Below are 223,740 nucleotides of genomic sequence, written 5' to 3'. Positions count from 1 at the left end.
TGGCGCCCGAGATGGTCCATGGCGTCTACGGCGCCACCAAGGCCTTCGTGTTGGCCTTCAGCCAGTCCCTGCGACACGAATTCGCGGGTAGCGGCCTGTCGGTGCAGGTGCTGATGCCGGGCGCCACGGCGACCGAGTTCTGGGGCTCTGCGGGCATCGATGTGGGCAACGTCCCGCGTGAGATGGTGATGACGGTGAACGACCTGGTGGCGGCCGCCCTCATCGCCTTCGACCGCGAGGAGTTCGCCGTGCTGCCCGCCCTGCAGGACGCGGCGCTGTGGGAGAATTACGAGGGCGCCCGCCAGGCGCTGATCCCCAACCTCTCCACCTCCCGCATCGCGCCGCGCTACGCGGCTTGACGCGGTGAGGATCGTGGCCTGAAATGATGGATGCGCCATTTCAGGCCATGGAGACGGTCATGCCCAGCATCGCCTATGTCGTCTGCGACGGGTTCCAGGTGATGAGCATGGCCGCCCTGACGGCCTTCGAGATGGCCAATGCCGCCCTCGGCCGGAAGGCCTATGAGGTGCGGGTCGTCTCGGAGCATGGCGGGCCGGTGCGCAACACGCTGGGCTTCACCATCGACACCCGGCCCTGGGGCGAGGATTTCGCGGACACCACCATCACCGGCGGTTCCTTCGAGACCCGCACCGGCACGCCGGGCGTCATCCGCTACCTCCAGGACGCCTCCTGCCATTCCCGCCGCATCGCCGGCATCTGCACCGGCGCCTATATGCTGGCGGAGGCCGGGCTGCTGGACGGCCGCCGCGCCAGCACCCATTGGGCCCATGCCCGCGCCCTGCAGGCCCAATACCCCAAGGTGCAGGTGCAGTCTGACCGCATCTTCGTGCAGGACGGGCCGGTCTGGACCTCGGCGGGGATGAGTGCGGGCATCGACCTGGCGCTCGCGCTGGTCGAGGATGATTTCGGCCAGCAGATCGCCAAGCAGGCCGCGCGCAGCATGGTGGTCTATCTGCGCCGGCCGGGCGGGCAGTCCCAATTCTCCACCCTGCTGGAGCTGGAGCCCAAATCCGACCGCATCCGCCGCGCGCTGATCCATGCGAAGGAAAACCTGCGCGACGCGCTCTCGGTGGAGGAGCTGGCGGACAGCGCGAGCCTGAGCCCGCGCCAGTTCAGCCGCCTGTTCCGCGAGGAGACCGGGCAATCCCCCGCCAAGGCGGTGGAGCATCTGCGGCTGGAGGCGGCGCGCATGATGATGGACGAAGGCCGGCGCACCATGGACGAGGTGGCGCGCGAAACCGGCTTCGCGGACCGGGAGCGGATGCGCCGCGCCTTCATCCGCACCTTCGGCCAGCCGCCGGCCGCGATCAGGCGGGCGGTCGTATAGCCAGCGCCTGGCGTGCCTGCTCGATCTCGGGCAGGGCATCACGGTCGCTCATGACCAGCGCCTCGAAGGCCGAACGCAGATAGGCGAAGCCCCAGCGCAGGCGTGGCAGGCCCGCGGCCGCGTCCGGGCCGCGCAGGGCCTCCAGCCGGGACAGCGCCTCGGCCTGCAATTCCATCTGGCGGCGGATGCGCCAGCCATGCTCGGACATTTCCGCCCCGAAGGCCGGGCGCAGCCCCACCCGGGCCTGCACGGCGCGGATAGGCGGCAGCTCCTGTTCGGTGATGCGCAGGTTCTCCATCAGCCTTTCGCCGGCGCCGAACACTTCCTGGCGGGTGAAGCGGATCGCGTCCTGCTCGGCAGGGCCGGTGATCCGGGTGGCCAGGCTGCGCAGCGTGGCGAAATAGTCGGACAGCGCGCGGGCATGGGCCTGGGTCAGCGCCAGCAGGGCGGTGCGCTCGGCGGCGGTGCAGCCCTGGCGCTCGGCCGCGCTCGCCGGGCGCGAGCAGTCGGGCGCGGGCATGGGGGGCGCGGGCATGGGGGGCGGCGCCTCGGCCCGGCGGCCGCGGCGGGGCGGCTCGGGCGGCGGGGTCCAGGCGGGCGGCGGCACCACCTCTGCCTCGGCGGCCAGCCGGCCGGCATAGCCGCGCATGGTATCGGCGAAGGCGTCGTAGCGGTCGGGCGGCGTGGCGCAGCCCGCCAGGGCCAGCAGCGCCAGCAGTGCGGCGGCGCGCATCAGTAGAGCGTGGCGCGCAGCCGGGCCGGCCCGTCGCGGTCATAGGCGGCGGCATCCAGCCCGCCGCGCAGGTGCTCGGCCAGCAGCTGGCCCATGCTGGGCAGCCCCTCGGGCCGCTTGCGCTCACCCCACAGGCTGGAGCGGATGAAGGCCTTGGGGCATTGCAGATAGACTTCCGTCACCGTGGTGATCAGCACGGTGGTGGGCAGCTTTTCCTCGGCGATGCACAGTTCGCGAAATGCCGGGTCGGTCGAGATGCGCGCCTGGCCGTGCACCCGCAGCGTCTCCCCGGCGCCGGGCACCAGGAACAGGAAGGCGACGGCCGGGTTGTCGATGATGTCCCGATAGCCGTCCAGCCGGTTGTTGCCGCGCCGGTCAGGCAGCACCAGCGTCTTTTCATCCGGCGCCAGCACGAAGCCCGGAGCATCGCCGCGCGGGGTCACATGCGGGCCGCGCGGGCCGCTCGTGGCCAGCAGGCAGAAGGGGGAGGCCGCGATGAAGGCCCGCGTCTTGGCCTCCAGCCGGTCGGTCACCTTGTTCATCACCGTCTCTGACGGCGCGGCATACAGGGCCTGCAAAGCCTCATGCGTGGTGACGGCGAAGGGGTCTGTGGTGGGCTGGACGTCCATGCCGGTTATTTTGCAGCCGGTTTCACGCCGTTGCCAGAGGTTTCACCCCGTTCCGGCGGTGGCAAATCGAGCGATACATGGCTATATGAGCCGCAATTCATCCGATTTCTGAGGTCCGTTTCTAAGGTTTTGGGGGCAGGGCATGGCCGGCCATTCGCAGTTCAAGAACATCATGCACCGCAAGGGCGGCCAGGACGCCAAGCGGTCCCGCGCCTTCGCGAAGATCGGGCGCGAGATCAGCGTCGCGGTGAAGGGCGGCTCGCCCGACCCGAACCACAACCCGCGCCTGCGCGCGGCGCTGGTGGCGGCGCGGCTGGCCAACATGTCCAAGGACGCGGTCGATCGCGCCATCAAGAAGGCCTCGGGCGCCGGCGGCGGCGAGGACTACGTGGAGGTCCGCTACGAGGGTCGCGGCCCGGGCAATGTCTCGATCATCGTCGAGGCGCTGACCGATAACCGTAACCGCACCGCCTCCGACCTGCGCTCCATGTTCTCAAAATACGGCGGCGCCTTCGGTGAGACGGTGGCCTTCCAGTTCGACCGGGTGGGCGCCGTGCGCTATCCGGCGGCGGTGGCCGATGCCGACACCATGCTGGAAGCCGCCATCGAGGCCGGCGCCGATGACGTGGCCAGCACCGAGGCCGGGCACGAGATCATCACCGCCTCCGACGCGCTGGGCACGGTGCAGGCCGAGCTGGAGCAGAAGTTCGGCGAGGCCGAGAGCGCCAAGCTGGAATGGCGCCCCAACATGACCGTGCAGGTGGACGAGGAGGCGGCGACCACGCTGCTGAAGCTGCTCGACCTGCTGGACGACCATGACGACGTGCAGAACGTGACCGCCAATTTCGACATCGACGAAGCGGTCATGGAAAAGCTGTCGGCATGATCCGCATCCTGGGTCTCGACCCGGGATTGACCCACACCGGGTGGGGCCTGATCGAGGCCGCGCGCGGCCGGCTGGTGCATGTGGCCAATGGCGCGATCTCGACCAAGGCCGACACGCCCCTGGCCGAGCGGCTTTCCGCCATCTATCGCGGGCTGGACGCGCTGATTATGGAGCTGCGGCCGGATGAGGCCGCGGTCGAGCATACCTATGTGAACAAGAACCCGGCCGCCGCGCTGAAGCTGGGCCAGGCGCGGGGCGTGGTGCTGCTGGCACCCGCCATGGCGGGGCTGGTGGTGGCCGAATACCAGGCGATGGAAGTCAAGCGCGCCGTGGTCGGCACCGGCCATGCCGACAAGATCCAGGTGCAGGACATGGTGAAGCGCCTGCTGCCCGGCGCGCGGCTGGCGCGTGCCGATGCGGCCGATGCGCTGGCGATCGCGATCTGCCACGCCCATCACCGCGAAAGCCGCGCCGTGCTGGCCAAAGCGATGGCGCAGGCATGATCGCGGGGCTGACCGGGCGGGTGGACGCCATCCAGGACGGGGCGGCGGTGCTGGACGTGAACGGCGTGGGCTACCTGGTCCATTGCTCCCGCAAGACGCTGGACAAGCTGACGGCGCGCGAGGGCGCGCAGAAGCTGCTGGTGGAAACCCGCGTCAGCCAGGATGCCATCACCCTGTTCGGCTTCATGGATGCCGGGGAACGCGAGGCGTTCCGCGCGCTGATCGAGGTGAAGACGGTGGGCCCGCAGAAGGCGCTGATGGTGCTGTCGGGCCTCGACCCCAATGGCCTCGCGCGCGTCATCGCCGCCAAGGAACGCAAGAAGCTGGCCGAGGTGAAGGGGCTGGGGGCCGCCACGGCCAACCGCATCATCGACGAACCCGCGATGCAGAAATGGGCCGTGGGCCGTGCGATGCCCGAGGCCGACGGCGTGGGCGCCGTGGAGCTGGCGCCGGCCGGCGGCGCGGAGCGCGACGCCGTCTCCGCCCTGGTGAACCTGGGCATGAAGCGGCCGGAGGCCGAGGCCGCGATCAACCGCGTCTCGAAGCGGCTGGGCGAGGGCGCGAGCCTGGACGCGCTGATCCGTGACGGGCTGAAGGAGTTCGCGCGGTGAGCGAACGCCTGAGCGACCCCGAGCGCCGCGACGAGGATTCCACCGAAGGCGCCCTGCGCCCGCAGACGCTGGCCGAATTCACCGGCCAGAAGATCGTCCGCGAGAATCTGTCCATCTTCATCCAGGCCGCCAAGGTGCGCGGCGAGGCGCTGGACCACGTGCTGCTGCACGGCCCCCCGGGCCTGGGCAAGACGACGCTGGCGCAGATCGTCTCGCGCGAACTCGGCGTGGGTTTCCGCGCCACCTCCGGCCCGGTGCTGCAGCGCGCGGGGGACCTCGCGGCGATCCTGACCAACCTTCAGCCGCGCGACGTGCTGTTCGTGGACGAGATCCACCGCCTGCAACCGGCCATCGAGGAAACCCTCTATCCCGCGATGGAGGATTTCCAGCTCGACCTCATCATCGGCGAGGGGCCGGCCGCGCGCACCGTGCGCATCGACCTGCCGCCCTTCACCCTGGTCGGCGCCACCACCCGCTCCGGCCTGCTGGCCCAGCCGCTGCGCGACCGCTTCGGCATCCCGCTGCGGCTGGTGCTGTACACGCCGGATGAGCTGCTGGGCATCGTGCGCCGCGGCGCCTCCAAGCTGGGTTTCGACCTGGCGGATGAGGGCGCGGAGGAAATCGCGAAGCGTTCGCGGGGCACGCCGCGCATCGCGGGCCGGCTGCTGCGCCGCATCCGCGATTTCGCGCTGGTGGAGGGCCGCACCGCCGACCGCCGCATGGTCGATGCCGCGCTGGCGCGGCTGGAAGTCGACGCGCGCGGGCTGGATGCGATGGACCGCCGGTACCTGCTGCGCATCGCCCAGCACCACAATGGCGGTCCGGTGGGCGTCGAGACGCTGGCCGCCGCGCTGGCCGAATCACGCGATACGCTGGAAGACGTGATCGAGCCCTTCCTGATCCAGGAAGGCTTCGTGCTGCGCACCCAGCGCGGCCGGATGCTGGGGGATGCCGGCTGGCGCCACCTGGGCCTGACGCCCCCGGCGGGATCGGGGCAGGGGGACCTGCTGGATGTCTGACGATTTCCTGCACCCCGTCCGCACCTATTACGAAGACACCGACGCGGGCGGCATCGTCTATCACGCCACCTACTTGCGCTGGGCCGAACGCGCCCGGACGGAGGCCCTGCGCTCCATCGGGCTCCCCCATGCCGAGATGGCATCCCAGGCGGGCGCCATGCTGGTGGTGAAGCGCATCGAGGTGGAGTATGCGAAGCCCGCCCGGCTGGATGATCTGGTCACGGTCCGGACACGCGTGCGCCATGTCGGCGCCGCACTGGACCTGGATCAGGACGTGCTGCTGAACGATGAGATCCTGGCCGCATTGAAGGTGCGGCTGGTGTGCGTGGGGGCCGCAGGGCTGCGCCCGCGTCCCGTGCCCGAACCCTGGCGTTCCGCGCTGCGCGCGCGGATCGCTTCCCCGGAGAATGCCGCATGAATGGTGTGACCGCAGCCCCCCTCGCCGCCTCGCATGATCTTTCCATGTTGGGCCTGTTCCTGCAGGCCGACTGGGTGGTGAAGCTGGTGATGCTGGGCCTTCTTTTCGCCAGCGTCTTCGTCTGGGCCATCGTGTTCGAGAAGTTCACCTCCCTGCGCCGCGCCCGGCGCGAGGCGGATGCGCTGGAGGACGCCTTCTGGTCCGGCGGCAGCCTGGATGAGCTGTATCGCCGCCAGGGCGAGGTGCCGGGCCACCCGATGGCCGCCGTCTTCGTTTCCGGCATGCGCGAATGGCGCCGCAGCATGGAAAACCCCAATGCCGGCCAGTTCGTGGGCGGTGTGGAGGAGCGGGTGGACCGCGCCATGGCCGTGACGATCCAGCGCGAGATGGAGCGGTTGGAAAAGCGCATGACCGTGCTGGCCAACACCGGCTCGGCCGCCCCCTTCGTCGGCCTGTTCGGCACGGTGTGGGGCATCATGAACAGCTTCGCGGCCATCGCGGGCATGCAGAACACCTCGCTCGCCGTGGTGGCGCCGGGCATCGCGGAGGCGCTGTTCGCCACCGCCATCGGCCTGGTGGCCGCCATCCCGGCGGTGCTGATGTACAACATGATCTCCTCTCAGCTGGCCAAGTTCGCGGCCCGCATGGAAGGCTTCGCGACCGAGTTCGGCGCCATCCTGGCCCGCCAGACCGAGCAGGCGGCCGGCGCCCGCCGCCCGGCTGCCCCCGCGACCGCCCCCGCCGCGCCCGAGGCCCGCTGAGATGGCCGGCGGCCTGATGGGCAAGGGCGGGCGCGGCAGGCGCTATCGCCCGATGGCCGAGATCAACGTCACGCCGCTGGTGGACGTGATGCTCGTGCTGCTGATCATCTTCATGGTGGCGGCGCCGATGATGACCTCCGGCGTGCCGCTCGACCTGCCGCGCACCCAGGCCTCGCCCATCAACCAGGAGCAGGAGCCGATCACCATCTCGGTCAACCCTGAGGGCAAGATCTTCATCCAGGAGACCGAGGTGCAGCTGGAGGAGCTGGTGCCCCGCCTGCGCGCGATCAGCGAGGCGCAGCAGCAGGGCCAGGCCGCCGGCCAGCCTGAGCGCCGCATCTTCGTGCGCGGCGACCGCGGCATCAGCTATGGCCGTATCATGGAGGTGATGGGCAACATCGCCGCCGGCGGCTTCACCCGCGTGGCACTGCTGGCCGAACAGCCGGCCGGTGCCGCCCCCGCCCCGGCTGCGCCCGCGCAGGGCCCCCGGCGCCAGAGGTAAGGAACAGGCACGGTGGTGCGGGGACTGCGTTTCTGGGTCGGGCTGAGCGGTGTCATCCACCTGCTCGCCCTGCTGCTCATCATCCTGGATATCCTGCCGCACCGGGAATTGCCGGAGCCGGAGGAGTCGATCCCGGTCGAGCTGATCGCGCCCATCCCGCCGCAGATGGCCCAGGGCGACGTGCCCGCGCCGAGCCCGGCGCCCCCGGTGCCGGATGCGCCGACGGCCGAGCAGATCCCGACGCCGCCGCAGCAGCCCAACCAGCCGATCGAGCCGCCGCCCCCGCCGCCGCCGCCCCCGCCCGCGCCGCAGCAGGCGGCCGCCCCCCCGCAGCCGCAGCGCCAGCAGCCCGCCCCCCCGACGCCGCCGCCCCCGCCGCCGGCCCCCAGCGCCATTCCGCTGCCGCCCGTGCCGCCGCCGCCGCCGCAGGTGGCCGAGCAGCGCCCGCCGCAGCCCCCGGCACCCACGCCCACCCCCGCGCCCCAGCGCCCGACGCCGCCGAGCCCGACGCCCGCCCCGCCCGAGCCCTCGCGTGAGGCAGGGACCGGCCGCACGCCGCCCGTGCAGCGCCCGAGCGAGCGCAGCCAGTCCGTGCTGAACACGCTGCAGCAGCTGCAGTCCGCCCAGCGCCAGACCGAGGCCCCGCGCGCCCGTCCCAACCCCGGCGGCGCCCCCGCCCGTGGCGGCGGCACGCCCCAGGGCACCGACCAGCTGACGGGCGCCGAGCGCGCCGGCCTGGCCGACCGCATCGGCGAGTGCTGGAGCGTGGATGCCGGCGCGCCCAACCTCTCCAGCGTGATCGTGGAGCTGCGGGTGGAGGTCGATGCCGGCGGCACGGTGCGCGTGGTGCGCCCGAACGGCGCCATGCCGACCGACCCGCGCGCCCGCATGGTGTATGAGGCGGCACGCCGCGCCCTGCTGAACCCGCGCTGCAACCCGCTGCCGCTGCCGCCCGCCCGGCTGGCCGCGCTGCGGGACGCGATTTTCCGCTTCAATCCCCGTGACCTGGGACTGCGCTGATGCCCGGGGTCAACCAACCCCCGTCTGATGCGTTGTACCGCCAGCCGGGTCAGGGGCATAAACGTTCCGCCCGCGCCAAGAACTCCGGAGAGTGCCTGTCATGCTGATGCTGAACCGTCGTTCCGCCCTGGGTGCCGCCATGGTGGCGCCCGGCATCTGGGCCACGCACGATGCCGTGGCGCAGAGCAATGTGATCGACATCACCCGCGCGCGGACGGATCCCATCCCCATCGCGATCCCCGACATGGCGGGTTCCAGCGTGGGGCGCGACATTTCCCGCGTGATCATCAACAACCTGCGCAATTCCGGCCTGTTCCGCCCGGTGGACCGCGCGGCCTATATCCAGACGGCCGAGGCCGCGGCCGCAACGCCGCGCTTCCAGGACTGGCGCGTGATCGGCGCGACCTTCCTGACCACCGGCCGCGTCGAGGTCGCGGGCGACCGCCTGCGGGTGGAGTTCCGCCTGTGGGACGTGCTGCCCGAGCAGCAGGCCATCGGCACCGCCTATAACGCGACCGCCGGCAACTGGCGCCAGATCGCCCACATCATCAGCGACGACATCTATAAGCGCGCGCTGGGCGAGGAAGGCTATTTCAACACCCGCGTCGCCTATATCGCCGAAAGCGGCCCGCGCGACCGCCGGGTGCGCCGCCTGGCCATCATGGATCAGGATGGCGAGAACAACCGCTTCCTGACCGACGGCTCCGCCCAGGCGCTGACGCCGCGCTTCCACCCGAACGCGCAGCAGATCGCGTTCATGAGCTATGCCAACAACCAGCCGCGCGTGTTCCTGTTCAACGTGCAGTCGGGCCGGCAGGAAGTGCTGGGCAATTTCAGCGGCATGACGCTGTCGCCGCGCTTCAGCCCGGATGGGCGCTCGGTCGTGATGTCGGCCGTGCGCGGCGGCGACGCCAACATCTTCGTGGTGGATGTCGGCAGCCGGCGTGAGCGCCAGCTGACCTCGGGTGGCGGGCTGGACGTGTCGCCCTGCTTCAGCCCGGACGGGCAGCAGATCGTGTTCAACTCCGACCGGGGCGGCGACCAGCAGCTCTATGTCATGAGTGCCGGCGGCGGCGGCGCGCGCCGCATCTCCTTCGGCCAGGGCCGCTACGCGACCCCCGTGTGGTCCCCGCGCGGGGACCTGATCGCCTTCACCCGCATCGGCCGCGGCGGCTTCGCCATCGGCGTGATGCGCCCGGACGGCTCCGGCGAGCGTATCCTGTCCGAGGGCTGGGGCATGGAGGGGCCGACCTTCGCGCCCAACGGCCGCGTGCTGATGTTCTATCGCGAGAGCCCGGCGCGCGACTCGCGCGGCGGCGGCTATTCGGCGCGGCTGTCCAGCATCGACATCGCGGGCTTCAACGAGCGCCCGATCGTGACGCCCACCGATGCCTCCGACCCCAGCTGGTCGGCGCTGCTGTCCTGACGAAACGAGGCGGGCTTCGGCCCGCCTTTTTCATGTTGCGGCAGTGTCATAACGACCCCCGCTGCAACCGTTCGTCAAAAACGGCTATGTGCATGGCATGAGCGATGCACAGCCCACCGGCTCCGCCCCCGACGCGGCCCCGCCCGCACACGGCCATGAGGCCAACAGCAAGCTGACCCTCGCCTCGGCGCTGGGCGTGCTGGGCGTGGTCTACGGGGATATCGGCACCTCGCCGCTCTATGCGCTCAAGGCCTCGCTGCTGCATTTCGAGGATGGCGGTATCGAGCGGTGGGAGATCCTGGGCGTGCTCAGCCTGATCTTCTGGTCGCTGATGCTGACGGTCACGGTGAAATACGTGATGGTCATCATGCGCGCCGACAACCGGGGCGAGGGCGGCATCCTGGCCCTGATGGCGCTGGCGATGCGGACCACCACCACCACGCGCGGGCGATGGATCGTCGTGATGCTGGGCATCATCGGCGCCTCACTGTTCTTCGGCGACGGCATCATCACCCCGGCCATCTCGGTGCTGTCGGCGATGGAAGGCCTGAAGGTGGTGGACCCGATCTTCGAGGAAGCGGTGGTCCCCGGCTCCCTGCTGATCCTGATCGCGCTGTTCGCGGTGCAGTACCGGGGCACCGGGCAGATGGGCAAGGTTTTCGGGCCGATCTGCGCGCTGTGGTTTCTGGCGATCGGCCTGCTCGGCCTGTGGGAGGTACTGCTGCATCCCTCCGTGCTGCTGGCGCTGTCTCCCAGCTACGCCTTCAACTTCGTGCTTCATTACCACACGGCGGCCTTCATCGCGCTGGGTGCCGTGGTGCTGTCGGTCACGGGCGCCGAGGCGCTCTATGCCGACATGGGCCACTTCGGGCGCCGGCCGATCCGGATCATGTGGTCGGCCTTCGTGCTGCCGGCGCTGGCGCTGAACTATTTCGGCCAGGGCGCGCTGCTGCTGCGCGAGCCCACGGCCATTGAGAACCCGTTCTTCCTGCTTGCGCCGGAAATCCTGCGCCTGCCGCTGGTCGTGCTGGCCTGCTTGGCCACGGTGATCGCCAGCCAGGCCATGATCTCGGGCGCTTTCTCCATCGCCCGGCAATGCGTGCAGCTGGGCCTGCTGCCGCGGCTGGTGGTGCGCCACACCTCGGCCACCGAGGAAGGGCAGATCTATGTACCCCAGATCAACACCATCCTGCTGATCGGCGTGCTGGTGCTGGTGCTGGAATTCAAGAACAGTGACTCGCTGGCCGCCGCCTATGGCTTCGCGGTCACGGGCACCTTCATCGCCAGCTCCATCCTGGCCACCATCGTGCTGCACCGGGTGTTCGGCTGGTCCATGCTGCGGGTGGCTGTGGTGTTCGTGCCGCTGCTGCTGCTGGACCTCGGCTATTTCATCGCCACCGCGCTGAAGGTGCCCGACGGCGGCTATGTGCCGATGATCCTGGGCCTGATCACCTTCGCGATGATGGCGACCTGGTATCAGGGCCGGCAGCTGCTGTTCCAGCGCCTGCGCCAGGACAGCCTGCCGCTGAAGTCCTTCCTGGCGCGCCTGCCGCAGAGCCGCACCATCCGCGTGCCCGGCATCGCCATCTTCATGACCGGCGAGAAGGACTTCCTGCCCGGCGCGCTGCTGCACAACCTGAAGCACAACAAGGTGCTGCACGAGAAGGTGCTGTTCGTCACCGTCTCCAACGAGGACATCCCCGTGGTGGGCGACGCCCGCCGGCGCGAGGTGGTGGAGCTGGCCCCGGGCATCCATCGCGTGATGCTGCACTACGGCTTCCAGGAAAGCCCCAACGTGCCGCGTGAGCTGGAGACCCTGAACGCCGAAGGGCACATTGCCTTCGAGCCGATGCAGGCCAGCTACTTCCTCGGCCGCGAGACGATCGTGCAGGCGGCGGTGCCCAAGCTGTGGAAATGGCAGCAATGGCTGTTCCGCGCCATGCAGCGCAATTCGATGCCGGCGACGGAGTTCTTCCGCATTCCGCCGGACCGGGTGGTGGAGCTGGGCGTTCGGATCGCGGTGTGAAGGCTGGGGGCTTTGCCCCCAGGCCCCGACCAAGGGGCTCTGCCCCTTGGAACCCCGCCAGGACCGTAGCGGCCCTGGACCCCAGGGAGTTTGGTGCCATTGTCTGAATACGTGTTTCTGATTGATTTTTAACGTGGATTGGTGCCCTAACTGACAGGGTTGGTGCCAATCACTGGTTTCCAAAGGCCTTTCGGCCTTTGGCGGGGATGCAAGGGGCAGAGCCCCTTGCTGGGGTCCGGGGCGAAGCCCCGGTTTGTCGTGGCTTCAAGGCGGTAACACTTCTCGATGGCGCTGCCCCCACATTTCCTGGATGAGCTTCGTGTGCGCACCCCGCTCGCGCCGCTCATCGGGCGTGCCACGCGGCTGGAGAAGGCGGGCCGCCAGTGGAAGGCCTGCTGCCCGTTCCATGGCGAGAAATCGCCCTCCTTCTATATCTATGACGACCATTTCCACTGCTTCGGCTGTGGCGCGCATGGCGATGCGATCACCTTCGTCATGCGCCAGTCCGGCGCCACCTTCATGGAGGCGATCGAGCGGCTGGCCTCCGAGGCCGGGCTCGAAGTCCCCAAGCAATCCCCGGAACACGCGGCGCGGGAGCGCCGGGCCAAGGACATTCATGGCGTGCTGGCCGCCGCCGAGGCCGCCTTCACCCGCCGCCTGCACCTGCCGGAGGGGCGGGAGGCGCTGGCCTATCTGCGGAAACGCCGGCTGACGGACGAGACGATCGCCCATTTCGGCCTGGGCTGGTCGGGCGAGGGGCGCGGCGCGCTGGCGTCCGATCTGCGCGACCAGGGCGTGGAGCCGCGCCAGCTGGTCGAGGCCGGGCTGATGCAGGAGCGCGACCGGGGGCCGGTGGACCTGTTCTTCAACCGGGTGATGTTCCCCATCCGGGACAAGCGAGGCCGCACCATCAGCTTCGGCGGCCGCATCCTGGGCGACGGCCAGCCCAAATATGTGAACGGGCCGGAGACGGCCGTCTTTTCCAAGCGCCGCAACCTCTACGGCATCGACCTGGCGCGGGAGGCGGTGTTCCGCGGTGCCCGGCTGGTGGCGGTCGAGGGCTATATGGATGTCATCTCCCTGCATCAGGGGGGCTTCGAGGGGGCGGTGGCGCCGCTCGGCACCGCGCTGACGCCGGAGCAGCTGGAGGCGATGTGGGCCATCAGCCCGGAGCCGGTGCTGTGCCTGGACGGCGACAGTGCCGGGCTGCGCGCCATGGCCCGCGCGGCCGAGGTCGCGCTGCCGCTGCTCTCGCCCGCGCGCACGCTGCGCTTCGCCATCCTGCCGGCGGGCGAGGACCCGGACACGCTGGTGGCGGGGAAGGGGCCCGATGCCTTCAATGCCGTGCTGGACGCGGCAAAGCCGATGGATGAGGCGCTGTTCGACCTGCTGCGCCCCCAGGGCAAGCTGGACAGGCCGGAACAGCGCGCGGCCTTCCGCAACAAGCTGGTCGAGGCCGTCGCGCAGATCCCCGACAAGTCGCTGGCCAGCGAGTACCGGCGCTCGATGCTCGACCGCTTCTTCGCGATGGGCAAGCGCGCGCCGGGCGGCAAGCCCGCGCCGGTCGCGATCCAGCGGCCAGTCCCCGGGGCCTCGGTACGGATGGCCCAGGCCCGCACCCTGCTCGCCTGCCTGGTGAACCACCCCTGGCTGCTGCAGGAGGTGGAAGAGCCCTTGATGTTGCTGGAATTGCCCGAGGGCGAGGCCACGCAACTCAGGGGCGCGCTGCTCGCCTATCTTTCCGAGGGCGGGGAGCTTGACCCGGAGCCCCTGGCCGACCATCTCCGCGCACTCGGTGCGCAGGATGCCTTGTCATGGGCCCGGCGCACCCCGGCCCTGCCGCTGGGTGCTCGCAAGGAGGCCCAGCCGGCGGAAACGCTGGAATGTTTCTGGCACTTCTTCGCCAGGCTGCGCGGCGACGGCCCGCTGAGGGAGGATCTGGAAGCGGCCCAGCAGGCCGCGACCCGCGCTCCCTCGGCGGAAACCCAGCGCCGCGTAACCTTGTTGAAGGAGGCACTGGACGCTTTTGGGCGCGGAGAAACCGGCTCGGGCGGTCCGGAGGCTTGATCCTGCCACGCGTTGTGGCAAATGCTGCGCGGATTCGCGTCCGGGGACTGGCGGTAAGTCCCGGCGCGTTCCATATGCGCTTTTGCGGCCCCTTTTGGTTGGTATGCCCCGTGTGAGGCTTTTGTCTCCGGGGCATGTGAACGGAGTTTAATATATGGCGACGAAACCGGGCAACGGCACCGAAACGGCGGAAGCGCGCGACGAGGCGGTGGAGGGCGTGATGCTCGACATGCACTCGGCCGCGGTGAAGAAGCTGATCGCCCGGGGCAAGGAGCGCGGCTTCGTCACGGTGGATGAGGTGAACGCCGTCCTCCCCTCCGACCAGCTGTCGTCCGAGTTCATCGAGGACACCCTCGCCACCCTGTCCGAGAGCGGCATCACCGTCGTCGAGGGCGAGGAGACCGAGGAAGGCGACGCCACCGTCAAGCCTGTCACCGCCGAAGGCGGTGAGAAGGAAGAGGAAGAAGAAGGCTCGGGCAATGTGGATGAGGAGAGCGTCGGCCGCACCGACGACCCCGTCCGCATGTACCTGCGTGAGATGGGCAGTGTCGAGCTGCTCTCGCGTGAGGGCGAAATCGCCATCGCCAAGCGCATCGAGGCCGGGCGCGACATGATGATCGGCGGCCTGTGCGAAAGCCCGCTGACCTTCCGCGCCATCGTCGCGTGGCATGAGGCCGTGCGCGATGGCCGCATGCTGCTGCGCGACGTGCTGGACCTTGAGGCCACCAACGCCGCCGAGCTGCCGGAAGGTGCCGCCGAGCCCGAGGAATTCGAGGAAGGCGACGAGGAGGGCAGCATGGGCCTGTCCCTCTCCGCGCTGGAAGAGAAGCTGAAGCCCGAGGTGCTGGCCCAGTTCGAGGAGATCGAATCCCTCTACGGCAAGCTGGCCAAGGCGACCGCCAAGCGCATGGACGCCTACACCGCCGGTGAGGAGCTGGGCGGCCGCAGCGAGAAGTCCTACGAGAAGTCCCGCCTGGAGCTGGTGGCGCTGGTGGAGAAGATCCGCCTGCACAACAACCGCATCGAGGAGCTGGTCGAGCAGCTGAAGCTGCTGAACAAGCGCCTGGTGACGATGGACGGCCAAATGCTGCGTCTGGCCGAGAGCTTCAAGGTGAAGCGCGAGGACTTCCTGGGCCAGTGGCGCGGGTCCGAGCTCGACCCGTCCTGGATCGAGCGCATGGCGCGCTCCAAGTCCAAGGGCTGGCAGAACTTCTCCGCCCGCGCGGGCGACGATGTGGAGCGCATCCGCGGCGAGATCAGCGCGATCGCCAGCGAGACCGGCCTGCCGGTCGCGGAGTTCCGCCGCGTGTACATGACCGTCAGCCGCGGTGAGCGCGACATGACGGTGGCCAAGAAGGAAATGATCGAGGCCAACCTGCGCCTCGTGATCTCCATCGCCAAGAAGTACACCAACCGCGGCCTGCAGTTCCTCGACCTGATCCAGGAAGGCAATATCGGCCTGATGAAGGCGGTCGATAAGTTCGAATACCGCCGCGGCTACAAGTTCAGCACCTATGCCACCTGGTGGATCCGCCAGGCCATCACGCGCAGCATCGCCGACCAGGCGCGCACGATCCGTATTCCCGTGCACATGATCGAGACGATCAACAAGCTGGTCCGCACCAGCCGCCAGATGCTGCACGAGATCGGCCGTGAGCCGCAGCCCGAGGAGCTGGCCGAGAAGCTCGGCATGCCGCTCGAGAAGGTGCGCAAGGTCCTGAAGATCGCGAAGGAGCCGATCTCCCTCGAAACGCCGATCGGCGATGAGGAAGACAGCCACCTGGGTGACTTCATCGAGGACAAGAACGCCGTCATCCCGCTGGATGCCGCCATTCAGTCCAACCTGCGCGAAGCCACCACCAAGGTGCTGTCCAGCCTGACCCCGCGTGAGGAGCGCGTGCTGCGCATGCGCTTCGGCATCGGCATGAACACCGACCACACGCTTGAGGAAGTGGGCCAGCAGTTCAACGTGACGCGTGAGCGTATCCGACAGATCGAGGCGAAGGCGCTGCGCAAGCTGAAGCACCCGTCGCGGTCGCGGAAACTCCGGAGCTTCCTGGAGCACTGAGCGGTGGCGCCCGCCACGCATGATGTGCGTGTCCATGTGACGTTCCTGCGCATGGACGCGCCCCCGGCCGGCCCGGTGCCCCAGCTGCCCCCCGATGTGGAGGTGGTGCGGGTGCCGCGCTGTTCTGTCGCCTTCTACCGCTACCTCTACAACACGGTGGGCGACGATTACCTGTGGTGGCTGCGCCGCACGCTCAGTGACCTGCAGCTGATGGCGATCCTGTCGCAGTCCGGCATCTCGATCCATGTGCTGATGATGAAGGGGGAGCCGGCAGGCTTCTTCGAGCTGGACCGCACGGGCCACCCGGTCACCAACCTCTCCTATTTCGGGCTGATGCCCTGGGCGGTGGGGCGTGGAATCGGATTCGCCTTCCTGCATCACGCCATCGCCCAGGCCTGGTCCGAGGGCTGCGGGGCGCTGACGGTGAATACCTGCACCGCCGACCACCCCCGCGCATTGCCCAACTACATCCGCGCGGGCTTCCGCAAGCTGCGGACGGTGGCCGAAGACTGGCCTGTGCCGGTTTCCCTGGGTTTGCGCGTGCCGGAACACCTTGTGGCGGGTTGACGCGGGCGTCACGGGTCCGTAAAAGCCGGGCCTCTGCCGGGCTTAGCGCCAGGCCCCCATTCACTTGCGCAGGTTCCGTCATGAAGATCCGCAACAGCCTGAAGTCCGCCAAGACGCGCGACAAGAACTGCGTGGTGGTGCGCCGCCGCGGCCGCCTGTACGTTCTGAACAAGAAGAACCCCCGCATGAAGGCGCGCCAGGGCTAATCAGCCCCCGCCTTTTCGCGGCATAGGCCCGCCCCGCCATCCGGCGCGGCGGGTCTTGTTGTTTTTGCGGCGGCGCTTCATCCTGGTTGCGCTTCACGTGAAACAACGAGACGTCCCATGATCCGGCTGCCCGCCCCGAAACCCGAGGTGATGGCGCGCCGCCCCCAGATTCTGGCAGGGCTGGCCGCGCTGGTGCCGGCCGACGCCCTGATCACCGAGGAACTGCGCCTGCGTCCGTATGAGACGGACGGGCTGGCCGCCTATCGCCAGATGCCGCTCGCAGTGGTGCTGCCCCGCACGACGGAGGAAGTGGCCGCCGTCCTGCGCTTCTGCCACCAGCAGGGCGTGCGCGTGATCCCGCGCGGGGCCGGCACCTCGCTGTCCGGCGGCGCGCTGCCGCTGGCCGATGCGGTGGTGGTGGGCCTGATGCGGATGAACCACATCCTCGATATCAATTTCGAGGACCGCTACGCCGTGGTCGAGGCCGGGGTGACCAATATCGGCATCACCCAGGCGGTGGCGGGCGACGGCTTCTTCTACGCGCCCGACCCGTCCAGCCAGCTGGCCTGCATGATCGGCGGCAATGTGATGATGAACTCCGGCGGGGCGCATTGCCTGAAATACGGGGTCACCGCGAACAATCTGCTCGGCGTGAAGTTCGTCACCATCGAGGGCGAGATCTTCGAAGTGGGCGGCACCCATCTGGATGGCGCGGGCTATGACTGGCTGGGCCTCATCACCGGCTCCGAAGGCCAGCTCGGCATGGTGACGGAAGTCACGGTGCGCATCCTGCGCGGGCCGGAGGGCGCGCGGGCCATGCTGGCGGCCTTCTCCTCCATCCCGATCGCGGGCCAGGCGGTGGATGCCATCATCGGCAGCGGCATCATCCCCGTGGCGCTGGAATTCATGGACCGCCCCTGCATCCATGCCTGCGAGGCCTTCGCCCATGCCGGCTACCCGCTGGATGCGGAGGCCATGCTGATCATCGAGGTCGAGGGCAGCGTGGCCGAGCAGGACGCGCTGCTGGCGCGCATCCGCGACATCTGCGCGCAGTTCAGCCCCATCAGCATGAAGGTGGCCGAAAGCGCCGAGCAGTCGCTTGCGATCTGGAAGGGCCGCAAGGGCGCCTTCGGTGCCGTGGGCCGCATCAGCCCTGATTACCTCTGCATGGACGGCACCATCCCGACCGGCGAACTGCCCTTCGTGCTGGGCCGCATCACGCAGATGAGCGAGCAGTACGGCCTCGGCGTGGCGAATGTGTTCCACGCGGGCGACGGCAACCTGCACCCGCTGATCATGTTCGACGCGAACGACCCCGCCAGCTTCGCCAAGGCCGAGGCCTTCGGCGCCGATATCCTGAAGCTGTGCGTGGAGGTCGGCGGCTGCCTGACCGGCGAGCATGGCGTGGGTGTCGAGAAGCGCGACCTGATGACCGTGCAGTTCACCGCCGATGAGCTGGACCTGCAGCGCGCCATCAAATCCGCCTTCGACCCTGCCTGGCTGCTGAACCCCGCCAAGGTGTTTCCCCTGGAAGGCAACAAGGTCCTCGACGCCGCATGATCGCCCCCGAGACTGAACAAGGCGTGGCGGAGGCGATCCGCGCCGCCCATGATGCGCGGCAGCCCCTGGCGATCGAGGGTGCGGGCAGCAAGCGCGGCATGCTGCGCCCGGTGCGGGCCGCCGAGACGCTCACCACCCGCGCGCTGACCGGCATCACCCTCTACAAACCCGCCGAGCTGGTGATCTCCGCCCGCGCCGGCACGCCGATCGCGGAGATCGAGGCCGCCCTGGCCGAGAAGGGCCAGCAGATCATCTCCGAACCGCCGTCCCCGCTGGGTGTCGGCGGCGCGACGCTGGGGGGCATCGCAGCGACCAATCTCTCCGGGCCGCGCCGCATCGCCTGGGGCTCCATGCGCGACCACATGCTGGGTATCCGCGCCGTGAAGGGGGATGGCGAGGTGTTCCGCTCCGGCGGGCGTGTGCTGAAGAACGTGACGGGCCTCGACCTGTGCAAGCTGCTGTCCGGCAGCCACGGCACGCTGGGCGTGCTGACGGAAATCACCTTCAAGGTGCTGCCGGCGGCCGAGGCCACCGGCACGCTGGCCGTTTCCGTGCCGGATGTCGCGGCCGGGGTGCGGGCGCTGTCGGCGGGGCTGGGCTCGCCCTTCGGCGTGTCTGGCGCCGCGCTGCTGCCGGGCGGGCTGGCTTCGCTGGGGCTTGCCGGGCCGGTCGCCCTGCTGCGCATCGAGGATTTCGCCGAGAGCGTGACCTATCGCAAGGGCCGCCTGCGCGAGGTTCTGGCGCCCTATGGCGATGTCTCGCTGGTCGAGGGCGCGGCCGCGCGCAGCCTGTGGCGCGGCGTGCGGGACGTGACCTTCCTGGACGCCGCGCCGGATGAGGCGGTGTGGCGCCTGTCGGTCGCGCCCTCTGCGGCGGCGGCTGTCTGCGCGGCGCTGCCAGGCGCGAAGCTGATGCTCGACTGGGGCGGCGGGCTGATCTGGGTGGCGGGCGAGGCCAGCGAGGCCATGCACGCCGCCGTGGTCGCGGCCACGGGCCCCGGCAGTTTCACCCTGTTCCGCGCGCCGGACGCGCTGCGCGGCGCCGTGGCCGTCATGCCGGCGGAACCCGCGCCGCTCGCCGCCATTTCCGCCCGGGTGAAGGCGCTGCTGGACCCCGCGGGCATTCTCAACCCCGGCCGCATGGGGCGCTGAACGATGCAGACCAATTTCACCCCCGAGCAGCTCCAGGACCCGGAGCTGAAGGTCGCCAACGGCATCCTGCGCACCTGCGTGCATTGCGGCTTCTGCACCGCCACCTGCCCGACCTTCGTGGAGCTGGGCGATGAGCTGGATAGCCCGCGCGGCCGCATCTACCTGATCAAGGACATGCTGGAGAGCGGCCGCCCCGCCAGCGAGCTGGAGGCGCGGCACATCGACCGCTGCCTGTCCTGCCTGTCCTGCATGACGACCTGCCCCTCGGGCGTGAACTACATGCACCTGGTCGACCACGCGCGCCGGCATGTGGAGGAGACCTACACCCGTCCCCTGCCGGAACGCGCGCTGCGTTCCGTGCTGGCCATGCTGCTGCCGCATCCCGGCCGGTTCCGCTGGGCCATGCGGCTGGCGAAGCTGGGCAAGCCGCTGCGCGGGCTGATCCCCGGCCAGGGCACGACCGCGAAGCGCCTGCGCGCGATGCTGGAACTGGCGCCGGAACACATCCCGGCCCCCCAACCCGTCACCGGCACCCACCCGGCCGAGGGCGCCCGCCGCGGCCGTGTCGCCATGCTGGCCGGCTGCGCCCAGCAGGTGCTGGACCCCGAGATCAATGCCGCCACCATCCGCCTGCTGACGCGCATGGGCTATGAGGTGGTGGTGCCGCCCGCTGCCGGCTGCTGCGGCGCGCTGACCCATCACATGGGCCGCCATGACCCCGCCATGGCCACCGCGCGCGCCAATATCCTGGCCTGGGATGCCGAGATCGCGGCGGGCGGGCTGGATGGCATCATCGTCAATGCCTCCGGCTGCGGCACGACGGTGAAGGATTACGGCTTCATGTTCCGCAACGAGCCGGAGGCCGAGGCCGCCGCGCGCGTCTCGGCCCTGGCCATGGACATCACCGAGGCGCTGGCTAGGTTCGACTATACCCCCAGCCGGACCGCGCCGCCCTTCACGGTGGCCTATCACAGCGCCTGCTCGCTGCAGCACGGCCAGAAGATCACGGCCCTGCCCAAGCAGCTGCTGGCCAAGGCGGGCTTCGTGGTGAAGGAACCGGCCGAGGGGCATCTGTGCTGCGGCAGCGCCGGCACCTACAACATGATGCAGCCCGAGATCTCGGCGAAGCTGAAGGCGCGCAAGCTGGCCAATATCCGCCGCACGGGGGCCGCGGTGGTGGCGGCCGGCAATATCGGCTGCCTGACGCAGATCGGCGCCGGCGGCCCGCCGACCGTGCACACCGTGCAATTGCTGGATTGGATGGCGGGCGGGCCCAAGCCGAAGGCAATCGAGGGCCTCTGATCGCTGTTGCGCCGCAACATGATGGCGCGCGGCCCGGCGTCGCGCGCTATGATGCGCGCATGAGCACCCGCCACACGCCCGTCGAAGACCTGGCCGCCCTCGCGCTCGGCTGCCTGTTCGTGGCGCTCGGCAGCAACCTGTATGCCGATGCGAAGATCCTGACCGGCGGCACGGTGGGGCTGTCGCTGCTGCTGCACCAGGTGACGGGCCTCAGCTTCGGCACGCTGTTCTTCGTCAGCAACCTGCCTTTCTACATCGTGGCGGTGAAGCGCATGGGATGGAGCATCACGCTGCGGACCTTCGTGGCGGTTGGCTTCGTCTCGCTGCTGTCGCGCCTGACGCCGCTGTGGGTGGGCTTCGACCACCTGGACCCGATCTACGCCTCGGTCACCGGCGGCGCGCTGTTCGGCATCGGCATGCTGATCATGGTGCGGCACCGGATCGGGCTGGGCGGCGTGAACATCCTGGCGCTGTACCTGCAGGAACGGCACGGCATCCGCGCCGGCTATTTCCAGCTGGCGGTCGATCTCTCGATCATGCTGGCGGCCTGCTTCGTGCTGCCGCCGCTGCAACTGGCGCTGTCCGTGCTGGGGGTGGTGGTGCTGAACCTGATCATCGCCATGAACCACCGGCCCGGCCGCTACATGGCCATCAGCTAGCCGTCGAAGCGCGTCCAGCCGGTGGCGCGATAGTCACGCTCACGCGCCGCCAGGTCGACCGGGGCGTTGCTGTCCAGGATGGCCTGCGCCTCGGCCGCGCGTTCGCTGCGCACGGTCAGCAGGCTGCCGCCCTGGCGCACGCCCTCGGCATAGACATGCGAATCGGATTCACTGACGCCGAAGCCGATCAGCGTGCCCAGCATGCCGCCGGTGGCGGCCGTGGCGCCGGCGGCCAGCAGCGCGCCGCCCGCGATGATGGGCCCGATGCCCGGAATGGCCAGCGCACCCAGCGCCGCGATGCCGAGCCCGCCCATGATGAGGTCGCCGGTGGTGGCACCCTCGCTCACTTCCTCGCCCGAGTGCTTCTGGTTCAGCTTGTGCAGCCGGCCGTCGGGGTCGGCCATGGCGATGCTGATCTCGCTTTCGGGAAAGCCCGCGGCCTGCAACTGGCGATAGGCGGCGCTGGCGTCCTCGGGGCGGTCGAACAGGCGGGTGACGGTTTCGACGGGCATGGCGTTTAGTCTCCTTACCCGTCTCAAACGTCCCGCGCGGGCTCCGGTTGGAACTCGGGCATGGTGGCGTGGCCCCGGGCCGAGACGCCGCGCCCGCGCAGCAGCACCGCCGCGCAGGCCAGCACGATGCGGATGTCGCGCCACAGAGAGCTGCGGCGCGCGTAGTCGGCATCCAGCCTGAGGCGCAGCGCCCAGGGCACGGCATTGCGCCCCGCCGCCTGGGCCAGCCCGCACAGGCCGGGCCGCACCTCCAGCCGCCTCGCCTGGCGGGCGGAATACCGGGGCACATAGGCCAGCGGCAGCGGGCGCGGCCCGACCAGGGACATCTCGCCGCGCAGCACGTTCAGCAGCTGCGGCACCTCATCCAGCGCGCTGGCGCGCAGCAGCCGGCCGAAGCGCGTGAGGCGGGCGGCGTCGTCGCCCGGGCCGTCACGCATGCTGCGCAGCTTCAGCACCTGGAAGGGCGCGCCGCGCAGCCCCGCGCGCGTCTGCCGGAACAGGATGGGGCGGCCGAGAAACCCCCACACCCCCAGCGCGGCCAGCACCAGCAGGGGCGATGCCAGCGCCAGCAGGACCAGCGCCCCCGCGACATCCAGCGCGCGCTTGCCTCTATACATCCAGCCGCTCCAGCGCGGCCGACAGCGCGAGGCCCAGCGCGAACCAGGCCATGCGGTTGGTCAGGTCGGTGGAGACCATCACCGTGATGGCCATGGGCAGCACCAGGGCCAGGATGCGCGCGGCGCGCCCGGCCTCCAGCCGCCAGGCGCCGGCCAGCAGCAGCACCAGCCCGCCGCCGAAGGCCGCCAGCCACAGCACCATGCCGGGAAAGCCGCCCTCGGCCACGGCCTCCAGCGCGTGGTTGTGCGGGTACATGCCGGGGTTCACGCCATAGCCGGCAGCCTGGGGAAAGGCGCCGGGGCCGAGGCCCAGCGGCTCCGCCAGGCGCCAGGCGGCGGACCACAGCTGCAACCGGGCCTCGGGCGCGGAGCCGGGGTCGCCCATCAGCCGGTCCAGGGTGCGCAGGCGCTCGGCGCGTTCCGGGTCCAGCGCGACCAGCCCCAGCGCGGCCACCCCCGCCAGCCCCACCAGCGCCACCCAGCCCAGCGCGGCCCCCGGCCGCCGCGCGACCCACAGGCGAAAGGCCGGCACCAGCGCGACCCCCGCGCCCAGCACCAGCAAGGCGGCACGTCCGCCCGGCAGGAACACGCCGCCCGCCAGCGGCAGCGCCACGGCCAGCCAGGCCAGGCGCCCCCAGCCGGAGCGCGCCTCCACCACCCGCAGCACGGCCAATATGGCGCCGCTGGCCATGGCCAGGCCAGCCAGCTGGTATTGCACCCGCACGCGCTGGATATCCTCGGGGCCGCGCCCGCCCAGCTGGATGCTGTCCGTCGCCAGGCCCCAGGCCAGCCCCGCCGCCACCAGCAGCCCGATGCCGATCACCCCATGGGCCAGCAGGTTGCGCGCGGTGGTGTCGGCCCCCACCAGCAGCCCGGCCAGCAGCATCAGCGGGCCCATCAGCACCAGCGGCGCCAGCTTGGCGATGGCGGTATCGGCATTGGGCGCCCAGGCGCCGGCCAGCACCCACCACAGCCATAGCCCGGCCGCGGCCAGCACCGGCAGGGCGATGCCGCGCCCGACGCGCCAGCCGCCGCCCGCCAGCATCAGCGCCAGCAGCGGCAGCAGCGCCGCCAGCGCCAGCACCGTGATGTCCAGCGGCGCGCGCGCCAGCAGCGGGGATGTCTTCAACGCACCCGCGTAATGCAGCGTGGCCGCCGACAGCCCGGCCAGGGCGGCAAACGCGCCGCTGGCACGGATCACGCATCCACCCCGGTGCGGGCGCGGGTGCCCTGGCGGCGGGGCAGGGCGGGCATCCAGGGCGGCGGCGCCGGCCCGCGCAGCAACGCGACGCACAGCCCCACCACCAGCACGAAGCCCGGCACCGCCACCCCCAGCAGCGCCAGCAGCATGGGCCGGTTCGGCACGCTGGGCCGGATTTCCACCATCGGCGCCGAGACGAGCCGTGCCGCCACCACCGCATCGGCGCCGATCACCAGCGCCGCGCGCTGCTGCTGGGCCAGCAGGTCGAACAGGGAGCCGCGCTGGTACAGGTCGCGCTCCTGCGCGATGCGGGCGGTCAGGGCCTCCACGCGGCCCTGGGCCAGGCGCAGCAGGTCGGCGCGCACCTTGGCCTCGGCGAAATCATGCAGGCGGCGCAGCATGTCCAGCGCCAGCGCCCGGTCGCGCCAGGGCAGCTTCACGCTCCAGGTCATGGCCGCGCCGTCCTGGTCGGTGGCGAGCGAACGGTCCAGGAAGCCGCGCACATCGTCCAGGTCGGCCTGGATGCGCAGGTCCAGCGCGCGGCGTATGGCACCCATGGCACCCTCGCCCCGGCGCGCGGTCATCTGCTCCAGCAGGGGGGTGTCGCGCACCAGCATCGCGGCGGCCTCGGCCGAGGTCAGCGCCGAGAGATACACCGCGAAATTGCCGCCCGGCCGGCTGTCCAGCAGCCCCGCCTGCATCAGCGGCACCGGGGAAAGCAGGGCGGAGGTGGCCATGGAGGTGGTCTCGGCCGGGGCCACGTCCATGGCGGCGACATAGCTGCGCGGCCAGTTCCAGACGATGGCGGCGAGCCCGGCATAGAGCAGCACGGCCGCCAGCAGCAGGCGCCAGCGCCAGCCCCAGACCCTCCGCAGCAGCTCCTCGAGCGGCATCCTGCCCCGCCATCAACCTAGGGTTAATGAATGCGGGGATTTTCAGCGTTTTGCAACCATTGCGTGCATGTCATGCCCCCTTGCATCAGGCGGCGCGCGGGGGCACCTCCGAGGGCATGTTCGTGCAGCCCGACCCCAGCGACCCGCGCCTGACGAAGCGCGTCACCGGCATCGACCACACCGGCGCGCCCGTCGAGGCCGCCGTGACGGTCGAACGCCCCCTGACCCTGTATCTGAACGGGCAGGAGATCGTGACGATGATGACGATCCTGGACCGGCCGGAGGATCTGGCGGTCGGCTATCTGCTGAACCAGGGCATGCTGAAGCCGGGCGCCGCGATCGAGGGCGTGGACTATGACGAGGACCTGCAGGTGGTCGTCGTCCGCACGCCGGAGCGCACGAATTTCGAGGAAAAGCTGCGCAAGAAGACGCTCACCAGCGGCTGCGCCCAGGGCACCGCCTTCGGCGACCTGATGGAGGATTTTTCCGAAGTGCGGCTGCCGGCCGAGGCCCGGCTCAGCACCTCGGCGCTGTATCGCCTGCTGCACCGGATCAACACCCTGCCCAGCCTGTATCTGGAGGCCGGCGCCATCCATGGCTGCGCCCTGGCGCATGGCGACGAACCGCTGGTCTATATGGAGGACGTCGGCCGCCACAACGCGGTGGACAAGATCGCGGGCTGGATGTTCCGCAACGGCGTGCCGGGCGGCGACAAGATCTTCTACACCACCGGCCGGCTGACCAGCGAGATGGTGATCAAGACGGTGCGGATGGGCATCCCGATCCTGGTCTCGCGCTCGGGCTTCACCGCCTGGGGGGTGGAACTGGCGCGGGAGGCGAACCTGACCCTGATCGGCCGCTGCAAGGGCAAGCGCTTCACGGCCCTGGCGGGCACCGAGCGCATCGTCTTCGACGCCGACCTCGCCTATGTCGAGGAGGAGAGCGCGAAGCACTGGCGCAAAAACAGCCGGGAGGCCGAGGATGCGGGCTGACACCGCCGCCGTGGTGCTCGCGGGCGGGCTGGCGCGCCGCATGGGCGGCGGCGACAAGCCCCTGCGTGAGATCGCCGGCCGCACCATGCTGGACCGCGTGCTGGAGCGCCTGCGCCCCCAGGCCGCACCGCTGGCCATCAACGCCAATGGCGACCCGGCGCGCTTCGCCGCCTGGGGCCTGCCGGTGCTGCCGGACCCGATGGAGGGCTTCCCGGGCCCGCTGGCCGGCATACTGGCCGCGATGGACTGGGCGGCCGGGCAGGGCCTCGATTGGGTCGTGACCATGCCGGGCGACACGCCCTTCCTGCCCGTGGACCTGGTGGCGCGGCTGCATGCGGCGCGCGAGGCCGCGGCCACGCCGCTCGCCTGCGCGGCCTCGGCCGGGCATACGCACCCGCCCTGCGGTCTATGGAACACCGCCCTGCGTGAGGCGCTGCGCAGCGCCATGGCGGGCGGCGAGCGCAAGATCGACCGCTGGACCGCCCTGCACGGCGTGGCCCATGCCGAATGGCAGGCCGCGCCGCTTGATCCCTTCTTCAACGCCAACACATTGGAAGAACTGGCGGAAGCCGAGATGCTTCTGCATAAGACATCAGCCAGTCCCTAGAGAGGAGCCAGCCGTGAAAGCCTTCCTGTTCGGCCTCGCCGCCGCCATCATCATCGCCGCCGGCGCCGCCTATGTGCTCGACACCAAGGTGCAGCAGACCGCCGAGAGCTACCACACCCAGGGCGTGCGGCTCTAAAGCATCCGCATCAGGGTGCCGTCGCGCCGGATGGCGTGGTGGAAGATGGCACCCCCCACATGGGCCGCGAGCAGCAGGGGCGTGAGCCAGCCGATGATCGAGTGCACGGTCAGCAGCGTCCCGGCCAGCCCTTCCCGCGCCTCCATGAATTTCGGCAGGTCGATGAAGCCCAGATAGGCGGTGTCGCCCTGCATCGGAAAGCCGAAGGCGTTGGTGGTGAAGAAGCCCAGCAGCGGCTGCAGGATCAGCACGACATACAGCGTGTGGTGCGTGGCCGTCGCCGCGATGCGCATCATGGGCGGGATGTGGTCCGGCAAGGGCGGGGGCGGGCTGAAGCGCTTCCAGGCCAGCCTTGCGATGGACAGCAGCAGGATGGTCAGCCCCGCGCTTTCATGCAGCATGTAGAAGGCGCTTTTGGATTCGTCCTTCAGGTGCCCGATGACGAAGCCCGTCGCCAGGGCGAGGCCCATCAGCGGCACCGTGACCCAGTGGAAGATCTTCGCGATGGCGCTGTAGTTGCCGTCCGGATGCGATATGGACGCCGACATGGGTGCTCCCTCCTTGCTTGCGTTGCATGCTGACTGGTCTGCGAGCCCGGCCAAACGCTATCACGCGCGCGCGCTTCGCGAAGGAAAATCGTGGCGGATCAGCGCCCCGGCCCTGGTGGGAGACCCCGTGGCGCTGCTGGCGCCGCTGATCGCGGGCGGCCTGCCGGTCGCCATGGGGCTCGACCTGCCGCTGGGCGTGCCCCGTGCCTTCGCCGAGGGCCGCCCGGAGGCAGGCTTCCCCGAGTTCCTGCGCGGACTGGCCACGCGCCCTGGCTTCTTCGCGGTGAACGAGGCGCTGGAGACGGTCTGCCCCGATCGGCCCTTTTATCCGCAGCGCGGGGTGAAGGGCATGACGCGGCTGGCCCATGCCCGGGCGCTGGGTTTTTCCGAGGCAAGCGGGCTGAACCGGCTGTGTGACCTGGCCACGGCGGAGCGCCCGGCCGGCGCGCCCGTGTTCTGGACCCTGGGCGCCAACCAGTCCGGCAAGGCCGCCATCGCCGCCTGGCGGGACTGGCTGGCACCGGCGCTCGCGGCCGGCGCGCCCTATCGCCTATGGCCCTTCGAGGGGCCGCTCGCCTCCCTGCTGGCCCCCGGCCAGGTGGCGCTGGCCGAGGTCTATCCGGCCGAGGCGCTGCGCCACCTGTCCCTGCGCATTCCGGGCAGCAAGCGCGCCCACGCCGCGCGCCAGGCCCTGGCGCCCGCCCTGTTGGCCCGCATGGCCGAGCTGGGCGCCATGCCCGACGCCGCCCTGCACGCCATGATCCTGGCCGGTTTCGGCACCGACGCGGCCGGGGAGGACCGCCTCGATTGCCTGCTGGGTGTGCTGGACATGATCCTGGTGCTGGACGGCCACCGGGCCGACATCGTGCCCCCCGACCCCTGGCTGCGCCGCTGGGAGGGCTGGGTGCTGGGCCAGCACAGCCTGCCCCGTTCGATGACCGGGGCGTGACGCGGGGCCGCCGATATGGCAAGCCCCGCCCATGCGCCGACCTTCGAGCAGCCTGTTGGGCTTCGCCCGCGTATTGATGGCCCATCGCGAGCTGATCTTCCGCCTGACGGCGCGTGAGGTCGGCAGCCGCTTCCGCGGCAGCACGCTGGGCCCCGCCTGGGCGGTGCTGACGCCGCTGCTGACGGCGGCCGTCTTCACCTTCGTGTTCAGCACGGTGTTCCAGTCGCGCTGGGGCGGGTCGACCGGGCGGTTCGATTTCGCGCTGCTGATGCTGTCGGGCCTCGTGATCCACAACATCTTCTCGGAATCGATCGGCCGGGCGCCCACGCTGCTGCTGGCCAATTCCAGCTATGTCACCAAGGTGATCTTCCCGATCGAGGTGCTGCCGGTGGTGGCCACCCTCTCGACGCTGGTGAATGCCGCGATCTCGGCCGGGATCGTCCTGCTGGGCGACCTGATCTTCAAGGGCCACATCAGCACCACGGCCTTCCTGTTCCCGGTCGTGCTGCTGCCCTTCCTGTTCTTCGTGGTGGGGCTGGGGCTGCTGCTGGCGGCCCTGGGCGTATTCCTGCGGGATCTGACCCAGATCGTGACCCTGCTGATCACGCTCACCATGTTCCTGACCCCCATCTTCTACCCGCTGGAGGCCGTGCCGCCCGCCTTCCGCACCGCCATGCACCTGAACCCGCTGACCTTCATCGTGGGCCAGGTGCGCGCCGTGCTGGTCTTCGGGCAATGGCCGGATTTCCTGGGGCTCGGCCTCTATACCCTGGCGTCGCTGGCGGTTCTGGCCTTCTGCTATTGGGTATTCCAGCGCCTGCGGGGGGGCTTTGCCGATGTCCTCTGAGGAAATTGCCATCGAGGCCCGGGACCTCTCCAAGGCCTATTTCATCTATGACAGCCCGGCGGACCGGCTGAAGCAGGCGGTGATGCCCCGCCTGCGGGGGCTGCTGCTGCCGCTGCTGCGCGCCATCGGCCGTGGCCGGGGGGAGCGCCGGTATTTCCGCGAGCATTGGGCCCTGCGCGCGCTCGATTTCGAGGTGAGGCGCGGCGAGACGGTCGGCATCATCGGCCGCAACGGATCGGGCAAGTCCACCCTGCTGCAGATCGTCTGCGGCACGCTGACCCCCAGCACCGGCGAGGCGCAGGTGCGCGGCCGGGTCGCGGCCCTGCTGGAGCTGGGCTCCGGCTTCAACCCCGAATACACCGGCCGTGAGAACGTCTACCTCAACGCCTCCGTCCTCGGCCTGACGCGGGAGGAGACGGAGGCGCGGATGGATTCCATCCTGGCCTTCGCCGATATCGGGGACTTCATCGACCAGCCGGTGAAGACCTATTCCTCCGGCATGGCCATGCGCCTGGCCTTCGCCGTGATCGCGCATGTCGATGCCGACATCCTGATCATCGACGAGGCGCTGGCCGTGGGCGACGCCTATTTCCAGCAGAAGTGCTTCCGCTGGCTTCACAAGTTCCGGGAGAACGGGACCATCCTGTTCTGCGGCCATGACATGGCGGCGGTGGTGGGGCTGTGCGACCACGCCATCTGGCTCGACAAGGGCGAGCTGCGCATGAAGGGCCCCGCCAAGCAGGTGGCCGAGGCCTATTCCAGCTTCATCGCGGTGGCGGCGATGGGGCTGAAGGACGACCAGGTGAAGCTGCTGGAGGGGCCGGTCGATGCCAATCCGCAGGCCCCCGGCGAGGGCTGGCAGCCCATCCCGCCCAGCTCCGAATTCGGTTCGGGTCTGGCGCGGATCACGCATGTCCGGCTCTCCGACGCCGATGGCAGGCAGCCCATGCTGCTGCACGGCGGGGAGGAACTGCTGCTGGAGGTCCGCATCGAGGCCTCGGCCACGATCGACCGCTGCGTCGCGGGTTTCACCCTGAAGGACCGGCTGGGCCAGCCGACGCTGAGCGGCAACATGCAGGACGCCGCGCTGTTCAACGATTTCCGGATGGAGGCCGGCGCGGTGGGCGAGGCGCGGATGCGCTTCGTGCTGCCCCATCTCGCCAGCGGCCCCTACATGTTCGCCCTCGCCTTTGCCTCCGGCACGCAGGACCAGCATGTGCAGCACCATTGGGTGCATGAGGCGCTGGCCGTCACCGTCCAGAATCCGCGCAACTACGGTTCCAACATCGTCGCCCCGCTGACCGAGGCGGCGTTGGTGGCGCGGGACCCGCTGGCGGGGGGCTGATGCGCCGCGTCGTCGTCCTGCTGGCCAGCTACAACGGCGCCGCCTGGCTGCCTGAGCAGCTGGACAGCCTGGCGCGCCAGGAAGGGGTGGAATGGCAGCTGCTGTGGCGCGACGATGCCTCCACGGATGCCAGCCGACGCCTGCTGCTGGAATTTGCCGCCGCCCATCCGGCCCGGGTGCGGGAGCTGGAGTTCCCCGCCGGGCGGCTCGGCGCCACGGAGGGCTTCCTGGCGCTGCTGCGCGCGGCCCCCGCGGGCGATGCCTATGCCTTCATGGACCAGGACGATGTCTGGCTGCCGGGCAAGCTGGCGCGTGCCCTCGCGCGGCTGGATGCCGGCGCCGATGCGGTGTGCGGCCGCCTGAGCCTGGTGGATGCGGATCTGAAGCCGCTCGGCCTGTCGCCGCTGCCGCGCATGGAGCCGGGATTCGGCAGCCTGCTGGCGCATAATGTCGCGGCCGGCTGCACCATGGTGTTGACCCCCAGGGCGCGGGAATGGGCCCTCAGCGCCCCGCCGCCGGCCGGCAGCCTGCATGACTGGTGGGCGGCCCTGCTGGTGACCGGCATGGGCGGGCGGCTGGATTTCGACCCGGAGCCGATGATCCTGTACCGGCTGCACGGCCGCAACAGCGTGGGCGGCGCGCCGAGCCTGCTGGAGCGTGCCCGCCGCGCCCTGGGCAGGGGCGGCGCCGCCTGGTGGCGGATGCTGACGGCGCATCTGGCGGCATTGTCCGCCCTGCCGCTGGCGCCCGGGGCGCGAGAGGTGGTGCAGACGCTGAATGGGCTGCGCGACGCCGGGCGGCCAGGCCGGCTGCGGCTGCGAGCCAGTGCCGGCCTGCGCCACCATTCCCGGGCCGGCGACGCCCTGCTGACAGCCTGGTTGCTGCGGGGCTGATCAGTAGCCCTGCTGCGGGCGCTCCTGCCACAGGGTCGAATGCTCCTCCTCGGAGATCTCCTCCGCCGGGCGGCCATTGGTGTAGTAGTAGAGCGCGATGGACCGCCGGAACAGGTCGGGCGGCCCGACGATGGGCTCCGGCTGGCCGTGGAAGGAGAAGCTGGTCGTGCTGAACACCGCCATGCGGTTGAACACGGGCAGCACCCGAGCCTCGCACTTCTCCATCTTGCGGTCCCAGAGTTCGAGCCAGCCCTGGTTCGCCTCGGTCCAGCCTTCGTTCAGGTAGATCAGCAGGTTCAGCCGCCGGTCGATATTCAGCTTGGGCAGGCGGTTGAAGTCCGCATGCACGGCCAGCGTGCCGCCGGCCTGGGTGAAGTGCAGCCCGCCGCCGAACAGATAGGGGTCCGGCATCAGGCCCGAGATGCCGGTCATCCGCTCCAGCGCCAGCAACATGCGCGGGGAAGCCATTTCCGCGAAGAAGCGCCGGGTATGCGGCCCGAACTGGGTTTCCCAGGTCGTGTTGTGCTTCTTGCGCACGAAGGTCCCGTCATTGTGGGCTTCGAGCTTGGTCTGCCCTTCCTGCGGCCATTCCTTCAGGATGGCGCGCAGGTATTCGGGGTTGAAGACACCATCCACCTGCATGTGCGGGAAAGGCACGGCCGACCCGTACTGGCCGACATCCGGCAGCAGGGACAGGCCCTGCTCGGAATAGATCGGCAGCTCATCGGGGCCCGGCCCCGCCAGGCGCCGGGCGATGCTGGCCAGCAGGCTCACGCCAGCGCCGCCTTGATGGCGGCCAGCGCCTCGGCCAGCTTGTCGCCGTCCGGGCCGCCGGCCTGGGCCATATCGGGGCGGCCGCCGCCGCCCTTGCCGCCCACGGCCGCCGCCGCCGCGCGCACCAGCGCGACCGCGTCGGTCTTGCCCTTCGCGGCCTCACCCACGCCGACCACGATGCTGGCCTTGCCGCCCTCGTTGCTGACCACCGCCACCACATCGGCCGTGCCGCCCTTCAGGATGGCCTCGGCGATGCCCTTCAGGTCACGGGCGGGGGTGTCGCCCAGGTCGCGGGCGGCCAGCTTCAGCCCGCCGATCTCCTCGATCTCGGCGGCGGCACCGCCGGTGGCCAGCTTCTTGCGCAGGTCGGCCACGTCGCGTTCCAGCTTGCGGCGTTCCTCGACCATGGCCGCCACGCGGGCCGGCAGCTCGGTGGGGCTGATCTTCAGCGCGGCGGCAGCGTCGCGCAGCAGCTGGGATTCAGCCTCGACGGCAGCCAGGGCCGCCGCGCCCGTCACGGCCTCGATGCGACGCACGCCGGCCGAGACCGCGCCCTCGCCCACGATGCGCAGCAGGCCGATATCGCCCGTGGCGCGCACATGCGTGCCGCCGCACAGTTCCAGCGAATACGCCTTGTCGCCGTCGCGGCCCATGCCGACGACGCGCACTTCCTCGCCGTACTTCTCGCCGAACAGCGCCATCGCACCCTCGGCCACCGCGGCCTCCGGCGTCATCAGGCGGGTGGTCACGGGGGAGTTCTCGCGGATGCGGGCATTCACCTCGGCCTCGACCCAGGCCAGGTCCTCGGCGCCGATGGGCGTGGGCTGGCTGACGTCGAAGCGCAGGCGGTCCGGCGCGTTCAGGCTGCCCTTCTGGGCGATATGGTCGCCCATGCGGCGGCGCAGCGCCTCATGCAGCAGGTGCGTCGCGCTGTGATGGGCGCGGATGGCGCCCCGGCGCTCATGGTCCACCTCGGCCTTCACGGCCTGGCCGGGGCGGGCGGTGCCGGCCTCGACCACGCCCAGATGCACGAACAGGCCGAGCTTCTTCTGTGTGTCGCGCACCGCGATGCGCAGCCCCTCGGGGCCGGTGATGATGCCGGTATCGCCCACCTGGCCGCCGCTCTCGGCGTAGAAGGGGGTCTGGTTCAGCACCACGGCCACCTCGGTCTCGGGGCCGGCCGCATCCGTCACGGCGCCGTTCGCGACCACGGCCTGGATCTCGCCCTCGGCGGTCTCGGTGGCATAGCCCAGGAACTCGGTGGCGCCGATCTTCTCCTTCAGGTCGAACCACAGCGCCTCGGTCGCGGCCTCGCCCGAGCCTGCCCAGGCGGCGCGGGCGCGCTGGCGCTGCTCGGCCATGGCGGTGTTGAAGCCGTCGGTGTCGACCGCGCGGCCCTCGGAGCGCAGGGCATCCTGCGTCAGGTCCAGCGGGAAGCCGTAGGTGTCATAGAGGCGGAAGGCGACCGCGCCCGGCAGGGGCTGACCGTCGCCGAGCTTCGCGGTCTCCTCGGCCAGCAGGCCCAGGCCGCGCTCCAGCAGGCCACGGAACTTCTGCTCCTCCAGCCGCAGCGTCTCGGTGATCAGCGCGCCGGCGCGGCCGAGCTCGGGGTAGGCCACGCCCATCTGGCGCTCCAGCGCCGGGAACAGCCGGTACAGCAGCGGCTCCTTCGCGCCCATCATCTGGGCGTGGCGCATGGCGCGGCGCAGGATGCGGCGCAGGACGTAGCCGCGGCCCTCGTTGGACGGCAGCACGCCGTCCGCGATCAGGAAGGAACCGGCGCGCAGGTGGTCGGCCACCACGCGGTGGCTGATGCGGAAGGGGCCGTCCGGGTCCTGGCCGGTGGCCTCGGCCGAGGCCAGGATCAGCGCGCGCAGCGTGTCGGTGTCGTAGTTGTCGTGCTTGCCCTGCAGGATGGCGGCGAAACGCTCCAGCCCCATGCCCGTGTCGATGGACGGGCGGGGCAGCGGATTGCGCGTGCCGGCCGGCTCCTCCAGGAACTGCATGAACACGAGGTTCCAGATCTCGATGAAGCGGTCGCCGTCCTCATCCGGGGAACCCGGGGGGCCGCCGGGAATCTTGTCGCCGTGGTCGAAGAAGATCTCGGAGCACGGGCCGCAGGGGCCGGTGTCGCCCATGCGCCAGAAATTGTCGCTGGTGGCGATGCGGATGATGCGGCTGTCGGGCAGGCCCGCGATCTTGCGCCACAGCGCCGCCGCTTCCTCATCCTCATGATAGACCGTGACCAGCAGCTTGTCCTTCGGCAGGGCGAAGTCGCCGGTCAGCAGGGTCCAGGCATGGGTGATCGCCTGTTCCTTGAAATAGTCGCCGAAGGAGAAGTTCCCCAGCATCTCGAAGAAGGTGTGGTGGCGGGCGGTATAGCCCACATTGTCCAGGTCATTGTGCTTGCCGCCGGCGCGCACGCATTTCTGCGCGGTGGTGGCGCGGACATAGTCCCGCTTCTCCTGCCCGGTGAAGACGTTCTTGAACTGCACCATGCCGCTGTTGGCGAACATCAGCGTGGGGTCGTTGCGGGGCACCAGCGGCGAGGATTCCACCACCTGATGCCCATTGCGCGCGAAATAGTTCAGGAAGGTGGCGCGGATGTCGTTGCTGCTGGTCACGCGTAAACCTCGGGAGGGAGAAGAAGAACCTCTCCTTTAACCCGGAATCGGCGGCGGCGGAATGTGCTGGGCCAGCCAACCGGCGGCCGACAGCATGTAAAGGCCCGTCCAGCCCCACCAGGTGGCCGCATAGACGATCAGCAGGGGCTCCATCGGGCGTGCCAGCTGGAACACCAGGCTGAAGATGAACAGCGCCACCCAGTAGAACATGCCGGCGCTGGGGCCGAAGGCGATCCAGGCTTCCTGGCCCACCGGGGTCATCAGGAAATCCTCGGGCGAGCCCGGCGCGCCGACCCAGCTGACGGCATAGGCCATGGGCATGACCAGCACCGCTGCCAGCAGCAGCCACCACCAGGTCTGCGGGCGGCCGAAGATGGGGTCGCGCCCGCGCCCGGCATCCATCGCGCCGTCCTGCCAGGCCGACAGCTCGGCGGCGGACATGGCATGCTTCGGCCGCGCGCCGGACCGGCCCATCATATAGGCACGCTCCACCGCGCCGCTGCGCACGGGTTCGGGCTTCTCGGCAGGCGCGGGCGGGTTTGCGGACATGGGTTCCGCAACGAATTCTGCCACAGGGGCAGGGGCCTCGGCCATCAATTCCGGTTCAGGCGGCGGCGGCACATAGACGGGCATCGGCGCCACGGGCGGCAGGCGCGAGGGGCCGGGCACGGGCACATGCAGGCGCGGCGTGGACAGCACGCGGGCCGAGGGCTCACGCGCCGGGCGGCGGGGCTTGATGCGGGTCGGCTCGGGGGGCTGGTCGCGCGGCTTCGGCGGGCCGAAGGCCATGCGCGTCCGCCACAGGCCGGGTTCCTCCACGCCGTCCTCGTCCCGGGCGGACAGAATGGTCAGGTGCGGAGGCGGCATGCGAACTCTTTCACGAACCGGCTTGAATTAGCAGGCGTCGCGGTATGCGCACAACCTCAGCGCGCGGCCGCGATGATGGACTTGAACCGCTTCACCACCGTGGGCAGCCCCTCGAACACGCTGGCGGAAATCAGGAAATGCCCGATCGAGACCTCCGCGATTTCCGGCAGGGCGGCGATGGGGGGCAGGGTCTCGAAGCTGAGGCCGTGGCCGGCATGGCACAGCAGCCCGGCGGCGCTCGCGGCCTTCGCGGCGGCGGTGATGCGGGCCAGCTCCGCCGGGCGGCGCTCGATCGCGCCCTCGGCATAGGTGCCGGTGTGCAGTTCCACCGCCTGGGCGCCAAGGCGCTTCGCGGCCAGCACCGGGGCGGGGTCGGGCTCGATGAACAGGCTGACCTCGACGCCCGCGGCCGCGAGGCGCGCGATGGCCTCGGCCAGGAAGGGGTTGGGGTTCAGCACCTCCAGCCCGCCCTCGGTGGTCAGTTCCTGGCGCTTCTCGGGCACGATGCAGCAGGCCTCGGGGCGCAGCTTCTCGGCGAAGGCCACCATTTCCTCGGTGGCCGCCATCTCGAAGTTCAGCCGGCAGGGCACCTGGGCGCGGATCGCCAGCACATCGGCGTCGCGGATATGGCGCCGGTCCTCACGCAGATGCACGGTGATGCCGTCCGCGCCGGCCTCGATGCACAGCCGCGCGGCGTCGACCGGCGAGGGGAAATGCCCGCCGCGCGCGTTCCGCAGCGTGGCGACGTGATCGACATTGACCGAAAGGCGCATCAGAAGCTCCGGCGGGCAGCGAGTTGTTCCGCCAGCCGCAGCGCGGCCAGCAGGGAGGAAGGATCGGCCAGCCCCTGGCCCGCGATATCCAGCGCGGTGCCATGGTCGGGGCTGGTGCGGATGATGGACAGGCCGAGCGTGACGTTCACGCCGCCGTCCATGTCCAGCGTCTTGATCGGGATCAGCGCCTGGTCGTGATACAGGCAGATCGCGACATCCATGCGCGGGCGCGCCTTGGCGGTGAACATGGTGTCGGGCGGCAGGGGGCCGCGCGCGTCGATGCCCAGGCGCTGCAGCTCGGCCACGGCCGGGGCCACGATCTCGATATCCTCGCGGCCCATGGTGCCGGCCTCGCCCGCATGGGGGTTCAGCCCCGCGATGGCCAGGCGAGGGGCCGCGATGCCGAAATCCCGCACCAGCGCGTCATGGGTGATGCGGGCGGTCTCCACGATCAGCCCCGGCGTCAGGCGCGCGATGGCGCTGGCCAGGGCTTCGTGGATGGTCACGGGCACCACGCGCAGCTCCTCACTGGCCAGCATCATGACCGGGCGCGGGGCGACGGGCGCCAGCGCGTGCAGGAACTCGGTATGGCCGGGGTGCGGGAAGCCCGTGCCGGTCAGCACCGATTTCTGGATCGGGCAGGTGACGACCGCGCCGACGCGCCCGGCCTGGGCCAGGGCCACCGCGTTCTCGATGCTGGCGATCACGGCCGCCGCATTGGCCGGGTCCAGCACGCCGGGGCGGGGGCGGGCGGCCAGCGGGGCGTGCAGCACCGGCAGGGCGGTGGGGAAGGCGGCCGTCGCCTGCTCCGGGGTTTCGATGCGCGCCACCGGCACGCCGTCGAACACATCGGCATCGCCCAGGAACACGAAGCCGGGGCCGGGGATCTCCCGCAGCGCGGCCCAGGCCTTGGCCGCGACCTCCGCGCCGATGCCGGCGGGCTCACCCATGGTGAGTGCGAGGGGCTTCACAGCGAACGCATCCGGTCGAGCACGGCATCCACGTCGCTTTCGCGCTGATAGAGGCCGAAGCCGAAGCGCAGCCGGTCGCCGCGCCGGTCCGTGATGATGTTCGCGGCCTCCAGCTTCGCCTGCCAGGCCTCGGCATCCGGCAGGGCGAAGGTGAGGAAATTGCCGCGCGCGGGGTCGGTCACGGGCACCACCAGCCGCGCCGGGTCGAGGCCCGTGCCCCCGAGCCCCGCCACGAAGCGGGCCTGCAGGGCATGCGCATGCGCATGGATCACGCCCGGGGTCGCACCCACGCTGGCGGCCCAGTTCAGCGCCGCGTGCAGCCGGTACAGCCCCGAGGGGTCGAAGGTGGCGCCCATGAAGCGCCAGCCGTCGGTCGCATAGCCCACGCCTTCCTGTGCCTCGCCCAGCGTGCCGAAGGAGGCATACCAGCCGGTGTTGCGCGGGCGCGGCAGCCAGCCGGGCGGGCAGTGCAGGAAGCAGCAGCCCTCTCCGCCCATGGCGTATTTGTAGCCGCCGGCCAGGTAGAAGGCGCGGTCCGCGATGGCCGAGACATCGACCGGCCGGGCCATGAAGGCGTGATAGCCGTCGATCACCAGCGCGGCGTCGCCGGCGGCTGCCGCCAGCGCCTCGAAGCCCGACAGCGCGGCGCCCGAGGAGAAGAACACCTCGCTGACCCAGATCAGGTCGTATTCGCGCGCCCCTGCGGCCTCGACCAGCAGGTCCATGCAGGCGGCGGCGGGCTCGGCCGGGATGCGGGTGACGAGCGCCAGCCCCTCCTCCTCAAGCCGGGCCAACTGGCGGGAGAAGCTGTGGAACTCCGCATCCGTGGTCAGCACGCGGATGGGCACGCCGACGGGCATGGCCGACAGGATGCGGGTGGCGAATTCGTGGGTATTGGGCGCGAAGCACAGCGTGCCGGGGTCCGGCAGCTTGATCAGCCCTGCGATGACCTTGGCCAGCTCGGTCCATTTATGGCTCAGGATCGGGGCCCATTTGCCGTCGATCAGCCGTGCCGCGTTGTCCCAGGCCTGCATATGCGCGGCGCGGGTGGCGTCGGGCCAGGGGTGGTGGCTGTGGGCCGCGAAATGCAGCCGGGGCGGGCCCGAGGGGCCCGGCTTCAGGAAGGCGGAAAAATGCGCGGCCAGATCGAGCATGGGCGCGAAGATGTCCCCTTGGCACGCTTCTGGCTAGACTGCGGCACCGCATCAATGGACCGCGCGCCGTGACCCAGGGCATCACCACCGATTTCTCCCGCAAGATGAGCTATGGCGATTACCTGAAGCTGGACCAATTGCTGGGCGCGCAGGAACCGCTGTCGGGCGAGCATGACGAGATGCTGTTCATCTGCATCCACCATGTGCAGGAGATCTGGCTGAAGCTGCTGAACCATGAGCTGGAACTGGCGATGCGCTGCATCCGTGAGGACCAGCTGCGCCCGGCCTTCAAGGCCATGGCCCGCGCGGGCCGCATCCAGGGCCAGCTGATCGGCGCCTGGGACGTGCTGGCGACCATGACGCCGCATGACTACCTGGCCTTCCGCGACAAGCTGGGTTCGTCCTCGGGCTTCCAGTCCTGGCAGTACCGGCTGCTGGAATTCCGCCTGGGTGCGAAGGACGAATTCATGCTGAAGCCGCACGCCCACCGCCCCGACCTGCTGGGGGTGCTGGAAAAGGCGATGGCCGAGCCTTCGATCTATGACGAGACGCTGCGCCTGTTGGCCCGGCGCGGCCTGCCCGTGCCCGCCGAGGTGCTGGAGCGCGACCTGACCAAGCCGCACCAGGAAAACGAGGCCGTCACCGCCATCTGGACCGGCATCTACGAAGGCGCCGAGGAAGGCTTCGACCTGTATGAGCTGGCGGAGGAGCTGGTCGATCTGGAAGACGCCTTCCAGACCTGGCGCTTCCGCCACATGCGCACGGTGGAGCGCATCATCGGCTATCGCATGGGCACCGGCGGGTCGGCGGGCGTGGCCTATCTGCGCCAGGCGCTGGAACGCCGCTTCTTCCCCGAATTGTTCGAGGCGCGGACGCGGATCAAGCAGCCTTCGGTATGATGAGCAGCGTCGAGGTCCCGTGGGCATACAGCTTGCCGGCCTCGTCGGTGATCTTCGCCTCGGTCAGCGCCACGCGCTTGCCGCGCGACAGCACGCGCCCCTCGATCAGCAGCCGGCCGGTGGCGACCGTGATGGGGCGCGCGTAGCTGACCTTCAGCTCCAGCGTGGTGTGGGTGAAGCCGGGTTCGATGGTGGTGTTCACCGCGCTCCAGAGTGCCGAGTCGAGCAAGGTGGCCGCGTAGCCGCCATGGGTCACGCCCTGGGGGTTGTAGTGGTGTTCGCCAGGGAAGGATTCCAGCACCGCCACGCCGGGCTCGGCGCTGATCAGGCGGATGCCCATCAGCTGCGCGATCGGGTTGTGGCGGCTGTCACGCGCGATGTTCCGGCGCATGATCTCCAGCCCCGAGAGGCCCGCGGCATCCGGATCGGGCTCACGGATTTCCCAGCTGACGGTGTGGCTGCGGGTTTCGGGCATCGGGACGTCCTGTTTGGTTGTCCCGAGGATTATGCCAGCCCGAGCCTTTCGTCACGCCGGCGCAGCCAGGCCACCACCGGCAGGGCCAGCGCCACCATCCAGGCCTTGCCGATCACCTGGCCCGGCAGATAGGCCAGCGACCCGAAGGCGAGGTAGAGGAACAGCAGGCTGTCCACCACCAGCCCGACCAGGCTGCTGACGGCCACGGCCCGCGTCAGTCCGCGCTTCTGCAGGGGCGTGTAGATCGCAAGGTCCGCCAGCTCGCTCAGCAGGAAGGCGATGGTGGAGGCCAGCACCAGGGCGGGCGGAGCCAGGAAGGCCGACAGCATCGCGCCGATCGCCACCGCCACCGCCGCCCAGGGCAGGCCCAGGCGCCGCTGCACCATGTCCCGCAGTACCAGTGCCAGGCCCACCATCAGCACGCCGGACGGCGCCATGACACCGGGCGCCACCGGCACCAGGCAGGGGCCTTGCGGCACGCAGACGGTGCCCACATGGCCGATCAGCCAGTTGGCCGCGGGAATGCAGAGGGCAAAACCCAGCAGGAACAGCGCGCCCTCACGGCGGCGCAACACATCAGTTCGCATGGGCCTCGGCATAAGCCTCCCACCCACGGGCACGCAAGTGACAGGCCGGACAGGTGCCGCAGCCGAAGCCCCAGGGGTGCAGGGTCGCGCGCTCACCCTTGTAGCAGGAATGGCTCTCGCGGCGGATCAGCTCGACCAGCGGGGCGCCGCCCAGCGCCTCGGCCAGATCCCAGGTTTCCTTCTTGTCGCGCCACATCAGCGGCGTGTGCAGCACCAGCCGGGTGGCCATGCCGAGGTTCAGCGTGGCCTGCAGCGACTTGATGGTGTCGTCCCGGCAATCCGGATAGCCGGAGTAATCCGTCTCGCACATGCCGGCCACGACGTGCTTCAGGCCGCGCCGCGTGGCGAGTGCCGCCGCGAAGGTCAGGAACACGATGTTGCGCCCGGGCACGAAGGTGTTGGGCAGCCCGTCCTCGCGCATCGCGATCTCCACCTGCTCGGTCAGGGCGGTGCCGCCGATTTCGGCGAAGGTGGGGATGGAGAGGGTGTGGTCGGGGCCGAGGCGCGGACCCGCCATGCCGGCGCGCAGCGCGTCGCGGCATTCCAGCTCCACCTTGTGGCGCTGGCCGTAGTCGAAGCCGAGGGTTTCCACATGGCTGAAGCGATCGAGCGCCCAGGCCAGGCAGGTGGCGCTGTCCTGCCCGCCGGACAGGAGAACCAGGGCACCGTCATCGCGCATCGTTCAGCCTTTCCACCGCCCAGCGCGCGGCCTCTGCCAGCACGGGATCCTCGGCTTGGGTATGCGCCTCGGCCGAGGCGCGCAAGGCGGGATCGCCGCTATTGCCTATCGCGATCATCACGTTGCGCAGGAAGCGGTTCACCCCGATGCGCTTGATGGGGGAGCCGGAGAAGCGGGTGCGGAAGCTCGCGTCCTCCAGCGTGGCCAGCTCCGCCAATGGCGGGTTGGCCGCGGTTTCCCGCGCATGGAGTTCGGCTTCGCGCGCGCGGGCGGCGAATTTGTTCCACGGGCAGACGGCCAGGCAATCGTCGCAGCCGTAGATACGGTTGCCCATCGCCGCCCGGAACTCATGCGGGATCGGCCCTGCCTGCTCGATGGTCAGGTAGGAGATGCAGCGCCGCGCATCCAGCCGGAACGGCGCCGGGAAGGCATTGGTCGGGCAGGCCGTCAGGCAGGCGGTGCAGCGGCCGCAATGTTCGCCCTCTGGCGCGTCGGGTTCGATGGAAAGGGTGGTGTAGATCTCGCCCAGGAACAGCCAGGAACCGTGGGTGCGGCTGACAAGGTTGGTGTGCTTGCCCTGCCAGCCCAGCCCCGCCTGGGCCGCCAGGGGCTTTTCCATCACCGGGGCGGTGTCCACGAATACCTTCAGTTCGCTGCCCTTGAAGGCATGGACCATCCATTGCCCGAGCGCCTTCAGCTTCTTTTTCACCACGTCGTGGTAGTCGCGCCCCTGGGCATAGACGCTGATGGCCCCGCGATGGCGATGCGCGAGGATGGCCAGCGGGTCTTCCTCCGGCCCGTAGTTCAGACCGAGGGAGATCACCGTCACGGCCTCCGGCCACAGGGCCTGGGGGTGGGCGCGCTGCTCCATGCGGGTTTCCATCCAGCCCATGGCGCCATGCGCGCCCTCGGCCACGAAGGCGTCCAGGCGCGCCCGCGCCTCGGGCGGCAGGGTGGCGGTGGTGAAGCCGATGGCGTCGAAGCCCAGGGTGCGGGCGCGGTCTGTGATGGCCTGCTTGAGCATTGATTTCACGTTCTTTTTTGGAAAAAAGAACCAAAAAACCTTTGGCGGATAAAAGTCTTTTTGCTTCTTTTTCTACAGAAAAAGAAGGTTCTATTCTTTCACGGCGCCCAGCAGAAACTCCCGGTTGCCTTCGGGCCCGGTGATCGGACTGGCCTCAACCCCCAGCACCTTCCACCCTGGCAGCGTGGCCCACCATTCCGCCATCTCCCGGCACACCTGCTCATGCACGGCCGGGTCCCGCACCACGCCGCCCTTGGCGATCTGGGGCCCCACTTCGAATTGCGGCTTGATCAGCACCGCGGCCCAGCAGCCCGGCGCACACAGCGCCACCGGCGCCTGGATCACGGTGCGCAGCCCGATGAAGCTGGCGTCGCAGACCAGGGCCTGGACGGGCTCGGGCACGTCCTCGGCCGTGATGTGGCGGGCGTTGAGCTTTTCCTTCACCACCACGCGCGGGTCGTTGCGCAGCTTCCAGGCCAGCTGGCCGTGCCCCACATCGACGGCGTAGACGCGGGCCGCCCCGTGATGCAGCAGCACATCGGTGAAGCCGCCGGTGGAGGCCCCCACATCCAGGCACACGCGCCCGCTGGGGTCGAAGCCGAAATGCTCGATGGCATGGGAGAGCTTGAGCCCCCCGCGCGACACCCAGGGGTGGTCCTGGCCCTTCAGCTCCAGCGGGGTATCGTCCGGCACCGAGGTGCCGGGCTTGTCGATGCGCTTGCCGTTGGACAGCACCACCCCCGCCATGATCAGCGACTGGGCGCGGGTGCGGCTTTCGGCCAGCCCCCGGTCGACCAGGAGCTGGTCGACGCGGATCTTAGGCACGGGCCTTCAGTGCTTCCTGACCAAGAGCCGCCAGCGCGGTCTCGACGATATGCGGGCTGTTCAGCCGCGCCACGTCGTACTGCTTCTTGGGGTTGTCGTGGTCGATGTAGATATCGGGCAGCACCATCGGGCGCAGCTTCAGGCCACGGTCCAGCAGGCCATGCGTCGCCAGGTGGTGCATCACCAGCCCGCCGAAGCCGTTCACGCTGCCTTCCTCGATGGTGATCAGCACCTCATGCTCGCGCGCCAGGCGCTCGATCAGCTGGGTGTCCAGCGGCTTGGCGAAGCGGGCATCGGCCACGGTGGTGGACAGGCCGAAATTACCCAGCTCGTCGGCGGCCTTCAGGCATTCCTGCAGGCGCGTGCCATAGCTGAGGATGGCGATCTTGGTGCCCTCGCGGATGATGCGGCCACGGCCGATCTCCAGCACCTCGCCACGCGTCGGCACCGGCACCAGGCCGAAGCCCTCGCCGCGCGGATAGCGCACGCCGGTCGGGCCCTCGTCATAGGCGGCCATGGTGGCGACCATATGCGCGAGCTCCGCCTCGTCGGAGGCCGCCATCAGCACGAAATTCGGCAGGCAGCCCAGGAAGGCGATGTCGAAGGAACCGGCATGGGTGGCGCCGTCCGCGCCCACCAGCCCGGCGCGGTCCATGCCGAAGCGCACCGGCAGGCCCTGCAGCGCCACGTCATGCACCACCTGGTCATAACCGCGCTGCAGGAAGGTGGAATAGATCGCGCAGAACGGCTTCATCCCCTCCGTCGCCATGCCGGCGGCGAAGGTGACGGCGTGCTGTTCCGCGATGCCCACGTCGAAGCAGCGGTCAGGGAACTTCTTGGCGAAGGCATCGAGGCCCGTGCCCGAGGGCATGGCGGCGTTGATCGCCACGATGCGGTCGTCGTGTTCCGCTTCCGCGATCAGCGCCTGGGCAAACACCTTGGTGTATTGCGGCGGGCCCGGGGGGGCCTTCTGCTGCACGCCGGTCGCGACGTCGAACTTCTGCACGCCATGATACTTGTCGCCGGCCGCCTCGGCCGGGGCATAGCCCTTGCCCTTGGTGGTGACGGCATGCAGCAGGAAGGGGCCGGGGTGCTGGGAATCCCGAAGGTTGCGCAGCACGGGCAGCAGATGGTCCAGGTTGTGACCATCGACCGGGCCCACATAGTAGAAGCCCATTTCCTCGAACAGCGTGCCGCCGGTCAGCAGGCCGCGCGCGTATTCGTCGGCGCGGCGCGCTGCGCGCTCCAGCGGGGCGGGGAAGTTCTTGGCCATCTTGGCCATGAATTCCCTGACCGACAGGAACGGCCGGGAGGAGATGGTGCGGCTCAGATAGGCGCTCATCGCGCCCACGGGCGGCGCGATCGACATGTCGTTGTCGTTGAGGATGACGATCAGCTTGGAGCGCAGCGCGCCCGCGTTGTTCATCGCCTCATAGGCCATGCCGGCGGACATGGAGCCGTCGCCGATGACCGCGATCACATGCCGGTCGTCGCCCTTCAGGTCGCTCGCCACCGCCATGCCCAGGCCGGCGGAGATGGAGGTCGAGGAATGCGCGGCGCCGAACGGGTCGTATTCGCTCTCGCTGCGCTTGGTGAAGCCCGAGAGGCCCCCGCCCTGGCGCAGGGTGCGGATGCGGTCACGCCGGCCGGTCAGGATCTTGTGCGGATAGCACTGGTGGCCGACATCCCAGATCAGGCGGTCATTGGGGGTGTCGAACACCGCATGGATGGCCACCGTCAGCTCCACCACGCCCAGCGAGCTGCCCAGATGGCCGCCCGTGGTCGATACGGTGGAAATCGTCTCGGCGCGCAGTTCGTCGGCCAGGTTGCGGAGCTGCTCGTTGGAGAAGTTCCGCATGTCCGCCGGCACCTTGACCCGGTCCAGCGTGGGGGTTTCGGGGCGGTCCATACTCAGCTTCTCCGCGCAATCGTGTAGTCGGCAAGGGCACGCAACAGGTCGGCGCGCTCTCCGAAGCCTTCAAGGTGCGATTTGGCCTGGGCGACCAGCCGCTCGGATTGCAGCCGGGCGCGTTCCAGCCCCAGCAGCCCCACCAGCGTGGCCTTGCCGGCGCCCGCATCCTTGCCGGTCGCCTTGCCCGCTTCCTCGGCGGAGACGGTGGCGTCCAGCACGTCGTCCGCGATCTGGAAGGCGGCGCCGACATCGCGGCCGTAATTGCACAGGGCCGCGCGCTGCTGCGGCGCGGCCTTGCCCAGGATGGCGCCGGCCTCGGCCGAGACCTCGATCAGCTTGCCGGTCTTGAGCAACTGCAGCCGGCCGATCGCGGCCTCGTCCAGCGGGGCGGTGGCCTGCTCGGCCATCATGTCCAGCATCTGGCCGCCGCACATGCCGCGCGGGCCCGCCGCGCGGGAAATCGCGCGCACCAGCTCGATCCGCACCGCCGGGTCGGGGTGGGTCTCCTCCTCGGCCAGCACGGTGAAGGCGTGGCATTGCAGGGCGTCACCGGCCAGGATGGCGGTCGCCTCGTCGAAGGCCTTGTGGTTGGTGGGCTTGCCGCGGCGCAGATCGTCGTTGTCCATCGCGGGCAGATCGTCATGCACCAGCGAATAGGCGTGGATCATCTCGATGGCGGCCGCCACCCGCAGCGCGGAGGTGCGGGAGACGCCGAACTGCTTCGCGCCCTCCAGCACCAGGAAGGCGCGCATGCGCTTCCCGCCGCCCATGGCGGAATAGCGCATGGAGTCGAACAGCCGGGCCTCCGCGCCCTCATTGGGCGGCAGAAGCTGGTCCAAAGCCTGTTCCAGCTCGGCGGCCGAGGCGGAGAGAGCTGCCGTCAGGGTGGCGCCATCCGTCATCGTGATGCTCATCGCAGCCTAATCCACATTCCTGAGAGACGGGCCGTTCGGCCCCTCGACAATCGCCTGCACCTTGGCTTCCGCCTCGGCCAGCCGGGACTCGCAATGGCGGCGAAGCAGCGCGCCACGCTCGTAATCAGCGATCGCGCGCGCCAGGTCGCCCTTGCCGGATTCCAGCCCACGGACAATGGTTTCGAGCTCGGCCAGGGCCTCCTCGAAACTCAGCCTGTCCACTGGCCTTTCCACGGCGTTCTCTGCCGGCATTCCCGCGCCCCACTCAGTGCAAGACGACGAACATAGACCGTTCGGTCACAGAACCCAACCGGGGGGCGGGTGACAGCGCGTTAACCGGCCCTAAAGCGACCGGTTGGCGCGCGCCACCACCGCCTCGAACAGCACCTGGCAGCCCGACTCGGCCTCATGCGGCTCGATGCTTTCCTCCTCATTGTGGGAAAGCCCGTCCTTGCAGGGCGTGAAGATCATGGCCGTCGGCACATGGCGGGCGACGTAGCAGGCGTCATGGCCCGCGCCGCTCACGATTTCGCGCGCGGGAAAGCCGAGGCGCGAAGCCGCCTGGCGCACCAGGTCGACGCATGAGGCATCGAAGGGCTGGGCCGGCAGGCGGAACAGTTCGGTCAGTTCCAGCGTGCAGCCGGTGCCGGCCATCAGCGCCTGGGCCTCGGCCGGGAAGCTGTCGCCCAGCCCATGGATCTGGGCGTCGGCGGGGTGGCGGAACTCGACGCTGAACTTCACCTCGCCGGGCACCACGTTGCGGCTGTTGGGCAGCACCTGCATGTAGCCCACGGTGCCGCGCCCATCCTCGCCGCGGTCGCGCATCAGGCGGTCCACCAGCCCGATCACACGCGCTGCGGCCACCAGCGCATCCTTGCGCGCGGAGGGCGGGGTGGTGCCGGCATGCGCGTCCTGGCCCACGATGCGCGCGTCGTACCAGATCATCGCCTGGGCGCCGGTGACGATGCCAATCTGCTTCGATTCCTGCTCCAGGATCGGGCCCTGTTCGATGTGCAGCTCGAAATAGGCATCGGCCGGGAAGGGGGCCGCCGGGTGTTCGCCGCGATAGCCGATGGCATCCAGCGCGTCCTCGACGCGCACGCCCTCGGGGTCCTGCAGGCCATAGGTCATCTCGATGGGATAGATGCCGGCCCAGGTGCCGCTGCCCATCAGCGACCGGCCGAAGCGGCTGCCTTCCTCATCGGTCCAGTTGACCAGTTCGATCGGCGCCTCGGTCACGATGTTGAGATCGTTGAGGCTGCGCATCACCTCCAGCCCCGCGATCACGCCCAGCGCGCCGTCGAACTTGCCGCCCGAGGGCTGGCTGTCGAGGTGGGAGCCCATCAGGACCGGCAGGCGGGCGGGGTCGCGGCCCTCACGCCGGGCGAACATGTTGCCGATGGCGTCCACCCGCACCGTCAGGCCCAGCGCCTCGCACCAGGCGCGGAACTGGTCGCGCCCCTGGCGGTCGATGTCCGTGAGCGTCAGGCGGCGCACGCCGCCCTTGGGGGTGGCGCCGAACTGGGCCATGGCCATCAGGCTGTCCCACAACCGCTTGCCGTCGATGCGCTGATTGGTTTGCATGGGCAACAGTATCGCGCCGCTTGGCGCGGGGGTATAGGCCGCGCCGGAGGATACCCGCCATGTTGAGACGCCATCTGCTGCTGGCCGTGTTGCCGGGCGTGGCCCTGGCCGAGACCCGGGTGCGGGAACACCCGGAATGGGCGGCCGAGTTCGCATCGCATCAAGCCCCGGGCTGCGCCGTGGTGCTGGAGGAAGCGTCGGGAACGCTGCACGTCTTCGACCGCGCGCGGGCCGAGACCGCCTTCTCCCCCGCTTCCACCTTCAAGGTCTGCAATGCCTTGATCGGGCTGGAAACCGGCGCCGTGCGGGACGAGACGGAGACCTTCCCCTGGGATGGCGTGCGGCGCGGCATGCCGGCCTGGAACCAGGACACGAACCTGGCCATGGGCATGCGCCATTCCACCGTCTGGTTCTATCAGGCCATGGCGCGGCGCATCGGCATGGCGCGGATGCAGGAATGGATCGACCGCATCGGCTACGGCAACCGCCAGCTGGGCCCGGCCGTGGACCGTTTCTGGCTCAACGGTTCGCTGCGGATCAGCGCGGTGCAGCAGGTGGAGTTCCTGCGCCGGCTGGCGACGGGGGAACTGCCGCTCTCCGACCGCACGCAGCAGATCGTGCGCCGCATCACCCTGCTGGAGGAGGCGCCGGGCTTCCGGCTGCATGGCAAGACGGGCTGGTTCTCGGGCGGGCAGCCGCTGGATCTGGGCTGGTTCGTGGGCTGGCTGGAACGTGACGGCCGGCGCTGGGTCTTCGCCCTGAACATGGACCTGCCCAGCGCCGATACCCCGGGCAGCATCGCCCTGCATGCGCCCCGCCGGGAGGCCGCGGCGCGGGGGATCCTGGCCCGCCTGGGCGCGCTCTAGCCGCGTTTGCGGGCGTGCAGGACCGTCTTGTGGAACGGTTCCCCGCCCGGATTCACATGGCCGACGAAGTCCCCCTTCACCTCCGGCGGCTCGAAGCCCAGCCGGGGCAGCATCAGCTGGAACCAGGCCAGGTTGGGGGACCACCAGGCGCCCGGGTCCTCCTCAGTGCTGGCGCCGCCGGTGAAGACCATGCGGGGCGGCCCATCCTCCGACAGGTCCTGCGAGATGACGAGCGTGCCCGAGCAGACCCGGGCGGCGGCGGCCAGCGCATGCAGCGGGTCGATCAGGTGCAGCAGGATGTCGCCCAGCATCACCAGGTCGAAGGGCCCGCCCTCGGCCAGCAGCTCCGGCGTGTCGTAGATGGTGGTGTATCGCCGCTTCACGCGGGAGCCGATGACGCGGTGGCAGAAGCGGAAAGGGCCGTCCAGCAGCCAGTGATGCAGCTCCGCCGGGGAGGCATCGGCCAGCGCCGCCGCATAGTCGGCCGGCGCATGGAACTTTAGCTGGGTCTTGATCTTGTCGATGATCGCCTGGCGGCTTTCGCCGGGAAAGCGGTCCCAGCCCATGATCGAGGGCAGCTCGATGGAGGTGACGTCCGCGCCCAGCCTTTCCATGGTGAAGGCGAAGAAGCCGCTGGCGGAGCCGATATCCAGCACGCGCATCCCGCCCATGTCGGCGGGCAGGGCGTAATGCTGGATCAGCTGCCGGTAGTCGAAGCTGCCGGGCGTGACGAGCCCCTCGCCCAGGTCGACGCAGTGGTACCAGAACAGCCGCGGATCATGCGCGATGCCGCGCTCCGCGCAGAGGCGCCGGAAGGTCTCGGCCGCCGTGTCATGGCCCTGCCGCCTCTCATGCGATTCCATGCCGTCTCCTGTAACGAAGGGGGCCATAGTGACGCAGGGGCGGGGGGCGGCAAGCCTTGCCAAGCGCAACCGACGCGTGTGATGAATTTTCAGGCACAGAGGGGACGGCATGATTCCTGGCGACAGCTTCCGGCATGACGGCCAGCCCCCGGCGCTGACCGAGGATGAGCGCCGCCTCGTCGCCGACTTCACGCGCCTCTACTATCGCCATTGGCACCACGATTCGCGGGGCGGCAGCGGTTCCGTCAGCATCGGCTGGCTCGGCTGGCTCGCGCAGAAATGCCCGACCGACCTCTGGACCTGCCAGGAGATCATGGTCGAGACCCGGCCCGACATCATCATCGAGACCGGCACCTGCCTGGGCGGCAGCGGCCTGTTCATGGCGCATCTGTGCGACATGCTGGGGCAGGGGCAGGTCATCTCGGTCGACATCACCCGCAATGAGGGCCTGCCCGAGCACCCGCGCCTGACCTACATCACCGGCGACAGCGCGGCGCCCGGCGTGGTGGCCGAGGTGAAGGCGCGCATCCCGGCCGGCGCGCGCGTCATGGTCATCCTCGATTCCGATCACCGCGCGCCGCATGTCACGGCCGAGCTCGCGGCCTATGCCGAGCTTGTGACCCAAGGCTGCTACCTGATCGTGGAGGATGGGGTCGTGAACGGAAATCCAGTGCTGCCCGAATACGGCCCCGGCCCGCTGGAGGCATTGCATGAGTTCGTGGCCGCGAACCCTCATTTCGTCATCGACCGGTCCCGCCAGCGTTTCCTGCTGACCATGAGCCCGGACGGCTTCCTGCGGCGGGTGGCATGAGCGAGGAACTGCGCGCGCTGCGCGAACGCCTGACCGGCTATGACCGGCTGGGCCCCGATGACGGCAGCACCTTCTTCGGCCCCGAGCCGCGAAGCCTGGAGGAACGCCAGGCGCTGCGCCTGGACGGTCGCGACTGGCCCGGCGACGCCGAGACCATGATCGGCCTGAAGCGGCTGCAGAACTTCGAGGAGGCGGTGCTGACCGTGGTGCGCGAGGGCGTGCCCGGCGACATCATCGAGACCGGCGTGTGGCGCGGCGGCGCCAGCATGCTGGCCCGGGCCGCCCTGCGCGCCGCCGGCGACACCGAGCGCCGCGTCTGGCTGGCCGACAGCTTCGCCGGCCTGCCCCCGCCCCGCCCGGATCTGTTCCCCGCCGATGCCGGCGACGCGCATCATGAGCAGGAGGCGCTGCGCGTCTCCCTCGAACAGGTGCGGGCCGGCTTTGCCCGCCATGGCCTGCTGGATGACCAGGTCCGCTTCCTGCCCGGCTGGTTCAAGGACACGCTGCCCGAGGCGCCGATCGAGCGCATCGCGGTGCTGCGGCTGGACGGCGACATGTACGAATCCACCTGGATCGCGCTGGAGAGCCTGTATCACCGCGTGCCCCCCGGCGGCTTCGTGATCGTGGACGATTACGGCGCGGTGGAGGCCTGCCGCCAGGCGGTGGAGGATTTCCGCAGCCTGCACGGCATCACGGCCCCCCTGCACCAGATCGACTGGACCGGCTGGTACTGGCGCGTGCCCAAGCCCTCGCTGGACCTGTGGTTCGAGCACGCCTCGGCCGAGGCGCGGGTGCTGATGGAGCGCGCGGAGGCGCTGCGCGACCAGGGTGATGCCGAGGGCGCGCGCGCCGCGGCCCTGGCCGCGCTGGAGCATGAGCCCAATGCCATGCCGGCCCATGTGCTGCTGGCGCGGCTGCGCCTGCCGGGGCCGGATTATCTGCATCACCTGCGGCGGCTGCATCAGCGGCTGCGGCCCGACCTGTATGTGGAGATCGGCTGTTTCGAGGGGGCCTCCCTCCGGCTGGCGCGGCCGGTCGGGCGGGTGCTGGCGGTGGACCCCGCCCCGCGCCTGGCGGCCCCGCCGCCCGCCAACGCCACCATCGTGCAGGCCACCAGCGACGATTTCTTCGCGGGGCCGGATGCCGCGATGCTGGCACCCGGCATCGACCTGGCCTTCATCGACGGCGACCACAGCTTCGCCCAGGTGCTGAAGGATTTCATCAACCTGGAGCGCCATGCGGCCCCCGGCGGCGTGATCGTCCTGCACGACACCCTGCCGCTGGATGAGGCCACCAGCACCGTCCCGCGCCGCACCACCTTCTATTCCGGTGACGGATGGCGGCTGCTGGCCGTGCTGCGCGAGCTGCGGCCGGAGCTGGGCGTCGACACCATCGCGACCTATCCCACCGGGCTGACACTGGTGCGCGGGCTCGATCCTGCCTCCTCCCTGCTGGGCGACCGCTATGAGGAGATCGTGGCCCGCTTCACCGGGCTTCCCTTCCAGGCACCATCCCTGGCCGACTGCATCCCCGGCGACCCGGACGCCGTCGACCGCCTGTTCCCGCCGCCGCTGGAGGCCGATGAGGCCGAAAGCCCGGTGCTGCAGGCCTTCAACGCCTGGCCGCCCACGCCCCCAGGCCCGGCCTACACCACGCCGCAGGGCCTGCTGGACTGGCTGTTCTTCCGCCACTACCTGCGCGCGCCCTTCAGCCTGACGGACCGGAACTGCCTGGCCTGGTTCGACTGGATGGCCGAGCACCTGGCAGGCCGGCCGCTGCCTGCGCCGGCAGGCGAGGCGCCGCGCGTCAGCATCGTCATGCCCTGCCTTAACCGCGCGCACCGCATGCGCCGGGCCATCGATTCCGTGCTGGCGCAGGGCTTCGCCGATTGGGAATTGCTGGTGGTGGACGACGGCAGCACGGATGACAGCGCGGCCGTCGCCGAAGCCTATGCCGACCCGCGCATCCGGCTGCTGCGCCACCCCGAGAGGCGGGGCGTGGGTGCCGCCCGCAACACCGCGCTGGCGGCGGCCCGGGGCGAGTTCATCGCCTATCTGGACACCGACAACTGGTGGGACCCGCGCTATCTGGGTGCGATGCTGGGCGCGCTGGCCAACGGGCCCGAATGGGATGTGGCCTATGGCGGGCAATACCTGTTCCGGCGCGGCGAGGCCGCCCCCTGCCTGCTGCGCATGAGCCCCTATAACCCAGCCGCCATCGACAACTACAACTACATCGACATCAACTGCCTGGTGCACCGGCGCGCGGCATCCGAGGCCGTGGGCGGCTTCCGCGAGGACATGCGCCGGCTGGAGGACTGGGAGTTCCTGCTGCGGCTGGTGGCGCGCAAGGCGCCGTTGTTCGTTCCGGTCGTGCTGTCCTGCTATTCCTGGTACGCGCCCTCTGCCGCGCAGGTGCAGGGGGATGACCACGAGATGTGGCACTGGCGCCCCGGCCGCCCGTGGGAGCCCGGGACCCACCGCTTCACCGCCCATCCGACGCCCGACACCGAGGCCCTGCTGTGGAATGTCCCGCTCGCGGGGGCGGTCCAGGCGGCGGATATCTCCATCATCATCCCGAGCTATGAGGTGCCAGAGATCCTGGCCCAATGCGTGGACCGGGTCTTCGCCACCATCGACCCCGCCCGGGTGGAGGTGATCCTGGTGGACAATGCCTCCTCAGCCGCGACGCGGGAGGTGATCGAGGCGCTGCGCGGCCGCCATCCCGCACTGCGGGTGGAATACAGCGAGCGAAATTTCGGCTTCACCCACGCGGTCAACCGCGGCCTGGCGCTGGCCCGGCCGGGCAATGCCGCGGTGCTGCTGAACAACGACGCGCTGGTGACGGATGGCTGGCTGGAGGCGCTGGCCGATGTCGCCGCGCGGCAGCCCGATGTGGGCGCGGTGGTGCCGCGCCAGATGCTGCTGCCGCAGACCGAAAGCGTGGATGTGCATTGCCCGATGGCCAATCGCGGGCAGGAGGCGGATGTCTCGCTGTCCCTGCATCACGGCAATGTGCTGGCGGGGCAGATGGGGCGGCCGGATGCGCTGGTGGAACTGACCTTCGCGCCGTTCTTCTGCGTGCTGCTGACGGCGGAGGCGCTGCGGCGCCTGGGCCCGCTGGATGAACTGCGCGGGCGGCACTACCGCTCGGACAGCCTGTATTGCGAGGCGATCCGCGCCATTGCGGGGCTGCGGATCCTCTACACGCCGTGGTCCAAGGTCTATCATTTGCTGCAGCGGTCGACCCATGCGCTGAGCCGGCAATCCGCCCAGGACTATCGGGTGATGTTCGAACAGAACCGCTGGGAAGGCCGCCAGGCGCCGATCTGGGACCGCTAGGTTACGGCGCGACGGTGCGGTAGCGACGGACCCGGCCACGGGTCAGGATGCTCAGCGCGCCGAAGGCCAGGCTGCCGGCGCACCAGGCCCAGAACAGCAGCGCGTCATCGGTCAGCCGCAGGTCGCCCGGCAGCGCACGGGACAGCTCGGTGCTCAAACCATGGGCGTAGGCATGGGCTGGGCTCTGGACCCCCATCGCCGCCATCAGGCAGCCGATCTGGAAAGCTGCGAGTGCCACAAAGGCGAGACGGCCCAGCAGGCCCCGGCGCCGTTCTTCGACATGAATGATACGCAAGCCGGAAGCTCCCATGCAAATGAATACATTGCCTAGTAAGATTTCACGCGGCGATATGCTGGCGACCGTGTAGGCGGGCGGGGTTTCGGCTGCAATTCTTTTCTTGCTGGATCGGGTATTTGTCGCAGAGCGATTTGAAACGAATCAGGAATGACTTGTGCCGTGCCCGTTGCATCCGGGCATGACACAAGCCAAGCGGCCGAGGCCGCGCGGATTGTCCTGGGGGTGCCGACAGGCGCCCGACGCGGGTTCAGACCCGAAGGTCGAGAAGCGATCCGCGTGGCAGGGATTTGGTCGGCATGGCCGGCACGGCTTCCAGCGTGCGCTGGGCCGGCTGGATGTCCCGGGCGGAGCCCGCCTGGACCTGCTGGATCGGGGAAGTGCCCTGGGTGCCCTGGACAGCCGTGCTGCCCTGCGCCGCGCGGTTACGCGCCACTTCCTGTGTGAAGGCGGAAAGGGTGTTGAGCGAGATCATGCGCAACACCATCCAGGAAAGTCCTGAATGCCGGGTTAACCGATCGACGCGGGATATGCGTGCCATGCCGTCAGGATGCGGCATGGCGCCGTTAAGATTCCAGCAACTACTGGTGGTGATTTGCCCGGTTTACCCGGCAATCTTTGCCGGTTTCTCGCCCGCATCCCACCAGATGCCGGTGAAGCCCAGCAGACCCTCGCGCAGGATCTCAGGGATCGCGTGCTCGTTCGGGCCGTGCTGCTTGCAGCCGCTGTAGCTGTGCGGGATCCAGACCAGCGGCACGCCCAGATGGTCCACGAACACATCGCCGGGCAGCCCGCCGGAGCTGTTGGGGATGATCTGCACCTTCTTGCCCAGCGTCTTCTCCATGCTGGCGCGGGCGAACTGCACCCATTCATTGTCGGGCGAGGTGCGGCTGGCGGCCATGCGCACGGCCGCGTTCTCGATGGCGACCATCTGGAAGCCGTGCTCGTCCAGGTGGCGGCGCAGGGCGGGGGCGAAGCCCGCCGTGTCGCTGTCCACCGTGTAGCGGATCTGGCAATGCGCGCTGGCATCGGGCGCGACCGCATTCACAGGGTTGTCCGGCTTGCCGCTGACCATGGCCAGCACGATCAGGCTGTTCCAGCCATAGATCTTCTCGGCGGGCGACAGGCCCGGCTCGCCCCAGCCCTCATCGATGGTGGCCGCCTCTCCGCCGCCGCCCAGCGGGCAGTCGGCCAGCAGGGCGCGGATGGAGTTGGGCACGGATTTCGGCAGGAAGTCGCGCACCAGAACCTTGCCGTTGCGGTCCATCATGGTGGTCAGCGCATGGGCCAGGATGATGGCCGGGTCCGTCGTCAGCCCGCCCCAATGGCCGCTGTGCACGCCGCCCGGGCGCAGCTTCACCACCAGGTCGAAGTGATAGGTGCCGCGCGTGCCGGTGGTGATGGTCGGCACCTCCGGCAGCACGCGCGGGCCGTCGCTGGCGATCAGCGCGTCGGCGGCCAGCAGCGCCTTGTGAGAGGCCACGAATTCCTTGAGGCCGTGGCTGCCGCGTTCCTCGGCGGTTTCCACGATCAGCTTGATGTTGAAGCCCAGCTTGCCGCCGCGCTCGGCCAGCACGGCCTCCAGCGCGGTCAGGTTCAGGACGTGCTGGCCCTTGTTGTCCACGATGCCGCGGCCGTACCACTTGCCGTCGCGCTCGGTCAGCGCCCAGGGCTTGATGCCCTCGTACCACTGGTCGTCCAGGCCGCGCACCGTGTCGCCGTGGCCATAGAGGATGACGGTCTTGTAGGCCGGGTCCTCGATGCGGCTGCCGGTCAGGATGGGGCCGATGCCGGGCACGGGGTTGTCATGCACCGTGGTCTCGAAGCCCATTTCCCGCACCCAGGGGGCCAGGCCTTCCTCCAGATAGGCGCGCAGGTCGGCGTCATGGCCGGGGTCCTGGCTGGTGGATCTATAGGCCACCATGCGGCCGAGGCGTTCCTTGAACGCGCCGCTGTCGAAGAACTGTTCTGCGCGCGCGATCGCGCCGGCCCTGTCACCCATCACCGTTCCCTCTCGATACGCCAGCGCATGTAGCGCGCGGTCTCCGCCAGGCGCTGCATCGCGCCCAGGCGGCCATTGAACCACAGCCCGATCTCCGGCGCGTCGGGCACCGGCACGGTCACGCGCAGCTCACCCACGCCGCGCGGCAGGTCGATGCCGCCGGCCAGCCGGGCCTCGCCGGCCTCGGTGCCCATGGTGGCGCCGCGCAGGCTGAACTGCCCGGCCTGCACCGCGAAGGGCAGCATCAGCCGCTGGAAGGTGGTGCTGCCGCCTGCCAGCGCCGCCTGGATGGCGCGCTGGGCCTCCAGCGTCTCGGTCCGGGCGATGCCGGCGGCCAGTGCCGCCATGTCCAGTCCGCCCACCGTGCCGTCCCGCATCGAGACCTGCCCCTCACCCTGCAGGCTGGACCGCCAGGCGGGCCAGGCCGTGCCGCGCGCGGTCAGGCGCAGCGCCATGTCGGCCGTGCCGGACAGGATCTGCGGCGGCGTCGCCGGCAGCGGCTCCGTCACGGCCAGGCCGTCCAGGTTCAGCGTCAGGTTGACGCGGGGCAGGCCCTCGGCGGGGTCGATCTCCAGCAGGCCGCGCAGCGCGCCGGACTGCACGCGCCCCTCGGCCAGTTCCAGCGCCAGCCGGCCGCCATCCAGCCGCAAGCCGCCGCGCGCCTCCGTCACCGGGGGCAGGGGGGGCAGCTCCATCCGGTCAGCACGCCAGGTGATTTCCGCATCCAGCGCGCGCAGGGCGCCCAATCCGCCCAGGCCGGGGTCTTCGGGCAGGCGCAGCGCCTCTGTCGACAGCTGCCCGGTCAGGCGCGGCCGATCACCCGAAAGGTTGAGCCCCAGCGCGCCGCGCACCCGCTGCTGGCCGGCCAGCATGTCGATGCTCTCGGCCGAGAGCGCGCGGCCCCGCAGGCCCAGATTGGCGATCAGCGCGAAACTGCCGCCATTGATCCATTCCGCCATGCCGGGCGACAGCCAGGGCGCCAGGAAGCGCGCGGCGCCCGGATGGCGCAGCGTGAGCGACCCCTGGGCGCGCGGCTCGTTGGCATCCAGGGTCAGCTGGGCCTCGGCGCGGGCGTCCTCCACATCGGCCTCGGCGCGCAGCGCCAGCTGCTCGGGCGGGCCGGAGAGGCTGGCGCGCAGGCGGACCGGGGCGGCGCCCAGCGGCAGGGCGCCGGGCGCCGTGCCCAGCAGCTGGGCCAGCTGGCCGCCCTCCAGCTCCAGCGTCGCTTCCTGGACGCGCAGGGGTGAGAGCGTGACATTCGCCGCCGCCGTGATCTCGGCCCCGGCATGCCGGGCGCGCAGCCGCCGCAGCACCACCCGCCCGCCGCTGGCGGACCCGTCCAGGCTCAGATTGTCGAAATCCCGCCCGCCCCAGCGCGCCGTGGCGACGGACAGCCGCAGCTCCAGATCCATGGCGGACAGGCTGGGCAGCGTTCCCATCCAGTTCGCCAGGTCGATGCGTCCCAGCTCAAGCCCCGCGCCCAGGAAGGGGCGCTGGCCCCAGCGCCAGCTGGCGCCGCCGCGCACGGGCTGGCCGTCCAGCGTCAGGGCCATCTCGCTCAGCGTCGCCTGGTTGGCGTCCAGCGCCAGGCGCAGCGTACCCCGCAGCGGCCCTTCCGGCAGCGCGAAGCCCGGCAGCGCGATGCCCAGCGCCGGCAGCACGGGGGAGAGTGCCTCGGCGCGCGGCCCGTCGAGCGAGATGCGCCATTCGCTGGCCTCGGCCGTGCCCGCGCCGGAAATGCCGAGCTTCATGCCGCCCGGCAGCTCTGCCCGGCCGTCGGGCACGCGGATGCGGCCCTGTTCCAGCTGCACGCCCACGCGCAGCTGCCGCAGCCGCACGCCGCGCAGCGTGGCGGATTCGGCCGAAAGGTCGATCGAGACGGGCAGGGCGGTGGTGCCGCCGCGCCGGAAGGCCTGTTCCCAGGCGTCCAGCTCATAGCTGGAGGCCAGCAGCGAGGCATCGAGCCTGAGCGTGGGGGCGTAGCGCAGGGAGATGCCGCCGCGCGCCTGCTGGCCCGCCAGCACCAGCTGCAGCTGGTCCGCGGCCAGCAGCTCCGCCGTGGCGGTCAGGCGCGCCTGGGCGCTGAAGGCGCCGGGCGGCGTGGGCAGCACGGCCGACAGGTCGGGGCCGCCCGCTTCCAGCCGGCCTTCATAGCCGCCCTCGGCCAGCAATACGCCGCGGGTGGAGACCCGGGCCGCGCCCAGCTGCGCCGACAGGTCGAAGGGCGCGACCCCGTCATCGCCCGCGCGGCCCAGCGTGGCCGAGAACGCCACGGGCTGGCCGCGCCAGGCGAAGCGGCCCTCCATGGACAGCGCATCGGCCAGGCCGCCGGCCAGCAGCCGGGCGTTCACGCCGTCGAAGCTGACGCCCGAGACGCTGATGCGGCTCTGTTCCAGCCTTGCGTCCAGCGCCGTCAGGCTGCCGAGGGGGCGCAGGGTGGGCAGGCGCGAGGGCGGCCAGGGCAGGCGGATGTCGGCGCCGACCAGCGCGACCTCGCGCACCGAGATGCGGCCCAGCAGCAGGTGCCAGGGGTCGAGGCGCAGGCGCAGGGCCGCGGCGGTCAGCTCCACCCCGTCGCCGGAGGGGCCGACCTCGATCCCGTCGGCCTCCAGCACGGTTTCGGGCAGAAAGCGCAGACGCAGCGCGCCGTTGATGGCGATGCGCCGGCCCAGCCGGTCACCGGCATGTTCGGCCAGTGCCGGGCGATAGCGGTCCCAGTCGATGCGGGCGGGCAGCAGCAGCAGCGCGCCGGTGCCCAGCGCCAGCAGCAGCGCGACAGCCGGCAGCAGCCGCCGGATCACGCCGGCGCGCCCGGAGGGGTCATGACGATTTCCGGCCACCCTGCCCGGGTGTTCACGCCGGCGCCCATTGTCTTGCCTGCCACATCGCTCATCTTTGCCTTTGACGGGTGGCGGGCGCCCTTGCAAGAGGGTGCCCGCCACCCGCGAGAGATGGAAGGCTTGGTTTGAGTTTCTGGGGAAAGATCATCGGGGGCTTCACGGGCTTCCTGACCGGCGGGCCGATCGGCGCCCTGGTGGGGGCGGCCATGGGCCACGCGGCCGATACCGGCGCCGGCAGGCTGGGTGACCCGGCGCAGCTGGCCGCCATGCTGGGCACGCGCGAACAGCTGTTCGCGGTCGGCGTGGTCGTGCTCTCGGCCAAGCTGGCCAAATGCGACGGGCCGGTGAAGCGCGTGGAGATCGACGCCTTCAAGCGCCAGTTCCGCATCCCGCCCGAGAATATGGGCGAGGTGGCGAAGCTGTTCGACAGCGCGCGGGAGGACGCCCAGGGCTATGAGCATTTCGCCGACCGCATGGGCCATGCCTTCGCCGACCGGCGGGAAATGCTGGAGGACGTGCTGGCGGCCCTGTTCAGCATCGCGCGCGCCGACGGCCCGCTGACCAATGGCGAGGTCGCCTTTCTGCAGCGGGTGCAGCTGGGCTTCGGCCTGGATGCGCCGGCCTGGACGCGCGCGCGCGACAGCACCAGCCAGAAGCCGCGCCCGATGCCGACGGGGCCCGACCCCTATCAGGTGCTGGGCATCGCGCCAGGCGCCACCGATGATGAGGCGCGGGCGACCTGGCGCCGCCTGGTGCGGGAGAACCATCCGGATGCCGTCGCGTCGCGCGGGGGTGGGGCGGACATGGTGCGCCGTGCGGCCGACAAGGTGGCCGAGATCAATGCCGCCTGGGACCGCATCAAGCGGGACCGCAAGCTGTGAGCCGCAAAGCATGACCCGCTTGGCCCCCAGCCCCAACCACGACGAGCGCCCGGCGGGCGTGCCGATCGACACGCTGGTGCTGCATTACACCGGCATGCAGACCGGCCGCGCGGCGATCGAGCGTCTGCGCGACCCGGCCGCGCGCGTGTCCTCCCATTACGTGGTCGAGGAGGACGGCACGATCTTCGCCCTGGTGCCGGAGGAGCGGCGTGCCTGGCATGCCGGTGTCTCGTTCTGGCGCGGGCATGAGCTGCTGAACGGTCGCAGCATCGGCATCGAGATCGTGAACCCCGGGCATGAATGGGGCTATCGGCCGTTTCCGGTGCTGCAGATGGCCGCCGTGACCGACCTGTGCCTGGAGATCATGTCCCGCCACCCCATCCCGCAGCGGAATGTGGTGGCGCACAGCGACATCGCCCCGGACCGCAAGGAGGACCCGGGCGAGCTGTTCGACTGGCAGGAACTGGCGGGGCAGGGGGTGGGGCTGTGGCCTGCCGACCTGCCGCCCGTGCCCGGTGCCGACCCGGCGGCGCTGCTGGCGCGTATCGGCTATCGCACGGACCTGCCCATTCCTGTGCTGCTGCGGGCGTTCCAGCGCCATTGGCGCCCCATGCTGGTGGATGGGCTGGCCGATGCCGAGACGCTGGCGCGGCTGTCGGCCGTGGCGCTGCTGTGCGAATCGGAGGCCGGAACCGCCGCGGCTTGACGGGCCGGGCGCGCTGGCGCCTATTGCGGCCCGCCAGGCGGCCGGGTGACCGCTGGCCCGGGAGTGATCCCGGGCTGGAGGAAAGTCCGGGCTCCACGGATAGACGGTGCCGGTTAACGACCGGCGGGGTGGCCTTCGGGCTGCTTCAGGGACAGTGCCACAGAAAGCAAACCGCCCGGGTCCGCCCGGGTCAGGGTGAAAGGGTGCGGTAAGAGCGCACCGCGCTGCCGGCAACGGCGGCGGCAAGGCAAACCCCACCGGGAGCAAGGCCGAATAGGGGCAGCCGTGCGCAAGCACAGGGGTATCCGCCCCGCTGCCCGGGTTGGCCGCGTGAGGTGTGTCGCGAGACACATCCCAGAGGAATGGTCATCCATGTGGGTTATCCACAGGACAGAACCCGGCTTACAGGCCGCCTGGCGCTTGTGCTGTTCCGCAACTCGCCCTAAGAGGGCGTCCGCCGGACAGGTGGCCGAGTGGTCGAAGGCGCGCGCCTGGAAAGTGCGTATACGTCAAAAGCGTATCGTGGGTTCGAATCCCACCCTGTCCGCCAGCGATATCTTCTTGGAAATGCTAAGTTTTCAGGTTTGTGCGTGTCGCTGAAGGCCGCCGGACATCCGCGGATTTTCGGATATCGTCTTAGTCGTGAGGCCTGATCGAGGCTGTCTTTGGCCCCAGAGGCCACGAGAGCCGCTACGCTTTTTACGAGAGCGGAGTGCAGACACGCGCCCTGACTGCGCGAGGACGGCTGAGGCGGATTGGTCCGCGGATATTGTTCAGCCGACCATGAAAGATGTCGGCACCGCAGCGTGCGCGATGCCGTTTGGCACGGTGATGGTTGGATCGGTGGGTGCGCTAGCTCATCCCGAGATGCTGTCGCTGCTCCTTCCAACACGGCGGCAGCCGGCTGTTCTCCAGCAGGCGCTTGGCCGTTAGCTCCATCGGCTGCCGGCCCTCGACGATCGCCTTGACGATGTCCGGCGCGAGCCAAGCCAATCGCACGACCCGCGTCACTCAGGATCAGCGATGGGCGGGCAGCGCTGCTCGATCAGGGGTGATCGGGATCGTCACCTTCGTCGCGCCGGTTCGGCAGAACCATCTCCGCGCGCGTGCCATAGCGAATTCGTTGCACGCTGCTGGTTCCGCCATGCTGTTCGGCGAGTGCCTGCGTCAGCCCCAAGCCGTCCCCTTCCTCGCAAGCGGCACAGAAGCCCCAGCCGTCATCCTCAACAGTCAGCCGCGTTTCGGAGATGCCGACGATGAGGCGGACTGTGATCCGACCGACCATGCGTTCATGCAGCCCGTGCTTAATGGCATTGCCCAGCATCTCACTGGTGCCGCGCAGCAGGGTCTCGCGTAGATGCGCCGGGCACTCTCCGTCCAACTTCAAGTCCAGGTGTATGACCTGGTCCGGATCGCCAAGCAGTTCGATCGTCCCCGCACAAATGGAATTCATTCGCTCGTGCATCGAGCGCGGTGAACTGACGATGCCGAAAAGTGCGTCGGAAAGCGAGACACTCAATGTAATACGTCGCGCTAGGTCGCGCAGCAGTCTGTCATTCGCTGAGGAACGATGGGCGTCATCGATCAAGACTATTTCAGCGAGTACCCGCTGCAGCGTGTTCTTCGTGTGATGACGCAACAGACGCAAAGCTAGTTCGGCGTCGAGGTAAGGCTCGGCCTTTTGCTCCCTACCAGGCAGGGAGGCACGCAATGCATTCATCGGAACGATGGAAGCCGGAAGGGGTATCAACGGCATGGCTCCGTGGGGTGTGCGGCACGTATACGGGGGAAAATTTCCCACGTAAAGATCGCGTGGGCGTTTTCCCCACGTGGCGTTCGTGATAAGAGCTATCCCCGACGTGATCGATCTGCCTTCTCCTCCGCCTCCAGGTGCCCTCCTCCATGCGCTGCGGCGGCCGTTGCGTCCGCTGCTGCGCCTGCTTATCCGGGCGGGCGTGACCTTTCCCGTCTTTGCCGAGATGTTGCGCGGCCTTTATGTCGAGACGGCTGCGAGGGATCTATCATCCGACGGCGGCCCGCCCACCGACAGTCGCCTGGCACTCCTTACAGGCGTTCATCGAAAGGAGATCCGGCGCCTGCGCGAGGAACCCGCGCCGGTCGACGACGCTCCTCCGGCCGTGGTCACCCTTAACAGCCAGCTCATCTCTCGCTGGCTCGGCCTGCCAGAGAACACCAACCAGGCCGGCGACCCGCTTCCTCTGTCCCGGGCGGCTTTCGATGCGCTCGTGGTCTCCGTGACAACCGATGTGCGTCCGCGTTCCGTGCTCGACAGCTGGCTGGCACAGGGTATCGCGACGCTGGACGTCGATGAACACATCAGACTGAATGTCGCGGCCTTCATCCCGCGTGAGGGGCAGGAGGCACGGCTGTTCTATCTGGCGCGCAACCTGCATGACCACATGGCTGCGGCAGCCGCCAATGTGTCGGCCGAGGGCACGCCTCCCTTCCTGGAACGCAGCCTGCACTATGACGGCCTCTCGCCGGAAGCGGCACAGAAGCTGGAAGCCGCCGGCCGCGCGGCGGCGCAGCAGTTGCTGGTGGAATTGAACCGCCTGGCCCTTTCCCTGGTGGAAGGCCAGGCGACGACACCAGGCGCACCGACCGTCAGGACCAATCTCGGCGTCTATCTCTACCGGGAGGAAGAGACGCCGTGAGAGCAGCCCGGCTGTTGAGCGTCCTCCTCCTGCTCGCCAATGCCTGCACGGAGCGCGCGCCCCAGGCGCCCTTGGCTGACAACGGCGTTTGCCGCATCGGCCCCGATGGCGGCCCCCCGGAACGGAGCGCCTCCGGTGATCGGGGGATCGGCGGCACCGGTATCGGCCTGGCCGATGGCGGCGATGGAGACCGAGGCATCGGCGGGACCGGTATCGTCGGCGTGGTCACCGGCTTCGCCAGCATTTGCGTCAACGGCCTGCATGTCACCTACGACCCGGCCCTTCCGGTGCTCTTCGGTGACGTCCCGGGGTCGCCCGCCGCACTGCGCGTGGGCCAGGTCGTGGTCATCGCGGCCGGCGGTCAGGAGGGCGCACTCCGGGCGCGCCGGGTGACCGTGCGCTACGAAGTCTCGGGCCCTGTGGAGGCGCTCGAGCCTGGCGCGCTGTGGGTGGCGGGTCAGCGCGTGGTGGTGGGGGCGGCCTTGCCTGGCGGCGGCGACTGGAGTGTGGGCGACGTCGTGCTGGTCAGCGGTTTGCGCACGCCGGCCGGCGTTCTCGTCGCCTCGCGCATCGATCGTCGCCCGCCGGCAGCGGCCGGCACAGTCACGATACATGGCATCCTCAGCTGGCGTGACGGCGTACCCGTCCTGGGCAACCTGCCGATCCGCGTCGGGCCCGGCTTCCCGCTGCCCGGCCCCGGGCCGGTGATCGCCTCCGGCCGCCTGGAGAACGGTGTCCTGGTTCCGGTGTCCGTTGAGCCGGACGTCCTGCTGCGCGACCCGACGGCCTGGTTCGGCCCCGGGTTCGGCCGCTTTCTCTACCAGGGCTATTTCAACGTCCATGCGGGCATGGTGACACTTGGGCCGGCAATGCACGCGAGAGCGCCGGCCGGGCTCGCTCCCTTCGGTACCCGGCGTGGTGTCGTGGAATTAAGGTCTGGGCCGGCCGGCTTGGCCGCGTCCAGGTTGAGCGAGGCCACCGGCGCGACACCGACGGATCGTCCGCTGGGCGGGCAGGCGCCGGTGCCGGGCGCCTTTCGTGGACAGAGAGGGGAGCCCGCTCCCGTGCCAAACCGGAGCCTCGAACGGGGCTCGATGCCAGCCGGAGAGACGAGCGGGCGCGGCACCGGAAACTCCCCGGGCGACCGGCCGGGTGGCGCACGTCTCCTGGACTCGAGTGAACGCCCGCAGCAGCCAGGCAGCTTCCGGGGTGGCGCACCGCCGGATGGTCGGAGATGAGGCGCCAATCCGACTGCTCTGCGAACTGTCGCGGCGCTTGAGCGGCATGACCGGGCCGCTCAATCTCACGCCCGCCGTCAAGCTCGTGCTGGGCTAGCCGCCGTCAGGCAGGATTTTCGCCACAGGGCCGTCTGCCACGATTGCGCCGCCTTCCAGCCGGATGACCCGCGTGCACCATTTCCGCACAATGGTCATGTCGTGCGTGGCGATCACCAGGATCTCCGATCCCGTCACCAGCCGCGTCAGCCGTTCCTCCGCGCGCGCCATGAAGTCCGCGTCCCCCGCCAGGAACCACTCGTCCATCAGCAGGATATCGGGCGCCATGGCCGTCGCGAGCGCGAAGCCCAGCCGCACCCCCATCCCGCTGGAGTAGCCGCGGACGGGGAGGTCGATGAATTCGCCCAGCCCGGCGAAGTCCACGATCTCCGTCGCCAGCCGGCTTGCCGCCATCTCGGTCATGCCGCGATAGAGCCCACGCAGCACGATATTTTCCCGACCCGTCAGCAAGGGGTCCATGCCCGCCAAGGCGTCGATGAGTGAGCCGACCTCGCCTTCCAGGATCAGCCTCCCCGCCACTGGTTCGTAGATTCCGGCGAGCGTCCGCAGCAGCGTGGATTTGCCCGCTCCGTTGGGCCCGATCAGCGCCACCCGCTCGCCGCGCTCGATGCGGAAGGACAGCCCTCTCAATGCGGCCACCACCACACGGCTGTCCTCGGCCTTGAGGCGCCCATGCCCGGCGAGCAACCGCTTCTTCAGCGAGCGTGCGTTGTGATGATAGAGTGGGAACTCGATCGCGAGCCCCTCGGCCTCGATATGCGTCATGCCCAAGGGAAGATTCCTTACACCCAGAAAGCCACGCGGCCGCGAAAGCGCGTGAAGAATGCCTGGGCCACGGCCCAGAGCAGGAGGCTGTAGAGCAGCGCGGATGCCCAGACGGTCGCGGAGGCGCCGGTTCCCACCAACGGCCCGCGGATGGTCTCCATCACCGCGAAGAACGGGTTGAGCGGAAGCCAGGCGGCCCAGCCGCGCACCAGTTCCGGCTTCCACATCACGGGCGTGACGAAGAAGGCCAGCTGCATGACCGAGGCCACGATGGGCGGGATGTCACGGAAGCGCGCGCAGACCATCCCGAGCAGCAGCGAAGCCCAGAAAGCATCCACCGCCAGCAAAGCAAGGCCAGGCACCGCCGCCAGCGTTCCCCACCCAGGCGTGATGCCGAAGACCAGAAAGACCAGCAGAATGAGCGGCAGGTTGTGCGCCGCCATCAGCGCGCCCCGCAGCACGGCCCGGAGCGCCTGCACGCTGTAAGGCAGCGGCATCTGCCTGAGGATTCCCTCGACGGAAGTCAGTGTCGTGCAGGCCTCTGCGGTAATCTGGGCCAGCATGTTCCAGACGATCAGGCTGGCCGCCAGCCAGGGCAGGTACTCGACGACGGGCAAGCGGAAGAGCTTGGCGTACAGAAAGCCCAGTGCCATCAGCATCACCGCCGTGGAGACCGTCATCCAGAGCGGCCCCAGGACAGAGCCCCGGTAGCGGTGCATGATGTCGCCCCGCGCCAGCGCCCAGGCCAGGCGCCAACGGGCGAACCCTTCGAGCAGGTCCTCATGACTCCGGGCGCGCCGTTTCGGCGTGGCCGCGTCGTACATGCGCAAGCGGCTCATCAGATCACCCCGATGTCATAGCGCGCGCGTTGAATGCCGCGCAGTTGGCTGCCTCTGCCCCGCCGGCGGAAACCCGCCATCACTTCATCCAGCCGGTCCTCGAGCCCGCTGCGCCGCATGCTCCACTCGAGCTCCGTCAGGCTGTAGCGGTCGCGCCAGATCAGGTCGCGCTTCAGAAGCCGGATCCCCAGCAACCGGGCGTAGAGGAAAGGCGCGCAATGGGGCGGGGAGCGCTTCTGGCACAGCGCGACGACCTCCATGATCAGAGAGGCCTTGGCTGCCTCACGGCTGGGCCCCTGGACCGACGCCTGCTTGACCAGCGGCCTGAGGGCATCCCAGTCGGTCCGGAGTTCCTCGGTCGCATCGCCCCGAAGGGCCAGCAGCTCCGTGGGTTCCATGGATACCAAGGCCTGGGCCAGCGCCACGCCGGAGGCAATCACCTCGAAGGACCGCCCGGCGCGGAGCAGGCAGCGCGAAAGCCCGATCTCCCCGCGCAAGATGCACCAACGTCGGTTTGAGATGGGCAAATACTGTTGCCAGAACCTTTGCACGGCGGCACTGCGCAGAAGGGAGGCGGAAACAGAGAACAGAAAAGACTGGAAGTGGAACTGATATTCCCTGTTCTCGAAGGTCGATATGACATCGGCGCCCGCCTGGGCTGGCAGAAGCTTGTCCAAGAGTTGATCAAGCCCTCCCGGATAGTAGACGACACTGTCATTGGCGAAAAGAACGCGCTGTGGGTCCTCCCGATTCATGAGGTAGTCATAGCCGTCCTGGAAGCCACCGAAGTCGAAGCCCTGGTTGTCCCGCCTCAGCAGCACTGCGCAGCGGTCGAGCATGTGGTCCGCGATCGCATCCTGGGGGAGGGCGTTGGCGACCAGGAGAACGTTGGTGCCTTGCCGGGCCAGCGCATCGAGCAGCACATCGAGAAACCAGGGCCAATCCTCGGCCTGCCATACGACGAGCAGGGCCCAGTTTCGGCCCGCATGCCGCAGGCGTCCTTCCGTCAGGTCTCGGACATGCGACCGTCGCCGAACGCTCAGGCGCAGCCGCTGCCAGGTCACCGGCAGGAGATAGAAGGCAACCAGGATGATGGCGCGCCTGGCCATGTACAGAAGCCGCCAGGCCCAGGCCAGCAGGCCCAAGGTGGCGCGGTTTGAGTTTGTCATGCCGCAGTTTCCAAGCGTTTGCGATGGAACACCGGTAGGTGGGAAAATTTCCCACGTAAAGTGACGAAGTGTTATCCAGGGGCGGCTATCCGTCGCCGCGCAAAAAGATCCTGCTGCACGTGCCACTTCGATAACGAGGCGTCTGACACAAAGTCCGGCGATCAGCGTTTGTCCGGCCCCTGTTGCAGCGCCATTGGCACCCTTCGGACTGTTCCGGCACCACGCCGGTGAAATCCTGCGTGACCGGGTCCGGTCACACTCCCGCTTCCTTGCCATCGCTAAGCGGCTCAACGCCCTTCGACGTGGGGGGGGCTGGCAGCCTGCACCGAGGCGTCATCGAAGATTCCGCACAAAATTTTCGTAAATCTACGAATTACCCCTTGCCGCTATCGTTAAATACAACAATCATGATCGTTGAATACGATTTCATCATTCTAGATTCGTTGATTAACCAAGGGGCACGCCATGGGCACCACGCACGCTGCGCCGGCATCCGCCGCGCTGCCGCCGACACGCTTCGCTGGCTGGCACCGCGCCGGCGTCCAGCCATGAGGGCATTCCCCCACCCCCGTCAGACGACGCGCCGCCGCGTGCAGGGACCGTGTCGGCGCTTCAGGCGCTGAATCCACTTCCCCATCCCACGCATCCGGAACGCCACGCCATGAGCATTCACATCACGGGCATGATCTGGGCCCGCCCGACCTCTGATCTCGACGCGCCCTCGGGCCCTGCCTTCCAGCCCGATTTCATCGAGCGCATCACCCTGGCGCATGAGGTCGGCGGCTTCGACCGCGTCCTCGCGGGCTACTGGACAAATGCCGCCGACGGCTTCCTGGTGCTGGCCCAGGCGGCGGCGGCCGCGAAGCGCATCCATTTCCTGCTGGCGCACCGGCCGGGCTTCGTCTCGCCGACCCTCGCCGCACGCAAACTCGCGACGCTGGACCACCTGACGCGCGGCCGCCTCGCGCTGCACGTCATCACCGGCGGCGAGGACATCGACCAGCGCAAGGATGGCGATCACGCCGATCACGCCGCGCGCTATCGCCGCACCGATGAGTTCCTGACCGTGCTGCGCCAGACCTGGACCTCTGACCGGCCCTTCGATCACCAGGGCGAGTTCTACGACATCCGCCAGGCCTGGTCGGACATCCGGCCGTTCCAGCCCGGCGGCATTCCGGTGTTCTTCGGCGGCGCCTCGGACAGTGCGGTCCAGGTGGCCGCGAAGCATGCCGATGTCTATGCCTTCTTCGGCGAGCCCCTGGCCGAGACCCGGGCCGCCGTGGAGCGCGTGCGGGCGGGCGTGGGCGGGCGGGAGATCGCCTTCTCCTGGTCCAACCGCCCCATCATCGCGGCCACCGAAAAGCAGGCCTGGGAGAAGGCGCACCATTACCGGGAACGCGCGATCGCCAAGCTGAAGGCGGCCGGCGATGCGGGGCTGATCCCGGCCGGGCAGGCCATCAACTCGCAACGCCTCGTCAGTCTGGCCCAGCGCGCCGACGTGCATGACGAGCGGCTCTGGACCGCCCTCGCCGGCGTGCTGGGCGGGCGCGGCAACAGCACCGCGCTGGTCGGCACGCCGGAACAGGTGGCGCGCGCCATGCTGCGCTACCGGCAGATCGGCATCTCCCACTACATCCTGCGCGGCTGGGACCCGCTGCCCGACGTGACGCAATACGGGCGGGAGTTGCTGCCGCTGCTGCACGAACTGGCCGACGCGCAGGATCGCGGGCGCGTCTCCGTCGCCACCGCCGCCGAGTGAGGCCACCCGCATGGCAACGAAACAGTCCCCCATCTCCTGGCTGACGGTGAAGGCCCCGCGCCTGTCGGCCGAGGTCCAGGCCCTGCTCGACCGCACGAAGGAGAAGCTGGGTTACATCCGCAACGGCCAGACGGCCTTGCTGGCCCGCCCCGAGCTGGTGCTGGGCCAGGACGCACTGAGCCGCGCCGCCAACCAGAACCCGGCAAGCGGCCTCACCCGGAAGGAGAAGGAGCTGATCGCCCTGGTGGTCAGCACCGAGAACCGCTGCCAGCCCTGCATCTTCGGCCATGCCGCCGCCCTGCGGGAGATCACGGGCGACGCGCTGTGGGTCGGCAGGGTGGAGGCCAATTTCCGTCACGCCGGCCTGTCGCCGCGCGAACGGGCGCTGGCCGACTACGCGCTGCGGATCACCCGCGCGCCGGGCGAGATCGAGCCCGGCGACCTGGAGCCCCTGCGCCAGGCCGGCCTCAAGGATGGCGACATTCTCGATGCCGCGGCCATCGCCGCCTACTTCAATTTCAGCAACCGCATCAACAGCGCCATCGGCGTGGTGCCCAACGCTGAAGCCTTCGCCGCGCATCGATGATGCGCCGCCCCCCAAGCCGCACAAACCGACCATCCGGAAAGACTGAACCCATGTCCGAACCCAACCGTCCGCGCCGCCGCGGCCTGCTTGTCGCCACTGCGGCGCTCGCCACCGCGCCGATCATCCACGCGGTCGCCCAGCACGACCACAGCGCCCATGCCGGGCACAGCGCGGCCCCGCCCGCCAACCGCGCTGCCCCCCTGCCGGAGCGCGTGAAGCTGAAGCTGACCTGGAATGCCACGGCGCTCTGCACTTCCCCCATCGCGGTGGCAGAGCGGGAAGGCATCTTCAGCCGCTACAACCTGGATGTGGAGCTGATCAATTTCGGCGCCTCCACCGAGGCGCTGCTGGAGGCCATCGCCACCGGCCATGCCGATGCGGGTGTCGGCATGGCGCTGCGCTGGCTGAAGCCGCTGGAACAGGGCTTCGACGTGCGCATCACCGCCGGCACCCATGGCGGCTGCATGCGGCTGCTGGCCGCCAAGAACACCGGCATCACCGAGGATCTGGCCAGCCTGCGCGGCAAGACCATCGCCGTGACGGACATGGCCGCGCCGGACAAGAACTTCTTCTCCATCCTGCTGGCGCGCCACGGCGTGAACCCCGAGCGCGACGTGACCTGGAAGGTGTTCCCCGCCAATGTCTTCGAGCTGGCGCTGAGCCGGGGCGAGGTGCAGGCCATCGCCTTGGGTGACCCCCTGGCCTGGCAGTTCCGCAAGCGGCTGGACCTGGTGGAGATCTCCACCAACCTCAGCGAGGACTATGCCAACCGCGCCTGCTGCGTGCTGGGCGTGCGCGGCAGCCTCATCCGCAGCAACCGCCCGGTGGCGGCCGCCCTCAGCCAGGCGCTGGTCGATGCGCAGAACCTGGTGGCCGGCAATCACGAGCTCGCGGCCCGCACCTTCGCCGCCTATGCGCCGGGCAATGTCTCGGTCGCCGAGATGCGCGAGATCATGGAATCCCACACCCATGGCCACAGCCCGGTGGGCCGCCAGCTGCGCGAGGAGCTGCAGGCCTACATCACCGACCTGAAGCGCATCAACGTGATCCGCGCCAACACCGATCCCTCCCGCATGGCGGACCGCATCACCGCGGATGTGTTTGCATGAGCGGCGCGGTCGACATCGCCGGCGAGGCGCATCCCGCGCTTCGCTGGCCCGGGCTGTGGTGGCCGGGCATCCTGGCCGCCATCACCTGGGCGGCGGCCGCGGCCGTCACCCAAGGCCTGCCGGACCAGGTGGACATCATCGAATGGACGCAGACCGGCAATGTCGCGATCGCCCAGGCGGCGCTGGCCGGGCTGTTCCTGGTGCTGGGCCTCACCGCCCGTCTGCTGCCCGCCCTGCATCGGCGGGTGGTGCCGCTCGGGCCCTGGCTGGTGGTGCTGGGCGCGGCGCTGGCCGGCTGGCAGTTGCTGACGGCGAAATTCTCCGTCCTGCCCATGCCGTTCTTCGTGCCGCCGCAGCAGCTGGTCGAGGTCTATCAGGACGACTGGCGGCGGCTGGCCGAAAGCGTGCTGGCCTCGCTCTGGCTGCTCGCGCGCGGCTATGCGCTGGGGGCGGCCGTGGGCTTCGTGGTGGGTGTCGGGCTCGGCTGGTCGAAGCACTTCGGCTATTGGGCGCACCCGCTGATGCGGCTGGTCGGGCCGCTGCCGGCCACCGCCTGGCTGCCGCTGGCCTTCTTCCTGTTTCCGTCCTCTGCCAGTGCCAGCACCTTCCTGATCGCGCTCGCCACCGGCTTCCCGGTCGCGGTGCTCACCTGGTCGGGCGTCGCCTCGGTCGACCCGGATTTCTATGACGTGGCGCGCACGCTGGGGGCGAAGCCGCGCTTCCTGGTGCTGAAGGTCGCGATCCCGGCCGCCCTGCCGCATGTGTTCGTGGGGCTGTTCATGGGCCTCGGCGCCAGCTTCGCCGTGCTGGTGGTGGCGGAGATGCTGGGCGTCCGCTCGGGCCTCGGCTGGTACCTCAGCTGGGCGCAGGGCTGGGCGGCCTACGGCAACATGTACGCGGCGCTGCTGGTGATGGCGCTGATGTGCTCGGGCCTGATCACCCTGCTGTTCAAGCTGCGTGACCGCCTGCTGTCCTGGCAGAAGGGAGTGGTGAAATGGTGAATGCCGATCTGCTGACCGCGCCGCCGCCGGCGGAAACCCCGCTGCCCGGCGTCGCGCTCGACCTGCGCCACATCAGCCACGAATACAGGCTGAAGGGCGAGCCCCTGCCGGTGCTGGACGACGTGTCGCTGACCGCCGTGCCTGGCGAGTTCGTGGCGCTCCTCGGCCCCTCCGGCTGCGGCAAGTCCACCCTGCTGCGGCTGGTGGCGGGGCTGGAGCCCCCCACCGCCGGCGAGCTGCTGGTGGACGACGCGCCCGTGACCGGCCCCGATCCCTCGCGCGTTGTCGTGTTCCAGGACCCCACCCTCTATCCCTGGCGCACGGTGTGGCGGAACGCGGCGCTGGGGCTGGAGGCGCGCGGGTTGCTGCGCCAGCAGAAGCACCGCGTGGACGAGGCGCTGGCGGTGGTGGGCCTGGACGGCTTCGCCAGCGCCTTTCCGCACCAGCTGTCGGGCGGCATGGCACAGCGCGCGGCGCTCGCCCGCGCGCTGGTGAACGAGCCGCGCCTGCTGATCCTGGACGAACCGCTAGGCAAGCTCGACAGCCTGACGCGCATCGCCATGCAGGGGGAACTCGTGCGGCTGTGGCAGGCCAAGGGCTTCACCACCCTGCTGGTCACGCATGACGTGGAGGAGGCGTTGCTGCTGGCCACCCGCGTGGTGGTGTTCAGCCCCCGCCCGGCCCGCATCCGGGCGGAGATCAAGGTCGATCTGCCCTATCCGCGCCACCGCGACGACCCGAAGCTGGTGGAGTTGCGGCGCGACGTGCTCGGGCTGCTGGGTGTCGGCGATGCGACGCAGTGACCTGGTGGGCGGCGTGCTGCTGACGGTGCTGCTGGGCGCCAGCGGGCTGGTGCTGGCGCACCAGCGATTGGGCAATGCCTGGCTGGAAGACACGATCTGCCGGGCGCTCGGCAGGTGAACGTGGCGGGTTCCGGGGGAGAACTCCCCCGGGGCTGTCATGCCACGAAGCGCGACGCCGTACCGATATCCCCGGTCCAGCTGTAGATCGCCAGCATGGGCTGGGCGAGCGTGCGGGTCGCATGCGGCACGCCGGAGGGATGCAGGATGAAATCCCCCGGCACGCGCCGGCGCAGGATATCCCCCGCCGTCCACAGTGCCGTGCCCGACACCACATGATACAGCTCCACCGCCGGATGCAGATGCAACGGATAGTCGGTCTCCGGCGCCAGCAGCAGATAGCCCAGACTGAGCGCCCCGTGGCGCAGCGGAGCCTGCCCGCCGATCACCTGGGTCCAGGCCAGCCCCTGTTCCAGCGCCGCCCGCGCGGGGGATGGCGGGTAGCTGTAGCGCCAGGCGAGCGGGCCGGTCAGCGCCTCCAGCCCCTCGATGCCCCTCAGCGCGGCGGGCAGGTGGCGCGTCACGGGATGGTCCTGCGGCGGGGGCGGCTCCACTTCCTCGGCCTGGCCGATCAGTGCGCCGACGCGGCGGATTTCCTCGGCCACTGCGCCGCCCTGATCGAGCCCTGCCTGCAGCCTGTTCCACGCCCAGTCGGCGAGTTGGCGCGCGCTCATGCGGCCTCCGACAGCAGCGCCACGACGGCATGGCCAACGGCCTCACCGGCGCGGTGGGCGGCCAATGCCTCGGTGGCGGTCAGGCTATGGGGCTTGAGGTCCTGCTCGATGGCCAGGGCGGCGGCACCCGCCTCCTCCGGCGCCAGCCCGGCGAAGGCCGCGCGCAGGGTGTCGGCGCGGTAGAAGTGGAAGGGGCCGAGCCCCTCGCGCTCCATGGCGATGTAGCCGGGGATGTACTCCTCGGGCGCGGCCTGCTTCTTCCAGCCATAGGTCAGCAGCCGCCCGCGATAGCCTGCGGCCTCGGCCAGCGCGGCGAAGCTGTCGAGCGGGATGCGCGCCCCGATGGTGGACAGCACCGCGCCGCCGGGGTTCAGCAACGGCCGCACCTGGCGCAGCGCCAGGTAATGCAGCACCAGCAGCCGGTCCTTCAGCAAGGGCGGCACCTCCTCCGCGCGCGGGGCCAGGAAGCCCGCGACGGTCTGCCCTCGGGCCAGTTGACCGGCATCCGCGACGGGCGTGTTGGGCAGGTTCTCGTACACCAGGTCGAAGCGTAGCCCGCTATCGGCCAGCGGCGCCACCAGATCGCCGGTGCGCGCGGTCAGGGGCACGGTCACGCCGGGGGCCAGGTTGGCCACGAAGTTCAGCGCGGCGGCCTGGACGATGTCCTCGAAGATGTCGGTGACGGCGACCTGTTCCGCGCCGAGGATCTCCACCGCACCCAGCCCGCAGCCGGTGCCGATGGACAGGAAGCTGCGGCGCGGCCCCGTGCGCGCCAGGATACGGAAAGCCGGCGTGGCGACGGAGGCGAGCCAGTCGGCCTCCGGTTCCTCCGGCGTGGGCGCGAAGCAGTGCTCGGAGAGGTGGATGTCGAGTTGGGCGCGGATGCGCGCGGGCTGCTCCAGGCCGAAATATCGGCGGGCGTCGATCGGCAGGGTCATGGATTGATCCGGCAGGAAAGGCAGGGCGGGCGGGCCGCCCTGCCGGGATGGTTCAGTCGCGGATGAAGGTGACGGGGTCGCTGTACTCGAAGGGTTTCAGCGCGCCGATCAGTTCGCGCGGGCGCGCCAGCGTGTCCTTCGCCACCCGCCATTCGCCGCCCAGCAGCGCCGTGTTCCGGTCGGCCGCGGAATAGGGCCGCCAGTCCGCGACGGCCTCGCTCTGCGGCCTGCCGGTGCGGGCAAAGCCGGCCCAGATGGCACCCAGCCGGTCACGGATGCGCGGTGCCTCCGGGCTGCCGGCCACCAACGCCTGGGCGGCGTCCAACGTGCCGAAGACGAAGGGCACCTCGCCCGTGTGCGGGGAACCCAGCGCCCCCTGCCGGGCGGGCGAGACCCAGTTGAACTCGTAGGCATAGGTGGGCGCGCCGCCGGCGGCGTGGCGGTCGGCCACCAGCGCAGTCGGCAGGCGGTAGTTTTGGTCGCTCGCCACGCGGATCAGCAACTGGCTCGGCGTCGCCTCCGGGTACAGGTCACGGTAGCCCGCGATCACCCGGTCGGTCGCGGCCTCGTCTAGGCGCAGGAAGCGCTGGATGCGCGCCCGGGCGCGCGCGGCATCGAGCGTGAAATTGCCCGGATCGCCGGCCAGGAAGAAGGTGGCCTCCGTCTCCGTCCAACCGATCAGCACGGGTACGTCGCGCGCGGTGTCGGCGGCGGCAGGCTCATACGGGTGCTGGGTGAAGACACGGCCGTCCAGCACCGGGCGGAACTCGGCGGGCCCCACCTTGCCCAGGGCGGCCAGCAGCCGGTCGACAGGCACGTCGCGCAGGCGGCTGGCCTCGTGCGCCGTCAGGCCCAGCTCCGTCAGCACCGCATGCGCGGCGCGCGCCGCGTTCTCCGGCGTGGCCAGGCGCCAGGCGCCGGAGGCGCTCTGCACGATGGCGCGGTGGAACAGCCCCTTTGCGGCAGGGGTGGCCAACAGCGCCGTCACCTTTGCCGCCCCGCCGGACTGGCCGAAGATGGTGACATTGCCCGGATCACCGCCGAAACGCTCGATGTTGTCCCGCACCCAGCGCAGCGCCGCGATCTGGTCCAGCACGCCCAGATTGCCGGCCTCGGGCGAGAGGCCGTCCTGGGGCTCGCCGGTGAAGAAATGCCCGAACAGGTTCAGCCGGTGGTTGATGGAAACCACCACCACATCCTGCGCGCGGGCCAGATGAGAGCCATCGAAGCCAGGCGCGGAGCCCGTGCCGGAGGAGAAGGCACCACCGTGCAGCCACAGCAGCACGGGCCGGCGCCGGTCATCCGTGGCCGGAGTGAACAGGGAGAGGCTGAGCGCGTCCTCGCCCTGCGGCAGGTCGGCCCAGTACCAGGCGAATTCCGGCACGCCGGGGCCGCGCAGCTGCGGGGCATTGCGGCCGTATTCCGTGGCCTCCCGCACGCCGGCCCAGCGGGGCGCGGCCTGTGGCGGCAGGAAGCGGTGGGCGCCCGCGGTGGTGTCGGCATAGGGGATGCCCTTGAACACCGCCACACCCTCGCCCGCGATGCCGCGCAGCCGGCCGGAGGTGGTCTCCACCACCGGCGCGCGGTGCCCGGCATGGGCCAGGGCCGCACCGGGAATGAGGGGCAGCGCCAGGCCGCCCAGCAGGGAACGTCGCTGCATGGCCATCACTCTGCCGCCTGGGCCGCCGCCTGGCGCAGCGTGGACGCGTCCAGCGCCTGGGTCAGGTCGGCCAGGATGTCGTCGATATGCTCGATGCCGACGGAAAGCCGTACATAGCCCGGGGTCACGCCCGTGGCCTTCTGCTCCTCGGGCGTCAGCTGGGAATGGGTCGTGCTGGCGGGGTGGATCGCCAGGCTGCGTGAATCCCCGATGTTGGCGACGTGGTAGAACAGCTGCAGCGCATCGATGAAGCGCCGGCCGGCATCGGCGCCGCCCGCCAGCTCGAAGCCCAGCAGCCCGCCATGGCCGTTCTTCAGGTATTTCGCGCTGCGCGCGGCGGCCTCGCCCTGGTGATGCGCGGCATGGATCACGCGCGTCACCTCGGGGCGCTTCGCCAGGAACTCGGCCACGGCGCCGGCGTTGCGGCTGTGCTCGCGGATGCGCAGCGGCAGCGTCTCCAGCCCCTGCAGGAACAGGAAGGCGCTGTGCGGGCTGAGGGCCGCGCCCAGGTCGCGCAGCAGCGTGGTGCGAGCCTTCAGGATATAGGCGATGGGGCCGTGGGGTTTCGCGGCCTCGACCCAGACCGCGCCGTGATAGGACCGGTCAGCCCGGTGCAGCAGCGGCTGGCGGGCGGGATGGGCTTCCCAGTCGAAATTGCCGCCATCGACGATGATGCCGCCGATGCTGTTGCCGTGCCCGCCGATGTATTTCGTCAGCGAATGCACGACCACCGCGGCGCCATGCTCGAAGGGGCGGATCAGCAGCGGGGCCGCGGTGTTGTCCACGATCAGCGGAATACCCAGCGGCCGGCCGATAGCCGCGACCTCCGCGATCGGAAACGCCTCCAGCTTCGGGTTCGGCAGGGATTCCGCATAGTAGGCGCGGGTGCGGTCATCGGTGGCGCGGCGGAAATTCTCGGGGTCCGCCGGGTCCACGAAGCGGACCTCGATTCCCTGGTCCTTCAGCGTGTTGGCGAACAGGTTCCAGGTGCCGCCATACAGGTCGGTCGACGCCACGATGTTATCGCCGGCCGCCGCCAGGTTCTGCACGGCATAGGCCGAGGCCGCCTGGCCGGAAGCCACCGCCAGGGCTGCCACGCCGCCCTCCAGCGCCGCCACGCGCTGTTCCAGCACGTCCACGGTCGGGTTGTTCACGCGGGTGTAGATGTTGCCGTGCTGCTCCAGCGCGAACAGCCGGCTGGCATGGGCCGTGTCGTCGAACTGATAGGAGCTGGTCTGGTAGATCGGCACCGCCACGGCATTGGTGGCGGGATCACGCCGCCAACCGGCGTGCAGGGCCAGGGTTTCGGGGTGGGACATCTGTGTTCTCCGGGGTCTGGTTGCGTGGTCGGGAAGGCCTTGCTCAGGCCCCGGTACAGGACGGGCGGCGCGGCTGACGGAGGGCGGCGCAAGCGGGAATGGGCGGCATGGCGGTTCTCCTGCGGCGGCATTGCCGGGGGATGATGCAGCGCAGCGTATTTGGCGATTATGAAACGTGCAATATTGATCTAGCGATATTTTTGCGTGTTAATGCTGCGCCGCGTCATTTTATCCCGAATTCGGACTGTGAGATTCCAATGCATCGTCGACATGTTTTCGGCCTGGCCGCCGGCCTTTCAGGCTGCGCCTTGGCCGGCCCCGCCCTGGCCCAGGACCGGCGCGCCACCACCCTTCGCTTCGTGCCCAACGGCAGCGGGCTGGCCACGCCGGATCCGGTCTGGACCACGGGGGCCGTGGTCGGCGTCCATGCCCAGCTGATCTACGACGTGCTGTACGGCTACGATCAGCGCGGCCTGCCGCAGCCGCAGATGGTGGCGGGCCATCAGGTGAGCGACGATGGCCGCCGCTGGGTGCTGACCCTGCGCGAGGGCCTGTTCTTCCACGATGGCGAGCCCGTCCGCGCGGCGGACGCCGTGCAGTCGCTGGCGCGCTGGAGCCGACGCGACACCTTCGGCCAAGTGCTCTATGCCCAGGTGGAGGAAGTGCGCGCGCTGGACGACCGCCGCCTGGAATTCCGCCTGAAGAAGCCCTTCCCGCTGCTGCCGGCAGCGCTGGCGCAGAATGCCTTCATCATGCCGGAGCGGGTGGCCCGCACCGACCCGTTCCAGCAGATCACCGACTACACCGGCAGCGGCCCCTGGCGCTTCCTGCGCGACGAATGGGTGGTGGGCGCCGGCTCCGCCTATGCGCGCTTCGACCGTTATGTCCCGCGCCAGGAGCCCTCGGACGGCCACGCCGGCGGCAAGGTGGCCCACTTCGAGCGCGTGGAATGGCGCGTGCTGCCCGATGCCTCGACCGCCATCGGCGCCTTGCAGAACAATGAGGTGGACTGGGTCGAGCGGCCGCTGTTCGACCTGCTGCCGCGCATCCGGCGCATCCGCAACGTGAAGCTCGACGTGTTCAACACGCTGGGGCGGATCGGGCTGGTGCAGCTGAACCACCTCTACCCGCCCTTCGACAACCCCGAGATCCGCCGCGCGGCGCTGGCCGCGATCAGCCAGGACGACATGATGGCCGCGATCGTCGGTGACGAGGCGGCGCTGGGCAAGACCGGGGTCGGCTACTTCACCGAGGGCAGCCCCTATGCCAGCCGCGAGGGGCTGGGCGGCCTGTTCACCGGCAACCGCGACATCCCCGCCCTCAAGGAACGGGTGCGTCGCGCCGGCTATCGCGGCGAGAAGGTGCGGCTGCTTTCCCCGGCCGACATGGACGTGATCAAGGCGATCTCCGATGTGGCGGCCGCCACCTTCCAGTCCATCGGGCTGGATGTGGAGTATATCAGCATGGACTTCGGGTCGGTGCTGACGCGCCGCGCCAACCGCAACCCGCCCGACCAGGGCGGCTGGAACGCCCATACCACCACCTGGACCGGGCTTGGCATGCTGAGCCCCGCGACCAACACCCCGCTGCGCGCCAATGGGCCGCAGGCCTGGTCCGGCTGGCCAGACCTGCCGGAGCTGGAGAAGCTGCGCCAGGAATGGTTCGACGCGCCGGACCTGGCCACGCAGCAGGCGGTGGCGCGTGGGATCCAGCGCGCGGCGGTGGATGGCGTGCCCTATCTGCCGGTCGGCCAGTGGCAGGAACCCACCGCGCTGCGGGCGGATCTGACCGGGCTGCCCAAGGCCAGCCTGGCCGCGTTCTGGAACCTGCGCCGCGCGTGAGCACGGAACCGGACACCGGCCGGCCGGTGCTGCTGGTGGGGGCGCTGCTGCTGGCGGGCGGGCTTGCCCGGCCGCCGGGCTGCTTCAGTTCCAGCACGATGCTGCGGTTGTTGCGGATCAGCGCCAGGAAGATGGCGCTTTCGCCCCGATGAAATCGGGGCCGAGCGTCCGGGCGATGTCGCCCGAGGGCGGTAAGCAATCCTCAGGCGCGGATGAGGCGGTCGTGCCTGAGCGCGACGGGCTTCATCCCTACGGGCTCCACCGGCTGGAGCTGGAGGATTTCGTGCTTGCGCATTTCCCGAATGCGGTGGTGATGCGGCTGCCTGCGCTGTTTGGACCCGGGCTGCGGAAGAACGCGCTGTTTGACCTTCTGAACGACAACATGCTGGAAGCGATCAATCCCGCCGCCGCGTTCCAATGGTATCCGGTTCCGCGCCTGCCGCAGGATATCGTGACCGCTGAGAACAGCGGGCTGAGCCTGGTGCACCTGGCTACCGAACCCGTGGTGACGGGGGAGATTGTCAGCAGCTTCTTCCCGGATAAGGCCGTGGGCCCCGCCAAGGCGGTGCCTGCCTATGATCTCCATACGCGGCATGCGGCACTGTTCGGCGGCCAGGGCTCCTACATCATGGACAAGGCAGCGGTGATGCAGCAGATCGGCCAGTTCGTCTCGGCCGAGCGCGCCCGATGACCGCTGTGCGGGTGTCGCTGTCCAATCTGGCCTGGCCCGCGGAGGACATGGTCGAGGCGTTGGGTCTTCTGCGGCAGGGTGGTGCCACGGGTGTCGAGGTCGCCCCCACGCGCATTGCCCCCTGGGACGAGCTGCGACCGGAAGCCCTGACGGCCTATCGCCATACGCTGCAGGAACACGGGCTTGCCCCGTCATCCCTGCAGGCGATTTTCTTTGGTGCCCCCGAGGCCCAGCTGCTGGGTGACGAGACCGGCTTCGAGGCGATGCAGCGGCATCTGCGCAAGGTCGGCGTGGCCAGCCGTGCGTTGCAGGCGCCTGTCTGCGTCTTCGGTGCCCCCAGGAACCGCAACCGGCACCAGCTGGCCCCGGAGCGGGCGATGGAGCTGGCCGTGCAGCGCCTGGGCATCCTTGCTTCGCTGGCTGCGGATGAGGGGCTGTTGCTGGCCATGGAGCCGGTTCCCGCAGCCTATAATTCGGACTTCCTGATGACCTGGGAAGAAGTCGTCCAACTGGTGCGCGCGGTCGATCATCACGCGGTCCGGCTCCATCTCGATACGGCCTGCGTCACGCTGGGCGGCGGCAGCATTGCCGATGCCATAAGGCAGGGTGCGGGCCTGCTGGCGCATTTTCACGCCGCGCAGCCGCAGCTGACGGATTTCGGCGCGCCGCTGCCGGCGCATGCCCAGGCCGGTGCCGCGCTGAAGGACATCGCCTATGCGGGCTGGGTATGCATCGAGATGCTGCAGCAGCCCGATTGGCGGCAGGCGATCCAGGGTGCGCTCAGCACCGTCGCGGCGGCCTATGCGCGATAGGATGAGCAGTCGATAGCGCGCGCCCGTCGTTGCGCAGCGGCGACGGGATACGCCACTGCCCTGTTCGGGCAGGCGCCTTACCATCCCCCCCCCCCTGAACTCGGTCCGCGTGACATGAGAGGATCGGCGCCGGCTGAACCACGACAGCGCCCGGGCAGCCGTCGCCGAGGGGCGCATCCTGTCCCTGGCCGAGATCCTGGAGCGGTTGCAGCCGCAGCGCGACGCCAGGAACATCGCGGCGCGCTGATCTATGAGATGCCTGCCGCCGATGCGCACGGACGCCTCGTCGAGATCGAGGTGGACGCCGCCAGCGGCCGCATCCTGCGGATGGGGAACTGATGCGCCTGTTGCTGGCCGAGGATGAGCAGCGCATCGCGGACCATGTGGCCCAGGCACTGCGCGGCGCGGGCTTGCTGGAGCCGTCGCACGGAATGCCCGCGGCCGGGCGCTGAGCGGGCGGGACGGGACCATGGGCATCGGAGAGGAGGGGGCCAACAAGCCCCTTCCATTCCATCGTGGGAAGTATACTTTATTTGATATTCGTGAGGAGCGCCCATGACCAAGCCTGCCCGCACCGACCTGAAGCTCGGCCTTGCCATGGTCTCGAACGGCACCCACGCGGCCGGCTGGCGCCTGCCGGGCGCCCAGCCCGATGCCGGCATCGACTTCGCCTTGTGGAAGCGCATGGCGCAGCAGGCCGAAGCAGCGAAGTTCCACTTCATCTTCCTGGCGGACGGCCAGGCGGTGCGCACCAACGCGAAGGACGACGAGGCCCTGAGCTACAGCGGCCGCATCGACCAGTTCGAGCCGCTGACGGTGATCTCGGCCCTGGCGGCGGTCACGGAGCGCATCGGCTTCGTGGCAACGGCCTCGACCAGCTACAACGAGCCCTTCACCATCGCCCGCAAATACGCCTCGCTGGACTACATCAGCGGCGGGCGCGTGGGCTGGAACGTCGTCACCTCCTGGTCCGAGGCGGAAGCGAAGAACTTCTCGCGCGAGAAGCACTTCGACCATGATTTCCGCTATCGCCGCGCCGAGGAATTCGTCGATGTGGTGACGGGCCTGTGGGACAGCTGGGAGGACGACGCCTTCCTGCGCGACCAGGCGGGCGGCCGCTATTTCGACCCCGCCAAGATGCATGTGCTGAACCACAAGGGTGAGTTCTTCTCGGTGAAGGGGCCGCTGAACAGCGCGCGGCCCCCGCAGGGCTACCCGGTGATCGCCCAGGCGGGCTCCTCGGAGCCTGGGCAGGAACTGGCGGCCCGCACGGCCGACCTCGTCTATACCGCGCAGCGCGACTTCGCCTCGGCCAAGGCCTTCTATGACAGCGTGAAGGGCAGGGCGGCGAAGTATGGCCGCTCACCCGACGACATGCTGGTGATGCCGGGCGGGCTGATCGTGGTGGGCGAGAGCGACCAGCAGGCGCAGGACCGGCTGGGAGAGCTGGAGGCGCTGATCCACCCGGTGCATGGCCTGTCGGTGCTGGCGAACCTGTTCGGGGACCTGTCGGGCTATCCGCTGGATGAACCCCTGCCGGACATCGTGCTGAACGGGCCGATCAAGTCCATCGCCTCCACCATGGCCAGGCAGGCGAAGGAGAAGGGCATGACCATCCGTCAGCTCTACACCTTCCTCTCGGGCGGGGCGGCGCATCAGCAGATCGTGGGCTCGCCCGCGCGGATCGCGGACCACATGCAGGAATGGTTCGAGGGCCGCGCCTGCGACGGCTTCAACCTGATGATCCCCTATTACCCCGATGGGCTGACCGAGGTGATCGACCTGCTGCTGCCGGAGCTGCGCCGGCGCGGCCTGTTCCGTGACGAATACACCGGCCGGACCCTGCGGGAGAATCTGGGCCTGGCGCGCCCCGCGCATGGGGCCGCGCGAATGCGGGTTGCTGGCGCTTAATTATCAAGTATACTTCATCACAAGCAAGCCAGCACTCACGGCGACACGGGATCGACGGAGAGAAAGATGGACTTCCACCAGCAGGGCGAGCGGCTGCTCGCGCGCTATCGCGATGGCGACATCGACCGCCGCGGCTTTTTGGGCGCGCTGGGTGCGGCCTGTGCCGCCGCCGGGCTGGCGAGCCCCCTGGCCGCCTATGCGCAGCAACCGCAGAGCCTGCGCTTCGACGGCTGGGGCGGTGTCGGCCAGCAGGCGCTGACGCGCCACATCTTCACCCCCTTCACCGAGCGCACCGGCGTGCAGATCCGCCAGGGCTCCTTCAGCGGGTGGGAGGAATTCCTGACCCGCGTGCGCGCGGGCTCCCCCGGCGAGTACAACATCTGCTCGCTGTCCAATCTGGTGTCTTACTACACCTTCACCCAGGGCAATCTGGGCCAGGCGCTGGACATCTCGAAGATCCCGCGCTTCGCCAGCTATGACCAGCGGGGCCTGGAGGCCTTCAAGCGCCTGTCGGGCGGCGAGGCCTGCGCCGTGCCCTTCCAGCTGACCACCATCGGCATCGCCTATAACCGCGACAAGGTGGACGGCGCCTCGGTGCGGCAGCAGGGCGTTCAGTCGCTGCTGAACGACCGGTATCGCGGCCGCATCGTGGGTGAGAACAACTGGCTGCGCCGCATCTGGTACGCGGCCCTGCAGAGCGGCCAGGACCCCAACGCCATCCGCGACATGGATGCCGTGTGGGACCGCATCCGCCAGTCCCGCCGGCTGGTCACGAAATACTGGGGCAGCGGCGCCGAGCAGATGAGCCTGCTGTCCAACGGCACGGCCGACATCTCCGATGCCTGGGGCCTGCGCGTGTTCCATCTGCGCAAGCAGGGCCACCCGATCGACATCGTCTACCCGCAGGGCATCTACACCGACATCGCCGGCATGTTCGTGTTCCGCGGCACGCCGCTGACGCCCGTGTATGAGATGTTCGACATCGTGTTGCGTGAGGAAGTGCAGTTCGCGCTCGCCGAGCAGGAAGGCAGCACGCCGCTGTTCGACCCCGCCAAGGTGGATGTGCCGCAGGCGCTGCGCACCACCCTGCCGGGCTATGACGAGGAAGGGCGCCTGCGCCTCGGCGTCTTCCCCGACCCCGTCTACTGGAACGGCCATGGCGATGCCTGGCAGCGCCGCTACACCCAGGTGATGGCGCGTGGCTGATCCACGCCGCGCGACCGGTTGGATGCTGGCGGCGCCGGCCGTAGGCTGCGTCGTCGCCTTCATCCTGTTGCCGGTGCTGGCGATGGCGCTGCATTCCTTCTGGCTGCGCGACCCGAACGGCATCGTCATCCAGCAGTTCACGCTGACGAGCTGGCGGGAATTCCTGGACGACCCCTTCTATCTGGAGGTGCTGGGCCGCACCGGGCGCCTGGCCGCGATCACTACCCTGATCTGTGCCCTGGTCGGTTATCCGGTGGCCTATACGCTGATCCTGATGCCGGATCGCTTCCGCGCGCTGATGATCCTGCTGCTGTTCCTGCCCAGCTGGATCAGCTTCGTGGTGCGCACCATGTCCTGGCTGCATGTGCTGGGGCCGGGGGGCCTCGTGAACCTGCTGCTGCGCCGGATGGGGGTGATCGAGGAGCCGCTGCCGCTGCTCTACAACGACTTCTCCATCTATGTCGGCATGGTCCACTACACGCTGACCTACATGGTGCTGAACATCTATATCGGGTTGCAGTCGGTGGACCGGAACCTGGTGGATGCGGCCCGCACCCTGGGCGCCAAGGGCTGGCATGCCTTCCTGGAGGTCACGCTGCCGCTGTCCCTGCCGGGGCTGATGGCGGGGTCGCTGCTGGTCTTTATCCTGGCCGCCGGCACCTACATCACGCCGCTGATCCTGGGCGGCACCGGCAATGTCTACTACTCGAACCTGATCTATGAGGCGGTGATCCCGCAGCTGGACTGGCCCCTGGGCGCCACGCTGGCCGTGGTGTTCATCGTCGTGCTGACGGCGGTGATCGGGCTGTATGCGAGGCTGGCGGGTGTGGGCACCCTGTTCCGCAAGGTGTCCGCATGAGGCACTCACGCCTGACCCTGTGGCTGCTCGGCGGCTTCACCCTGCTGGTCTACGCCTACAAGATCCTGCCGGTCTTCGTGGTGGTGGCCCTGGCCTTCAACCCGCCGGAATTCGGCAGCTTCCCGATCGTGGGCTTCACCACCCGCTGGTTCGGCGGCCTGCTGGACAACCCTGCCGTGGTGACGGCGGTCAAGACATCCCTGCGGCTGGCGGTGGCGACGGCGGCCATCGCGACCGTGCTGGGGGTGGCGGCGGCCTATGCGCTGGTGCGCTACCCATTCCGCGGGCGCGCGGCGGTGCAGCTGCTGCTGACCATGCCTATCCTGGTGCCGCACCTGATCGTGGGGGTGGGGCTCTTGCTCGCCTTCCGCATCCTGGGCCTGTCGCGCAGCTTCACCCTGATGCTGCTGGGGCATGTGGCACTCACCATGCCCTTCGTCATCCTGACCACGCAGCACCGGCTGCAGGCCATCCCGCTGTATCTGGAGGAAGCCTCGCGCACGCTGGGCGCCAATGGCTGGCAGACCTTCCGCGAGGTCACGCTGCCGCTGGCAGCCCCCGCCATCGTCACGGGCTTCGTCTTCGCCTTCATGTCCTCCTTCGACGAGGTGACGGCGACGCTGTTCTGGCGCCCGGCCAACTTCGACACCGTGCCGATCTATGTGCTGTCCGAGTTGCAGAACTCCGTCAGCCAGGAGCTGAACGCGCTGGCGGCGGCGCTGGTGGGCTTCTCGGTCGGCGTGCCGGTGCTGACCATGCTGCTGCTGCATCTATGGACCTCGCGCCGGCGCCGCCCCGCCCGCGCGCCTGAAGCGACACCCGCCTGGCAGCCCGCCACCGAAGGAGATGCCCGATGAGCGCGCCCGCCGCTGTCGAGATGCGCCGCGTCAGCCGCCACTATGGCAGCGTCGCCGCCGTCGACGACCTGGACCTGACCATCGCCGAGGGCGAGTTCGTGGCCCTGCTCGGCAGTTCCGGCTGCGGCAAGACCACCACGCTGCGCATGATGGCGGGGCTGGAGCAGCCGAGCTCCGGCGACATCGTGGTGAAGGGCCGGCGTGTGAACGACGTGCCGGTGCATGCGCGCAATGTCGGCATGGTGTTCCAGAACCACGCGCTGTTCCCGCACCGCACCGCCTTCGAGAACATCGCCTTCGGCCTGAAATACCGGAAGGTGCCCAAGCCCGAGATCGCCCGCCGCGTCGCCCGCGCGCTGGAGGTGGTGCGCCTGCCGCATGTGGCCGATCGCCTGCCGTCCCAGCTCTCGGGCGGGCAGCAGCAGCGCATCGCGGTGGCGCGCGCCATCGTCATCGAGCCAGACCTGCTGCTGTTCGACGAGCCGCTCTCGGCACTCGACGCCGGGCTGCGCGACGAGCTGCGGGTGGAGCTGAAGCGCATCCAGAAGTCGCTCGGCATCACCACCGTGTTCGTCACGCACGACCAGCAGGAAGCCTTGTCCATGGCCGACCGCATCGTGGTGATGCATGGCGGCCGCAAGCGCCAGGAGGGCACGCCCGAGGACATCTATCGCGCGCCCAATTCCGAATTCGTCATGCGCTTCTTCGGGCGGGTGAACAGCCTGCCCGGCACCGTGACCAGCGCCGGCGGCGGCACCATGCAGGTGGCGCTGGCCGAAGGCGTTTCCCTGCCCGTGCCGGGCGATGCCGCGCCGGGCACGAAGCTGTCCCTGCTGCTGCGCGCGGAACGCCTCAGGCTGGTGCCTGACGACGGCACGCCCGCCCTGCGCGGGCATGTCACGGGGGTGGACTATCTGGGCATGATGGTGCGCTACGACGTGGCCTGCGGGGGCGAGACCTTCCAGGCCATCCAGCCCGCCGAGGACGCGGTGCTGCCGATCGGAACCCCGGTCGCGCTCAGCCTGCGCGGCGAGGATCTGGTTCTGTCATGAGGCAGATGAAGCTCGGCTACTATGCCACCTCCACCGGCGGGCATATCGCGGGCTGGCGCCACCCGGACGCCTATGCCGACCACGGCGCCAACCTGTCGCGCGTGGCGGAGATGGCGCGGCTGGCCGAAAGCGCCTGCCTCGATTTCCTGTTCCTGGCCGACAGCATCACCATGCGCGGCCGCGACTGGGACGTTCTGGCCCGCAGCAGCAACCGGTACGTGGCGCAGTTCGAGCCGCTGACCCTGCTGGGCGCGCTGGCCGCCAGCACCAGCCGCATCGGCATGGTGGCCACGGCATCCACCACCTATGAGGAGCCGTACAACCTGGCGCGGCGCTTCGCCTCGCTGGACCTGCTGAGCGACGGGCGCTGCGGGTGGAACATCGTCACCTCCTCCAACCCCAACGAGCCCGGCAATTTCAGCATGGACGGGCTGATCCCGCATGCCGACCGCTATCGCCGCGCCGCCGAGTTCGTGGAGGTGGTGAAGGGGCTGTGGAACACCTGGGATGCCGGGGCGCAGATCCGCGACAAGGAAGCCGGGCTGTTCTTCGATGCCGCGGGCATGCGGCTGCTGAACCATGTGGGCGAGCATTTCCAGGTGCGCGGCCCGCTGAACGTGCCGCGTTCCCCCCAGGGCCGGCCGGTGCTGGTGCAGGCCGGCGCCTCCGGCCCCGGGCGCGACCTGGCGGCGGGGGTAGGGGAGGTGATCTTCTCCACCATCGCCGACTACGAGACCGCGCGGGACTTCTACCGCGACATCAAGCGCCGCGCCGCCGAGAAGGGGCGCGACCCCGACCGGGTGCTGGTGATGCCGGCGGTGAACATCTACGTCGCCCCCACCCGCGAGGAAGCCCGCGCCAAATACGACGAGGTGCGGGAACTGATCGAGCCCGTGGTCGGCCGCGCCTTCCTGGAGATGATGCTGGCCACCAGCCTGGGCAATGCGCCCGATGACGGCCCGCTGCCGGAGCTTGCCACCGACAACACCACCACAAGCGGCGTGTTCAAGGTGCAGGCCGAGGCGCGGCGCGAGGGGCTGACCATCCGCGAGCTGTATCTGCGCATGGCCGACAAGGACAGTTTCTCCCTGTTCGGCACGCCGGCCGACATCGCGGACCAACTGCAGCACCGCTTCGAGGGCGAGGCGGCGGACGGCTACGTGTTCATGCCGGCCTTCTTCCCCAATTGCCTGACGGATTTCACCACCATGGTGGTGCCGGAACTGCGCCGGCGCGGCCTGTTCCGCGACGCCTACAGCGCCACCACGCTGCGTGGCCATCTGGGCCTGGATTAATCGCTTGTGCGCGAAGCTAATCGGTGAGTATCGTATTAAGTATACTTTATTCATGATGGGGCCGACATGACGATCCTGACCGCTCGCCGCACCCTGCTGGGCGCCACCGCCGGTATGCTGGCGGCCCCCGCCCTGAAGGCGCAGGGCCGCTTCCTGTATATCAATTCCTGGGGCGGCACCTGGGAACGCGCGGCGCGGCAGCACCTGTTCGACCCCTTCACGGCAAAGACGGGCATCGAGATCCGCATCACTTCGGGCGTCAATTTCGCCAAGCTCGCGGCCCAGGTCCGCACCGGCAACTACGAGTACGACATCTCGACCCTGGGCGGGCCCAGCCTGGTGCAGGCCGAGCAGTCCAACCTGACCGAGCGCCCGACCGACCAGACCATCGACCGCGGCAAGCTGCCGTCGGACGGCATCTTCGCCAACGGCATCGGCAACCACGCCTATTCCACCAACCTGGCGGTCAACACGCGCAACCTTCCGGCCGGCGAGGTCCGCGACTGGCGCGATTTCTGGAACCTGCAGAAATATCCCGGCCGCCGCGCCCTGCCGCGCAGCATGCAATGGACCTTCCCCTTCGCGCTGCTGGCCGATGGCGTGGCGAAGGAGAACATCTACCCGATCGACATGGACCGCGCCTTCCGCAGCCTGGACAAGGTCAAGCCTGCCATCGCGTCCTGGTGGACCCAGGGCGGCCAGGCCCAGCAGCTGCTGGCGGATGGCGAGGTGCAGATGATCGGCATCTGGCACGCCAACGTCCTGTCGGCCAAGCGCAACGGCGCGCCGGTGGAGCTGGTGTGGAACCAGTTCACCGTGGACCGCACCTATTGGGTGGTCTCACGCGGGACGCCGCGCGCGGCGATGGCCTTCGAGTTCATCCAGTTCGCGGTCGAGCCCGAGCGCATGGCGCGCTTCTGCATCGACGGCCAGTACGGCCCCTTCGATACCCGCGCCTTCAACTGGATCAACGAGGAGCAGACGAAGGACATGCCGACCAACCCGGCCTATGCCGCGGGTGCCATCGAGCATGAGCCGCGTTCCATCGGCGCCATCATGACGGCCGCCACCCGCCGCTTCGAGGCCTGGCAGATCCAGTGATCCACCACGACCGACCCTCGCGGCTGAACCTCGTTCTCGCTCTGGCGGTGGCGCTGTTCATCCTGGCGCCGGTGCTGGTGCTGGTGCCGATGTCCTTCAGCGCCTCGCGCTCCTTCGAGTTTCCGCCGCGTTCCTTCTCGCTGGGGCATTACGCCGCCTATTTCCAGTCCGATGCCTGGCTGTCGGCCACGGCGAACAGCCTGGCGATCGCTGCGGGGTGCTCGGTGCTGACGCTGCTGCTCTCGGTGCCGGCGGCCTTCGCGCTGAACCGCAGGCAGTTCCGCGGGCAGAACCTGGCGCGCGCCCTGCTGCTTCTGCCCATGCTGGTGCCCAGCATCATCATGGCGATCAGCTACTACACGCTCTATGCCGAGATCGGGCTGAACCAGACTTATGCCGGGGTGCTGATGGCCCATGCGGCGGGGTCCATCCCGCTGGCGCTGATCGCGCTCTCGGCCACGGTGCGCGGCTTCGACCGCAACCTGGAACGCGCGGCCGCGATCTGCGGCGCCACCCCCTGGCAGGGCTTCCGCATGGTCACGCTGCCGCTGATCACGCCGGCCATCGTCATCGCCGGCATCTTCGCCTTTGTGCACAGCTTCGATGAGGCGGTGATTTCCCTGTTCATCGCGGGGCGCGAGGTCAACACGCTGCCCCGCCGCGCCTTCGAGAGCATCCGCCTGGATGCCGACCCGGTGCTGTCGGTGGTCTCCACCCTGACGGTGGTGCTGGTGATCTTCCTGTTCTCCGCCGTCTCTCTGCTGCGCCGCCGGGCGGCGATGTCGCGATGAGCGCGGCGCTGACCGGCCTGCGGCCCGAAGCCGCCCACCGCCCCCGCACCCGCCTGCGCGCGGTGCCCACCTGGCTGCTGATCGCCCCCGCGCTGCTCTATATGGGCGTGGTGTTCCTGCTGCCTTTGGCCAACACCGCCTGGGTCAGCTTCAGCGACCCCATGCCGGGCCTGCACAACTATATCGAGGTGCTGACCACACCGGCCTATCTGCGCATCTACCGCAACACCACGCTGATGGCGCTGCTGGTCACGGGCATCTGCATCGTCATGGCCTATCCGCTGGCGCTGTATATCGCGCGGGCGGGCGGTGCGGTGGGTGCCGTGCTGCTGGCGGCCACGGGGCTCAGCTTCTGGATCAGCTTCCTGGTGCGCACCTATGCCTGGACCGTGATCCTCGGCAGCCGCGGCCCGGTCAGCCAGGTGGCGCGCTGGATGGGCTATGACCCGCCGCCGGTGCTGCTGTTTACCTCGGCTGCCAGCATCATCGGCATGACGCATATCCTGCTGCCCTTCATGGTGCTGTCGATCTACGTGGTGCTGGCGCGGATCGACCCCGTGCTGCTGCGCGCCGCCAGCGGCCTGGGGGCGACACGCGGGCAGACCTTCCGCCAGGTGGTGCTGCCGCTTTCCATGCCCGGCATCATCAGCGGCTCGCTGCTCGTCTTCGTGTTCTGCCTGGGCTTCTACGTGACGCCCGCGCTGATCGGCTCCCCGCGCGACCTGATGGTGGCCAGCCTGATCGCGACGCAGATCGAGGACCTGCTGGCCTTCGGCACGGCCTCGGCCATGGCGATGCTGCTGCTGGGCGCCACCCTGCTGATGCTGGCTGTCTATGACCGGGCCCTGGGCCTGGCCAATCTGATGAAGTGAGGCGCCGATGCGACCCCATCTTGAATTGATCGACGTATCCAAGCGCTATGGCGCGACCGCCGCCGTGCAGGGCGTCTCGCTGAGCGTGGCGGAGGGCGAGTTCATCTCGCTGCTCGGCCCGTCAGGCTCGGGCAAGACCACCACGCTGATGATGATCGCGGGGTTCGAGAGCGTGTCGGGCGGGCATATCCGCCTGGGCGGCACGACGGTCGAGGAACTGCCGCCGCATGAGCGCAACATCGGCATGATGTTCCAGAACTACGCGCTGTTCCCGCACATGACAGTGGCGCAGAACATCGGCTTCCCGCTGAAGGTGCGCCACCGGCCGAAGTCCGAGATCAAGGCGGCGGTGGATCGCTATCTGGAAATGGTGGGGCTGTCGGCGCATGCGCATAAGCGGCCGGCGCAGCTTTCGGGCGGGCAGCAGCAGCGCGTGGCCCTCGCGCGCGCGCTGGTGTTCGAGCCGCGCCTGCTGCTGCTCGATGAGCCGCTCTCCGCGCTCGACAAGAACCTGCGCGAGCAGATGCAGCAGGAGTTGCGGCGCATCCACCGCCAGGTGGGCGTCACCACCATCTACGTCACCCATGACCAGGGCGAGGCGATGATGCTGTCGGACCGCATCGCCGTGTTCAACCACGGCCGCATCGAGCAGGTCGGCCGCCCGGACGAGGTGTATGAGCGCCCGGCTACCCGCTTCACCGCGAGCTTCATCGGCGACAGCAACATCATCGCGGGCCGGCGCGGTGAGGCAGCCGACATCCTGCTGACCGCCGACGGCAACGCGCTGCGCTGCGGCTCCCCGCTGGCCGACGCCCAGGCCGCCCTGCTGGTGCGCCCGGAGAAGCTGCATGTGGGCGACGCGCCCGAGGGCGCCAACCGCCTCTCGCTCAAGATCGGCGGCGTGGTGAATATCGGCGTCGCCGCCATGGTCACCGGCAGCGCGGCCGGCCAGGAGATTTGCCTGCGCGCCCCTGTCTCCCTTCTTCCCTCGCTGCGCGAGGGCGAAACCCTTCCCGTCTGGTGGCATGCGGCCGATGGCTGGCCGCTGCCCTCGCCTCAGGAGTAATCCCATGTCGGAACGCATCCTACCGCTCTCCGAGCGCGTCAGCTTCGGCAACCAGAACCGCTTCAAGCTGGGTTTCTTCGGCGCCAACATGTCCTGCGGCACGGCGCTGACCACCGTGCCGGAACGCTGGGAGGCCGGCTGGGAGGACAACCTCGCCGTCGCCAAGCTGGCCGATGAGGGCGGCATCGACTTCCTGCTGCCGGTCGCGCGCTGGAAGGGCTATGGCGGCCGTACCGACCCCGCCGGGGTTTCGCACGAGACCATCGCCTGGGCCATCGGCCTGCTGGCGCAGACGAAGCGGATCAACATCTTCGCCACCGTCCACGCGCCCTTCATCCACCCGGTATTCGCGGCCAAGCAGTTCGCGACCGCCGACCACATCGGGGCGGGGCGCTTCGGCCTGAACATCGTCGTCGGCTGGAACGACGACGAGTTCGAGATGTTCGACGTGAAGATGCCGGCGGAGGAACGCTACCCCTACGCCCGCGAATGGATCGAGGTGATCCGCCAGCTCTGGTCCCGCACCGACGAGTTCGATTTCGAGGGCAAGTACCTGCAGCTGCGCGGCCTGCGCGGCCGGCCGAAGCCCGTGGGCGGCAGCCAGCCCATGGTGCTGAATGCCGGCATGTCCGATGTCGGCCAGGCCTTCGCCATCGAATGCTGCGACGGGCTGTTCTCCAACCCGCCGCGCGGGGACACCTCGCGCTTCCCGGCCATCGTGGCCGATGCGAAGGCGCGCGCGCAGCAGGGGCGGGATGTGGCCTATCCGGTCTTCACCTCGGGCACCGTGGTCTGCCGCCGCACGATGCGTGAGGCCGAGGAGTTCTATGCCTATTGCGAGGCCAATGCGGATTGGGATGCGATCGACACCATGCTGGACATCCGCCGCCGTTCCGGCCGGCCGCTGCCGCCCGGCGACCAGGCGCAGCAGCGCGTGGGCATGCTGAAGGGCCATGGTGACTACCGGCTGGTGGGCGACCCGGACTATATCGCCGGCCGCCTGGCGCAGCTGGCCGAGATCGGCGTGGACGGCATCGCGATGCTGATGGTCAACCAAGCCATCGACGCGCCGCTGTTCATCCAGGAGGTGGTGCCCCGGCTGGAGCGCCTGGGCCTGCGCGTGCCCGCCCATGCGGCGCAGCACGCCTGAGTCATGCATGACGGCCTGCCCACCAGGGCGGCCGCCGCCACGCGATGATGCCATTGGACAATGAAGGCTGATGAATGTCGTTGCCGCTTGACCTGCCGACGATGCGCGGCAACGACAACCTGCCTGACCAGCTCTACGCCATTCTCTCACGAGCGATCATCGAGGGGCGGTTCCGCCCCGGCGACCGCATCCAACCCGATGAGATCGCGGCCCATTTCGAGGTCAGCAAGATCCCGGTGCGGGAGGCGCTGCGCTCGCTGGAGGCGAATGGCTGGATCAACATCCGCCCGCGCCGCGGCGTCTATGTGCAGGAGCACACGGCCGAGGAGCTGAGCAACCTGTATGAGACGCGCTTCATCATGGAGCCCCAGTTGGCGCGCCTGGCCGCGGAACGGCGCAACCAGGGCCATCTGGCCAAGATCAAGGCCAGCATGCGCCAGAGCCTGGAGGCGCTGAAGCGCGAAAGCTCCATGGAACTGGCCGAGAGCAACCAGGCCTTCCATGCCGCCTGCGCGGAGGCCGCCGGCAATGCCTATGCTGCCAAGATCATCCGCGACATCGAGGTCCGCCTGCAGTGGTACTACTCGCAGGTGCCCATCGAGCGCACCCGCCAGACCCTGAAGGAACACGAGATGATCCTGTCGGCCATCGAGGCGAGGGACGGCAAGGGGGCGGAGGAAGCGACCCTGCTGCACCTGGAGGCCACGCGGCGCACCGCGCTCTCCAGGCTCAGCGAGGAGAGCTGACGCGCCCTCAGGCCGCGAAGCCGATGGGCGTCAGGTCCAGGCCGCGATCGGCCATGCGCAGCTTCTCGGTCAGGTATTTCGAGTGCTGGAAGGCACCCACCACCAGCGGCTTCAGCAGCGACAGAGAGCTCGGCCACTGGCGGCTGAACCAGTCATAGCGCACGGCCCAGCGCTGGGTGCTGTCGCTGATGAAGCGCACCGTCTTTTCCCATTCGCGCAGGGCGGCCGGAATGTCGGCGCGGCCCTGCACCATGCGCATCAGCGCGTAGGAGTTCATCAGCGTGAGCCCGGCCCCCTGGCCCAGCGTGGGCGGCAGGCCATGGGCGCAGTCGCCCACGATGGCGGCCTTCCCCTCGGACCAGCGATCCACCTTCACCAGCGCATAAGGGTACTGGGTGGAAGGCGCCTGGGACAGGATGTCGAATTCTGCCTTCAGGAAGGGGTGGGAGGCATTCCAGCTGGCCACATCCAGCGGCAGCCGCGCGCCCGGCGCGTCGCCGCGCGGCATCACCACATAGACATAGGACTGGTTGGGGCCGCTCGGCGTGATGCCGATGCGGCGGCGGCCGGACCAATGCTCGGTGGTCGCGTCGTCCTGGGTGAAGCTGCGGGTATCGACCAGGAAACGGTCGATCAGCGTGTCCAGCTCCCGGAAGCTGCCCTTGATCCCGAGCGCATTGCGCAGCCGCGACCGCGCGCCGTCGGCCGCCACCACCAGATCGGCCGCATAGCGCTTGCCGGCCGCGTCGATCAGCGCGCCGCCCGCCTCGATTCCCGCGATGTGAGAGCCGGTGACGACCTCCACCCCATAGGCCCGCGCGCGGCTGGCCAGCACATCCACCAGCGCCTGGCGCGGGGTCACGAGGCAGCGGCGATGGCCCACCGTCTCGTGCTCGTTGATGACGCGGCCCTCGGCGTTGCGCACGCGGCGGTGCTTCAGCCAGGTGCCGTGGGGTTCCAGTTCCTCCACCACGCCATACTGTTCCAGCACGCGCAGGGAATTGTTCTTGATGTAGAGGCCGGCGCCGACCTCGCGGATCTCGGGCGAGCGTTCGTGCACGCGCACGGTCCAGCCATCGGCGGCCAGCATCATGCCGAGGCCGAGGCCCCCGATGCCGCCGCCCGCGATCTCGGCATGGCGTTGGGTGGTGGTCATGTGGGCCTCACTTGGCCAGCATCGCCAGGCGCCGCTGGGCGCCCGCGATCAGCAGGGGATGGATGGCGAAATGCTCACGCAGGCGGGGCTCGTCCATGGCGGCCAGCGCCTCGGCCTCGTCCGCCGCTAGGTGGTGGCGGGTGGCATAGGCGGCGGGGTCGGCCATGAAGGCGCGGCAGGCCTCGCTGTCGGTGCGCAGGGTGAAGATGGCGCGGGCCAGCTGGGCGCGGGCAGGGGGCGTGACGGGGTAATGCAGGCCGGGCTCGGCATTGTCGCGCTCCTGCGTCCAGCCGAACACGGCATAGGTGTGGTGCCAGGAGGGCTCCCAGGCGGTCACATCCGGCAGCCGGTCGCCGATGGCGCCGGCCAGCATGATGATGCTGCGCGCCTCGACATTGCCGGTGCGGTCCAGTGCCACGTCATCCAGCGTCATCAGGCTGCGCAGGTTGCCGGCCGAGATGCGCTCGAACAGGCCGCGGTCGGTTTCCACATCCGGGTGCGGGTATTGCGGCGTGCCGGGATAGTGGCTGAAGCCGCCGCTGGCGATGATGACGGTGCGCAAGCCGAGCCGCACCGAGGCCCGGTGCAGCGCCTGCCCGAAGGCATAGCAGCGTTCGACCGAGGGCTGCGGCGGCACATAGCTGTTCACGAAGATCGGCAGGAAGGCGTCCTGGCGGCCATAGCCCATGAAGTCGTAGGGGATGGTGAAGGCCGTCTGCAGCGGCACATCCATGGAGAAGGCGGGGTCGAAGCCTTCCTCCAGCAGGGCGCGGGTCAGGCGATAGCCGTTGTCGCCGTCCACCGCCCACCAGCCGGCATGCTTGTGCTGGCCCTGGGCGCGGGCGCCGCAATGGATGGTGAAGGCCGGGATGCAGCCCACCGCGAACTCGTCGCCATGGTCGTTGGTGATGACGATGGTGAGGTCGGGCTTCAGCGCGCGCAGGCGCTCGCCGACCTCCAGCATGGCGACCCGCACGCGCTCGACCTGGTCCAGGTCCTCGGTGCTGGGGCGGGACATGAATTGCGGGGCATGCGGCACGGCCGCCCCCGCGATGACGCCGGGCTTCATGGCGTGGTCTCCTGGGCGACATGCAGGATCGCGGCGACGATCCCCTGGTATCCGGTGCAGCGGCAGATGTTGCCGGCCAGCTCCCGCCGGATGGTGGCTTCGTCGCGCCCCAGGCCCCGGCGCAGGATATCCAGCGCGGTGGCCATCATGCCGGAGGTGCAGAAGCCGCACTGCAGGGCGTGATGGGTGGTGAAGGCGGCGCGCAGGCGCTCCGCCATCTCGCCGTACTGGCCCTCGATGGTGGTGATGGCGCAGCCGTCGGCGGCGGCGGCGGGCATCAGGCAGGACCGCATGGGCACGCCGTCCACCTCGACATTGCAGGCGCCGCAGACGCCGTGCTCGCAGCCCAGATGCGTGCCGGTCAACGTCAGCTCGCCGCGGATCAGGTCCGCGAGCGAGAGGCGCGGCTCGACCGTACCCTCCCAGGCGGTGCCGTTGATGGTGATTGCGATGTCGGTCATGGCTGGGCGGCCTCGATCAGGGCGCGGCAGCCGGTCAGCACTGCCAGATGGTGGCGGTAGCCGGCCGGGTCGGTGGCATCGGCGGCCTTCAGCGCGGCATCCACCGCCGCGTAGAGCGGCGAGCTGGTGAGCCGCGCGGGTTGCGGGCCCGTCACCAGTGCCGGGTCCACCGCGAGCGTGGCGGGCGGGACTTCCAGCGCGCCGAGGGTGACGCGGGCGGCACCCGGCGTCAGGCAGGCGGCGGCGATGCCTTCCGCGAATTCGCCCAGCTTGCGGGTGGATTTCGCCATGCCGAAGCGCGCGCCGGGCTGGGGCGGGATACGGATGACGGTCAGCAGCTCACCCGGCTCGATGGCCGTCATCAGATGGCCGAGCAGGAATGCCCGCACCGGCACCTGGCGTTCGCCACCCGCGCGGCGCAGCACCAGCACGGCGTCCAGCAGGGACATCACGCAGGGCCAGTCGGCGGCGGGGTCGGCCTGGCACAGGCTGCCGCCGATGGTGCCCCGGTTGCGGATGGCGCGATAGGCGATGCCGCCCGCGACCCGCGCCAGGAAACCGCCCAACGGGCCGGGCAGGGCGCCGTCCTCGATCATGGCATGGGTGACGGCGGCGCCGATCACCAGCGTCCCGTCAGGCTCCAGCGCGGCGCCGCGCAGGGCCGACAGGCGGCTGATATCCACGAGCTTTTCCGGGCGCGCGACCCGGAAGCCCATCATGGGCGACAGGCTCTGCCCGCCGGACAGCACGGCGGCCTCGCCGGCCAACAGGTCCAGCGCGGCGTCCAACCCGGCAGGGCGCGCATAGTCGAAAGCGGGGAACTTCATGGCCGCAGCGCCTCCCAAAGGTCCTCGGGCCTGATCGGCACGCGGCGCACATCCACGCCGAACTGGCGCAGCGCGTCACTGACGGCATTGGCCACGGCGGCCGGCGGGCCGATCGCGCCGCCCTCGCCCAGCCCCTTGGCGCCGTGCACGGTGAAGGGCGACAGGGTTTCCTGGTGGATGATCCGCACATTCACCAGCTCCGGCGCGCCGGGCACCAGATAATCCGCCAGCGTCACCTTGGTGGGCTGGCCCTGGTCGTCGTACTGGAACTCCTCCAGCAGCGCCTGGCCGATGCCCTGGGCGACGCCGCCCGCGATCTGGCCGTCGACGATCAGCGGGTTGATCACGCGCCCGCAATCCTCGGCCACCACGAAATCCAGGATCTTCACATGGCCGCTGTCCAGGTCCACCGCGACCTTGGCCGCATGCACACCCGAGGAATAGGCGCCTGTTTCCACCGGCGGGCGGTAGCAATAGAGGATGTCCAGCGCGGGCTCGACATCCAGGGGCAGCTTCTGCAGCTCCAGATAGGCGATGCGCGCGACGGCATCGAGCGGGATGGACCCGCCCGGCCCCTGTGCCTCGCCGCCGGCCAGCAGCACGTCATCGGCCGCGCAGTCCAGGTTATGGGCGGCGATGCGGCGGATCTTGGCGGCCAGGCGCTGGCAGGCGCCCTCGACCGCGCCGCCCGCCATCACCAGCGAGCGGGACGCGACGGTGCCCATGCCATAGGGGCAGAGCTCGGTATCGCCATGCACCACGCGCACGCGGTCATAGCTCACGCCCAGCACATCGCCCGCGATCTGCGCCAGCGAGGTTTCGAGCCCCTGGCCGTGGCTCTGGATGCCGGTCGAGACCAGCACGCCGCCCGAGGGATCGATCCGCACCCGCGCCGCCTCGAAGCCATAGACGAAGGGGGAGCCGCGCCGGTGCCATTCCTGCGCGCCATGGGCCGTCTGCTCGGTATAGCAGCCGAAGCCGATGCCGATGGCGATGTTGGCGGGGGCATCCCCTTTCCCCGGCGCGCGGATCGACTGCGCAGCCTTGGTCAGCAGGGAAGGATAGTCGCCGCTGTCATAGACGAGGCCCGAGATGGTGGTGAACGGGTGTTCCTCGGGCTGGATCATATTGCGCAGGCGGAACTCGACGGGGTCCATGCCGATGGCGGCCGCCGTCTCCTCCATGATGCGTTCCATGGCGAAGACCGCCGCCGGCCGCCCCACGCCGCGGAACGGGCCCACCGGCGTCTTGTTGGTGGCCACCGTCGTGGCCTCGAAGCGATAGGCCTGGAACTTGTAGGGGCCGGGCAGCACGCTGCTGGCCATGTTGGCCTCGACCGCCGGGGTGGAGGTGCGCATGGCATAGGCGCCGCCATCCACCAGGAAGCGCACATCGACGGCCAGCAGCTCGCCTTCCTTCGTCGCATGCGCGGTGATGGTCTGCACATGCTGGCGGGAGTGGGAGGCGGAGACCATGTGCTCCCACCGGTCCTCGATCCAGCGGACCGGGTGCGGCAGGCGCATCGCCATGGCCGCGAGCAGGATTTCCTCAGGGTAAAGGTTGCTCTTGCCGCCGAAGCCGCCGCCGACATCGGGGGCGATGACGCGGATGTCGCGCTCCTCGATGCCGGTCAGCTGCTCGGCCAGCATGGTGCGGATCAGGTGCGGGCGCTGGGTGGCGATCCAGAGCGTGAGCACGCCGCTGCCGCGATCGAAGCGGGCGACGCAGCCGCGGGTCTCCAGCGGCATGGCGGCCACGCGTTCCATCCGCAGATGGCGCGTCACATGCACGTCGGCACGGGCCACCATGGCGTCGAAATCGCCCGTGGTGCGGCCCATGGTCATGTAGACATTGTCCGCCCAGCCCGGATGCAGGGGCGCGCTTTCGGGCAGCAGCGCCTGCTCGGGGTCGGTGATGGCGGGCAGCGGGTCGTATGCGGGCTCCAGCCGCTCGGCCAGATCCTCGGCCAGGGCACGATTGTCGGCCAGCACGGCGGCCACGATCTCACCCACATGGCGCACCGTGCCCTCGGCCATGACGGGCTGGTCCGAGGGACGATAGGCCGGGCGGTCCAGCACGGCGCGGATGGGCTTCACCAGCCCGTGGAAGGCCTCCGCGGTCCAGACAGCGCCGGCCGGCGCGTCGGCCGGCACCGCGATGGGCCCCAGCCGCGCATGCGCCATGGAGCTGCGCAGGAAGGCCACATCCCGGATGCCCGGCAGGCGCAGGTCAGCCACGAAGCCGCCCTGGCCCGCCAGGTGGCGGCGGTCCTCCAGCCGGGTGAAGGGCTGGCCGACCTGGCTGCTGTTGCTGAGGTTGCTGTCGTGGTGACTGTCCACTGGTTATTCGGCCCTTACATTGGCGCGCTGGGCCACATCGCGCCATTTGGCGATCTCGGCGGCCAGGTAGCTGCGGTATTCCTCCAGCGGCAGGCCGCTGGCCTTGGCACCGAAGGAAACCAGGCGGCGCTGCGCCTCCGGCGTGGCCAGAACCTGGCGGTTGGCGGCGTTCAGCCGCTCCAGCACGGGGCGGGGCGTGGCGGAGGGCGCCAGCATCCCGACCCAGGTGGAATAGATCAGCTGGGGGAAGCCCTGCTCGACCACCGTGGCCACGTCGGGCAACTCCGGCAGGCGCTCACGGGTGGCGGCCGCGATGATGCGCATGCGCCCGGCCTCCTTCTGGGGCACCAGCACCGTCGGCAGGTCCCAGGTGAACTGCACCCGGCCCGAGAGCAGGTCGCCCATCGCCTGGGACGTGCCGCGATAGGGCACGTGGGTCATGTTCACATTGCCCAGCACGTTCATCAGCTCACCCGTCAGGTGGCCGGTGGTGCCGATCCCCTGGGAGGCGAAGGAAATGCTGCCCGGCCGGGCGCGCTCGGCGCTGATCAGGTCCGCGATGGAGCGCGCGGGGCTGTCCGCGGGCACGCCCAGCAGGCCGGGGATCTCGCAGATGAGCGTGACCGGCGCGAAGTCGCGCAGCGGGTCATAGGGCATGCTGGTGCGGATGGCCGGGTTGATGGAAAGCGGGCCGTTCAGCCCCAGCAGCAGGGTGGTGCCGTCGGGCGTGGCCTTGGCCACCGCCTCGGCGCCGATCATGCCGCCGCCGCCGCTGCGGTTGTCGACGATCACCTGCTGGCCCAGCACGGGGGCCATCGCCTCGGCCAGCATGCGGCCCACCGCGTCGGCGGTGCCGCCGGCCGGATAGGGCACGATCAGGCGGATGGGGCGGTCCGCCTGCTGTGCCAGGGCGGGGGCGGCCAGCCCGGGCAGGGAAAGGGCGGCAAGGGAGAAAGCCCGGCGGGTCGGGGTCATGGAACCTCCTGTCAGGTCGTCGTGGCGCCGCGGCAGCGTCCCGTTTCGGGATCAAGTATACTTCATACTTTAAACGCGTGTCTTCGCCCCGTGCAAGAGGGTTCCGGCACACCCGCAGGGCAGGCGGGCCCGTTCGGAAACTTCGGTTCAGGAGGCAGGAGGGGCCTGTGCCCCGGGATGCGGCGCCCGTCGGGCGGGGCGCCGCATCGGCGGTCAGACGTAGCCCTGGGCCTCGTCCGCCGCGATGGCCGCCCGGCCGCGCAGGGCCGGGTCGCCATGGCCCCCGCCCCCTCCCGAGGCAAGGACGATGATATCCCCCTTGCGCAGCGAGACATCCGCCTTCGAGCGGACCTCGATCACCTCGTCGCCGCGATGCACATGGCAGAAGCCCAGCGCCCCGGGCCCGCCCCCCGCGAGCCCGCCGGCCGCGATGCGGAAGCGGTCCGCGTAGATCGCGAGCCGAACGCCGTCGGCCAGGATCCGATATCCCCGGCTGGACCCCAGCCCGCCGCGTTGCCGGCCCGCCCCGCCCGTGCCCGGGCGCAGGCGGTAGTGCTCGATGCGGAAGAAGTCGTAGTCGGCGTCGATCTGCTCGATCGGCGTATTGGTGCAGTTCGACAGCGGCCCGGCCACCGCATCGCAGCCGTCCCCATCGGCAGAGGCGCCATAGCCGCCGTCACGCAGTTCCAGGAACACGCGATACCGGCCGTCCTGCAGGTACGACAGACAGAAGCCGGTGGTGGTGTCATAGCCGCAGGCGATGGCGCGGTCCGGCATGGCCTGGCCCAGCGCCTTCAGCACGGCGTCATAGGCGCGATAGGAGGCCTCCATTCGCGCCCGCACCGGCGCCGGCGGACGGGGGTTCAGCAGGCAGCCCTCTGGCGCGATGACGGTCACGGCCCGGCTCGCTCCCTCGTTGAACGGCACATCCTCACCCGACAGCACGGATTTGATGCAGGCCAGCGTCGCCGAGACGGTGGAGGCAAAGGGCGCGTTCATGTGGCTCTTCACCTGCGGGCAGGTCCCGGTGAAATCCACCGTCAGGCTGTCGCCCCGCACCGTGACCGTGGCCTTGATGGGCAGCGGCGCCTCGCTCAGCCCGTCATCGTCCAGCGCGTCCTCACCCACATAGGTGCCGTCCGGGATGGCGGCGATGGAGGCGCGGACCCGGCGTTCGACATAGGCGATCATCTCACCCATCGCCTCCGTCACGGTGGCGGCACCGTACTTTCGGCACATCTCATGCACCCGCGCCGCACCCACCGCGCAGGCGGCGAACTGGGAATCGATGTCGCCCAGCGTGGCCTCGGGCACCCTGATGTTCGCCCCGATGAAATGCCGCAGCGGCCCATCGTCGTTCCAGTCGTCGGCCAGGTTGTAGCGGCTGGGCGGGATCACCAGCCCTTCCTGGAAATAGTCGGTGGAGGAGGAATTCAGCCCCGGCGCACCCCCGCCGATATCAAGGTGATGCGCCACCGCCGCGCTGAAGGCCACGATCTTCCCCTCGAAGAAGATGGGCACGAAGATCAGTATGTCCTGCAGGTGGTGCGCCCCGTGATAGGGGTGGTTGCAGATGTAGAAGTCACCCTCCCTCAGCTTCGCGATGGGATAGCGCGCGGCGCAGCTGCGGAAGGTGATGGACAGCGAACCGACAAGCATCGGGATGAGCTCGTCGCTTTGCGCCACGGCATTGCCATCGGCGTCGAGAATGCCGGTCGAGGCATCCTTGCCGTCGCGCACCACCGAGGAATAGGCGGAACGGTAGAGGGCAATGCCCATTTCGCGCGCCGCCGACAGCAGCGCCTGGCTGATCACGGCCTGGTCGACGGGGTTCATGGCGCGGCCTTTCGCAGAATGAGATTGCCCGCTTCGTCCGAGGTGGCGGTCCAGCCCGAAGGGACGAAGGTGGTGGCGGTCACGTCCTCCAGCACCAGGGGGCCTGGACGCGGCACGCCGCCGACGGCGCTGCGGGCCATGCGGAAGGCCCTCTGGGGGCGGCCCTCGTCATACACCTCCACCGCGCCCTCCGGCACACTGAAGCCGTCGCCGCCGATGCCGGCCAGGCTCGGCACCGCCTCGGGCGGCACATGCAGGCCGACACGATAGGAGACGATCTCGGCCATGCGTCCGGCCATCACCGCGCCATGGCGGTAGATGCGGCCATAGGCTTCCTCGAAGGCCGTACGCAGGCCCTCGACGGTGGGGGCTTCGGCCAGGGCCGGGGTCAGGGGTACCGGGATCTCGAAGGCCTGGCCGACGAAGCGCATCTCCAGCGTCACGTCCCAGCGGCGGTCGGGGCCCAGCTCCATGCCGTCGGCGCGCGCGGCCAGCCCGTCGCGCATGGTGGCCAGCGTCAGGCTCACGGACTCCGCCGCCCCCTCATCCAGCCGGGTGCGGCGGGTCAGGCTGTCATGAAGGCTATGGTCGGCAGCCAGCAGCCCATAGGCTGAGATGACCCCGGCATTGGGCGGCACCACCACGGTATCCATGGCCAGCGCCTCCGCCACGGCCGCGGCGTGCAGCGGTCCGGCCCCGCCATAAGGCACCAGGGCATAGTCGCGCGGGTCCCGCCCGCGCCGGGTGCTGACGAGGCGGATGGCCGAGACGATGTTGGCCACCGCGATGCGCACCGCGCTGTCAGCCAGCTCTTCCGCGCTCATGCCCAGCTCCGCCGCCAGGGGGGCGAAGGCGGCGCGGGCGGCCGCGGCGTCCAGCGGCATGGCGCCCGCCAGCTTCGCGTCGGGCTGGATGCGCCCGCAGACCAGATGCGCGTCGGTCAACGTGGGCTGCGTGCCGCCCCGACCATAGCAGGCGGGGCCCGGCACGGCGCCCGCGCTGCGGGGGCCCGCGCGCAGCAGCCCGCCCTCATCCCGCCAGATCAGCGACCCGCCGCCCGCGCCGATGGTGGTGATGTCCACCATCGGCATCAGCACCGGCAGCGTGTCCACCTTCGCCTCGCGCGTCAGCTCCGGCCGGCCGTCCTGGATCAGGCAGACATCCGCGCTGGTCCCGCCGATATCGAGCGTCACGATATCCCTGAAGCCCGAGAGCCCGGCCTGGCGGATCGCCCCCGTCACGCCCGCCGCCGGGCCCGACAGCAGCGCCGAGCCGGCATTCAGCCGGATGGCGGCGGCCGGAACCCGCCCGCCGTTGGACTGCATCATCGAGAATGTGCCGCTGAACCCGCCTTCCGCCAGCCGCGCCTCGATGCGGGTCAGGTAGGCATCCAGCACCGGCTGCACATAGGCGGACAGGCTGGTGGTGCTGGCGCGCTCGTATTCGCGGAATTCGCGCGTCACGTCGACCGAGCAGGTGACCCGCAATTCGGGCATGCGGGCGCGCAGCCAGGCGGCCAGCCCGTGCTCATGCGCCGGGTTGGCGAAGGAGTTCAGCAGGCAGATCGCGACCGCGCCATAGCCGCCTTCGCGCAGCTGCGCCTCGATGACGGGGCCGGCCACCTCCAGCTCAAGCACGCGCTCTGGCGTGCCGTCGGCCAGCATGCGCTCGGGCACTTCGAACGCGTCGCGCCGGGCCACCAGCGGCGCGGGCTTGGCATAGAAGATGTCGAAGATCCGCTCCCGGTCCTGCCGGCGCAGTTCCAACAGGTCGCGGAAGCCTTCGGTCACCAGCAGCGCCAGGCGCGTGCCCTTGCGTTCCAGCACCGCATTGGTCGCGACGGTGGAGCCATGCGCCAGCTCCGTCATGTCGGCCAGGGAAATCCCGCCGGCCTCGATGGCATGGAACACGCCGGTATCCGGCTGGGCGGGGGTGCTCGGCACCTTGGCGATGCTCAGCCCCCGCGCGTCGATCCGCACCAGGTCGGTGAAGGTTCCACCGATCTCAACTCCGACCTTCATGGCCGGCTTCTCTCAGACGTCATGACGTTCCCCTCAGCGCGCACGATCCAGGACCTGGTCCGCGAGGCGCATGCGTGCCTCGATGTCGGCCGCGATGGTGTACCAGTTGGGGGACCAGTTGCGGGCGCGCACCTCCTCGGGCGTCATGCCGATCTCCTGGATCACCTCGGGCGGCAGCGTCACGTTGGTCGAAAGCGGGATATAGCCGCTGCGCGCGGCCATGATCTGCTTGGCCGGGTCGATCGCGTCATTGAGGAAGCGCAGCGCCGCCGCCTTGTCCGGCGCATTCTTCGGGATGGAGATGACATAGGAAAGCACCAGCCCGCCTTCACGCGGCAGGGTCATCTCCACCTCCCGCTGGCCGGCCTTGCGCAGCATCTGGATCTGGCCCGAGTAGAAGGCGCAGGCCGTCACCTCTCCCCGCGACATCTGCTGCTGCAGCGTCGCCATGGAGGAATAGGAGCTGACGGAATTGCGCGCCACGGCTTCCAGCATCGGCACGCCGGGCTGGATATCGGCCTCGCTGCCGCCGCGAATCCTGGCGTAGAGGCTGAGGTCGTAGGGCGCGAGGAAGATCGGCCGCGTGACGGAGATCTGGCCGCGCCACTTGCGCTCGGTCAGCCCCTCCCAGGAGGCGAAGTCGGCGGCCCGGGCCAGCGTGTTGTTGAAGGCGACGCCCAGGTAGACGAAATAGATCGGCATGCCGAGCAACCGGCCCTGAGGGTCGCGCACCCAATGTTCCTCGGGCACATGGCGAATGTTCGGGATCTCATCCGGGGACAGGCGCTCGATCAGGTCGCTGGTGGCCAGATGGGCTGCCTGGAAGGAGGCGGCGAGCGCCACATTGTGCTGCGGGCGGCCGCGCGCGGCGGCCACGGCGGCCGCGGGGTCCGGCAGTTCGGCCACCGTGACGGGAATGCCGGTGGCGGCTGTGAAGGGGGCGCCGAAGCTCTCGCGCCACATGCGGGCGGTGGCGCCGCCCCAGCTGCCGAACACCACGCGCCCCGGCGCGGGCTGGGCAAGGGAAAGGGAGGGGGCGGCCAGCGGGGCGGCCAGCAGGGCGGCGCCGGTCGCCAACCCCGAACGACGGTACAGGATCATGTGGATTCTCCTCGGTGCGATGCGGTTCAGGCGGCGGGGTGGCGCCCCTCCTCCTCGACGTCGATGAAGATGCGCAGCCCCACCAGCCAGTCCATCAGCAGGACCAGGCCCGCGGTCAGCAGGATCAGGATGGAGGAAATGGCGGCCACCACGGGGTCCGCGCTGTCGTTCAGGCGCGCGTAGATGGAGACGGGCAGGGTCGTCGTCTCGGGCCCGACCAGGAACATCGTGACCGTCACCTCGTCGAAGGAGATGATGAAGCTGAACAGCATGGCGGCCGCGATGCCCGGGCGCAGGAGCGGCAGGGTGACGCGCCTGAAGGCCTGGCGCGGATCGGCGCCCAGGATCGTCGCGGCCTCGGCCAGCGAGGTGTCGATCTGGGCGAGCGAGACGGCGATGGGCCGGTAGGCGAAGGGCACGCACAGGATCAGGTGCGCGGCCAGGATGCCGGTGGCGGTGCCGTTCAGACCCGCCAGGATCAGCCAGCCCAGCAGCCCGATGCCCAGCGCCGCATGCGGGAACAGCAGCGGGGCCAGGATCGCGGTTTCGGCCCAGCCGCGCCAGCGCGCGGGGGCCCCCTGCAGGGCCAGCGCCGCGCCCAGCGCGACCAGGGTGGTCAGCACCGCGCTGGCCAGCGCGATGCCGGCGCTGACCCCGAAGGCCCAGAGCCATTCCGGCGTGCGCAGGAATTCGAGGTACCAGCGCCAGGAAAAGCCCGGCGGCGGAAATCCCAGCACCGCGAGCGGCGAGAAGGAGGAGCCGATCACGATCACCAGCGGCGCCGGCAGCAGAATGAGCAGCAGCGCGGCGATCGTCCGCACGGAAAGCCCGGTGCGCATCAGCCTGCCTCCAGCCTGTGGCGCAGCCTTGCCTCCAGCAGGCGCAGCGGCGCGACCAGCAGCAGGGCCAGCACCAGAAGCAGCACTGCCATCGCGGTGGCACGATCGAAATTATAGACCTGGAAGATCTCGGAATAGATCTGCGTGCCCAGCATGCGGTCGCGCAGGCCGCCCAGCAGCAGGGGCGTCACGATGGCACCGGCGGCCATCAGCAGCACCAGCGAACAGCCGCCGGTCACGCCGGGCATGGAAAGGGGCAGGGTGACGCGGCGGAAGGTCTGCCAGCGCGTGCCGCCCAGGATGCGCCCCGCTTCCTCCAGCCGCCGGTCCTGCTGCAGCAGGCTCGACAGGATGGCGATGACCATGAAGGGGATGAATACATGCACCAGCCCGATGATGACGGCCGTCGGCGTGAACAGGATGCGGATGGGGCTGTCGATGATCCCCCAGCCCCGCAGGCTGGTGTTGATCACGCCGCGATTGCCCAGCAGCACCATCCAGCCGAAGGTCCGCACCACGATGCTGACCAGCCAGGGCGAGATGACGAGAATGAGCCACAGGTTGCGGCGCGGGCTGCGTGCCAGGAACAGCGCCAGCGGATAGCCCAGCACCGCGCACAGCCCGGTGGTGACGACTGCGATCCAGGCGGTGCGCCACAACACGCGCAGGATGATAGGGTCCGTCAGCAGGTCGGCATAAAGCGCGGCCCCGCCATGGATCAGCGAGGACCACAGGAGGCCCAGCACCGAGAGGGCGAAACCCGCGATCAGCAGCCCCATCGGGGCAAACAGCAGCAGCCGGTTCATGCCGCCGGCACCGAGGCGGCGCGCGCGGGGTCGAAGCCCAGCAGCGCCCGGCCGCCCGGCGCCAGCCCCGCCGCCAGCGCGCCGGGGCAGAGCGCGAGCCAGGGTTCCGCCAATCCGTCCAGTACCAGGCGCAACCGCGCATGCGGGCCCACGAAATCCAGCGCCTCGATCGTGCCTTCGCGGCGGATGGGCGCGGCCTCGGCCGCCGTGCCCAGCGCGCAGTCCTCCGGGCGGACCACCAGCAGCGTCCCGGCGGGCGGCGCGATGCCCAGCGGCGCCAGCTGGCCCGCATCGCGGATGTTCGCGTCCCCCACGAATTCGGCCACGAAGCGGCTGGCGGGGCGGCGATACAGCATCTGCGGCGTGTCGAACTGTTCCAGCCTGCCGCTGCTGAACACGGCCACGCGGTCCGCCATGGACAGCGCTTCCTCCTGGTCGTGGGTCACGAAGATGAAGGTGGTGCCGGTGCTGCGCTGCAGGGTCTTCAATTCCTGCTGCAACTGGCGGCGCAGCTTCATGTCCAGCGCCGAGAGCGGTTCGTCGAGCAACAGCACGGAAGGCTTGAGCACCAGGGCGCGGGCCAGGGCCACGCGCTGCTTCTGGCCGCCCGACAACTGCTGGATCCGCCGCCCGCCGAGGCCCCCCAGCGCGACGAGGGAAATGGCTTCCTCCACCTTGGCCTGAACCTCGGCGCGCGGTCGCCCGCGCAGCTCCATGCCGAAGGCGATGTTCTCGGCGACCGTCAGATGCGGGAACAGCGCCAGGTTCTGGAAGACGAGGCCGACATCGCGCCGGTTGGGCGGCACCCCGGCCACGTCCCGCCCATCGAGAAGCAGGCTGCCGGCATCGGCCGTCTCGAAGCCCGCGATGATCCGCAGCAGGGTGGTCTTGCCGCAACCGCTGGGACCCAGGAAGGCGATGAACTCGCCGGCGGCGATGTCCAGGCTGACGCCGTCGACGGCCTTCAGCTTCCCGAAGCTGCGGGAGACGGCGTCGAGCTGAAGCCTGCCGGACAGGAGCGTACTCGTCATGCGGGTGAAGCCTTTTCAGCGGCATGGCAGGCGACCAGGTGCATGGGCCCCTGCCGCAGCAACGGTGGCTGCTGCGTGAAACAGGCTGCCAGCTTGGGCAGCGGGCACCGCGCGGCGAAGACGCAGCCGCCGCCGGTGGATTGGACAGGGGTTTCCTCAGGCCTCGGCAGGGCCTGGCGGCGGGCTTCTGCCGCGGGATCCGGGCTGGGCACGGAATCGAGCAGCAACCGGGTATAGGGATGCCGGGGCGCGGCGTAGATCCGCTCGGCCGGGCCGATTTCCACCAGATGGCCGCGATACATCACCGCCACCCGGTCGGACACATGGCGCACCACCGCCAGGTCATGGGCGATGAACAGGTAGGTCAGGCCGAATTCCTGCCTGAGGTCCTGCAACAGGTTGATGATCTGCGCCTGGATCGAGACATCCAGCGCCGACACCGGCTCGTCGGCCACCACCACATCCGGCCGCAGCACCAGGGCGCGGGCGATGCCGATGCGCTGGCGCTGGCCGCCCGAGAATTCGCGCGGGTAGCGGTCCAGCGCGCTGGCCGGCAGGCCGCAGAGGTCGGTCATGCGGCGGATCGCGGCCTCCGCCTCGGCGCCGCGGGCGATGCCGAAATTGCGCAGCGGTTCGCCGATCGCCTCGCGCACGGTCATGCGCGGGTTCAGGGAGGAATAGGGGTCCTGGAAGACCATCTGCGCGCGGCGCCACAGGGCACGCCGGGCCTGGCCCTTCAGGCGCGTCACCTCCATCCCCGCCACCACGCTGCTGCCGGAGGTCGCGGGCAGCAGCCCCACCACCATGCGGCCGAGGGTGGATTTGCCGGAGCCTGATTCACCGACCAGCCCCAGCGTCTCGCCGGGGGCGATGTCGAAGCTGACATCCTGTACGGCACGCAGCACCTGGCCGCGCCGGAACAGGCCGGGTTGGGAGAAGTGCTTGCGCAGGTCACCCACCTGCACCATCGGGGGCGCGCTCATGCCGCCTGCCCCAGGGCCAGCCAGCAGCGGGCGCGATGGCCGGGGGCGACGGCGTCCAGTGGCGGTTCCTCTGCCGTGCAGCGGCCCATGGCCTGGGTGCAGCGGGGCTGGAAGCGGCAGCCGGGCGGCGGGCTCGCCGGGTCCGGCGGCTGGCCGGCGATGGCGGTCAGGCGGCCGGCGGGCTGGTCGATGCGCGGCACGGATTGCAGCAGCGCCTGGGTATAGGGGTGGCTCGGCGCTGTCAGCACCTGCTCCACCGGGCCGTCCTCCACCACCCGCCCCGCATACATTACGATGACCCGCCGGCACAGGCTGGCCACCACCGCGATGTTGTGGGTGATGAGCAGGATGGCGGTGCCGCTGGCCTCGTTGAGGCCGCGCATCAGCCGCAGGATCTGGTCCTGCACCGTCACGTCCAGCGCCGTGGTCGGCTCGTCCGCGATCAGCAGGCGGGGGGCGTTGGCCATGGCCATGGCGGTCAGCGCGCGCTGGCGCATGCCGCCGGAATACTCGTGCGGGTAGGCGCGGGCGCGGCGCTCCGGCTCCGGAATGCCGACCAGCGAGAGGAGTTCTCGCACCCGGGCCTCGCGCGCCTGTTTCGGCGGCGCGCGGTGAATGTCCAGCGCCTCGCCGATCTGCTCGCCCACGCGCAGCACGGGGTTGAAGGAGGTCATGGGGTCCTGGAACACCATGGCGATGCCGGTGCCGCGCAGGGCGCGGATGTCGCGGGGCGAGAGCGCCAGCACGTCCCGCCCCTCGAAGCCGATCTCGCCCGAGACGGCGGCGCGCGGCGGCAGCAGTTGCAGCGCGGCGCGCGCGGTCAGTGACTTGCCGGATCCGCTTTCGCCCACGATGCCCACGATCTCCCCGGGCAGAACGTCGAAGCTGACACCATCCACCACCGGGGCCTGGCCCCCGGCAGGGGTGGGGAAGGCGATGCGTAGCCCGCGCACCGAAAGCAGTGGCTCGGTCATCGCCTTGCACCCCCGATGGCGCGGCTTTGCCCCAGCCCATCGCCCATCAGGTTGAACCCTACGATGGTCATGGCCAAGGCAAGGCCCGGAAAGGTGGTCAGCCACCAGGCGCTGTCGATGTAGAGCTGTCCCTGCTGGAGCAGGAAACCCCAGCTGGGATAGGTCGGGTCGCCGAGGCCCAGGAAGCTGAGGAAGGATTCCGACATGATGGCCCCCGCGATCTGCAAGGTGGTGCTGGCCATGAGGTAGGGCGCCACATTGGGCAGGATATGCCGCAGCAGGATGCGCGTGCGGCTGGCGCCCGACATGGCGGCGGCGGCGATGAACTCCTCCTCCCGCAGTACCATCACCCGGGTGCGGATGATGCGGGCGGTGGCGGTCCAGCTCAGCAGGCCGATCACCAGGATCTCGTTGAGCAGGGATGAGCCGAGCAGCGACACCACCACCACGGCCACCAGCAGCTTGGGCAGCACCTGGAACACCTCGGTCATGCGCATCAGCGCCTCGTCGATGGCCCCACCGAAGAAGCCGGCGGCAAGCCCGATGCCGACACCGACCGTGACCCCGATCAGCGCGCTGAACAGCCCGATGCCCAGTGACACCCGGCCGCCATACAGCACCCGGCTGAACAGGTCCCGGCCGAGGTCATCGGTGCCCAGCGGGTGCGCGGCATCGGGGGGAGCCAGTATGTCCGTGCTCAACGCCAGCGGGTTGGCGGGCGCGATCAGCGGCGCCAGCAGCGTGCCCAGCACGACGAAGGCCACCAGTGCGATGCCGATGACGGTGGAGGCGGGCAGGGAAGGCAGGCGCCACAGGGCCGGCCGGGGCAGGGTCAGGCTCATCGGCGGATCCTCGGGTCCAGCGCCGCGCAAACCAGGTCCGAGACCGTGTTGGCGGCAATGACCACGACGGAGGAAAAGATGAAGGCGCCGGTCAGCAGCGGGAAGTCACGGCGGTTGATCGCGTCGTAGAAGACGCGCCCCAGGCCGGGCCAGCCGAATACGATCTCGACCACCACCGTGCCCGACAGCACCGCGCCGAACTCCAGCCCGATGACGGTCACGGTGGTGACCACAGCGTTGCGGAAGGCGTGGTGCCACAGCAGCCGGCGGGGCGAGACGCCCTTGGCGGTGGCCACCAGGATGAAATCCTGGTTCAGCGCCTCGATCATCGCGGTGCGGGTGAAGCGCGCGATCATGGTCAGCAGAAAGATCGCGAGGGTGACGGCGGGCAATATCAGGTGCCGCCCGACATCCAGCACATGCGCGAAGCCCGTGTAGGTCACGCGCGCGGTGGTCATTCCGCTGGCCGGCAGCCAGTCCAGCTCCACCGCGAACAAAATCACCAGCAACTGCCCGATCCAGAAGCCCGGGATGGAATAGCCCAGCAGCGACCCGGCGCTGATCACGGTATCCAGCCGGTTGCCCGCATGGCGCGCCGCCAGAACGCCCAGCGCCGTGCCCAGGATGGAAGCCAGCACCATGGAGGCGATGGTCAGCACCACGGTCGCCGGAAAGCGTTCCCAGATCACCGAGAACACCGGCCGCCCCAGATAGATGGAGGTGCCGAAATCCCCCGTCGCCGCCTTGGTGAGGTATGCCAGGAACTGCCGCCATTGCGGCTGGTCCAGCCCGTATTCCGCGCGGATTTCCGCCAGGAACTCCGGGCTCGGCGCCTCGCCGGCCAGGATGGCCGCCGGGTCTCCGGGCGCCAGCCGCACCAGGAAGAAGGTGAGGGTGACGACCGCGAAGACCAGCGGCAATGACATCGCCAGCCGGCGCAGCAGCAGTTTCAGCACGCGGCCGTTACCGCCCGGCCGGTGCGGCGAAGGCGAAATCCTCGCGCGAGGGCGCATCCACCGTGTCGAACACGCCGGTCGCGAAGCTGGTGCGCACGGCGCCCGGCAGGCTGTAGCAGCAGAAGGGGAAGGTCGGCACGTCGCGCCAGACGATCTCCTGGATGCGGTCGTAGATCGCCTTGCGCCGCGCCGGGTCGGTCTGAACCCGCTGTTCGTCGAACAGCCGGTCCACCTCAGGGTTCACATAGGGGCTGCAATTCACCGCCTGGACGGGGAAAATGTTGTTGGAATTGTAGAACCGCTCCACCCCCACATCCGGATCGGGCCCGAGCGCGAAGCTGGTGATCACCATGTCGAATTCGCGCGCGACATAGGCACGCTGGATCAGCGTGCCGCGATCGAGCGGCGTCAGCACCACCCGGATGCCCACGGCCGCCAGGTTCTGCGCCATCACCTCCCCGATCTTGCGGGCGCTGAGGTCGGCGGCGCCGAACAGATAGCGCAGGTCGAAACGCACCCCGCCCGCTCCGCGCGGCTTGCCGGCCTCGTCCAGCAGGGCATTGGCCCGTGCCGGGTCCAGCGCATAGTCGGTCAGCGCGCGGTTATACAGCGGGGAGTTCGGCGGCACCGGCCCCACCATTTCCTGCGCCAGGCCCGGGAACACGCTGTCGCGCACGAATTTGCGGTCGATGGCGTGGAACAGCGCGCGCCGCACCCGCACATCGTCGAAGGGCGCGTTGCGGATGTTGATATAGGCCTGGTAGCTGCTGGCTTGCACCGCGCTGAAGCGCAGGTCCACGCCGCGCATGCGCCGCACGCGCGGGATCTCGGTGGCCGGCAGGGCCGAGGAATACACCATGTCGATCTCGCCGCGCGTGAAGGCCGCCATGCGTGCCGCGGGGTCGGGGATGATGCGGAAGATCAGCTCGTCGAAGGCTGGTTTGCCGGGGATGAAATAGTTCTCGTTCTTCGCATAGGTGATGCGGTCACCGGGTGAGAAGGAGACGAACTTGAACGGCCCGGTGCCGATCGGGTTCTTGTTGTGCGGGTTGCGAGCGGGGTCCGTGCCCTCCCACAGATGCTTGGGCAGGATGGCGCCGCAGAAATTGCCCAGGCTGACCATCAGCGACGCCTGCGGGTTCTTCAGCTTCAGCACCACCGTGCGCGGGTCGGGCGCGTCGATGCTGTCGATGGATTTCAGCGCGCCGCGATAGGGGTTGAGCTTGGAGTTCAGCTCCCCCAGCGAGAACTGCGCATCGGCCGAGGTGAAGGGCCGCCCGTCATGCCAGGTCACGCCCTCGCGCAGGTGGAAGGTATAGGTCTTGCCGTCGGGCGAGATGTCCCAGCGTTCCGCCAGGTCGCCCGTGATGTCGCCCTTGGCGTCCATCCGCGTCAGCGCGCTGTAGACGGGGGCGCTGGCGACGGAGCTGGAGATGCCGGAGCTGATGGCCAGGTTCATGAAGGGCGGATCTTCCTCGATCACGCCGATGATGCGCTTGGGGTCCGCCGCGCGCGCACCCGAAGCGGCGGCGAGGCCGGCACCGAGGCCGAAGGCCCCGCGCCGTGAAACAGTGTTGGCAACCATGCCGATCTCTCCCGGTGAGAAGGCGTTGGCGAAGGGGGTTATTCGGCGGCGAGGCCGCCCTGCGAGGTGTAGCGGCTGGCAGGTGTCGGCAGGCCCATGCGCTGGCGCAGCGTGTCGCCCTCATAGTCCTTGCGGAACAGGCCGCGCTTCTGAAGCTCTGGCACCACCATGCCCACGAAATTGAGCAGGGCGCGCGGCATGACGGGATTGGAGATCATGAACCCGTCGCAGGCCTTGCCGCGGTACCATTCCTCCAGCTTGTCCGCGACCTGGGCGGGCGTGCCCTTCACCACCGGGCTGCCGAGGGCCGGCACCACCCGCTGGTAGGTCTGGCGGATGGTCAGCTTCTCCCGCCGGGCCATCTCGATGACGTAGGTGCGCAGGCTGGTGCCGCTTTTCACGGTCGCGGGCACCTCTGGCAGTTCCTCGTCCAGGTCGAACTGCGTCAGGTCGCGGTCCACGATCTTGGAGAGGTAATGCACGCCGAGTGTCGGCGAGATCAGGTCCTGCAATTCGCGGTAGAAGTCGTCGGCTTCCTTTTCCGTGCGGCCCACGAAGATGGAAATGCCGGGGATGAAGCGCAGCTCATCCGGCGCGCGGCCGTATTTGGCCATGCGCGACTTGATGTCGGCATAGGCGCGCTGGCAGCTCTCCATGGAATCGCCCGCGCCGAACATGGCATCCGCCTGCTTGGCCGCCAGTTCGCGGCCCCGGTCCGACTGCCCGGCCATGAAGATCAGCGGGTGGCCCTGCGGCGGGCGCGCGATGTTCAGCGGCCCCTTCACCGAGAAATGGGTGCCCTTGTGGTTCAGGGTGTGAACCTTGCCGGGGTCCAGGTACTGGCCCGTCGCCTTGTCCTGCGGGAAGGCGTCCTCGTCCCAGCTGTCCCACAGGCCCTTCACGACCTCGACGAATTCCTCGGCGCGGTCATAGCGCTCGTCGCGGCCGAAATTCTCGTCGCGTGAGTAGTTCAGCGCATCGCCGGCATACTGGCTGGTGACCACGTTCCAGCCGGCGCGGCCGTTGCTGATGTGGTCGATGGAGGCAAACCGGCGGGCGACCGAATACGGCTCGTCGTAGCTGGTGGTGGTGGTGGCCACCAGGCCAATCTTCTCGGTCTTCATCGCCACCGCCGAGAGCACCGTCGCGGGCTCGAAGCCGGCAGGGCGGGCGGAAGGGAAATTGGCGGCGAACAGGGCGGGCTTGTCCATCTCGCGCACTGCATTGCCGTCGGCCAGGAACACCGCGTCGAACTTGCCGCGCTCCGCGATCTGCGCGGCCTCGACCACATGGCCGAGGTTCATCACGGTGTCGGTCCAGGCGTCGGGGTGCCGCCAGCCGCCCAGATGCGCGCCGGTGGCGTTGGGCATCATGATGAGGTTCATCATGGCCGGGTCATGCCTGGCCAGCGGGCGCAGTTCGCGCCGGAATTTCGCACGACATCAACAGCCTCCTCTCCCCTGCTCAAGGGGTGTGGGGCCGGTGAACCTTCGGCATGTCCTCCGTATGACAATCAGCTTGAGTGGCAGTCATAGAGCTGTCAAGCGAGCAGGGCGGCGCCGCCCGCCTGGGCTACCCCTCCACCGGCCCCAGCTCCTGCCGCACCAGGCTCAGCCAGTAGGATACGCCCAGCGGAATGGCGTCGTCGTTGAAGTCATAGGTCGGCGTGTGCAGCCCCTCGGAGGAAGCACCACCCGCGCCGATGCCCATGAACATGAAGGAACCGGGGCGCGCCTTCAGCATCAGCGAGAAATCCTCGCCGCCCGTCACGGGGCCCGCGTTGGGGTTCACCTGGGCCTCGCCCACCACATCGGCGGCGGCCTTCGCGGCGATGGCGGTCTGTTCGGCGTGGTTCACCACCGCCGTGCCGCGCCGCAGATACTCGACCTCGGCCGTGCAGCCGTTCACGGCGGCGATGCCGGCCGCCAGCTCCCGCATGCGGGTTTCCATGATGTCGCGCACTTCCTCGGTGAAGGAACGCGCGGTGCCGCCGATCACCATCTCCGCCGGCATGACGTTGGTCGAGGCCATGGACCCGCCATGGATCGCGCCCACGCTGATCACGGCGGAATCGATGGCGGCCACGTTTCGGGAGATGATTGTCTGCACCGCCAGGATGAACTGGGCCGTCACCACCGTGACGTCGGTGGCCAGATGCGGGGTGGACCCGCCATGCCCGCCCGTGCCGCGGAAGGTCACGGTCCAGCGGTCTCCGGCGGCCATGGCGGGGCCGGGCTGGATGGCGAAGGTGCCGAGCGCGCGGTTGGGCTTGTTGTGCAGGCCATAGACGGCATCGACCGGGAAACGCTCGAACAGCCCGTCCTCGATCATCGCCTTGGCGCCGCCGCGCCCTTCTTCGGCCGGCTGGAAGATGAAATGGACGGTGCCGCCGAAATCCGGGTCATCCTTCAGCATCTTGGCGGCACCCAGCAGCATGGTGGTGTGGCCGTCATGGCCGCAGGCATGCATCACGCCGGGGTTCGTCGAGGCATGGGGCAGGCCCGTCGCCTCCGTGATCGACAGCGCATCCATGTCCGCCCGCAGCCCGATGGCGCGCTGGCCGGGGTTGCGGCCCTTCAGCGTGGCGACCACGCCGTATTTGCCCACGCCCTCCGTCACCTCCAGCCCCCAGCCGCGCAGCTTTTCGGCCACCAGGGCCGAGGTGCGGACCTCCTCCATGCCCATTTCCGGGTGGGCGTGGATGTCGCGGCGGATGGCCACCAGCTCGGGGTGCAGGGCGTCCAGGCGGGCCTTGGTGTCGTCGGTCATGGCGGGCGGGTTCCGAAGGGGAACCCCACGATCGGCCAGTTTCGCCCCGATGTCCAAGCCCCGCCCGCTTCAACCCCGCGCGGGCGTCAGGATCAGCGTGGACAGGCCGGGCAGCCGCAGCGAGAGCGACCCTTCGACGGCCTGAACGCTGCCCCCATTGCCGTCCCCCGCGCCGCCATAGACAGCGGCATCGGAATTGAACACTTCCAGCCATTCCCCCGCCACGGGCACATCCAGCCGGTAGCTGCCGCGCGCGACAGGGGTGAAATTGCAGACCACCAGCATCGGTGCCGCGCCTTCAGGGCCGAAGCGCAGCCAGGCGAAGACGCTGGTCTCCGCGTCATCCACCGCCACCCAGCGGAAGCCGGCCGGGTCGCCGTCCAGCGCATGCAGGGCGGGGTTCTGGGCGTAGAGCAGGTTCAGGTCCCGCACCAGGCGCTGCATGCCCGCGTGCCGGGGCTCATCCAGCAGGTGCCAGTCCAGCGAGCGGTCGTGGTTCCATTCGCGTGGCTGGGCGAATTCGCAGCCCATGAACAGCAGCTTCTTGCCGGGATACCCCCACATGAAGCCCAGATAGGCCCGCAGACCCGCATAGCGCTGCCATTCCTCGCCCGCCATCTTGTCGGGCAGGGCGCCTTTGCCGTGCACCACCTCGTCATGGGAGATCGGGAGCATGAACTGCTCGGAGAAGGCATAGACCAGCCCGAAGGTGACCAGCCCGTGGTCCCAGCGGCGATAGACCGGATCACGCCCCATGTAGCGCAGCGTGTCGTTCATCCAGCCCATGTTCCACTTGAAGTCGAAGCCCAGCCCACCTTGCGCCGCACGCCGCGTGACACCGGGGAAGGATGTCGATTCCTCCGCGATCAGCAGCCTGCCCGGGCAGCGCGCCTCGATCACCTCCGACAACTCCTGCAGGAAGGAGATCGCCTCCAGATTCTCCCGCCCGCCATGGATGTTGGGCACCCATTCATCGTGGCGGCGGCTGTAGTCGCGGTAGAGCATGGAGGCCACGGCATCTACGCGCAGCCCGTCCACGCCATAGCGTTCCAGCCAGTGCAGCGCGCTGCCGATCAGGAAGTTGCGCACCTCCCGCCGGCCGAGATTGTAGATCAGCGTGTTCCAGTCCTGGTGGAAGCCCTCGCGCGGGTCCGCGTGCTCATACAGCGCCGTGCCGTCGAAGCGGGCCAGCCCATGCGCGTCGGTGGGGAAATGGGCGGGCACCCAGTCCAGGATCACGCCCAGCCCCGCCTCATGGCAGCGTTCCACCAGCCGGGCGAAATGCTCGGGCGCGCCGAAACCGGCATGGGGCGCGAACTGCCCCAGCGGCTGATAGCCCCAGGACCCGCCGAAGGGGTGGGCCATGACCGGCAGGAACTCCAGATGGGTGAACCCCATCCCCTTCGCATAGGGAATGAGCCGGTCGCCCAGCTCTTCCCAATCCAGCCGCCGGTCGCCGTCGCCCCGCGCCCAGGACCCGCCATGGACCTCATAGACCGAGATGGGGCGGTGCCGCGCGTCGCCGGCGGGATGCGCGGGCGGCGGCACCAGCCGGGTGGTGTCGGCCACGACAGAGCCCGTGCGCGGCGGCGCCTCGGCCTGCCAGGCGATGGGGTCGGCCTTCATGGGCAGCACATCGCCGTTCCGGTCCAGGATCTCGTATTTGTAGATCGCGCCCACCTCCAGGCGCGGGACGAATAGCTCCCACACCCCGGCCTCATGCCGCAGCCGCATGGGGTGGCGCCGCCCGTCCCAGCTGTTGAAATCCCCCACCACCGAGACGCGGCGCGCATTGGGCGCCCAGACGGCGAAGCGCACGCCCGCCACGCCGTCGATGCGCATGGGGTGCGCGCCCAGGCAGCCGCCGATGTCCTGGTGCCGGCCCTCACGCAGCAGATGCACGTCCAGCTCCCCCAGCAGGGGGCCGAAGCTGTAGGGGTCCTCGCTCTCCTCGATGACGCCGTTCCAGTCGACGCGCAGGCGATAGGGGGCGTGCGAGCCCTCCGCGACGAACAGCCCGGCCGGGTGTAGCTGTTCCATCGCGATGTCCCGCCCCCCGGCCAGCAGCGTGACCGCGCGGGCACCGGGCAGGAAGGCGCGCACCACGGGGCCCCGGTCCGTCATCTGCGGGCCGAGGACGGAGAAGGCATCGCCATAGCGGCCATCGGCCAGCGCCCAGACCACATCGGCGGGCAGCTTCCACTCAACCATGGGGCGCCTCCCACTCCAGCATGCGCGCGGCCAGGGCGTGCAGGCCCTGCAGCGGTATATGCAGCCAGCCGGGCCGGTTCGCGGCCTCGTAGCAGACCTCGTATGCCGCCTTTTCCAGCAGGAACAGGTCGAGCAGCGCCGCCTCGGCCGCGTCGCCGGCCTGGGGCCGGGGTTCCAGCTCCTCGGCCTGGCGATAGCCCGACAGGAAGCTCTCGCCGGCCTTCTGGCGGAAATGCTCCAGCAGCGCCGCGGCGCGGTCGGGCGGCAGGCCCTGCACGCCCTCGCGCTCCGACCCGGCCGCCGCCGCCGCGTAGTCGAAGGAGCGCAGCAGCCCCGCCACATCCCGCATGGGCGAGGATTTGGCCCGGCGCTGCTCCAGGGATTTCGCGGGTTCCCCCTCGAAGTCGATGATGCACGCGTCGCCCTGCACCACCAGCACCTGGCCCAGATGGAAATCGCCGTGGACGCGCGTCTTCAGCGTGCCCTCGGCCGCGCGCGCCCGCGCGGCCACAGCCTCCAGCAGCGCGTTGCGGCCGCGTTTCAGGGCCACGGCGCGCGCCTTGTGCTCGGGCGCGCCCCAGGCCGTCACGCCATCCAGCGCGGCCAGCGCGGCCTCGATCTGCCGGCCCGCGGCCTGGCCCCATTCCTCGGCATCGGCGGCCGTCACCGTCTCCGGGTCGAAGGCCGGGTCGTCCGACGGCCGGCTGAGCACCGCGTGCATTTCCGCCAGGCGCCGGCCGATGGCCGCGGCGAAGCCCAGGTAATTGTCGAACACCCCGTCCTGCGTGTCCGAAGGCAGTTCAGACCCGGCCAGCGTGTCGATTACGCGGCTGACGAATTCGGTGGTCCAGCCCCAGCCGTCGCCCTGGTTGCGCACGAAGCCCTGCAGGATGACCAGGGTGCGCGGCACGCCCTCGGCCGAGACGCGCACCACCTCTCCCAGCAGCGGCGCGGTCTGGCCGAAGCCGTGTTCGGTCAGATAGCGGGTCATCTCCGTCTCGGGGCTGATGCCCTCCGTCACGCGGCGCACCAGCTTCAGCACCGCCTGCTCCCCGATGATCAGCGAGGAATTGGACTGTTCGGCCGACAGGCGCCGGATCTCCGCGTCCTCGGGCACCGTCAGGTCCTCAAGCAGGGAGGTCGGCAGGAAGCGGATCTCACCCTGGCTGAGCGGCATCACCGCGCCCTCGCGCAGGGCCCGCAGCACGGAACCCGGCATGGAATCGAGCGCGAAGGCATCGGTCAGCACCCCCACGCGGCGGCCGCGACGCACGCGGGCCAGGGCCAGCTGCTGGGGCAGGGCCGCGCTGCTCTCGTCCTCCCACACGATGCCCATGGGCAGCAGATAGCGGCCGGTGCCCGTCGCGTCGTTCGCCTCCACCTCGGCCAGCAGCAGATCCTCGCCATGGCCGGTCGTCATGGGCTCCACGAAGGCCAGCCGCGCCTGGATCTCGGTGCCCTTGCCGGCGAACCAGCGACGGCGCGCCAGATAGGCGGGCAGGATGCTGCCCTCGAGGCCGGTCAGCATCGGCGGTTGCAGAACCTCCGACAGGCTGCGGCGCAGCACCAGGGTGGACAGTTCCGACATCGGTTCCGGCGCGGGCATGTGCCAGGCGGGCATCGCCGCCTCGGTCGCCAGCAGGAACCAGTAGAAGCCATAGGGCGGCAGGGTCAGCAGATAGGGCAGCTGGCCGATGGGCGGGAAGGAGGAACCGCCCAGCAGCTCCACCGGCACGCGCCCGGCGAATTGCGCCAGCTCCAGCTCCACCGCCTGCGCCGTGCGCGACAGGTTGCAGACGCACAGGATCGTCTCGCCTTCATGCTCGCGCAGATAGGCCAGGATCTTGCGGTTGCCGGGATACAGATAGCCGAAGCTGCCGCGCCCGAAGGACAGGTGGCGCTTGCGCACCGCCAGCATGCGCCGCGTCCAGTTCAGCAGCGAATGCGGGTCGGCCGCCTGCGCCTCCACGTTCACCGCCTCATAGCCATAGACGGGGTCCATGATGGCGGGCAGCACCAGGCTGGCCGGGTTCGCGCGGCTGAAGCCGCCGTTGCGGTCGGGGGACCATTGCATGGGCGTGCGCACGCCGTCGCGGTCGCCCAGATGGATGTTGTCGCCCATGCCGATCTCGTCGCCGTAATACATGACGGGCGTGCCCGGCATGGACAGCAGCAGGGATTTCATCAGCTCGATGCGGCGGCGGTCATGTTCCAGCAGCGGCGCCAGGCGGCGGCGGATGCCCAGGTTGATGCGGGCGCGCTTGTCGGAGGCATAGGTCTCCCACAGGTAGTCGCGCTCCTTGTCCGTCACCATTTCCAGCGTCAGCTCGTCGTGGTTGCGCAGGAAGATCGCCCACTGGCAGTTGTCCGGGATGGCAGGCGTCTGGCGCAGGATGTCGGTGATGGGGAAGCGGTCCTCCTGCGCCATCGCCATGTACATGCGCGGCATCAGGGGGAAGTGGAACGACATGTGGCACTCGTCGCCCTCGCCGAAATACAGCTGGGTGTCCTCGGGCCACTGGTTGGCTTCGGCCAGCAGCATGCGGCCCGGCGCCACGCGGTCCAGCTCCGCGCGGATCTTCTTCAGCACCACATGGGTTTCGGGCAGGTTCTCGTTGTTGGTGCCGTCGCGCTCGATCAGATAGGGGATGGCATCCAGCCGCAGCCCGTCCACGCCGCAATCCAGCCAGAAGCGCATGACGTTCAGCACCTCCTTCAGGACCAGCGGGTTGTCGAAGTTCAGGTCCGGCTGGTGGCTGTAGAAGCGGTGCCAGAAATAGGCGCCCGCCACCGGGTCCCAGGTCCAGTTCGACTTCTCGGTATCGAGGAAGATGATGCGCGTGCCGTCATACTTCCGGTCGTCGTCGGACCAGACATAGAAGTCCCGGTGCGCCGACCCCTTCTTGGCCAGGCGCGCCCGCTGGAACCAGGGGTGCTGGTCGGAGGTATGGTTGATCACCAGCTCCGTCACCACGCGGATGCCGCGCTCATGCGCCGCCGCGATCAGCCGCTTGATGTCGGCCATGCTGCCGTATTCGGGGTGCACGTTCTTGTACTGCGCGATGTCGTACCCGTCGTCGCGCCGCGGCGAGGGGTAGAAGGGCAGCATCCATATCGTGTTGACGCCGAGTTCGGCGATGTAGTCCAGCTTCTGCAACAGGCCCGGGATGTCGCCCACGCCATCATTGTTGGCATCGAAGAAGGACTTGATGTGCAGCTGGTAGATGACCGCATCCTTGTACCAGAGCGGATCGTCGCCGGCCTGGATGGCGGTGGTGCTGGTGTTGGTGCTGGTGGGTTTGCGGGGCATGTTCAGGCCTCGTCTGCGGCGCTGAGGCGCCAGATGGCATAGGGCAGGGCGTGCGGGTCGAGGCGCAGGGTTCGGTGCGATCCCTCCCAGCGCCGGGTGCCGCCGGCGATCAGGTCCTCGGCCAGGATGGGCGCGCCCCAGCCCAGGCCCATGACGTGCTGCGGCAGCTCGATATGGCCCTCGATCGGGTCGCGCGGGTCCATCGTCACCGCGACCAGCACGATGTTGGAGCGATCGGGCGTCGCCTTCGCGAACAGCATCATCCCGCCATGGCCGGCGTTGAGGATGGTGGTGCCGAGATGGCTCTGCAGCGCGGGGTTCTCCCGACGCAGGCGGTTCAGCGCGGTGATCTCGGCCCGGATGTGGCCCGGCCGGTCGTGGTCCCAGGCGCGCAGCTCGTATTTCTCGCTGTCGAGGTATTCCTCCTTGCCGGGCTTCACCGGGGTCGCCTCGCACAGCTCGAACCCGTTGTAGACGCCCCACAGCCCGGACAGCGTGGCCGCCAGCGCCGCGCGGATCAGATGCCCGGGGCGGCCCGAATGCTGCAGGAAGGTCGGGTTGATGTCCGGCGTGTTGACGAAGAAATGCGGGCGGAAGAAATCCGCGACCGGCGCCTCGTTCAGCTCCCGCATGTACTGGCCCAGCTCCCAGGCCTCATTGCGCCAGGTGAAGTAGGTGTAGGATTGCGAGAAGCCGGCCTTAGCCAGCCGGTACATGACCTTGGGCCGGGTAAAGGCCTCGGACAGGAACACGCAGTCCGGGTCGCGGGCGCGTACTTCCGCGATCATCCACTCCCAGAAGGGCAGGGGCTTGGTGTGCGGGTTGTCCACGCGGAACAGCTTCACGCCCATGCCGGCCCACAACAGCACCACGTCGCGCAGCGCGATCCACAGCTCGGGCACCGCGTCCCTGGCGTAGAAATCGACGTTGACGATGTCCTCGTATTTCTTCGGCGGGTTCTCGGCGAAGCGGATGGAGCCGTCCGGGCGATAGGCGAACCAGCCTGGGTGCTCGCGCAGCCACGGGTGGTCGGGTGAGCACTGGATGGCGAAGTCCAGCGCCAGTTCCAGCCCATGTTCGGCCGCCGCCGCCACCAGCCGCCGGAAATCCTCCAGCGTGCCGAGTTCCGGCTGCACGGCATCATGCCCGCCGGCCTCGGCGCCGATGGCATAGGGGCTGCCGGGGTCATCCGGCCCGGCGGTCAGGGAGTTGTTCCGACCCTTGCGGTTCTTGCGCCCGATCGGATGGATCGGCGGGAAATACAGCACGTCGAAGCCCATTTCCCGCACGCGCGGCAACTGGGCGATCACGTCGTCGAAGGTGCCGTGCCGCGCCGGGTCGCCGCTCTGGGAGCGCGGGAAGATCTCGTACCAGGAGGCGAAGCCCGCGGCCCGGCGCTCGACATCCAGCACCAGCGGGTCGGGCATCGTCTCGAACGGGCGGCGGTCCGCCTTGGTGGTCAGGGTGATGACGCGCGGCATGGCGAACAGCTCGACCGCCTCTGCGGCACCGGCCAGCGGCAGGGCCTTCAACAGTGCCGCGATCTCGGCGGCCTCGGCGCGCGGCAGGTTCGTCCTGGCGGCTTCCAGCAGGGCCATGCCCTCCTGCCGCTCCAGCGCGATATCGACGCCGGCCGCGTGCTTCTTCGTGATCTCATCGAGAAAGGCCGCGTAGAAATCCACCCAGGCGCAGACGCCATAGAGATGGCGGCCCACGCGGTCAGGCACGAACTCCGCGGCGTAGCTGTCATTCACGCCGGGCCGCATGGGCACCTCGCGCCAGGCCTTCTCATTGGCGGGGCGCCAGAGCAGGCGCACGGCGAGCTTCGTCGCGCCATCGGTGAACACATCGGCCGTGACGGTCACGGGGTGGCCCACGATGCGTTTGACCGGGAAGCGCCCGGCATCGACGGCCGGACGCACGGCCTCGATGGCGATGCGCGGGGCGGCGGCCGCGGCCGAGGCGCCGCGGCGGGAGGCCTCAGGCCGCAGGATGACCGGCCGGGTCGGCCTGATGGCCAGCATGCGCACCTCGCCGGGGGCGAGGGTCACGGGCGCTTCCGGCCCTGAGGCCGGTTCGGGCAGCAGCGTCAGCAGCTGCGAGGGCGCGACGGCCGCGGGCCGCGTCAGGGACGGGTTGGCGAGCAGCAGCGCGGACCCCGTGCCCAGCACCGTCACGGGCGAGCCAGGGCCGGACAGCAGCGCGCCCTTGCCGGCCAGGCCATGCGTGCGGCGTTCCTGGTTCGCCTCGCGCACCGCCTCCCGCAGGTCCAGGCGCGGGGCCTGCCGCAGCGCCGCGAAGTCCCGTGACTGGCCCATGCCATGGCCCATCCGGTGCAGGTCACCGAACTCGAAGCCCATGGGCATCAGCCAGGCGGAACCCGAAAGGGCGGCGAAGCGCAGCGCGCGTCGGGCCTGACGCACGGCCTGCCGGCGGTCGGCGCTGTTCGCCGCCAGGCGGCGGGCGAAGGGCGTCTCTGGCATGGCCAGCGGCGGCGCGATCCGCGCGAGGCGCCGGGCTTCCTCGCCGAGCCACGCCGCGCGGTAATCCCACCAGGGCAGGGAGGAGGAAACGAGATCGAAGCCGCATCCTTCGAGATCCGCGGCCTGGGCGGCGCCCGTGCCTTGCGTCCAGGCGATGAATGTCAGCTGGGCGGCATCCTCCCGCAGGTCACGGATCAGCCCGCCCCAGAACGCGCCGCCCGCCCCTGCGTCCAGGCAGCGGAAGCCCGCGACACCAGCCGCTGCCCATTCCGCCATGCGGGCGCGCCACCAGTCGCGCGGGGCGGCCACGCGCCGGCCGGCATTGATCTCCTGCCTCGGGTCCGGCGGAAGCTCCGCGCGCGGGTCGGGCAGCGCCCATTCGGGGTGTTCGCGCAGCAGCACGGCATCGCTGTCCAGCCGGTCCGTCGTCAGGTCCAGCAGCAGGGCGAGCCCTGCCTCGCGCGCCATGGCGGCGAAGCGGCTCAACCCCTCGGTGGCGGGGCCGCCGCCCAGCGCCGCGTGCAGCCGCCCGTGATCAGCCGCCAGGAACACCGAGCCGTCCCGCCCGGTGGCGAAGGGCGGCGCCAGCACCACGGCGTCGAAGCCCAGCGCCGCGATGCGGGCGAACTCATCGGGCCAGCCATCCGGCGGGCCCGCGAGCAGGTGATGGAAGTAATACAGCGAGTGGGGCGGAGCGGCTCCGGGCAATGATCTGCACCTCTCTTTCCGGGTCCGGCTCAATGGGCGGACAAGGTGTTAACCGCCCGGCAGGCGAGAGGTTGCCCCGCTAGCGCCGCCCCCCCACCGCGCGGGTCAGCTTCGAGCCGAGGGAAAGACCCGCCGCGAAGGGCAGCAGCGCGAAGATGCAGGCGACCGCGACCGCCCCGTCCACCCCGCCCGCGCGGTGCGGAACGGGCATGTCCTCGGGGCGCGCGGGCACCGGGGCCAGCTGGCGGGAACCCAGTCGGCTGGCCCAGGCGCGGGTGAACTCGGCACCCATCAGGAAGATGACGGAGGAGTAGTAGAGCCAGACCAGCACGATGATCATCGTGCCCGCCGCCCCGAAATCCGCGGCCAGCCGCGACCCGCCCAGATACAGCCCGATCGCGTATTTGCCGGCGGTGAACAGCACGGCCGTGGCGGCCGCGCCCACGAACACGTCGCCCCAGGCCAGCCGGCGGTCGGGCAGCACCTTGTAGATGGCGCTGAACAGCAGCATCAGGATGACGACGGAAACCACCGTGTTCATCACGGAGGCCAGCACCGGCCCGCCCGGCATCGACTGCTCGATCCAGGTGCCGAGCGCCGCGAGCCCCGCATTCACCGCCAGCGAGGCGATCAGCACGAAGCCCGTCGCCGCCACCAGCCCGATGGCCGAGGCCTTGGCGCGCATGAAATGCGTGACCGTCTGCATGATGGTCTCGCCCTCGGGCACCTCGGTCTTCCAGACGGCGTTCAGGGCGTTCTGCAAGGCACCGAAGGCGCCGGCCGCCGTGAGCATCAGGGTGACCAGGCCGACAGCCACGGCGAACTTGCCATGCGTATTGCCGAGCGCGCGGCCCGCCATCTCATGCACATCCCGCGCGGCGGCGCTGCCCAGCAGGTCCGTCAGCTGGCGCAGCGTGGCCTGGCGCACCTGCTCGGCGCCGAAGATGGTCTCGGCCAGGCCGGTCGCGATGAACAGCAGCGGGCCCATCGAGAACAGCGTGAAATAGGCGATGCTGGCGGCGCGCGTCAGGCAGTCATCGGCGAAGAAGCCTTCGACCGTGTCGCGCGACAATTTCCACAACCGGTTCATTCCGTCGGTCCTCCAGCACGGAAACGACGATGACCGCCTGCGGTTTGACGGGATTGTGCGCCGAACTGCGGCTTATCGCGCGCTGCGGACTTCCACCCCCGCCCATTCCTCCACCGGCTTCACGATGGCGGTGAAATCGGCGTCGCCGCCATGCAGGGCCTGGGCCACGGCGAAGGCCTGGCGCACGGCGGCGCCCACCGGGGTGGGCACGCCCAGCGCCTCGGCCTCGTCCAGGCACAGGCGCACATCCTTGTAGCAAAGCCCCAGCGAGAAGCCGAAATCGAAGCTGCCGGTCAGCACGCCGCGCGGGAACTTGTCGGCCGTCGCGGTGTTGCGGCCGCTGCTGACGTTGATGACGTCACACATCACCTTCGGGTCCACACCGGCCTTCACGCCCATCACCAGGGCCTCTGCCGTGATGGCCATGGCCGCGCCCACCAGCAGGTTGTTGGCGAGCTTCACGGTCTGAGCGGCACCCGGGGTTTCGCCCACGAACAGCGGCTTGCCGATCACCTCCAGCAGGGCGCGCGCGGCCTCCACATTCTGCCGGCGGCCGCTGACCATCAGTGTCAGCGTGCCGTCGCGCGCACCCTTCATGCCGCCGCTGACGGGGCAGTCGATCAGCGCGATCCCCTTGGGGGACAACGCCTCCGCCACGGCGATCGCCGCGCGCGGACCGCTGGTGGAGGTATCGATGACCGTGTGCACGGCGCTGCCATGGATCACGCCGGCCGGCCCCAGCATGGCGGCGCGCAGCGCGTCCGGCGTGGGCAGGCTGGCGAAAATCACCTCGGCCTTGTCGGCGACCTCACGCGGGGAGGCGGCGATGACCGCCCCCGGAACCGGAGGCGCATAGGGGTCGAACACCACCAGCCTGTGGCCGGCATCGACCAGGCGGCGGGCCATCAGGCTGCCCATCTTTCCCACGCCCAGGAAGCCCAAACTCTGTTCGGTCATGACGTTTCCTTCGCCGGGTTCACGCCGCGGCCAGTTGTTGCAACGGAAATTCCGGGTCGCGGATCTGCGACGGCTCCAGGCGCGGGCGCCGCGCGACCAGGGCGCGGGCGGCCATGTGCTCGCCCGCCTGGTTGATGGATTCGACGGCGCTGAGCCGCCCTTCGGCATCCAGGCGGAAGACGGAGAAACGCCCTTCCTCCGGGCTGCCGCGCAGCACCGCCTGGTCGCCGGGGGCGCCGACGCCCGCGATCTGCAACCGGATGTCCCACTGGTCGGACCAGAACCAGGGCAGCTTGGCGTAAACGGTGGGCACGCCGGTCAAGGTCTGGGCTAGGCAGCGGGCCTGATCCATGGCGTTCTGGATCGATTCCACCCGCACGCGCCGGTTGTCGTACAGCGGGTGCGGATAGCCGGCCGCATCGCCGATGGCATGGATGGCGCGGTCGGTGGTGGCCAGCCGGGCATCCACCTCTATGCCGTTGCCGGTCGCGAGGCCCACCTGCGCGGCGAGCGCCATGTTCGGCACCACCCCGATGGCGACCAGCGCCAGGGTGGTGGGGATCACGGTGCCATCGGCCAGGTGCACGGCGCGCAGGCTGCCCTCGCCCTCGAACCCGGCCAGCGCCGCGCCGAAATGGAAGCGCACGCCGCCCGCCCAATGCCGCGCCAGCAGATAGCGCGAGACCGGCAGCGACACCGCGCGGGCCAGGGCGCGCTCGCCCTGCTCCACGACGATCACCTCCAGCCCCAGCTGGGCGGCCACAGCCGCCACCTCCATGCCGATGAAGCCGGCACCGACAATGACAATTCGCTTCGTCCCGGCCAGCCGCGCGCGCAGCGCCAGGGCCTCCGGCTGCGAGCGCAGCATGACCACGCCGTCCAGCCCGGCGCCGGGCACGGTAAGGCGGCGGTTCTCCGCCCCCGTGGCCAGCACCAGATGATCGTAGGGCAGGCCCGCCACCTGCTTCGCGGCGCGGTCGATGGCCGTCACCTCGGCCTCGATCACCGCGATGCGCTTCTGCTCGAAAAAGGCGGCGGGCTTCAGCACGAGGTTGGGTTCCGCCACCTTGCCCAGCAGAAAGCCCTTGGAGAGCAGCGGCTTCTGGTAGGTGGGGCCGGGTTCGCGCCCGATCAGGGTGATGTCGCCCTCGTACTTCCGCTCGCGCAGGCTGGCGGCGAGCTGGCAGGCGGCGTGGCCGGTGCCGACGATGACCACGTTCATTCCTGCGCCTCCGGCACAACGCTCATACCTGCGCCTCCGGCAGGGCGACGACGAGCCCCTCATGCTCCGCGCCCAGCACCAGCTGGCAGCTGAGGCGGGAATTGTCGCGGCGCTCGGCCACGACGTGTTCCAGCAGCTCGTCCTCCAGCGCGCCCATCGGCGGCAGGCTTTCGGCCAGGGTTTCGACATAGACATGGCAGGTGGCGCAGACCAGCTCGCCCCCGCATTCCGCCACGATCCCGTCCAGCCCGGCCGCGATCGCGCCCTGCATGACGGACAGCCCTTCCTCCACGTCGAGCGCGGTGGGCTCGCCGTCAGGGCTGACATAGGTGACGCGGGGCATCAGGCGGCCGAGGCACCGCGCTCTCGCGCGGCTTCCAGCAGATGCGTCACGGCTCGGGTTTCCTTGCGGCGCAATTCGGCCAGCGCGCCGGGCAGGTCGCGCGCCTCCAGCGCGGCCAGGATGGCCTGATACTCCGCCACGGAATGCGACAGGCTGTCCGGGTGGGACAGCGACATGAAGCGGAACGGCTTCAGCCGGCTGCGCATCTGTGCGTAGAAATCCTGCAGCACCTCATTGCCGGCGATGCGGAATACTTCCTGGAACATCGCCTCCACCAGGCCGATATAGGTCGGGATGTCGCGCTTTTTCGCGGCATGGCCCATCTGGTCCGCGATGGCGTGCAGACGGCCCAGCTGCGGGTCCGTGGCCTCTGCCGCCACGCGGGTCAGGGCCAGTTCCTCCAGCCTGTAGGTCGCGTCGTAGAGGTCCTTCAGTTCCTTGATCGTGTAGTCGCGCACGAAGACGCCACGGCGGGGGTGGCGCACCACCACGCCCTCGCGTTCCAGGATGTAGGTGGCCTCGCGGATGGGCGCGCGGCTGGTGCCGAAGCGGTGGCCCAGCTCGATCTCGTTCAGCCGCTCACCCGGCTGCAGCTGGCCGTGCACGATGGCTTCCGCGATGGAGCGGGCGATCTGCTGGGCGAGCGTGCTGCGGGTGATGTCGAGCATGGAGGTCTCCTCAGAGTTCGACATAGACCGACCTTTCCTTCAGCGTCACGGGATACAGCGTCAGCTTCGACTGGCCGCCGCACAGGGTCTCGCCGGTTTCCAGGTCGAATTCCCAGCCGTGCCAGGGGCATTGCAGCACCCGGTCCTCCATGCCGAACACGAACTGGTCCACCTCGCTGGGCAGCATGGTGCCGCGCATGGTGCCGCGGCACACCGGCGCGCGCTTGTGCGGGCAGATGTTGCGGACGGCGTGCACGCGGTCCTTCACCCGGATCAGCCCGATGGACCGGCCGGCGATGTCGAAGACGGCGGGCCTGGCTTCCTCGAGCGCGTCGATCTCGGCCACGAAATGCAATGCCATGGTGATGTCCCGTCAGGAGAGCCGGAAAAGCTCGGCCGCGTTGTCGTGGAAGATGCGCCGGCGCATCTCGGGCGAGAGGCGCGTGAGCGTGTGCTGGGGGAAGTCATTGTCCCAATGCGGGTAGTCGGTGCTGAACAGCAGGGTCTGCTCGGCATGGATCATGTCCAGGATCTGCATCAGGTATTCGGGCTTCTCCGGCTCCTCGATCGGCTGGCTGGTGAAGCGGACGTGCTGCAGGACGGTCTCGCTGGGCAGGTTCTTCACCCAGGGCACTTCCTTGCGGAACTGGTGCCAGTTCTGGTCCATCCGCCACAGGAAATGCGGCAGCCACGAGAAGCCGAACTCAGCGGCCAGCAGCTTCAGCTTCGGAAAGCGCAGGAACACGCCCTCGAAGATAAGGCTGTTGATCGCGGAGATGCCGATCTGCGGGAAGGCGGTGTGGCGCTCGATATAGGTGCTGGGGGTGCCGCCGGCGAAATGCACGCTGGTGGGGAAGCCACCCTCGGTGCCGGTGGGGTGGATCAGCATGGGCAGGCCCATTTCCTCGGCCGCCTGGAAGATCGGGTAGTAGTGCCGGTTGCCCATCATGATGTTCAGCAGCGGCATGAACACGGCCACCACGCCGGGCTTGCGCCCGAAATCGCGGATCTCGGCGGCGGATGCCGCCGGGTCATGGGCGGCCACCACCATCGCCAGCTTGTAGCGCGGGTCCACGCCCAAAAACTCGCTGTAGAAGAACTCGTTGAAGGCGCGGGCGAGGGCCAGCGCCTCCCCGGCATTGGGCAGCGCCGCGAGCTTGCCGGCCTGGATGGAGGACAGCACCGCATGGGCGATGTTGTGCTTGTCCAGGTGCTCCTCCTTCATGAACAGCGCGTCCGAGCCCGGTTCCCCGCCGCTGGGCGGCATGGCATCGATGCGGTTCGACGAGGCGCGCGCGAGCGGCGGGCGCAGCCACTGGTTGGGCAGCACGTGGCGACCATCGAAATGCTCCCACCAGGAACGCGAGAGGTAGTTCTTCAGCCCGGCGATGTCGCCGTTCACCCAGGGGTGCACATCCGCGTCGATGATCGGCTCGCGCGCCCGGGCGGGTTTGCCGCCGGGTGGGCTGGTGCCCGGGCTGGCGATGATGTCGAGCATCTGTTCCTCCTGCTTGGACAAAAATTTTGTCGACAATCGAATGTCGAACTTGATTCCGCCCGCTGTCAAGGGGATGTTGACGTGGATCAAAGGCCGTGGATGGCTTGGGGCAAGGAAGGAAACGTTCATGACAACGACGCTCAACAGGCGCGCGCTGATGGCTGCCGGCCTCAGTGCACCGATCGCCGCAGCGGCCCAGGAGGTCTGGCCGGCCCGGCCTGTGCGGGTCATCGTGCCGTTCCCGCCGGGGCAGGCGGCGGATATCTTCACCCGGGTGGTGGTGGATGAACTGTCCCGCCGCTGGGCCGCCCGTGCCTTCGTGGAAAACCGCGGCGGCGCGGCCGGGGTGCCCGCCATGGAGGCCGGCGCCCGCGCCGCGCCGGACGGCTACACCCTGTGCGTAGGCTCCTCCGGCACGCTGGGCGTCAACCCCTCGGTACTGCGGCAGATCCCCTATGACGTCGAGAAGGACTTCGCCTTCCTGACCAACATCGCGGTCTTTCCGCTGGTGATCGTGGTCCGGGCGGATTTCCCGGCGCGAGACCTGCACGGCCTGCTGACGGCGCTGCGCGCCAGGCCCGGCCAGATCGCGCTCGGCCTGCCCGGGGTGGCCACCAGCCAGCACATGGCGGCGGAGCTGCTGATGCACCGCACCGGCACCCGCTTCAACACGGTGGGCTATCGCGGCTCGGGCCCGGCCCAGGCTGATCTGCTGGCCGGGGTGGTGCCGGTGATGTTCGATACCGTGGCCAGCGCCCTGCCGCATATCCGCAGCGGTGCCCTGCGCGCCCTGGCGGTCACGACCACCGCGCGCGCGCCGCAACTGCCCGATGTGCCGACCGTGGCTGAGAGCGGTGTTACGGATTTCGCTGCCTTCGGCTGGTCAGGCCTGGTGGCGCCCGCCGGCACGCCGGCACCGGTGCTGGAACGCATCAATGCCGATGTCACGGCCATTCTCCGGCAGGAACGCACCGTTTCTCAATTCGTGGAGCTGGGCGGCACCGCCGACCCCATGACGCCCGCCGGCTTCGAGGCCTTCGTGAAGGCCGAGGTCGCCAAGTGGCGCGAAGTGGCCCGTGTGGCCGATGTCAGGCTGGATGGTTGAGATGAGGCACCCGATCACCCGCCGCCTGATGCTGGCGGCCCCCGTCCTGGCCGCCGCCCCCGCCCGTGCGGAGGAGCCGTGGCAGTCCCGCCCGATGCGCTTCATCGTGCCCTTCACCCCCGGCGGGCCCACCGATGCCGTGGCCCGCATCGTCACGGCCAGGCTGGGCGAGCAGCTGCGCACCAACATCGCGGTGGAGAATGTCGGCGGCGCCGGCGGCGCGCTGGGCATGGAGCGCCTGTCGCGCGCCGCCCCGGATGGGCTGACGATCGGGCTCGGCACCACCGGCACCCACGCCATCAACAGGCACCTGTATGCCAATCTGGCCTATGATCCGGTGCGCGGCTTCACCCCGCTTTCGACCGTGATCGAGCATATCAACATGCTGGTGCTGCGCGGCGACCACCCCGCGCGCAACCTGGCGGAGCTGCTGGAGGCCGCCAGGCGCGGCACCGTCACCTACGGCTCGGCGGGCAATGGCTCATCCAACCATCTGTCCGGTGAGCTGCTGTGCAGCCGCGCGGGGGTGGAGATGCAGCATGTGCCTTTCCGCGGCAGCGGCCCGGCCCTGGCGGAGGTGCTGGCGGGGCGCATCGACTTCATGTTCGACACGCCGGCCGCCCTGGCGACCGTGCGAGGCACCAATGCGCGGGTGATCGCCGTGACGGGTCTTGCCCGCCACCCGCTATTGCCCGACGCGCCCCCGGTGGCCGAGACCATTCCGGGTTTCGAGGTGGTGGGCTGGTTCGGCTTCTTCGGCCCCGCCGGCCTGCCGGCGCCGCTGGCGGACACGCTGAGCACGGCTGTCGGCCGGGTGGTGAGGGACCGGGAGACGAGCGAGCGGCTACGGGCGCTGGGCCTGGACCCCAGCGCGGGCACGCCGCAGGAACTGGCCGGGCGCGTGGCCAAGGACGATGCCCTGTGGGGACCGGTGATCCAGCGCGCGGGGCTGCGCGTGGGATAGGCCCGGCCCCCGCCGCTGCTGTCCTGACTTCATCCGGCCTGGCTTCATCCCGCCTGGGCGCCCGAAATCCGCACCATTTCCGCCCAGCGCGGCTTTTCCGCCTCAAGCCGGGCGCCGAGCTCATCGGGGGTGGAGCCGGTCAGGATCGCGCCCATGCCGATCACGCGCTGCCTGAGGGCGGGGTCGGTCCAGGCGGTGCGGATCTCACGCGACAGGCGCTCCGCGATCTCCCTCGGCATGCCGGCGGGGCCGGCCCAGCAATGCCAGGGGCTGACGTTGAAGTTCTCGACGCCCGCCTGGGCCATGGTCGGCACATCCGGCAGGGTGGGCCAGCGTTCGGCCATGGTCACGGCCAGGGGGCGTATCCGTCCCTCCGAGATCACGCCGGTGTAGCTGGCCAGATTGTCGATCGCGAGCTGCACGTCGCCCGCCAGCATGGCCGGAATGGTCTGCGCGGCACCCCGGAAGGGCACATGCACCCCCTGGATGCCCGCGCGCGCCAGGAAATAGGCGCCGGACAGATGGATGGAGGTTCCCACCCCCGCCGAGCCGTAGCTGACCCCGCCCGGCCTCTCGCGCCCCCAGCCCACGAATTCCTGCACGCTGCGCGCGGGCACATGCTGGGCGGGCACCGCCATGACGTTCGGCATGTCCCACATGGCGCTGATCCACTGGAAATCCTTGGCCATGTCGAAGGGCACGGAGGGGAAGATCATCGGGTTGATCACCACCGTGTGCATGCTGACGGTGCCCACGGTGTAGCCATCGGGCGCGGCACGGGCCAAGGCCTCGGCCGCGATGTTGCCCGAGGCGCCGCTGCGCGTCTCCACCACGAAGCTCTGGCCCAGGCGATGGGTCAGCACCTCGCAGGCCAGGCGGGTCAGGACATCGAGCGATCCGCCGGGCGGGAAGCCCACCAGCACGCGGACAGGCTTGTTGGGCCAGGATTGGGCCAGCGCGGGGCAGGCGAGTGCCGCCGTCGGCGCTGCCAGCAGCAAGCGACGTGTGAGCATGGTTCCTCCCCCCGGGCCTCTGCGGGCCTCGGGTCGGCAGGCACCCTAACAGCCGCGGGTTCCGGCGCGCAAAGGTTTGAATGCGCGCCGGAAGGCTTCAGGCGACCTCGGGCATCCTGGCCAGCAGCTTGTCCAGCGTGATGGGATAGTCCCGCACCCGCACGCCGGTGGCGTTGTAGATGGCGTTGGCCACCGCCGCACCCACGCCGCACAGGCCGAGCTCACCCACCCCCTTCGCCTTCATGGGCGAGGAAGTCGGGTCCACCTCATCCAGGAAGACCACATCCTGGTGCGGAATGTCGGCGTGCACCGGCACCTCGTATCCGGCCAGGTCGTGGTTCACGAAGAAGCCGTGGCGGGTGTCGACGGCCAATTCCTCCATCAACGCGCCGCCCACGCCCATGGTCATGGCGCCGATCACCTGGCTGCGAGCGGATTTGGGGTTCAGGATGCGCCCCGCCGCGCATACCGCCAGCATGCGGCGCACGCGCGTCTCGGCCGTTGCCATGTCCACGCCGACCTCGACGAAATGGCCGGCGAAGGTGGATTGCTGAACGCGCTCCGCGATGTCGCCGTATTCGATGGCGTCCTCGCCCACCAGCCCCTCCGCGCCGGCCAGTTCCGCCAGCGGGCGGCTCGTATTGCCGGCGCGCACCATGCCGTCGGCGAAGACGGCCTCGGCGGGGTCGAGGCCCGCGCGCCGGGCCACCGCCTCACGCAGCTTCACGCAGGCCGCATAGACGCCGGCGGTGGCATTGTTGGCGCCCCACTGCCCGCCGGAACCGGCCGAGACCGGCAGGGAGGAATCGCCCAGCCGCACCGTCACCCGGTCCATGCCCACGCCCATCATCTCGGCCGCCGTCTGGGCCATGATGGTGTAGCTGCCGGTGCCGATGTCGGTCATGTCGCTTTCGATCGTCACCACGCCGCGGCCGTCCAGCCGCACCCGCGCGGCCGACTTCATCAGCAGGTTGTTGCGAAAGCCCACGGACATGCCCATGCCCACCATCCAGCGCCCGTCGCGCTGCTGTCCGGGCCGGGCCTGGCGGCGGTTCCAGCCGAAGCGTTCGGCACCCACGCGCAGGCATTCCACCAGCTGCCGCTGAGAGAAGCGGCGCTGCGCGTTGCCGGGATCGGTCTGGGTGTCGTTCAGGATGCGGAACTGCACGGGGTCCAGGCCGAGCTTCTCGGCCATCTCATCCATCGCGATCTCCAGCGCCATCAGGCCCGGCGTCTCGCCCGGGGCGCGCATCGCATTGCCTTCGGGCAGGTCCAGCCGCGCCAGGCGGGTGCCCGTCAGCCGGTGCGCGGCGGCATAGAGCAGGGTGGTCTGCTGCACCGCGTCCTCGGGGTCGCCGCCCTCCAGGTTGCCGGACCAGCTCTCATGCCCGATCGCGGTCAGCCGGCCGTCACGCGTCGCACCCAGGCGGATGCGCTGGATGGTGGCGGCCCGGTGCGTCGTGTTGTTGGCGATCAGCGGCCGCTGCAGCGCCACCTTCACCGGCCGCCCGGCCAGCCGCGCGCCCAGCACCGCCAGCAGCGTGTCCGCCCGCAGGAACAGCTTGGCGCCGAAGCCGCCCCCGATGAAGGGCGAGATGAGGCGGACATTCTCCTTCGGGATGCGCAGGGTCTTGGCCAGGTCCCCGGCCGTCCAGGCGATCATCTGGTTGGAGAGCCAGACGGTCAGCCTGTCGCCCTGCCAGGCGGCGATGGTCGCGTGGGGCTCCATCATCGCGTGGGATTCGTCGGGCGTGGCATAGGTCTCGTCCAGCCGCACCGCCGCCTCGGCAAAGCCGCGGTCGAAATCGCCCACGCGCTTGTCCTCCTGGGCAGGGGGCACGCCGGCGCGCCTGGCGGCGTGCAGGTCGAACTGCCCGGCCGCGCGGTCGTATTCGACACGGATCAGCTGCGATGCCGCGCGGGCCTGCTCGAAGCTCTCTGCCACCACCAGCGCGATCGCCTGGTGATAGTGCTCGACCTCCGGCCCGCCCAGCAGCCGGGCGACGTTCATGCGGCCCTTGTCCAGCCGGCCCGCATTCTCATGCGTCAGGATGGCGATGACGCCGCTGGCCGCGCGCGCCGCGCGAAGGTCCATGGAGCGGATGCGGCCCTTGGCAATGCCGGCGCCCAGGATATGGCCATAGGCCTGGTTGGCCACGACGTCGTGCCGTTCATAGGCATAGGGCGCGGTGCCGGTGGTCTTGCCGGGGCCGTCGATGCGGTCATGCGGGCGGCCCACGACCTTCATCTGGTCGATCGGGTTCTGGCCGGCGGGGCTGTCGAAGCGCATGGGTCAGTTCCTCCCCTCGGCCAGGACGGAGGCGATGGCACGCTCCGCCAGGCGCAGCTTGAACTCGTTGTGCGGGGTGGGGCGGGCGCCGGCCAGCAGCGAGTCGGAGGCAGGCTTCGCCCCGCGCTTCAGCTCGGCCTCGGCCGCCTCCAGCCGCCAGGGCTTGTGCGCCACGCCGCCCAGCGCGACGCGGCCGCTGCCGTCGCGCTGGACGATCGCCGCGACCGACACCAGCGCGAAGGCATAGGAAGCACGGTCACGCACCTTGCGGTACAGCTGCACGCCGCCAGCGGGCGGCGGCAGGGTCACGGCCGTGATCAGCTCACCCTGTTCCAGGGCCGTCTCGACATGCGGGGTATCGCCCGGCAGGCGGTGGAAATCGGCCATCGGGATGCTGCGGGTGGTGCCGTCGGCCTTCACCGTCTCCACCGAGGCATCCAGCACGCGCAGCGCCACGGCCATGTCGGAGGGATGCGTCGCGATGCAGGCGTCGGAGGTGCCGAGCACCGCATGATGCCGCGTGAAGCCGCCGATGGCCGCGCAGCCCGCGCCGGGGCTGCGTTTGTTGCAGGCCATGTCGGTGTCGTAGAAATACGGGCAGCGGGTGCGCTGCAGCAGGTTGCCGGCGGTGGTGGCCTTGTTGCGGAGCTGGCCTGAGGCACCGGCCACCAGCGCGCGCGTCAGCACCGCATAGTCGCGCCGCACCTTGGCATGGGCCGCCAGATCCGTGTTGCGCACCATGGCGCCGATGCGCAGGCCGCCCTCGGGGGTTTCCTCGATGCGGTCCAGGCCCAGGTGGTTCACGTCGATCAGATGCGCAGGCGCCTCGATGCGCAGCTTCATCAGGTCCAGCAGGTTGGTGCCGCCGGCGATGAAGCGGGCCTCGGGGTTGCGGGCGGCGGCGGCCGCCGCCTCCGCGGGGCTGGCCGCGCGCTCATAGGTGAAGGGCCTCATGCCTGCCTCCCCGCCACCTCGACGATGGCCTCGACGATGTTGGAATAGGCGCCGCATCGGCAGATGTTGCCGCTCATGCGCTCCCGGATCTCGGCCTCGCTCAGCGCCACGCGGTTGAGGTCGCCGCTGACATGGCTCGGGATGCCGGCCTTGATCTCCTCCAGCATGGCGACGGAGGAGCAGATCTGCCCCGGCGTGCAATAGCCGCACTGATAGCCGTCATGGCTGATGAAGGCGGACTGCATCGGGTGCAGGTCGCCGGGCGTGCCCAGCCCCTCGATGGTGGTGATCGTATCGCCCTCATGCATCACCGCGAGCGACAGGCAGGCATTGATGCGCCGCCCGCCCACCATCACGGTGCAGGCGCCGCACTGGCCGTGGTCGCAGCCCTTCTTGCTACCGGTCAGGTGCAGGTGCTCACGCAGCGCGTCCAGCAGGGTGGTGCGGGTGTCCAGCACCAGGTTGCGCGGCGTGCCGTTGACCGTGAAGGCCACGCCGGTCATCGAGGGCGCTTCCGCCGCCGCGGCGTTCTGGGCATGGGCGCCGGCGGCGCCAGGGGCGGCGGCGCAGGCCGCGCCGGCAAGAAAGACGTCTCGGCGGCTGGTGCCGATGTCAGGTGATCCGGGCATGGGCTGGGATCCTGTCTGGAGGGGGCGTTGGGAAGCCGCGCGCCAGGCGCTGCGGTCTCCGGCATGTCTGGATGTAGAATGCATGAAGGACGCCCGGGTTTTAGTGCGGCGGCCCGGATGACGTGGTGAACAGGATTCATGAATGCCGTGCCCCTGGCCGGCATTGCCGCTTGACCATGCCCGCGCTTCGCCGCGACCTTGGCCCGATGGCCAGCAGATCCCTCGAATTCAGGCACCTGGAAGCATTCCGCGCCATCATGCGCACGGGTTCCGTCACGGGGGCGGGGGCCATGCTGGGCACCTCCCAGCCCGCGGTCAGCCGGCTTCTTTCCCAGATCGAACAGATCGCGGGCTTCGCGCTGTTCGAGCGCGTGCGCGGCCGGCTGGTGCCCAATGCGATGGCCGAGGCCCTGCACAAGGAAACCGAGCGCGTCTTTATCGGCATCGACGAGGTGACGGCCCTGGCCGAGCGGCTGCGCGCCCAGGCGCCGCGCCGCATCGTGATGGCCAGCCTGCCCACCCTGACCCTGAGCCTGCTGCCGCGCGCCATCGCCGCCTGGCGTACCTCCGGCCGGCGGGAGACGATGTCGATCCATTCCCGCGCGGCCGGCGGCGTGCTGGGGCTCGTCTCCTCCCGCCAGGCGGATATCGGCATCAGCAACGGCCTGCCGCGCATTCCGGGCGTGCGCTCCGCGCCGCTGATGCGCACGCGCGCCTGGTGCGTGATGCCGCCGGGCCACCGCTTCGCCGCCAGACCCGTGGTGCGCGCCGCCGACCTGGACGGCGAGGCCTATATCGCCCTGTCGCGGGAGGAAGGCCGCCAGGCGCGGGTGGATGACGCGCTGATGCACAGCGGCGCCCGCCCGGACGAGGCGGTGGAATGCCGCATGACGGTGGGGGCCGTGGCCATGGCGGCGGCGGGCAACGGCGTGACGGTGGCCGATGCCTTCGCGGTCGCCAGCTGCCTGCACCTGGGCCTGGTGCTGCGCCCCTTCGAGCCGGCCGTGACCTTCGACTACCGCATCATCTGGCCCGAGGAGATGCGCGACAATTTCGGCCGCGCGGCACTGGCGCAGAGCATCCGCGCCACCGCGCGGCAATTGGTGGAGGAGGTGGCCGCGCATGCGGCAGGGTCATGTCCCGGATGATGGTTTCATGACGATTTGATATGGGGCAAGCCCGCGCGCGCGTGGCAGCCTCACCCCCCTGATGAGCGACACCCAGACACCCTTCGCCCCTGGCTTCCAGGAGCGCCCCTTCTGGTGGGAGGCGGCACCCCCCGCGCCCACCGAGACCCCCCTGCCTGACACCGCCGAGGTGCTGGTGGTGGGCGGCGGCATCGCCGGGCTTTCCACCGCGCTCGAACTCGCGCGCAACGGCATGAAGCCGCTGGTGATCGACCGCGAGCCGATCGGCTGGGGCGCTTCATCCCGCAATGGCGGCGCGCTGTCTGGCGCGGGCAGCCTGGGCAAGACGCGCGGCGACCTGGAGCAGGCCTTCGGCGCCAAATTCGTGGCGGAACTGGCCGAGGAAGGGGAGCAGGCCTTCGAGGATTTCGAGGCGCTGGTGAAGCGCGAGAACCTCGACTGCGACTATGTGCGCTGCGGCCGCTTCGTCGGCGCCCATGCGCCCAAGGCGATGGAGGCGCTGAAGAAGCGCGCCGAGATGATCAACAAGGCCGGCGGCGAGCAGGCCTTCATCCTGCCGAAGGAGCGCGTGGGCGAGGAGATCGACACGCCCCGGTACCATGGCGGCATGCTGCTGCTGCGCGCGGGTTCCCTGCACCCGGCGAAATACACCCAGTCCCTGGCGCGCGCGGCGGCGGGCCACGGCGCCACGCTGATCAGCGGCGTGGAGATGCAGGGATACACGCGTGAGGCCGATGGCGGCTTCATGGTGCAGACCAGCCGGGGCAGGATCCGCGCCAGGCACCTGATGCTCGGCACCAACGGCTATACCGGCACCATGACGCCCTGGCATCGCCGGCGCCTGATCCCGGTCGCGAGCTACATGATCGCGACCGAGGAGCTGGGCGAGGAGCGCGTGCGCCGGGCCCTGCCGCATCTGCGCGTCTACGGCGACACCAAGAAGATCCTGTATTATTTCCGCCCCTCGCCCGATTACCGGCGCATCCTGTTCGGCGGCCGCGCCAGCTTCATGGATGCGGACACGAAGCGGTCCGCCGCCACCCTGCATCGGTTCCTCACGCATCTGATCCCCGATCTGCGCGGCGTGAAGCTGACCCATAGCTGGAAGGGCAATGTCGCCTTCGCCTTCGACATGATGCCGCATGTCGGCGTGAATGAGGGCGTGCACTACGCCATGGCCTGCAACGGCAGCGGCGTCGTGACCATGACGCATCTGGGCAAGGCGGCGGCGCATCTGATCCTGGGCGGGGGCAACCGCCCCTCGGCCTTCTCGCGCCTCAGCTTCCCCACGCGCCCCTTCTACACCGGCAACCCCTGGTTCATGCCGGTCGTCGGCACCGCCTATCAGATCAAGGACCGGCTGGAAGGCTGGACCGTCACGGAGGACCGCTGATGGGCGCGCACCCGTATTTCACCCGCGCGGAGTTCGACGCGCGTCTGGCCCGGCTGAAGGCGCGGATGCGCGCGGCCGAGGTGGATGTGGCGCTGTTCGATGAGATCGAGGCGATGACCTGGGTCTCGGGCTTCGGCAGTTCCGCCAATCGCTGGCGCTGCGTCGCGATCCCGCTGGAGGGTGAGCCGTTCTTCCTGATCCGCGCGCTCGACGCCTCGGTCTGCGCGCAGCGTACCTGGATCAGCGACATCCCGACCTTCCGCGACTGGGAGGACCCGATCCCCGCCCTGGCATCGGCGCTCCGCGCGCGCGGGTTGGACAAGGCGCGCATCGGGCTCGACTACGACAGCTACGGCACCTCGCTCAGCCGTTTCGCCGCCATGCAGGCGGCGTTGCCGGGCGCTGCGTTCGTGAATATCGGCGCGGTGGTGGCCGAGCTGCGGCTGATCAAATCCCCCGCCGAGATCGAGCTGCTGCGCCGGGCTGCCGCCATCGCCGATGAGGCCACGCGCCGCGCGGCGGCGGTGTGCGTGCCCGGCGGCAATCAGCGCGAGGCCGCGAAGATCGCGCAGATGACCTTCGTGGAGATGGGCGGCGACCCCTATCGGCCCGGGCCCATCACCGGCGGGCGCGGCTGGGACTTCCTGCACGGTCATCTGGGCGATGCGCCGCTGGCCAGCGGCGATGTGGTGCACATCGAGCTGACGCCGCGTATCTACGGCTATTCCTCGCGCGTCATGCGCTGCGTGGTGTTGGGCGAACCGGAACCCGAACGCCAACGCGCCGCCGAGATCCTGGCCGAGCTGCAGGACCGCCAGATCGCCGCCATGAAGCCCGGCGCCAAGGGATCGGATGTCGATGCCATCCTGCGCGACGGGGTGGTGAAGGCGGGGCTGCGGCCGAGCTACGACAACATCACCGGCTACACGCTGGGCCTGTACGGCGATGCCGGCCCCCGGACCAGCGACTTCACGCGCATCCTGCACCCGGAGGCCGATTGGGTGATGGAGGCGGGGATGGTGTTTCACATCTATGCCTCGGCCGGCGGGGCGGCGCTGAGTGAATCGGTGCTGGTGACCGAAACCGGCCCCGAATTGCTGACGCATCTGCCGCGCGGCCTGCTGGTGAACCGCTGAGCATGGCGGGCAGCGTCATCGTCCTCGGCGCGGGGGTGGCGGGGCTCTCTGCCGCCCTGCCGCTGGCGCGCGCCGGGCGGGCGGTGACGGTGATCGACCCGCTGCCGCCGGCGGGCGGGGCCTCCTTCGGCAATGCCGGGCTGCTGAGCCCTGATACGGTGGTGCCGATCGCCCAGCCGGGCATGCTGCGCAAGGTGCCGGGATGGCTGCTGGACCCGGACGGGCCGCTGGTGGTGCGCCCGCGCTATCTGCCGCGCGCCGCCCCCTGGCTGCTGCGCTGGATCATGGCCGGGCGCATGGAGCGCGTGCTGGCGGTCAGCGATGCCATGCGCGCCCTGAACGGCCAGACGATGCGATGTTGGCAGGACCTGCTGGGGGCCGCGGATTTCGCCGCCCTGGCCCGCCGCACCGGCCAGGTCCAGGTGTGGGACAGTGAAGGGGAGACCGAGGCCGCGGCGCGTGACCGGATGCTGCGCGCCCGCCACGGCATCGCGGCGGAGGTGCTGGATGCGGAGGGCGTGCGTGCCCTGCTGCCCGGGATCACGCCCGCCGTGAAGCGCGGCCTGTTCTTGCCGGGCAATGGCCATACCGTCAGCCCGCTGCGCATGGTGCGGCGCCTGGCCGATCATTTCCTGGCCGCCGGCGGCACGCTGCTGGCCGAGCGCGCCATGAAGATCATTCCCCCAGAAGGCGGGGGAGAAGGCGGCGGCTGGATGGTCATGACCAACGCCGCCAACCACCGGGCCGCGACACTGGTGGTGGCGGGCGGTGCCTGGTCGAAGCAGATGCTGGCGCCGCTGGGCATCCATGTGCCGCTGGAGGCCGAGCGCGGCTATCACCTGATGCTGCCCGACCCCAGCGTGATGCCGGCGCTGCCCATCATGGACAAGGCACGCTCCATCGCCGTCACGCCGATGGAGGAGGGGCTGCGCGCCACGGGCCTGGTGGAGATCGCGGGGCTGGAGGCGCCGCCCGATGAGGCCCGCGCGGCGCGGCTGATGGGGCTGCTGGCCGCGCTGCTGCCCGGCATCACGGGCGGCACGCCGCGGCTGTGGATGGGCTCCCGCCCCTCCACCCCCGACAGCCTGCCGGTGCTGGGCCCGGTGAAGGGGCGGCCCGGCCTGCACCTGTGCTTCGGCCACGGCCATTTCGGCATGACGGGCGGCCCGCCGAGCGGGCGCCTGGTCTCCGACCTCATTCTGGGCGAGCGGCCCCTGGCCGACCCCGCCGCCTACGCTTTGGACCGCTTCGGCGCATGAGCCGCGGCACCCGGGATTGCACAACCACAAGAGGGCTTCACATGACGGACACGATGATCCTGCCGCGCCGGCTGTTGCTGGGGGCGGCGCTGGCCACCCCCGCGCTGCGCGGCGCCAAGGCTGCCGGCGAAGTGATCGTGCGCACGCCGGGCGGCGTCTACGACGACATCATGCGCCAGCACGTCTATGACCCCTTCACGCGTGAGACGGGCATCACCGTCCGCCCGGTGGCGGCCACGGGTGCGAAGCTGATCGCGATGTTCCGCGCCAACAATGTCGAGCTGGACCTGATCGACACCGGCGACAAGCAGCTGCTGGCACTCGAGAACATGGGCGCGCTGGCCCCCATCGCCTATGACCAGTGGCGCTGGTCCAAGCCCGAGGACATCGAGCCCGAGGTCAAGAAGACCTACCAGTGCGGCAACTTCACCTATGCGACCGTGCTGGCCTACAGCAAGACGGCCTTCCCGAACGCCCACCCCAACAGCTGGGCCGAGTTCTGGGATGCCGGGCGCTTCCCCGGCCCCCGCATGCTGGCCGATGCCGCGACGGGTTCGCCCAATTTCGAGTTCGCGCTGCTGGCCGACGGCGTGCCGAAGGACCAGATCTACCCGATCGACATCGACCGCGCGCTGCGCGCCATGACGCGCATCCGCCCGCAGATCCGCCGCTTCTGGGACACGGGGGCGCTCTCGGCCCAGATGATGTCCGACCAGGAGGTGGTGCTGGGCTCCATCTGGAACGGCCGCCTGCAGACGCTGATCGACCGCAACGCCCCGCTTGCCTACACCTGGAACGAGCACATGATCCAGGTGCAGGCGCTGGGCGTGTTCAAGGATGCGCGCAACAAGGAAGGCGCGCAGCGGCTGGCCGACTTCATGATGCAGCCCAACGTGCAGGCGGCCTACGCCAAGCAGCTGATCTACGGGCCGACCAACAAGCAGGCCCAGCAGTTCCTGACCGCCGAGGAAAAGGCCCGCATGCCGGGCGGCGAGAACTCCCAGCGCAGCGGTTTCTACCAGAACATCAACTGGTGGGAGGACAACCGCGACCGCGTGAACCGCGCCTGGTCGCGCTGGGTGCTGCGTTGAAAGGCGGGGGGTTGAGCGGGGGCGCCTCCGTCGCCCTTGAGGCGGTGACCAAGCGCTATGGCACCGAGACCGTGGTGGCGGGCGTTTCGCTCGCCATCCCGGCCGGTGAGTTCTTCACGCTGCTCGGCCCCTCCGGCAGCGGCAAGACCACCACCCTGTCCATGCTGGCGGGCTTCGTCATCCCCGATGAGGGGCGCGTGGTGATGGGCGGGCAGGACATGACGCAGGTGCCGCCGCGCGGGCGGGGCCTGGGCATGGTGTTCCAGAACTATGCCATCTTCCCGCACCTGAACGTGGCCGAGAACGTGGCCTTCCCGTTGACCGTCAAGGGCGCACCGAAGGCCGAGATCCAGGCCCGCGTGGCCGAGGCCCTGGCCATGGTGAAGCTGACGGGTTTCGAGGCGCGCTATGCCCGCCAGCTCTCGGGCGGGCAGCAGCAGCGCGTGGCCCTTGCGCGCGCCATCGTGGCCCATCCGCGCATCGTGCTGATGGATGAGCCGCTGGGCGCGCTCGACAAGAACCTGCGCTTCCACATGCAGGTCGAGATCAAGGAGATCCAGCAGCGGCTGGGCATGACCGCGATCTACGTCACGCATGACCAGGAGGAAGCCCTGACCATGTCCGACCGCATCGCCATCATGGATGGCGGGCGGATCGCGCAGATGGGCCCCCCGCGTGAGGTGTATGAGAAGCCGGACAGCCGCTTCGTCGCGGCCTTCCTGGGTGAGGCCAACCTGCTGGACGTCACGCGCGACGGTGCGCTGGTGCGCGGGCCGGGCGGGGGCGCGATCGAGGCCGGGGCCGGGCAGGGCACCACCCTGTTCGTGCGGCCGGAGAAGGTGACGGTTTCGGCCGCCGCGCCGTCGGGTGGCCCAAACCAGCTGCCGGGCCAGGTGCTGCATGCCTCCTTCCTCGGCAATGTCGTGCGCTATGCGGTGGATGTCGGCCAGGGGGCGACGGTGCTGGCGGATGCCGTCAATGGCCCCGGCGCCGTGCTGCACGCCCCCGGCGCCCCGGTGACACTGCACTGGCGCGCCGAGGACAGCCGGCTGCTGGCGGCCTGACGCGATGCCCTTGTCACGCCTCACCGCCTGGCTGCTGCTGGCGCCCACGCTGCTGCTGCTGGTGCTCGTCTTTCTGGTGCCGATCGGCTGGTTCATCGGCGGCTCACTCGCGGAACTCGGCACGCTGTCCGAGATCTGGGAGGAAGCCGACGCGGTGCTGTTCTCGGGCGCGGTGGGCGGGGCGATCCTGAACACCAACTGGATCGCGGCGCTGGTCACGCTGCTGGTGCTGCTGATCGGCTATCCCATGTCCTATGCGCTGTCCCGCGCGAAGGGGCTGGTGTTCACCGCCATCCTGCTCTGCATCGTGCTGCCCTATTTCACCAGCACCATCGTGCGCACCTATGCCTGGATGGTGCTGCTGGGGCGCAACGGGCTGATCAACCAGATCCTGCTCGGCATCGGTCTGATCAATGAGCCGTTGCAGCTGATGTACAACCGCACCGGCGTCATCATCGGCATGACCTATGTGCTGCTGCCCTACATGGTGCTCACGCTCTATGCCGCGATGAAGGCGGTGGACCAGCGGCTGCTGCAGGCGGCCGAGGGGATGGGCGCCTCGCCCGCCACCGTTTTCCTGAAGGTATTCATGCCGCTGACGCTGCATGGCGTGATCGCGGGCGTGCTGATCACCTTCATCCTGGCGCTCGGCTTCTTCGTCACGCCCGCGCTGATGGGCGGCCCGGGGGACATCATGATCGCCATGCTGATCGAGCGGGAGGTGGAGCTGACCTACAACTGGCCGACGGCGGCCCTGATGACCATCGTGCTGCTGACCGTCACGCTCATCCTCTATGCCTTCTACGCCCGCATCTCGGACCAGGGGGAGGCACGGCGATGATGGGCCCCGTCCTGCGCGCCACGCTGATGAAGGCCGTGATCGTGCTGCTGTGCTTCGGCATGGTGGCACCCATCGTGATCGTGGCCATCGCCTCCTTCAGCGGCGACGGCTATCTGAAGTTCCCGCCCGAGAGCTTCTCCAGCCAATGGTACGCGCGCTTCCTGGGCGACCAGCGCTGGCGCGATGCCATCCTGAATTCGGTGGTCATCGGGCTGATGACCTCGGTGTTCTCCACCCTGCTGGGGTTCCTCGCGGCCTATGCGCTGGTGCGGGCGGAACTGCCCTGGCGGCGGGCGCTGATGTCCCTGCTGCTGACGCCCGTCATCGTGCCGCATGTGGTCACGGCGGTGGCGATGTACTTCCTCTCGGCCCGGATGGGGCTGGTGGGGGTGCGGCCCTGGATCGCGGTGGCGCACAGCGTGGTGGCCATGCCCGTGGTGCTGATCATCCTGCAATCGGCCCTGCGCACGGTGGACCCGGCGCTGGAGCGCGCGGCGATGGTGTTCGGCTGCACGCGCTGGGGGGTGTTCCGCCGCGTGGTGGTGCCGCTGGCGCTGCCGGGCGTGGTCTCGGCCGCGCTGTTCAGCTTCCTCACCTCCTTCGATGAGCTGGTGATCTCCCTGTTCCTGGCCGGGGTGCGGGCGGAAACCCTGCCCGTGCGGATCTGGAACAGCCTGCTGCTGGAGGTGGAGCCCACCATCGCCGCCGTCAGCACGCTGCTGATCCTGGTGACGATGCTGGCCCTCGGCGCGGATGCGCTGCTGCGGCGGATGCGCGGGGAGGGCGGCGCCCTGCCGGGGAAGTAGCGCCTCACGAAAAAGCGGCATTGCCACATCGATGAAATCGCCCTGAAATACCGGCGGATATCGAGGCTGGCGATGCATTTCGACGAGATCGGCTACCTGGGCGTCACCGAGCTTCATGCGCTGTACAAGGCGCGGAAGCTCTCTCCGGTGGAGGTCGCTCAGGCGGTTCTCGCCCGGATCGAGCGCATCGAACCCAACGTCAACGCCATGATGCGCCTGACGCCCGAACATGCGCTGGAAGCGGCCAGGCGGTCCGAGGCGGTGTTCCGCCAATGCGACACGCCCCGCCTGCTTGAGGGCATCCCCGTCACCATCAAGGATCTGCAGCACACGAAGGGCGTGCAGACCGATTTCTCCACCGTCATCATGCAGGGCACCATCCCGGATGTGGATGCGCCCTGCGTCAGCCGGCTGCTCTCGGCGGGCGGGATGATGATGGGCAAGACGACTTCGGCCGCCGAATGGGGGTGGAAGGGCGTCAGCCAGGCGCCGATCTCGGGCATCACCCACAACCCCTGGGGCAAGGGGCTGAATGCGGGGGCTTCGTCCTCCGGCGCCGGTGTGGCGGCGGCCTGCGGCTATGGCCCGCTGCACCAGGGCGGTGACGGCGCGGGGTCCATCCGCATGCCCGCGCATTTCTCGGGCGTCTACGGGCTGAAGCCCACCCATGGGCGCGTGCCCAACTGGCCCGTCTCCAACAACGAGAACGCGACCCATATGGGCCCGCTGACCCGCACGGTGGAGGACGCGGCGCTGATGACCCAGGCCATGGCCGGGCCGCACCCGTGGGACTTCACCTCGCTGGAGGCCCCGCCGCAGGATTATGCCTCGCAGTTGCGCGCCGCCACGATGAAGGGCAAGCGCATCGCCTATTCTCGCGACCTGGGCCATGCCCGCGTCGACCCCGAGATCGCGGAAGCAGTCGAGAAGGCCGTGAAGGTCTTCGAGGAAATGGGCGCGATCATCGAGGAAGTGACGCCCGCCTGGGGGCCGCTCGGCCCTGAGCTTGCGCGTTTCTTCTGGCCCGCCACCTTCTCCAGCCGGATCGAAAGCCTGCCCGAATTCGAGAGCGGGATGGACCCGGGCTTCGTGGCGATGATCAAGTTCGCCTCTGGCTTCACCACGCCGCAGTTCATGCAGATGCGCAGCCGGCGCTTCGCCTATATCCAGCAGATCCATGAGTTCATGGAGGGCTACGACTTCCTGCTGACGCCGGCGGTCAGCGTGGCGGCCTTCCCGGCGGACCGCCTGCAGCCCGCCCATTGGCCCCAGCATGAATGGGACTGGCTGATGTGGGCGGAATTTTCCTACCCGTTCAACTGGTCCGGCAGCCCGGCGGCCAGCGTGCCCTGCGGCTTCACCCCCGCCGGATTGCCGGTGGGGCTGCAGATCGTGGGCCGGCGCTTCGATGACCTCGGCGTGCTGCAGGCCAGCGCCGCCTTCGAGGAAGCCCGCCCCTGGGCCGACAAGAGGCCACCCCTCGCGCAGTAACCCCATCACGGAGAGAGAGTGCCATGAAGCGTCGTGACTTCCTTGCCGGTGCGGCCGGTGCCGCCACTCTCTCCGCCCCGGCGGGCGCGCAGCCGGCCAAGGTGGTGAAGTTCGTCCCGCAGGCGGATCTCGCGCTGCTGGACCCGGTCTTCACCACGGGCCTCGTGACCCGCAACCACGGCTTCCTGGTCTATGACCAGCTCTATGGGCTGGATGACAGCTTCAACCCCCAGCCGCAGATGGTCGATGGCCATGTCATCGAGGATGACGGCAAGACCTGGAAGCTGACCCTGCGGGATGGCCTGCGTTTCCATGACGGCACGCCCGTGCTGGCGCGCGATGCGGTGGCCAGCATCAACCGCTGGACCCAGACCGATGCCTTCGGCCAGACCCTGCGCGCCGCGACCGATGAGCTGAGCGCGCCGTCGGACCGCGTCATCCAGTTCCGGCTGAAGAAGCCGTTTCCCCTGCTGCCGACGGCACTCGCCAAGCCCTCCGCCTTCTGTCCGGTGATGCCGGAGCGGCTGGCGAACACGCCATTCAACCAGCAGGTGACGGAAATGGTGGGCAGCGGCCCCTTCCGCTACCTGGCCAATGAACGCGTGGCGGGCTCCCGCAACGTCTATGCGAAGTTCGCGGAGTATGTGCCGCGCGCCTCGGGCACGGCCAGCTTCGCGGCGGGGCCGAAGGTCGTGCATATCGACCGCGTGGAATGGGTCACGCTGCCCGATGCCGCCACCGCCGCAGCCGCCCTCCAGGCCGGCGAGGTCGATTGGTGGGAACAGCCCCAGCCCGACCTGCTGCCGCTGCTGCGCCGCAACCGCAACATCCGCGTGGAGGCCAAGGAACGCGGCGGGTTGATGGGCATGATCCGCTTCAACCACCTGGTCCCGCCCTTCGACAACCCGGCCATCCGCCGCGCCTTCCTGGCGGGCGTGAACCAGACCGAATACATGCAGGCCGTGATGGGCGAGGAGCGTTCCCTGTGGAACGACCGCTGCGGCTTCTTCCTGCCCGGCAGCCCCTCGGGCAACGAGGCTGGGCTGGAAGTCATGACCGGCCCGCGCGACCTGGAAAAGGTGAAGCGCGACCTGCAGGCCGCCGGCTACAAGGGTGAGCGCGTGGTCTTCGTGGTGCCGACCGACCTGCCCTCGCTGAACGCCATGAGCCTTCTGGCCGCCGACATGTTCCGCAAGGTAGGCATCAACCTCGACTACCAGGCGCTGGACTGGGGCACGGTGCTGCCGCGCCTGGCCAACCGCGAGGGGCTGGACCGCGGCGGCTGGAGCGTCTGGTGCAACTACATCCCCGGCATCATCGCGACATCGCCCGCCACGCAATCCTATGCGCGCGGCATCGGGCGGGCGGGCACCTTCGGCTGGCCTGAATCGGCCCGGCTGGAGGCCCTGCGCGACCAGTACATGGACGCCACCGACCCCGCCGAGCAGCGGCGCCTGTGCGAGGAGATCCAGCAGCAGGCCTGGCAGGACGTTCCCTACATCCCGACCGGCGCCTGGATGCAGCCCTTCGCCTTCCGCTCCAACATCACGGGCATGCTCAACGGCTTCCCGCTGTTCCACAACATCCGCAAGGGCTGATCAGGGGATCTCGGCCGCCAGGTCGCGTGACGTCACGAAGCGCGTGCCCGCGTGCGCCTTCATGAAGCCGATCAGCCGGTCGAGCATCGCGAGCCGCCCGGGATGGCCGATCAGCTGCACATGCAGCGTCAGGTGGAAGAAGGCGCCGGGCCAGGCATGGGTGGCCGCGAATTCCTCCTGCCACAGGATCTCCACCTCACGCGGGGTGCGCAGAATGCGCTCCATCCGCCCGCCATGGATGAAGAAGGGGGCGTCCGCCAGGTGCCAGTGCACCGGCAGCTCGACCAGATCCACCGGCTTGCCGTCCCGCAGGTGCCGATAGGGGCGCACGGCGTCGTGGAAGTTGGTGGAGACCGTCACGCCCTCGGCCAGCAGCAGGTCCAGCGTGTTGGCGCTCCATTCCCAGCTGGGTGAGCGCCAGGTCACGGGCCGCTCACCGGTCACGCGTTGCAGCGCCTCGATGCCGCCCAGCAGTTCCGCGCGTTCCTCGGCCAGCGTCAGCCCTACCGGGGTGCGGTGGTTGGCGCCATGGCTGCCCAGCTCATGCCCTGCGCGATGGATGGCCAGCACGGCTTCCGGATAGCGGTCGGCCGTGATGCCGGGGACGAAGAAGGTGGCCTTCACCCCATGGCGTTCCAGCAGGGCCAGCAAAGGCGCCAACCCCTCCCGCACCGCGTAGCTGCCGTGGGAGAGCAGGACGGGCTTCGCCGCGTTCTCGGGGTTGATGGCGAGCCACAAGGCCTCCGCATCCAGGCAGATGCCGAACACGACGGGGAAATCGGGCATCGCTGTCTCCTTCATGCGATGGCGGTGCGCAGCCGCGTGAGACAGGGGCCGAGCAGCATCTCGCGGGAGCCGCGCTCCACATGCAGGCCGATGCCGAGTGCGGCCCCGCTCGGCGCCAGGATGGCGATGGAGCGCAGGCCCAGCTCGGTCTCCTCGCTGACCAGCGCATAGCCGTCGGCGCGGGCGGCCAGGATGGCCTCACGCAGGCGAGGCTTGTCGGTGATGGTGTGCGGCGTCTGGGCGTGGGGCGTCAGGCGCTCCAGCCACGCATCCAGCGCATCATCCGGCAGTTGGGAAAGCAGCATGCGCCCGCCCGCGCTGCAGAAGGCCGGCATGCGGAAGCCGATGCCGCTGGCGATCTGCCCGGCCTGGGCGGGGGCGGCGCGGGCGGCCAGCACCGCGTCCTGCCCATCCAGCACGGAGGCCGAGCACAGCGCGTCCATCTCCGCCGCCAGGGCCTCGCACACCGGCTGCAGCGCCCGGGTGACTGGGTTGGCGCGCAGATAGGCCGCGGCGAAGCCCAGCACGCCGGTGGTGACGCGGAACATCCGGCCGTCCGTCTCGACCAGCCCGTGTTCGGCCAGTGTCAGCAGCGCGCGGCGGGTGCTGGCGCGGGGCAGGCCGGTGGCCTCCGCCACCTCGCTCAGCGAGGTCTGGCGCCGGGCGGGGCTGAAGGCGCCCAGCACCTCAAGCCCCCGCGCCAGGGCCTCGGAGAAATCATGCGCGTTGGGGCGGGCCTGGCGCCGGGCGCTGTCGGCATCGCTCAGCCTGGCCATCAGAGCAGCCTGTCCGCCAGGCGCGCGGCCTCGGCTTCCAGCAGGGGGCGCAGGGTGGTCAGCAGCGTGGCGATGGAGGCGGCCTCGATGCGCAGCGTCAGCCCGAGGGCTGCCACCACCCGCCCGTCGAAGCGGCGCAGCGGCACGGCCAGCGACCGGAAGCCCAGCTCCATTTCCTGGTCCACCAGGGCGAAGCCCTCGCGCCGGGCCTCGGCGATGGCGGTCAGCAGGCCGGGGCGGCGGGGCTCCGGGATGTGGTCCAGCGCGGGCTCGGGCAGGCCGGCCAGCAGCATGCGGCCCACGGCGCTGGCGGCAGCGGGCAGGCGGGCCGCGGCCTCATGCCGGGCCAGCCATTGCGGGGGCAGGGCGCGGGCGATGACCAGCACCTCCGCGCCGTCCAGCGTGCCCGCCAGGCAGGCGGCGCCGGTCTCGGCCAGCAGCCGGTCGCAGGCGGGTTGCAGCAGGGTGGGCACCGGGTCGGCCGGCAGATAGGGGGCGGCGAGCCGCAGCGCCCGCGCCGTGGGCCGCCAGCCCCGCCCTGCGGGTTCCAGAAACCCCAGCGCGGCCAGCGTGCCGAGCGTGCGCCGCGCGGTGGAGCGCGGCAGTTCCAGCAGCTCCGCCGCCTCCGCCACGGAGATCACCGGCCGTTCGGCCGAAAACGCGCCGAGCACGGTCAGGCCGCGCCCGAGGGCGGCCAGGGATTCTTCCTTCACGGGCGTGACCACAGAGCGAACATCCCATCGGGGATAGCCAGGGGCGGCCCGCGCCGCAATGACGTCAGGCAAGGCCCGCCACCCCCGCCGCATCCAGCAGCCAACCCTGCAGCCAGGGGGCGTAGCTGCGGGCGGCCAGCAGGTCGATCTCGCCCTCTCCGCGCGCCAGCAGGATGGCGGGGCAGCGCGCCACCCGGGTGCGGGCGCAATGCCCGGCCGGGAAATGCCGGGCGTCGAGGTCGATGGCGGCACCGCGCGAGAGCAGCGCGCGGGCATCGGGGCCCCGCAGACGCCAGCCCGTCGAGGCGCCCGAGACATCCACCGCCTCCAGCCCCGGCCAGTCACCCGGGCCGATCGCAAGCCATTCCCGGGGCGCCAGTCGCAGCAGCGCGCCACGGGCGGTGAAGACGGCGTGCCCCAGCTCCGGGCCGGGCGCGTCGCCCCACAGCGTGGTCAGCGGCGCCGGCGGCAACGGGATCAGCTCAACCACGCAGGCGTTCTCCCTCGGGGTCCAGGAAGACGGGATCCACCACCCGCACCGGCACGGATTGTCCGGCCATGGGGGCAGTGGCGGTCAGCGTCTCGCCCATCCGCGCGCGGCCGCCCTCCACCAGGGCCAGTGCGATCCAGCGTTCCAGCGTGGCGCTGTAGAGGCCCGCCGTGATGTGGCCGATGCTGGGGCCATCGGCCACGATCTGCGCGCCGCGCGGCATGGGCTGGGCGGCGTCGAGCGTCAGCAGCCCCACCATCTGCTTGCGGTCCGGGGCGGCGAAGGCAGGGCGGCGCAAAGCGGCCTGGCCGACGCAGCCCTTCTTGCGGCTCATCATCCGCCCCAGCCCCAGATCGTCCAGCGTGGTGCGGCCATCGGCCTCGAAGCCCGGCATGAAAAAGCCCTTCTCGGCCCGCATGGTCAGCATGGCCTCCGTGCCGTAGGGCATGATGCCGTGCTGGGCGCCGGCCGCCATCGCGGCTTCCCACAGCGCCTGCCCGTGCTGGGCCGGCACATTCACCTCATACGCGCGCTCACCGGAGAAGCTGATGCGGAACACCCGCGCCGGGATGCCCACGACCTGCCCCTGGGCCAGGGCCATATAGGGCAAGGCGGCATCCGACACGTCGAATTCCGCCAGCGCGGCCAGCACCTCGCGCGCCCTTGGGCCCGCGATGCCGATCGCGGCCCATTGCTCGGTCACGGGCGTCAGCCGCACGTCCAGCTCGGGCCAGGCCAGCTGCAGCAGGCGGTCCAGATGTGCCTGCACGCGCTCCGCATTGCCCGTGGTCACGGTCATCACATAGTGGTTCTCGCCCAGGCGGCTCGTGGTGCCGTCATCCAGCACCATCCCGTCCTCACGCAGCATCACGCCATAGCGGCAGCGGCCGACGGGCAGGTTGGACCAGGCATTCACATAGACGCGGTTCAGCAACTCCGGCACGTCGCGCCCGCGCAGGTCGAACTTGCCGAGCGTCGAGACATCCACGATGCCGACGGCGGTGCGGGTGTTCAGCACCTCGCGGTCGATGGCCTGCTGGTCGGTCTCGTGGGCGCGGGGGTAGAGTTGCGGGCGGCGCCAACTGCCGACCTGGGCCATGCGCGCCCCGTTCGCGTCGTGCCAGGGCTGGATGGGCGTAACACGGCTGGGTGCCATGTTCGGCCCCACATGCCCGCCGGCCAGCGCGCCGAAGGTGACGGGCGAGACCGGCGGGCGCGGGCGCGTCACGCCCACATCGGCCAGCGCGCGGCCCATCTGCCCGGCCGCGTGCCCCGCGCCGATCAGCCCGCTGGTCCGGCCCTGGTCCGTGCCCATGCCGAGCGTGGTGTAGCGCTTCACCTGCTCGATGTGGCCGAAGCCCTCCCGCACCGCGAGGTTCAGGTCCTCCACCGTCACGTCATTGTGCAGGTCTATGAAGCGCTTGCCGCGCAGCCCGCGCGGTTTCGGCATCACCGAGAGGGTGGAGGGCGGCGCGGGAATCGCTTCCTCCACGGCCGGCATCGCGTCGGGGGGCAGGCTATGGGCCAGCGCCTCGGCGAGGGAGACGGCCCCCGCGCAGCCGCCCACGCATTCCACCGCCGTGCTGCCCGCCACCGGCAGGAAGGCGCCTGAGCCCTCATCGAAGCCGGTGCGGCCGCCGGCCTGGGTGAACAGCTGCAGATTGGGGGTGAAGCCGCCGGAGACCAGCAGCGTGTCGGCATTCAGCCGGCGCATGGCGCCGCCTTCGATGGGCCTGGCCAGGCACCCTTTCACGCCGCGCGCCCCCAGCGCCTTCACCACCACCTGCCCCGGCAGGCAACGGATACCGGCCGTGCGCGCGGCCTCGGCCAGGGGGCCGGCATGGGGGCGCGGATCGACCACGGCCTCGATCTCCACCCCCGCCGCCTGTAGGGCCAGGGCGGTGCCATAGGCTCCGTCATCCCCGGTGAAGATCACCGCCCGCCGGCCGGGCAGGGCCGCGTGGCGCGTGGCATAGGCACGGGCGGCGGAGGCCAGCATCACGCCCGGCCGGTCGTTGTCGGCGAAGACCAGCGGGCGTTCCTGCGCGCCGGTGGCCAGGATGATGCGCCCGGCATGCAGCACCCAGCGGCATTGCCGGGCACCGCCACCGTCCAGATGCTGGATCACGTCGACCCGCCCGCTGTCCGAGACGGCATAGGCGGTGGCGCGGCGCAGCAGGGTGACATCCGGCATGGCGGCCAGCTCCGCCTCGCGCGCCGCCAGCCAATCGGCGGCCGGCTGCCCGCCGATCCGTGCGTCAGGATCACCGGCCATCAGGCCGAGCCGCGCGCCGTCATCCACCAGCATCACGCGCCGGCCTGGCGCGGCGGCGGCCATGGCGGCCGCGATGCCGGCAGGCCCGCCGCCCACCACCAGCACCTCCACATGCGCGTGCCGGGTGTCGTAGCGGTGCGGGTCCGGTGCGCGGGGCGCGCGGCCGAGCCCCGCGGCGCGGCGGATCAGCCCCTCATACAGCGGCCAGAGCCGGCGCGGCGCCATGAAGGTCTTGTAGTAGAAGCCCGCCGGCAGCAGCGGCGCGGCCAGCCCGGCCACGGCGCCCAGGTCGAAGCCCACGCTGGGCCAGGCATTCTGGCCCCGGGCGTCCAGCCCCGCTGTCAGGGGTGTCAGGCCACCGCGGCAATTGGGTTCGTCGCCCAGCTGGAACAGCGCGTTGGGCTCATCGGCGCCATAGCCGAAAATGCCGCGCGGCCGGTGATACTTGAAGCTGCGGCCCACGATGCGCACGCCATTGGCCAGCAGGGCGGAGCTGAGCGTGTCGCGCTCATGGCCCCGGTATTCGCGCCCGTCGAAGCGGAAAGGGATGCGGCGGATCATGGTGCCTCCGCCAGGAAGCGATGGGTCAGCGTGTCGCGGCGGGCCGTGAACCACTGGCGGCAGCCGGCGGCGTGGTACCACAGCTCCCGGTGCGGCCCACGCGGGTTGGCGCGCAGGTGCAGGGCGGCGTGAGCCTGCTCGGGGGTGGCCTCGGTCGGGATGGTCGGCGGGGCGGAGGCATCGCCGCCATACTCGAATTCCTCGGCGGCGCGGGGGCCGCAGTGCGGGCAGGGGATCAGCATCAGTGCAGCCAGGGCGTCGCACCCGCGCCGCGCTCGTCGATCAGCGCGCCGGTGGCGAAACGGTCCAGGGAGAAGGGGGCGTTCAGTGCGTGCGGCTCATCGCGCGCGATGGTGTGGGCGAAGCACCAGCCGCCGGCGGGCGTCGCCTTGAAGCCGCCATAGCACCACCCCCCGTTCAGATAGAGGCCTTCCACCGGCGTTTTCGCGATGATCGGGCTGCCGTCCATGGTCATGTCCATCAGCCCGCCCCAGCTGCGCAGCTGCCGAAGGCGCGAGAAGGCGGGGAACAACGCCAGGCAGGATTCCACCGCATGGTCGAGCGGCACGGGCGAGCCGCGCTGGGCATAGGAGTTGTGGCCGTCGATGTCGCCGCCCATCACCAGTTCCCCCTTGTCGGACTGGCTGGCGTAGAAATGCAGCGCGCCGGAGGCGACGACGGCATCCAGCACGGGCTTCACCGGCTCAGACACCATGGCCTGCAGCACATGGGTCTCGATCGGCAGACGCAGCCCCGCCATGGCGCCCAGCAGGCCAGAGCTGCCGGCGACACACAGCCCGACCTTGGGCGCCGCGATGAAGCCCAGCGTGGTCTCCACCCCCGTGACGCGGCCGCCCTCGCGGCGGATGCCCGTGACCTCGCAGTTCTGGATGATGTCCACGCCCATGGCGTCGGCGGCGCGGGCATAGCCCCAGGCGACCGCATCATGCCGGGCGGTGCCGGCGCGGGGCTGTTCCAGCCCGCCCAGCACCGGCAGCCGCGCGGTGGGCGAGAGGTCCAGCGCGGGCAGGCGGCGGGCCAGCGCCTCGCGGTCCAGCAGTTCCGCATCGATGCCGTTCAGGCGCATGGCATTGCCACGCCGCATCAGCCCCGTCAGGTCGGATTGCGTGTGGGCCAGGGTGATGCAGCCGCGCTGGCTGAACATGACATTGTAGTTCAGTTCCCCGCTCAGCCCTTCCCACAGTTTCAGGGAGTGTTCGTAGAACATCGCGTTGGGCCGCAGCAGGTAGTTGGAGCGCACCATGGTGGTGTTGCGCCCGGTATTGCCGCCGCCGAGCCAGGATTTCTCCAGCACGGCCGCGCGGCGGATGCCGTGCAGCTTCGCCAGGTAATAGGCCGTGGCCAGCCCATGCCCGCCGCCGCCCACCAGCACCACGTCATAGGCGGGCTGGGGCGGCGGGCTGCGCCACATGCGCGCCCAGTTGCGATGCCCCGTCAGGGCATTGCGGGCCAGGTTGAGGAAGGAGAAGGCAGTCACGGGGTCGAAAATGTCCAATTATCGAACATAAAAACGATAAATGGCGATGTCGCGGTGCGTCAATGCGGAATCTTGCGAGGCCGGGTCAGGGGCCTCGCCCCCGACACCCCCACCAAGGGGCTCTGCCCCTTGGAGCCCCGCCAGTCGATCATATCTCCTGGACCTGATAAGAGTTTGGCGCCGATGCCGGGTAAGCGAGGCACAAATTTCATTATAAAAATCAGTAGGAAAGACCTTGTCAGGGTTTGGCGCCAGGTTCCCGGGGTCCAGGGCCGCTACGGTCCTGGCGGGGATCCAAGGGGCAGAGCCCCTTGGTGGGGGATCCGGGGCAAAGCCCCGGTGCAACATTTCCGCTTGAGTGCCGTCAAAGCTCGCGGGATAATCATAGAACGTTCGCTAATTGGACATTCCTATCGCCTCAGCGCCACACCTCCCTGAACAGCCGCAGCCAGTTGCCGCCCAGCAACCGGGCGATGCGCGCGGCCGTCCAGCCGCGCCGTTCCATCGCGGCGGTCAGGTTGGGGTATTGCTCGATGCGCCCGAAATCCGGTGGGAACACCGCGCCCTTGGGCTGGATCAGTTGCCGGCCATAGCCCTTGTCTCGCAGCAGGTAGCCGAAATCGGCCGGCGTATAGCCCTGGGTGAAGTCGGTGCCGATCGCGGCCTGTTCCTCGCCGCAGACGCCGATGATGTGCTCGATCGCGTCCAGGTAGTCCTCCAGCGTCGACTCGCTGCCGCGCCGCATGAAGGGGGGGAACATCGTCACCCCCACCAGCCCGCCATGCTCGGCCACCAGCCGCATCTCGGCGTCGGTCTTGTTGCGCGGGTGCTCCTTCAGCGCCATCGGCGCGCAGTGCGTATAGGCGACGGGCTGGCGGGAGGCCTTCACGATATCCGCCGCCGTCTCGGTGCCCACATGGCTCAGGTCGATCAGGATGCCCTCGGCGTTCAGCGCGGCCACCAGGTCGTGGCCCCAGTCGGTCAGGCCGCGGTCGCGCGATTCCAGGCAGCCGGACCCCGCCATGTTCGCGGTGTGATAGGTCATCTGCACCACCCGCAGGCCGAGCTCGGCGAAGAGCGGCACCCGGCGCAGATCCTCGCCGAAGCCCACCGAGTTCTGCCAGCCCAGGATGATGCCGACGCGCCCCTCGGCCTTGGCGCGCAGGATGTCGTCGGGCGTGTAGACCTGCAGCAGCAGCTCGGGGTGGGCACGGAACCACAGCTTCCACTGCGCGATGGCGTCGATCGAGGCCTCGAATCCCTCCCAGATGCCGCAGGTGCAGTTGGCGGCGGTCAGCCCCCCGGCCTGCATCGCCGCGAAAACCTCCGGACCCCATTTCGAGACGATCAGCCCATCGATCACCAGGGACGTCTCGTGCAGCGTGCTCATCGCCGGCTCCTTTCCTTGCCGGCGCAGGCTAGAGCGGGGCGGGGGCGCAGCCCACCCGGAAAATTGATAATAAACATAATAAAAACAGAATATTATAAGGGATTTCCGGCATTGCCGGAAAGGGAATTCCCGTGTCGTGCGGCCATGACCATCCAGGGGCGCCGCGACGGCGCCGGAGGACGAACATCATGTCTCTGACCCTGCCGCGCCGTGGCCTCGCGGCACTTGCCCTGGCCATGCCGGGCGTGGCCCGCGCCCAGCTTCTGCCGCGCCCGGCGCGCCTCATCATCGGCTATGCCGCCGGCACGGCGATGGACACGGTGGCGCGCCTGTATGCCCGCGAATGGCAGGGCGAATATGCCGCCGGCGTGGTGGTGGAAAACCGCACCGGCGCCAATGGCCGCCTGGCGGTGGAGGCGGTGAAGACAGCCGCCCCCGACGGTGCCACCATCCTGATGACACCCGAGAGCGCGCTGACCATCTTCCCCGCCGTCTACGGCGCCAACCTGCGCTATGATCCGCTGGTGGACCTGCTGCCGGTAGGGGCCACTTCTGGCTTTGCCTACAGTTTCGCAGTGGGCGCGAACCACCCGGCCAGGACTTTCGCGGAATTCGTTGCCTGGGGCCGCACCCAGCAGGACATCACCTACGGCAGCCCCGCCGCCGGCTCCGGCCTGCATTTCCTGACGGTGCTGATGGCGCGGCGCTTCGGCATGAACATGACCCATGTGCCCTACCGGGAGACCGCGCAGATGCTGTCCGACCTGGAGGCGCTGCGCCTGGGTGCCGCCATGCAGGTGGGCGGCAACGTGACGCAGCTGCACCAGGCGGGGCGGCTGCGCGTGCTGGCCGTCTCCTCGGAGGATCGGGTGCCCTCGCTGCCCGACGTGCCCAGCTTCGCGGAACTCGGCTATCCCGAGATGACGGCGCTGGCGCTCTATGGCCTGGCGCTGCCGGCTGGCACGCCGCAGCCGATGGCGGACAAGCTGGCGCAGCTGACGCTTGCCGCCGCCGCCAAGCCGGACCTGCGTGAGGTGCTGGCGCGGCTGGACCAGGCGCCCGTCACCAGCTTCCCCACGCCTGCCGCCTTCGCGGCGCGTATCCGGCAGGAACAGGAACGCTGGGCGCCGATCGTGCGGGAATCCGGCTTCCGGGCGGAGTCCTGAGCCTCAGCCCGGGCGCAGCCTTGCCAGCGCCTCGGCGAAGCCCGCCTTGCCCCGCCGCCACTCGCCCGTGATCCTGCCCTGTTCCAGCCGGATGATCCGGTCCGCCATCTCCGCTTCCCGCCGCAGATGGGCGACGGCCAGCACCGCCTGGCCGTCGCGCCGGCCCAGGCGTGCCAGCACCTGGCGTGCCGTGTCGCCGTCCAGCGCCTCCGTCGCCTCATCCAGCAGCCAGAGCGGGGCATCGCGCAGCAGAACCCGCGCGAGTGCCAGGCGCCGGCGCTGCCCGGCCGACAGACCCGCGCCGCCCTCGCCCAGCCGGCTGTCCAGCGACAGGCCTTCCAGCCCGGCCTCCTGCAGGGCCGCCGCCAGTGCCGCGTCGTCGGCCCCGGGCGCGGCCAGCAGCAGATTGCCGCGCAGGCTGTCCTGGAACAGCTCCACGCGCTGGCTGAGCAGGGCGTGGGGCAGCAGCGCGATGCCGCCCGACTGCGGTGTGGCCTCGCCGGTCAGCAGGGCCAGCAGGGTGGATTTCCCCGCGCCGCTGGGGCCCGTGACCACCAGGTATTCCCCCGTGGCGATGTCCAGCGACAGCCCGTCGAACAGCGGGCGCGCCGCCCCGGGCGGGGTATAGCGCAGCGCCGAGAGGCGGAGCGCCACGCCCTGAGGGGGCAGCATCGCCGGCGCCGGCGGCACCGCTTCCATGGCGGGCAGCAGCCTTGCGGCGGCCCGTGCCCCGCGCCCCATCTCGATCGCGCCCCGGCGCAGCGCGGCGAAGGGCTCCATCGCCGCCAGCGCCACCAGCAGGGCCAGTGCCGCCTGGGGCGCCGGCAGGCCGAGTGCCGCCACAGCCCAGCCCATTCCCCCCAGCAGCAAGGCGCCGGCCAGGCCAAACACGAGCCCCGCCAGCGTCTCCAGCCGGTGCAGCGCGTCGTCTGCCTCGGCCAGCCGGGCTTCGGCGGCCATCACCGCCTCGGTCTGGGCCGGCAGGCGCCCGGCCATCAGCCAGGCGGTCTGTCCCGCCACCAGATCCACCCCGCGCACCCGCAGCGCCTCCAGCGCGGCGGCGCGGCGGCGGGCGGCGCGCTCGGCGGCCCCTGCCAGCCAGAGGGGCAGGCCGAGCCCCGGCAGCAGCAGCGCCGCCGGCAGGCCCACCCCCAGGCGCCAGTCGATCAGCGCCAGCGCCACACCGGCGCACAGCGCCGTGGCTACCGCCGCCGCCCCCGGCACCAGCAGCCGCAGATAGACGGAATCCAGCGCATCCACATCGACCGAGAGCCGGAACAGCAGCCGCGCCGGGCGTGCCGCCAGGGCGCGCGCGATGCCCGGCTGCGCGAAGCCGCGGAACAGCCTCTCCCGCAATGCGGCCAGCAGGGCGAGCGTCGCGTCATGCGCCACCACGCGCTCGCCATATCGGGCGGCGGTGCGCAGGATGGCCAGCAGCCGGATGCCGGCGCCGGGCATGAACACGTCGAACATCAGGGCGCCGGCCGGCACCAGCCCGGCCAGCGCGGTGGCGGTGATGAACCAGCCCGACAGACCCAGCAGCGCCACCCCCGCCAGCACCGCCAGCGCGGCCAGCACGGCGCCGACGGCCATCGCGCCGCCCCGCTGGGACAGGAACAGCGACACGACCTGCCGCAGGGGGACAAGGCGCCTCACAGCCGCACCACCCGGTCCATCCGCGCCGCCAGGACGGGGTCATGGGTGGCCAGCAGCAGGGTGCGGCCCCGGGCCGCCAGCAGCAGCGCCGTAGTCACCTCCCGCGCGGTGGCGGCGTCCAGATGGGCGGTGGGCTCATCGGCCAGGATCAGGCCGGCGCCGGGGGGCAGCACGGCCCGCGCCAGGCCGAGGCGCAGCGCCTCGCCCCCCGACAGCCCGGCGCCGTCCTCGCCGATGGGGCGGTCGGGCGGCAGGTCGGGCAACAGCGCGCGGCGCCATGGCTCGGGGTCCAGCCCCGGGCGGCCCAGCAGAAGGTTGGCGCGCAGGCTGCCGGCGAACAGCTCCGGCTGCTGGCCGAGCCAGGCGATGCGCCCGCGCAGGGCGGCGGGTTCCAGGCCGCGCGGGCCGATGGCGATCCGGCCGCCCTGGGGCGCCGCCAGCCCCGCCAGCAGCGCCAGCAGGGTGGATTTGCCGGCGCCCGAGGCGCCGAGCAGCGCCACATGCTCGCCAGGGGCGATGTCCAGCTCGAAGCCGTCCAGCACCGGCCCCGCCGCCCCGGCATGCCGGAAGGCCAGCCCGCGCACCGAGACGCCGGGGGCGGTGCCTTCCGCTTCTACGGCCGCGCGTGCCTCGGGCAGCGCCAGGGCAGGGGGCGCGGCCAGGGCATCGAGGGACGCCAGCGCCGCCTCGCCCGCCGCGCGGTCGTGCCAGGCGGCGGCCAGGTCCCGCAGCGGCTCGAAGAAGGCGGGTGCCAGCAGCAGCACGAACAGCGCGGGGCCGAGGCCCATCCGCCCGCCCCAGGCGCCGAATTCCAGCGTGCCCAGCAGGTGGAAGCCCACATAGACCGCCACCATCGCCACCCCGAGGGATGCGAACAGCTCCAGCACCGCGGAGGACAGGAAGGCGATGCGCAGCACCGCCATGCTGCGGGCCCGCAGGGATTCGGCCGCCGCGCGCAGGCGGCGGGCCGTGGCATCCACCGCATCGAAGGCACGGATGGTGGCCAGACCCCGCAGCCGGTCCAGCAGCAATGCGTTCATGCCGCCGATCTCCAGCATCTGCGCCTCGCTGGCTTCCTTGGCGCGCAGGCCGACGAGGGCCATGAACAGCGGGATCAGCGGGGCCGCGACCAGCAGGACCAGCGCCGCCAGCCAGCTTTGCGTCAGCACCACCAGCAGCAGCACGCAGGGCACCACCGTGCTGCGCAACCGGGCGGGGCGATAGCGGGAGAGATAGGGCAGCACCGCCTCCGCCTGCTCGGCCAGGGCGGCGGCGGCGGCGCCCGAGGCAGGGCGGCCGGTATCCAGCGGCGAGCGCGCGGCCAGGCTCCCGACCGCCCGGCGGCGCTGCGCCGTGAGCCCCGCGCGCGCGGCGCGGAACACCATCCGCTGGCCCAGCGCCTCGGCCCCGGCGCGCAGCGCGCCGATGGCCGCGATGCCGGCCGCGAACCAGAACAGCGGCCCGCCGGCCCCGGCGATGCCTGCCACCAGCGCGGCGATGAGCGCCGCCTGCGGCACCCACAACAGAGAGGCCAGCACCTGCAGCCAGGCGCCGGCCCTGCTTTCCGGCATCACCGGCGGTTGGCGTCGTCCTCGCGCATCTCGAACCACATCGCGTTCAGCACGGCGAAGGCGGCGGCCAGCGGCAGGCCGAGGAGCCAGGTGAAGTACCACATCGCGTTTCTCTCCTCAGTAGAAGTGGCCGTGTTCGCCGGTCACCTGCCCCTCGGTCACCTTGCCCCACAGGATCCGGTAGGCCCAGGCGGTATAGGCGAGCACGATCGGCAGGAAGATCACGGTGACGCACAGCATGATGAACAGCGTCTGGTGCGAGGAACTGCTGTCCCACACCGTCAGGCTCGAACGGGGGTCGATCGAGGAAGGCAGGATGAAGGGGAACATCGCGAGCCCCACCGTCGAGATCACGCCGAAGATGGACACGCCGGAGGCCAGGATGGGCAGACCGTCGAAGCGCGATTGCAGGCTGACCAGCGCCAGCGCCGCGCCCACCAGGCCCATGGCCGGCGCCACCCATTGCCAGGGCCGGGCAGCGTAATTGTCGAACCAGGCACCCGCCGCGACCGTCGCATTCTTGATCAGCGGGTTCGAGGGGCCTGCGACCGCGACCTCGCCGACGATGCGGTAGCCGTCGATGAAGGCCCAGAGCATCAGCCCCGCCAGGGCGAACAGCACGATGGTGGCCAGGGCCGCGATGCTGCCATAGGCCCTGGCGCGGGCAGCCACCGCGCCCTCGGCCTTCAGGGCCAGCCAGCCGCCCCCGTGCATCACCAGCATCGAGACGGACAACAGCCCGCACAGCAGCGCGAAGGGGTTCAGCAGCCCGAAGAAGGAGCCCTCGTAGAAGGCGCGCAGGTCATCATTCAGCCGGAAGGGCACGCCCTGCAGCACATTGCCCACCGCCACGCCGAAGATCAGCGCCGGCACGAAGCCGCCGATGAACAGCGCCCAGTCCCAGGCGGCGCGCCAGCGCGGGCAGTCCCGCTTGCTGCGGTACTTGAAGGCCACCGGGCGCAGGATCAGCGCCGCCAGCACCACGAACATCGCCAGGTAGAAGCCCGAGAAGGACACGGCATAGAGCGGCGGCCAGGCGGCGAAGATGGCGCCGCCCCCCAGGATGAACCACACTTGGTTGCCCTCCCACACCGGGCCCACCGTGTTGATGGCCACCCGGCGCTCGGCGTCGGTCTTCGCCACGAAGGGCAGCAGGGCGCCGACCCCCATGTCGAAGCCGTCGGTCGCGGCGAAGCCGATCAGCAGCACGCCCAGCAGCACCCACCAGATCAGGCGCAGGATCTCGAAGTCGATCAGCGTATGGAGCGTCATGTCAGGTCACTCCGCGGGCAGGATGCCGCGCGTGGGCGCGGATTGGGCATAGGGCAGGTAGGGCAGGTCGGCCTCGGGCGGCGGGCCCTTGCGGATGGCGCGCAGCATCAGCCCCATCTCCACCACGAACAGCGCGCTGTAGAGGATGACGAACCCCGCCAGCGTCAGCGCCACCTGGGTGATGCCCAGGCTGGAGACGGCGACGGCGGTGGGCAGCACCCCCTCCACCACCCAGGGCTGGCGGCCGAGCTCGGCCACGATCCAGCCCATCTCGGCCGCGATCCAGGGCAGCGGGATGGCCCATACCGCGACCCACAGCAGCCATCGATAGTGATCGAGCCGCTGCTTCGCCGACAGCCAGAAGAAGGTGCCCATCAGCAGGATCAGGAAGAAGCCGATGGCCACCATGATGCGGAAGGACCAGAACAGCGGGGCCACCGGCGGCACCAGGTCCCAGGAGGCGGCCTCGATCTGCGCGGGCGTCGCCCGGCGCGGGTCGTCCACATGGCGCAGCAGCAGCAGCGCATAGCCCAGGTTGGTGCCGTTCTCCTCGAAGGCGTTGCGGACATCGGTGGGCACGCCGGCGCCGCGCGCGGCCCGGATGGTCTGCAGCGCGTCATAGGCGAGGATGCCGCTGCGGATGCGTTCCTGCGCGCGGGCCACCAGTTCGCGGATGCCCGGAACCTCGGTGTTGAGGGAGCGCGTGGCGATCAGCCCCAGCGCGCCCGGGATCTGCAGGATATGGTGGGTTTCCCGCGCGGCCTGGTTCGGGAAGCCGATGGCGGTGAAGGCGGCGGGTGCCGCCTCCGTCTCCCACATGCCCTCGATGGCCGCGAGCTTCATGCGCTGGTGCTCATTGGCCAGATACCCGCTCTCATCGCCCAGAACGACCACCGAGAGGGAGGAGAGCAGCCCGAAGGAGCACGCGACCGCCATGGAACGCTTGGCGAGCGCCACGTGCCGGCCCTTCAGCACATACCAGGCCGAGACGCCGAGCACGAAGGCCGAGGCCGTGACATAGCCCGCCGAGACGGTGTGCACGAACTTCGCCTGGGCGACGGGGTTGAACACGACCTCGAAGAAATTGACCACCTCCATCCGCATGGTGGCGGGATTGAAGGCGCTGCCGACCGGGTTCTGCATCCAGCCATTGGCGATCAGGATCCAGAGGGCGGAGAAGTTGGAGCCGGCGGCCACCGCCCAGGTGGCGGCGAGGTGCCCCAGCTTGGACATGCGGTCCCAGCCGAAGAAGAACAGGCCCACGAAGGTGGCTTCGAGGAAGAACGCCATCAGCCCTTCGATGGCCAGGGGCGCGCCGAAAATGTCGCCCACATAATGGCTGTAGTAGCTCCAGTTCATGCCGAACTGGAATTCCATCGTCAGGCCCGTGGCCACGCCGAGGACGAAGTTGATGCCGAACAGGCTGCCCCAGAACTTCGTCATTTCCCGCCAGATGGGGCGGGCGGTCATGACATAGACCGTCTCCATGATGGCGATGACGACGGACAGGCCGAGCGTGAGCGGCACGAAGAGGAAGTGGTAGAGGGCCGTCATCGCGAATTGCAGTCGCGAGAGGCCGACGACGTCGAGCTCCATGCGGTGTGCCGGCCGGCGCCGGCCCCCCCCTTCACAGGTTCGCGGCGCGTGGAATGACGCGACGCGGCACGGGTCGGCCCGGTCCCGGCACTCCGCGGTGCCGGGGCCTCGCCGTCCCGCGACGGCTGCCCGATGCCGAGGGTGCTGCCGGCGTATCAAGGCAATCTCTTATATAAGGGAAATGCTATTTAAGGGCATCCCCCCACCCCCGGATGATCAGGCCTGCGGACAAAAATATATGCATTGTCCGGAATGAACAAAAAGAAACGACCGCCTAAGCCGTTCGACGCGAACAATATTGCGGGATGCGTTGCGTAAGAATTGGACAAAACGCCTCATCCCCCACGGCGCGCGGAGAGGCCCGTAAGGGGGCAGCGCAACCGACGCCGCCCGGGAGCGTTTTGATGGCATGACACGGAGCAAGAGGAGAACGCCGATGATCCGTAAGACCATGATTCTGGCCGGTGTGCTGATGCTCGGCGCCGTTGGTGCCCATGCGCAGGGTGGCGGTGTCTCGCCGAACCTGCCGATCAACCACCCGGTGATGACGCCGATGGCCGCCCCGGCCCCGGTGATGATCCAGCAGCCGGTGCAGGCGCCGATGCCGCCGGTGCAGACCACGGTGCGCCAGGCCGACCCGCTGGCCGGCGTCTCGCTGCCCAACCAGCGTGTGGGCGACGCGGCCTATAATGGCGGCGGCGTCGTTCTGGAACACGGGCCGGATGGCGTGACCCGCCAGATTCAGTAGCCAGGTCCAGTAAGCCTGAAGAGGCCCGGGGCATCATGCCTCGGGCCTTTTTCTATCTGCCCTTGGGCAGCAGCGCATAGCCGGCGGCCCCGGCCACAAGCGCCAGCGAGATCAACCCGAACCCCGCGCGATAGGCTGCCTCCGGCCGCACGCCGCCGGTTTCCGGCCAGGCGCCCACCACCCATCCAACCGCGATCGGCAAGGCCGCGCTGCCCAGCACCTGCGCCAGGTTCAGCGTCGTCGCGGCACGCCCGGCCATATGGTCCGGGAACAGGGCGCGGTTTTCCGCCACCACCAGCACCGGATAGGCGCTGGTGACGCACAGGCCCACCAGCAGCAGCGTCGCGGCCCATAGCGGCAGCCCGGGCACCAGCGCCAGCACGGCCAGGATGGCCGCCGTGCTCAGCGCGCCCGTAACCACGGTGCGCAGCCGCCCACCCAGAAGCCGTTCGATACGGGGCAGCGGCAGCAACCCCGCCGGAAGCCCCGCGACCATGGCCAGCAGCACCCAGCCCCGCCCCGTGGCGTCCAGCCCCTGCACATCCCGCAGATAGGGCGCGGTCCAGATCGCCAGCATCGTCGCCATGGCGGCATAGCCCACCATGTGCATGCACAGCAGCCGGTGCAGCCCCGGCGTGGCCCAGACGGTGAACTGGCCGATGAAGGCGCGCAGCAGGCTCTCACGCGGGATCCGGGGCGGCGTGCCCGGCGGCGCGTCCTGCGCGTCGCGCCACCACCAGAGCGTGGCCGCCAGGGTCAGCACGGCGGTGGCCAGCATGGCCCCGCGCCAACCGGTCCACAGCGCCAGGAAGGCCAGCGGCGCGCCCGCCACCACCAGCCCGATCTGGCTGAAGGCGAAGCCCTGGGTCAGCAGTTTCGTGCTCTCGGCCCCGCGCGCCCAGGTGGTGCACAGGACCACCAGCGACATGAAGGCGGCCGAGCAGCCGATACCCATCAGGAAGCGCGCCAACCACAGCTGCGTGCCGTCCTGCACGAAGGCCTGCAGCGCGGCCCCCGCCATGGCCGCGGGCGCCAGCCACAGGGTAAGCCGGCGCGGGCCGATGCGGTCCAGCGCGATGCCCACCGGGATCTGGCCCGCCATCAGCGCGAAGAAGAAGGCCGCCCCGGCCGCGCCCAGCGCCGCCGGCGGCATGTCCAGCTCCCGCGCGACATCGGGGCCGAGCGCGCTCAATGAGGCACGATGCAACTGAGAGATCGCCGTGACCGTCGCGGCGAGGAACATGATTCGGGTAGCGGGCTTCACGTTTCTTCCCCTGGCACGGCCAGCTTAGGCCGCGCCGGGGCCGGTCGCTACGCCAGGCGCCGAAGTATCGCCAGGATCTGGGCGTCGTCCCACTCCGCCTCGCCCTCGGCACGGGCCACTTCCTCTCCGGCCTTGCTGACGATGATGGTGGTCGGCAGGCCGCGCGCGCCGAAGGCCCGGGCCGCCGCCCCGCGCGGGTCCAGCACCACGGGCAGGTTCTTCACCTGCGTGCGCTCATAAAAGCCACGCACCTGGTTGGCCCCGCCCCGGTCCGAGGACAGCGGCAGCACCGAAAAACCCTCCGGCGCCAGGATACCCGCCGCGCGGTCCAGCGCCGGCATTTCCGCGACACAGGGCGGGCACCAGGTGGCCCACAGGTTGATCAGCAGCGCCTTGCCCTGGAAATCCTTGGCGGAACGGCTGGTGCCGTCCGCCTCCAGGAAGGTGAAATCGGGCAGCGGGCGACGGCCCTCACGGATACGATGCGCGCCATTACCGCCCGATCCCGCCGCCCCGGCTGGACGCGGGGCAAAGGGGGTGGCTAGAACCGCCCCAAGCACCATTCTCCGGTGCAAGGCTTGCGAAAGGTGCATCTTCCAGTGTCCATCCCCAATCACGACGGTGCCGGCAACCAGATGTGGGGCGGCCGCTATGCCGAAGGCCCCTCCGCCATCATGCGCGAGATCAATGCCTCGATCGGCTTTGACCGCAAGATGTGGCAGCAGGACATCCGGGGCAGCCTGGCCCATGCCGGCATGCTGGCTCATGTAGGGATCATCTCGGCCGATGACGAGGCCGCGATCCGCCAGGGCATGGAAACCATCGCCAAGGAGATCGCCGAGGGCCGCTTCCCCTTCGATGAAACCCTGGAAGACATCCACCTGAACATCGAGGCCCGCCTGACCGAGCGCATCGGTGAGGCCGGCAAGCGCCTGCACACCGGCCGCAGCCGCAACGACCAGGTGGCGACCGATTTCCGCCTGTGGGTGCGCGACGCGCTGGATGGCCTGGCCGCCCAGATCGAGGACTGCCTGCGCGCCTTCGTCTCCGTCGCCGCCGAGCACACGGGCACGCTGATGCCGGGCTTCACGCACCTGCAGCCGGCCCAGCCCACCACCCTCGGCCACCACATGCTGGCCTATACGGAAATGCTGTCGCGTGACCTCGGCCGGTTCCGCGACGCCCGCACCCGCATGAACGAGTGCCCGCTGGGCGCCGCGGCCCTCTGCGGCACGGGCTTCCCGATCGACCGGCACATGACCGCGGCCTCGCTCGGCTTCGACGGCCCCACCCGCAACAGCCTGGACAGCGTGGCCAGCCGCGATTTCGCCCTCGAATTCCTCTCCGCCTGCGCCATCTGCGCGACCCACCTGTCGCGCTTCGCCGAGGAGATCGTGATCTGGACCAGCCCCGCCTTCGGCTTCATCCGCCTGGGTGATGGGCTGACCACCGGCAGCTCCATCATGCCGCAGAAGCGCAACCCGGACGCGGCGGAACTGGTGCGCGGCAAGACCGGGCGCATCAACGGCGCGCTGATCGGCCTGCTGACCGTGATGAAGGGCCTGGCCCTGACCTATGCCAAGGACATGCAGGAGGACAAGGAAGGCGTGTTCGACGCCGCCCAGTCCCTGTCGCTGTGCCTGGCCGCCACCGCCGCCATGGTGCGCGACATGAAGCCCGACCTGGCCCGCATGGCCGCCGCCGCCGGCGCCGGCTTCTCCACCGCCACCGACCTGGCCGACTGGCTGGTGCGTGAGCTGAAGATGCCCTTCCGCGACGCCCACCACGTCACGGGCCGCATCGTCGCCAAGGCCGAGCAGATGGGCGTCGACATCTCGGGCCTCACCCTGGTCGAGATGCAGGAAATCGAACCCCGCATCACCACCAGCGTCTTCGGCGTGCTGAGCCCGGCCGCCAGCGCCGCCAGCCGCACCAGCTTCGGCGGCACGGCCCCCAGCAACGTGGCCCGCATGGTCAAGGAATGGCAGGAGAAACTGGCATGAGACTGCTCAGCGCATTGCTCGCCCTGGCCTTGCTGGCCGCCTGCGGCCGCGCCGGGCCGCCGCGCCCGCCCGGGCCGCAAGACCAGATCGTGTACCCGAGGGCATACCCGGCACGGTGATGGGGCGCTGGTTTCGGGGCTTCGCCCCGGACCCCACCAAGGGCTCTGCCCTTGGAACCCGCCAAAGGCCGAAAGGCCTTTGGAAACCGGGAGCTGAAAGTGTGGGGAAGGGGCACCGAGCGCGCTCTGACCCCGCGTTCGCTTTCAGCCCCTTCCCCAAACTTTCAGAAGACTCAAGTGGGTCCAGGGGCCACAGGCTCCTGGCGGGGTTCCAAGGGGCAGCGCCCCTTGGTGGGGGTCCGGGGGCGGAGCCCCCGAGACAGCGCTACAGCCCCACGCCGAGTGCCACGCACACGTTCTGTCCGCCGAAGCCGAAGCTGTTGGACAGGGCCGCCTTCACGCCGGTCACGGCGCGGGCCTGGTGTGGGATCACGTCCAGGTTCAGGGCCGGGTCGGTGTCGTCCTGGTTGATGGTCGGCGGCAGCAGTTGGTCGCGCAGGGCCATCAGGCAGATCACCGCCTCGATCGCGCCGGCCGCGGACAGGGTGTGGCCGATCATGCTCTTGGTCGAGGAAGTGGGCGGTGCCACCTCGCCGAACACCATATGGATGGCCATGGCTTCGGTCTTGTCGTTCTCGGGCGTCGAGGTGCCGTGGGCGTTGATGTAGCCGAACACCTCGGGCGGCAGGCCGGAATCGGCGATGGCGTCCTGCATCACTCCCGCCACCGGCACGGCGTCCGGCGAGGAGCGGGTGCGGTGGAAGGTGTCGGCGCGTTCGCCCACGCCCAGGATCTCGCCCAGCACGGTCGCGCCGCGGGCCAGCGCGTGTTCCATGGTTTCCAGCACCAGGGCACCCGCACCGTCGCCCATGACGAAACCATCGCGGGAGAGGCTGAAGGGCCGGCTGGCGGCGGCCGGGTCGTCGTTGCGGTTGGACAGCGCGTGCAGCAGGGCGAAGCGGATCAGGGTCTCGGGCGTCATGGACGCCTCGGCCCCGCCGGCCAGGGCCACGGAGGCCTCGCCGCGCCGCAGTGCCTCGGTGGCCAGTTGGATGGCGGTGCCGCCGGAGGCGCAGGCGGTGGTCACGGCCTGCGGGATGCCGCGCGTGCCGTAACGTCGGGCCAGCACCACGGCGGGCGAGAACAGCTCACCCCCCGCGACCTGTCCGGGGAGTTCGGCGGCCGAGAGCGTCATGGCCATGCCGTCGGCGCCGGTCGCGGCCTCACGGATGGCGGTGCGGGCGGGCCATTCGATCTCGATGGGCGGCATGCCGAAGCAGAAGGGGCCGGCGATGGGGGCGGTCAGCCCGGCCTGGGCCAGGGCCTCGTCGAAGGCCATGGCGCCGAGGGTCGCCACGCGCTCACCGGCCGGCAGGGGGCGGCCCGGCCGGTCGCCCGGCAGGTCCACGCAGGCGCCGAAGCGGGTGCGCATGCCGGTGGTGTCGAAGCGCGTGATGTCCCGCACGCCGGAGCGCCCGGCGGTGAGCCCGGCCCAGCTTTCGGCCAGGTTCAACCCTAGCGCGGTGACCATGCCCATGCCGGTGACGACGACGCGCGGCCGGCCCAGATGGTCCGTCAGGGCGATGTCCTTCATGCCCGGTATTCCTTCACGGTGGCCGCGAAATGCCCATGGCGGTGGCCGAAGCCGGTGACGTGCTGCTTGCCGGCCAGGGCGGCCATCGCCACGGCCATCGGGAAGGCGGCTTCCATCAGGTGGCCGGTGGCGTCCGCCACGGCCAGGGCGCCGGCGGGCGCCTGGAAGGGGGCTGCGGAGACATCGGGCGCGCCGGTGTCGAGCGGTACCATGTCGGTCCGCACTTCCTCCAGCAATGCCAATGGCCTGGCGCCGCGCGCCAGGGCGGCGTCCAGCTTTTCCAGCACCAGGAAGGCCGCGCCGCTGCCGGGCACCAGCTTCTCGCGCTCGGCGGTGGGCGCCCAGGCGTTCTGCTGCAGCCAGGGGGCGTAGGTCAGCAGATTGTCCCAGCGGGCCGCGATCCAGGCCGCCCCCACCAGCATGATGCGGGAGGTACCGTCGGCCACGCGCGCATGGGCCACGCGCAGCGCCTCGGCGCCGGCCGCTTCCTCACCCAGGAAGGTGCGGGAGGAACCGGCGACGTTGTGCAGGATGGAGATGGAGCCGGCCAGCAGGTTGGACAGCTGCGCCAGGAACAGGGTGGGGCGCAGCCCCTCGCCCAGCTTGCGGTTCAGCCAGGCCTCGCGGTCGCTGGGCGCCACGGTCAGGATCTCGGCCAGCAGGGTCGCGTCCAGCGTGGTGTCGCGCTCGCCGCCGCCGGCGGCCACCATCAGGTCCATCTGGCCGACCAGCGCACCCGCGCCCGCATCGGCGATGGCCAGCCCGGCGGCATGGGTGCCCAGCCGCTGCCAGCCTTCCATCTGCCGGAACTCACGCCGGGGGATGTGGTCCTCCAGCTTCAGCGGCGTCAGCGGGTGGATGGGGAAGGGGGCGAAGCCCGTTTCGTCCAGCACGGGCTCGGCGGGCCAGGCGGAGTGGGCCTCACGGCCCTCACCCAGGCAGGAGATCAGGCCGAGGCCCGTGATAGCGACAGTCATGGTAGTCCCAGCTCCGTGCCGCGGGCCCGCACCAGCGCGCGGAGGCTTTCCTCCGGGAAGGGCAGGGTGCGCAGCGTGTATTCGGCATCCGCCACGGGCTTGCCGGCGGCGTCCCTGATGCGGCCGGCGAGCACGGCATAGCCCGAGCCGTCATGCACCAGCTTCGCCTCGATGGTGACGGCATCGCCCGGGCGCAGCATGCCGCGCATCTTGGCCTCGCCCACCTTGGCCAGCAGGGGCATGCGCTCGAACGCCAGGCGGCTGACCATCAGCCAGCCCCCGGCCTGCGCCATCGTCTCGATCATCAATACCCCTGGCAGAATCGGAAAGCCGGGGAAATGGCCCTCGAAGACAGGGCTTTCCAGGGGCAGGGTGGCTTCCGCCGTCAGGGTTTCCGCATCGTGGGCCACGATGCGGTCCAGCATGGAGAAGCGTTCGAGGATCACCCCTTGGCCGCCACCAGCTCGTCGATGCGCTCGGCCAGGCCCTTCATGATGAAGAACTGCTCGGCCGGGGCCTTGCCCGTGTTCACCTGCTCGGTCCAGGCCTCGACCGGCACCTTGATGCCGAATTCCTTGTCGATGGCGAAGACGATGTCCAGGAAGTCCAGGCTGTCGATGCCGAGGTCGTTGATCACATGCGCCTCGGGCGTGATGGTGGCGCGATCGACATTCGCGGTTTCCGCGATGATGTCGGCGATGCGGTCGAAGGTATCGGCGGCCATGCGCGGCGACTCCCTGGCAGAGGCTTGGGTGTTTGGTAGAGCCGTTTGGCCCGTCAGGCACCACTTGTCCAGCGCCGCCCACCCTGTAGCCTGCGCCCCATGACGACCATCACCGATGCCCTGGACTTCATCGCCGCCCATGAGACGCCCTGGCCGCGCGACCTGCGCGCCCATCTGGACAGCGGCTTCTTCGACCCGCCGCCCGACAACACGCCGGTCGGCCCCGTGCACCCGCGCGGCCCGGTGAACGCCATCATCACCCGCAAGGGAGAGGTGCTGGGCACCACCGGCAACACGAAGCAGGTCGACCAGACCTTCAGCGTGGCGAAAAGCTACCTGTCCATGCTGACCGGCATCGCGGTGGGTGACGGGCTGATCGCGGACATCGACCGCCCGGTGCGGGAGCTGGTGCAGGATGGCGGCTTCGAGAGCCCGCAGAACGCCACCATCACCTGGCGGCACCTGCTGACCAATACCTCGGAATGGGAAGGCGAGCTGTTCGGCAAGTCCGACCTGATCGACCGCGGCCGCACCCTGTCGCGTGAGGGCTCGGGGCCGAAGCGCAGCACCCGCCAGCTGCAGCCGCCCGGTTCCTATTGGGAATACAACGATGTGCGGGTGAACCGCCTGTCGCTGTCGCTGCTGCGCGTGTTCCGCCGCCCGCTGCCGGAAGTCTGGGCCGAGCGCGTGATGAACCCGATCGGGGCCAGCACGACCTGGAAGTGGGAAGGCTATGACACCGCCTGGGTCGAGGTGGACGGCAAGCGGATGCAGTCCGTGCCCGGCGGCACCCATTGGGGCGGCGGCGTGTCGATCAGCGCCGAGGACCAGCTGCGCGTGGTGCAGATGGCGGCCAATGGCGGCGTGTGGGAAGGCAAGCGCATCCTGCCCGAGGGCTGGGTGAAGGACAGCATCACCCCCTGCGCGCTGAACCCGCATTACGGCTACCTCTATTGGCTGAACACGGGCCGCACCAAATGGCCGGCGGCCAGCGAAGGCGCCTTCAGCTTCTCGGGCGCCGGCGGGGCCACCTGCTGGGTGGAGCCCGCCGAGGACCTGGTCTGCGTGTTCCGCTGGCTGGACCCGCAACATCTGAACGAGGCGATGCGCCTGGTGCGGGAAGCCGTCGCGTAATGGACGCGATCCGCCGCGCGCACCGGGTCCGCTGGTCCGATTGCGACATGCACGGGCATGTGAACCACACAGCCTACCTGGTGTGGTTCGAGGATCTGCGCGTGGCGCATTGGGAAAGCCTGGGGCAGAGCTTCAAGCCGCATTCGGTGGGGCCGGTGGTCGGGCAGCTTTCCGTCCGATACCTGGCGCCGCTCGCCTTCGGGGATGAGGTGGAGTTGGTGCTGGCGGTGCCCAGTCTGCGCCGCACTTCCTTCGTGCATGAATACACGGTGCTGAAGAACGGCGAGCGCGTGTTCGAATGCACCGCCGTCATCGTCTGCGTGGACAATGCCGCCGGCACCCGCATCCCCATCCCACCCGAGGCCCGCGCGCTGATGATCGAGCGCGACGGCGCCCAGGCCGAGGGCTGATGCGCTTCGCGAATGCGCTGATCACGGGCGCTTCCTCGGGCATCGGGGTGGCGCTGGCGCGCGCCCTGGCCATGCCGGGTGCCACCTTGCACCTGTCCGGCCGTGACGCCGCCCGGCTGGAGGCGGTGGCCGAGGCATGCCGCGCCCAGGGTGCTGCGGCCCATACCCGCGTGCTGGACGTGCGCGATGCGGATGCGATGCAGGATTGGGTGCTGGGGGCCGGGCGTCTCGACCTGGTGCTGGCCAATGCCGGCATCGGCACCGGCACGGGCGATGCCACGGAGCCCGCCCAGGCCGCGCGCGACGTGTTCGACACCAACGTGACCGGCGTGCTGAACACCTGCCTGCCGGCCATGGAGGTGATGGCCGCGCAGACGGCTGCCGAGGACGGTTGGCGCGGCCATGTGGCGGTGGTGGCCTCACTGGCGGCCTTCGTGGCCGGGCCCAGCGCGCCCGCCTATTGCGCCAGCAAATCCGCGGTCCAGCGCTGGGCGGAGGCACGGGATGCCACGGAGCGCCGGCGCGGCATCCGCATGCACGCGCTGTGCCCGGGCTTCATCCGCACGCCCATGACCGCGCGCAACGCCTTTCCCATGCCGTTTCTGATGGAGCCCGATCAGGCCGCGAAGCGCATGCTGGACGGTATCGCGGCCGGAAAGCTTCGCATCGCCTTCCCGCGCCGGCTCTATGCGATGTCGCGTCTGGTGGGGGCGCTGCCGCCCGGGCTGCGGGCCCGGCTGCTGGAACAGGCGCCGCCCAAGCACCAGGGCTAGTGGCCCGCGAATATCCGATTCAAAACTTGGTTAATTAATGCTTGGGGAATTGTAACTTACGCATACATTTAGGATAGGGTATATCATTGACCAAATTGTTTAGTGAATTGGTCTGAAATACCACCGCGATGAAGTTGCAGATAAACATCAAGTCGCCCGCCGGCCATGTCAGCTGGAAGGCACAGGGCGACTCCTCCCAGGATATCAGGTCCAGCATCGTCGCCGCCCTGGACGGCTACTTCTCGGCGGCCGGTTCCGCGCCGGGGGAGCTGGTGATCTCTGTCCAGCCGATGTGCGAGGTGGAGACGCCCCCCGCCCGTGCGCGCGCCACCGGCCCGTCGCGGGGGCGCTGCGGCAGCTGAGGGACATCCTGGGCGCCGTCAGGCCGGCGCCCAGGTGAAGGGCAGCACCCCTTCCTGCCACCACGCATGTTCCGTGTGGAACTGCACGGCGCGCTCTCCCTCCCAGCGCGTTTCGGCCCGGCCCTGCAGCAGCAGCGCGCGCCCTTGCGTGAAATCAGGCAGCAGCAGCGCGGCGCGCGGTTCCAGCAGCAGATTGCCCAGCGTGTTGAAGAAGCGGTTGCCCGGAAAATCCGGGATGGTCACCGTCTCTCCCTCCAGCGCCATGAAGCCCGGCGGGCCGCCGCGGTGGGACATGTCCATGCCGCCGGTCGCCGCGCCCGATGTCGCGATGAAGGCCGTATCGGCCGTGCCGATCAGGGCACGGGCATCGGCATCCAGCGCCGCCAGGGCCTGGGTCTCGCGCTGGCGCGCCACCGGCAGCGCCTCACGCGGGGTGATGAAGCGCGGGCAATTGCCGAAGCTCTCCTCCACCCGCACCGAGAAGCCCAGCGGGCCGATGCTCTCGACATGGCCGTTGGCGCGGTTGCGGCGGCGGGTGTGGTGCTCCAGCCCCAGCAGCCCGATGGGCGCACCCCGCCGGGCCACCAGTGGCGCGGCGGGCAGGGCCGCGATGGTCAGGCGCTGCGGGTCCGGGCTGTCGATGAAGCCGGGCTCACCCGACAGCACCGTGGCCAGCGGGGCCCCGTTCGCATCGGGCAGCGCCACCCACAGCAGCGGCAGGGAGGCGAAGAAGTCGCGGTGCTGGTCAGGCATGAAGGGGCGGATCGGGGCCTGGGCGACATCGACGCCGGCCAGATGCTGGGCGGCCTTCTCACCGGCGTGAAAAGGCAGGAAGCCGGCGTTCACGCTGCTGCCTCCACCGGGTTGGGGCCTGCCGGCATGTCGAACCAGCCGGGCAGGGCGCGCAGGCGGGACAGCCAGGCGGTGACGGCGGGATACGGCGCCAGGGACACCCCGCCCTCCGGCGCGACGGCGACATAGCTGGCCAGCGCCAGGTCGGCGATGCTGGGCGTGCTGCCCACCAGCCAGTCGCGGCCGGCCAGGTGCCGCTGCATGAAGCCCAGCAGCCTGGCGGCGATGGCCTGGGCATGGGGCAGGTCCTCGGCGATGCCGAACTGAAGCACCAGCCGCGCCCGCGCGGGGCCGAAGGCCAGTTCACCCGCCGCGAGGCTCAGCCAGCGCTGCATCTCGGCCTCCAGCACCGGGTCGGTCGGGATCCAGGCGCTGCCGGCGCCGTAGCGGCGCATCAGATAGACCATGATCGCATTGGAATCGCTCAACACCAGCGCGCCGTCCTGCAGCACCGGGATCTGCCCGAGCGGGTTCATGGCGCGGAAGGCGTCGCTCTGGCGCACCGCGGGCGGGGCGGGCTCCATGCGGATCGCCACGCCCAGCATGCGGGCCAGCAGCATCACGCGATGGACGTGCCCGGACAGGGCGCCGCCGTGAAGGGTGAGTTCGGTCATAAGGGCCTCCTGGTTCGGTGGCCCTAAGTTGCGCTTTGCCGAATCATGAAAGAATGCTCGAATACGGCAAGGCATTATTTCAACAGGTGCAGCAATGACCGATCGGCTGGAGGAGCTGGAAACCTTCCTGTCCATCATCGACGGCGGCGGCTTCGCCCAGGCCGCGCGGCGCCTGGGGCGTTCAGGCCCCTCGGTCACGCGGGCGATGCAGGCGCTGGAGGCGCGGATGGGTGCGCGGCTGCTGGAGCGCACCACGCGCCGCGTCTCCCCCACCGAGGCAGGGCAACGCCTGGCCGCCGAGGCGCGGGAGGTGCTGGCCCATTACCGCGCCGCGCTCACGGGCCGGGAGGACCGGCCCGAGGGCGTGCTGCGCGTCACCGCCCCGGTGATCTTCGGCGGGCGGCATGTCGCCCCCCTGCTGGCGGGCTTCCTGGACCGGCACCCGGGCATCCGGGCGGAGCTCACCCTCTCTGACCGCAACCTGGACATGATCGAGGAGGCGCAGGATGTGGCGCTGCGCATCGGCCCCATCGCCCAGGCCAGCCTGGAGATCCGCCGCGTGGGCGAGGTGCGGCGCGTGCTGGTCGCCAGCCCGGCCTATCTGGCCCGCTACGGCACGCCGCTGACGCCGGCCGAGCTCGGCCGCCACGCCCTGATCTTCACGGCCAGCCGGCCGATGGCGCGCGAATGGCGCTTCCGCCACAAGGGCCGGGACGTCGTGCATCGCTTCACCCCCCGCCTGGCGGTGACGCATATCGAGGCCGCCCTGGCCGTGGCGGCGGCCGGGCAGGGGATAGCGACCGCGCTGTCCTATCAGGTGCTGAACGACATCGCGGCCGGGCGTTTCGCCCGGCTGCTGCCGGAATACGAGCCGCCCGCGATGCCGGTGCAGCTGGTGCGCCCCGCCGGGCCGCACCCGCCGCGCCGCGTGGCGCTGTTCCTGGAGGAAGCGGAAGCGGAGCTGAAGGCGCTGCCGCTGATCCGCTGACCCGTCACAGCAGGCTGCGGAACCAGTCGAGCACCGTGTCCTTGCCGTTCAGCACCGAGGGGTCGCCATACATGCCGCCCAGGAAGGTGCTGCGATGGCTGGCCCCGGTGACGGGCACGCCCGTCGCCAGCCTGCCCCCCGCCGAGAGCGCCCGGTACACCATGGAGGGATGGATCGCCTCGTCGGCCAGCCCGTAGTGGAAGCGGATCGGCGCGTCGTATTCCCAGTAGGAGGAGGTGGCGGAGGCCAGCCGGCGCAGGAAGGCGCTGTTCCGCTCATCCGTATAGCCGTCCAGGAAGCCGGGGATCAGCGCCTCGGGCACGTTGGGGAAGTGCTGCGACCGGTCGAAATCCAGCCGGTAGTCGTTCCAGTACTTCGCCGCCAGCGCGCGGTACTGCGGGCGGATGGCGGCCTGCATCAGCCCGTCGATGCGGTATTGCAGCTCATAGCTGCCGAGCAGGATGATGAGGCACAGCGTCGCCCAGTCCGGCGGGGCCGGGTAGGCGGTGGTGCCGGCGGGCAGGGGAAAGGTCTGTGCCCCCATCCAATAGCGCAGAGTGTCGTTCAGGTCGTTGAAGGGGCTGGCGACGGCCGTCGCGGTCACGGGGCGGGAGGCCTGGCGCAGAGCCTGATGCATCCACTGGGTGTTCAGCGCGCCCTGGGACCAGCCGTGCAGGAACAGCTTGCCCGGCGTCAGGCCCAGCCCGCGCAGCGCAGCCTGGCCGGCATCCAGCGTGTCCACGCAGGTCTGGGTGCTGACGCCCTTGACCAGGTAGCCTTCGCCGCGTCCCTCCCGGTACGGGCCCTTGCCGACATAGTCGGCGGCGATGACGGCGAAGCCCTGGGCGGCGAAGCGGTGCAGGTTGAACACCGTCTCCAGCGAATCGGCCGCGTCGGTCGGCTCATAGGCCGGGTTCGCCAGCCGGGTCATGTTGGAGGGCACCTGGTCGAAGGACAGGATGGTGCCGTGCTGCCAGGACACCACCGGCACCTCGCCCCGCGCACCTGCGGGCACGGCCAGCAGGCCGCTGATCTTCAGCCGCTCCCCGGTTTCGGGCACCACCGTGTAGCTGGTGATGCGATGCAGGTCGACGTCGTTGCGGCCGTGGAAGCGCCCGGCGTCGAAGGCCGGGATGGCGTGGGCGGCGTTGAACAGCGGAAACGCCTTCTCCGCCAGCGCATCGAGCCGGGCGGCGGTGACGCGGCCGCTGTTGTCCAGCTGGGGCGCGCCGGGCTGGGCCGAAACGCCGCGGATCACGGCCGCACTCGCCAGGGTTGTGCCGGCGAGCTTCAGGAGAAGCCGGCGATCGCCCTTCAGCGGCGCGGGAGACTGGGACATGGGGCCGAGATCCTTGCAGAATGGGAAAGCTGGATGCGAAGGCCCACCGCCCTGGCGAGGCGGCAGGCAAACGACAGCGAAACTTCATTCTGCTGGAAAAACAATGCACGTTTTCTGAAGCAGGGCTTCAGGGCATTGCGGCCCGTGTGGGCTCAGTCCACGTGGATCCGGGCCTCGCGCACCACGCGGCCCCATTTCTCGCGCTCGGCGGCGATATAGGCGGCCAGTTCCTCGGCCGTGCTGCCGGAGGGATCGACGCCCGCGGCTTCCATCCGCTGGATCAACTGCGGGTTGCGCGTGGCCTGCTGGCAGGCGGCGCTGAGCCGGGCGATCGCCGGCGCCGGCGTGCCGCCGGTGGCCATCACCGCGCCCCAGCTGGTGGCGGTGGCCTGCGGCAGGCCCTGTTCGGCCAGGGTGGGCACATCCGGCAGCAGGGCGTGGCGCTGCGGGCCGGTGGCGGCCAGGGCGCGGATGCGGCCGTCGCGGATGGCGCCGGTGGTGGCCGCGATCTGCACCAGCATCATCTGGATGTTGCCGGCGATCAGGTCGTTCATCGCCCCGCCAGAGCCGCGATAGGGCACGTGCTGCACATCGATGCCGGCGGCCAGCTTGAACAGCTCGGCGGCCGTGTGGGTCGAGGCGCCGTGTCCCGAGGAGCCATAGCTCATCTCGCCCGGCTTGCTCTTGGCGAGCGCCACGAACTCCGCCAGCGTGTTCGCGCGCACGCCGGGGTGAACCACGATCACCATGTCGCTGGTATAGGCCATGGAGACGGGGGCCAGGTCCTTCGCCGGATCGAAGCCCATGCTGCGGTAGATGTAGGCGTTGGTGGTCAGCAGGCCGGTGGTGCCCATCAGCAGCGTGTGGCCGTCGGCGGGCGCGCGGGCCACCATCTCACCGCCCAGATTGCCGCCCGAGCCGCCCCGGTTCTCGACCACGATGGGCTGGCCGAGCTGCTCGGCCATGCGGTCCGCGATCATGCGCGCCGCCACATCCGTGCTGCCGCCGGCCACGAAGGGCACGATCATGCGCATGGGGCGGCTCGGCGTCCATTCCGACCCTTGGGCCTGGGCACGGTCGGAGAGTGCGGGCAGGGCCAGGGCCGTGCCCAGCAGGGCGCGGCGGTTGATGGGGAGCATGCTTCGATCCCGGGACAGTTTCCTTGTGCGCCTGTCCTAACAAGTTCATGACGATTTGGCCAGATACCCCGTCCCCTCGGACCACGGGCGACGCATCCGGGTTCACGCACGCAAACGCCCCCGGCCTGTCCTGCCGCATGGCAGGGGGCCGGAGGCGTCGCTTCACGTCAGCTCAGTGGCAGCCGAGCTTCAGATGACGGGCCAGTACAGCGCCTCGTCATAGTGGCTGCGGACGCGGCGGTTGTAGTCGTCGTCCCAGCCGGTGGTCTCCTCCACGGTCGGCGCGTTCTCCAGCGTCGCCTTGTTGAGCTTCACCTGATAGCCCTCGAGCTTCGTGTTGTAGCGCAGCATCGACCAGGGCAGCGGGTAGTGCTTGCCGCCGAAGCCCATGAAGCTGCCGAAGCTGAGGACCGCGTAGGAAACGCTGCCCGTCTGCTTGTCGAGCATCACGTCCTCGATGGAGCCGATCTTGTTCTCCTCGAGGTCATAGACCGGCGTGCCGGAAACGCGCGCACCTGCGATCAGCGAGCCATGCGTCGGCGCCGTCAGGTCACGGTGCGTCGGCTGGGCCGGCGGGGTGCTATGCTGCGTGCTCTTGGGGGCGATGTGGTTCATGGTCGTTTCTCCTTTCACGGTACATGTGCCGCTGTTGATGAAACGCGATACATTCCCCCCGGTTGCCCCCAAGGGTTGCCCCATTGGGGCCGAAAGCCGTATCCACGCAGCCGGAACGCAGGGAGATCAGTCACATGGCGCTTCGTATCGGCATCGCGGGCATTGCCGGCCGCATGGGACAGCTGCTGGCGGCAGAGGTGCTCAAGACCGGCGCCGCGCTTGCGGGCGGCACGCTGCGCGACGGCGGCAAGGCGGCCCCGCACGGCACCGCCGTCTTCGCGGATATCGACGCCCTGTTCGCGGCCAGTGACGTCGTGATCGACTTCACCATCGCCGCCACCACCGACGCCCATGCCGCCGCCGCCGCCCGCGCCGGCAAGCCCTTCATCCTGGGCACCACCGGCCTGACCCTGGCGCAGGAGGCAGGACTGGCCGAGGCCGCGAAGCAGGCGCCCATCGTCTATGCCGCCAATTTCTCCCCCGGCGTGAACCTCGTCTTCGCCCTGGCCGAGAAGATGGGCGCCGCACTCTCCGGCGACCGCTATGACGCCGAGATCGTGGAGATGCATCACCGCCAGAAGGTCGATGCCCCCTCGGGCACCGCGGTGGCCATCGGGCGCGCCGTGGCCAAGGGCCGCGGCACCACCATGGAGGAAGCGGGCATCGAGAGCGGCCGCGACGGCCATACCGGCCCGCGCAAGACCGGCGCCATCGGCTTTGCCGCGCTGCGCGGCGGCCAGGTGGTGGGCGAGCACACGCTGCTCTTCGCCTCGGGCACCGAGCACATCGCGCTGACCCATCGCAGCTTCGACCGCGCGGCCTATGCGGTGGGCGCGGTGCAGGCGGCCAACTGGGCCGCGGGCAAGCCCGCCGGGCTGTACGACATGAAGGACGTGCTGGGGATGCGCTGAGGCCCGCGCCTCATACCACGCCCGGATAGCCGTCGCGCTGCGGGTCGGCGCCGCCTTCCAGGCGGCCGTCCCACATCGTGATGCCGTGCACGGCCGCGAAGGCATAGCTGATGGCGTGCCGCTTCACCTTGTAGTCCATCCCCGCCAGCGCCTTTTCCACCGAGCGCGGGATGCGGTTGGACAGGTCGATCACCTCCGACGTCGCGGAGAAGCGGGGGGCGCTCACGGCCTCCTGCATGGTCATGCCCCAGTCCAGCAGGTTGATCAGCGCCTGGCCGATCGCCACCCCGATCCAGGCTCCGCCGGGCGCGCCCAGCGTGGCGACCGGTGCCTCACCCTCGAACACGATGCTGGGTGACATGGAGGAATAGCGCCGCTTGCCCGGCGCGATGGAGCCCGCCCGGCCCGGGCGCGGGTCGTACCAGTTCATCGCGCCGTTCAGCATGAAGCCGGTGCCGGCCGGCATCACGCCCGACGGCACGCCCAGCGTATGCGTCATCGACACCACCATGCCGTCGGCATCGACGCAGGAGATGGTGGTGGTGCCCTTGGGCTCCGGCGCGCGGGTCAGCACCGTGCGCCTGCCGGCCCTGATGTCCGCCGCGCACTGGTCCGCGTAGCCGTCCGAGAGCAGCATCTCCAGCGGTGCCGGGGCGAAATCCGGGTCTCCGATATGCTCGTCCTTGTCGCGGCCCGCGATCAGCATCGCCTCCGCCACGATGCGGATGTACTCGGCGCTGTTGTGGCCGAGCGAGACCAGGTCGAAGCGTTCCAGGATGCGCAGCATCTCGGCCACGAAGATGCCGCCGGCGGGCGGCGGGGGCAGGGCGATGCGCCGGCCGCGATAGGGGATGAAGATCGGCGCCTCCCGCCGCGGGCGGAAATCCGCGAGGTCGTCGCGCGTGATCAGCCCGCCATGCGCCTGCATCTCCGCCGCGATCACGGCCGCGATGTCGCCGCGATAGAAGGCATCGGCGCCATCGCGGGAGATCGTGTCCAGCGTGTCGGCCAGGGCCGGGTTCACCACCTTGTCACCGATCCGCTTCGGCGTGCCGTCCGGCCGGCAGTACAGCGCGGCCCCCTGCGCGGTGAAGGCCAGCTTGCGCACATAGGGCAGGCGGCCATAGCCGGCCTCGTCCAGATGGAACATGGAGGCGACATGCGGGCGGACCAGCCAGCCCTCTCTGGCCAGGGCCATGGCGGGGGCGAACAGTTCGCGCCAGGGCAGGCGCCCGGCGGCGGCATGGGCGGCTGACAGCCCTGCCAGGATGCCCGGAACGGTCACAGCTTCGTGACCCAGCTCATTCGCATGGTCCGACAGGACATAGCCGTAGCCGTCGCTGCATTCGCGCAGGAAGCGCGCGGCGAACATGTCCTCACGCGCGGCGGCGGGGCAGGTGGACAGGCCGTCCCAGACCTCGTGCCGGCCGGAGGCGCGGTCCAGCAGATGCACGACGCCCAGCCCGCCCAGGCCGCACATCATGGGGTCCACCACGCCCTGGGCCAGGGCGCAGCCGATCGCGGCATCCAGCGCATTGCCGCCCGCGCGCAGGATCTCGGTTCCGGCCTCCACCGCCTCCGGCTGGGGGGCCACGATCATGGCACGGGCTTCGGGCAGGCAACGGGCTGGGCGCATCAGGCATTCTCCTCAAGCTGGATGATGCACGGATGCGGCGCTTCGTGTAGGCGCTTGGCTGATATGTGTCAGGGCTGTTAGGTTTTGTTCCAGAGTGTTGGGGCGCCTGCCGCCCCGTTTTCAAGGAGGATAATGCTCATGCGTCTGATGCGCCGTGCCTTCGTGGCACTTGCCGTTCTGCTGGGCCTCGGTGCCCTGGCGCCTGCCCAGGCCCAGAACCGTTTCTACCTGATCAACAACTCGGGTGAGGTGATCCGCGAGGCTTACGTCTCCTCCTCACGCGTGCAGAACTGGGGGCCGGACATCCTGGGCTCCAGCGTGCTTCCCGCCGGCAATCAGGTTTTCGTGACGCCGACCTTCGGCGACTGCGTGCTGGATGTGCGCGTGGTGTACATGTCCGGCCGTGAGGCCACCCGCATGGGCGTGAATGCCTGCAGCATCACCCGCATCGTGTTCGGTGGCGGCGGCGGAAACGGCGTCTATCAGCAGCCGGGCGCGGGCGCCGGTGCCGTGATCGGCGGGGGCGGCGGTGCGGCCGTCACTTCGGGCAACCCGTCCTTCAACCTGATCAACGGCACGGGCACCACGATCCGCGAGGTCTATGCCTCGTCCTCCCAGCAGTCCAACTGGGGCCCGGATCGTCTGGGTGCCAACGTGCTGAACCCGGGCGGCAACATCTATATCGGGCTGCCGGGCAGCATGGGCTGCATGACCGACATCCGCGTGGTGTTCATGAACGGCGCCTCGCAGGAGCGCCGCGGCATCGAGACCTGCTCGATCGGCTCGCTCACCTGGCGCTGAGCCGGGGCGGGACCCAAGGAAAAAGGGGGCTTCGGCCCCCTTTTTTGTGCCCTCAGCCCGCCAGCGCCTTCTCCACCGCGCCGGCGGTCGCGAACAGCGCCTCATCCGCGCCATGCGCGCCCATCAGCATCAGCCCCACCGGGGCCTCGCCCGGCCGGTGGCAGGGCACGCTGATGGAGCAGCGGTCCAGGAAGTTGCCCACCGTCGGGTTGCGCAGCATCAGCAGGTTGATGCGGGTGAATTCGTCCGGGTCGTCCACCGCCGTGATGGGCGGCGGCAGCAGCGGCACGGTGGGCATCAGCACCGCGTCGAACGGCGCGGTCTTGGCGGCGACCGCGGCGATCAGGTTGCGCCGGGCGGCCTGCAGGCTGATGTAGTCCTCGGCCGTCATGGCCGCGCCGCGGCGGATGCGGGGCGCGATGATGGGGTCGTAGAACTCGCCCTTGCGGTCCAGCAGGTCGTGGTGCCAGGTCCAGGACTCGCTGGCGGTGAAGCCGCCCTTGGCGTTGATGGCCGGGATGGCGTCGATCTCGGGGATGCGGATGTCCGTCAGCACGGCCCCCGCCGTGGCCAGCCGCGACAGCGCCGCCTGATAGGCGACGGCCACCGCATCCTCCATGCCCTGCTCGACATAGTTGCGCAGCACCGCCAGCCGCAGGCCGCGCACCGGCACCTCATGCGGGGTGGTGGGGGTGTCGGCGATGATGCCGTCCAGCACCTGGCAGCAGCTGACGCTGCGCGCCAGCGGGCCGATGGAGTCGAGCGTGAAGGACAGCGGCAGCGCGCCTTCCAGCGGCACGCGCTTCTGGGTGGGCTTGAAGCCCACGATGCCGTTCAGCGCGGCCGGGATGCGGCAGGAACCGCCGGTATCGCTGCCCAAGCCCCCGAAGCCCATCCCCTCGGCCGCGGCGACGCCCGCGCCCGAGGAACTGCCGCCCGGCAGGCGCCGCGTCTTGCGGTCCCACGCCGAGGCGGGCGTGCCGTAATGCGGGTTCACGCCGAGGCCCGAGAAGGCGAACTCGCTCATGTTCGTGCGGCCGAGGATCACGAGCCCGGCGGCCAGCAGGCGGTCCACCACGGGGGCGTTGGCGGCGGCCGCTTCCTCGCCCTTGCGCGCGACGGACCCCGCGAGCGTCACCTGGCCCTTCTGGTCGAACAGGTCCTTGATGGTGACGGGAATGCCGGCATAGCGGCCGGGGCTGCGCCCGGCGCCGCGCAGCGCATCCATGGCATCGGCACTGGCCAGTGCCGCCTGGGCCTGCAGGTCGATGAAGGCCAGGGGCTCGACCGCCACCTGGACCAGGGCTTCCTCCACCAAGGCGCGGGAGGTGGTGCGCCCGGCTTCCAGCGCCTCGGCAGCCTGTTCGATCGTCAGCATCGCGGAACCCTTCGTGATCGTCTGTGAAATACTACGCGCATCCGCCCGGTTAGGGGAGGGTCACTGACCGAAGGGATTGTCCTGCTGCAGGCGGCGCAATGCCGCAATGACGTGCAGCACGGGCGCGGGAAGGTCCGGCGGCGTGCCGGTTCCGCGCCACATGATGAAATGCCCGGTGGGGCCCGCGCCCATGGTCAGCGTGCAGGTCATGTTGGAAGGCTCGCCGCGCGGCAGGCGGCGGAAGCCCGCCCCCTCCAGCATGCGCAGCCATTCGGCCACCGGCTGGGGCCGGCCCTCGATGGGCCGGCTCTCCAGCGGTGCCGCGAAGGTCTGCCGGCGCAGGCGGGTCAGTTGGCCCGCGCTGTCCACGGCAACCCCGCCGCCCCCGCCCGTGAAGCCGCCGCCGCAATAAAGGCGCAGCGCCTGCTCGGCCCGCGCCCCTGCCCGCACTTCGGCCGGTGCCGCCAGCAGCAGGGCTGCCAGCAGCGCGCGCTTCACCGCAGGAAATCCAGGATCAGTTGCACCTGGTTCGCCTCCATCAGCGCGGGCGCGTGGCCGCAGCCGGGGATGGTGGCGAGGGTGACATTGGCGGACCCGGCCATCTTCTGCGCGTCGGGCGCCAGCAGCAGGTCGCTGCTCTCGCCGCGCACCACCAGGGTGGGGCGCGCCGCCACCCAGGGCCACAGCGCCCACAGGTCCACATCCGCCAGCGGCCCCGCGCCCATGGGTTCCACGATGCGCGGGTCATAATGCAGGCGCCAGCCGCCGGTGGGCGTGCGGTGCGCGCTGTGGGTGGCCAGATGCCGCCATTCGGCATCCGTCAGCGGGCCGAAGGGCGCGTGCACGCGCCGCAGATAGGCATCGACCTGTTCCACGGACCCGTATTCGGCCTGCGGCTGGGAAAGATAGTCGCGGATGCGCTCCAGCGAGGCGACGGGCACGAAGGGCCCGATGTCGTTCAGCACCATGCGGCGCGGGCCGGCACCCAAGGCCCCGTTGGGTATGCCCGACAGCCCCATGCCGATCAGCCCGCCCATGGAGGTGCCGACCCAGTCATATTCGCCCAGCTGCGCCAGCAGCGGCGCGATCAGCCCGACATAGACCGGCACGATGTACTGGCTGCCCAGCGGCAGCCAGGCGGAAATGCCGCGCCCCGGCACGTCCAGGCAGATCACCCGGCGGCCCTGGGCGGCAAGGGCCGCCGCCAGCACGTCGAAATCCCGCCCGTTGCGGGTCAGCCCGTGCACGCACACGACAGGGCGGCCATCGGCCGGCCCCCATTCGTGCCATCTGACCATCACCCCGCCCCCTTCGAAGGGCGAGAGGAAACCGCCGATCGAGGGAGACAGGGATGCCATCAGATGATGCCCTTTTCCTTGAGTGCCGAGACTTCCGCCTCGCTCATGCCCAGGATGCCCTGCAGCACCTCGGCATTGTGCTGGCCCAGCACGGGGGCGGCGGAGCGATAGCTGGGCGGCGTGGCCGACAGCTTCACCGGGTTTGCCGTGACCTTCACGCGGGCGCCCGAGGCATGGTCCATTTCCAGCACCATGTTGCGCGCGATCACATGCGGGTCGCTGAACACGTCCTTCAGCGTGTTGATCGGCCCGCAGGCGATCTTCAGCGCCTCCAGCGCCACGATCCATTCGGCCGTGGTCTTGGACTTCATCAGCGGCGTCAGCGTGTCGGTCACCAGCTGGCGGTTCTCGACGCGCTTCGGGTTGGTCGCGAAACGCTCATCCGCCAGCAGGTGCTCCTGGCCGAAATTCTTGCAGAAACGCTCGAAGGTGGGGTCGTTGCCCACGGCCAGGATCAGGTAGCCGTCCTTGGACGGGAATTCCTGATAGGGCGCGATGTTGGGGTGCTGGTTGCCCAGGCGCGGCGGGTTTTCGCCGGTGGACAGGAAGTTGCTGCCCTGGTTGGCCAGCCAGGCCACATGGGTGTCCAGCATGCCGATGTCGATCTGCTGGCCCTGGCCGGTCGCATGCCGGTGGTTCAGCGCGGACAGGATGCCGATGCAGCCATAGAGGCCCGCGAACAGGTCGGCCACGGGCACGCCCGACTTCTGCGGGGAACCGTTGGGCTCACCCGTCAGGGACATGATGCCGCCCATCGCCTGGATCAGCGCGTCATAGCCCGGGCGCGGCGCATAGGGGCCGGTCTGGCCGAAGCCCGTGATCGAGCAGTAGATCAGGCGGGGGAACTTCTTGGACAGCTGCTCATAGCCCAGGCCGTACTTGGCCAGCGCGCCCACCTTGAAGTTCTCGGCCAGGATGTCGCAGCTTTCCAGCAGCTTCATGATCACCGCCTGGCCCTCGGGGCTGGCGATATCCACCGTGACGGACTTCTTGTTGCGGTTCACGCCGACGAAATACGCGCTCTCGCGCGTGTTGGGCACGAAGGGGGGCGCGAAGCCGCGCGTGTCGTCGCCGGCCTCGGGGCGTTCGATCTTGATGACCTCGGCGCCGAGGTCGCCCAGCATCTGGGTGCAGGTGGGCCCCGCCAGGACGCGCGTCAGGTCCAGCACGCGCAGGCCCTTCAGCGGGCCGGTGTTTTCGGGGGCGACAGTGGTATCGGGCATGAGGCTGTTTCTCCTGGCCCATGGTTTCATCACGGGATTGCCGACCTGTCACCCCCGCACCATGCTGCGCCCGCCGGATGAGGAGAGCGCGCGATGCCCAAGATCACGACCGATGACGGGGTTGGCCTGTATTACGAGGAGGTCGGGCAGGGCACGCCCATCGTCTTCGTGCATGAATACGCGGGCGACTGGCGCAGCTGGGAGCTGCAGATGCGCTTCTTCGGGCGCCGCTATCGCTGCATCACCTATTCCGCGCGCGGCTACACCCCCTCCGACATCCCGCAGGACGAGGCGTCCTATGGCCAAGCCCAGGCGGCCGACGACATCGCGGCCGTCATCAAGGGGCTGGGCCTCGGCCGCGCCCATGTGGTGGGCCTGTCCATGGGTGCCTTCGCCACCCTGCATCTGGGGCTGCGCCATCCGGAGCTGGCGCTGAGCCTGACCGCGGCCGGCGTGGGTTACGGCGCCGACCCGGCCAAGCGCGAGCAGTTCAAGAAGGAAACCGAGATCAACTGCGAGCGCATCCGCGAGCAGGGGATGGACGTGTTCGGCGCCACCTACGCGCGCGGCCCCACGCGCCTCGTCTATGAGGAAAAGGACCCGCGCGGCTTCGCGGAGTTCGAGCAGCAGCTGCGCGAGCACGACACCATGGGCAGCTACCTGACCCAGCGCGGCGTGCAGCTGAAGCGCCCCTCGCTGTTCGACCTGAAGGAAGGCTTCGAGAAGCTGAGCGTGCCGACCTTCATCGTGGCCGGCGACGAGGACGACCCGACGCTGGAGGCCAGCATCTACCTCAAGCGCACGATCAAGTCCTCGGCGTTGCTGGTGATGCCCAAATGCGGGCACACCATGAACATCGAGGACCCGGACGCCTTCAACCGCGCCGTGCTGGACTTCATCACCCATGTGGATGCCGGCACCTGGCGCAACCGCATCCCGGCCAGCCAGTCGGGCGGCATCGTGCGATGACATTGGTGATCCGCCCCGTGGTGCCGGCCGATGGGCCGGCGATGGTGGGGCTGCTGCACCAGCTTGGCTACACCGCCTGGCAGGGGCCGGCGGTGGAGGCCAACCTGACCCGGCTGCTGGCCACCGGCAACGACCCGGTGCTGGTGGCGGAGCGGGACGGCAGGCCCGTGGGGCTGATGGGCCTGCACATGTTCCATGCGCTGAACTACGCCTATCGCGTGGCCCGCATCACCGCGCTGGTGGTGGATGAGGGCGAGCGCGGCACGGGCCTCGGCCGCATGCTGGTGGATGCCGCCGAGGAGCTGGCCCGCCGGGGCGGCTGCGAGGCGCTGGAGCTGACCAGCGGCATGCACCGCCCCAAGGCGCATGAATTCTACCGTCGCATCGGCTTCAACGATCAGGCCCTGCGCTTCCACCGGCCGATTGCGCCTCTCTGATCATCCCTGACCCGCCCCGGCGCAGGTTTTCCGCAAGGGCGGCGGCCTGGCGCCGCGCCTCGGCGGCCAGCAGGGCGCAGAATTGCTGCGTGATGTCCGAGCGCGGCTGGAAGGCCGGGGTGAACAGCCCGTAGCGCAGCGGCACCGAAGGCTCGAACCGCCGCATCACCAGCCCCGTGGCACCGCTGGACCGCGCGACGAACGGGTCCGCCAGCCCGATCCCCAGGCCCATGGCGACCAGCTGGCAGGCGATGGCGCCGTTCGCGCCCTCGAAGCGGATGCGCGGGGCGACGCCCGCCTGCTGCATCGCCTGTTCCAGCGCGGTGCGCAGCACGCTGCGCGGGTGGGTGGCCACCAGGTCCTGCCCGGCAAGGTCCGCCGGTGAGAGGCTGCGGCGGCGGGCCAGCGGGTGGTCGCGCGGCATCACCATCACGGCTTCCACGTCGCAGAGCAGTTCGACGCGCACGCCGGGGTGGTTCAGCGGCGGGACGGTCACGCCCAGGTCGAAATGCTCCTGGTCCAGCAGGGTCTCGGCATCCAGGCGCAGGCGGGCCTCCACCGTGGCGGAAAACGCCGGAACCTCCCGGGCCATGCGCCGCAGGGGCTCCCGCAGCAGGGCGTGGGTCACCTGCGGGGCGGTCAGGATGCGCAGGTGGTTGTCACGCTGGCCGGCCCGCAGCTGGCGGGCCAGGCGGTTCAGCCCCTCATGCCCCGCCAGCACGCGCTCGGATTGCTGGTGAAAGCGGCGGCCCTCCGCGGTCAGCACCAGGCGGCGGTTCTCCCGCGTGAACAGGGTGAAGCCCAGCTCCTCCTCCAGCGCCGCCAGCAGGCGGCCCACCTGCGGCTGGCTGCGCCCGAGCCGGGTGGCGGCCTGGGAGACGGAGCCGCTTTCCACGAAGGCGCGCAGCGCTTCCAGCATGTTCATCCGGGGCATCGGCGCCTCATGTGCGAAAAGCGTATGGAAATGGACGAATAAGACATTTGACACAGAAATGCGCCCGTCCTGTCATCCCGGAATGTCCGACAGCGATCTGATCGGCGACGCCTGGCGCGTCGCGCCCGCCACCTACGCCGCCGCGCGCGAGGTCCCCTTCGCCCTGCCTGAGCTGCCGCTCAGCCGTTATGTCACGATGCGCGACGGCTGCCGCATCGCCCTGGATGCCTGGGTGCCCGAGGGTGCTTCCGGCCCGGTGCCGACCATTCTGATCCACACCCCCTACTATCGCCGCTTCAAGCTGAAGGAAGGCGGGCAGGGCGACGCCATCCCGAATGCCGGCAAGTTCGTGCGGTATTTCGTGCCGCGCGGCTATGCGGTGGTGGTGGTGGATGTGCGCGGCACCGGCGCCAGCTTCGGCACCCGTGATGCCTTCCGCTCACCGAAGGAGCGCGAGGACGCGCGTGAGATCACCGACTGGATCATCGCCCAGCCCTGGTCCGACCAGCAGGTGGGCGCGACCGGCATTTCCTATCCGGGTGCCGCCAGCGACTTCCTGGCCAGCACCGGCCATCCGGCCGTGAAGGCGATCATCCCGCTGTTCGCCGTGTGGGACACCTATGCCGACAACTATTACCCGGGCGGCATCCTGCTGAAGCAGCTCGCCAAATCCTATGACGACCTGATGGTCGCCATGGACCATGACAACCGCGAGCTGCTGCGCAACTACGTCTATTACCAGAACCCCGACCTGGCCGGCCCCCACCCGGTGGATGAGGACCCGGACGGCGCGCTGCTGGCCCAGGCCCTGCATGAGCACAAGGGCAATTTCCGCCAGCCGGATTTCATGGGCGAGTTCCGCTTCCGCGAGGAGCCGCTGCCCTATGATGCGAGCTTCTCCTCCGCCTCCTTCAGCCCCTATTCCGTCAGCCCCAGCATCAGGCCCGAGGTGGCGATCATGGCCTGTTCCGGCTGGATGGACGGCGCTGGCTACGCCAATGGCGCGATATCCCGCTATCTCACGATGAAGAACAACAAGGTCCACCTGCTGCTGGGCCCGTGGGACCATGGGGCGCGCTGCAATGTCTCGCCCTGGCGCCGCGACCAGACGCCGGATTTCGACCTGTTGGGCGAGATGCTGCGCTTCTTCGACCACTACATGCTGGGCCGCGCCACGGGCCTCGATGCCGAGGCGCCGATCCATTTCTTCAGCCTGCATGCCGAGCGCTGGAAGTCTGCCACCCAATGGCCGCCGGTGGAGACCACGACGCGCCTGCTGCCCGCGGCCGACGGCGCGCTGGCCGCCGCCGCCGCGCATGCGCCCCCCTTGGCCCGTGCCGAAACCCGTGCGGACTTCACCGCGGGCTCCGGCAACGGCACGCGCTATGAGCGCATCGCCGGCATCAACGCCACCACCTATTACGCCGACTGGCAGCCGCGCGAGGCGAAGCTGCTCGGCTGGTCCGGCGCGCCGCTGGAACAGGCGATGGAGATGTCGGGCCACGCCATCGCCGACCTCTGGCTGGAATCCTCCGAGCCCGATGCCGCGATCTTCGTCTATCTCTCGGAGGTCGAGGCTGACGGCACCGTGCGCTACGTGACCGAGGGCCTGCTGCGCGCCCTGCACCGCAAGGAAAGCCCGGCGCCCGCGACCTACCAGACGAGCTGGCCCTTCCGCAGCTATCGGCGTGAGGACGCCTCGCCGCTCACGGTGAACGAGGCCACCCGTATCCGCGTGCCCCTGCTGCCCATTTCCTGGACCTTCCAGAAGGGCAGCCGCATCCGGGTGTCCATCGCGGGCGCCGATGCCGACCATTGCGTGCAGGTGCCGCATGGCCGTCCGCCCAAGTTGACCGTGCTGCTGGGTGGCGAGAAGGCCACCGCCATCCACCTGCCCCTGCGGCCGGCGGCGTGAAGGCGCTCGACACCCTCGCGCTGGCGCTGGGTGAGGCGGGCAACCCCTTCGCCGCGCTGGACGCGGCCTTGCAGCAGTTGGTCGGGCACCGTTTCCTGACCGTGCTGCTGTACCGCCACGACCTGGGCGTGGCGGAGCGCCTGTATTCCAACCGGCCGGAGATGTTCCCGACCGGCGGCCGCAAGCGCTTCGAGGACGCGCCCACCCAGAAGCGCGTGGCCGAGACCCGCCGGCCCTATATCGGCCCGGATGCCGCGAGCCTGCGCCGCGACTTTCCTGACCATGAAAAGATCTTTGCCCTGGGCTGTTCCAGCATCCTGAACATGCCGGTGCTCTGGGCCGGCCAGGCGCTGGGCCAGGTCAATCTACTGCATGAGGAAGGCCATTTCGGTACGCAGCACCTGCCGCCCGTGCGGGTGGCGGTGCAGATGTGCGTGCCTGCCTTCCTCGCCCTCAAGGAAACCACCCCATGATCCTGCGCCGAGCCCTGCTGGCGACCGGCCTCGCCACGCCTGCCCTGGCGCAGGACGCCCAATGGCCCCGCCGCGCGCCGATCAAGCTGATCGTGCCCTTCGGCTCGGGCGGCGCGACGGACATCGTGGCGCGCGTCTTCGCCGAAGCGATGGGGCGTGAGCTCGGCCAGTCCATCGTGGTGGACAACCGGCCCGGCGCCGGCGCCACCATCGGCACCGCCGCCGCCGCGCGCTCGGCACCCGATGGCTACACCATCGCCGTCTCCACCATCAGCGGCATGGCCGTGGGCCAGACGCTCTATGCCGAGCGCGTGACCTGGGACGCCGACCGCGACTTCGCCCATATCGGCATGATCCTGCAGACGCCCTGGATTCTGTGCGTGAAGCCGGGCGGGCCGATCCGCAGCCTGGCCGACTGGGTGGCCGCCAGCAAACGCCCGCCGGGCCTGGCCTATGGCACCACCGGCGTGGGGTCGGTCGCGCATCTGCTGGGCGTGCAGCTCAACACCGCCGCCGGCGGCGGGGTGATGGAACACATCCCCTACCGCAGCCTCAGCCAGTCCAGCGCGGACCTGCTGGGCGGCACCATCCCCGGCATCATCGAGAGCCTGACCGCCACCAGCAGCTATATCCGCGACGGCAGCATGCTGGCGCTGGCTTCCTCGGGCACGCGGCGCTCCCCAGCCTTCCCGAACATCCCGACCTTCTCGGAACTCGGCTTCCCGCAGGTGGTGGCCGAGGGCTGGGCCGGGCTGGCGGCACCCGCCGGCACGCCGCGCCCCATCCTGGAGGGCTTCGCCCGCGCCCTGCGCGCCGCCCACGCCCAGCCCAATGTGCAGCAGCGCCTGGCCGAGCTCTCCTCCACCCCCGGCGCGCTGTATCTGGACGACGCCCAGGCCTATGTCCGCCAGCAGGTGGCAGACTGGGCGCCGATCGTGCGCGCTTCGGGCGCCCGCCCGGAGTAGGCCGCCGGCGGGGCCGGTGCTAGCCTTCGGGGCATGAGCACCGATCCCCGCCTCGACCGCCTTGCCGAAACCGCCATCCGCGTGGGCCTGGGCCTCGCGCCCGGGCAGGAACTGGTGATGACCGCCCCGGTGGAGGCGCTGCCGCTGGCGCGCCTCATCACCGAGCACGCCTACAAGGCCGGCGCCTCCCTGGTCACGACGCTGCTGAGCGACGATGTCTCGGCGCTCGCGCGCTACAAATACGGCCGCGAGGAGAGCTTCGACACCGCCTCCGGCTGGCTGTTCGAGGGCATGGCCGCCGCCTTCCGCAACAATGCCGCGCGGCTGGCCATCGTGGGCGACGACCCGACCCTGCTCTCGGGCCAGAACGTCGAGCATGTCTCGCGCGCAAACCGTGCGCGCTCCAAGGCATACCGGCCGGCGCTGGAACTGATCAGCTCCTCGGCCATCAACTGGACCATCGTCGCGGCCTCCACCCCCGCCTGGGCCAAGGCGGTGTTCCCGGACGACGCCCCGGATGCGGCCGTGGCCAAGCTGTGGGACGCCATCTTCAAGGCATCGCGCGTGGACAACGACGACCCCGTCGCCGCCTGGGCCGCCCACAACAAGACGTTGCACGCGCGTTGCGACTTCATGAACGGCCACCGCTTCGCCAGCCTGCATTTCCGCGGGCCGGGCACCGACCTGAAGGTGGGCCTGGCCGACGGCCATGCCTGGATGGGCGGCGCCTCGCCCGCCAAGAACGGCATCATGTGCAACGCGAACATCCCCACCGAGGAAGTGTTCACCACCCCGCACATGCTGCGCACCGAAGGCTATGTCGCCGCCAGCAAGCCGCTGGCCCACCAGGGCACGCTGATCCGCGACATCCGCGTTCGGTTCGAAAACGGCAACATCGTCGAAGCCCATGCCAGCACCGGCGAGGAAGTGCTGAACCGCATGATCGGCACCGACGAAGGCGCCCGCCGCCTGGGCGAGGTGGCCCTGGTGCCGCACGCCAACCCGATCGGGCAGACCGGCATCCTGTTCCTCAACACCCTGTTCGACGAGAACGCGGCCTGCCACATCGCCCTCGGCCAGGCCTATGCCCAGTGCTTCGAAAACCCGAACCTGCCCGAGGACGAGCTGACCCGCCGCGGCGCCAACCGCAGCCTGATCCATGTCGACTGGATGATCGGCAACGCGGAGACGGACCTGGACGGCATCAAGCCCGATGGGGCCGTGGTGCCCCTGATGCGCCAGGGCGCGTGGGTGTAGGGGGCGCTCCGGGGCGCTGCCCCGGACCCCGATCAGGGGCTTTGCCCCCGATACCCCCATCAACGGCCGAAAGGCCTTTGGAAACTGGGAGCTGAAAGTTTGGGGAAGGGGATCAGAAGGCCCTCTGGCTCAGCGTGCCTTCGCAGCCCCTTCCCCAAACTTTCAGATACTGATGGGTTCCAAGGGTCGTTACGACCCTTGGCGGGTGTCCAGAGGGCGGAGCCCTTTGGTCGGGGTCCGGGGGCAAGGCCCCCCGGAGAGCGCAACCTACTCCCGCTGCAGCCCTGCGCGCCGGATGACTTCGCCCCAGTGCTGGATGTCGCGCTGCGTTGCGGCCAGCATTTCCGCCGGGTTGCTGTTCAGCGGCGTCAGGCCGAGGTTCAGCAGGCGGGCCTGCATTTCGGGGTCGGCGTTGATCTTCAGGAATTCCTGATTGAGGCGCGCGATGGCCGCCGGCGGCGTGGCGCTGGGCACCATCAGCCCGTGCCAGGTGGTGCTGACGAAGCCGGGCAGGTTGCAGGCCTCGGCCACGGTGGGCACGTCCGGCAGCTGCGGGTGGCGTTCGGCGGAGGTGATGCCGAGGATGCGCACGCGCCCCGCGCGCATGTCCTCCACCACCGTGCCGGACTGGTAGAAGAAGAACTCCACCTCACCCTGGTACAGCGCGATCATGGCCGGCGGGCCGCCGCGATAGGGCACGTGCTGGGCTTCGAGGCCGGTGGCCTGCAGGAACTGGGCGGCGGCCAGATGGGTGGAGGCGCCAATGCCGCTGCTGGCGTAGTTGAGGCGCCCCGGGGCGGCGCGCAGGGCCGAGATCACGGCCTGGCAGTTGGTGTATTGCGGGCGCGCCTGGGTGCTGACGGTGAAGGCGTTCGGCGCGTCGAAGGTGCGCATCACCGGCGCCAGGTCGCGCATCGGGTCGAAGGACATGCGCAGCAGCAGCGGGTTGGTCGCCGTCAGGCTGACGGTGACCAGCGCCACCGTATGCCCATCGGCCGGCGCGCGGGAGACGGCCTCCGCCGCGACGTTGCCGGTGGCGCCGACCCTGTTTTCCACCGTGACGGGCACGCCGAGCGCCGCCGACAGCCGCGGGGCCGCGAGGCGCAGATACACATCGCCCGAGGTGCCGGCCGGGAAGCCGTAGATCAGCGTGACGGGCCGGCCTGGGATGGGGAATTGCTGGGCCTTGGCGGCGGGGGCCGCCACGGTGCCGAGCATGGCGGAAAGCAGAAGGGAACAGAGCATGCGGCGCATGGCAGGGGTCCTTGCTGTGGGAACGGGGGTCAGTAGAGCCGCTTGGTGTAGCTTTCCTCGAGCAGCACCTGGATTTCCTCGCGGCTCTTGAAGTTGCGGCCGGTGTGATCGCGCCAGATCTCGGCGGCGGAGGGGAAGTCCTCCAGCGGCGCCCATTTCTCCGGCTGCCAGAGGTGGGAGCGCATGACGGCCTTGGCACAGTGCAGGAAGGCGTCCTCGACCGTGACGACCAGCACGGTGGCCGGCACCTTGCCGAAGCTCGTCAGGCTTTCGCGCAGGGGCAGATTGCGGGTGATGCGGGCGCGGCCGCTGATGCGCAGCACCTCGCCGAAATGCGGCACGAAGCTGCACAGCCCGATGCGCGGGTTGGCGACGACATTGCGCAGCGTGTCGATGCGGCGGTTGCCCGGCGCGTCGGGGATCAGCAGCGTGTGGTCGTCGTGAACCTTGATGAAGCCGGGCTCGCCCCCGCGCGGGGAGGCATCGGCATCGCCCCCGGCATCCGCCGTCGCGATCATGGCGAAGGGGCTGCGCGCCAGGAAGGTGCGGCAATGCCGGTCCAGCCGGTCCAGGTGCTTCAGCACCGGAATGCCCTGCGGCGGAGGATAGATCTCCCGCAGCTGGGCCTCGCTGGTGATGTCGTCGGCTTCGGGCAGGTCCAGGGGCAGGTCCAGGGGCATGGCCGGAGTGTTCCGACGGAAACCTTCCGTGGCAAGCTTATTACAGGGCTGGCCGGGCCACCATCAGCCAGATGATGCCCAACACCGCGCCAAAGGCAGGAAAGCCGAAGGCAAACCACCAGCGGAACAGGCGGTGGTATTCGGCCGGTAGGGCCTGCCCGTCGCGGGCGGCGGCGCGCGCCAGCTCCCGCATGCGCCACTGCATCCAGACCACGGGCAGCCAGAAGGCGCCTGTGAACAGATAGAGCAGCAGGCTGAGCCCGACCCAGCCTTCCAGGATCGGATAGCCCGCCCACCAGGCCAGCAGCCCCCCGGTGATGGGCTGCAGCACCACGGCGGTGGCGGTGAACAGCGTGTCGGCCAGCACCACCACCCCGGCGGTGTGCGCCACCAGCGCCGCGTCCCGCGTCCGGTGCGCCATCAGCATGAAGAAGGCGATGCCAGCCCCGGTACCCAGCAGCACGGTGGCGCCGATGATGTGCAGCACCTTCACGGCCAGGAAGGCATCCATCACCGGTCGTCCAGCACCGCCAGGGCCGCCAGCGCCAGGAAGGCCGCCGGAATGATCTTGAGGAAAGGCCCGAGCGGATCGAGCCACAGGTCCCCGCGCAGCAGCGTGCCGCCGAGCAGATAGCCGGCGGAGACCACCAGCATGCCGGCCAGCGCCCAGCCCGCCGCGCGGCGCCACATCACGGCCAGCCCCAGCGCGATATCCACGACGCTGCCGCCCACCACCGCCCACCAGGCGGCTTCCTCGGGCCATTCGTCCAGCACGGTGGCGGCACCTTCCACGTTCAGCAGGCCGATGATGCCCGAGATCAGCCAGAAGCCCGCGAGCACGCCCAGCATGGCGGGCTTGAGGAAATAGAGCCGGGCAAACCAGCGTTCCTGCACCCCGGCGGGCCAGCCGGCCAGCATCGCCGGCACCGACAAGGGTTGGCGGCCGAGGGCGCGCTGGGCGTCGGCGGGCTTGCCCTCTATGCCCTGGCGCAGTTGTTCCAGCGCCGTGCTGCGCATCGGGCTGCGCCAGCCGAGCCAGGCGAGCCCATCCGCAACCCGCCCGGCCGCCCATGCCAGCGGGGCGGGCAGGGGGATGACGCGCGCGGGCCGCAGCCCCAGCCAGCGCCGCAGTTCCGGCAGCAGGCGCCGCAGGGGCCATGGCTCGGCATGCACCAGGTCCAGCCGCAGGCGGGCGGGGCCGTCCAGCGCGCGCAGCACCGCCTCCGCCACGTCCTCCACCGAGATGGCCTGCACGGTCGCATCGGGCCATGCCAGCGGGATGCAGCCGGGAAAACCCGCCACCCCCCGCAGCAGCGCGGACCCGCCATAGGCCGTGGGCGCCAGCACCAGCCCAGGCCGCAGGATCACCCAGTCCAGTGCCGAGCGTTCCAGCATCATCTCGCCGGCCAGCTTGGTGGCGTTGAAGGCGGTCTCGCGCCCGACCGCCACGCCGGCCGCCGAGAGATGCACGAAGCGCCGCACCCCGCGTGCCTCACAGGCCTGCACCAGATGCCGCAGGCCGTCGGCATGCACCGCGGACAGGCTGTCGCCCGGCGCATCCTGCAGGGCGCCCGCGCAGTTCACCACGGCATGGACGCCATCCAGCAGGCCGGCCCATTCCTCGGCGGTCGTGTGGCGCAGATCGGCCCGTGCCCAGGCCATGCCGGGGCTGCGGCGGCGGGCGCCATCGATATCGCGCGCGACGCCCAGCACCGGATGGCCCGCCCGCGCCAGGCGGGCGGCCACATGGGTGCCGATCAGGCCGGTGGCCCCGAGGATGAGGATCATGCGCGGAAAACTCGCCCAAAGCCGGGGCGGGGGAAAGGGGGGCGGCTACTTCGCCGCCGCCAGCACCTCGGCGCGATAGGAATCCAGCACGCGCAGCGCGCCGCCGGGCAGTTCCACATGCCAGAACACCCAGCCGTTGCAGCTGGGGGCCTCCTGCACCTCGGACCCTACCTTGTGGATGGAGCCGCGCGCGCGGCCGCAGGTCAGGCTGCCATCGGCGCCCACGATCGCGCGCCAGCGGCGCTGGCGGTCGGTCAGCGCCGTGCCGGGGGGCACCATGCCGTTCTCCACCAGCGTGCCGAAGGGCAGGCGCGGCTGCTCCTTCTTGCTGGGGGCGACGGCGACGGCTTCCTCGGACAGCGGCGTGATGCTCATCGCGCGCTGGTGGGCGGCGGTGGCATAGACCGTCTCGCGCTCGATGCCGATGAAGTGCCGGCCCAGCTTGCGCGCCACGGCGGCGGTGGTGCCCGACCCCAGGAAGGGGTCCAGGATGACGTCGCCCGGCGCCGTGCAGGACAGGATGACCCGCTGCAGCAGCGCCTCGGGCTTCTGCGTCGGGTGCAGCTTGCGCCCATCCTCGCCGCGCAGGCGCTCATGGCCCGTGCACAGCGGAATGTACCAGTCCGAGCGCATCTGAACGTCGTCGTTCAGCGACTTCATGGCCTGGTAGTTGAAGCGGTGGCGGCTCTCGGGGCCGCGCGCGGCCCAGATCAGCGTCTCATGCGCGTTGGTGAAGCGCCGGCCCCGGAAATTGGGCATCGGGTTCGCCTTGCGCCAGATCACGTCGTTCAGCACCCAGAAGCCCAGGTCCTGAAGCTGCGTGCCCAGTCGGAACACGTTGTGATAGGCGCCGATCACCCAGATCGTGCCGTCACGCCGCAGCACGCGGCGGCATTCGGACAGCCATTCGCGGGTGAAGGCGTCATAGGCCGCGAAATCGGTGAAGCGGTCCCACTCATCGTCCACCGCATCGACCAGGGAATTGTCCGGCCGGTGCAGGCTGCCCTTGAGCTGCAGGTTATAGGGTGGATCCGCGAAGATCGCGTGCACCGAAGCGGGCGGGAGCTGCCGCAGCATCTCCACGCAATCGCCGACCAACACCTGGTCCAGCGGCAGATTGACCCCGGTACTCACGCTCGTCCAAAACTCCCGACTCGGGCCGCAAGATGGACGGGCGAGAGTCCCGCAGTCAACCGTTCACGCCGCGCGGATGGAATTCAGGAAGCCGTCGACCCTGCCGTTCAGCGTATCGGTCTGCCGCGCGAGCGCGTCGCTGCCGTCCCTGACCAGCCTGGCGGCATCGCCGGTGGCCTGGGCGCCGCCGGTCACCTGCTCGGCCAGGCGGCTGACCTCGCTGGTGCCGGCCGCGGCCTCGCTGATGCGGCGCGTGATCTCACGCGTGGCAGCGGATTGTTCCTCGGCCGCGGCGGCGACCTGGCCCGTGATCTCGTTCATGCTGCCGATGGTGCGGCCGATCTCGCCGATGGCGGCGACCGCGCGGCTGGTCTCGTTCTGCATGGCCGCGATCTGGGCGGTGATCTGCTCTGTCGCGCGGGCGGTCTGGGCGGCGAGCTGCTTCACCTCGCTGGCCACCACCGCGAAGCCCTTGCCGGCCTCACCGGCGCGGGCGGCCTCGATAGTCGCGTTCAGCGCCAGCAGGTTGGTCTGGCCCGCGATGTCGTTGATCAGGCGGACCACGTCACCGATGCGCTGCGCGCCCTCGGACAGGGCCTGCACCGTCTGGTCGGTGGCCGCCGCGTCGGAGGCCGCCTGGCCCGCGATGCGGGCACTTTCCTGCACCTGGCGCGCCACCTCGGCGATGGAGGCCGCGAGTTCCTCGGTCGCGGCCGCCACGGCCTGGACATTGCCCGAGGCCTGCTGGGCGGCGGCGGCCATGGAGGTGGAGAGGCCGCGTCCGTCGTCAGAGACGCTGGTCAGGCTGGTGGCCGTGCCTTCCAGCTGGGTGCCGGCCTGGCGCACGGCGGAAAGCGTGGCGGTGGCGCCCTGCTCGAACTCCGCGATCAGGCCGCGCACGCGCTCGGCGCGCGCCAGCTCGGCCTTCTGGCTGCGCTCCTGGTCGGCGCGCAGGCGCTCGGCCTCCAGCATGTTGTCGCGGAAGCCGCCCAGCGCGCGCGCCATGGCGCCCAGCTCGTCGCCGCGGTCCTGGCCGTCGATGGTGCTGGTCGTGTCGCCCTGCTGCAGGGCGGCCATGCGGGCCTGCAGGCGGCCCAGCGGCAGGGAGACGCCGCGCGCGGCCAGCAGCACGCCCAGCACCAGGCTGCCCGCGAACATCAGCCCCAGCGCGACCCAGCACAGGAAGGCGGCGTCGCGCATCGCCACCGTCTGTTCGGCGGAGCGTGTCTCGATGCTGGCGCGCAGCGTCTCCGCGCGTTCGCCGATCCAGCCGATCATGTTGTTGATGGCGGGCGAGCTGACGCTCAGCGCCTGGGCCAGCCGCGCCTGGTCGCCGCTTTCGGTGGCGGTGGCGGCGGCCTCGATGGCGGTCAGCAGGGTGGGCAGGCGCGTCAGCTCCGCCTGCATGGCGCGCTGGTATTCACCCGTGCCCACCTGGGCCGCGCGGCGCATCAGCGGCTCGAAGCCGGCCGCCAGCCGCCGCACCTCGCCCAGCAGCTCCGCGCGCGCGGCGGGGGTGGGGGCGTTCACCGCCTGGAAGAAGCGCCGGCCGGTATTCGCCAGGTCGCCACGCAGGTGCTCCGCCGCGATCAGGAAAGCCGATTCACGGTCCAGCAGCAGGCTGTAGGCATCGTCCACCCATTTGGAGCGGATGATCAGGAAGCCCGACAGCGCGGCATTGGCCAGCGACAGGGCGAGGACGATGGCCGTGAGCTTCGACTTGATGGTGAGGCGGGCGAGCATGGCTTCTCCGATGCGGTTCTGCTGGCCGCATTCACGCTCGCGCTTCCCAACATTGTCTGAAGATCGAGGTTAAGAAGCGGTCATGCCGCGCAGCGCGGCCTCCACCGGGCCGAAGCCGCGCCGGTGATGCGGGCTGGCGCCCAGGCGGGCCAGGGCCTCCCGGTGGGCCGCCGTCGGGTAGCCCTGGTGCACGCTGAAGCCGTAGCCCGGCCAGCGCAGGCACAGCCGCGCCATGGCCCGGTCCCGGATCACCTTCGCGATGATGGAGGCGGCGGCGATGGAGAAGCTGGCGGCATCCCCGCCCACCACGCAGCGGCTGGCCACCGGCAGGGCAGGGGGGCGGTTGCCGTCGATCAGCACCAGCCCCGGCGCGCGCGGCAGCCGGATCACGGCCCGGCGCATGGCCAGGTGGGTCGCGCCCAGGATGTTCAGCAGCCCGATCTCGACGCAGGAGGCAGCGGCCGCCGCCCATTCGGCCTGGCCGCGCGCCCGTGCCTCGACCAGCGCGGCGAAGGCGGCCTGGCGGCGGGCGGCGGTCAGTTTCTTGCTGTCGTCCAGCATGCGGGCCAGCGCATCCGGCACACCGGCCGGGAACACCACGGCGGCGGCCAGCACCGGCCCCGCCAGGGGGCCGCGCCCGGCCTCGTCCACGCCGGCCACCAAGCCGCCGGCTTCCCGTTCCAGCGAAAAGTCAGGCATGACCCAATTCGTGCAAGCTTTGTTCTCCGTCCGCCCTGTTCTATATCCTCCCTCGTGACCCCCGACTATCTCGCCCGCCTCAATCCCGAACAGCGCGCCGCCGTGGAGACGCTGGACGGCCCGCTGCTCGTTCTCGCCGGTGCCGGCACCGGCAAGACGCGGGTGCTGACCACCCGATTCGCGCATATCCTGATGGAGGGACGCGCCCGGCCCTGGCAGGTGCTGGCCGTGACCTTCACCAACAAGGCCGCGCGGGAGATGCGGGAGCGCGTGGCCGCCATCCTGGGCCAACCGGCCGAGGGGCTCTGGCTCGGCACCTTCCATGCCCTGTGCGCACGCATGCTGCGCCGGCACGCGGAGCTGGTGGGGCTGAAAAGCGATTTCACCATCCTGGACACCGATGACCAGAACCGGGTGCTGAAGCAGATCACCCAGGATGCGGGGCTCGACACCAAGCGCTGGCCCCTGCCGGGGCTGATGGCCATCATCCAGCGCTGGAAGGACCGCGGCCTGACGCCGGAGCGCGTGACCCCCGCCGAGGACACGGATTTCGCCAACAACCGCGCGCTGGAGTTCTACGCCTATTACCAGGCGCGGCTGCGGCAGCTGAACGTGGTGGATTTCGGCGACCTGCTGCTGCTGGTGACCGAGATCCTGCGCACCCACCCGGACGTGCTGGCCCAGTACCACCGCATGTTCCGCTACATCCTGGTGGACGAGTATCAGGACACCAACCTGGTGCAGTACCTGTGGCTGCGCCTGCTGGCCCAGCGCGAGGACCCCGCCGAGCGCAACATCTGCTGCGTGGGCGACGACGACCAGTCGATCTATTCCTGGCGTGGCGCCGAGATCGAGAACATCCTGCGCTTCGAGAAGGATTTCCCGGGCGCCAAGATCGTCCGCCTCGAAAGCAACTACCGCTCCACCAGCCATATCCTGGGTGCCGCCTCGGGCCTCATCGCCCGCAATGAGGGCCGGCTGGGCAAGACCCTGCGCCCGGGCCGCGAGAACAATGCCGGCGCCAAGGTGCAGGTCGCGTCCCTGTGGGACAGCGAGGAAGAGGCCCGCATGGTGGGCGAACGCATCGAGCAGGCGCGCCGCGATGGCCAGGACCTGTCCGAGGTCGCCATCCTGGTCCGCGCCGGCTTCCAGACCCGCTCCTTCGAGGAACGGCTGATCACGATCGGCATCCCCTACCGCGTCGTGGGCGGCGCGAAGTTCTATGAGCGCGCGGAGATCCGCGACGCCATGGCCTATTTCCGCGCCACCGTGCAGCCCGCGGATGATCTGGCCTTCGAGCGCATCGTGAACCTGCCCAAGCGCGGGTTGGGCGATACCGCGATCCGGGAAATGCAGCGCCTGGCGCGCGAGCGCGAGGTGCCGCTGTCGATCGCTGCCAGCCTGCTGTGCGAGAGCGACGCCATCCGTCCCCGTCCGCGCGCGGCGCTGCGGGAATTGCTGGAAGGCTTCTCCCGCTGGCGCGCCACGCTGGAGAGCGAGGGCCACATCGTCGGCGCCAGCGCCATCCTGGACGAATCCGGCTACACCGAGATGTGGAAGCAGGACAAAAGCCCCGAGGCCCCCGGCCGGCTGGAGAACCTGAAGGAACTGCTGCGCGCGATGGGGGATTTCCCCACCATGCAGGCCTTCCTGGAGCACGTCGCCCTGGTGATGGAGAATGACGAGCGCGCCGAGGGCGCCCGCGTCAGCCTCATGACGCTGCATGCCGCCAAGGGGCTGGAATTCGAGATGGTCTTCCTGCCGGGCTGGGAGGAAGGGCTGTTCCCGCATCAGCGCGCGCTGGACGAGAGCGGCAACAAGGGGTTGGAGGAAGAACGCCGGCTTGCCTATGTGGGCATCACCCGCGCCAAGCAGGTGGCGGTCATCAGCCACGCCGCCAACCGCCGCATCTACGGCAACTGGACCAGCTCCATCCCCTCCCGCTTCCTGGACGAACTGCCGGCCGACCATGTGGAACGCGTGGGGGAGCGTCAGTCCGCCCGCGCCCCGGCCTCGGTGTTCTCCGGGCAGTTCGGGCTCTCCACCCGCCCGGCGCGCCTGGTCGAGGCCCCGGCCTGGGAGGTGCAGCAACGCCCCGCCCGCACGGGTGGCATGGCCGTGGGGCAGCGTGTGTTCCACCAGAAATTCGGCTATGGCCGCGTCACGGCGGTGGATGACGACAAGCTGGACATCGCTTTCGAGAAGGCGGGGCCCAAGCGGGTGCTCGACCGTTTCGTGGAACCCGCCTGAGCAGTTGAGAACCTGAGATGAAGCGCCGCGCCCTCGAACTGGAAACCATCACCCTGACCGGCCTGCCGGATGAGGCGGTGCCGGCCTATGAGGCCGCGCTGCAGTCCATTGCCCGGAGTGTGGGCTATTTCCGCGAGGAACCGGGTGAGACCTGGCGCCTGGAAGCCGTGCGCGAGAAGGGGGCGGACCCTGCCGAACTGGCCACCGCGCTCACCATCGCGGCCCTGGTGTCCGGCCACACGGCCGAGCCCGAGCGCGCCCATGTCGAGGCCGAAGGCTGGCTGGCCCGCACGGTCGAGGCCTTCCCCGAGCAGGAGATCGGCGGGCGTTTCCTGATCCGCCCGACCCATATGCCGAACCGCCGCGACTATCACCGCACGGTGCTGCGGCTGGATGCCGGCCTCGCCTTCGGCAGCGGCGAGCATAACTCCACCCGCGGCTGCCTGATGGCCTTCGAGCGCGTGGCCGCCCGCAAGCCGCGCCGCATCGCCGATATCGGCTCCGGTTCCGGCATCCTGGCCATGGCGGCGGCCACCACGCTGAAGCGCAAGGTACTGGCGACCGATATCGAGCCCTGGTCGGTGCGGATCGCGGGCGACAATGCGGTGATGAACGGGCTGCGCAACCTGCTGCGCGCGCGGCTGGCCGATGGCTGGCGCCATCGCCGGGTCGCGGCCGAGGGGCCCTATGACCTGATCTTCGCGAACATCCTGGCCCGGCCGCTCTGCGCGATGGCCAAGGATCTGGGCGGGGCGCTGGCGCCCGGCGGCACCGCCATCCTGGCCGGGCTGCTGGGCACCCAGGCGCGCTGGGTCATGTCCGCCCATCGCCATGCCGGGCTGGTGCTGGAACGCCGGCTGGATGTGGGGCCCTGGACCACGCTGGTGCTGCGCAAGCGCGCTTAACCTGCCGGTAAGCAGGGGCGCTGCAGGATGCGGGCATGCAGAAAGCAGCCCGCCCCCCGCATCATTATGATCCGCACCCCGATGACGTGTTCATCTTCCCCGACCGGGCCTTCGCGCCAGGCTATGAGCCCAGCCCGCCCAACCTGAACCCGCGCGCCGAACTGCCCTATGGCCGGGGGGAGATGATGCGCTTCCTGGCCATGCTGGCCGCGCTGATCGGCGGCATCGCGATGTTCTCCGCCATGTTCCTGCAGGGTTGACGGAAGGCCGGGGGCGCTCCACCTGCCTTGCATGGCCAAGATCGAGATCTACACCCAGCCCTGGTGCCCCTATTGCGCACGGGCGCTGAACATCCTGAACGAGAAGAGCGGCGAGGTGCGCGAAATCAACGCGCCCCACGGCACGGCTGAGCGCGAGGAAGCGATCAAGCGTTCCGGCGGGCGCACCACCGTGCCGCAGATCTTCATCGACGGCGCCCATATCGGCGGCTGTGACGACCTGGTGGCGCTGGAACGCGCCGGCAAGCTGGATGCGCTGCTGGCGGCCTAACGGCCGCCGATCCTGCGGGCGACCAGCGCCGCGCAGGTCAGCCCGATGATCAGGCGCGCCACATCCGCCATCTCCGGCGCGGTGCCCCAGGCCGCCATCCCGATCGCCCCCACCGCCACGGCCACGGCGCCGATCCCGCACAACAGGGCGATGAAACGCCAGCCTCGCCGCATGCCTGATCCTCCCTGGACGGTGTCTGCCTTTATATAGTGCAGCCGGGCAGGGGCGGCAGCATCTGGGGCCAAAGGGCTGGCTTGTCCGACAAAGCCGCATCATGCTGTTGGGCGCAGATGATCCGGTTCACACGATGCTGAGCGTCGACAGGCTTTCCGTCACCTTCCAGACGGCGCGCGGGCCTTTGCGCGCGGTCGATGATGTCTCCTTCACGCTGGAGCCGGGGCGGACCGTCGCGCTGGTGGGCGAATCGGGCTGCGGCAAATCCGTCACCTCGCTCGCCATCATGGGCCTGCTGCCCGGCAGCGCCCGCATCGGCGGGCGGTTGAGTTTCGAGGGGCGGGACCTGCTCGCTCTCTCGGCCGTCGAGCGCCGCAAGCTGTCCGGCGGCACGCTGGCCATGGTGTTCCAGGAACCCATGACCAGCCTGAACCCCGCCTTCACCGCCGGCGAGCAGGTGGCCGAGGCGCTGCGCGTGCATGAGGGGCTTTCCGCCGAGGCCGCCATGAAGCGCGCGGTCGAGATGCTGGACCGCGTGCGCATCCCCGACCCCGCCCGGCGCGCCGCGCAGTATCCGCACCAGCTCTCGGGCGGCATGCGCCAGCGCGTGATGATCGCCATGGCCCTGGTCTGCAAACCCCGCCTGCTGATCGCGGACGAGCCCACCACCGCGCTCGACGTGACGGTCCAGGCCCAGATCCTGTCCCTGCTGGCGGAGCTGAAGCGCGAGACCGGCACGGCCATCCTTCTCGTCACCCATGACCTGGGCGTGGTGGCGGACCATGCCGACGAGGTGGTGGTGATGTATGCCGGCCGCGTGGCCGAGACCGCGCCCGTCGGGGCCCTGTTCGCCCGGCCCGAGCACCCCTATGCCATCGGGCTGATGGGGGCGGCCCCCCGTTTCGCCACCCCCGGCGGGCGGCTGGCGAGCATCGCGGGCACGGTGCCTGACCTGATGTCCCCGCCGCCCGGCTGCCGCTTCGCACCCCGCTGCCCCTTCGGCGACGACCGCTGCGCGGAACAGCCGCCCATGGCCCCGCTGGCCGCCGGGCACCAGGTCGCCTGCTGGGTGGCGCCCATCGCATGACCGGTTACGCGCTCGAACTGGCCGGCATCCGCCGGCATTTCCCTGTCCGCGATGCGCTCGGCCGCCCCAAGGGGGCGGTGCGCGCGGTGGATGGCGTCTCGTTGCGGGTGGCCCCGGGCGAGGTGCTGGCCATCGTGGGCGAATCGGGCTGCGGTAAATCCACGCTGGGGCGCCTCGCGCTGCGGCTGCTGGAACCTGACGAGGGCAATGTGCAGGTGCTGGGCCAGGAATGGACGGCCCTGTCGCCGCGCGCCCTGCGCGCCGCCCGCCGCGACGCGCAGATGATCTTCCAGGACCCCTTCGCCAGCCTCGACCCCCGCATGACGGTGGCGGCGGCGATCGAGGAACCGCTGATCCTGCACACCAGGCTCTCCCGCGCGGAGCGCCTGAAGCGCGTGCATGAGCTGCTGGCCCGTGTCGGCCTGCGCCCCGAGACCGCCGTGCGCTACCCGCATGAGTTCTCGGGCGGGCAGCGCCAGCGCATCGCCATCGCGCGCGCCATCGCCAGCAACCCGCGCATCGTCATCGGGGATGAGCCGGTCTCGGCACTCGATGTCTCGGTCCAGGCGCAGGTGCTGAACCTGCTGATGGACCTGATCCGCGAAATGGGGCTGGCCTTCATCCTGATCAGCCACGATCTGGGTGTGGTGCGCCATGTCGCGGACCGGGTGGCGGTTATGTACCTGGGCCGCATCGTCGAGGAAGGCCCGGCCGCCGGAATCTTCGCCGCCCCCGCCCATCCCTATACCCGCGCGCTGCTGGCCGCCGTGCCCGGCCAGGGCGCTGCCGAGGCCGAACCGATCCGGGGCGAGATGCCGAGCCCGATCGCGCCCCCCCCGGGCTGCCGTTTCCACACCCGCTGCCCCTTCGCGGTGGCGCGCTGCTCGGCCGAGACGCCGGAGCTGCTCGGCACCACCCATAAGGTGGCCTGCCATCTGGCGGGGGAACTGCCCCCCGCCGCCCCCTTTGCCGAAGCCCATACCGGCGGCGAGCGCCTGTCGCGCCTGGCCGCCCACTTCCACCGGGAGGAAGCCTGAATGTTGAAGCGTACCCTGCTGGGCGCGGCCGCCGCGCTCACCCTGCTGGCCGGCGCCGCCCAGGCCCAGCAGCCGCAGAACCTGCGCATCGGCCTGCGCGAAGACCCTGACATCATGGACCCGACGCTGGCCCGCACCTTCGTCGGCCGCATCGTCTTCGCCAGCATCTGCGACAAGCTGTTCGACATCAACGAGCGCCTGGAGATCGTGCCCCAGCTGGCCACCGGCTATCGCTGGGAGGACCCGCGCACCCTGCTGGTGACCCTGCGCCAGAACGTCCGCTTCCATGATGGGGAGGTGATGGACGCGGAGGCGGTGCGCTATTCCCTGAACCGCCACCTGACCATGCAGGGCAGCTTCCGCCGCGGTGAGATCAACACCATGGAATCGGTCGAGGTGGTGGATCCGCAGACGGTCCGCATCCGCCTGACCGGCCCCTCCGCGCCCTTCCTCAGCCAGCTGACCGACCGCGCGGGCATGATCGTCAGCCCCCGCGCCGCCGAGGCCGCCGGGCGCAATTTCGGCGCCCGCCCCATCTGCGCCGGCCCCTATCGCTTCGTGGAGCGCGTGGCGCAGGACCGCATCGTGGTGGAGCGTTTCCCGGAATATTGGAACGCCGAGAAAATCCACATCCAGCGCATCACCTACCTGCCCATTCCGGACGGCACGGTGCGGCTGGCCAACCTGCAATCCGGCGCGCTCGAAATGGTGCAGACCATCGAGCCCGACGACCTGGCCGCCGTCCGCCGCAACAACCGCCTGCGCGTCTCGATCAGCGACGAGCTGGGCTATCAGTCGCTGACCATCAACATCGGCAACGGCCCCCGCGCCCAGACGCCGATGGGCCAGGATGCCCGCGTGCGCCAGGCCTTCGAGCTGTCGATCGACCGTGCCGCCATCAACCAGGTGGTCTATGAGGGGGTCTATACCCCCACCGTGCAGCCGCTGCCCCCGGCCAACCCCTATGCCGCCGGCGCCCTGCGGCCGGAGCCGCGCGACGTGAACCGCGCCCGCGCCCTGCTGCGGGAGGCGGGCGTGACCACCCCGGTGGTGGTCAACATGACCGTTCCCAACAACCCCGACCTGCGCCAGGCGGCCGAGGTCATGCAGTCCATGGTGCGGGAGGCCGGCTTCGACCTGCGCATCAACGCCATGGAATTCGCCTCCTCCCTGCAGGCGGCGGTGCGTGGCGACTTCGAGGTGTATCTGCTCGGCTGGTCGGGCCGGGTGGACCCGGACGGCAACACCTGGTCCTTCATCCATTCGCGCGGGCCGCAGAATGACGGCCGCTATTCCAACCCCGAGGTGGACCGGCTGCTGGACGAGGCGCGGGTGGAAGCCGATGTCGGCAAGCGGCGCGACCTCTACGCCCAGGCCTTCCAGATCGCGATCCGCCAGGACCGCAGCCGCATCTACCTGTGGCACCGCAAGAACATCGTGGTCCACACCGCGCGCCTGCAGGGCTTCACCAACGTGCCTGACGGGCTGATCCGCGTGACGGGGCTGCGTCTGCAGTAATGGCACGCTGGTTCCTCCGCCGGCTGGGGCAGATCCTGCCCACGCTGCTGATCCTGTCCTTCGGCATCTTCGCGCTGCAGCAGCTGATGCCGGGCGACCCCGCCCTGATCCTGGCGGGCGAGGACCGGGGCGACCCGGAGGTGCTGGCCCAGATCCGCGCCGAGCTGATGCTCGACCGGCCGCTGCTTGAGCAATATTTCCACTGGCTCGGCCGGGTGCTGGTGGGGGATTTCGGCTTCTCCTGGCGCATCCGGGAGCCGGTCTCGCAGCTGATCCTGTCCAAGCTGCCGGTCACCGCGCAGCTCGCGAGCATGAGCTTCCTCATCGCGCTGGTCATCGGCATCCCCGCCGGGGTGCTGTCCGCCGTGTGGAAGGACAAGCCGGCCGACTGGGGCATCAATGCGGTCGCGCTGTTCGGCATTTCCACGCCGAATTTCTGGCTCGGCATCATGATGATCATGTTCTTCTCGGTGCATCTGGGCTGGCTGCCGCCCAGCGGCTATGTGCCGCTCTGGGAAGACCCGGTGCAGAGCCTGGCCACCACCATCATGCCGGCCTTCGTGCTGGGCACGGGCGTGGCCTCGGTGCTGATGCGCCACACCCGGGCCGCCATGCTGACGGCCCTGGCGCAGGATTACGTGCGCACCGCCCGCGCCAAGGGGCTGATGGAGCGCGTGGTCGTCGCCCGCCATGCCCTGCGCAACGCGCTGATCCCGGTGGTTACCCTGGGCACCATCGAGTTCGGCCGCCTGCTGGCCGGTGCCGTGCTGACCGAGCAGATCTTCTCCATCCCGGGCTTCGGCAAGCTGGTGGTGGATGCGGTGTTCAACCGTGACTACCCGGTGGTGCAGGGGGTGGTGCTGGTCACGGCGCTGATCTTCGTCACCCTTTCCCTGGTGGCCGACATCCTGGCCATGCTGGTGAACCCGCGGCTGAGGGCGGCATGAGCGCGACGACCGCCACCGTCATCCGCCCCCCGCAGAGCCCGGCCCGCCGGGCGCTCTCGGCCTTTGTCGCCCATAAGCTGGCCATGTTCGGCCTGCTCGTCGTGCTGGTGTTCATCATCGGTGCGGTGTTCGCGCCCTATCTGGCCGGCGCCGACCCCATCGCCACCTCCTGGTCCGCGATCCGCAAGGCGCCCTCGGCCGCGCATTGGTTCGGCACGGACGAGAACGGGCGCGACGTGTTCGCGCGCGTGCTGTACGGCGCGCGCGCGTCCCTCGCCGCCGGCGTCATCGCCGTGGGGGGCGCGCTGCTGATCGGCGTGCCCTTCGGGCTGATCGCGGGGCTGGCGGGGGGCTGGGTGGATGCCGTCATCTCCCGCGTGGCGGACGCCATGCTGGCGGTGCCCTTCCTGATCCTGGCCATCGCGCTCGCGGCCTTCCTGGGGCCGGCGCTGGAAAACGCCATGCTGGCCATCGCCATCTCGGCGTCCCCCATCTTCACGCGGCTGGCGCGCGGCATGGTGCAGGACGCGGCCAGCCAGGATTACGTCGAGGCCGCCCGCGCCATGGGCAACCCGCCCTGGCGCACCGCCATCCTGCATATCCTGCCCAACATCGCGCCCTCCCTGCTGGTGCAGGCCACGCTGTCGATCGCGGAGGCCATCATCGCGGAGGCCTCGCTCTCCTTCCTCGGCCTCGGCCAGCAGCCGCCCTCGCCCAGCTGGGGCAGCATGCTGAACAGCGCCCAGCGCTTCATCGAGAACGCCCCCTGGCTCGCGATCTTCCCCGGCGGCGCCATCTTCGTGCTGGTGCTGGCGCTGAACCTGGTGGGGGATGGTCTGCGCGACGCGCTGGACCCGCGCGGCGCGAAAAGATGATACTGGCCTCGTAACCTTCGCCCCGCCTGCCACGAAGCCCCGGCTGTGAACCAACCGGGGGCCATCATGGCAGGCGCGAGCCTGACAACGGGAAGAGCGATGACGGGCGACAGCGTCACGCCCGATGCGCGGGATCTGCGCTGGTCGGCCCTGATGGCCGCCGCCCAGCAGGGCGACTCGCGCTCCTACGACCGCCTTCTGCATGAGATCCTGCCGCATATCCGCTCCATCGCCCGGGCCCGCCTGCGCGGCTCGGCCGAGGTGGAGGACGCGGTGCAGGAGACGCTGCTGTCGCTGCATGCGCTGCGGCACACCTATGACCCGGCTCGCCCCTTCCGCCCCTGGCTGAATGCCGTGGCGGAACGCCGGGCGATCGACCAGCTGCGCCGCCGCGGCCGCCGCCAGGGCCGCGAGGAAGTGCTGGACGACCAGCCCGAGACCGCCTTCGCCACCGAGGCCACCGGCACCACCCGGCTGGAGGCCGAGGAACTGCGCCGCGCGGTGGCCGATCTGCCCCCCAGCCAGCGCCAGGCCCTGCTGCTGGCCAAGCTGGAACAGCGCCCGCTGAAGGAGGCCGCGGAACTCAGCGGCCTGTCCGTGGGCGCATTGAAGGTAGCGACGCACCGTGCCATTGCCGCGCTGCGCGCCCGTTTCGATGGAGACCGCTGATGGACAGCGAAACCCTGATCGCCCGGCTTTCCACCGACCTGCGCCCCGTCCGCCGCGTGATGCCATGCTGGATGGGCATGCTGGCCTGGCTGGCCTGCGCCGCCATGGCCGCCGGCGTCGTCGCCTGGATGCACGGCATGAACCAGACCCTGCACGAGGCGATGGACGATTGGCAGGAACAAGCCAACATCGTGCTGTCCCTGCTGACCGCGCTGACCGCCGCCTACTCCGCCTTCGAGCTGGCACGGCCGGATACCAGCCGCCGCTGGCTGTGGCTGCCGGTGGCCCCTGCGCTGGCCTGGTTCGCGGGCCTGGGCATCGGCTGCATCGCGGAGCTGTTCCCCGGCGGCTCCGAGGGGCTGCACGGCGAGGAAAGCATGCTGTGCCTGGGCATCATCGCGGCGGTCGGCCTGCCGCTCACCCTCGCGCATATGCTGATGATGCGCCACGCGGCATTGACCCGCCCGGTGGAGGTCTCGGCCCTGGCCGGGCTGGCCGCCGCCTCCTTCTCCTCGGCCGTGTTGTCGCTGCTGCATGGGGTGGAGGCATCGGGCCTGCTGCTGCTGTGGCACGGGACCTCGGTGGTGCTGGTGGCATGGTTCGGAAAGCGCTTCGGTGCACAAAGCTTCGCCCTGGTGGGACTTCGTGCCGGTGTGCCGGTTGACCGAAGCGCCACCCGCCTCTAAAGGGCTCCCCCGTGCGGCGGTCGTAGCTCAGCTGGTAGAGCGCCAGGTTGTGGTCTTGGATGTCGCGGGTTCGAGCCCCGTCGATCGCCCCATCTTTTTTATGCCCTCAGGTTTATGCCCTCAGGCGCCGGGCGCCGCCTCCGGCGGCTTGGCTTACGGCGCGCCACGGGCATCTCCTTCGACATCTGCCTTATGGGCGCCGCCCGGCGCCCCGCGCCGGGGAAAATCCCCGATGGCGCTCCGCGCCTGGATTTCCCGCCGCTGTTGCTAGCGCCGGGGCGGCGCCCCATGTTTCACCCCGAAACGGAGGGCCTGGAATGACCAACACCACCGAGACCGCCATCCTGGGCGGCGGCTGCTTCTGGTGCCTCGATGCCGTCTACCGCGAATTGCCCGGCATCCTGTCCAGCGAATGCGGCTATGCCGCCGGCCATGTCGACAACCCGTCCTATGAGGAAGTCTGCGGCAAGAAGACCGGCCATGCCGAGGTCGTGCGACTGACCTTCGACCCCAGCCGAATCGCCTTTGCCGACATCCTGCGGGTGTTCTTCACCATCCATGACCCCACGACGCCCAACCGCCAGGGCGCCGATGTCGGGCCGCAGTACCGCTCCATCATCATCGCGGCCGACGACGCCCAGGCCGAGACCGCCCGCGCCGTGATGGCCGAGGTCGAGGAAGCGAAGCTCTATCCCGCGCCGGTGGTGACGGAGCTGACCGGCCTCACGACCTTCTGGATCGCGGAGCCGGTCCATCAGAACTATTTCAACCACAACCCCTGGGCGGGCTATTGCCAGGTGGTCATCGCGCCCAAGCTCGCGAAGTTCCGCAAGATGTTCTCTGGGCGCCTGCAGGAGGCCGGATGAATGGCTGACACCACCGAATACCCCGTCGCCTTCACGGATGAGGAATGGCGCCAGCGCCTGTCGCCCGATGCCTATCGGGTGCTGCGCCAGCACGGCACGGAACGCCCCGGCAGCTCCCCCCTCAGCGAGGAGCACCGGGACGGGCGCTTCGCTTGCGCCGGCTGCGGCGCCCAGCTGTTCGAGTCGGAGACGAAATACGAGAGCTGCTCCGGCTGGCCCAGCTTCTGGGCGCCGCTCGAAGGCGGGGTCGCCACCCGGATGGACCGCAGCCACGGCATGACCCGCATGGAGGTGCATTGCGCCAAATGCGGCGGGCATCTGGGCCATGTCTTCCCGGACGGGCCGCAGCCCACCGGCCTGCGCTTCTGCATGAACGGTGTGGCTTTGACGTTTCAGCCCGCCGAAAAGTGATCCGCATCAACGCAGACGCCTCCAGCGCCTTGTAAAAGCCGCGTTGGTGGTGTCCTAAGTGGCGCCTGTACTCCTCGCTGTTTCAGGTGCCGCCCATGCGCCGCTTCGCGCGCCCCATTGCCGTTCTGTCATGTGCCGCCTCGCTGCTGGCGGCCCCCGCCCGGGCGGATATCGTCTATGTGCTGAATTCGGGCGAGGCCTCGATCTCCGTCATCGACGCGCGGGAGCGCACGGAGCTGCGCCGCATGCCGGTGCTGCGCGAGGTGCACCACGCCGTGCTGACGCCCGACGGCAGCACGCTCGTCATCGGCGATTCCGGCGGCAATGAGCTGATCTTCATGGACCCCGCCACCGGTGAGATCCGCCGGCGGGAACGCATCTCCAACCCCTATCACCTGGAATACAGCCCCGACGGGCGCTTCCTGGTCGTGGCCTCGCTGCGGCGGGACCAGATCGACATCTATGATGCCGGCACCCTGCAGCTGACCGCGCGCTTCCGCCAGCCGGACAAGCCCAGCCACGTCGCCTTCAGCCCCGACAGCCGCATGGTCTATGTCACGCTGCAGGGCACGGGTGAGGTCGCGGCGGTGGACCTGACGCGCAAGGAAACCGTCTGGACCGTGCCGGTGGGGCCCGAGCCCGCGGGCATCATCTGGCACCGCGGCCGCCTGCTGATCGGGCTGATGGGCAGCGACGAATTCGTCAGCCTGAACCCCGAGACGCGGGAGGTGACCACCGCCTTCCGCACCGCGCGCGGCGCGCACACTGTGTTCCCGGCACCTGACGGCCGCTACCTCTATGCCACCGCGCGGGTCGAATCGGGCGTGTGGCAGATCGACGCCAACACGCTGGAGGTGGTGCGCCGCTTCGATGTCGCGGGCGGGCCGGACTGCATCGCCTTCGACCCCGACGGGCGGCTCTGGATGACGCTGCGCTGGCTCGGCCGCGTCGCCATCCTGGACCCGCGCGACGGCACCATGGACCATGTGCGCGTGGGCCGTTCCCCGCACGGCATCTTCGTGATGCCGCGCCGGGAGGGAATGCGCGCCGATTTCGCCTCCATCATGCCGGGCGCGGTCTCGGGCTATCGCCCGCTGCCGAGCCCGCTGGCCGCCCGCAGCGGAGAGCCCGCCGCCGGCCACCCGCCGCCGATCATCGCCGGCGCCCCGGTGCTGGCGCCTGGGCCCGTGGTCACGCCCGCCCGTTTCTTCCGCCGTGGCCCCTGGCGCGTCGAGGACGCGAATTGATCCCCCGCCGGGCCCTGCCGCTGGCGGCTGCGGGGCTGGCGCTGCCCCGCATCGCCCGCGCCCAGGCCCCGGTGTTCCTGACCATCGACACCGGCTGGTCGCGAGAGGCCGAGCAGATCGCCGAGGTGCTGCGCTGCCGCGCCATCCCGGCCACCCTGTTCGTGGCGCAGGAGCCCACCTTTCGCGGCGACCGCACGCTCGATGCCTCCTGGGGGCCGTTCTGGCGGGCCCGTGCGGCCGAGGGCCACGCCTTCGCCAGCCACACCTGGCGCCACTGGTACATCAGCGACGCCGGGCCCGGCCGCATTCGCTATGCCTCCCGCCGGGGCGGGGAGGGCGCGGAGGTGCTGGATGCCGCCGGCCTCTGCGCCGAGCTGGCACGGCCCATCGAAGCCCTGCGCACCCTGGTTCCCAATGCCCGGGTGCTGCCGCTGTGGCGCGCGCCGGGCGGCATCCAGACCGCCCAGGCCCGGCAGATGGCCGCTTCCTGCGGGCTGCGCCACCAAGGCTGGACCGCCCACGGCTTCCTGGGCGACGAGCTGGACAGCGCCGCCCACCCCAACGCCGCCCTGCTGCGGCGGAACCTGGCCAATATCCGCCCTGGTGAGGTGCTGGTCATGCATTGGGGCGTGCGCAGCCGGCGCGAGCCCTTCGCGGGTATCTTCGATGAGCTGATGGCCGGGCTTCTGGCGCGCGGCCACCGCTTCGCCCTGCTGCCGGAGGGCGGCGCCTGATGTGGGAATGGCTCTCGGATAAATACGATCTGCTGGCCACCTGGATCTTCGAGACGGCGATCCAGCCCGCGCTCTATTCGCTCGGCCTGATGGACTGGGCGGAGGACGCCTTCACCTGGGTCGGCTTCTTCCTGTTCGGGCTGGTGCAGGTGGCCGTGGTCTATGCCATCTGCCGCCCGCTGGAGGCCTGGCGCCCGGTGGAGCCGCACCAGGACCGCCGCTTCATCCGCACCGACATCCTCTACACGCTGCTGACGCGCCTGGGCGTGCTGCCGCTGATCGGCTTCGTCATCTTCTTCTCGGCCGATGCCTGGCTGGCGGGCGCCATGGCCGACAGCGGCTGGATTCCGCCGAATCTGGAGGAGTTCTTCCCCGTCCTGCGCGATGTCCCGTGGCTGGCGATGCTGGTCTACATCGTGGTGATCGACTTCTTCGAGTATTGGCGCCACCGCTTCCAGCACACTTTCGGCTGGTGGTGGGCGCTGCATTCCATCCACCATGCCCAGCAGCACATGTCCTTCTGGACCGACGACCGCAACCACATCCTGGACGATGTGCTGCAGGCGGCCTGGCTGGGGGCGCTGGCGGTGCTGATCGGCGTGCCGCCCGGCCAGTTCCCGGTGATCCTGACGGTGCTGCGCGTGGCCGAGAGCCTGTCCCACGCCAACACCCGCATCCATTTCGGCCGGCTGGGCGAGAGGCTGTTCGTCTCCCCGCGTTTCCACCGGCTGCATCATGGGGTGCTGGGGGCAGGGGCCACGGGGCGGAACTATGCCGTGCTGTTCCCGGTGTGGGACTGGGTGTTCGGCACCGCCAATTTCGACCGCGAGCGCTTTCCCGCCACCGGTGATCCCGAGGCGCCGCAGGCCTATGTGACCGGCGGCTGGCTGCGGCAGCAGTGGGAAGGGGTGCGGCAGGTGGTGCTGGCGCTGCTGGGGCGGCGGCGCAACCTGCCCGCCCGCGTGCCGGAAGGCGACTGACCCCCTCGGATCGGGCGCGGCTTTATTGTAGACAGCCCTCATGCTCGCCCGCCCGAACTCCGCCGCCGCCCGCATCATCCCGGCCATCGACGTGCCTGACCCGGCGCGCGCCGCCGAGATCGCCGCCGCCCTGGCCCCGCATACCGGCCCGGTGAAGGTGGGCCTCGAGCTGTTCGGCGCCGGCGGGCCGGCCGCGATGCGGCAGGTGGCGGCCCATGCCCCGGTCTTTCTGGACCTGAAGCTGCACGACATCCCGAACACGGTGGGCTCCGCCGTGCGTGCCCTGCTGCCGATCCGCCCGGCCATGCTGACCATCCACGCCGCCGGGGGCGCCGCCATGGTCGCCGCCGCCCGCCGCGCGGCCGAGGAAGCCGGCGAGGACCGTCCCATCATCCTGGCCGTCACGGTGCTGACCAGCATCGATACCGAGACCCTGGCCTCCACCGGCGTGTCCGGCGGGCCGGTGCAGCAGGTGCTGCGGCTGGCACGGCTGGCACTGGATGCCGGTGCCGACGGGCTGGTGTGTTCCCCGCAGGAAGTCTCGCGCATCCGCGATGCCTTCGGCGCCGCCCCCGCCCTGGTGGTGCCCGGCGTCCGCCCGCCGGGCAGCGAGGCCGGCGATCAGGCCCGCACCGCCACCCCGGCCGAGGCCATCGCGGCCGGCGCCGACTGGATCGTGGTGGGCCGCCCCATCACCCGCGCGCCCGACATGGTCGCCGCCGCCCAAGGAATCGCAGCGTCCATTGCCGCCGGCATCGGCTGATGGAGATCAAGATCTGCGGCCTGAGCACGGTTGAGAGCCTGGCGCTCTGCGCCGAGCTGGCCGTGGATCATGTGGGCTTCGTGTTCTTCCCGCCCTCGCCGCGCGCGGTCACGCCCGAACAGGCCGGTGCCCTGTGCGCCGCCGCCCCGGCGGGGCCGCGCCGCGTGGGCCTGTTCGTCGATGCGGATGACGCGCTGCTGGACGCCACGCTGGCCGCCGCGCCGCTGGACATGCTGCAGCTGCACGGCACCGAATCACCCGAACGCTGCGCCGCCATCCGGGCCCGCTTCGGCCTGCCGGTGATGAAGGCGATCGGCATCGGCACCGCCGAGGATTTCGCCCAGCTGGATGCCTATGCCCCGGTGGTGGACCGCTTCCTGCTGGATGCGAAACCCGCGCCGGGCGCGGCGCTGCCGGGCGGCAATGCGCATCCCTTCGAATGGGCGCTGCTGGCGGGGCGCGCCATCCCGCGCCCCTGGCTGCTGGCCGGGGGGCTGACGCCCGCGAACGTATCGAAGGCGATACAGGTCAGCGGCGCGCCGGGTGTCGATGTCTCGTCGGGCGTCGAGGAGTCGCGTGGCGTGAAGTCTCTCTCGCGAATTCGCGAATTCGTCACGGCCGCGCGACAGACCGACGAATCCTGACGCCTGCAAGCGTCTCAGGAATACACCCATGGGTTGAGTGGCGTCGCCTTGTGTCGTTGTTTGTGTCGGGATCAGACCAAGGTAAAGATTTGGCTAAGTGGCTGAATATCAACTATCTAATGGCCATCCCTCGCATATGTTTCCCCCCGGAGAGCGGTTGTTCCGCTGGGGGATCGGGTCATGGTCGAAACTGTCAATGCAACGCTGCGTAGCAACTGGGATGGTGGTTTCGTGGCGGATCTCACCGTCACTGCAACCGGAAGCGCCAGCAACGGCTGGACGGTCGAGTTCGACGCGCCCTTCGAGCTGACCAATGTGTGGAACGCCCGCATCATCAGCCGCGTCGGCACCCACTATGTGCTGGGCAACCTCGACTATAACGGCACCATCGCGGCGGGCAGTTCCACGGGCTTCGGCTTCCAGGCGGGCGGCAGCTTCAGCCAGCTGACCGGCCTGCACACCGGCACGGGCAGCGGCTCGACCGGTGGTGGCATCATCCCCGGCCTCACCATTTCCGACATGACGATCGCGGAGCCCGTCTCGGGCACCGCCAACGCCACCCTGACCGTCACCCTCAGCGCCGCTGCCACCGGCACCGTCTCCGTGAACTATGCGACCGGCGGCGGCACCGCCACGGCGGGTTCCGACTACACCGCGACCTCCGGCACGTTGACCTTCGCCGCCGGCGAGACCAGCAAGACCATCACCATCCCCGTGAAGGCCGACACGCTGGCCGAGGGGACGGAGACGCTGAACGTCACCCTCTCCAGCCCCAGCGGCGCCACCATCACGGACGGCACCGGGGTGGTGACCATCACCGATACGGTGGTGCCCGTGGGCGCGCCGGAACTCGGCATCTCCGACATCGCGGTGACGGAGCCCGCGAGCGGCACCAAGGGCGCCACCTTCACCATCACCCTCTCCCATGCCTCCACCGAGGTGGTGCAGGTCGCCTATGCCACCGCCGACGGCACCGCCCATGCCGGCAGCGACTACACCGCCGTCTCCGGCACGCTGGTGTTCAACCCGGGTGAGACGAGCAAGACCGTGACCGTTCAGGTCGCGGGCGACGGCATCGCCGAGGGCAGCGAGACCTTCGCGCTGAACCTGACCCATGCGGCCGGCGCCACGCCGCCCAGCCTCTCGGCCACGGCGACCATCAGCGACCCGGTCTCCAGCAGCGGCTATCTGCACACGGACGGCAACCAGATCGTCACCGCGGACGGCACGCCCGTGCAGATCAACGCCACCAGCTGGTTCGGGGGCGAGAGCACCACCTATGTCCCGCACGGTCTCTGGTCGCGCGGCTACAAGGACATGCTGGACCAGATGGTGGAGCTCGGCTTCAACACCATCCGCCTGCCTTACAGCGACGAGGCGCTGGAGCCCGGCAAGGTGCCGAACGGCATCGACTTCAGCCTGAACCCGGACCTCCAGGGCCTGACGGTGCTGCAGGTCTACGACAAGATCGTGGAATATGCGGGCCAGGTCGGGCTCAAGATCTTCTTCGATCACCACCGCAGCGACGCGGGCGCCGGGCCGAACGGCAACGGGCTGTGGTATACCGGCACCTATCCGGAATCGAAGATGATCGAGAACTGGGTGATGCTGGCCAACCGCTATGCCGGCAACACCACCGTCATCGGCGCCGATCTGCACAATGAGCCGCACAACGCCAGCTGGGGCACGGGCGATGCCGCGACCGACTGGCAGCTGGCGGCGCAGCGCATCGGCAATGCCGTGCTGGCCGCGAACCCCAACTGGCTGATCATCGTCGAGGGCGTGGAGAGCTACCAGGGCAACAACTACTGGTGGGGCGGCAACCTGCAGGGCGTGGCGCAGCACCCGGTGGTGCTGAACGTGGCCAACCAGCTCGTCTATTCGCCGCATGACTATCCGAACAGCGTCTTTCCCCAGACGTGGTTCCAGGACCCGAACTACCCCAACAACCTGGACGACATCTTCCGCGCCAATTGGGGCTACATCTACGAGCAGAACATCGCCCCCATCCTGCTGGGCGAATGGGGCACCAAGCTGGTGGACCCCCTGGATGCCGGCTGGCTTTCGGCCATCACCAAGTATCTGGGCGGCGACTTCAACCTGGACGGGGTGAAGGACATCTCCGCCGGCAAGCTGCCCATGTCCTGGGCCTGGTGGGCCTGGAACCCCAACAGCGGCGACACCGGCGGCGTGCTGCAGGATGACTGGCTGACGCCCAACCTGAACAAGGTGAATGCGGTGAAGCCGATCATGTTCGGCCTGATCACGGGCGGCGGCAGCGTGACGCCCCCCACGGGCGGGGACACCGCGAGCTTCGCGACCAGCGCGGAGCTGGCGCTGGGCAGCATCGCGTCATCCGTGACGCATATCGAGCTGACGGGCGACAATCTGGGGGCGGGCTCCCTGGATCACCTCGCGCATCTGACCACGGTGACGCTCACGGCCACCGCGCCGCAGCTCTCGGCCAGCTTCAGCGCGGCCGATGCCTCGGCCTTCACCGGCAAGGCCATCCATGTCTCGGCCCCGAATGCGCAGCTGCTGGGCGTGGACGGCACGGCGCTGGGCAGCGATGCCTCCCTGCGGGTGACGGGCACGCATGACCTGGTGGTGTTCGGCGGGGCGGGCGACGACATCGTGGTGGCTGGCGACGGCAGCACCCTGTTCCAGGGCGGCGCGGGCAGTGACCGCATCATCTTCGGCACCGCGGCCGGCATGGCCGCCGCCCAGGTGGACGGCGGCGCGGGCACGGATGTGATCGAGCTGGGCGCCGATGTGACGACGCTCTCGGCCAATGCCTTCGCCGGCAAGTCCAACATCGAATACCTGCAGTTCGACACCACGGGCAGCGTGACGGCCAGCTTCGGCCTGCAGGCGGTGGGTGCTTCCAACGGTCAGCTGATCGTCGTGGCCCCCAATGCGGCCAGCGTGCATTTCGATGCCTCGGCGGTGCCTTATGGCGCGGTGGTTCTCTATGGCACGGCGGGGGCCGACACGCTGATCGGCGGTCAGGGCGACGACTGGCTGATCGGCCAGGGCGGCGCCGATACGCTGAAGGGCGGCGCGGGCCAGGACAGCATCGTCTTCGCGACCGCCGCCAGGCTGGCCGAGGCCGCGCTGGTCGATGGCGGCACCGGCTTCGACACGCTGAAGATCGAGGGCGGCAACGCCGTCACCGACAGCGCCTTCGCCCATGTGACGAACATGGAGCACCTGCAGCTGGCCGGCGGCGGCGTGCAGTCCGCGACCCTGGGTGACCTGGCGGGCACGGGCTTCGGCGGGCGGGTGACCGTGACCGGCCCCGGTGCGACCGCCCTGTCGATCGATGCCCATGCCATGACCACGGGCGTGCTGGACGTGTACATGACCACGGGTGCCGACACGATCACGGGCAGCACCGGCGCGGACCTGTTCCGGGGCGTCGGCGCGGGCGACACGGTGCGCGGCGGCGCGGGCAATGACGGCTTCCAGTTCGCGGGGCTGTCCGATTTCACGGGTGCCGCGCTGGTGGATGGCGGCACCGGCTATGACCTGGCGGCGGTGGGCGGCTTCGGCAGCCTGGCCGACAGCGGCTTCGCCCATATCGCCAACATGGACCAGGTGGTGTTCGTGGGCGGGGCAGATGCCGCGACCAGCGGGCGCGTCACGCTGGCGCTGGGCGGCAACGCGGCGGCGGCCTTCAAGGGTGATGTGACCCTTTCGGCCGCAGGCGGCACCAGCCTGACGCTGGATGGCTCGGCGCTGGCGGGCAAGGGGCTGGTCGCGGTCGGCGGGGTGGGGAACGACGTGTTCACCGCCTCCGCGCAGAACGACCTGTTCGTGTCGGGCGGCGGGCATGACCTGTTCATCTTCGGCGCCCAGACCGGCCATGACCGGGTCGAGGGCTGGGTCTCGGGCAATGACGGGCTGTTCTTCCAGTCGCTGACCGAGGCCGAGGTGCAGGCGATGCTGGCGGGCGCCACCGAGGCCGGGGGCGACACCACCCTGCATTACGCGGGTGGCGACGTGACGCTCGCCGGGGTGGCCAAGGCCGGGCTGGCCTTGACCGATTTCGGCTGGGGGATGTGAGGGAAGGGGGGCTTACGCCCCCTTCCTGAGGTTCCAGAACGTCGCGAAGTTCGGGATCAGCCCGCTGAGGCTGTTCCGGTAGGCGGTCGCCTGGAAATACTGGCCGAGCGGGATGAACGGCACCGACTGGAAGGCCTGGCGCTGCATCTGGCGGGCGATGTCCTGCTGGGCGGCCAGGTCGGGCGCATCGAACCAGCGGTCCCGCATGCCTTCCAGCACCGTGTCCTCCGGCCAGCCGAACCAGCCGCCCTGGCCGGTGGCGCGCAGCAGCGTATTGGCCGCGGGGGTGGCGTTGTCGGCGCCGGCGCTGAAGGTGCAGAAGCAGCTCCAGCCACCCTGGGCGGGAGATGCCTTGCTGCCGCGCCGGCTCAGCACCGTGCCCCAGTCCATGGCGCGATAGTCCACGTTCAGGCCGATCTTCTTCAGCGTGTCGGCCGTGACCTCGCTCATGGCGCTGACATGGGGCAGGTCGGTGGGTACGATGAACACCACCGGTTCGTTGTTGTAGCCGGCGGCGGCCAGTTCCCGCTTGGCGGCCTCGATGTCGGCGGTCATGCCGTCGAAGCCGGCATCGCTGGCCAGCGGGCTGCCCGGGGTGAAGACGCCGCAGGGGACGCGCCACATGGCCGGATCGCTGCCGGCACCCGCGATCATGGAATCCTGCTGGTTGATGGCCCGCAGCACGGCCCGGCGCACGGCGGGCTTATCGAAGGGCGCATGCAGGTGGTTCATGCGGAAGCTGGCCATGTAGCCGGCACGGTCCAGCACGGCCACGGTCAGGTTGCGGTTCCGGCGCAGCAGGGGCAGCAGATCCGGGGTGGCGAAGTCCCACCAATCGACCTCGCCGGCCTGCAGGGCATTGGCGGCGGTGGAGGGATCGGGGGTGGTCAGCCACTCAACGCGGTCCAGATGCACCACCTTCGCGCCGGCGGTGCCGCTGGGCGTGCCCTCGGCGGGGACATAGCGCTCATTGCGGGCATAGATGGCGCGCGCGCCGGAAACACGCTCACTGGCCACAAAGCGGAAGGGGCCGGAGCCCACCATCTCCGTCACCTGGGTGGTGGCGGGGGTCATGGCCAGGCGCTCGGGCATCATGGCGGGCATATAGACGCCGAACTTGCCCAGCGCGTTGGGCAGCATGGGGAAGGGGCGCTTGAGGCGGAAGACGATGCGGCGGTCGTCGGCGGCCGAGAGCTCATCCACCGCGGACATCAGCGTGCCGCCGAAACCGTCGCGGCTGGCCCAGCGGCGGATGGAGGCCACGCAGTCCTTGGCCAGCACCTTCTCGCCGTCATGCCATAGCAGGCCTTCGCGCAGGGTCAGGGTCCAGCGCTTGCCGTCATCCTCGACCGTATGGCCGGCAACCATCTGGGGGCGCGGGTTGTACTCGGCATCGGTGCCGTAGAGCGTGTCGAACACCATGAACCCGTGGTTGCGGGTGACGTAGGCGGTGTTCCAGTGCGGATCGAGGGTGGAGAGATCGGCCTGGGGGATGAACTTCAGGGTGCGATTGGCCTGGGCGCTGGCGATGCCGGGTGCGGAAAACGCGGCCCCGGAGGCCATGAGAAGTTGCCGTCGCTGCATGATGCCGATCCTGTCTGGGTGTCGGGCGGCATGGCAGCATGGGCGGGGCGGGGCGTCCACGGCGGAAAACCGGGAGTTTTTGAAAGGTTGCAGAAAAACTTCGGTTTGGAGGTGAGATTCTTCCCGGGGTGGGGTTGCGGGGTTCGGCCCATCCCCGTAAAAGCCCGTTCACCGCAGCGAGGGCAGCTGAGGTGGTTGACACGGGGCGCTGAGTTCTGTATCTTCCACGGCCTGCCTGAGGGGCGGAAAATCCTGGAACTCCGGAAGGGGTGCTCGGGTTGGGGATTTATCCCTGGCTGAGGTTTCTGGGATGTTGTTGATTTAAAACTGTATCTGTTTTGAGAAGTCTGCGTTTTTGATAGCGCTGATGTTCTTGGATGGGCTGGATGAGAGGCTGGCGCTGGCGGCTTTGCGGCTGTTGGTGTTGGTTTGTCTGATG

At 69.9% G+C, this 223,740-nt stretch carries 212 protein-coding genes, 2 tRNA genes, 1 other RNA gene and 1 pseudogene (1 of these 216 only partly in view); 108 read left to right on the top strand and 108 right to left on the bottom strand.

Features of this window, described 5'->3' with window-relative positions; all coding sequences use genetic code 11:
* Together EOD42_RS01050 and EOD42_RS01045 are read left to right on the top strand one after the other, a co-directional pair.
* Window positions 1-359, top strand: the 3' portion of a protein-coding gene (locus tag EOD42_RS01050; RefSeq protein ID WP_127785200.1) for an SDR family NAD(P)-dependent oxidoreductase. The gene continues 433 nt to the left of window position 1, outside the view; the window shows 359 of its 792 coding nt (coding positions 434-792); its start codon lies beyond the left edge, outside the window; its stop codon occupies window positions 357-359.
* 59 nt (window positions 360-418) lie between these two features.
* On the top strand, window positions 419-1,348 hold the full coding sequence (locus EOD42_RS01045; protein WP_127785199.1) for a GlxA family transcriptional regulator: 930 nt from the start codon (window positions 419-421) through the stop codon (window positions 1,346-1,348).
* Here the strand turns inward: EOD42_RS01045 and EOD42_RS01040 are convergent.
* Both EOD42_RS01040 and EOD42_RS01035 read right to left on the bottom strand, forming a co-directional pair.
* Window positions 1,329-2,081, bottom strand: a complete 753-nt coding sequence (locus EOD42_RS01040) for a hypothetical protein (protein WP_164867721.1) — start codon at window positions 2,079-2,081, stop codon at window positions 1,329-1,331. The two genes, EOD42_RS01045 and EOD42_RS01040, sit on opposite strands and share 20 nt — an antisense overlap.
* Window positions 2,081-2,710, bottom strand: coding sequence for an MSMEG_1061 family FMN-dependent PPOX-type flavoprotein (locus EOD42_RS01035; RefSeq protein WP_127785197.1), 630 nt, complete (start codon window positions 2,708-2,710; stop codon window positions 2,081-2,083). The genes EOD42_RS01040 and EOD42_RS01035 overlap by 1 nt, the downstream gene beginning before the upstream one ends.
* A 142-nt stretch (window positions 2,711-2,852) precedes the next feature.
* On the opposite strand from EOD42_RS01035, the gene EOD42_RS01030 reads away from it, so the two are divergent.
* The 18 genes from EOD42_RS01030 to EOD42_RS00945 all read left to right on the top strand — a co-directional run bounded on the left by EOD42_RS01030 (window position 2,853) and on the right by EOD42_RS00945 (window position 21,462).
* Window positions 2,853-3,596 carry a YebC/PmpR family DNA-binding transcriptional regulator gene (locus EOD42_RS01030; protein ID WP_127785196.1) on the top strand — a complete coding sequence of 248 codons (744 nt, stop codon included), beginning with the start codon at window positions 2,853-2,855 and terminating at the stop codon, window positions 3,594-3,596.
* Window positions 3,593-4,099, top strand: a complete 507-nt coding sequence (gene ruvC, locus EOD42_RS01025; protein ID WP_127785195.1) for a crossover junction endodeoxyribonuclease RuvC — start codon at window positions 3,593-3,595, stop codon at window positions 4,097-4,099. Before EOD42_RS01030 ends, ruvC begins: the two co-directional genes overlap by 4 nt.
* Window positions 4,096-4,710, top strand: a complete 615-nt coding sequence (gene ruvA / locus EOD42_RS01020) for a Holliday junction branch migration protein RuvA (protein WP_127785194.1) — start codon at window positions 4,096-4,098, stop codon at window positions 4,708-4,710. The genes ruvC and ruvA overlap by 4 nt, the downstream gene beginning before the upstream one ends.
* A complete protein-coding gene (gene ruvB / locus EOD42_RS01015) occupies window positions 4,707-5,729 on the top strand; it encodes a Holliday junction branch migration DNA helicase RuvB (protein ID WP_127785193.1) in 1,023 nt (340 codons plus the stop codon). Before ruvA ends, ruvB begins: the two co-directional genes overlap by 4 nt.
* Window positions 5,722-6,147, top strand: a complete 426-nt coding sequence (locus tag EOD42_RS01010; protein ID WP_127785192.1) for a YbgC/FadM family acyl-CoA thioesterase — start codon at window positions 5,722-5,724, stop codon at window positions 6,145-6,147. The genes ruvB and EOD42_RS01010 overlap by 8 nt, the downstream gene beginning before the upstream one ends.
* Window positions 6,148-6,191: 44 nt before the next feature.
* Window positions 6,192-6,908 carry a protein TolQ gene (tolQ, locus tag EOD42_RS01005; RefSeq protein WP_240654746.1) on the top strand — a complete coding sequence of 239 codons (717 nt, stop codon included), beginning with the start codon at window positions 6,192-6,194 and terminating at the stop codon, window positions 6,906-6,908.
* A 1-nt stretch (window position 6,909) separates the two neighbouring features.
* Entirely contained in the window at window positions 6,910-7,410 is a 501-nt protein-coding gene (gene tolR / locus EOD42_RS01000; RefSeq protein WP_127785190.1) for a protein TolR, read from the top strand.
* A 15-nt stretch (window positions 7,411-7,425) separates the two neighbouring features.
* Window positions 7,426-8,430 (top strand): hypothetical protein, encoded by a 1,005-nt coding sequence (locus EOD42_RS25745; RefSeq protein ID WP_164867720.1) that lies wholly within the window; start codon window positions 7,426-7,428, stop codon window positions 8,428-8,430.
* 100 nt (window positions 8,431-8,530) lie between these two features.
* The gene (gene tolB / locus EOD42_RS00990; protein ID WP_127785189.1) at window positions 8,531-9,856 is read left to right on the top strand and encodes a Tol-Pal system beta propeller repeat protein TolB; all 1,326 of its coding nucleotides are present in this window, start codon (window positions 8,531-8,533) and stop codon (window positions 9,854-9,856) included.
* Between the two features lie 97 nt (window positions 9,857-9,953).
* Complete coding sequence (locus EOD42_RS00985) at window positions 9,954-11,882, top strand: potassium transporter Kup (protein WP_127785188.1); 1,929 nt, start codon at window positions 9,954-9,956, stop codon at window positions 11,880-11,882.
* Between the two features lie 285 nt (window positions 11,883-12,167).
* Window positions 12,168-13,949: a DNA primase gene (dnaG, locus tag EOD42_RS00980; RefSeq protein WP_127785187.1), complete on the top strand. Its 1,782-nt coding sequence runs from the start codon at window positions 12,168-12,170 to the stop codon at window positions 13,947-13,949.
* Window positions 13,950-14,103: 154 nt separating this feature from the next.
* Window positions 14,104-16,017 carry an RNA polymerase sigma factor RpoD gene (rpoD, locus tag EOD42_RS00975; RefSeq protein WP_127785186.1) on the top strand — a complete coding sequence of 638 codons (1,914 nt, stop codon included), beginning with the start codon at window positions 14,104-14,106 and terminating at the stop codon, window positions 16,015-16,017.
* A gap of 51 nt (window positions 16,018-16,068) precedes the next feature.
* The gene (locus tag EOD42_RS00970; RefSeq protein ID WP_127786532.1) at window positions 16,069-16,584 is read left to right on the top strand and encodes a GNAT family N-acetyltransferase; all 516 of its coding nucleotides are present in this window, start codon (window positions 16,069-16,071) and stop codon (window positions 16,582-16,584) included.
* Between the two features lie 80 nt (window positions 16,585-16,664).
* The gene (ykgO, locus tag EOD42_RS00965; protein WP_007003646.1) at window positions 16,665-16,790 is read left to right on the top strand and encodes a type B 50S ribosomal protein L36; all 126 of its coding nucleotides are present in this window, start codon (window positions 16,665-16,667) and stop codon (window positions 16,788-16,790) included.
* A gap of 117 nt (window positions 16,791-16,907) precedes the next feature.
* Window positions 16,908-18,350, top strand: a complete 1,443-nt coding sequence (locus tag EOD42_RS00960; protein WP_127785185.1) for an FAD-linked oxidase C-terminal domain-containing protein — start codon at window positions 16,908-16,910, stop codon at window positions 18,348-18,350.
* Window positions 18,347-19,501, top strand: a complete 1,155-nt coding sequence (locus EOD42_RS00955; protein WP_127785184.1) for an FAD-binding protein — start codon at window positions 18,347-18,349, stop codon at window positions 19,499-19,501. Before EOD42_RS00960 ends, EOD42_RS00955 begins: the two co-directional genes overlap by 4 nt.
* 3 nt (window positions 19,502-19,504) lie before the next feature.
* Window positions 19,505-20,803 (top strand): glycolate oxidase subunit GlcF, encoded by a 1,299-nt coding sequence (gene glcF, locus EOD42_RS00950; RefSeq protein WP_127785183.1) that lies wholly within the window; start codon window positions 19,505-19,507, stop codon window positions 20,801-20,803.
* 59 nt (window positions 20,804-20,862) lie between these two features.
* On the top strand, window positions 20,863-21,462 hold the full coding sequence (locus tag EOD42_RS00945; RefSeq protein ID WP_127785182.1) for a YitT family protein: 600 nt from the start codon (window positions 20,863-20,865) through the stop codon (window positions 21,460-21,462).
* On the opposite strand, the gene EOD42_RS00940 is transcribed toward EOD42_RS00945, so the two are convergent.
* Genes EOD42_RS00940 through EOD42_RS00925 form a run of 4 tightly spaced genes read right to left on the bottom strand, consistent with a single transcriptional unit; the run spans window position 21,459 to window position 24,685 of the window.
* On the bottom strand, window positions 21,459-21,974 hold the full coding sequence (locus EOD42_RS00940) for a hypothetical protein (protein ID WP_127785181.1): 516 nt from the start codon (window positions 21,972-21,974) through the stop codon (window positions 21,459-21,461). The genes EOD42_RS00945 and EOD42_RS00940 overlap by 4 nt on opposite strands.
* Before the next feature lie 23 nt (window positions 21,975-21,997).
* A complete protein-coding gene (locus EOD42_RS00935) occupies window positions 21,998-22,591 on the bottom strand; it encodes a sugar transferase (protein WP_127785180.1) in 594 nt (197 codons plus the stop codon).
* Entirely contained in the window at window positions 22,584-23,792 is a 1,209-nt protein-coding gene (locus EOD42_RS00930; protein WP_127785179.1) for an O-antigen ligase family protein, read from the bottom strand. The genes EOD42_RS00935 and EOD42_RS00930 overlap by 8 nt, the downstream gene beginning before the upstream one ends.
* A complete protein-coding gene (locus EOD42_RS00925) occupies window positions 23,789-24,685 on the bottom strand; it encodes a hypothetical protein (RefSeq protein WP_127785178.1) in 897 nt (298 codons plus the stop codon). Before EOD42_RS00925 ends, EOD42_RS00930 begins: the two co-directional genes overlap by 4 nt.
* Window positions 24,686-24,765: 80 nt before the next feature.
* Between EOD42_RS00925 and fdhD the strand changes: the two genes are divergently transcribed.
* From fdhD to EOD42_RS26465, 3 genes are read left to right on the top strand one after another with little or no spacing between them, the layout of a single operon-like run.
* The gene (fdhD, locus tag EOD42_RS00920) at window positions 24,766-25,677 is read left to right on the top strand and encodes a formate dehydrogenase accessory sulfurtransferase FdhD (protein ID WP_456307873.1); all 912 of its coding nucleotides are present in this window, start codon (window positions 24,766-24,768) and stop codon (window positions 25,675-25,677) included.
* Window positions 25,667-26,284, top strand: coding sequence for a molybdenum cofactor guanylyltransferase MobA (gene mobA, locus EOD42_RS00915; RefSeq protein WP_127785177.1), 618 nt, complete (start codon window positions 25,667-25,669; stop codon window positions 26,282-26,284). Before fdhD ends, mobA begins: the two co-directional genes overlap by 11 nt.
* Before the next feature lie 13 nt (window positions 26,285-26,297).
* Window positions 26,298-26,420: a hypothetical protein gene (locus EOD42_RS26465; protein ID WP_276318118.1), complete on the top strand. Its 123-nt coding sequence runs from the start codon at window positions 26,298-26,300 to the stop codon at window positions 26,418-26,420.
* Here the strand turns inward: EOD42_RS26465 and EOD42_RS00910 are convergent.
* Window positions 26,417-26,968, bottom strand: a complete 552-nt coding sequence (locus tag EOD42_RS00910; RefSeq protein ID WP_127785176.1) for a cytochrome b — start codon at window positions 26,966-26,968, stop codon at window positions 26,417-26,419. The two genes, EOD42_RS26465 and EOD42_RS00910, sit on opposite strands and share 4 nt — an antisense overlap.
* 115 nt (window positions 26,969-27,083) lie before the next feature.
* Between EOD42_RS00910 and EOD42_RS25740 the strand changes: the two genes are divergently transcribed.
* From EOD42_RS25740 to EOD42_RS00890, 4 genes are read left to right on the top strand one after another with little or no spacing between them, the layout of a single operon-like run.
* Window positions 27,084-27,917 carry a hypothetical protein gene (locus tag EOD42_RS25740; RefSeq protein ID WP_240654744.1) on the top strand — a complete coding sequence of 278 codons (834 nt, stop codon included), beginning with the start codon at window positions 27,084-27,086 and terminating at the stop codon, window positions 27,915-27,917.
* Between the two features lie 31 nt (window positions 27,918-27,948).
* A complete protein-coding gene (locus tag EOD42_RS00900; protein WP_127785175.1) occupies window positions 27,949-28,764 on the top strand; it encodes an ABC transporter permease in 816 nt (271 codons plus the stop codon).
* Window positions 28,754-30,109 (top strand): ABC transporter ATP-binding protein, encoded by a 1,356-nt coding sequence (locus tag EOD42_RS00895; RefSeq protein WP_127785174.1) that lies wholly within the window; start codon window positions 28,754-28,756, stop codon window positions 30,107-30,109. The genes EOD42_RS00900 and EOD42_RS00895 overlap by 11 nt, the downstream gene beginning before the upstream one ends.
* A complete protein-coding gene (locus EOD42_RS00890; protein ID WP_127785173.1) occupies window positions 30,109-31,002 on the top strand; it encodes a glycosyltransferase family 2 protein in 894 nt (297 codons plus the stop codon). The genes EOD42_RS00895 and EOD42_RS00890 overlap by 1 nt, the downstream gene beginning before the upstream one ends.
* Here the strand turns inward: EOD42_RS00890 and EOD42_RS00885 are convergent, their stop codons facing one another.
* The 6 genes from EOD42_RS00885 to EOD42_RS00860 are packed head-to-tail and all read right to left on the bottom strand — an operon-like array spanning window position 31,003 to window position 38,165.
* Window positions 31,003-31,776 carry a 2OG-Fe(II) oxygenase gene (locus EOD42_RS00885; protein WP_127785172.1) on the bottom strand — a complete coding sequence of 258 codons (774 nt, stop codon included), beginning with the start codon at window positions 31,774-31,776 and terminating at the stop codon, window positions 31,003-31,005.
* Complete coding sequence (alaS, locus tag EOD42_RS00880; RefSeq protein ID WP_127785171.1) at window positions 31,773-34,400, bottom strand: alanine--tRNA ligase; 2,628 nt, start codon at window positions 34,398-34,400, stop codon at window positions 31,773-31,775. Before alaS ends, EOD42_RS00885 begins: the two co-directional genes overlap by 4 nt.
* Window positions 34,401-34,436: 36 nt before the next feature.
* Window positions 34,437-35,267, bottom strand: a complete 831-nt coding sequence (locus tag EOD42_RS00875; RefSeq protein ID WP_127785170.1) for a hypothetical protein — start codon at window positions 35,265-35,267, stop codon at window positions 34,437-34,439.
* Between the two features lie 56 nt (window positions 35,268-35,323).
* Window positions 35,324-36,040 carry a pyridoxine 5'-phosphate synthase gene (locus EOD42_RS00870; protein ID WP_127785169.1) on the bottom strand — a complete coding sequence of 239 codons (717 nt, stop codon included), beginning with the start codon at window positions 36,038-36,040 and terminating at the stop codon, window positions 35,324-35,326.
* On the bottom strand, window positions 36,040-36,990 hold the full coding sequence (gene pdxA / locus EOD42_RS00865; protein ID WP_127786530.1) for a 4-hydroxythreonine-4-phosphate dehydrogenase PdxA: 951 nt from the start codon (window positions 36,988-36,990) through the stop codon (window positions 36,040-36,042). The genes EOD42_RS00870 and pdxA overlap by 1 nt, the downstream gene beginning before the upstream one ends.
* A gap of 17 nt (window positions 36,991-37,007) precedes the next feature.
* Window positions 37,008-38,165, bottom strand: coding sequence for an aminotransferase class V-fold PLP-dependent enzyme (locus EOD42_RS00860; protein ID WP_240654741.1), 1,158 nt, complete (start codon window positions 38,163-38,165; stop codon window positions 37,008-37,010).
* Between the two features lie 68 nt (window positions 38,166-38,233).
* On the opposite strand from EOD42_RS00860, the gene kynA reads away from it, so the two are divergent.
* On the top strand, window positions 38,234-39,064 hold the full coding sequence (gene kynA / locus EOD42_RS00855) for a tryptophan 2,3-dioxygenase (RefSeq protein WP_240654738.1): 831 nt from the start codon (window positions 38,234-38,236) through the stop codon (window positions 39,062-39,064).
* On the opposite strand, the gene EOD42_RS00850 is transcribed toward kynA, so the two are convergent.
* The 9 genes from EOD42_RS00850 to EOD42_RS00810 all read right to left on the bottom strand — a co-directional run bounded on the left by EOD42_RS00850 (window position 39,045) and on the right by EOD42_RS00810 (window position 47,064).
* Window positions 39,045-39,539: a PaaI family thioesterase gene (locus EOD42_RS00850; protein ID WP_127785166.1), complete on the bottom strand. Its 495-nt coding sequence runs from the start codon at window positions 39,537-39,539 to the stop codon at window positions 39,045-39,047. The two genes, kynA and EOD42_RS00850, sit on opposite strands and share 20 nt — an antisense overlap.
* Before the next feature lie 29 nt (window positions 39,540-39,568).
* Window positions 39,569-40,126 carry a VUT family protein gene (locus tag EOD42_RS00845; RefSeq protein WP_127785165.1) on the bottom strand — a complete coding sequence of 186 codons (558 nt, stop codon included), beginning with the start codon at window positions 40,124-40,126 and terminating at the stop codon, window positions 39,569-39,571.
* Window positions 40,116-40,805 carry a 7-cyano-7-deazaguanine synthase QueC gene (gene queC / locus EOD42_RS00840; RefSeq protein ID WP_127785164.1) on the bottom strand — a complete coding sequence of 230 codons (690 nt, stop codon included), beginning with the start codon at window positions 40,803-40,805 and terminating at the stop codon, window positions 40,116-40,118. Before queC ends, EOD42_RS00845 begins: the two co-directional genes overlap by 11 nt.
* Window positions 40,795-41,829, bottom strand: a complete 1,035-nt coding sequence (queG, locus tag EOD42_RS00835; protein WP_127785163.1) for a tRNA epoxyqueuosine(34) reductase QueG — start codon at window positions 41,827-41,829, stop codon at window positions 40,795-40,797. Before queG ends, queC begins: the two co-directional genes overlap by 11 nt.
* 90 nt (window positions 41,830-41,919) lie before the next feature.
* The gene (locus tag EOD42_RS00830) at window positions 41,920-42,654 is read right to left on the bottom strand and encodes a TlyA family RNA methyltransferase (RefSeq protein ID WP_127785162.1); all 735 of its coding nucleotides are present in this window, start codon (window positions 42,652-42,654) and stop codon (window positions 41,920-41,922) included.
* Window positions 42,647-44,563, bottom strand: a complete 1,917-nt coding sequence (dxs, locus tag EOD42_RS00825) for a 1-deoxy-D-xylulose-5-phosphate synthase (RefSeq protein WP_127785161.1) — start codon at window positions 44,561-44,563, stop codon at window positions 42,647-42,649. Before dxs ends, EOD42_RS00830 begins: the two co-directional genes overlap by 8 nt.
* Window positions 44,564-44,565: 2 nt before the next feature.
* Entirely contained in the window at window positions 44,566-45,480 is a 915-nt protein-coding gene (locus EOD42_RS00820; protein WP_127785160.1) for a polyprenyl synthetase family protein, read from the bottom strand.
* A 6-nt stretch (window positions 45,481-45,486) separates the two neighbouring features.
* Window positions 45,487-45,732: an exodeoxyribonuclease VII small subunit gene (locus EOD42_RS00815; protein ID WP_127785159.1), complete on the bottom strand. Its 246-nt coding sequence runs from the start codon at window positions 45,730-45,732 to the stop codon at window positions 45,487-45,489.
* Between the two features lie 90 nt (window positions 45,733-45,822).
* Window positions 45,823-47,064: a Zn-dependent hydrolase gene (locus EOD42_RS00810; RefSeq protein WP_127785158.1), complete on the bottom strand. Its 1,242-nt coding sequence runs from the start codon at window positions 47,062-47,064 to the stop codon at window positions 45,823-45,825.
* 59 nt (window positions 47,065-47,123) lie between these two features.
* On the opposite strand from EOD42_RS00810, the gene blaOXA reads away from it, so the two are divergent.
* Window positions 47,124-47,930 (top strand): class D beta-lactamase, encoded by an 807-nt coding sequence (gene blaOXA, locus EOD42_RS00805; protein WP_127785157.1) that lies wholly within the window; start codon window positions 47,124-47,126, stop codon window positions 47,928-47,930.
* On the opposite strand, the gene EOD42_RS00800 is transcribed toward blaOXA, so the two are convergent.
* Entirely contained in the window at window positions 47,927-48,793 is an 867-nt protein-coding gene (locus EOD42_RS00800; RefSeq protein ID WP_127785156.1) for a class I SAM-dependent methyltransferase, read from the bottom strand. The two genes, blaOXA and EOD42_RS00800, sit on opposite strands and share 4 nt — an antisense overlap.
* Window positions 48,794-48,902: 109 nt before the next feature.
* Here EOD42_RS00800 and EOD42_RS00795 point away from each other — a divergent pair, with 109 nt between their 5' ends.
* Both EOD42_RS00795 and EOD42_RS00790 read left to right on the top strand, forming a co-directional pair.
* Complete coding sequence (locus tag EOD42_RS00795) at window positions 48,903-49,604, top strand: CmcI family methyltransferase (RefSeq protein WP_127785155.1); 702 nt, start codon at window positions 48,903-48,905, stop codon at window positions 49,602-49,604.
* On the top strand, window positions 49,601-52,945 hold the full coding sequence (locus EOD42_RS00790; protein WP_127785154.1) for a TylF/MycF/NovP-related O-methyltransferase: 3,345 nt from the start codon (window positions 49,601-49,603) through the stop codon (window positions 52,943-52,945). Before EOD42_RS00795 ends, EOD42_RS00790 begins: the two co-directional genes overlap by 4 nt.
* A 1-nt stretch (window position 52,946) precedes the next feature.
* On the opposite strand, the gene EOD42_RS00785 is transcribed toward EOD42_RS00790, so the two are convergent.
* The 4 genes from EOD42_RS00785 to EOD42_RS00770 all read right to left on the bottom strand — a co-directional run bounded on the left by EOD42_RS00785 (window position 52,947) and on the right by EOD42_RS00770 (window position 58,082).
* On the bottom strand, window positions 52,947-53,240 hold the full coding sequence (locus EOD42_RS00785; RefSeq protein ID WP_127785153.1) for a hypothetical protein: 294 nt from the start codon (window positions 53,238-53,240) through the stop codon (window positions 52,947-52,949).
* A 250-nt stretch (window positions 53,241-53,490) separates the two neighbouring features.
* Complete coding sequence (locus EOD42_RS00780) at window positions 53,491-53,715, bottom strand: hypothetical protein (protein WP_127785152.1); 225 nt, start codon at window positions 53,713-53,715, stop codon at window positions 53,491-53,493.
* Window positions 53,716-53,844: 129 nt separating this feature from the next.
* Window positions 53,845-55,242 (bottom strand): M20/M25/M40 family metallo-hydrolase, encoded by a 1,398-nt coding sequence (locus EOD42_RS00775; protein WP_127785151.1) that lies wholly within the window; start codon window positions 55,240-55,242, stop codon window positions 53,845-53,847.
* Window positions 55,242-58,082, bottom strand: a complete 2,841-nt coding sequence (locus tag EOD42_RS00770) for an AsmA family protein (protein ID WP_127785150.1) — start codon at window positions 58,080-58,082, stop codon at window positions 55,242-55,244. The genes EOD42_RS00775 and EOD42_RS00770 overlap by 1 nt, the downstream gene beginning before the upstream one ends.
* A 125-nt stretch (window positions 58,083-58,207) precedes the next feature.
* On the opposite strand from EOD42_RS00770, the gene EOD42_RS00765 reads away from it, so the two are divergent.
* From EOD42_RS00765 to EOD42_RS00750, 4 genes are all read left to right on the top strand, one after another.
* Window positions 58,208-58,963, top strand: a complete 756-nt coding sequence (locus EOD42_RS00765) for a TerB family tellurite resistance protein (protein WP_127785149.1) — start codon at window positions 58,208-58,210, stop codon at window positions 58,961-58,963.
* A 10-nt stretch (window positions 58,964-58,973) separates the two neighbouring features.
* Window positions 58,974-59,669, top strand: coding sequence for an N-acetylmuramoyl-L-alanine amidase (locus EOD42_RS00760; protein ID WP_127785148.1), 696 nt, complete (start codon window positions 58,974-58,976; stop codon window positions 59,667-59,669).
* A 33-nt stretch (window positions 59,670-59,702) separates the two neighbouring features.
* Window positions 59,703-60,090, top strand: an RNA gene (gene rnpB / locus EOD42_RS00755) — RNase P RNA component class A.
* Between the two features lie 38 nt (window positions 60,091-60,128).
* A tRNA-Ser gene (locus EOD42_RS00750) sits at window positions 60,129-60,219 on the top strand.
* Window positions 60,220-60,521: 302 nt separating this feature from the next.
* On the opposite strand, the gene EOD42_RS25735 is transcribed toward EOD42_RS00750, so the two are convergent.
* Together EOD42_RS25735 and EOD42_RS00745 are read right to left on the bottom strand one after the other, a co-directional pair.
* Window positions 60,522-60,680 (bottom strand): hypothetical protein, encoded by a 159-nt coding sequence (locus EOD42_RS25735; protein ID WP_164867719.1) that lies wholly within the window; start codon window positions 60,678-60,680, stop codon window positions 60,522-60,524.
* A 34-nt stretch (window positions 60,681-60,714) separates the two neighbouring features.
* Complete coding sequence (locus tag EOD42_RS00745; protein WP_127785147.1) at window positions 60,715-61,425, bottom strand: ATP-binding protein; 711 nt, start codon at window positions 61,423-61,425, stop codon at window positions 60,715-60,717.
* 103 nt (window positions 61,426-61,528) lie between these two features.
* On the opposite strand from EOD42_RS00745, the gene EOD42_RS00740 reads away from it, so the two are divergent.
* A complete protein-coding gene (locus EOD42_RS00740; RefSeq protein WP_240654736.1) occupies window positions 61,529-62,344 on the top strand; it encodes a DUF6502 family protein in 816 nt (271 codons plus the stop codon).
* A gap of 14 nt (window positions 62,345-62,358) precedes the next feature.
* On the top strand, window positions 62,359-63,582 hold the full coding sequence (locus tag EOD42_RS00735) for a DUF5666 domain-containing protein (RefSeq protein ID WP_127785146.1): 1,224 nt from the start codon (window positions 62,359-62,361) through the stop codon (window positions 63,580-63,582).
* 93 nt (window positions 63,583-63,675) lie between these two features.
* On the opposite strand, the gene EOD42_RS00730 is transcribed toward EOD42_RS00735, so the two are convergent.
* Genes EOD42_RS00730 through EOD42_RS00720 form a run of 3 tightly spaced genes read right to left on the bottom strand, consistent with a single transcriptional unit; the run spans window position 63,676 to window position 66,412 of the window.
* The gene (locus tag EOD42_RS00730; protein WP_127785145.1) at window positions 63,676-64,404 is read right to left on the bottom strand and encodes an ABC transporter ATP-binding protein; all 729 of its coding nucleotides are present in this window, start codon (window positions 64,402-64,404) and stop codon (window positions 63,676-63,678) included.
* A gap of 17 nt (window positions 64,405-64,421) precedes the next feature.
* On the bottom strand, window positions 64,422-65,243 hold the full coding sequence (locus EOD42_RS00725) for an ABC transporter permease (RefSeq protein ID WP_127785144.1): 822 nt from the start codon (window positions 65,241-65,243) through the stop codon (window positions 64,422-64,424).
* Window positions 65,243-66,412 carry a hypothetical protein gene (locus tag EOD42_RS00720; protein ID WP_127785143.1) on the bottom strand — a complete coding sequence of 390 codons (1,170 nt, stop codon included), beginning with the start codon at window positions 66,410-66,412 and terminating at the stop codon, window positions 65,243-65,245. The genes EOD42_RS00725 and EOD42_RS00720 overlap by 1 nt, the downstream gene beginning before the upstream one ends.
* A gap of 661 nt (window positions 66,413-67,073) precedes the next feature.
* Between EOD42_RS00720 and EOD42_RS00715 the strand changes: the two genes are divergently transcribed.
* From EOD42_RS00715 to EOD42_RS26460, 6 genes are read left to right on the top strand one after another with little or no spacing between them, the layout of a single operon-like run.
* Window positions 67,074-68,171 carry an LLM class flavin-dependent oxidoreductase gene (locus EOD42_RS00715; protein WP_127785142.1) on the top strand — a complete coding sequence of 366 codons (1,098 nt, stop codon included), beginning with the start codon at window positions 67,074-67,076 and terminating at the stop codon, window positions 68,169-68,171.
* Between the two features lie 10 nt (window positions 68,172-68,181).
* The gene (locus EOD42_RS00710; protein ID WP_127785141.1) at window positions 68,182-68,757 is read left to right on the top strand and encodes a peroxidase-related enzyme; all 576 of its coding nucleotides are present in this window, start codon (window positions 68,182-68,184) and stop codon (window positions 68,755-68,757) included.
* A 50-nt stretch (window positions 68,758-68,807) separates the two neighbouring features.
* On the top strand, window positions 68,808-69,866 hold the full coding sequence (locus EOD42_RS00705) for an ABC transporter substrate-binding protein (RefSeq protein WP_127785140.1): 1,059 nt from the start codon (window positions 68,808-68,810) through the stop codon (window positions 69,864-69,866).
* Window positions 69,863-70,867 (top strand): ABC transporter permease, encoded by a 1,005-nt coding sequence (locus EOD42_RS00700; protein WP_127785139.1) that lies wholly within the window; start codon window positions 69,863-69,865, stop codon window positions 70,865-70,867. The genes EOD42_RS00705 and EOD42_RS00700 overlap by 4 nt, the downstream gene beginning before the upstream one ends.
* On the top strand, window positions 70,861-71,670 hold the full coding sequence (locus tag EOD42_RS00695; protein WP_127785138.1) for an ABC transporter ATP-binding protein: 810 nt from the start codon (window positions 70,861-70,863) through the stop codon (window positions 71,668-71,670). The genes EOD42_RS00700 and EOD42_RS00695 overlap by 7 nt, the downstream gene beginning before the upstream one ends.
* Window positions 71,657-71,788 (top strand): hypothetical protein, encoded by a 132-nt coding sequence (locus EOD42_RS26460; RefSeq protein ID WP_276318116.1) that lies wholly within the window; start codon window positions 71,657-71,659, stop codon window positions 71,786-71,788. The genes EOD42_RS00695 and EOD42_RS26460 overlap by 14 nt, the downstream gene beginning before the upstream one ends.
* A 37-nt stretch (window positions 71,789-71,825) precedes the next feature.
* On the opposite strand, the gene EOD42_RS00690 is transcribed toward EOD42_RS26460, so the two are convergent.
* From EOD42_RS00690 to EOD42_RS00675, 4 genes are read right to left on the bottom strand one after another with little or no spacing between them, the layout of a single operon-like run.
* Window positions 71,826-72,401, bottom strand: a complete 576-nt coding sequence (locus tag EOD42_RS00690; RefSeq protein ID WP_127785137.1) for a dimethylsulfonioproprionate lyase family protein — start codon at window positions 72,399-72,401, stop codon at window positions 71,826-71,828.
* On the bottom strand, window positions 72,398-73,339 hold the full coding sequence (locus EOD42_RS00685) for a hypothetical protein (protein WP_127785136.1): 942 nt from the start codon (window positions 73,337-73,339) through the stop codon (window positions 72,398-72,400). Before EOD42_RS00685 ends, EOD42_RS00690 begins: the two co-directional genes overlap by 4 nt.
* Before the next feature lie 52 nt (window positions 73,340-73,391).
* Window positions 73,392-74,999 (bottom strand): carboxylesterase/lipase family protein, encoded by a 1,608-nt coding sequence (locus tag EOD42_RS00680; RefSeq protein ID WP_206020209.1) that lies wholly within the window; start codon window positions 74,997-74,999, stop codon window positions 73,392-73,394.
* A 5-nt stretch (window positions 75,000-75,004) separates the two neighbouring features.
* On the bottom strand, window positions 75,005-76,318 hold the full coding sequence (locus EOD42_RS00675; protein ID WP_127785134.1) for an O-acetylhomoserine aminocarboxypropyltransferase/cysteine synthase family protein: 1,314 nt from the start codon (window positions 76,316-76,318) through the stop codon (window positions 75,005-75,007).
* A gap of 257 nt (window positions 76,319-76,575) precedes the next feature.
* Here EOD42_RS00675 and EOD42_RS00670 point away from each other — a divergent pair, with 257 nt between their 5' ends.
* From EOD42_RS00670 to EOD42_RS00600, 16 genes are all read left to right on the top strand, one after another.
* Window positions 76,576-78,159: an ABC transporter substrate-binding protein gene (locus tag EOD42_RS00670; RefSeq protein ID WP_164867718.1), complete on the top strand. Its 1,584-nt coding sequence runs from the start codon at window positions 76,576-76,578 to the stop codon at window positions 78,157-78,159.
* The gene (locus tag EOD42_RS25730; protein WP_164867717.1) at window positions 78,156-78,311 is read left to right on the top strand and encodes a hypothetical protein; all 156 of its coding nucleotides are present in this window, start codon (window positions 78,156-78,158) and stop codon (window positions 78,309-78,311) included. The genes EOD42_RS00670 and EOD42_RS25730 overlap by 4 nt, the downstream gene beginning before the upstream one ends.
* A 71-nt stretch (window positions 78,312-78,382) precedes the next feature.
* A complete protein-coding gene (locus EOD42_RS00665; protein ID WP_127785132.1) occupies window positions 78,383-78,850 on the top strand; it encodes a hypothetical protein in 468 nt (155 codons plus the stop codon).
* Window positions 78,847-79,662 (top strand): sugar phosphate isomerase/epimerase family protein, encoded by an 816-nt coding sequence (locus EOD42_RS00660; RefSeq protein ID WP_127785131.1) that lies wholly within the window; start codon window positions 78,847-78,849, stop codon window positions 79,660-79,662. Before EOD42_RS00665 ends, EOD42_RS00660 begins: the two co-directional genes overlap by 4 nt.
* A 555-nt stretch (window positions 79,663-80,217) precedes the next feature.
* Window positions 80,218-81,573 (top strand): LLM class flavin-dependent oxidoreductase, encoded by a 1,356-nt coding sequence (locus tag EOD42_RS00655; protein WP_127785130.1) that lies wholly within the window; start codon window positions 80,218-80,220, stop codon window positions 81,571-81,573.
* Between the two features lie 66 nt (window positions 81,574-81,639).
* The gene (locus tag EOD42_RS00650) at window positions 81,640-82,779 is read left to right on the top strand and encodes an extracellular solute-binding protein (RefSeq protein WP_127785129.1); all 1,140 of its coding nucleotides are present in this window, start codon (window positions 81,640-81,642) and stop codon (window positions 82,777-82,779) included.
* Window positions 82,772-83,638 carry an ABC transporter permease gene (locus EOD42_RS00645; protein ID WP_240654733.1) on the top strand — a complete coding sequence of 289 codons (867 nt, stop codon included), beginning with the start codon at window positions 82,772-82,774 and terminating at the stop codon, window positions 83,636-83,638. The genes EOD42_RS00650 and EOD42_RS00645 overlap by 8 nt, the downstream gene beginning before the upstream one ends.
* Entirely contained in the window at window positions 83,635-84,495 is an 861-nt protein-coding gene (locus EOD42_RS00640; RefSeq protein ID WP_127785128.1) for an ABC transporter permease, read from the top strand. Before EOD42_RS00645 ends, EOD42_RS00640 begins: the two co-directional genes overlap by 4 nt.
* Window positions 84,492-85,547 carry an ABC transporter ATP-binding protein gene (locus tag EOD42_RS00635; protein ID WP_127785127.1) on the top strand — a complete coding sequence of 352 codons (1,056 nt, stop codon included), beginning with the start codon at window positions 84,492-84,494 and terminating at the stop codon, window positions 85,545-85,547. The genes EOD42_RS00640 and EOD42_RS00635 overlap by 4 nt, the downstream gene beginning before the upstream one ends.
* A complete protein-coding gene (locus EOD42_RS00630; protein WP_127785126.1) occupies window positions 85,544-86,842 on the top strand; it encodes an LLM class flavin-dependent oxidoreductase in 1,299 nt (432 codons plus the stop codon). The genes EOD42_RS00635 and EOD42_RS00630 overlap by 4 nt, the downstream gene beginning before the upstream one ends.
* A 66-nt stretch (window positions 86,843-86,908) precedes the next feature.
* Complete coding sequence (locus EOD42_RS00625; protein WP_127785125.1) at window positions 86,909-87,943, top strand: ABC transporter substrate-binding protein; 1,035 nt, start codon at window positions 86,909-86,911, stop codon at window positions 87,941-87,943.
* Window positions 87,940-88,734 carry an ABC transporter permease gene (locus EOD42_RS00620; protein ID WP_206020208.1) on the top strand — a complete coding sequence of 265 codons (795 nt, stop codon included), beginning with the start codon at window positions 87,940-87,942 and terminating at the stop codon, window positions 88,732-88,734. Before EOD42_RS00625 ends, EOD42_RS00620 begins: the two co-directional genes overlap by 4 nt.
* Window positions 88,731-89,606 carry an ABC transporter permease gene (locus EOD42_RS00615; protein WP_127785124.1) on the top strand — a complete coding sequence of 292 codons (876 nt, stop codon included), beginning with the start codon at window positions 88,731-88,733 and terminating at the stop codon, window positions 89,604-89,606. The genes EOD42_RS00620 and EOD42_RS00615 overlap by 4 nt, the downstream gene beginning before the upstream one ends.
* 25 nt (window positions 89,607-89,631) lie before the next feature.
* On the top strand, window positions 89,632-90,672 hold the full coding sequence (locus EOD42_RS00610; RefSeq protein WP_240654731.1) for an ABC transporter ATP-binding protein: 1,041 nt from the start codon (window positions 89,632-89,634) through the stop codon (window positions 90,670-90,672).
* A 4-nt stretch (window positions 90,673-90,676) separates the two neighbouring features.
* Window positions 90,677-91,822, top strand: coding sequence for an LLM class flavin-dependent oxidoreductase (locus EOD42_RS00605; RefSeq protein ID WP_164867716.1), 1,146 nt, complete (start codon window positions 90,677-90,679; stop codon window positions 91,820-91,822).
* Window positions 91,823-91,896: 74 nt separating this feature from the next.
* Complete coding sequence (locus EOD42_RS00600; RefSeq protein ID WP_127785121.1) at window positions 91,897-92,568, top strand: GntR family transcriptional regulator; 672 nt, start codon at window positions 91,897-91,899, stop codon at window positions 92,566-92,568.
* Between the two features lie 7 nt (window positions 92,569-92,575).
* Here the strand turns inward: EOD42_RS00600 and EOD42_RS00595 are convergent, their stop codons facing one another.
* The 29 genes and pseudogenes from EOD42_RS00595 to EOD42_RS00455 all read right to left on the bottom strand — a co-directional run bounded on the left by EOD42_RS00595 (window position 92,576) and on the right by EOD42_RS00455 (window position 129,628).
* On the bottom strand, window positions 92,576-93,724 hold the full coding sequence (locus tag EOD42_RS00595; RefSeq protein WP_127785120.1) for an FAD-dependent oxidoreductase: 1,149 nt from the start codon (window positions 93,722-93,724) through the stop codon (window positions 92,576-92,578).
* Window positions 93,725-93,731: 7 nt separating this feature from the next.
* The gene (locus tag EOD42_RS00590; protein ID WP_127785119.1) at window positions 93,732-94,793 is read right to left on the bottom strand and encodes a DODA-type extradiol aromatic ring-opening family dioxygenase; all 1,062 of its coding nucleotides are present in this window, start codon (window positions 94,791-94,793) and stop codon (window positions 93,732-93,734) included.
* Window positions 94,790-95,254, bottom strand: a complete 465-nt coding sequence (locus EOD42_RS00585) for a (2Fe-2S)-binding protein (RefSeq protein WP_127785118.1) — start codon at window positions 95,252-95,254, stop codon at window positions 94,790-94,792. Before EOD42_RS00585 ends, EOD42_RS00590 begins: the two co-directional genes overlap by 4 nt.
* Window positions 95,251-96,081 (bottom strand): FAD binding domain-containing protein, encoded by an 831-nt coding sequence (locus EOD42_RS00580; RefSeq protein ID WP_127785117.1) that lies wholly within the window; start codon window positions 96,079-96,081, stop codon window positions 95,251-95,253. The genes EOD42_RS00585 and EOD42_RS00580 overlap by 4 nt, the downstream gene beginning before the upstream one ends.
* Window positions 96,078-98,420 carry a xanthine dehydrogenase family protein molybdopterin-binding subunit gene (locus tag EOD42_RS00575; protein WP_127785116.1) on the bottom strand — a complete coding sequence of 781 codons (2,343 nt, stop codon included), beginning with the start codon at window positions 98,418-98,420 and terminating at the stop codon, window positions 96,078-96,080. Before EOD42_RS00575 ends, EOD42_RS00580 begins: the two co-directional genes overlap by 4 nt.
* A 3-nt stretch (window positions 98,421-98,423) precedes the next feature.
* On the bottom strand, window positions 98,424-99,395 hold the full coding sequence (locus EOD42_RS00570) for a Bug family tripartite tricarboxylate transporter substrate binding protein (RefSeq protein WP_127785115.1): 972 nt from the start codon (window positions 99,393-99,395) through the stop codon (window positions 98,424-98,426).
* A gap of 213 nt (window positions 99,396-99,608) precedes the next feature.
* Window positions 99,609-101,231 (bottom strand): hydantoinase B/oxoprolinase family protein, encoded by a 1,623-nt coding sequence (locus EOD42_RS00565; RefSeq protein ID WP_127785114.1) that lies wholly within the window; start codon window positions 101,229-101,231, stop codon window positions 99,609-99,611.
* Complete coding sequence (locus EOD42_RS00560; RefSeq protein ID WP_127785113.1) at window positions 101,228-103,252, bottom strand: hydantoinase/oxoprolinase family protein; 2,025 nt, start codon at window positions 103,250-103,252, stop codon at window positions 101,228-101,230. The genes EOD42_RS00565 and EOD42_RS00560 overlap by 4 nt, the downstream gene beginning before the upstream one ends.
* A 33-nt stretch (window positions 103,253-103,285) precedes the next feature.
* Entirely contained in the window at window positions 103,286-104,353 is a 1,068-nt protein-coding gene (locus EOD42_RS00555; protein ID WP_127785112.1) for an extracellular solute-binding protein, read from the bottom strand.
* 26 nt (window positions 104,354-104,379) lie between these two features.
* Complete coding sequence (locus EOD42_RS00550; RefSeq protein ID WP_206020207.1) at window positions 104,380-105,192, bottom strand: ABC transporter permease; 813 nt, start codon at window positions 105,190-105,192, stop codon at window positions 104,380-104,382.
* Window positions 105,192-105,998: an ABC transporter permease gene (locus EOD42_RS00545; protein ID WP_127785111.1), complete on the bottom strand. Its 807-nt coding sequence runs from the start codon at window positions 105,996-105,998 to the stop codon at window positions 105,192-105,194. The genes EOD42_RS00550 and EOD42_RS00545 overlap by 1 nt, the downstream gene beginning before the upstream one ends.
* On the bottom strand, window positions 105,995-107,029 hold the full coding sequence (locus EOD42_RS00540) for an ABC transporter ATP-binding protein (RefSeq protein ID WP_127785110.1): 1,035 nt from the start codon (window positions 107,027-107,029) through the stop codon (window positions 105,995-105,997). Before EOD42_RS00540 ends, EOD42_RS00545 begins: the two co-directional genes overlap by 4 nt.
* Complete coding sequence (locus EOD42_RS00535; protein WP_127785109.1) at window positions 107,026-108,012, bottom strand: ABC transporter ATP-binding protein; 987 nt, start codon at window positions 108,010-108,012, stop codon at window positions 107,026-107,028. The genes EOD42_RS00540 and EOD42_RS00535 overlap by 4 nt, the downstream gene beginning before the upstream one ends.
* Entirely contained in the window at window positions 108,009-108,986 is a 978-nt protein-coding gene (locus EOD42_RS00530; RefSeq protein ID WP_127785108.1) for an ABC transporter ATP-binding protein, read from the bottom strand. Before EOD42_RS00530 ends, EOD42_RS00535 begins: the two co-directional genes overlap by 4 nt.
* The gene (locus tag EOD42_RS00525; RefSeq protein WP_127785107.1) at window positions 108,983-109,828 is read right to left on the bottom strand and encodes an ABC transporter permease; all 846 of its coding nucleotides are present in this window, start codon (window positions 109,826-109,828) and stop codon (window positions 108,983-108,985) included. Before EOD42_RS00525 ends, EOD42_RS00530 begins: the two co-directional genes overlap by 4 nt.
* Window positions 109,825-110,784, bottom strand: coding sequence for an ABC transporter permease (locus EOD42_RS00520; protein ID WP_164867715.1), 960 nt, complete (start codon window positions 110,782-110,784; stop codon window positions 109,825-109,827). Before EOD42_RS00520 ends, EOD42_RS00525 begins: the two co-directional genes overlap by 4 nt.
* Window positions 110,785-110,791: 7 nt before the next feature.
* Complete coding sequence (locus EOD42_RS00515) at window positions 110,792-112,369, bottom strand: ABC transporter substrate-binding protein (RefSeq protein WP_127785105.1); 1,578 nt, start codon at window positions 112,367-112,369, stop codon at window positions 110,792-110,794.
* Between the two features lie 38 nt (window positions 112,370-112,407).
* Entirely contained in the window at window positions 112,408-113,757 is a 1,350-nt protein-coding gene (locus EOD42_RS00510; protein ID WP_127785104.1) for an LLM class flavin-dependent oxidoreductase, read from the bottom strand.
* Between the two features lie 184 nt (window positions 113,758-113,941).
* A complete protein-coding gene (locus EOD42_RS00505) occupies window positions 113,942-115,138 on the bottom strand; it encodes a M20 aminoacylase family protein (protein WP_127785103.1) in 1,197 nt (398 codons plus the stop codon).
* A 69-nt stretch (window positions 115,139-115,207) separates the two neighbouring features.
* Window positions 115,208-117,349, bottom strand: a complete 2,142-nt coding sequence (gene glgB, locus EOD42_RS00500; RefSeq protein ID WP_127785102.1) for a 1,4-alpha-glucan branching protein GlgB — start codon at window positions 117,347-117,349, stop codon at window positions 115,208-115,210.
* Window positions 117,342-120,659 carry a maltose alpha-D-glucosyltransferase gene (treS, locus tag EOD42_RS00495; protein ID WP_127785101.1) on the bottom strand — a complete coding sequence of 1,106 codons (3,318 nt, stop codon included), beginning with the start codon at window positions 120,657-120,659 and terminating at the stop codon, window positions 117,342-117,344. The genes glgB and treS overlap by 8 nt, the downstream gene beginning before the upstream one ends.
* A gap of 2 nt (window positions 120,660-120,661) precedes the next feature.
* Window positions 120,662-123,850, bottom strand: coding sequence for an alpha-1,4-glucan--maltose-1-phosphate maltosyltransferase (locus EOD42_RS00490; protein ID WP_240654729.1), 3,189 nt, complete (start codon window positions 123,848-123,850; stop codon window positions 120,662-120,664).
* Window positions 123,851-123,929: 79 nt separating this feature from the next.
* Window positions 123,930-124,940 (bottom strand): YihY/virulence factor BrkB family protein, encoded by a 1,011-nt coding sequence (locus EOD42_RS00485; RefSeq protein WP_127785099.1) that lies wholly within the window; start codon window positions 124,938-124,940, stop codon window positions 123,930-123,932.
* A 72-nt stretch (window positions 124,941-125,012) separates the two neighbouring features.
* Window positions 125,013-125,903: pseudogene (locus EOD42_RS26580) on the bottom strand (NAD(P)-dependent oxidoreductase); the annotation flags it as partial.
* 13 nt (window positions 125,904-125,916) lie between these two features.
* On the bottom strand, window positions 125,917-127,119 hold the full coding sequence (locus EOD42_RS00475; RefSeq protein ID WP_164867714.1) for an NAD(P)/FAD-dependent oxidoreductase: 1,203 nt from the start codon (window positions 127,117-127,119) through the stop codon (window positions 125,917-125,919).
* A 22-nt stretch (window positions 127,120-127,141) separates the two neighbouring features.
* Entirely contained in the window at window positions 127,142-127,462 is a 321-nt protein-coding gene (locus EOD42_RS00470; protein ID WP_127785096.1) for a 2Fe-2S iron-sulfur cluster-binding protein, read from the bottom strand.
* Complete coding sequence (locus EOD42_RS00465) at window positions 127,462-128,130, bottom strand: GntR family transcriptional regulator (protein WP_164867713.1); 669 nt, start codon at window positions 128,128-128,130, stop codon at window positions 127,462-127,464. The genes EOD42_RS00470 and EOD42_RS00465 overlap by 1 nt, the downstream gene beginning before the upstream one ends.
* 10 nt (window positions 128,131-128,140) lie before the next feature.
* Window positions 128,141-128,491, bottom strand: a complete 351-nt coding sequence (locus tag EOD42_RS00460) for a Rieske (2Fe-2S) protein (protein WP_127785094.1) — start codon at window positions 128,489-128,491, stop codon at window positions 128,141-128,143.
* 12 nt (window positions 128,492-128,503) lie between these two features.
* Window positions 128,504-129,628, bottom strand: a complete 1,125-nt coding sequence (locus EOD42_RS00455; RefSeq protein ID WP_164867712.1) for an amidohydrolase family protein — start codon at window positions 129,626-129,628, stop codon at window positions 128,504-128,506.
* A 127-nt stretch (window positions 129,629-129,755) separates the two neighbouring features.
* On the opposite strand from EOD42_RS00455, the gene EOD42_RS00450 reads away from it, so the two are divergent.
* Entirely contained in the window at window positions 129,756-130,733 is a 978-nt protein-coding gene (locus tag EOD42_RS00450; protein WP_127785092.1) for a Bug family tripartite tricarboxylate transporter substrate binding protein, read from the top strand.
* 1 nt (window position 130,734) lies between these two features.
* Window positions 130,735-131,697, top strand: a complete 963-nt coding sequence (locus tag EOD42_RS00445; protein WP_164867711.1) for a Bug family tripartite tricarboxylate transporter substrate binding protein — start codon at window positions 130,735-130,737, stop codon at window positions 131,695-131,697.
* Between the two features lie 44 nt (window positions 131,698-131,741).
* Here the strand turns inward: EOD42_RS00445 and EOD42_RS00440 are convergent, their stop codons facing one another.
* The 4 genes from EOD42_RS00440 to paoA all read right to left on the bottom strand — a co-directional run bounded on the left by EOD42_RS00440 (window position 131,742) and on the right by paoA (window position 136,583).
* Window positions 131,742-132,710, bottom strand: coding sequence for a Bug family tripartite tricarboxylate transporter substrate binding protein (locus EOD42_RS00440; RefSeq protein ID WP_127785090.1), 969 nt, complete (start codon window positions 132,708-132,710; stop codon window positions 131,742-131,744).
* Between the two features lie 97 nt (window positions 132,711-132,807).
* Window positions 132,808-135,000, bottom strand: a complete 2,193-nt coding sequence (paoC, locus tag EOD42_RS00435) for an aldehyde oxidoreductase molybdenum-binding subunit PaoC (RefSeq protein ID WP_127785089.1) — start codon at window positions 134,998-135,000, stop codon at window positions 132,808-132,810.
* Window positions 135,001-135,003: 3 nt separating this feature from the next.
* The gene (locus EOD42_RS00430) at window positions 135,004-135,954 is read right to left on the bottom strand and encodes an FAD binding domain-containing protein (protein WP_127785088.1); all 951 of its coding nucleotides are present in this window, start codon (window positions 135,952-135,954) and stop codon (window positions 135,004-135,006) included.
* Complete coding sequence (gene paoA, locus EOD42_RS00425; RefSeq protein ID WP_127785087.1) at window positions 135,951-136,583, bottom strand: aldehyde dehydrogenase iron-sulfur subunit PaoA; 633 nt, start codon at window positions 136,581-136,583, stop codon at window positions 135,951-135,953. The genes EOD42_RS00430 and paoA overlap by 4 nt, the downstream gene beginning before the upstream one ends.
* Before the next feature lie 206 nt (window positions 136,584-136,789).
* Here paoA and EOD42_RS00420 point away from each other — a divergent pair, with 206 nt between their 5' ends.
* The 10 genes from EOD42_RS00420 (at window position 136,790) to EOD42_RS00375 (ending at window position 148,410) form a co-directional block, all read left to right on the top strand.
* On the top strand, window positions 136,790-137,731 hold the full coding sequence (locus tag EOD42_RS00420) for a LysR substrate-binding domain-containing protein (protein ID WP_164867710.1): 942 nt from the start codon (window positions 136,790-136,792) through the stop codon (window positions 137,729-137,731).
* A 61-nt stretch (window positions 137,732-137,792) separates the two neighbouring features.
* Window positions 137,793-139,124 carry an NAD(P)/FAD-dependent oxidoreductase gene (locus EOD42_RS00415; RefSeq protein WP_127785085.1) on the top strand — a complete coding sequence of 444 codons (1,332 nt, stop codon included), beginning with the start codon at window positions 137,793-137,795 and terminating at the stop codon, window positions 139,122-139,124.
* Complete coding sequence (locus EOD42_RS00410) at window positions 139,124-140,260, top strand: M24 family metallopeptidase (protein ID WP_127785084.1); 1,137 nt, start codon at window positions 139,124-139,126, stop codon at window positions 140,258-140,260. The genes EOD42_RS00415 and EOD42_RS00410 overlap by 1 nt, the downstream gene beginning before the upstream one ends.
* A gap of 2 nt (window positions 140,261-140,262) precedes the next feature.
* A complete protein-coding gene (locus EOD42_RS00405; protein ID WP_127785083.1) occupies window positions 140,263-141,519 on the top strand; it encodes an NAD(P)/FAD-dependent oxidoreductase in 1,257 nt (418 codons plus the stop codon).
* A 41-nt stretch (window positions 141,520-141,560) separates the two neighbouring features.
* Window positions 141,561-142,610, top strand: a complete 1,050-nt coding sequence (locus EOD42_RS00400) for an ABC transporter substrate-binding protein (protein WP_164867709.1) — start codon at window positions 141,561-141,563, stop codon at window positions 142,608-142,610.
* A gap of 11 nt (window positions 142,611-142,621) precedes the next feature.
* Window positions 142,622-143,674, top strand: coding sequence for an ABC transporter ATP-binding protein (locus EOD42_RS00395; protein WP_206020205.1), 1,053 nt, complete (start codon window positions 142,622-142,624; stop codon window positions 143,672-143,674).
* A 10-nt stretch (window positions 143,675-143,684) separates the two neighbouring features.
* Window positions 143,685-144,515 (top strand): ABC transporter permease, encoded by an 831-nt coding sequence (locus tag EOD42_RS00390; RefSeq protein ID WP_164867708.1) that lies wholly within the window; start codon window positions 143,685-143,687, stop codon window positions 144,513-144,515.
* Window positions 144,512-145,321 carry an ABC transporter permease gene (locus tag EOD42_RS00385; protein ID WP_127785080.1) on the top strand — a complete coding sequence of 270 codons (810 nt, stop codon included), beginning with the start codon at window positions 144,512-144,514 and terminating at the stop codon, window positions 145,319-145,321. Before EOD42_RS00390 ends, EOD42_RS00385 begins: the two co-directional genes overlap by 4 nt.
* A gap of 72 nt (window positions 145,322-145,393) precedes the next feature.
* Window positions 145,394-146,812 (top strand): amidase, encoded by a 1,419-nt coding sequence (locus tag EOD42_RS00380; RefSeq protein WP_127785079.1) that lies wholly within the window; start codon window positions 145,394-145,396, stop codon window positions 146,810-146,812.
* Window positions 146,813-146,835: 23 nt separating this feature from the next.
* Window positions 146,836-148,410, top strand: a complete 1,575-nt coding sequence (locus tag EOD42_RS00375; RefSeq protein ID WP_127785078.1) for an ABC transporter substrate-binding protein — start codon at window positions 146,836-146,838, stop codon at window positions 148,408-148,410.
* Here EOD42_RS00375 and EOD42_RS00370 read toward each other — a convergent pair whose 3' ends face one another.
* From EOD42_RS00370 to EOD42_RS00335, 8 genes are all read right to left on the bottom strand, one after another.
* Complete coding sequence (locus tag EOD42_RS00370) at window positions 148,411-149,196, bottom strand: polysaccharide deacetylase family protein (protein WP_164867707.1); 786 nt, start codon at window positions 149,194-149,196, stop codon at window positions 148,411-148,413.
* An 11-nt stretch (window positions 149,197-149,207) separates the two neighbouring features.
* Window positions 149,208-149,972, bottom strand: coding sequence for an IclR family transcriptional regulator domain-containing protein (locus EOD42_RS00365; RefSeq protein ID WP_127785076.1), 765 nt, complete (start codon window positions 149,970-149,972; stop codon window positions 149,208-149,210).
* The gene (locus tag EOD42_RS00360) at window positions 149,972-150,685 is read right to left on the bottom strand and encodes an IclR family transcriptional regulator domain-containing protein (RefSeq protein WP_164867706.1); all 714 of its coding nucleotides are present in this window, start codon (window positions 150,683-150,685) and stop codon (window positions 149,972-149,974) included. Before EOD42_RS00360 ends, EOD42_RS00365 begins: the two co-directional genes overlap by 1 nt.
* Before the next feature lie 64 nt (window positions 150,686-150,749).
* A complete protein-coding gene (locus EOD42_RS00355; RefSeq protein ID WP_164867705.1) occupies window positions 150,750-151,175 on the bottom strand; it encodes a sarcosine oxidase subunit gamma family protein in 426 nt (141 codons plus the stop codon).
* The gene (locus EOD42_RS00350) at window positions 151,168-154,011 is read right to left on the bottom strand and encodes a 2Fe-2S iron-sulfur cluster-binding protein (protein WP_127785073.1); all 2,844 of its coding nucleotides are present in this window, start codon (window positions 154,009-154,011) and stop codon (window positions 151,168-151,170) included. Before EOD42_RS00350 ends, EOD42_RS00355 begins: the two co-directional genes overlap by 8 nt.
* On the bottom strand, window positions 154,008-154,253 hold the full coding sequence (locus EOD42_RS00345) for a sarcosine oxidase subunit delta (RefSeq protein WP_127785072.1): 246 nt from the start codon (window positions 154,251-154,253) through the stop codon (window positions 154,008-154,010). Before EOD42_RS00345 ends, EOD42_RS00350 begins: the two co-directional genes overlap by 4 nt.
* Entirely contained in the window at window positions 154,253-155,527 is a 1,275-nt protein-coding gene (locus EOD42_RS00340) for a sarcosine oxidase subunit beta family protein (protein WP_240654727.1), read from the bottom strand. The genes EOD42_RS00345 and EOD42_RS00340 overlap by 1 nt, the downstream gene beginning before the upstream one ends.
* Window positions 155,528-155,927: 400 nt before the next feature.
* Window positions 155,928-156,899, bottom strand: a complete 972-nt coding sequence (locus EOD42_RS00335; protein ID WP_127785071.1) for a dipeptidase — start codon at window positions 156,897-156,899, stop codon at window positions 155,928-155,930.
* 188 nt (window positions 156,900-157,087) lie between these two features.
* Here EOD42_RS00335 and EOD42_RS00330 point away from each other — a divergent pair, with 188 nt between their 5' ends.
* Window positions 157,088-158,065: a Bug family tripartite tricarboxylate transporter substrate binding protein gene (locus EOD42_RS00330; protein ID WP_127785070.1), complete on the top strand. Its 978-nt coding sequence runs from the start codon at window positions 157,088-157,090 to the stop codon at window positions 158,063-158,065.
* Between the two features lie 3 nt (window positions 158,066-158,068).
* On the opposite strand, the gene EOD42_RS26455 is transcribed toward EOD42_RS00330, so the two are convergent.
* Genes EOD42_RS26455 through EOD42_RS00305 form a run of 5 tightly spaced genes read right to left on the bottom strand, consistent with a single transcriptional unit; the run spans window position 158,069 to window position 164,160 of the window.
* Window positions 158,069-159,721: an ATP-binding cassette domain-containing protein gene (locus tag EOD42_RS26455; protein ID WP_276318115.1), complete on the bottom strand. Its 1,653-nt coding sequence runs from the start codon at window positions 159,719-159,721 to the stop codon at window positions 158,069-158,071.
* On the bottom strand, window positions 159,718-161,292 hold the full coding sequence (gene cydD / locus EOD42_RS00320) for a thiol reductant ABC exporter subunit CydD (protein ID WP_127785069.1): 1,575 nt from the start codon (window positions 161,290-161,292) through the stop codon (window positions 159,718-159,720). The genes EOD42_RS26455 and cydD overlap by 4 nt, the downstream gene beginning before the upstream one ends.
* A complete protein-coding gene (cydX, locus tag EOD42_RS00315) occupies window positions 161,292-161,396 on the bottom strand; it encodes a cytochrome bd-I oxidase subunit CydX (protein ID WP_127785068.1) in 105 nt (34 codons plus the stop codon). The genes cydD and cydX overlap by 1 nt, the downstream gene beginning before the upstream one ends.
* Window positions 161,397-161,409: 13 nt before the next feature.
* The gene (gene cydB / locus EOD42_RS00310) at window positions 161,410-162,564 is read right to left on the bottom strand and encodes a cytochrome d ubiquinol oxidase subunit II (RefSeq protein WP_127785067.1); all 1,155 of its coding nucleotides are present in this window, start codon (window positions 162,562-162,564) and stop codon (window positions 161,410-161,412) included.
* A gap of 6 nt (window positions 162,565-162,570) precedes the next feature.
* On the bottom strand, window positions 162,571-164,160 hold the full coding sequence (locus EOD42_RS00305) for a cytochrome ubiquinol oxidase subunit I (RefSeq protein WP_127785066.1): 1,590 nt from the start codon (window positions 164,158-164,160) through the stop codon (window positions 162,571-162,573).
* A 436-nt stretch (window positions 164,161-164,596) separates the two neighbouring features.
* Between EOD42_RS00305 and EOD42_RS00300 the strand changes: the two genes are divergently transcribed.
* Entirely contained in the window at window positions 164,597-164,908 is a 312-nt protein-coding gene (locus EOD42_RS00300; protein ID WP_127785065.1) for a hypothetical protein, read from the top strand.
* Window positions 164,909-164,960: 52 nt separating this feature from the next.
* On the opposite strand, the gene EOD42_RS26450 is transcribed toward EOD42_RS00300, so the two are convergent.
* Both EOD42_RS26450 and EOD42_RS00290 read right to left on the bottom strand, forming a co-directional pair.
* Window positions 164,961-166,172: an MFS transporter gene (locus tag EOD42_RS26450; RefSeq protein ID WP_127785064.1), complete on the bottom strand. Its 1,212-nt coding sequence runs from the start codon at window positions 166,170-166,172 to the stop codon at window positions 164,961-164,963.
* Between the two features lie 47 nt (window positions 166,173-166,219).
* Window positions 166,220-166,735 (bottom strand): TlpA family protein disulfide reductase, encoded by a 516-nt coding sequence (locus EOD42_RS00290; RefSeq protein ID WP_127785063.1) that lies wholly within the window; start codon window positions 166,733-166,735, stop codon window positions 166,220-166,222.
* 72 nt (window positions 166,736-166,807) lie between these two features.
* Between EOD42_RS00290 and argH the strand changes: the two genes are divergently transcribed.
* Both argH and EOD42_RS26445 read left to right on the top strand, forming a co-directional pair.
* Complete coding sequence (gene argH / locus EOD42_RS00285; RefSeq protein WP_127786522.1) at window positions 166,808-168,175, top strand: argininosuccinate lyase; 1,368 nt, start codon at window positions 166,808-166,810, stop codon at window positions 168,173-168,175.
* Window positions 168,172-168,294: a hypothetical protein gene (locus EOD42_RS26445; protein WP_276318114.1), complete on the top strand. Its 123-nt coding sequence runs from the start codon at window positions 168,172-168,174 to the stop codon at window positions 168,292-168,294. The genes argH and EOD42_RS26445 overlap by 4 nt, the downstream gene beginning before the upstream one ends.
* Before the next feature lie 265 nt (window positions 168,295-168,559).
* Here the strand turns inward: EOD42_RS26445 and EOD42_RS00280 are convergent, their stop codons facing one another.
* Genes EOD42_RS00280 through EOD42_RS00265 form a run of 4 tightly spaced genes read right to left on the bottom strand, consistent with a single transcriptional unit; the run spans window position 168,560 to window position 171,529 of the window.
* Window positions 168,560-169,828: a beta-ketoacyl synthase N-terminal-like domain-containing protein gene (locus EOD42_RS00280; RefSeq protein ID WP_127785062.1), complete on the bottom strand. Its 1,269-nt coding sequence runs from the start codon at window positions 169,826-169,828 to the stop codon at window positions 168,560-168,562.
* Complete coding sequence (locus EOD42_RS00275; protein ID WP_127785061.1) at window positions 169,825-170,805, bottom strand: beta-ketoacyl synthase N-terminal-like domain-containing protein; 981 nt, start codon at window positions 170,803-170,805, stop codon at window positions 169,825-169,827. The genes EOD42_RS00280 and EOD42_RS00275 overlap by 4 nt, the downstream gene beginning before the upstream one ends.
* Window positions 170,802-171,251, bottom strand: coding sequence for a 3-hydroxyacyl-ACP dehydratase FabZ family protein (locus tag EOD42_RS00270; protein ID WP_127785060.1), 450 nt, complete (start codon window positions 171,249-171,251; stop codon window positions 170,802-170,804). The genes EOD42_RS00275 and EOD42_RS00270 overlap by 4 nt, the downstream gene beginning before the upstream one ends.
* On the bottom strand, window positions 171,248-171,529 hold the full coding sequence (locus tag EOD42_RS00265) for an acyl carrier protein (protein ID WP_127785059.1): 282 nt from the start codon (window positions 171,527-171,529) through the stop codon (window positions 171,248-171,250). Before EOD42_RS00265 ends, EOD42_RS00270 begins: the two co-directional genes overlap by 4 nt.
* A gap of 99 nt (window positions 171,530-171,628) precedes the next feature.
* Between EOD42_RS00265 and EOD42_RS00260 the strand changes: the two genes are divergently transcribed.
* The 4 genes from EOD42_RS00260 (at window position 171,629) to EOD42_RS00245 (ending at window position 174,208) form a co-directional block, all read left to right on the top strand.
* Window positions 171,629-172,663, top strand: coding sequence for a serine hydrolase domain-containing protein (locus tag EOD42_RS00260; protein ID WP_127785058.1), 1,035 nt, complete (start codon window positions 171,629-171,631; stop codon window positions 172,661-172,663).
* A complete protein-coding gene (locus tag EOD42_RS00255; protein WP_127785057.1) occupies window positions 172,663-173,073 on the top strand; it encodes an acyl-CoA thioesterase in 411 nt (136 codons plus the stop codon). The genes EOD42_RS00260 and EOD42_RS00255 overlap by 1 nt, the downstream gene beginning before the upstream one ends.
* Complete coding sequence (locus tag EOD42_RS00250; RefSeq protein ID WP_127785056.1) at window positions 173,073-173,846, top strand: SDR family NAD(P)-dependent oxidoreductase; 774 nt, start codon at window positions 173,073-173,075, stop codon at window positions 173,844-173,846. Before EOD42_RS00255 ends, EOD42_RS00250 begins: the two co-directional genes overlap by 1 nt.
* Before the next feature lie 128 nt (window positions 173,847-173,974).
* Window positions 173,975-174,208 carry a hypothetical protein gene (locus tag EOD42_RS00245; protein WP_127785055.1) on the top strand — a complete coding sequence of 78 codons (234 nt, stop codon included), beginning with the start codon at window positions 173,975-173,977 and terminating at the stop codon, window positions 174,206-174,208.
* Between the two features lie 18 nt (window positions 174,209-174,226).
* Here the strand turns inward: EOD42_RS00245 and EOD42_RS00240 are convergent, their stop codons facing one another.
* Window positions 174,227-175,054, bottom strand: coding sequence for a pyridoxamine 5'-phosphate oxidase family protein (locus tag EOD42_RS00240; RefSeq protein ID WP_206020204.1), 828 nt, complete (start codon window positions 175,052-175,054; stop codon window positions 174,227-174,229).
* Window positions 175,051-175,674 (bottom strand): glutathione S-transferase family protein, encoded by a 624-nt coding sequence (locus EOD42_RS00235; RefSeq protein WP_127785054.1) that lies wholly within the window; start codon window positions 175,672-175,674, stop codon window positions 175,051-175,053. Before EOD42_RS00235 ends, EOD42_RS00240 begins: the two co-directional genes overlap by 4 nt.
* A gap of 94 nt (window positions 175,675-175,768) precedes the next feature.
* Here EOD42_RS00235 and EOD42_RS00230 point away from each other — a divergent pair, with 94 nt between their 5' ends.
* On the top strand, window positions 175,769-176,662 hold the full coding sequence (locus EOD42_RS00230) for a LysR family transcriptional regulator (RefSeq protein ID WP_127785053.1): 894 nt from the start codon (window positions 175,769-175,771) through the stop codon (window positions 176,660-176,662).
* 4 nt (window positions 176,663-176,666) lie between these two features.
* Here the strand turns inward: EOD42_RS00230 and EOD42_RS00225 are convergent, their stop codons facing one another.
* The 3 genes from EOD42_RS00225 to EOD42_RS00215 all read right to left on the bottom strand — a co-directional run bounded on the left by EOD42_RS00225 (window position 176,667) and on the right by EOD42_RS00215 (window position 179,755).
* Entirely contained in the window at window positions 176,667-178,001 is a 1,335-nt protein-coding gene (locus EOD42_RS00225) for an alpha/beta hydrolase family protein (RefSeq protein ID WP_206020203.1), read from the bottom strand.
* A gap of 152 nt (window positions 178,002-178,153) precedes the next feature.
* Complete coding sequence (locus tag EOD42_RS00220; RefSeq protein WP_127785052.1) at window positions 178,154-179,140, bottom strand: Bug family tripartite tricarboxylate transporter substrate binding protein; 987 nt, start codon at window positions 179,138-179,140, stop codon at window positions 178,154-178,156.
* Window positions 179,141-179,329: 189 nt separating this feature from the next.
* Entirely contained in the window at window positions 179,330-179,755 is a 426-nt protein-coding gene (locus EOD42_RS00215) for a PRC-barrel domain-containing protein (RefSeq protein ID WP_127785051.1), read from the bottom strand.
* Window positions 179,756-179,889: 134 nt separating this feature from the next.
* Between EOD42_RS00215 and dapB the strand changes: the two genes are divergently transcribed.
* Window positions 179,890-180,666, top strand: coding sequence for a 4-hydroxy-tetrahydrodipicolinate reductase (gene dapB, locus EOD42_RS00210; protein ID WP_127785050.1), 777 nt, complete (start codon window positions 179,890-179,892; stop codon window positions 180,664-180,666).
* Window positions 180,667-180,676: 10 nt separating this feature from the next.
* Here the strand turns inward: dapB and ggt are convergent, their stop codons facing one another.
* On the bottom strand, window positions 180,677-182,302 hold the full coding sequence (ggt, locus tag EOD42_RS00205; protein ID WP_206020202.1) for a gamma-glutamyltransferase: 1,626 nt from the start codon (window positions 182,300-182,302) through the stop codon (window positions 180,677-180,679).
* A 138-nt stretch (window positions 182,303-182,440) separates the two neighbouring features.
* Here ggt and EOD42_RS00200 point away from each other — a divergent pair, with 138 nt between their 5' ends.
* Window positions 182,441-183,103 carry a Tat pathway signal protein gene (locus EOD42_RS00200; protein ID WP_127785049.1) on the top strand — a complete coding sequence of 221 codons (663 nt, stop codon included), beginning with the start codon at window positions 182,441-182,443 and terminating at the stop codon, window positions 183,101-183,103.
* 52 nt (window positions 183,104-183,155) lie between these two features.
* On the opposite strand, the gene EOD42_RS00195 is transcribed toward EOD42_RS00200, so the two are convergent.
* From EOD42_RS00195 to EOD42_RS00180, 4 genes are read right to left on the bottom strand one after another with little or no spacing between them, the layout of a single operon-like run.
* Window positions 183,156-184,481, bottom strand: a complete 1,326-nt coding sequence (locus EOD42_RS00195; protein ID WP_127785048.1) for an amidase — start codon at window positions 184,479-184,481, stop codon at window positions 183,156-183,158.
* A gap of 60 nt (window positions 184,482-184,541) precedes the next feature.
* Window positions 184,542-184,979, bottom strand: coding sequence for a hypothetical protein (locus EOD42_RS00190; RefSeq protein ID WP_127785047.1), 438 nt, complete (start codon window positions 184,977-184,979; stop codon window positions 184,542-184,544).
* A complete protein-coding gene (locus EOD42_RS00185; RefSeq protein ID WP_127785046.1) occupies window positions 184,976-185,839 on the bottom strand; it encodes an alpha/beta fold hydrolase in 864 nt (287 codons plus the stop codon). Before EOD42_RS00185 ends, EOD42_RS00190 begins: the two co-directional genes overlap by 4 nt.
* Window positions 185,839-187,062, bottom strand: coding sequence for a CaiB/BaiF CoA transferase family protein (locus EOD42_RS00180; RefSeq protein ID WP_127785045.1), 1,224 nt, complete (start codon window positions 187,060-187,062; stop codon window positions 185,839-185,841). The genes EOD42_RS00185 and EOD42_RS00180 overlap by 1 nt, the downstream gene beginning before the upstream one ends.
* A gap of 93 nt (window positions 187,063-187,155) precedes the next feature.
* Between EOD42_RS00180 and EOD42_RS00175 the strand changes: the two genes are divergently transcribed.
* Both EOD42_RS00175 and EOD42_RS00170 read left to right on the top strand, forming a co-directional pair.
* Window positions 187,156-188,031, top strand: coding sequence for an alpha/beta fold hydrolase (locus EOD42_RS00175; RefSeq protein WP_127785044.1), 876 nt, complete (start codon window positions 187,156-187,158; stop codon window positions 188,029-188,031).
* Window positions 188,028-188,468 (top strand): GNAT family N-acetyltransferase, encoded by a 441-nt coding sequence (locus tag EOD42_RS00170; RefSeq protein WP_127785043.1) that lies wholly within the window; start codon window positions 188,028-188,030, stop codon window positions 188,466-188,468. The genes EOD42_RS00175 and EOD42_RS00170 overlap by 4 nt, the downstream gene beginning before the upstream one ends.
* On the opposite strand, the gene EOD42_RS00165 is transcribed toward EOD42_RS00170, so the two are convergent.
* Complete coding sequence (locus tag EOD42_RS00165) at window positions 188,422-189,402, bottom strand: LysR family transcriptional regulator (protein WP_127785042.1); 981 nt, start codon at window positions 189,400-189,402, stop codon at window positions 188,422-188,424. The two genes, EOD42_RS00170 and EOD42_RS00165, sit on opposite strands and share 47 nt — an antisense overlap.
* Window positions 189,403-189,484: 82 nt before the next feature.
* Here EOD42_RS00165 and EOD42_RS00160 point away from each other — a divergent pair, with 82 nt between their 5' ends.
* From EOD42_RS00160 to EOD42_RS00145, 4 genes are read left to right on the top strand one after another with little or no spacing between them, the layout of a single operon-like run.
* A complete protein-coding gene (locus EOD42_RS00160; RefSeq protein WP_127785041.1) occupies window positions 189,485-191,317 on the top strand; it encodes a CocE/NonD family hydrolase in 1,833 nt (610 codons plus the stop codon).
* Window positions 191,314-191,790 (top strand): GAF domain-containing protein, encoded by a 477-nt coding sequence (locus tag EOD42_RS00155; protein WP_127785040.1) that lies wholly within the window; start codon window positions 191,314-191,316, stop codon window positions 191,788-191,790. The genes EOD42_RS00160 and EOD42_RS00155 overlap by 4 nt, the downstream gene beginning before the upstream one ends.
* On the top strand, window positions 191,787-192,755 hold the full coding sequence (locus EOD42_RS00150) for a Bug family tripartite tricarboxylate transporter substrate binding protein (RefSeq protein WP_127785039.1): 969 nt from the start codon (window positions 191,787-191,789) through the stop codon (window positions 192,753-192,755). The genes EOD42_RS00155 and EOD42_RS00150 overlap by 4 nt, the downstream gene beginning before the upstream one ends.
* A gap of 33 nt (window positions 192,756-192,788) precedes the next feature.
* Window positions 192,789-194,012 carry an aminopeptidase gene (locus EOD42_RS00145; RefSeq protein ID WP_127785038.1) on the top strand — a complete coding sequence of 408 codons (1,224 nt, stop codon included), beginning with the start codon at window positions 192,789-192,791 and terminating at the stop codon, window positions 194,010-194,012.
* 267 nt (window positions 194,013-194,279) lie between these two features.
* On the opposite strand, the gene EOD42_RS00140 is transcribed toward EOD42_RS00145, so the two are convergent.
* The 7 genes from EOD42_RS00140 to EOD42_RS00110 all read right to left on the bottom strand — a co-directional run bounded on the left by EOD42_RS00140 (window position 194,280) and on the right by EOD42_RS00110 (window position 201,310).
* Window positions 194,280-195,266 (bottom strand): Bug family tripartite tricarboxylate transporter substrate binding protein, encoded by a 987-nt coding sequence (locus EOD42_RS00140; RefSeq protein ID WP_240654724.1) that lies wholly within the window; start codon window positions 195,264-195,266, stop codon window positions 194,280-194,282.
* Window positions 195,267-195,295: 29 nt separating this feature from the next.
* Window positions 195,296-195,946 carry a pyridoxamine 5'-phosphate oxidase family protein gene (locus EOD42_RS00135; protein WP_127785037.1) on the bottom strand — a complete coding sequence of 217 codons (651 nt, stop codon included), beginning with the start codon at window positions 195,944-195,946 and terminating at the stop codon, window positions 195,296-195,298.
* 40 nt (window positions 195,947-195,986) lie between these two features.
* A complete protein-coding gene (locus EOD42_RS00130) occupies window positions 195,987-196,457 on the bottom strand; it encodes a DUF2269 family protein (protein WP_127785036.1) in 471 nt (156 codons plus the stop codon).
* Window positions 196,457-197,734 (bottom strand): SDR family oxidoreductase, encoded by a 1,278-nt coding sequence (locus EOD42_RS00125; RefSeq protein WP_127785035.1) that lies wholly within the window; start codon window positions 197,732-197,734, stop codon window positions 196,457-196,459. The genes EOD42_RS00130 and EOD42_RS00125 overlap by 1 nt, the downstream gene beginning before the upstream one ends.
* Before the next feature lie 45 nt (window positions 197,735-197,779).
* Entirely contained in the window at window positions 197,780-198,868 is a 1,089-nt protein-coding gene (locus tag EOD42_RS00120) for a site-specific DNA-methyltransferase (RefSeq protein ID WP_408902129.1), read from the bottom strand.
* A gap of 63 nt (window positions 198,869-198,931) precedes the next feature.
* Complete coding sequence (locus tag EOD42_RS26120) at window positions 198,932-200,611, bottom strand: methyl-accepting chemotaxis protein (RefSeq protein ID WP_127785034.1); 1,680 nt, start codon at window positions 200,609-200,611, stop codon at window positions 198,932-198,934.
* Between the two features lie 69 nt (window positions 200,612-200,680).
* Window positions 200,681-201,310, bottom strand: a complete 630-nt coding sequence (locus tag EOD42_RS00110; RefSeq protein ID WP_127785033.1) for a ribonuclease HII — start codon at window positions 201,308-201,310, stop codon at window positions 200,681-200,683.
* 54 nt (window positions 201,311-201,364) lie between these two features.
* On the opposite strand from EOD42_RS00110, the gene EOD42_RS00105 reads away from it, so the two are divergent.
* Genes EOD42_RS00105 through grxC form a run of 4 tightly spaced genes read left to right on the top strand, consistent with a single transcriptional unit; the run spans window position 201,365 to window position 205,014 of the window.
* Complete coding sequence (locus EOD42_RS00105) at window positions 201,365-203,560, top strand: ATP-dependent helicase (RefSeq protein ID WP_240654721.1); 2,196 nt, start codon at window positions 201,365-201,367, stop codon at window positions 203,558-203,560.
* Window positions 203,561-203,577: 17 nt separating this feature from the next.
* A complete protein-coding gene (locus EOD42_RS00100; protein WP_127785032.1) occupies window positions 203,578-204,465 on the top strand; it encodes a 50S ribosomal protein L11 methyltransferase in 888 nt (295 codons plus the stop codon).
* A gap of 35 nt (window positions 204,466-204,500) precedes the next feature.
* Window positions 204,501-204,725: a hypothetical protein gene (locus EOD42_RS00095; RefSeq protein WP_127785031.1), complete on the top strand. Its 225-nt coding sequence runs from the start codon at window positions 204,501-204,503 to the stop codon at window positions 204,723-204,725.
* Window positions 204,726-204,756: 31 nt separating this feature from the next.
* Window positions 204,757-205,014 (top strand): glutaredoxin 3, encoded by a 258-nt coding sequence (grxC, locus tag EOD42_RS00090; RefSeq protein WP_127785030.1) that lies wholly within the window; start codon window positions 204,757-204,759, stop codon window positions 205,012-205,014.
* Here grxC and EOD42_RS25720 read toward each other — a convergent pair.
* Entirely contained in the window at window positions 205,011-205,187 is a 177-nt protein-coding gene (locus EOD42_RS25720) for a hypothetical protein (RefSeq protein WP_164867704.1), read from the bottom strand. The genes grxC and EOD42_RS25720 overlap by 4 nt on opposite strands.
* A gap of 134 nt (window positions 205,188-205,321) precedes the next feature.
* Here EOD42_RS25720 and EOD42_RS00085 point away from each other — a divergent pair, with 134 nt between their 5' ends.
* From EOD42_RS00085 to EOD42_RS00010, 16 genes are all read left to right on the top strand, one after another.
* Window positions 205,322-206,275 carry an ABC transporter ATP-binding protein gene (locus EOD42_RS00085; protein ID WP_240654718.1) on the top strand — a complete coding sequence of 318 codons (954 nt, stop codon included), beginning with the start codon at window positions 205,322-205,324 and terminating at the stop codon, window positions 206,273-206,275.
* Entirely contained in the window at window positions 206,272-207,312 is a 1,041-nt protein-coding gene (locus EOD42_RS00080; protein WP_127785028.1) for an ABC transporter ATP-binding protein, read from the top strand. The genes EOD42_RS00085 and EOD42_RS00080 overlap by 4 nt, the downstream gene beginning before the upstream one ends.
* On the top strand, window positions 207,313-208,830 hold the full coding sequence (locus tag EOD42_RS00075; protein ID WP_127785027.1) for an ABC transporter substrate-binding protein: 1,518 nt from the start codon (window positions 207,313-207,315) through the stop codon (window positions 208,828-208,830).
* Window positions 208,830-209,777 carry an ABC transporter permease gene (locus EOD42_RS00070; RefSeq protein WP_127785026.1) on the top strand — a complete coding sequence of 316 codons (948 nt, stop codon included), beginning with the start codon at window positions 208,830-208,832 and terminating at the stop codon, window positions 209,775-209,777. The genes EOD42_RS00075 and EOD42_RS00070 overlap by 1 nt, the downstream gene beginning before the upstream one ends.
* A complete protein-coding gene (locus tag EOD42_RS00065; RefSeq protein WP_127785025.1) occupies window positions 209,774-210,652 on the top strand; it encodes an ABC transporter permease in 879 nt (292 codons plus the stop codon). Before EOD42_RS00070 ends, EOD42_RS00065 begins: the two co-directional genes overlap by 4 nt.
* 99 nt (window positions 210,653-210,751) lie before the next feature.
* Entirely contained in the window at window positions 210,752-211,321 is a 570-nt protein-coding gene (locus EOD42_RS00060; protein ID WP_127785024.1) for a sigma-70 family RNA polymerase sigma factor, read from the top strand.
* Window positions 211,321-212,007, top strand: a complete 687-nt coding sequence (locus EOD42_RS00055; protein ID WP_127785023.1) for an NrsF family protein — start codon at window positions 211,321-211,323, stop codon at window positions 212,005-212,007. The genes EOD42_RS00060 and EOD42_RS00055 overlap by 1 nt, the downstream gene beginning before the upstream one ends.
* Window positions 212,008-212,023: 16 nt before the next feature.
* Window positions 212,024-212,099: transfer RNA gene (locus EOD42_RS00050), tRNA-His, on the top strand.
* A 225-nt stretch (window positions 212,100-212,324) separates the two neighbouring features.
* Entirely contained in the window at window positions 212,325-212,873 is a 549-nt protein-coding gene (msrA, locus tag EOD42_RS00045; protein WP_127785022.1) for a peptide-methionine (S)-S-oxide reductase MsrA, read from the top strand.
* Window positions 212,874-213,284, top strand: coding sequence for a peptide-methionine (R)-S-oxide reductase MsrB (gene msrB / locus EOD42_RS00040; RefSeq protein WP_127785021.1), 411 nt, complete (start codon window positions 212,874-212,876; stop codon window positions 213,282-213,284).
* A 95-nt stretch (window positions 213,285-213,379) separates the two neighbouring features.
* Window positions 213,380-214,531, top strand: a complete 1,152-nt coding sequence (locus EOD42_RS00035; protein ID WP_206020201.1) for a YncE family protein — start codon at window positions 213,380-213,382, stop codon at window positions 214,529-214,531.
* Window positions 214,528-215,265: a polysaccharide deacetylase family protein gene (locus EOD42_RS00030; protein WP_240654715.1), complete on the top strand. Its 738-nt coding sequence runs from the start codon at window positions 214,528-214,530 to the stop codon at window positions 215,263-215,265. The genes EOD42_RS00035 and EOD42_RS00030 overlap by 4 nt, the downstream gene beginning before the upstream one ends.
* The gene (locus tag EOD42_RS00025) at window positions 215,265-216,245 is read left to right on the top strand and encodes a sterol desaturase family protein (protein ID WP_127785020.1); all 981 of its coding nucleotides are present in this window, start codon (window positions 215,265-215,267) and stop codon (window positions 216,243-216,245) included. The genes EOD42_RS00030 and EOD42_RS00025 overlap by 1 nt, the downstream gene beginning before the upstream one ends.
* Before the next feature lie 40 nt (window positions 216,246-216,285).
* Window positions 216,286-217,008 carry an orotidine-5'-phosphate decarboxylase gene (pyrF, locus tag EOD42_RS00020; protein WP_127785019.1) on the top strand — a complete coding sequence of 241 codons (723 nt, stop codon included), beginning with the start codon at window positions 216,286-216,288 and terminating at the stop codon, window positions 217,006-217,008.
* Window positions 217,005-217,652, top strand: coding sequence for a phosphoribosylanthranilate isomerase (locus tag EOD42_RS00015; RefSeq protein WP_456307989.1), 648 nt, complete (start codon window positions 217,005-217,007; stop codon window positions 217,650-217,652). Before pyrF ends, EOD42_RS00015 begins: the two co-directional genes overlap by 4 nt.
* Window positions 217,653-217,832: 180 nt before the next feature.
* Entirely contained in the window at window positions 217,833-221,717 is a 3,885-nt protein-coding gene (locus EOD42_RS00010; RefSeq protein ID WP_127785017.1) for a cellulase family glycosylhydrolase, read from the top strand.
* A 12-nt stretch (window positions 221,718-221,729) separates the two neighbouring features.
* Here EOD42_RS00010 and EOD42_RS00005 read toward each other — a convergent pair whose 3' ends face one another.
* Window positions 221,730-223,301, bottom strand: a complete 1,572-nt coding sequence (locus EOD42_RS00005) for an ABC transporter substrate-binding protein (protein WP_127785016.1) — start codon at window positions 223,299-223,301, stop codon at window positions 221,730-221,732.
* Window positions 223,302-223,740: the final 439 nt, after the last annotated feature.

Source organism: Rhodovarius crocodyli, assembly GCF_004005855.1.
Lineage (GTDB): Bacteria > Pseudomonadota > Alphaproteobacteria > Acetobacterales > Acetobacteraceae > Rhodovarius > Rhodovarius crocodyli.
Note: the sequence above shows the minus strand (reverse complement) of the source record. Positions and strands in the feature narration are given on the sequence as shown.

Bases quoted from the DNA above. Each gene is read 5' to 3' on its own strand.
- EOD42_RS00730 (WP_127785145.1), bottom strand. From the start codon at position 64,404: ATGACGCATATCGAGGCCGAGGGGCTCGCGATCGAGTTCCCACTCTAT.
- EOD42_RS00940 (WP_127785181.1), bottom strand. From the start codon at position 21,974: ATGCCCGTCGAAACCGTCACCCGCCTGTTCGACCGCCCCGAGGACGCC.
- EOD42_RS00475 (WP_164867714.1), bottom strand. From the start codon at position 127,119: ATGAACGTGGTCATCGTCGGCACCGGCCACGCCGCCTGCCAGCTCGCC.
- queC (WP_127785164.1), bottom strand. From the start codon at position 40,805: ATGCGCGATGACGGTGCCCTGGTTCTCCTGTCCGGCGGGCAGGACAGC.
- EOD42_RS00290 (WP_127785063.1), bottom strand. From the start codon at position 166,735: ATGGTGCTTGGGGCGGTTCTAGCCACCCCCTTTGCCCCGCGTCCAGCC.
- EOD42_RS00180 (WP_127785045.1), bottom strand. From the start codon at position 187,062: ATGCCCGATACCACTGTCGCCCCCGAAAACACCGGCCCGCTGAAGGGC.
- glcF (WP_127785183.1), top strand. From the start codon at position 19,505: ATGCAGACCAATTTCACCCCCGAGCAGCTCCAGGACCCGGAGCTGAAG.
- EOD42_RS00335 (WP_127785071.1), bottom strand. From the start codon at position 156,899: ATGAGCACGCTGCACGAGACGTCCCTGGTGATCGATGGGCTGATCGTC.
- EOD42_RS00185 (WP_127785046.1), bottom strand. From the start codon at position 185,839: ATGGCATCCCTGTCTCCCTCGATCGGCGGTTTCCTCTCGCCCTTCGAA.
- mobA (WP_127785177.1), top strand. From the start codon at position 25,667: ATGCGGGCTGACACCGCCGCCGTGGTGCTCGCGGGCGGGCTGGCGCGC.
- EOD42_RS00055 (WP_127785023.1), top strand. From the start codon at position 211,321: ATGGACAGCGAAACCCTGATCGCCCGGCTTTCCACCGACCTGCGCCCC.
- EOD42_RS00070 (WP_127785026.1), top strand. From the start codon at position 208,830: ATGGCACGCTGGTTCCTCCGCCGGCTGGGGCAGATCCTGCCCACGCTG.
- EOD42_RS00670 (WP_164867718.1), top strand. From the start codon at position 76,576: ATGCATCGTCGACATGTTTTCGGCCTGGCCGCCGGCCTTTCAGGCTGC.
- EOD42_RS00800 (WP_127785156.1), bottom strand. From the start codon at position 48,793: ATGGAATCGCATGAGAGGCGGCAGGGCCATGACACGGCGGCCGAGACC.
- EOD42_RS00875 (WP_127785170.1), bottom strand. From the start codon at position 35,267: ATGCCGCCTCCGCACCTGACCATTCTGTCCGCCCGGGACGAGGACGGC.
- EOD42_RS00445 (WP_164867711.1), top strand. From the start codon at position 130,735: ATGAGGCACCCGATCACCCGCCGCCTGATGCTGGCGGCCCCCGTCCTG.
- EOD42_RS00590 (WP_127785119.1), bottom strand. From the start codon at position 94,793: ATGAAGCCCGGCGTCATCGCGGGGGCGGCCGTGCCGCATGCCCCGCAA.
- EOD42_RS00510 (WP_127785104.1), bottom strand. From the start codon at position 113,757: ATGATGAACCTCATCATGATGCCCAACGCCACCGGCGCGCATCTGGGC.
- EOD42_RS00410 (WP_127785084.1), top strand. From the start codon at position 139,124: ATGGGCGCGCACCCGTATTTCACCCGCGCGGAGTTCGACGCGCGTCTG.
- argH (WP_127786522.1), top strand. From the start codon at position 166,808: ATGTGGGGCGGCCGCTATGCCGAAGGCCCCTCCGCCATCATGCGCGAG.
- EOD42_RS00280 (WP_127785062.1), bottom strand. From the start codon at position 169,828: ATGAAGGACATCGCCCTGACGGACCATCTGGGCCGGCCGCGCGTCGTC.
- EOD42_RS00370 (WP_164867707.1), bottom strand. From the start codon at position 149,196: ATGCCCGATTTCCCCGTCGTGTTCGGCATCTGCCTGGATGCGGAGGCC.
- EOD42_RS00160 (WP_127785041.1), top strand. From the start codon at position 189,485: ATGTCCGACAGCGATCTGATCGGCGACGCCTGGCGCGTCGCGCCCGCC.
- EOD42_RS00305 (WP_127785066.1), bottom strand. From the start codon at position 164,160: ATGGAGCTCGACGTCGTCGGCCTCTCGCGACTGCAATTCGCGATGACG.
- EOD42_RS00925 (WP_127785178.1), bottom strand. From the start codon at position 24,685: ATGCCGCTCGAGGAGCTGCTGCGGAGGGTCTGGGGCTGGCGCTGGCGC.
- EOD42_RS00700 (WP_127785139.1), top strand. From the start codon at position 69,863: ATGAGCGGCGCGGTCGACATCGCCGGCGAGGCGCATCCCGCGCTTCGC.
- EOD42_RS00065 (WP_127785025.1), top strand. From the start codon at position 209,774: ATGAGCGCGACGACCGCCACCGTCATCCGCCCCCCGCAGAGCCCGGCC.
- EOD42_RS00680 (WP_206020209.1), bottom strand. From the start codon at position 74,999: ATGCAGCGACGTTCCCTGCTGGGCGGCCTGGCGCTGCCCCTCATTCCC.
- EOD42_RS26460 (WP_276318116.1), top strand. From the start codon at position 71,657: ATGCGACGCAGTGACCTGGTGGGCGGCGTGCTGCTGACGGTGCTGCTG.
- EOD42_RS00585 (WP_127785118.1), bottom strand. From the start codon at position 95,254: ATGACCGACATCGCAATCACCATCAACGGCACCGCCTGGGAGGGTACG.
- EOD42_RS00005 (WP_127785016.1), bottom strand. From the start codon at position 223,301: ATGCAGCGACGGCAACTTCTCATGGCCTCCGGGGCCGCGTTTTCCGCA.
- EOD42_RS00580 (WP_127785117.1), bottom strand. From the start codon at position 96,081: ATGAAGTTCCCCGCTTTCGACTATGCGCGCCCTGCCGGGTTGGACGCC.
- EOD42_RS00695 (WP_127785138.1), top strand. From the start codon at position 70,861: ATGGTGAATGCCGATCTGCTGACCGCGCCGCCGCCGGCGGAAACCCCG.
- EOD42_RS00955 (WP_127785184.1), top strand. From the start codon at position 18,347: ATGATCGCCCCCGAGACTGAACAAGGCGTGGCGGAGGCGATCCGCGCC.
- EOD42_RS00345 (WP_127785072.1), bottom strand. From the start codon at position 154,253: ATGCTGATCCCCTGCCCGCACTGCGGCCCCCGCGCCGCCGAGGAATTC.
- EOD42_RS00470 (WP_127785096.1), bottom strand. From the start codon at position 127,462: ATGCCCCGCGTCACCTATGTCAGCCCTGACGGCGAGCCCACCGCGCTC.
- EOD42_RS00010 (WP_127785017.1), top strand. From the start codon at position 217,833: ATGGTCGAAACTGTCAATGCAACGCTGCGTAGCAACTGGGATGGTGGT.
- EOD42_RS00685 (WP_127785136.1), bottom strand. From the start codon at position 73,339: ATGACCCTGCCGATCGACGCCCGCCGATATTTCGGCCTGGAGCAGCCC.
- EOD42_RS00775 (WP_127785151.1), bottom strand. From the start codon at position 55,242: ATGGGTGACAGGGCCGGCGCGATCGCGCGCGCAGAACAGTTCTTCGAC.
- EOD42_RS00720 (WP_127785143.1), bottom strand. From the start codon at position 66,412: ATGACAAACTCAAACCGCGCCACCTTGGGCCTGCTGGCCTGGGCCTGG.
- EOD42_RS00935 (WP_127785180.1), bottom strand. From the start codon at position 22,591: ATGTATAGAGGCAAGCGCGCGCTGGATGTCGCGGGGGCGCTGGTCCTG.
- EOD42_RS00850 (WP_127785166.1), bottom strand. From the start codon at position 39,539: ATGCCCGAAACCCGCAGCCACACCGTCAGCTGGGAAATCCGTGAGCCC.
- EOD42_RS00100 (WP_127785032.1), top strand. From the start codon at position 203,578: ATGAAGCGCCGCGCCCTCGAACTGGAAACCATCACCCTGACCGGCCTG.
- EOD42_RS00135 (WP_127785037.1), bottom strand. From the start codon at position 195,946: ATGCCCCTGGACCTGCCCCTGGACCTGCCCGAAGCCGACGACATCACC.
- EOD42_RS00790 (WP_127785154.1), top strand. From the start codon at position 49,601: ATGAGCGAGGAACTGCGCGCGCTGCGCGAACGCCTGACCGGCTATGAC.
- EOD42_RS01040 (WP_164867721.1), bottom strand. From the start codon at position 2,081: ATGCGCGCCGCCGCACTGCTGGCGCTGCTGGCCCTGGCGGGCTGCGCC.
- ruvC (WP_127785195.1), top strand. From the start codon at position 3,593: ATGATCCGCATCCTGGGTCTCGACCCGGGATTGACCCACACCGGGTGG.
- EOD42_RS00175 (WP_127785044.1), top strand. From the start codon at position 187,156: ATGCCCAAGATCACGACCGATGACGGGGTTGGCCTGTATTACGAGGAG.
- EOD42_RS00540 (WP_127785110.1), bottom strand. From the start codon at position 107,029: ATGACGAGTACGCTCCTGTCCGGCAGGCTTCAGCTCGACGCCGTCTCC.
- EOD42_RS00690 (WP_127785137.1), bottom strand. From the start codon at position 72,401: ATGAGCGCGCGCCAACTCGCCGACTGGGCGTGGAACAGGCTGCAGGCA.
- EOD42_RS01035 (WP_127785197.1), bottom strand. From the start codon at position 2,710: ATGGACGTCCAGCCCACCACAGACCCCTTCGCCGTCACCACGCATGAG.
- EOD42_RS00615 (WP_127785124.1), top strand. From the start codon at position 88,731: ATGAGCGCGGCGCTGACCGGCCTGCGGCCCGAAGCCGCCCACCGCCCC.
- EOD42_RS00060 (WP_127785024.1), top strand. From the start codon at position 210,752: ATGACGGGCGACAGCGTCACGCCCGATGCGCGGGATCTGCGCTGGTCG.
- EOD42_RS00960 (WP_127785185.1), top strand. From the start codon at position 16,908: ATGATCCGGCTGCCCGCCCCGAAACCCGAGGTGATGGCGCGCCGCCCC.
- EOD42_RS00365 (WP_127785076.1), bottom strand. From the start codon at position 149,972: ATGGCCAGGCTGAGCGATGCCGACAGCGCCCGGCGCCAGGCCCGCCCC.
- EOD42_RS00910 (WP_127785176.1), bottom strand. From the start codon at position 26,968: ATGTCGGCGTCCATATCGCATCCGGACGGCAACTACAGCGCCATCGCG.
- EOD42_RS00330 (WP_127785070.1), top strand. From the start codon at position 157,088: ATGTCTCTGACCCTGCCGCGCCGTGGCCTCGCGGCACTTGCCCTGGCC.
- EOD42_RS00715 (WP_127785142.1), top strand. From the start codon at position 67,074: ATGAGCATTCACATCACGGGCATGATCTGGGCCCGCCCGACCTCTGAT.
- EOD42_RS00815 (WP_127785159.1), bottom strand. From the start codon at position 45,732: ATGCCGGCAGAGAACGCCGTGGAAAGGCCAGTGGACAGGCTGAGTTTC.
- EOD42_RS00820 (WP_127785160.1), bottom strand. From the start codon at position 45,480: ATGAGCATCACGATGACGGATGGCGCCACCCTGACGGCAGCTCTCTCC.
- EOD42_RS00650 (WP_127785129.1), top strand. From the start codon at position 81,640: ATGGACTTCCACCAGCAGGGCGAGCGGCTGCTCGCGCGCTATCGCGAT.
- EOD42_RS00165 (WP_127785042.1), bottom strand. From the start codon at position 189,402: ATGCCCCGGATGAACATGCTGGAAGCGCTGCGCGCCTTCGTGGAAAGC.
- EOD42_RS00460 (WP_127785094.1), bottom strand. From the start codon at position 128,491: ATGGCATTGCATTTCGTGGCCGAGATCGACGCGCTCGAGGAAGCCAGG.
- EOD42_RS00130 (WP_127785036.1), bottom strand. From the start codon at position 196,457: ATGGATGCCTTCCTGGCCGTGAAGGTGCTGCACATCATCGGCGCCACC.
- EOD42_RS00870 (WP_127785169.1), bottom strand. From the start codon at position 36,040: ATGCGCCTTTCGGTCAATGTCGATCACGTCGCCACGCTGCGGAACGCG.
- EOD42_RS00025 (WP_127785020.1), top strand. From the start codon at position 215,265: ATGTGGGAATGGCTCTCGGATAAATACGATCTGCTGGCCACCTGGATC.
- EOD42_RS00430 (WP_127785088.1), bottom strand. From the start codon at position 135,954: ATGAGGCCCTTCACCTATGAGCGCGCGGCCAGCCCCGCGGAGGCGGCG.
- EOD42_RS00675 (WP_127785134.1), bottom strand. From the start codon at position 76,318: ATGTCCCACCCCGAAACCCTGGCCCTGCACGCCGGTTGGCGGCGTGAT.
- EOD42_RS00655 (WP_127785130.1), top strand. From the start codon at position 80,218: ATGACCAAGCCTGCCCGCACCGACCTGAAGCTCGGCCTTGCCATGGTC.
- blaOXA (WP_127785157.1), top strand. From the start codon at position 47,124: ATGTTGAGACGCCATCTGCTGCTGGCCGTGTTGCCGGGCGTGGCCCTG.
- EOD42_RS00515 (WP_127785105.1), bottom strand. From the start codon at position 112,369: ATGGTTGCCAACACTGTTTCACGGCGCGGGGCCTTCGGCCTCGGTGCC.
- EOD42_RS00255 (WP_127785057.1), top strand. From the start codon at position 172,663: ATGGACGCGATCCGCCGCGCGCACCGGGTCCGCTGGTCCGATTGCGAC.
- EOD42_RS00795 (WP_127785155.1), top strand. From the start codon at position 48,903: ATGATTCCTGGCGACAGCTTCCGGCATGACGGCCAGCCCCCGGCGCTG.
- EOD42_RS00600 (WP_127785121.1), top strand. From the start codon at position 91,897: ATGTCGTTGCCGCTTGACCTGCCGACGATGCGCGGCAACGACAACCTG.
- EOD42_RS00635 (WP_127785127.1), top strand. From the start codon at position 84,492: ATGAGCGCGCCCGCCGCTGTCGAGATGCGCCGCGTCAGCCGCCACTAT.
- EOD42_RS00150 (WP_127785039.1), top strand. From the start codon at position 191,787: ATGATCCTGCGCCGAGCCCTGCTGGCGACCGGCCTCGCCACGCCTGCC.
- queG (WP_127785163.1), bottom strand. From the start codon at position 41,829: ATGCTCAAGCAGGCCATCACAGACCGCGCCCGCACCCTGGGCTTCGAC.
- EOD42_RS00260 (WP_127785058.1), top strand. From the start codon at position 171,629: ATGACGACCATCACCGATGCCCTGGACTTCATCGCCGCCCATGAGACG.
- EOD42_RS26120 (WP_127785034.1), bottom strand. From the start codon at position 200,611: ATGCTCGCCCGCCTCACCATCAAGTCGAAGCTCACGGCCATCGTCCTC.
- EOD42_RS00415 (WP_127785085.1), top strand. From the start codon at position 137,793: ATGAGCGACACCCAGACACCCTTCGCCCCTGGCTTCCAGGAGCGCCCC.
- glgB (WP_127785102.1), bottom strand. From the start codon at position 117,349: ATGGTTGAGTGGAAGCTGCCCGCCGATGTGGTCTGGGCGCTGGCCGAT.
- EOD42_RS00095 (WP_127785031.1), top strand. From the start codon at position 204,501: ATGCAGAAAGCAGCCCGCCCCCCGCATCATTATGATCCGCACCCCGAT.
- EOD42_RS00235 (WP_127785054.1), bottom strand. From the start codon at position 175,674: ATGACCGAACTCACCCTTCACGGCGGCGCCCTGTCCGGGCACGTCCAT.
- EOD42_RS00505 (WP_127785103.1), bottom strand. From the start codon at position 115,138: ATGACCGACGACACCAAGGCCCGCCTGGACGCCCTGCACCCCGAGCTG.
- ykgO (WP_007003646.1), top strand. From the start codon at position 16,665: ATGAAGATCCGCAACAGCCTGAAGTCCGCCAAGACGCGCGACAAGAAC.
- EOD42_RS00485 (WP_127785099.1), bottom strand. From the start codon at position 124,940: ATGAACCGGTTGTGGAAATTGTCGCGCGACACGGTCGAAGGCTTCTTC.
- EOD42_RS00275 (WP_127785061.1), bottom strand. From the start codon at position 170,805: ATGACTGTCGCTATCACGGGCCTCGGCCTGATCTCCTGCCTGGGTGAG.
- EOD42_RS00860 (WP_240654741.1), bottom strand. From the start codon at position 38,165: ATGCTCGATCTGGCCGCGCATTTTTCCGCCTTCCTGAAGCCGGGCCCC.
- EOD42_RS00530 (WP_127785108.1), bottom strand. From the start codon at position 108,986: ATGACCGAGCCACTGCTTTCGGTGCGCGGGCTACGCATCGCCTTCCCC.
- EOD42_RS00550 (WP_206020207.1), bottom strand. From the start codon at position 105,192: ATGCGCACCGGGCTTTCCGTGCGGACGATCGCCGCGCTGCTGCTCATT.
- EOD42_RS00660 (WP_127785131.1), top strand. From the start codon at position 78,847: ATGACCGCTGTGCGGGTGTCGCTGTCCAATCTGGCCTGGCCCGCGGAG.
- EOD42_RS25720 (WP_164867704.1), bottom strand. From the start codon at position 205,187: ATGCGGCGAGGCTGGCGTTTCATCGCCCTGTTGTGCGGGATCGGCGCC.
- EOD42_RS01045 (WP_127785199.1), top strand. From the start codon at position 419: ATGCCCAGCATCGCCTATGTCGTCTGCGACGGGTTCCAGGTGATGAGC.
- EOD42_RS00895 (WP_127785174.1), top strand. From the start codon at position 28,754: ATGTCCTCTGAGGAAATTGCCATCGAGGCCCGGGACCTCTCCAAGGCC.
- paoA (WP_127785087.1), bottom strand. From the start codon at position 136,583: ATGCCCGGATCACCTGACATCGGCACCAGCCGCCGAGACGTCTTTCTT.
- treS (WP_127785101.1), bottom strand. From the start codon at position 120,659: ATGCCCCGCAAACCCACCAGCACCAACACCAGCACCACCGCCATCCAG.
- EOD42_RS00605 (WP_164867716.1), top strand. From the start codon at position 90,677: ATGTCGGAACGCATCCTACCGCTCTCCGAGCGCGTCAGCTTCGGCAAC.
- EOD42_RS00465 (WP_164867713.1), bottom strand. From the start codon at position 128,130: ATGCTCGACATCACCCGCAGCACGCTCGCCCAGCAGATCGCCCGCTCC.
- EOD42_RS00375 (WP_127785078.1), top strand. From the start codon at position 146,836: ATGAAGCGTCGTGACTTCCTTGCCGGTGCGGCCGGTGCCGCCACTCTC.
- tolB (WP_127785189.1), top strand. From the start codon at position 8,531: ATGCTGATGCTGAACCGTCGTTCCGCCCTGGGTGCCGCCATGGTGGCG.
- EOD42_RS00900 (WP_127785175.1), top strand. From the start codon at position 27,949: ATGCGCCGACCTTCGAGCAGCCTGTTGGGCTTCGCCCGCGTATTGATG.
- EOD42_RS00300 (WP_127785065.1), top strand. From the start codon at position 164,597: ATGATCCGTAAGACCATGATTCTGGCCGGTGTGCTGATGCTCGGCGCC.
- ggt (WP_206020202.1), bottom strand. From the start codon at position 182,302: ATGCGCCCAGCCCGTTGCCTGCCCGAAGCCCGTGCCATGATCGTGGCC.
- EOD42_RS00945 (WP_127785182.1), top strand. From the start codon at position 20,863: ATGAGCACCCGCCACACGCCCGTCGAAGACCTGGCCGCCCTCGCGCTC.
- EOD42_RS00780 (WP_127785152.1), bottom strand. From the start codon at position 53,715: ATGATCTCGCTCAACACCCTTTCCGCCTTCACACAGGAAGTGGCGCGT.
- pdxA (WP_127786530.1), bottom strand. From the start codon at position 36,990: ATGGGTGAGCCCGCCGGCATCGGCGCGGAGGTCGCGGCCAAGGCCTGG.
- grxC (WP_127785030.1), top strand. From the start codon at position 204,757: ATGGCCAAGATCGAGATCTACACCCAGCCCTGGTGCCCCTATTGCGCA.
- dnaG (WP_127785187.1), top strand. From the start codon at position 12,168: ATGGCGCTGCCCCCACATTTCCTGGATGAGCTTCGTGTGCGCACCCCG.
- EOD42_RS00140 (WP_240654724.1), bottom strand. From the start codon at position 195,266: ATGCGCCGCATGCTCTGTTCCCTTCTGCTTTCCGCCATGCTCGGCACC.
- EOD42_RS00265 (WP_127785059.1), bottom strand. From the start codon at position 171,529: ATGGCCGCCGATACCTTCGACCGCATCGCCGACATCATCGCGGAAACC.
- EOD42_RS00230 (WP_127785053.1), top strand. From the start codon at position 175,769: ATGACCGATCGGCTGGAGGAGCTGGAAACCTTCCTGTCCATCATCGAC.
- tolQ (WP_240654746.1), top strand. From the start codon at position 6,192: ATGTTGGGCCTGTTCCTGCAGGCCGACTGGGTGGTGAAGCTGGTGATG.
- EOD42_RS00145 (WP_127785038.1), top strand. From the start codon at position 192,789: ATGAGCACCGATCCCCGCCTCGACCGCCTTGCCGAAACCGCCATCCGC.
- EOD42_RS00625 (WP_127785125.1), top strand. From the start codon at position 86,909: ATGACGATCCTGACCGCTCGCCGCACCCTGCTGGGCGCCACCGCCGGT.
- cydD (WP_127785069.1), bottom strand. From the start codon at position 161,292: ATGCCGGAAAGCAGGGCCGGCGCCTGGCTGCAGGTGCTGGCCTCTCTG.
- EOD42_RS26445 (WP_276318114.1), top strand. From the start codon at position 168,172: ATGAGACTGCTCAGCGCATTGCTCGCCCTGGCCTTGCTGGCCGCCTGC.
- EOD42_RS00640 (WP_127785128.1), top strand. From the start codon at position 83,635: ATGAGGCACTCACGCCTGACCCTGTGGCTGCTCGGCGGCTTCACCCTG.
- EOD42_RS00380 (WP_127785079.1), top strand. From the start codon at position 145,394: ATGCATTTCGACGAGATCGGCTACCTGGGCGTCACCGAGCTTCATGCG.
- EOD42_RS00215 (WP_127785051.1), bottom strand. From the start codon at position 179,755: ATGAACCACATCGCCCCCAAGAGCACGCAGCATAGCACCCCGCCGGCC.
- EOD42_RS00450 (WP_127785092.1), top strand. From the start codon at position 129,756: ATGACAACGACGCTCAACAGGCGCGCGCTGATGGCTGCCGGCCTCAGT.
- EOD42_RS01010 (WP_127785192.1), top strand. From the start codon at position 5,722: ATGTCTGACGATTTCCTGCACCCCGTCCGCACCTATTACGAAGACACC.
- EOD42_RS00710 (WP_127785141.1), top strand. From the start codon at position 68,182: ATGGCAACGAAACAGTCCCCCATCTCCTGGCTGACGGTGAAGGCCCCG.
- EOD42_RS00110 (WP_127785033.1), bottom strand. From the start codon at position 201,310: ATGCCTGACTTTTCGCTGGAACGGGAAGCCGGCGGCTTGGTGGCCGGC.
- EOD42_RS00595 (WP_127785120.1), bottom strand. From the start codon at position 93,724: ATGACCACCACCCAACGCCATGCCGAGATCGCGGGCGGCGGCATCGGG.
- EOD42_RS00890 (WP_127785173.1), top strand. From the start codon at position 30,109: ATGCGCCGCGTCGTCGTCCTGCTGGCCAGCTACAACGGCGCCGCCTGG.
- EOD42_RS00705 (WP_127785140.1), top strand. From the start codon at position 68,808: ATGTCCGAACCCAACCGTCCGCGCCGCCGCGGCCTGCTTGTCGCCACT.
- EOD42_RS01030 (WP_127785196.1), top strand. From the start codon at position 2,853: ATGGCCGGCCATTCGCAGTTCAAGAACATCATGCACCGCAAGGGCGGC.
- EOD42_RS00385 (WP_127785080.1), top strand. From the start codon at position 144,512: ATGATGGGCCCCGTCCTGCGCGCCACGCTGATGAAGGCCGTGATCGTG.
- EOD42_RS00970 (WP_127786532.1), top strand. From the start codon at position 16,069: ATGGACGCGCCCCCGGCCGGCCCGGTGCCCCAGCTGCCCCCCGATGTG.
- EOD42_RS00525 (WP_127785107.1), bottom strand. From the start codon at position 109,828: ATGAGCCTGACCCTGCCCCGGCCGGCCCTGTGGCGCCTGCCTTCCCTG.
- EOD42_RS00125 (WP_127785035.1), bottom strand. From the start codon at position 197,734: ATGATCCTCATCCTCGGGGCCACCGGCCTGATCGGCACCCATGTGGCC.
- EOD42_RS00075 (WP_127785027.1), top strand. From the start codon at position 207,313: ATGTTGAAGCGTACCCTGCTGGGCGCGGCCGCCGCGCTCACCCTGCTG.
- EOD42_RS00220 (WP_127785052.1), bottom strand. From the start codon at position 179,140: ATGCTCCCCATCAACCGCCGCGCCCTGCTGGGCACGGCCCTGGCCCTG.
- EOD42_RS00845 (WP_127785165.1), bottom strand. From the start codon at position 40,126: ATGCGAACTGATGTGTTGCGCCGCCGTGAGGGCGCGCTGTTCCTGCTG.
- dapB (WP_127785050.1), top strand. From the start codon at position 179,890: ATGGCGCTTCGTATCGGCATCGCGGGCATTGCCGGCCGCATGGGACAG.
- EOD42_RS00440 (WP_127785090.1), bottom strand. From the start codon at position 132,710: ATGCTCACACGTCGCTTGCTGCTGGCAGCGCCGACGGCGGCACTCGCC.
- EOD42_RS00985 (WP_127785188.1), top strand. From the start codon at position 9,954: ATGAGCGATGCACAGCCCACCGGCTCCGCCCCCGACGCGGCCCCGCCC.
- EOD42_RS00810 (WP_127785158.1), bottom strand. From the start codon at position 47,064: ATGCAAACCAATCAGCGCATCGACGGCAAGCGGTTGTGGGACAGCCTG.
- EOD42_RS00535 (WP_127785109.1), bottom strand. From the start codon at position 108,012: ATGAGCGCGCCCCCGATGGTGCAGGTGGGTGACCTGCGCAAGCACTTC.
- cydB (WP_127785067.1), bottom strand. From the start codon at position 162,564: ATGACGCTCCATACGCTGATCGACTTCGAGATCCTGCGCCTGATCTGG.
- EOD42_RS00405 (WP_127785083.1), top strand. From the start codon at position 140,263: ATGGCGGGCAGCGTCATCGTCCTCGGCGCGGGGGTGGCGGGGCTCTCT.
- EOD42_RS00080 (WP_127785028.1), top strand. From the start codon at position 206,272: ATGACCGGTTACGCGCTCGAACTGGCCGGCATCCGCCGGCATTTCCCT.
- EOD42_RS00560 (WP_127785113.1), bottom strand. From the start codon at position 103,252: ATGAAGGTCGGAGTTGAGATCGGTGGAACCTTCACCGACCTGGTGCGG.
- rpoD (WP_127785186.1), top strand. From the start codon at position 14,104: ATGGCGACGAAACCGGGCAACGGCACCGAAACGGCGGAAGCGCGCGAC.
- dxs (WP_127785161.1), bottom strand. From the start codon at position 44,563: ATGGACCGCCCCGAAACCCCCACGCTGGACCGGGTCAAGGTGCCGGCG.
- EOD42_RS00250 (WP_127785056.1), top strand. From the start codon at position 173,073: ATGCGCTTCGCGAATGCGCTGATCACGGGCGCTTCCTCGGGCATCGGG.
- paoC (WP_127785089.1), bottom strand. From the start codon at position 135,000: ATGCGCTTCGACAGCCCCGCCGGCCAGAACCCGATCGACCAGATGAAG.
- cydX (WP_127785068.1), bottom strand. From the start codon at position 161,396: ATGTGGTACTTCACCTGGCTCCTCGGCCTGCCGCTGGCCGCCGCCTTC.
- pyrF (WP_127785019.1), top strand. From the start codon at position 216,286: ATGCTCGCCCGCCCGAACTCCGCCGCCGCCCGCATCATCCCGGCCATC.
- EOD42_RS00035 (WP_206020201.1), top strand. From the start codon at position 213,380: ATGCGCCGCTTCGCGCGCCCCATTGCCGTTCTGTCATGTGCCGCCTCG.
- EOD42_RS00565 (WP_127785114.1), bottom strand. From the start codon at position 101,231: ATGAACCCCGTCGACCAGGCCGTGATCAGCCAGGCGCTGCTGTCGGCG.
- EOD42_RS00760 (WP_127785148.1), top strand. From the start codon at position 58,974: ATGACCCGCTTGGCCCCCAGCCCCAACCACGACGAGCGCCCGGCGGGC.
- tolR (WP_127785190.1), top strand. From the start codon at position 6,910: ATGGCCGGCGGCCTGATGGGCAAGGGCGGGCGCGGCAGGCGCTATCGC.
- msrB (WP_127785021.1), top strand. From the start codon at position 212,874: ATGGCTGACACCACCGAATACCCCGTCGCCTTCACGGATGAGGAATGG.
- EOD42_RS00570 (WP_127785115.1), bottom strand. From the start codon at position 99,395: ATGACCCCGACCCGCCGGGCTTTCTCCCTTGCCGCCCTTTCCCTGCCC.
- EOD42_RS00350 (WP_127785073.1), bottom strand. From the start codon at position 154,011: ATGATCCGCCGCATCCCTTTCCGCTTCGACGGGCGCGAATACCGGGGC.
- EOD42_RS00195 (WP_127785048.1), bottom strand. From the start codon at position 184,481: ATGCTGACGATCGAACAGGCTGCCGAGGCGCTGGAAGCCGGGCGCACC.
- msrA (WP_127785022.1), top strand. From the start codon at position 212,325: ATGACCAACACCACCGAGACCGCCATCCTGGGCGGCGGCTGCTTCTGG.
- EOD42_RS00745 (WP_127785147.1), bottom strand. From the start codon at position 61,425: ATGCCGTTGATACCCCTTCCGGCTTCCATCGTTCCGATGAATGCATTG.
- EOD42_RS00400 (WP_164867709.1), top strand. From the start codon at position 141,561: ATGACGGACACGATGATCCTGCCGCGCCGGCTGTTGCTGGGGGCGGCG.
- EOD42_RS00170 (WP_127785043.1), top strand. From the start codon at position 188,028: ATGACATTGGTGATCCGCCCCGTGGTGCCGGCCGATGGGCCGGCGATG.
- EOD42_RS00555 (WP_127785112.1), bottom strand. From the start codon at position 104,353: ATGATCCTGTACCGTCGTTCGGGGTTGGCGACCGGCGCCGCCCTGCTG.
- EOD42_RS00420 (WP_164867710.1), top strand. From the start codon at position 136,790: ATGGCCAGCAGATCCCTCGAATTCAGGCACCTGGAAGCATTCCGCGCC.
- EOD42_RS00200 (WP_127785049.1), top strand. From the start codon at position 182,441: ATGCGTCTGATGCGCCGTGCCTTCGTGGCACTTGCCGTTCTGCTGGGC.
- EOD42_RS00455 (WP_164867712.1), bottom strand. From the start codon at position 129,628: ATGCTCGACATCATCGCCAGCCCGGGCACCAGCCCACCCGGCGGCAAA.
- EOD42_RS00245 (WP_127785055.1), top strand. From the start codon at position 173,975: ATGAAGTTGCAGATAAACATCAAGTCGCCCGCCGGCCATGTCAGCTGG.
- EOD42_RS00725 (WP_127785144.1), bottom strand. From the start codon at position 65,243: ATGAGCCGCTTGCGCATGTACGACGCGGCCACGCCGAAACGGCGCGCC.
- EOD42_RS00545 (WP_127785111.1), bottom strand. From the start codon at position 105,998: ATGAACCGGCTGCTGCTGTTTGCCCCGATGGGGCTGCTGATCGCGGGT.
- EOD42_RS00630 (WP_127785126.1), top strand. From the start codon at position 85,544: ATGAGGCAGATGAAGCTCGGCTACTATGCCACCTCCACCGGCGGGCAT.
- EOD42_RS00225 (WP_206020203.1), bottom strand. From the start codon at position 178,001: ATGTCCCAGTCTCCCGCGCCGCTGAAGGGCGATCGCCGGCTTCTCCTG.
- EOD42_RS00085 (WP_240654718.1), top strand. From the start codon at position 205,322: ATGCTGAGCGTCGACAGGCTTTCCGTCACCTTCCAGACGGCGCGCGGG.
- ruvA (WP_127785194.1), top strand. From the start codon at position 4,096: ATGATCGCGGGGCTGACCGGGCGGGTGGACGCCATCCAGGACGGGGCG.